Origin of the sequence: Flagellimonas sp. (assembly GCF_965222555.1) — a bacterium.
Classification (GTDB): domain Bacteria; phylum Bacteroidota; class Bacteroidia; order Flavobacteriales; family Flavobacteriaceae; genus Flagellimonas.
The window spans coordinates 1,729,530-1,960,215 of the sequence record NZ_CBDCUG010000005.1 but is presented as its reverse complement, the minus strand read 5'-3'; the positions used below and the strand labels follow the sequence as shown (position 1 = coordinate 1,960,215).

Genomic DNA, 230,686 nt, shown 5'->3' with positions numbered 1-230,686 from the left:
CTATCACCGAGCCAAGAAGGCAAAACCGTAAACCCATTTTTTAATTACACCTTTAATGGTCGATTGTTTTACGACCATTCCGATCAATTGGATGTTTATGCCTCTGGACGCTATTTCTTCCAGGAGTTTGACATTGCTCCCAGTACCAGCGAAGAAAAGGATGCCAACATTCAACTCAGGATCAATCATAATCCCTCCAAAAAAATCAACTTACAGTACGAGCTTTACTTTACCAATTACATAACCAATGAAAATACAATTGATCCGGCCAACAATAACCTGCTCATTGAAAATGATTTTGACCAGAAGCTCTTTCGACCTGAAATCCGTTTCAATTATGCCATCAACCCCAACAACACCCTAACTGCGGGAGGTGGTTACAATTTTGAAACCCTCGATCGCTCCCTTTTTGCAGAAAAAGTATCCTTTGATTCCCAATATGTGTTTGCCCAGTACGATTTTAAACCTTTGGAAAAGCTCAATCTGATCGCTGGTGCCCGTTTTGATAATCACAGTGAATATAATTCACAGCTGAGTCCTAAAATATCTGCTCGTTACGAACTCACAGAAAATCTGGCCATCAAAGCTTCAGTGGGAAGTGGTTTTAAAGCTCCTGATTTTAGACAGCTATATCTTGACTTCACCAATGCCGCTGGGGGCGGGTACTCTGTATTTGGAAAGGACGTGGAAGCCGAAGGCATACAACGACTTCAAAACAATAATGAAATTGCAACCCTTCAGGTTGATGCTTCAGACTTAGGAAAAAAATTGGATGCGGAGAGCTCCGTTGGCTACAATCTTGGAATTGTCTACAAAAAAGGAAAACTGTCCTCAGAACTTAATTTTTTCCGAAACGACTTTAAAAACCTTATCGACACCAGAATCTTGGCCGCCAAGACCAATGGACAAAATGTATTTGGCTACATCAATAGGGAAAGTGTGTATACCCAAGGTTTGGAAATTGACCTCAAGTACAGACCTTCCAATCAACTTAATTTTTCAGCTGGGTATCAACTTTTGTATGCGTATGACAAAAACAAAGAGGAAGACATTGAAAATGGTGAAGTGTTTGCCCGTGACCCCGAAACTTTATCAACTATCCAGTTGGAAAAATCAGACTACTTTGGATTGGAAAACCGCTCTAGGCACACCCTCAATTTTAAAGTATTTTATGACATTCCAAAATGGGAGGCCAATGCCAATCTTAGAATAACCTACAGAAGCAAGTTTGGCCTTACCGATCGCAATGGCAATGGCCTGTTGGATGATTTTGACGATTCTTTTGTTGATGGCTATGCGCTGGTAAACCTGGCCTTCGGAAAAACCTTGTTTAAACATTACCAATTGCAATTAGGAGCCAACAACCTGTTGGATTTCAAAGGCAACAATCCCTTGGCCGCTCAGGATAGTAAGATCCTTATCAATCCTGGACTTCAACTGTTCACAAAACTTAATATTCAATTTTAATTTATACATACACATGAAAACCACTTTAAAACTTTTTAGTCTTTTGTTCTTTTTTATCGCCTTTGTAAGCTGTAGCGATGATGACGGCCCAAATCTGGTTCCTGTTCAAAGTAAGACAGCCTCCAATATTCCTGCACCACAGACCGGAGAACAGGGAGAGCCTGCGGGAGGGCCGTATACGAAATTCAGTTTTGCAACAGGTGAAGTGACCACAAGCGATACCGACTGGGATATTGCCTTTAGGGGCACATCTATTGTAGTAAACGGTGGAACCGCAACTGGCACAAATGACGAGCCAACCCGAAACGGAAATGGGGGAATCTCTATCCAATCGGGAACTTTTGCAAGTATTACTGATACCAAGGAATTTTCATTTACCCAAGATGCCGATGGTGCCTTTGCCATACCTACGGGAAGTAACAACGGATGGTACAGTTACAACCCTGCCACCCATATTATAGCACCCATCCCCGGGAAGGTTTTTGTAATTCGCACCCATGATGGAAAATATGCTAAAATGGAGATTGTGAGCTATTATAAAGATGCTCCTGCAGAGCCCAATTTTATGACTGATGAATATCGTTTCTACACTTTTAACTATGTGTACAATCCCAATGCAGGTGAAACCACTTTGACCCAATAAGATGAAAATAAATATTCTATTTATTGTTTTACGCTTGATTTTGGGTGGAATGATGGTTTACGGAGGAATCCAAAAGTTCCAAAAACCCATCCCCTCTCCCATTGAGGTTGTGGAAAAAGCAGAAAAGTTCAAGGCTCCCGAAAAAGAAAGTACACTTCAAAAGATATTGTACATCAGCGGAGCAAAACAGACAGGATACTTTTGGCAGGTTTTAGGCATAGCCGAACTACTTTTTGGATTGCTGGTATTACTACAGGGAAGTGGTTTTATTGGAGCCATTTTTTTGTTGCCCATTACCCTGCACATTTTTTTGTTCCATCTTTTTTTGGAGGCCGATGAAATCAATGAATTACTGCAAACGGGCGGACTTTTTGCCATTAACATCGCCCTTGTGCTAAAAGAACACAAAAAATGGAAACACTTGGTTTGGATTAAACCTATTTAGTCTGGTCGGGTTGGTTAGTTTTAGTTTGTTTAAATGAAAATGGGGCCTGGGCCCCATTTTCTATTCCCATAATTTCTACAACTTCCGTTCTTCCTCTTTTATGGGTACATCATTGATACTCGCATAGCGCTTTTTCATCAAACCCTTTGAATCGAACTCCCAATTCTCGTTGCCATGGGCACGAAACCAATCTCCATCCTTCGTTTGGTATTCATATTCAAACCGAACCGCGATACGATCATCACCATGGGCCCAATATTCCTTTTTCAGCTTATAATTGCGTTCGTTTTGCCATTTGTTTTCCAAAAACGACTGGATTTCTTCCCTTCCATTAACAAACTGCGAACGATTTCTCCACTCACTGTCCACTGTATAGGCCTTGGAAACTTTAATTGGGTCTTGACTGTTCCAAGCATCTTCGGCCAGTTGAATCTTTTGTTTGGCTGTCTCCAACGTAAAGGGAGGTACCGGTAATTTTATTTCTTCTTTTTTCATGATATGTTATTCTAATTTGTAATTGCGGTTAAGTCGTAAAAACATTAAAAACACTACCCGCAGCATCATGAAAAAAATGTGCTACGGGCAGCGAACCTAATTACTGAATCTTGTTCTTTTTCAAAAAATTGTCAATGTAGTTGGCAATCTCTTCTCCTTTTTCCTCCAAGGCAAAGTGACCTGTGTTCAACAAATGGAATTCCACATTCTTTAGATCCCTTTTATACGGATGTGCCCCAGCAGGTGGAAAAATATAGTCGTTCTTTCCCCATACGATCAAGGTAGGCACCTGATACTCCCTGAACAATTTTTGCCATCCGGGATATCTATCCACATTGGTACGGTAATCGTAGAACATGGCCAATTGGATCTCATTGTTTTCCGGACGGGTCAAATGTTGAAGGTCAATGTTCCAGTTGTCCGGACTTACTTTGGTGCTGTCCTGCACGCCATGCAGATATTGCCATTTTAGGCCATCCACAGCGTGAAATCCTTCCAAAGGTTTTCCATTTTCAACGGTGTAATCGTTCCAATACTTTTTAAGGGGAATCCAGAAATCTACCAAACCTTCATCATAGGCATTTCCATTTTGTACAATGAACGATTCCACTCGCTCAGGATGCTTTTCAAAGATTCTGTACCCTACCGGCGCACCATAATCCATCAAGTAAAGGCTATAGCGATTTACTTTAAGTTGTACCAAAAGCGCATCAATGATCTCCGCAAAATTGTCAAAGGTATAATCGAACTCTGCCATTGGAGGTTGCGAGCTACGTCCATAACCTGGGTAATCCGGTGCAATTAAATGGTATTTGGAAGACAGGTCCTCCATCAAATTGCGGAACATATGCGAAGAAGTGGGATAACCATGCAATAAAAGTAAGGTGGGAGCGTCTTTGGGACCCGCTTCGCGGTAAAAAATATCCAATCCGGATACTTTTGCGGTATGGTAAGTGGTTGGATAATCTTGTTTTGCTACGGATCTTTTGTTTTGTCCGTTAAGGTTCGAGGCGACCAATACCGCCAAAGTAAAAAGTGTTACAATTGTTTTTCTAGTTTTCATTGTTTTTAATTTAATTGTTATTATTATTTTTTACCGAACGTTCGGTAACATTAATGTTCAAATTTTTTTAAGTTTTGTATCGGTTTTCAATTTGTTTTATGGCATTCTGAAAAGGCTCCGTGCTATCCATGGCTTTGGAAAGCACCAAACTACCCTGTACCTCAATAAAGCTTTGCTTCGCCATTTGCATGGCAGTCTCCGTATCTTGCCCAACAGCTTTTCCCAAAATGCTGAACGACTCCAACCATTGATTGATTCCCTTTTCAATCTTTTCACCAAAAAGGGCCATTCCAGTATCCATGGAAAGGGAACGGTACAAACAAACCTCCCGCCCTTCGTTATACACCGCATTAATGTTTTTTAAAGCATCTTGTAAACGTTGTACTGGAGCTACTTGATTATCGGATAACACTTTATAGACCTTATCATTGATCCACGATTCCATAAAGTCGAGGACGGCAGCGGTCATTTCCTTTTTCCCTCCGGGAAAGCGATGGTACAGACTGGCCTTTTTTAAACCTGTGGCCTCTGCCAACTCATTAAGGCTGGCCCCATCATACCCCTTGGAGCGAAACACGGACATGAGCCCGTTTAAAATTTCTATATCTGATACTTTTGCCATTCTCATGGGACAAATGTAACAAGAATTTCAATTTTACCAAACGTTCGGTAAAATTTTAACATTATTTAACCAACAGCAAGCAACGGATTACAGAGTAGGAAATAAAAAACCTCACTTATCTAAAATAAAGGGGCCGGGCAGTGGTCTCTCACCTAAACCCTCATTCTGGCTTATCCCCTCCCTATATAGGAGCGAAATAAGAATCCCCGAAGCATGGCATCGGGGATTTCATTTTATATTAACCTATGAAAAACTTAATTGTTAGGTGTGGAGCGGGTATAGCCCATTACACCTCCATTGGAATCAAGGTTGGTAAAAGTAAGGGTAAAGTAGATGTCCTCCTCTATAATCCATACTCCCAAGGTTTTACCAATTAAATATGAATATTCCGTCTCTATCCCGCCTATGAAAGAATCGGTATCGACATAAAAGGGGCTGTTTACTCCAAAATACCCATCATCTGTATCCAAAATCGCACAAATGGAGACGATATTATTCAGACTGAAAAAATTGGTAGGGTCACCCAATATGCCATAATCATCAAAATCTTCCCAGGCCTGGGTATCTCCCTCTTTTTCCAGAATGGCCCATCGTAGCCCTTGGGGTCCACCACTGGGCAATGCATTGCCTACATCCGTGGTAGTTGGGGTTTCATCCAAATCATCTTGATATTCCCATGATAGGTCCAAAGCATCCGGAACCTGTCCAAAGTTACCTACCCACCATTGAATATTGGTAATCCATTTATCAGTTCCATCGTTTGGCCGGGCAAGAGCAATGTTCTCTGTAATCTGGTCTTGGTATTGAGGGTCATCTGCCCAATTTACATGGCCTGGCTTGAAAAAATTTAGGGGTGCCCCAAACCACACATTGGTGACCTCAGGGGTGCCATCACAATTACTATCAATACCGTCATAGGGGTAGTCATCTTCATTGCTTACACCTGGGTTAATATTGTCGTCCTTGTCATCACAGTCCCCACCCTGTAGAGCAAAGGTATAGTCCGGTTCAGGGTCACAGGCAAGTTTCGTCTCCGATATTTCGCTACCATAACCATCTTCGTCTTCATCCGCATAATAGGTAATGTCCGCCGCATTGGGGTAAATATTCTCATTTTCATCATTGCAATCCTCATTGTTCAGCACGTATCCTACCGGTGCATCATTACAGGAGCTTACCTCCAAGGGTACGTTGGGGTCTCCGTAGGTGTCTCTATCACTGTCAAAATAATAAGTAACCGTTTTAGGGTTAATGTCAGGATTACCGTCATCACAATCAAAAGGACTGCTCAGTTCGGTATATTTTTCCGAGTCAGGGTTTTCACAGGCCACAACCTTATTGTCATTATCAACACCGTAACCATCATTGTCCTTGTCCTCATAGAACACCTTGGTACAGCCAGGGTTGATATTAGGATTGTCATCCTCTGTGTCGCCGCCCACCAATACATAGTTGCCCTCGGGTTTGGTACAGGCAGTCTCAGTGGTGGCATCGGTACCATACTCATCGTCATCGGCATCCAAATAATAGGTCTTGGTTTCGCAATTGTCTTCCTTGCTACACGCAAATGGCACTGTAAGGGACATGCAAATGAGCAGTACCCCGTAAATTGGTTTCTTGAATTGTTGGTGATTTTTCATAACCATAATTTTAAGTTCATATTATGGCCGTAAGGCCCGTTAAGGCCCGTTAAGGCCCGTTAAGGCCCGTTAAGGCCCGTTAAGGCCAAATTTACTTTGGGTCAATGACCTGCTGTGCCACCAATTGACGGATGACCCTTTTGAGTTGATGGATGAAGATTTGGGTTGTTGAATTGTTAGATTTCTGGATTATTTGAGGGGGAAGTATGAAATTAGAAGTACAAAGTTGGGTAAAGGTTATTCCCTCCTCAAGGAGCTTTGTGGGTAATTATGTTCCATTCCCTTGGTATGGAAAGATGGTATTACGAAGTAACAGTGGAAAGGGTGGAAACTTCCTTTTTGTCATTCTGAAGTGAGCTTAGCGAATGAAGAATCCCATGTGCTGTTGGATTTAGATTTTTCGCTTTGCTCAAAATGACAAATGCCGTTAGTTGTGGTTTTGCCCCCTCCAGCTTTGGTTGAATCCTGATTGCAATTCGTCATGCCGAATTTATTTCGGCATCCCATTCCCATTCAATTTCAATATTTATGCGACCCTGAAACAAGTTCAGTGTGACGGCCTTGACTAAGGGAAGGAGTTGTTTTAAGAATTAAAATATAGTCTTTACCGCCTCTATGGTCTTGTCCAAATCAGCATAGCTAAGGGCATCGTTCAAAAAGTAGCTTTCAAAAGCAGATGGTGGTAAATACACTCCCTGCTCCAACATCCCATGAAAGTATTTTTTAAAGGTATCGTTGTTGCCTTTGGCCGAAGAAGCAAAATCCACTACAGGTTCTTCGCAAAAATGCACCGAAATCATACTCCCATAACGGTTAATTTGATGCGTCACCCCTTTTTCAATCAATACTCCAGCAATGCCCTTGTGCAAGTATTCTGTTTTTTCGGCCAGACTGCTAAATACCTCAGGTCTGTTGTTGAGTTCGGTAAGCATGGCCAATCCAGCGCCCATGGCCAAAGGATTTCCACTTAAGGTTCCCGCTTGATAAACGGGTCCTTCAGGTGCTAAATGAGCCATAATTTCGGCTCGCGCGGCAAAAGCCCCTACGGGGAGTCCGCCCCCAATCACTTTGCCGAACATCACAATATCGGCATCAATGCCCAAAGCTTCCTGTGCCCCTCCTTTGCCCAAACGGAATCCGGTCATCACCTCATCAAACAACAATAAAATACCTTCTTGGGTGCAAATGTCCCGTAAACCTTGGATAAATTCATCGGTTGGAATGATACAGCCCATATTTCCGGCCACAGGTTCCAGAATCAAGGCAGCAATCTCACCTCTATTGGCCTCCGCCAAAGCCTTTACACTTTCCAAATCGTTATAATTGGCCAAAAGGGTGTCTTTTGCAGTGCCTTGGGTCACCCCAGGACTATTGGGACTTCCAAAGGTTACTGCCCCACTCCCCGCCTGAATCAAAAATGAATCGGAATGACCGTGGTAGCAGCCGGCAAACTTGATAATCTTATCTTTTCCGGTATAACCCCGAGCCAATCGCACCGCACTCATGCAGGCTTCTGTTCCGCTGTTTACAAAACGGATTTTATCAATATTGGGCACCATGGAAACGGCCAGTTGGGCCAATTCGGTCTCAATTTCTGTGGGCATTCCGAAGGAAGTTCCTTTTTTTGCCTTTTCCACTACCGCATTGATCACAGGCTCATGGGCATGACCTAAAATCAGTGGTCCCCACGAAGCGATATAATCGATGAGATGGTTGCCGTCCTCATCATACAGATATGCTCCTTTGGCTTCTTTTACAAAAATGGGGTCGCCCCCTACGGCTTTGAATGCCCTTACCGGGGAATTTACCCCTCCGGGAATGTATTTTTTGGCCTCAGCAAACAAGGCACTGCTTCGTTGGTAGATCATTTAATGTTCTTGTGTCATTCCCGCTTGTTCACTAAGCAAAATCGAAGTGAAAACGGGAATCTTATGATTAACTGCTCTTGTCGGTTCTCGATACATCATGCTTTGCATGCCACTCGAACTGACAAGTTTATTTTGATTTTTCTTTTCGGATATTGAGCACCTGCCCAATGGAAATGGTATTTGTATTAAGGTTGTTGATTTGTTTGAGCTCATCCACCGAAATGGCATATTTACGGGAGATGGCATAAAGCGTTTCCCCTTGTTCCACCACATGGGTAAACACTTCGTATTTTTTTGGTGCCCGAACGGTTTCCAGTCCACCTCGCACTACCTCTTCATCATACTGGTCCAAATTGTACCGATCAATAAGGGCAATCAATTTTTGCGGATACTTTCTATCGGTTGCATAGCCTGCTTGACGCAAACCGTAAGCCCATTTTTTGTAGTCATCGCGCCGATAATTGAACAGGAATTTATACCGTGAACGAGACGACAGGAAAATACTATGATCACGGAATGAATACATGGGGTGGTTGTACTTTCGAAAGCACTCTCCTTTGGCGTCATCGTCATGAAAATCGAACTCTCCATCCCATCCGGTATGGCATTTTATACCAAAATGATTGTTGGTCTTTCTGGTAAGCTCCCCTTTACCAGAGCCACTTTCCAAAATGCCTTGGGCCAAGGTTATACTGGCTGGAATGCCAAAGGCACGCATTTCATATTTAGCAATTTCAGAAAAAGTATCTATATATTCTTGGGTGTCTGCAATCGGAAATTTTACAAACCTGCCAGGGTTGGCGGGTAAAGGATATAGTTCGGATTCATTGGGTCCATCCTTCGGAAGTCCACTATTTGGATTCCTGTCTTTTTTAACCTCAACAACCGGTTTAGGTTGATGGGCAACTGTTCTCTTTTTGGATTTACAGCCCGTGAATACCAAAACGAGCACCAAAACATATCCTATTCTTCTGATCATACGTCCAACAACGGTAAATTTCTTTTTTTCAATGCAAGGTTCATACCTTCTATGCCCTGCAGCCCTCCTGTGTGAATGGCTAAAATTTGGGCTCCTTTTTTAAAAGTATCCTTTTTTACCAAGTCAAAAATACCAAAAAGCATTTTTCCGGTATAAACAGGATCCAATGGAATGCCTGTTTCTTTTTTAAAGACGTTGATGAAATTAATTAAACCTACATCAACCTTGGCGTAGCCTCCAAAATGATAATCAGTAATCAAATCCCAATTTTCATTTCGGGCAAATTTACGGATATCTTCTTTTAGAAAATCACCTTTTAGGGCAGGGAAACCCCAAACGGTTTGATGGGCTTTTACAGAATTGATGAGTCCGGATAGGGTACCTCCTGTTCCCACACAGCTACAAACAATATCAAACTTTGTATCGGATTCGGTCAAGATTTCTTCACAACCTTTTACTGCCAAAGTGTTGGTTCCCCCTTCGGGAAGGACATAACATCTTCCAAAAACTTCTTCCAGTTTGTCCAAAAAGGTTTTCTCGTTTTTCCTTCGATAATCGCTTCGCGAAACAAAATGAAACTCCATTCCATGTTCGCGTGCCAATCTCAATGTTGGGTTTTCTTGCCAGCTGTCCCTTAATTCTTCCCCCCTAATGACACCAATGGTTTTGAATCCTTTTTCTTTTCCTGCGCAGGCAGTTGCGGCAATATGGTTGGAAAAGGCACCACCAAAAGTGAGCAGAGTGGCATGGCCCTGTCGCTCCGCTTCGAGCAGGTTGTATTTAAGTTTTCGGTATTTGTTCCCAGAGATATGTGGGTGGATGGTGTCCTCTCTTTTGATATAAAGGGTTACTCCTTTTTCTTCAAGAATGGGTAAATCTATTTTCTGATTGGGAACAAGCAAGTTGTTTGATTAACGCGTCAAGTAGTCCAAAAAACCAAAGGACTTTCTACGCGCAAGATACTCCTTATCCTTTTCATTGGCATAGGCCTCACGTTCAAAACTGATGTTTTGGTAAGCTCTATAACTGTCCAAATATAGAATAGTTCGCAACATCCATTCAGCAAGGTATAGGATATAGAAAGGAAGAATCAACAATTCTCGCTGTTGTTTTAGATGTATGCGTTCATGATTAATGAGCACTTCATCATTTTTAAGGGTATCCTCTTTTAAAAAGATAAATGGCCAAAGTGATAGGCCAACGTAGTTTTTATAGAAGAAATGTTTAAAAACCAATATCATGCTAAAACTATCATAGGTTTCCTACAAAGATAACCGCCAAGATATTAGAAAATTGGAATGATCCGATAATAACATTAACAATTTCGGTGAATTACTTAACAATCCCACAATTGGTGCTTTTCATCGGAATACTGTAATTTTATATTGGTTTCTATTTATATGAAGGAATATATTCCCTTGGAAGAGGGCGATTTTTACCTTTCTGAGGAAGGTTATAAAGTGTTTACCAAGCAATACCATCTAAAAAGGGGGTATTGTTGTGAGAGCGGTTGCCGTCATTGTCCTTATGGCTACGATAAAAAGACAAACTCAAGGCGCTAAAGCGCTGTTCGGCATAATATTTGTGACTTATTTTTAGTGATTTCGTTGAACTCAAAAAAGATTACTATGAAAAATTTAAAACTGTTATCCTTAGCTGCACTCGCAGTTGTTTTTTTGGCTTCCTGTACTTCGGTCAGGGTAGTTTCCGATTATGATAAAAAAGCTGATTTCCAAACTTATAAATCCTACGCCTTTTACAAAACAGGCATAGATAAAGCCCAAATCTCCGATTTGGACAAAAAACGAATCTTACGGGCCATTGAAAATGAAATGAGTTCAAGAGGGTTTGTTAAATCCCAACAGCCCGATGTTTTGGTAAGCATCTTTACCAAAGAACGAGAGCGTGTTGATGTTTACAACAACAACTTTGGCTGGGGCTGGGGTGGATTCTACAACCCTTGGGTCTGGGGACCTGGATGGGGTTGGGGCTGGAACAATCAGCCCAATGTTAGCACCCGTACCGAAGGATCATTATACATTGATGTAATCGATGCCAAAAAGAAGGAATTGGTATGGCAAGGCCGTGGAGTAGGCACCCTGAACAACACAAGCAATATTGAAAAGAAAGAGGAGCGTATTCGCGAGTTTGTATCGCATATCCTTAAAGAATACCCTCCATCTACCACAGCGGTTGCCGCGAATTAAAGGAATTTCTTTTTACTGAAGCTCCATCATTTGGATTCCCGGTTTCGCGGGAATGACAACATAGAAAAATAGAGCGAAGAATCCAAAGCAGCTAAGTTGAAAGTGTTCATCGAAGTTGGAAAAGTGAAGTGGGTTCTTCGTTCTCTTTATATTCCATAATTACAACAGCGGAAAAGTATTTTCGTTCTTCACCTCATTTAAAACAAAAGCACTTTTCACGGCTCCGATATTGGGCAGGGATGCAATTTTAGTCTTCGCAAACTTATAGTATGCATCCAGATTCTTTACGATGACCTTTAACAGAAAGTCAAACTCCCCTCCAACCACAAAACATTCGGTTACTTCTGGAAATTGCTTCATTTGATTTAAAAAATCATCCATTAGATGCCCTTTTTGGGCTTCTAATGAAACAAAGCTGAACACTGTAATACTGCTTTCAATTTTTTCCTTATCAATGATGGCAGCATAGTTCTTGATAAAACCCTCTTGCTCCAATCTTCTTATACGTTCATACACCGGGGTCTTGGTCAAACCAAGTTGTTCAGCAATATTTTTCGCAACGGTCTTGGCATCTTTTTCCAATATTTTTAGAATCTCACGATCAATGGCGTCCAATTGTGCTTGCATACTTTTTCCTGTTTTGCTTATTTCAACAATTCAAAACTAACACATATTCCTAAAATATTACGTATATCAAGTCTTTATTCCTTCAATATATAAATTAACATGTCATTTGTTCCGTCAGTAGTATATTTATAGGAAGATTTTAATTTATAACAATGAAAGACACTGCATACGAAAGCAATCCCATTTTGGATAAGCTGCCCAAACATTTAAAGCAGTTTATCAAACCTCAGAATTATGAGGAGTACTCCGCTATTGATCAGGCGGTATGGCGCTATGTAATGCGAAAAAATGTGGATTATTTAAGCAAAGTGGCGCACCAATCGTATGTAGATGGACTGGAGCAGACTGGAATTTCCATTGACCATATTCCCAACATGTACGGCATGAACCGAATATTGAAGGAAATTGGTTGGGCCGCGGTTGCCGTAGACGGTTTTATTCCTCCCGCAGCATTTATGGAATTTCAAGCGTATAACGTCTTGGTAATTGCATCGGATATCCGACAATTGGAAAATATAGAGTATACGCCAGCTCCAGACATTATCCATGAAGGAGCAGGTCATGCCCCTATTATTGCCAACCCGGAGTATGCCGAATATCTTAGAAGATTTGGTGAAATTGGCAGCAAGGCCATCTCCAGTGCCAAGGATTATGAACTTTATGAAGCTGTTCGACACCTTTCTATCATCAAGGAGGCACACGGCACTTCCCCAGAGGAAATTGACAAAGCCGAAAAACATATTGAGGACTTACAGAAGAATATGGGCAAGCCTAGCGAAATGGCCCTTATTCGTAATTTACACTGGTGGACAGTGGAATATGGATTGATAGGCACGGTAGATAATCCAAAAATTTATGGGGCGGGATTGCTTTCATCCATTGGAGAAAGTAAATGGTGCATGCAGGACGAGGTGGTCAAATTGCCTTATTCCATTGAAGCTGCCCATCAAGCCTTTGACATCACCAAACCCCAACCGCAGTTGTTTGTCACTCCCGATTTTGCATTTTTGAGCCAAGTACTGGAAGATTTTGCCAATACCATGGCCCTGCGCACCGGTGGACTTACAGGAATTAAAAAATTGGTCGATTCCAAAGCACTGGGCAGTATAGAACTTAGTACGGGACTGCAAATCTCAGGGCATTTCCAAAGTGTTATAGAACATGACGGCAAACCTGTTTATATCAGAACCATTGGCTCCACGGCTTTGGCGTATCGTGAAAAAGAACTGGTTGGACACAGCATACTAGAACACCCCGAAGGTTTTGGATCTCCCATAGGAAAGCTAAAGGGAATCAATTTGGCCATTGAAGATATGGGGCCACGGGATTTAAAAGCGTATAAAATTTACGAAGGCGAACAGGTTTCCCTTGAATTTGAGGGAGGAGTCAAGGTTGAAGGAACCATCATTACAGGCACTCGAAACCTGCAAGGAAAAATATTGCTGATCACTTTTAAGGATTGTACGGTCACCCATGATGGCACTATTTTGTTTTTGCCCGATTGGGGGCTTTACCATATGGCCGTTGGCCAAGAGGTTGTTTCGGCATTCAATGGCCCTGCCGATTTGAACAGTTTTAACCTGATTACCCATGTTCCTTCGGAAACTACCATAAAACAGGAGAAAAACGCTTTCAGAGAGCAATTGGAACTCTACTATCAACAAATCCGGGATTTTAGGGAAGGTAGAAATACCACCACTTCAAGAAATAAGGTATTCAAGGAATTACAAGAAAACTATCCAGAAGACTGGCTGTTATCCATTGAGCTTTTCGAACTAGCTAAAAAAGGTAATGATTCAGCGTTTCAGGAGGAAATCAAAGCACATTTGGAGGCCGTTAAACAAAATAATCCCAAAGTTGGGCATTTGATTGATGATGGTTTGGAGTTAGTCGAGCTTGGTTTTACCCAAGCGGAGTAGCCCATCATAAGAATCGATGGTTTTTTGATTGTATTCCAAAGTCCATCCCATGGAATCGGATAGCACATAGATTCGGGAAAGTTCACTGATCAACCTATTCTCTGCATTCGATTTTAACGAAGACGCTTCAATTTTTTGCAATAGAGAGGCATTTACAGTTTCCTTGATCGCATTATAATCCTCAGCTTTAAATGGGTTAAAATAATCCGCCGTTACATCATAGTATTCAAAATCCGGGTTGATTTTGACCTCAGGTTCGGGAATTGATGAAATTTTAATTGTTTTTTCAGCCTCGTCGAGCTCATATTCAACCTTGCTTAGATCATACGAAATAGTCGCCTCGGCATTCACCACCACCAATGCTTTTTTATCTGCCGTCACCAAAGATCCAAACAGCTCTTTGGAATCCGCATAATTGTATACCTCCACAAAATGACCTTCGGTCACAATAAGTTTGGACACATTTTTTAACTCCTGCTGAATCAACAAGGAACTCTCTTTAAGTGCAGTGGATTTTTCTCGATAATCTGTGTAAGATTTGTAGATCAAAACGGAAGCCAAAGCTATGATAGCACCAACAAGGACTTTCTTCATGGATTAGAATTTCATGAAAGGATATCTTTTTTGAAGATACGTAATTTTCTCCCCCAGCGACGTTTTGAATTTTTGATGCGCTTCAGAATTAGGATTAAATGGTTTGTGTTGCAGTCCTTTTTGAACAGCTTCTACCTCATCCATCACGGAGTAGATTTCTGGAGAAATCCATGCCGATTTGAATTTTTCCCATATATAATCAACTGCCAATGCATTCGGATGTACCATATCTTTCCCATAAAAACGATAATCGCGTAGTTCGTCCATTAGTATTTCATAACTAGGGAAATACGAAGTACGAGGTACAAGGTCAGAAATCGTTTGATGCGCAGCTGAAATCAAATTGGCCTTGCTTCGTTGATTCTCCATAAACCCATCTTTTAAGTGACGTACTGGGGAAATGGTGAAAACAACCTGTGCTTTTTCGTTTACGGATTGGATACGTCCCACAGTCCTTTTAAGACTGGATCGAATTGTTTCCGCGGATAATAGTTCTTTTGAAAATTCCTTTTGTGGCACCTTGTGACAGTTCGCTACAGTTTTTTGGGTTGAATTGTATCTGTATGTCCATGCCGTACCCAAGGTTAGAACAATATGGGTTGCGTCCTTTATTGCATTCTTAGTTTCTTGCAACCCAGTGTTCAAATTATCCAGTAGTTCCTGTTTCGAAGGAGCACTTATATCCGAATGTGCATCGAAACAATGCCAAATTCCGTTGTGTTCAAAAACCTCTTCTTTTTGATAGGGTCGATTCGTCAAGGCTCTTTCAATCAAATTTTCCATGGCAAGTGGATGAAAGAGAATCCCAAAGGGATTTTGGGTCATTTGAAACTTAAAATATACCAATTTATCTCCAATATTCTCCACAAAACAAGAGCCCAACAACAATACTTTTGACTGATAGTCAATAGGATTATGTGCCTTTTCAATGGGAACAATGGTTTGAAGTTTCATCGGAAAACTACTTGCAATTATCAATATTCTTAATCATGTCTTTATACTGGTCCTCCAACTGCCCTTCCAATTGCTTTAAAATCGCCAATTCCCGAACTAGCGTGCGCATGGACCCAGCCCGAAGGGCATCTGTAGCTTTATCCAATTCAACCTTGACTAAATCCTGGGTATAATATAAGCCTTGAAGATCATAGAGGCAATCATATCCGAATTCATGGAAAATTCCCGTTGATTTGGCAATTTCCCAAGCAATACTGCTCAAATCAGTGATTTCAAAATTCACAAAAGCATCGACATCATACTCATAAAGTCCATCGTCCAAGGCCACGGAATCAACACTAGAAAAATACCTAGGATACCTTTGCCTAAAATCTTGCATGGTGGATGGTTTCAAAATCAACTTTCCATGGTCATCGTTCAGGCTATCCATTTCAGCAAAAAAAGATGGGATCTGCTGGTTGATTTCCCTATTTTGGACCAATTCTTCCAAATTGGCTTCAATTTCACCCTTTATTTTGACCAGGGCTACCTCTTTATCCTGTTGAACAGCTTTAGAAGCATTCCAATCGTTAAACCAAATAGCAAGGTTGATTCCCACAAAAAGTAGCAATATCTCACCTAGAATGTATTTCCAATTAAGGTTTTTAAGTTTGAAGAATCGCATATCTTAGTTTGCCGCGGCAACAAACTCCCTGGCATTTTGTAATGCATCCGCTATCCCTGCGGGGTTTTTACCTCCGGCAGTGGCAAAGAAAGGCTGTCCCCCTCCGCCTCCTTGGATGTATTTACCCAACTCACGCACAATGTTGCCTGCATTTAATCCCTTGTTTGACGCCATTTCCTTGGAAATGTAACACGACAGTATCGCTTTTCCATCCTTTTCCGCACCTAATAACAGAAACAGATTCGAAACCTGTCCGCCTATCTCAAAGGCCAAATCCTTGATGCCAGCAGCATCCAAATCGACCTTTTTGGCCAAAAATTGAACTCCGTTGACTTCTTCCAATTCAGCTATTAATTCGTTTTTAAGTTCTTTGGCCTTATCCTTGAGCAACTGCTCAACCTGCTTTTTTAAGGTCGCATTCTCCTCTTGCAAACTTTCCACAGCTTTTACAGGATCCTGTGCTTTGTTCAACAGGTCTTTGATCTCGAACAACATTCGGTTGTTCTTAAAATAGAATTCCTTTACGGCATCAGAAGTAATTGCTTCAATCCTTCGGATTCCAGCAGCAACTGCCCCCTCCGAAACAATTTTAAAATGCCAAATATCCGCGGTGTTCTTTACATGCGTTCCACCACACAATTCTATAGATTGACCAAAACGTACGGTACGAACAGTGTCTCCATATTTTTCACCAAACAATGCCATAGCACCTTGTTCCATAGCTTCTTTAATAGGGATATTTCGGTTTTCCTCAAAAGGGAGTTGTCCTTCAATTCGTGCATTCACGAAGTTTTCCACATCCCTAAGTTCCTCTACGGTCATTTTTGAAAAGTGTGAAAAGTCAAACCGAAGATGTTTGGAGTGCACTGCCGACCCCTTTTGCTCCACATGCGAACCCAAAACTTCCCGCAAAGCTTGATGCAATAAATGTGTTGCCGTATGATTGCTTGCAGTTCGTTGTCTTTGTTTTTTGTCGACCACCGCTTTTAGTGTCCCAGAAATGTTCTTTGGCAGATTACTGGAAAAGTGGACAATTTCGTTGTTCTCTCTTTTGGTGTCCAAAATATAGACCACATCACCATTGGGAACTTCCAGATAACCTTTATCACCTACCTGTCCGCCGCCTTCTGGGTAAAATGGGGTTATGTTAAAGACCATCTGATATTGATCACCGCCTTTTTTACTGCTTACCTTTCGATATTTGACCAGCTTAACATCAGCCTCCAGGCTGTCGTATCCAATAAATTCTTGCTCAGAGTCTTCCAAAAGTACGGTCCAATCGTCCATGGAAACTTCAGAAGCAGCACGGGAACGGTCTTTTTGAGCCTTCAACGCCTTTTCAAAACCTTCAACATCCAGTTCATATCCCTTTTCTTCCAAAATCAAGGAAGTAAGATCTATTGGAAATCCAAAAGTATCATACAGCTCAAAGGCTTTTTCACCATCTACTTTTTTACCATTGGTGGAATTTATAACCGAGTCCAATAGTACCAATCCTTGTTCCAAAGTGCTTAAAAAAGAACTTTCTTCTTCTTTTACAACATTCTCTATCAACTGGTACTGCTCACGAAGCTCTGGAAACGCTTTGCCCATAGTCTCCCCTAACACTTTTACCAATCGGTAGATGAACGGCTTGTTGGTGCCCAAAAAGGTAAATCCATAGCGAATGGCCCGTCTTAAAATCCTTCGGATTACATACCCAGCTCCATTATTACTTGGTAATTGTCCATCAGCAATGGAAAAGGCCACAGCCCGAATATGATCAGCCACTACTCGAATCGCAATATCCGTCTCCTCGTCCTTTCCGTATTTCTGGCCGGTGATGATTTCTATTTCACGAATAAGCGGGGTAAAAACATCCGTATCATAATTGGATTGTACGCCTTGCAACACCATACAGAGTCGCTCAAAGCCCATTCCTGTATCAACATGTTTTTCCGGAAGGCTTTCCAGTTCCCCATTGGCCTTACGGTTGTACTGCATAAAGACCAAATTCCATATTTCCACCACTTGTGGATGGTCTTGGTTCACCAACGAAGCACCCAAAACTTTCGCTTTTTCCTCCTTAGAACGAATATCAACATGGATTTCGGAACATGGTCCGCAAGGACCTTGATCACCCATTTCCCAGAAATTATCCTTTTTGTTTCCCATGATGATCCTATCCTCTGGAACTATGGCTTTCCATAATTCGAAAGCTTCTTTATCCATTTCCAGCTTATCGGCATCATCACTCCCCTCAAAAACAGACACATAAAGACTGTCCTTATCTATTTTATAGACTTTGGTCAACAACTCCCACGCCCATTGAATGGCTTCTTTCTTAAAATAATCCCCAAAGCTCCAATTGCCCAACATCTCAAACATGGTGTGGTGGTAGGTATCCTTGCCCACCTCATCCAAATCGTTGTGTTTTCCACTAACCCGCAAACATTTTTGGGTGTCGGATACCCTTTTTGATGTCGGCACTGAATTTCCCAAGAAAAATTCTTTGAACTGGTTCATTCCCGCATTGGTAAACATCAAAGTGGGGTCATCTTTCATCACCATTGGTGCGGATGGAACAATTTTATGCTCTTTTCCCTTGAAAAAATTTAAAAACTGGGTTCTGACTTCTTGGGATGTCATTGAATTTGCTAGGGTTTTATTAAATTTAACACTTTAAGGAAAACAATTTTTATATTTGTTTGTTTTCTTAAAAAAGAATGCGCAAAAATAGGATAAAATCCCTTCATGTCTAAAGTTAAGTACTATTACGATCCAGATACGCTTTCCTATCGGAAGATAGAGCCCAAAAAGTCCAAAAAGTATAGGAATCTTTTCTTTTTTATTGTGGGTGCCGCCTTATTTGGATTTCTTGGCCTTATCCTATTATTGAACACCAATCTTTTGAATACTCCCAAAGAACTTTCCCTAGATCGGGAAGTGCGCAATTATGAGCTTCAGTTTGAGATATTGACCAAAAAGATGGAGCAGATGGAGCAGGTTTTGGCCAATATTGAGGATCGTGACAATAATATCTATCGACTCTATTTTGAAGCAAATCCAATTCCCGAAGAACAACGAAAAGCTGGTTTTGGAGGTGTAAATCGATACAAATCACTCGAAGGCTTTAATAACTCTCAAATTATCACCAACGCTACCCAGCGATTGGATATTATCCAGAAACAAATGGTGATTCAATCCAAATCATTGGATGAAATTGCCAAATTGGCTGAGGAAAAAGAAAAATTATTGGCTTCCATTCCTGCAATTCAACCTGTTCGGAATGAAGATTTGACCAGAATGGCATCAGGTTATGGATGGCGATCCGACCCTTTTACCAAAGCACGAAAAATGCATTGGGGAATGGATTTTACCGCTCCAAGAGGAGTGCCCATCTACGCTACCGGTGATGGAACAGTAAAACGTGCCGACAATCGATCTTCAGGTTATGGCAAGCACATACGAATTGACCACGGTTATGGCTATATGTCCTTGTATGCTCATTTGAGCAAGTACAATGTGACCAAGGGTCAAAAAGTAAAACGAGGTGACTTAATCGGTTTTGTGGGCAACACTGGACGGTCAGAAGCTCCCCATTTGCACTACGAGGTGTTCAAAGATGAAGAACGCATCAACCCTATTAACTTCTATTATGGAAGTTTAACGGCGGAAGAGTTTGAAAATATGCTCAAGTTCGCCAATCAAGAGAATCAATCCTTGGATTAATGCACGTAGATCTTCCCGAAAAACGATATTATGGCATTGGCGAAGTAGCCAAGGCCTTTGGGGTGAACACTTCTTTGATTAGGTTTTGGGAAAAGGAATTTGATGTGCTCCAACCTAAGAAAAATGCCAAAGGCAACCGAAAGTTCACGCCCAAGGACATTCAAAACCTCCAACTCATCTATCATTTGGTCAAGGAACGCGGTTTTACCCTGGAAGGCGCCAAAACCCATTTAAAAGAGGAAAAACAAAAAACACTTTCCAAGTTTGAGGTCATTCAAAAACTGCAAAAAGTAAAGGCCGAACTTTTAAAGATCAAAGAACAACTATAAATTAGAACAAACACTAAAACCATCGAAAATGAAAAAAGGTATACTTGCCCTCATTGTCCTTATCGTGCTTGCCGTTATTTTGGGCGGTTGGTATGTAAGGACCAATAACACTCTTGTTGACATGAAAGGTCAGGCCACCAAGCAATGGGCCAATGTAGAAAGCTCGTATCAACGTAGAAGTGATTTGATTGGAAATCTAGTGAAAACTGTACAGGGTGCTGCCGATTTTGAAAGAAATACTTTAAAAGAAGTTATTGAAGCGCGTGCCAAAGCTACTTCCACCACCATTGATGCAAACAATATTACTCCGCAACAGCTAGCTGAGTTCCAACAGGCGCAAACAGGATTGTCCTCTGCACTTTCCAGACTTTTGGTTACCGTGGAACGCTACCCGGAGCTTAAGGCCAATCAAAACTTTTTGGAATTACAATCGCAATTGGAAGGCACCGAAAATAGAATCAATGTAGAGCGTAACCGGTTCAACAACCTAGCTGGGGAATATAACATCAAGATTGAAAAAATCCCTACTAACTTTATAGCTAGTATTGCTAATTTTGACCCCATTGCATTGTTCAGTTCCAACCCAGGTGCTGAAAATGCCCCAGATGTAAATTTCGAATTCAATTGAACATGTCGCACGTAGAGGAATTTTTGACTGCCACTGAGGAGCAGGATATTGTCAATGCCATTTTAGAAGCTGAAAAAAACACTTCAGGAGAGATTAGGGTGCATATAGAGGCTACTGCCAAAATGGACCATTTTAGCAGGGCACAGCAGGTATTTCACTTTTTAAAAATGGATAATACCAAAGACGAAAATGGAGTACTTCTTTATGTAGCTGTAGAAGATAAAAAGTTTGTCATTTATGGAGATTCAGGAATTGACCGTGCCGTCCCCAAAGGCTTTTGGGACAATACCAAAGATGTCATCTCTTCCCATTTTAAAAAAGGTGATTTTAAACAAGGTATTGTAGAGGGTGTTCTAATGGCAGGCAAAGAACTAAATGCCCATTTTCCATGGGACCAAACGGACACGAATGAATTGAGCGATGCCATATCCAAAGGTTAGTCTACTTATTACCTTTTTATGCGTCTCCATGGCCTGGGGGCAATTTACCATACCTGAAAAGCCACAAAAGCAAACCAGTGTTTATGATTATGTAAACCTGTTGCCTGCCTCCCAAAGCAAAGCTTTGGAGCAAAAACTCATCAGATACTCGGACAGCACCTCAACCCAGATAGTGATAGCAATAATTGCGTCCACAGAAGGAGAAAACATCAATTACCTAGGTGCACAGTGGGGTCAAAAATGGGGGATTGGCCAGGCCGATAAGGACAATGGAGTATTGGTTCTTTTGGCCAGGGACGATAGAAGAATTGCCATTAATACCGGATATGGTGTTGAGGGGTCTTTGACCGATTTTATGTCGAAACGCATTATTGAATCTGTCATTATCCCAGAATTTAAAAGGGGGGATTATTATAGTGGATTGGACAAAGGCTCAGATGCTATTTTTCAGGTATTGACAGGAGAGTTTAAAGAGGAACGCACTTTTGGGAACGACCCCAGATTTTCCATCAAATCGTTACTGCCTTTTATCATCTTCATTGTCATTCTAATTATTCTTTCCAGAGGTCGAAAAAACAATCGCAACAATAGAGGTGGTCGCGGTGGCCGAAATTCAGGAATGGATATTTGGGACATGATCATCCTCAGTAATATGGGTCGCAGCTCGCGTTCCTCGGGAGGTGGGTTTGGAGGAGGAGGCTTTGGCTCCGGCGGTTTCGGTGGTGGCTTCGGCGGAGGCGGTTTTGGAGGCGGAGGAGCTTCTGGAGGTTGGTAATGGCATCTTTCCACAATTCGTTTAGGAGTTAACGCAACATCTTCTTTAGTTTTCCATCTATAGCGCAAATACTTTAGCTATGATTCTAAAAAAAGTTGTCGTCGTTGTTCTTACTTTTCTACTTTTTTCGAGCTGCGGAGGTGATGACGACTCCAACTGTCACTTGGTAGACTGTGCAGGATTTCCTGCCTTAGGCTTTGAGATTATTTTAAACGATGAAAATGTTTTTACCAAAGGTGATTATACTTTACAAGATGTTTCAATAGAGGGTGATCAATCAGATAAAGTCCAACCCTTTTTGGCCCCCATATATTCGGTTAACAAGTTCAACATTCTTGTTCTGGAAATTAAAATCACAGACGAGGGAAGCCATGAATTGACTGTCAATCTGGCCGATGATTTTTTAATGGACATAAATTTAAATGTAGCACTCTCTCCAAGTGGCGGTTGCTGTGGAGGCATCCCATATTTGACCCAAGCGGAGATAAATGGAGAGGAATACGGTAGTAATCCCTTTTTTACCATAACCCTTGACTAAAATATGGTCTGTGCTCAATCCATCCGTTTGTAAAAAATCTTGTTCACGATTTTCCATTCCCCATCAATCTTGAGCAGATTCATAAAGTCCACAAAAGTGAAATCCTTGTATTCCAACTCCAGTCTGGCATTGGCAGCATGACCAGAAACAGTGATTTCGGCAATCCGATTCACCCTATCAGCCCTTGGACCAGGTTTCATCCCACTGAAAAATTCAAGGGCGTTTACCTCCTTATACCCTTCTTCAGTAATATATTTCATGGTTGCGGTATCATGAAAAGCCTTTTTTAGTGTATCAAAATCCCTATTGGAACCCCCTTCCATATAGTAATTCAGTGTTTTTTCAATTAGTTGATAATCCGATTCCTGGGCGTTGACAGTGTAAAAAAAGCTCGCGGTAAAAAATAACAAAAGAAGATTGCGCATCATGACTTGAAGTTTTTTGTTCGTTAGTGTTTCAATTTATCAATTTTAAGGGCTTGACCCTTTGCTTCAAATCATAAATATTTCATAAGGTTCAGTCCAGCATGTCAAAACCATCCGTAAATCTTAACGAGTTATTCATCAACTCAATGCCCCCTATCACCCATTTTTGAGCTATCTTGTCTGTGGTTAATCCATAGTGTAATTAATTCCCATTTGGTATGTCTCAATATCTTCGAATCCTAGTTTTTTCCTTTGTCATCCTTTTCGTTTCTTGCAAAAAGAAGGCTCCCAAATCTGAAACAGACAATCTTTTCAAGTTCAAGGATTACATCAGTTACCATACCCATGGCAATCAAAGTATTTCCACTCCCATTACCGTTGTCCTTGCCAAACAGCTAAATCAGTTCGAGCTTACCCAAGAGCTTCCTTCGGAATACATAACAATATCCCCAAAGGTAGAAGGGAAACTGGCCATTGAAAATGGAAGGGAACTTACCTTTCAACCGTCAGAATATTTAAACCCTGATACGGAGTATGTGGTGAGTTTGGCATTGAACAAGCTTTTTGAGGACATTGATCGCGATTTTAAAGAATACACCTTCAGTTTTAAGACCATCACCCCAAACTTCAAGATAACTTTAGGGAATCTACAATCCTATAGTAAAGACTGGCAGTACCTTTCCGGGACCTTAAACGCTTCGGATATTTTGGATGCCTCAAAAATAAATGGCGTACTTTCTGTAAAACAGGGTGACAAGGAAATTCCGGTGAAATGGGACAACAAGGAGGAAAACGCCCAGTATTTCAGTTTTAGAATCGATAGCATCTCCCGTAAAACAGCTGATAGCGAACTCACCATCAACTGGAATGGCAAAAATTTCGGTATTGATAATCAAGGAGAGGAAAAATATATTATCCCGGGATTGAACAAGTTTGTGGTAGTGGATGCCAAGACTACATCATCACCCAATGCGGCCCTTACGCTGAATTTTTCGGAACCGCTAAAACAGAATCAGAATCTAAATGGTCTTGTCACCATCGAAAATGCCCAAAATCTTCGCTACGAAATTGACGGAAATCTATTGAAAGTGTATCCTTCCAATCGAATTTTGGGTGAAGTACGGGTCAGTGTTTTTGAGGGTATTAAAAGTGAGTATGGTTTCACCTTGAAAAATCAATTTTCTGAATTAGTGTCCTTTGAGCAGTTAAAACCCGCTGTGCGCCTCATTTCCAAAGGAACCATTCTCCCCAACGCAGCTTCAACACCCATTTATTTTGAAACCGTAAACCTTTCAGCTGTCGAAGTCCGGGTTATCCAGGTTTTTGAGAACAATATGTTGCAATTTTTACAAAACAATAATCTAACCCAAGAATACAATTCCGATCTCAGAACCGTGGGCAGAAGAGTAGCTTACAAAGTGATTCCGCTTTCGGAAAATGGTAGCGAGAACACAAGTTATTGGAAAGCACATGCGTTGGACCTTTCAGAATTGATCAAAATAAATCCAGGTTCCTTGTATCGGGTTGAGTTTAGCTTTAAAAAAGAACATACTGCATATGATTGTGGAGCTGAGGAGAGTTCCGAAGGAATTTCTTCAACTATTGCAATATCCACCCATGACGAAACCCAGGAAGAACGCTATTGGGACAATGAAATCTATAATTGGAGAAATTATGATTGGAACTGGGAGGAACGGGACAACCCATGTCACGCCGCCTATTACAATGATACCCGATTGATAACCACTAATCTTCTCGGAAGTGATTTGGGGTTAATCGTGAAAAAAGGGAACAATCGTTCCTATCATTTTGCGGCAACCAATTTGCTTACCACCAAACCTGAAGCTAACACCATCATTAAATTGTACAATTATCAACAGCAACTACTGGGTGAAATCACCACAGATGCTTCTGGATTTGGCATATTTGACAGTGAGAAAAGAGCAGCCTTCGCCATTGCAGAGAAAAACAACAATTTTGCGTACGCCAAACTTTCTGATGGCAACGCGCTCTCTTTGAGCAAGTTTGATGTGTCCGGTGAAACTTTGCAAAACGGGTTACAAGGTTTCATGTATACCGAGCGAGGGGTACATCGTCCTGGCGATACTGTGCATTTGACCTTTGTCTTGAATGATCAGAGTAATCCTATTCCCGAGGATCATCCTGTCACTTTGGAAGTCAATGATGCCCGTGGCAAGCTTGTCCAAAGAAATGTGCTCAAAGAAGGTTCACTGCATATAGAGGAGGGGCTTTATGCTAAAAAAGAAGGGGATTTTTATTACTTCCCAATTCCCACAAAACCCGAAGCTCCAACAGGCACTTGGAATGCCAAAATCATTGTGGGTGGTGCTGAATACAACAAGAGTTTAAAAATTGCCACCATAAAACCCAATCGACTTAAGGTTGATTTCTCCTTTGAAGATGAAATCCTAAAAGCAAACAAAAACAATATTGGCCAGGCCAAAGTACAATGGTTGCATGGTGCCCCAGCACGTAACCTTAAGATTGACATCAATGCCAACATCAAAAATGCTCCTTCGGCGTTTCCAAAGTTTAAAGATTATATCTTCCAAGATCCCGTACGTACCTTCAACGCCATTGAAAATCAATTTATCCAATCCAAATTGGATGACAACGGAGTGCTCAATATCAACGAAAAAATCAATATAAATGGAAATGCCCCAGGAATGCTCCAGGCCACATTTACCACCAAGGTTTTTGAAGGTGGAGGTGACTTCTCTATCGATGTATTCTCCAAAAAACTGGCTCCGTTCACTCATTTTGTAGGGCTTCGTTCCCCAAAAGCTCGTAGATATGGTTCGTTTTTAACCGATGAGAATACAGAATTTGATGTAGCAAGTGTAAATGCAGATGGGAAGCCAGCAGGAAATCGCAAATTAAAAGTGCAAATCTTCAAGATTGAATGGCGTTGGTGGTGGAACCGGGGTCGAGACAATCTCTCGCGATACGAAAACGCAACGGTTCACAGTCCCTTTAAAGAACTATCGGTAACCACTGCAAGCAATGGGAAAGGCAGTTTTAAAGTAAACATTCCAGATGATGACGGTGGACGTTTCTTGATTCGGGTAATTGATGAAGCCTCCGGCCATGCAACAGGTCGCACCGCTTATTTTTATCGAAATTGGTGGAGAAGGCCAGCTTCTGGAGATTCCGAAAGTTCAAAAATCTTGGTTTTCTCGGCAGACAAAGAAAAATATTCTTTGGGAGAAGAGGCCATAGTCACTTTTCCTTCAGATAGAGGTGGAAGAGCCTTGTTGAGTATCGAAAATGGTTCCGAAGTCCTGTCCCAACAATGGATTGAAACTTCTGCAAAAGAGACTAAAGCAACGATTCCCATTTCCGCAGAAATGGCACCCAATGCGTATATCAACATTTCGTTATTGCAACCTCATGGACAGGTCGCCAATGACCTTCCCATCCGACTGTATGGCGTGGTTCCATTATTGGTGGAAAACCCTGCTACGCATCTAAACCCAGAGCTTCAAATGCCAGATGTGCTTCAACCAGAAACTTCATTTAAAGTAAGTGTGTCGGAAACCAGCAACAAACCCATGACTTATTCTTTGGCCGTAGTCGATGAAGGGCTATTGGATCTTACACGATTCAAAACCCCGGATATTCATGGCGCATTTTATGCAAGACAAGCTTTGGGCGTAAAGACCTTTGACATTTTTGATGATGTCATGGGAGCCTATTCTATTAGTGTCGATAACATTTATGAGATTGGTGGCGGTGGCATCGGTGAAGGAGCCAAAAACCGAAAAGCACAACGTTTTAAACCTGTAGTTAGCTATTTGGGTCCCTTCAATTTAAAAGCAGGTGAAAAAGCATCGCATACCATAAACATGCCCAATTATGTTGGTTCGGTTCGCACCATGCTCATTGCCGGAAATCAAAATAGTGCCTACGGTAATACCGAAAAAACCACTCCGGTCAGAAAACCGTTAATGGTGTTGACCTCTTTGCCCAGAAAATTGTCACCTGGTGAAAAGGTGACCATTCCAGTGACCGTGTTTGCCATGGAAAAAAAGGTGAAAAACGTACGGGTTTCCATTGAAGCCGGTAATGCTTTGGAACCTTTGGGCGCAACTTCCAAAAACATCACTTTTAATGCCGTGGGTGAGCAAATCGTGAATTTTGATTTTAAAGTAAATCCAACCAAATCTTTTCAGAACATAAAGGTTTCTGTGGCGGGAGCGGGGGAAAGTGCCAGCAATGAAATTGAAATTGACGTAGAAAATCCAAACCCTGTTACCACCAAAAGTACTTTGTACACTTTGGATGCGAATCAATCCGAGTCTATCTCGATGGAAACCTTTGGGACTTCGGGCACCAATTCGGCAACAATAGAATTTTCAACCCTTCCACCCATGGATTTCTCCAAACGGATGGAATATCTATTGCAATATCCGCATGGTTGTGTAGAGCAAACCACCTCAGCGGCATTTCCGCAACTGTTTTTAGACGATGTGCTCGATATTACTTTTGATAAGAAAAAAGAGGCGGAAAAAAACATCAAAGCTGCAATTAAAAGGCTGAACAATTTCCAAACTTCCGGTGGTGGTTTGAGCTATTGGCCTGGCTATAGCGGAGCAGATGATTGGGGAACTTCCTATGCCGGCCATTTTATGCTGGAAGCCAAACAAAAAGGATATCAATTGCCTTTGACCTTTTTAAGCAATTGGTTGCGCTATCAGAAAAACACCGCTCGCCAATGGAGCAATCAGCAAAGTCGCTATAATGACGATATGGCCCAGGCGTACCGCTTGTATACTTTGGCCTTGGCACAACAACCAGAATTGGCAGCTATGAACCGTCTACGCGAAGCAAAAAATTTGAGCAATGAAGCTAAATGGCGATTGGCTGCGGCCTATGCCTTGGTTGGCAAAAAAGAAGTGGCAAAAGAACTGATTCAAATCGCCAATATTGACTTTGAACCGAATTCCTATAATTATAGAACCTATGGTTCTGTTTTCAGAAATCGGGCCATGGCTTTGGAAACCATGGTTATTCTTGGTGATTCCCAGCAACGTGATTTGGCAGTTTCCTTGGCCAAGAACCTTTCCTCCCAACGATGGTACAGTACGCAAGAAACATCGTATGCATTATTGGCAATGGCCAAAATGGTGGCCAAAAATGGCGGCAAATCCCTCGACCTTACTTTTACCAATAATGGAAAAGAAGTTGTGGTAAAAACGGATAGAGCCATCGCCCAGCGCAATCTTATTATTTCAGCTGCAAGGGAAGAGATTCAGGTCAAGAACAATCAAAATAATACCATTTATGCCACTTTGGTGCAAAGTGGAAAGCTTCCCGTAGGACAAGAATTGGCCCAAGCTCAAAATTTAAGGTTATCCGTTGACTACCTCGATGCCATTGGAAACCATATCGATGCTTCGCAATTGCGTCAAGGAACAGAGTTGCAAGCAAAATTGACGGTTTTCAATAGTTCTAACGATTACATTGATAATTTGGCCCTGACCCAGATTGTACCCAGCGGATGGGAAATTGTGGATACATCTTATGCAGGAACATCGGACTCCCACTCAAGCAAAGCTGAATACATTGATGTGCGTGATGACCGAACCCATTTCTATTTTGACTTGGCTGGCAAGAAATCCAAAACATTTATTGTCAAACTAAACGCTTCTTTCTTGGGCGAATACTATCTGCCTGGCTCGCAGGTTGAAGCCATGTACGATGATAATTATCACGCTCGGAACAAAGGAAAGTGGATTTCAGTGGTGCAATGATTTCATAGATGGCGTGGACATTGACATTAAAAAGAATCGTACTAAAACATAGGATCAAACTGTTTGTTTTGGTGGTTTTCTTTTTGATATGGTTGTTTTGTCTGCCCAAAATTTTGTTTGAAGAACCAACCTCAACCGTAATCACCAGTTCCGATGGAATTTTGATTGGTGCTAGGATTTCCGATGACGGGCAATGGCGTTTTCCGCAAATGGATTCAATACCCGAGCGTTTTAAACAAAGTATGTTGTTGTTTGAGGATGAATATTTCTACCAACATCCTGGATTTAATCCTATTTCCATCTTCAATGCCATAAAACACAACCTGACCAAGGATACCCGAAGGGGCGGAAGTACCATAACCCAACAAGTAATTCGATTGAGTAGAAAAAATAAGTCCCGTACCTATTTTGAGAAATGCATTGAACTTTTTTTGGCCACTCGACTCGAATTCAGGTATTCCAAAGATGAAATCTTAAAACTTTATGCTACGCATACTCCTTATGGTGGTAATGTAGTTGGATTGGAAACAGCTTCTTGGCGGTATTTTGGTATTCCGGCGCATGAATTGAGCTGGGGACAATCCGCAACTTTGGCCGTGTTACCCAATGCCCCATCTTTGATTTTTCCGGGGCGGAACGAACAAATCTTACTTGAAAAACGCAATCGCTTGCTCAAAAAACTTTGGGATAAAGAATACATCGACAAAACCACTTACGAGCTTGCCGTTTTGGAACCCTTGCCGCAAAAACCGCGTCCTTTACCCAATAGTGCTCCTCATCTCACCGAACGCATAAAAAAAGAGCATCCTGGAGAACGTGTTAAAACTTCTATTGACAGGCATCTGCAAAATCAGGCAAATGTTCTGGCGGAACGCCATTACAATCAACTGAAAAGCAATGAAATTTATAACCTTTCCATTTTGGTTTTGGATGTGGAGACCAGAAAGGTGCTTTGCTACGTGGGTAATTCGCCAACAACAAGGGCCCATGGCAGCTATGTGGATGTTATCACCAAAAAAAGAAGTACGGGAAGCACCTTAAAACCATTTCTGTTTGCCTCCCTGTTGCACGAAGGCCAATTGCTGCCCAATAGTTTAGTAAAAGACATTCCGACCGTGATCAACGGCTACAATCCTGAAAATTTCAACAAAAAATATGTAGGTGTCGTACCGGCCAATCGGGCGCTTTCACGTTCCCTAAATGTGCCCGCTGTTAGACTGCTTCGGCAATATGGACTTCAAAAATTCTACAATAAGCTCCACAGAATGAACCTAAAATCCCTAAACAGACCGGCTAGCCATTATGGTCTTCCGCTGATTTTAGGGGGTGCAGAAAGTTCTTTGTGGGACATTACCAAAACGTACGCCTCGGCGGCGGCGTCCCTAAACTATTTTTTATCCAATTCCAGCACCTATCGAGCCAATGAATTTGTAGAACCAACCTACTTGCAGGAAAGTGAAATTGATTTTGGCAAAGAACTATTCGAATCCCCTATTTTGAATGCAGGGTCACTTTACCACACTTTTAAGTCGTTGCGAGAGGTGAATAGACCCGAAGGGGATGAAAATTGGCAGTTTTTTGATTCGTCACAAGCCATTGCATGGAAAACAGGGACCAGTTTTGGGTTTAAGGATGCTTGGGCGGTAGGGGTTACACCCAAATATGCCATTGGCGTCTGGGTGGGCAATGCAGATGGGGAGGGCAGGCCAGGTCTCACCGGAATCACGGCTGCAGCTCCACTGCTTTTTGATGTTCTGGACGCCCTGCCCCAGAGCGGGTGGTTTCAAGAACCTTATGATGATCTTGTGGAACTGGAAATTTGTAAGGAAAGTGGGTTTATAGCCTCAACATTTTGTGATGTTACCCAGAAAGAATTGCTCCCTATAAAAGGTAGCAGAAGCAAACCATGTCCCTATCACCATCAACTTTTTTTGGATAAGGAAGAAACGTTTAGGGTGAATTCAGATTGTTATCCTCTGGAAAACATGGTGCAAAAAAATTGGTTCGGTTTACCCACTGTAGTCGAATATTATTATGCCAATTCCCATCCCAATTATAAAAGTTTACCTCCTTTTTTGGAAGGATGTCATGCCGAGGAAAAACAATTGATGGAATTTATCTACCCCAAAAAGAATGAAGAAATTCTTTTGCCTCGGGATTTGGGTAAAACTTCAAAGGAAATCATATTTAAACTGGCTCATCAGCAGCGAGAAAGTACGGTTCATTGGTATTTGGATGAAACCTATCTGGGTTCCACTACTAATTTTCACGAATTGATCGTTGAAACCCAACTTGGAAATTACAGATTAACTGCGGTTGACAATGAAGGGAATCGGATTCAGCAAAACTTGAAGGTGCAAATGGCCGCTGAAAACTGAATCTTTTACTTTTTCCGCATAAAAATGGTTATCGGCACTCCACTAAAGTCAAAGTTTTCCCGAAGCTTGTTCTCCAAAAAACGCTTATATGGCTCCCTCACATATTGTGGCAGGTTACAAAAAAATGCAAACTGCGGATAATGGGAAGGCAATTGTGTACAGAACTTGATCTTTACATACTTGCCTTTGTACGCTGGTGGAGGGGTGTGCTCAATAATAGGAAGCATCACATCGTTCAGCTTGCGCGTAACAATCTTCTTTGAACGATTTTTATAGACATCAACAGCCGTTTCAATAGCCTTGAAAATACGCTGCTTGGTCAATACTGAAATAAAAAGAATGGGGACATCATCAAAAGGCTCAATGGCCTTTTTAATTTTTTGGGTGTATTCTTTAACGGAATTGGTCTCTTTTTCCACCAAATCCCATTTGTTCACCAAAATGACGATTCCTTTATTATTGCGTTGTGCCAGCCAGAAAATGTTCTGTACTTGCCCATCAAATCCGCGGGTAGCGTCCAAAAGCAAAATACAAACATCACAATGCTCAATGGCCCTAACGGAACGCATTACGGAGTAAAACTCCAAATCTTCCTTAACTTTTGCTTTTCTTCTTATTCCCGCTGTATCCACTAGGTTGAACTCGAATCCAAAACGGTTATATTTCGTGTCGATACTATCACGGGTAGTTCCTGCAATATCGGTTACAATGTAACGGTCTTCGCCAATAAGCGCATTGATAAAGGATGATTTTCCGGCATTTGGTCTTCCAACAACGGCAAAACGAGGTAATTCACTTTCTTCTTCCTCAACATCAGGAAGTACCTCTGTCAAAGCATCCAATAGTTCTCCTGTTCCACTACCATTGATACTGGACAACGTATAATATTCTCCAAGTCCCAACGCATAAAATTCCACCGCATCGGCTTCACGTTGTGCATTATCGACTTTATTAACCGCCAAAAACACTGGTTTATCTACCTTACGAAGTAAACGGGACACATCTTCATCCATTCCAGTGACTCCGGATTCAACATCTACCATAAAAATAATGGCATCCGCTTCATCTATGGCCAACTCCACTTGTTTATCAATTTCTTGCTCAAAGATATCATCACTACCAACGACATATCCTCCTGTATCAATCAACGAAAACTCTTTTCCATTCCAATCGCTTTTACCATAATGGCGGTCACGCGTAACACCGCTCACGGCATCCACAATAGCTTCACGACGTTGTATCAATCGATTAAAAAAAGTGGACTTCCCAACATTGGGCCTCCCCACAATGGCAACAATAGCGCCCATCTGCATCAAATTTTGGCAAAAGTACCACTATTTATGAAGAAAAAATGATACCTTTTTCAATCAATGTCAACTACTTATGAGCGAGCTTCCCAATGAAATTGTATTACGCCCTAGGTTTGAGCTATCCTTAAACACTGGTATGGAACATCTAAAGTCCGTCTTCGATGAAGGTGCCAAAGATCCTTTTCAAGTAAAACGATTGGATGAGCATGTTTACATTCGGTTTAAAAAAAAGGACACTACATTTTGGACTCCTCAGTTGCACTTGGAGCTTACCTCTTTTGAAAAAGGAGTGAGCAAGATTCATGGTGTTTTTGGGCCAAACCCTACACTTTGGACGTTTTTTATGTTTTTGCACTTTGGGGTTGGCACCCTCTTCCTAATTCTTGGAGTTTTTGCTTATTCGAATTATTCCTTGGGCAAGGATATTAAACTATGGGTTGCCGGAATGGTTTTTCTAGTGATCATTTGGTTTGCGCTATATGCTTTCGGAAGGATGGGAAAAGCGAAAGGAAAACCCCAAATGAATGAGCTTAAAGCGTATCTGAGAGAGTTGATTTCGGATTTTCAGAAAAAATAAAAAAGGCGATTAGTTGTTGTAACCGAATCGTTTGAGTTGACGAGAATTGCTACGCCAATTTTTATTCACCTTCACATAAAGTTCGATATGCACCTGTTTGTCAAAGAATTTTTCAAGGTCTTTTCGAGCTTCCACACCTACCCTTTTTAACGCACTACCTTTGTGACCTATTATGATTCCCTTTTGTGTATCCCGTTCTACCATAATCAAAGAGCGAATGCGAATAATATCCTCATCCTCAATAAATTCCTCGGTCTCCACCTCCACTGCATATGGGATTTCTTTTTTGTAGTGCAACAATATTTTCTCGCGGATAGTCTCGTTCACAAAAAAACGTTCAGGTTTATCGGTGAGTTGGTCCTTGGGATAGTACGGCGGCCCTTCGGGTAACAATTCAAGAATCCGTTCAAACACTTCTTTAACGTTGAAGTTTTCCAGCGCAGAAATAGGATGTATTTCGGCTTTGGGCAACAGACTTTGCCAATGTTGTATTTGTTCCTCCAAAACTTGCTGTTCCGAAGTGTCAATCTTGTTGAGGAGCAATAGCACCGGTATTTTACTGTTCTGGATCCTTTGGAAAAAAGCTTCATCTTTCAAGTCCTTTTCTCCTATCTCAACCATATAAAGCAAGACATCGGCATCTTCAAAGGCCGATTTTACAAAATCCATCATTGAAGTTTGCAGCTCATATGCAGGCTTAATGATTCCAGGAGTATCGGAAAGTATCACCTGAAAATCATCTCCGTTCACAATTCCCAATATCCGATGCCGGGTTGTTTGGGCTTTTGAGGTGATTATGGATAGTTTCTCGCCCACAAAGGCATTCATCAACGTGGATTTCCCAACGTTGGGGTTGCCAATGATATTTACAAAACCTGCTTTATGCTTTTTCATGCTTCATTTTTGAAAAGTATTTTTTAGCCGCAGCATTTACCTTGGGTGCCAACAACAATACAGCAATCATATTGGGGATTACCATCAATGCATAAGACAAATCTATGAGGTTTTTTACCAATTCAAGCGAAGCGACTGCAGCAAAAACAATGAGGATTACAAAGAAATGATTATAGTACCTACCAATTTTTGCATTGGTCAAAAAGGAAAGACATTTAACACCGTAGTACGAATAGGTAAACAAAGTGGACAATGCAAAAGCCGTAACAATGATCATCAACAAATCATCTCCAACACCAAATAAAGTAGTTCTAAATGCTTGAAGTGTCATTACAATTCCGCTGGAATCATCCAAATAGGCACCGCTAAGAATTATGACCACGGCCGTGAACGTGCAGACCAAAATAGTATCTATGAATGGCCCCAACATAGCAACCAAACCTTCTCGTATGGGTTCATCATTTTTAGACTGACCATGATACATGGGTGCACTACCCAAACCTGCCTCATTGGAAAACATAGCTCTTTTAACACCGATAATCACCAAGCCCCAAAATCCACCCGTCACCACGGTTTTAAAATTCCAAGCTTCGGTAATTATCATCTTTAATGCTGGAATCACTTGCGATGCATTCATAACCATCACTACTATAACGGCCACCAAATACACCATGACCATAAATGGAACAATGGCGGTTGCCACTTTGGCAATTTTTGAAAGTCCACCAAAAATTACAAAGGATGAGATTATCGCAAGAACAATACCAACAATGAGTTTCCAATTGAACAACGGGTCAGCTTCGGTACCTCCCAGAGCCAAAAGACTTTCTTCAGGCTGGACAACGCTCATAAAGGTTTCGGTAAATTGGTTGGCCGTAAAGACCCCTAAAAACCCAAAGATTCCTGAAAGGCAAAAGAAAATCGCCAAAGGTTTATATTTCTCACCCAATCCTTTTGTGATATAAAACATGGGGCCTCCTTGCAGTTTTCCTTCCGAATCCTCTCCCCTGAACATAATGGATAAACTACAGGAATAAAATTTGATACACATTCCAATCAAGGCTGTCATCCAAATCCAAAAAACCACTCCAGGCCCTCCATCATGTATGGCGATAGCCACCCCGGAAATATTCCCTAGACCAACCGTCGCGGCTACAGCTGCGGACAAAGCCTGCAAGGAGCTTACATCTCCTTTGGCATTCTTATCGTCATATTTACCCCTGGTAATTGCAATTGCATGACCAAAAAAACGGTACGGCGCTAATTTTGAATAGAAAATTAAAAACAAGCCTCCTCCTATCAGCAGGACAAACATTGGCCAATTGGCCCAAGAATTGGCATTGACCAAAAAATCGTTGATGAGTTCCATGGTTTCGAAGGTAGTTATTTCGATTATAATTTGGCACAAGGATATGAATTTCGGTCAATTTTCAAATCAAAGCCTCACTAATTTGGAAATAAACTAAAAACGGTTGTATATTTGCCGTCCACATCGCGGGATAGAGCAGTAGGTAGCTCGTCGGGCTCATAACCCGAAGGTCACAGGTTCGAGTCCTGTTCCCGCTACTAGAGAAGATAAGGGTTTCAAGAGATTGAAACCCTTTTTTTATTCACTCTGTGAAACATATGTGAGACATTACATGGTCTAATATGGGTTATAAAGCAAGGAGCATTGACGTATGGCTCCATATAACCTGACACTATCTTGACATTAAATTTCCTTTTATCTTATTTATGTGGCCAACAATTAGTGGTTTGACTTTATCCAAGAACTATTACTTTATCCAATAGGGTTTTCTTCATTATCAGAACAACAGAGGATTAAAGCATTTCAAAGTCTCGAACACTTATAAATTTTACACATAAAAATCACATTTAGTTAATCTTATTCCTACTTTTAAAATTCTAAAACAATTAAAATTGAAATATAAATTCGTTTACTTTTTATCGAATTTTCCTCTTTTTATTATACTATTTTTTTTATTCTACGTTTATTTGTCCTAGAACACTTCAGAAAATGGCATCAAAGCCAGGCAACTGATATTGTTCCTAATGACCCAAATCAAATCCCCGGAGTCCAAAAGCGACTCTTCCTTTTTAAAAACCCACTATCCACATTTTAAAATCATTATGATGAAAAAGACATTTTCATTGGGCCTTGCTATGGCCTTGTTTTTTGCTGGCAACTTTTTAAATGCCCAAGAAATCCATACCCAGGCCAATGCGACAAACATTGCCAACGAATCCAATACCGTAACCGGATGGACCCCGCACAATTCGAGTGCCACATCCATGTCCGTGGAAACCAATGATGTTTACCAGGGCTCATATGCCATATGAACTGGAATCAATTCCAATGCATCGAATCTAGGCCAATAGTGTAGAACTGAACGAAATGAACAAACTCCTTTTGGAGAAAATTGAAGAACTCACCTTATACCTAATTCAGCTTAAAAAAGGAAAATCATCAAATAAAATGCACTACCCGTCAAAACATAAAAAGATTAGAAATCAAAATACAGGAATTACAAAATTAAATCAACAAACAATGAAATATCCAATGCGAATTACATTTTTACTTTTAGCGAACTTGTTTACGTTCACCTTCTTAAGTGCCAATGAAATAGATGGTGAAAATTATGCCGAATATGGTACCTACCGTTTTGTGGATGCCGAGACCAATACCATAATCCGGAATTTTTCCGGAGACCAAACCTTTGCGCTCACTGAGTTAGGCAATGCTCAACTTTTGACCATTGAGGCAATTCCCCCAGTTGGAAGTGGGGTTGAAAGTTTAATATTCACCAGCACCATACCCGGTAGTGCCACGATCGTGGAAAACAATGCCCCCTATGGATACTTGGGAGCCAGTAGCGTTTCTGGGAATTATACGGGCTTCACCCCGCCCTTGGGCACCTATACCTTTACCATAGAGTATTACTCCAGCAACAATGGAGCCGGAAGCTTGTTGGCCACAGACAGTCTGACCATAACTTTTGTACAGAACAACAACGACATCCAGGATCCAACTGCACCTACCCTATCCAGCATGGGCCAAACGCAGACAACCGTGGACCTTTCTTGGAGCGGGGCCACGGACAATGTAGGGGTGACCGGATATAAAATATTCAAGGATGGGAACCTTGAGGCCACACTGGGCGATGTGGCTGCCTATCAGGTTACGGGACTTTCGGCAGGGACCAATTATAGTTTTACGGCCACTGCCCTGGATGCCACCAACAATGAGAGTCTGCCCAGTAACACCGTTTCAGTGACCACCAATGCTAGTTCTGGAGGTGGGGGTTCCGGCGGCTCTGTATGGTCAGAATCAGGATCGGTCGCAAGCTACACAGGCGGTGTGGCAATTGGTACAAGTACGGTTCCTTCAAATTACAAACTTGTGGTGGAAGGCAATATCCGTACCCGTGAGATCAGGGTGGACCAAGACGCTTGGCCAGACTATGTATTCAAGAAAGGGTATGATCTCCCCACCTTGGAAGAAATCCAAAAGCACATTGATGAAAAAGGGCACTTACCAAATATCCCTTCAGCAAAAGAAGTGAAAGCCAATGGTATCGAGCTTGGGAAGATGGACAAACTGCTTTTGGAGAAGATTGAGGAAATGATGTTGCATATCATTGATCAACAACGGAGAATAGAAATTTTAGAAGGACAGAACAACAATAAATAAAGATTAAATGAGAATTTCAGTTACAACTTTGATGTTGTTCCTCTTCACAAGTCAAATTGGGATATCCCAAGAAAATGGAGATGTACAGAATCTATATAAAACAGAGCTAGACAAATTGGTTAAGGTTCCTGTTTCGCCTGAAGCTGCAGCGTTTATGAAATATGGGGACACTAAGGTCAGTCTTTATTCTGGTATTCCCCAAATCACCATACCCTTAAATACATTTGAAGGCAGGGAATTTAACTTACCTGTTACACTAACCTATGATGCCTCTGGCATAAAAGTGGAACAATTGGCCACTTGGATTGGTCTAGGATGGAACTTGAGCATTGGAGGACGTATTACCAGAGTGGTCAATGGCTTGGCTGATGATTACATCCAAGGAAATTACAACACAATAAATGATCCAGATGTTGTGAATAAAATCCAACAATACAGAAGTAACAGCAGCACCTTTTCCAGTACTCAAGATGTTCAGAATTATTTTGAGTTTCTGCATGATATTAGCACCAACTTTACAGATGCCGAACCGGATTATTATGTAATTAATGCGCCTGGAATCAGCGCCACAATAGTCAATGATATTGAGGACAATAATCAACTTAAGGCACTTAATAACCCAAGAATAAAGATTCTTAGGCAAACCAATGGCTGGACTATTACCAATGAAGATGGGACTGAGTATGAATTTTTGGACAAAAGTGAGACGACCCTAAAACATGGTAATGACGACATCCCAAATGGAGCCATTATCTCTGAATATGAATCCTCATGGTTACTGACAAAAATAACTTCTACAAACGGGAAGGACGTTTACGAATTCAATTACACTGATTTTGGCTATTGGGCACAAGAACAATTGGGATCCTCTGCTAACAGGGTAGTCAATGAATTTCAGGATAACATCTACGTTTATCCAGAGCCAACTCCCCAGTATGGAAGTGGGTCTGGATATTGGGTCAAGCAACAATTTTTGGCCGCCGTTGTTCACAACGGAATTACCCTGATGTCCACCAATTTAGGAACAAGACATGATATTGATGACAATGGGAATAATACCAGATTGGATAGAATCAACTTTTATGATTTGGAAGGAAACGATCATAAAAGCATCGAATTCAACAATTCCCACTATTTTAATCTAGATGGGGGCAATCCGGAAGAAAAAACCCGTTTTGACATTCGATTGAAATTGGATGGTATAACCATCAAGGGAAAACAAAATGGGTTATATCAAAATTATTCCTTCGAGTATGAAAACCCTGATGACCTTCCTCCAAGGGATTCTTTTGGGCAAGATTATTTTGGATATTACAACGGACAAAACAATTCTTCACTAATTCCCAAATACGAAACCCCGCCATATACTTTTCATGGAGCTGACAGGGAGCCCAACACGTCCTATGCAAAGATTGGAATGTTGAACAAAATAACTTATCCTACCAGAGGATATACTGAATTTGAATATGAAAGTCATGATATATACAAAACGGAAACTACGGCGTCCACTGCAACATACCTTGATGTTGCCCTTACAGGGTCAAGTGTAACAGACCCATCGCTTTATTACAACGATAATGGACAGCTTTGTGATGATCAGTTTTTGGATTATGATCTTCCCAAAATTCTTTTTAAAGTATTTACGATTCCTGAGACAGGGAGTTATGATGTTCAATATACTGGAATATCTGCCAATGCAGAAGGGTATATTATGTATTTGGGTCCAATTGATGAATCCACTTGCCAACCAGGCCCTAATGGAACAATGATATGCTCTTCGCCAAATGATTCCTACGAAAACTATTGTGATGTTTATTCAAACATAGGAGGTGCCCATTGGTTTTCAAACTCCAACAACAATGGTTTCACAACATTTGATGCCGGTGTCTACAAGGCCATGATAGTCTTGGATGAAAACAATTTCCAGGGAAACTATGGTACTGTTAATTTAAAAGTTAGCGGGCAAGTATCTACTGTCAGTTCTGGCAATTATGACATAGGAGGCCTTCGCATTAGGGAGATTCGTGATTATTCCAGTCCAGGAGAGCTGGCAAGAACAAAATTTTATTCGTATCGTGATGACCAAAACAGAAGTACTGGAGAAATTAATTTCCAACCTGTTTTTTCAACCGTAAAGTCCTTCAACACATCAAGTAAACCAGTCGCTCAATTGATAAGAACGGCCACTTTCCCCAAAGGAGACGAACCTTATGTGGTTTACCCAATGGTAAGGGAATATCTCTTAGATCGGCAGGGAAATTCCGAGGGTCATACCATTCATTCATTCCATAAAGCCCCAAAGGGTTCCGTTCCAAGGATGACACTTCCCTTTGAAAACAATTATTATGGTAGTATAAAAGCATCGCAACCAGTTCAGACCGTTCAAGTTGACTCTAATGGCGATAAGGTCTCCAAAAAGGATGTTGACTATTATGAAACATCTACTGAACACGTTTCAATAAATGGCTGGGTAAACTATACCGATGAAGGTAACTCAGATAAGCTAATTGCCATAAAAAAGTATACCCCACAATCAGGACCAGATTATTACACCTATGAATATGTATTAAACTTTGATTGTCAGGGGCCTACTTTTTGTCCGATACCCAGTTATATTACAGACCCGCAAGCTCATGGCTATGAGCTTATCTTAAATTCCAAATATAGTGCCCTAAAGGGAAGGTTCAGCTTTACGGCTGGCTCATACGGAGGGGTCTCTTCCGTAACTGATAGTCTCTACCTAAAAGATGTAAATAACAATCCTTTAGAGATCGTAACAGTTAATGAAACCACCTATGACCCATTGGTAGACTACCTCCCAAGAACAACCCGCACTATAGATAGTGAAGGAGAGGTTTTTGAGACGACCAATTACTATCCCAAGGATAATGTAGTTTCAGGATCGACAAATCTAATTTCTAAAAACAGACTTTCTGAAGTGGTTAAATCGGAAACTTTCAAGTCTCCAGATGATACTTCCCCTATTAAGATCCAAGCTACGGAAAAAGCATATGTGGATGTAATCGGTTCGCATACTCTTCCGGTTCTGGTAAAAACTCAAAAGGCTGAAGAAAATGTTCAAGATAGAGTAAGTTTTAGTTATCACACAGATGGCAACCTTAAAGAAGCTAATATCATCAATGGACCAACAACCACCTATGTTTGGGGATACAGCGATAGATATCCTGTGGCCGTTGTCAACAATGCTACTCAAAATGACGTGGATGCTGTTAACCTCAATATGACCTTGATCACTGGTCCAGCAACCTCAGATAGTGCAATGCGAAACGAATTGGAAAAGTTGAGGGCCAACCTTGCAGATGCCATGGTCACAACTTATACCTATGACCCGCTGGTTGGTGTTACCAGTATTACCGACCCAAGGGGACAAACCGCTTTTTATGAATACGATGAGTTTGGACGTCTTCTCAATATTAAGAATGATGAAACCAAAATGGTTCAAGAATATGTCTATAAGTATAGAACAGAAGATGCCGTTTATCCAGATGACCCTAGCTCTTACCCTCCATTAGGCGGGGCCATCAGTGGGTCCGAAAGCGCAAATTACAATTCAACGCATACCTATACTGCAACCCCTTCAGGAGGTTCTGAGAATTACTCCTTAACCTGGTACAAAGATGGTCTTGTTATTGGTAATGGTGATACAATGGATGTGACCTTTGATTCAGGAAGCAGCACCTACGTCCGAGTTGACATATTGGATACCGCAACGGGAAGCCAATTTACCACAAAAATGTTGGTGGCCGTAACGGATGTCCTAAACATATCACCCATTGTGTCTTCTCAAGGCGAAGACCATATTTTGGTGGGAAGCACCTTAACTTTTACCGCTCCATCGGTAAGTGGAGGTTCAACCAATAAAACGTATAGATGGTTGGTCAATAACAATGAAGTAGCTGCTGCCGCCACACCACAAAATTTGACCTACGATCAATTTAATCAATCAATAACGTACGACATTGTTTTTGAAGTAGAGGACAATGTTCTGAACATAACAAATTCGGTTGTCAAAACCATATATGTCCATGATCCATTAAGCAGTTTTACCCTGAATGGGGATATCTATATGCAGCGAGGAAAAACCAAGACCTATAGTGCTGTGGGTGTTTCAGGGGGATCTGGGAACAGGTCCTATAGCTGGGAAATTATTAATGGGGCTTCTTTGGGATCTGCCACTACAGCTTCTTTTTCCCCTAGCTCTTCTGGAAACTACACCCTTCGTTTGACCATAACCGATAATGACATTTCAAACCATGAAGAATATGCAGAACTCGCGCTAACTGCATATGAACCATTGACAATACCCACGGTTAGTACAGCAAAAACCTATGTTCTAGTTGGTAAAACCGTGAATTTTACCACCGGCAATATTGGAGGTGGGTCACCATTTAAGACCTATAAGTGGTATAATGGTTCCAACGAGATTAATGGAGAAACGGGAACTACTTATACTGACAGCTTTACGTTTGGATCACAAAATATCAGTTTTGAGGTATACGATACTCGATTGGGAACTTCGGTACAAAGCAATCCTACATCCATAAGCGTGCGAAACCCCTTGGTTATTTCCAGCGTGACTGCCAATAGTAGCACTGCTACGGTAGGCTCAACTGTTCGCTTTACCGCTGTTGGTGTAAGTGGCGGTTCAGGAAGTGACCAAAGGCAATGGTATATCAATGGCACTCCAGAGAGTGGTCAAACGGGGTCATTTATGGACAAAGCATTTAGCAATGGCGGCACCTATACTGTTTCTTATAAGGTTGTGGACAACAATCTTTTGGATGACTTGGGCGACCCGCTGGAAGCTGAGGACGATGTACAGATTTCTGTATATGATAATCTTTCTGTGTCCAATCTCGTTGTTCCTTCCACGGTCACTGTAAATACATCGGCAAGTTTTAATGTAAACATTGCCAGTGGATCGGGCAGTTATACCTATGCATGGAAAGTTCAAAAGGGAAGTACCATTCATAATGCCAGTACAAAATCCTTCTCTTTGCCCCTTGGTTTTGACTATTACGGAAGTGTCTATGTTGAATGTAAGGTCACCGACACCTTAACTGGGCAGGAACAGACCCTCAACACTAACCTTACAGTGAATGGGGCTCCAGCCTTGACAGGAAAACAGGGCATCTCCCAAGTGTACAATGACAACGACATTGAATACCATGTAAGGGTAAACATTACCGGATTGAACGGTTCAGGGGATTACAGCTATGTATGGACCATAGATAACCAGAGTTCTGGGACCGCAACTACAGCAACAGTATACTTGGACTGTAGTGACCAGAGCGACCGTGTGGTATGTACTGTGACCGATAACCTCACCGGGCAGACCAAAACCACGGACAAGACCTATGTGTTCACCGGTGAATGTAACGGTGGAGGAGGCAACCAGTAATAACCCTTAACAAGAGATTAAAGATGAAAAATATCAAGTTTTATATCACCATTATGATTGTTTTGGGTTCTTATGGGGCCCAATCCCAGACTACCTATGTACAACCCCAACCAAGTGATGATAACTATGTTTTGGCTCGCACCTATCAAGAGAAAAAGAATAATTATTCTGAGGTTTCCCAAGAAACTGATGTTATTGAGACCATTCAATATTATGATGGCCTTGGTCGACCCCAGCAGAATATAGCCATTGGACATTCCCCTCTTCGGGCTGATATGGTAACTCCCATTCAGTATGATGAATATGGTAGGGTAATAAAAGAGTGGATGCCCTTTCCAGCAATAGATGATGGCACGCGAGGCAACTACCAGTCTGGAAGTTATTTAATGGGCCAGCAGTTCTATCAAAACAAGTTTCCAAATGACTTTACGGACCTTCTCACCCTTCAGGTGAATGCCTATTCCGAAAAGAAGTTTGAAACTTCGCCACTGAACAGGTTGCTAAAACAAGGTGCGCCCGGCAAGGATTGGGTCATTAAAACATCTGGAGATGATAGAGCCGTTGAATTTTCCTATGGAACCAACGCTGCCAATGAAGTCCGCATGTTTGCGGTAACTACCGTTTCTACAAACAACACCTATGATCCTACCCTTGTTTTCTTGAAAGACGATCAAGGTGTGGACATAGAATTCTATTCGGCCGGAGAGCTTTCCAAGACCATTTCTTATAATGAGAATCATGTTTCTGGAAAGAACCATTCCATAGAGGAATTTACCGATAAGCAAGGGCTGGTGCTTCTAAAGCGTACCTATGCCGATCTGGACATTGATAATGACGCCATCGTTGAGACCGAGGTGCCGCACGACACCTATTATGTATATGACGATCATGGAAACTTGACCTATGTCCTAACGCCCAAGATGGATGCCACTGATGCAACTTTGGCCAACATCAACACCAACATGGACGAACTGGGCTACCAATATATTTATGATGATCGTAACCGACTGGTGGAAAAGAAAATCCCGGGTAAGGATTGGGAACATATCATTTACAATGATCTGGACCAACCCATCATGGTCCAGGATGCCATACAACGTGCCAACGATGAATGGTTGTTCACCAAATATGATGTTTTTGGCCGTGTGGCCTACACGGGCAAGGTCACGGATGCCCGTGATCGGGACATCATTCAGCAAAACAGTGTAAACGGCTTTAATAACGACCTATGGGTAAAACAGGGCAACAGCTATACCTTTGGTAATATAGATGTAAACTACAACAACGGTGCATACCCCACCGCTAATATTACCGAGATTCTGACCATCAGTTATTATGACGATTACAATTTTGACCGGGCCAACGAACCCGCACCGCCAACAACGGTCTTTGATGAAAATCTGGACAGCCGAACAAAGGGATTGGCCACGGGAAGCAAAGTAAAGGTCTTGGATACCAATGACTGGGTCACTACGGTTACAAGGTATGACAGCAATGGCCAGGCTGTTTATACATATAGCGAGAATACCCAACTGGGAACTGTGGATGTATTGGAAACGGACCTTGATTTTGTGGGCAAGCCCATCAAAATGCGCACCTCCCATACCCGAAGCAGCGACATCATTGTTACCATAGATAATTTTGAGTACGATCATGTGGGTCGTATGCTCAAGCAGACCCAATGCATTGGGGACCAAACTTTGGGTTACAGTTGTGACCAGGTCAACGTAGTGGCCAATGCTGTGGTAGATGATTCCCTGGTCACCGAAAGTGTAACCACAACATCCAGAATTACCATAAGCTCACCGGGACCTAACCAGCCAGTGGTTGTTAAAGGTGGCACCTATAAGGTAGATCCAAATGCCAACAGTAGTGGCGGACAGGAAGAGCTCATAACCTACAATGATTATGACGAGCTGGGCCAACTGAGGGCCAAAAAGGTGGGCGGCGCCCCTGGCGCTGATTATGTTGGCACCGCAGGCCTACAGACCGTTAACTATACCTATAACGTTAGGGGGTGGCTCAAGGCCATTAACCAGGATACGGAGGACGACAACGACTTGTTCAACTTTGGGATCAATTACAATACCGTGGCACATGGGGGCACCGCTCTTTTTAATGGCAACATTGCCGAAACGGAATGGGATACCGCTAACGATAATGTACAGCGCTGGTACCATTATGGGTACGATGCCCTCAATAGGATTGTTTCAGGAACAAGTGATGATGGCAAGTTCAATTTGGAAGGCATTACCTATGACAGGAACGGCAACATTGGAAAACTCTTGCGAATGGGCCATGTAGTGGCCGACCCCGAAATAGCTACGGCCAATGACTACAATGTTATGGACAACCTTACCTATGTTTATACGGGCAACAAGCTCATGAAGGTTTCTGATGCCGCTGCCGTGCCCCAGTTTGGGTTTAAGGACGGCACCAACACCGGAAACGATTATACCTACGACAGCAACGGCAACATAAAAACCGATGCCAACAAGGGCATTACGGACATTACCTACAACCATTTGAATTTACCTACAAACATTGCCCTGAATGGCGGCGCAATTTCCTATATTTACACTGCCTCTGGAACCAAATTAAAGAAAAGTACCAGCGGTGGTTCTTTGACAAATACGGAATACGCCGGCAATTACATCTATGGCAACGGTACGCTGCAGTTCTTCTCACAGCCCGAAGGGTACGTGTACAAGGATGGTAGCGCCTATAAATATGTGTACCAGTACAAGGACCATTTGGGCAATATTAGGTTAAGCTATGAAGATGGCAACGGGGATGGGGACATAGATGTGACCAATGACCCCATGACCACGGAAATTGTGGAAGAGAACAACTACTACCCCTTTGGCCTTAAGCATAAAGGGTATAACGATGCAGTATCTTCCCTTGGCAACAGTGTGGCCAAAAGATGGAAGTATAACGGAAAAGAGCTGGACGATAGTTTTGATGGGGCACTTGCCACCTATGATTTTGGCGCCCGTAACTATGACCCGGCCCTGGGAAGGTGGATGAACATAGATCCCCTGGCAGAGCAGATGCGCAGGCATTCGCCCTACAACTATGCGTTCAACAACCCCATGTTCTTTGTGGATCCAGATGGTATGTTCCCCTTTGCCAGCAGTAAAATGGGCTTGGGGCCTGCCTACCCAACAGGTGCTGGCCCAACCGCGCATGTCTATAAAGGGGGTGTAGCTTTTGCGGATACCCCAGAGCCGGAGGAGGAAGCTCTTCCAGATGATATTATTTTGAGAGGAAAAGATGCTGTCACAGGAGAATACAGAGATGCCATTGTTATCAAGAGTGAAAAGATTGATGTTACTTTAGATGTTGAGAATTTGATTCTTCCACCTTCAACTCAAGGGCCTGTAAAGAATTCTAAAAATAGTTCTCTTAATAAACCTATAGAACTGAATGGATTGGATGCGGCATTGGATTTGGCGGAAAACACTTTGGGGCAAGCAGATGCGCTTACCATAGACATAGGGGGAACAGTAGTTGCTGGTGAGGAGCTGCAGGCAATGTTCAAATAGCCACCATTTTGCAGGGAGAGGATGCTGGTGGAGGGTTTCTCTATGGGCCATCTCATTCTGACGTGAATCTGGGTTTCTCTGGAGGTGGAAGCATTGAATTAGGAGCTATATTCTCGACTACAGGTTCTTTTGACAGAAACACATTGGAAGGGACAACCATTGGTCTAGATGGTAGCTATGGCCCTGTTTCAGGCAGCCTCTCATTTGGCGTAGATGGTCCTTTCGATTGGGATGTGAATTATATTGGCGCAAGTTTGGGCGTTGGAGTAGGTCTCCCCGGTGCTCGTGCATTTGTTTCCCAATCAGAACTTATAACAACAATTAGAAAACCAAATAATGAAAGATAGAATGAAAGTATTATCATTTTTACTGACAATTGTATTTATCGCATCATGCGACTTCCAAAAACAAAAAGAGAATGTCAAGTCTACGGAGATTGATAAAATAGTGATGATTAGTAAAGGTGGAGATGGTAGGCACAATTTAAAAAAACGGTTGGATATTACGGATGAAAACGAGATAAACAGATTATCAAATGCTTTTTTGAGTTCCAAGCCATTGACCCGTAAAGTAAATGTGGGCTCAAATTATGGTTCAATAGTTGTAGATATGGTAGATAAAGAATCTGAATCCATATATTATCTTTCAATCATATATACAGTATATGACGGTGTTGTGATTAGAAATGATCTTAATGGTGATAAATTCCAAAACGATGAGTTTGTTGGTAATGTCAATAATTTAATGTCCAATAACAAGACTATTTTGGATAACTTGAAAGACCATAATTAAGAAGAACTCCCGCGCTGCTACTAGTCTACTTCCGTAAGCTCAGCACAGGTGTGACCAGTGGCAGTAAGAGTGAAAGCTAAACAATAAAAGCCAGTTCCTTTGTTGGGAACTGGTTTTTCTTTACAACCGTTATTGCTTTCAATGTAGAAAGAATGAAAGAAATTATAGGTAGAGAGTTTTGATAAACAAGAAATCTATGCATGAAAAGGCCAAAGTAATAATCCGTATTTTGATATTTATATTGTTAGTTGTTTGCGCTACAGTGTTTTTTAACAATAGGAAATCCAATTCTTTAAAAACTGAAATGTCCAGATCGTATAATGGAATAATTGAAAAGATAAGATCTGATCAAAAAAGGATATACTTTATTACTGTGAACGGAAAAGAAATTTACCTCAATAATTATCCAATAAGAGAATCATATTCAAATTTGCAAGTAGGAGATTCTCTTAATAAAGAAAAAGGAAGTAACTCTCTTAAACATTTCAAGAAAAGTAAAAAAGGATACTATTTTTATGCTAGCTACAAAATCAAATAGCTACCTGAGGCATGATAAAATCAGAGCCACGCGCGCTCCGCTCCCGCTAGTTTCCAACTAGTGATGTTAAAAAATAAATTTTCAAGCCAGTTCTTTTTGAGCTGGCTTTTTGGTTTCTAGGGTTTGAATTCCAGAATAGGTGTGCTTAACATGCACTTGCAAATTTTTATCCGGGGCATCAATGATAAACTGTAATATCAACTTTTCTGCATCCATTAGTAATGTGCCTTCGGCCAAAGGCCTGGGCAGTTGTAACATTTCTACTTTAAAATAGTTCTCTGTGGTGGGTTTTTCAAACCAAAAGGAAAACCGGAACACCAAATTGTCCATCACCTTCATTTTAAGTAGCGGTTTCTTTGAGAATTTATAAATGCAAATACGTGCATTGTATTTGGTAATCCGTTTTAGGGGCTTTCCATTGTGGTAGGTCTGTATTTCCAACTGGGCAAAAGTGATTACCAGTGTAGTAGATTGGTTTTGGTCCAGAAAAGCACTTAGGCTTTTGAGCAGATGGGATTTGGGCATAACAAAAGTTTTGGGGCGTTAAAATTCAATCGTGGGGCATATAAATATAATATATTTTAATGACCTATCAGTCATTGTTGAAAAGTTCTAAACACAAGATCTTGAGGTCATGCAAGAATTGTCCAAAGATCAAGAGCTATTAAAGCTCGCCACACGTGTAGCCCAACTTCGCGATCAGAAAGGCGTAAGCCAACAAAATGCTTTCAATGACACCGGAATCCACTTTGGACGTATTGAGCAAGGTAAAAGAGATATTAGCTATTTCACCTTGCTGAAACTCTGTCAATATTTTGAAATTTCCCTAAAGGATTTTTTTGACGGATCTTTTGATGCACGGTAAAATCCCCCCTCCGCTCCCGCCAGTTTGTAACTGGTGGTTAAATCACTACAAGAAATAATTTTACAGCTGCGGTTTCAGCCATGAACATACATCCCAAAAACCTGTATTACATAGAAAAAGGCTTCCTTGGCTTTAGGAAAAATCTTATTTTTAGGCCTTAAATCAACCATAGACCCCATTGAACCTACGACTTTCACTTTGCGCTATAGTATTTGCGCTGTTTTCAACCATTACAATAAAAGCCCAACTTGAAGCCTCTATCTGGTATTTTGGAGGTAATGCCGGCCTTGATTTCAACTCAGGTGCGCCCATAAGTTTAAATGACGGCCAACTTTATACCACTGAAGGCTGTTCCACAATTTCCGATGCTTCTGGCAATCTACTTTTCTACACCAACGGAATCGATGTTTGGGACCGTACCCACAGCATTATGCCAAATGGTGATGGACTATTGGGGGATGCCAGTTCCACGCAGTCGTCCATTATTGTGCCAAAACCCAATGATCCGGACATCTATTATATTTTCACCACCTATCCTTTTAATGGATTCCATTACTCAGAAGTGGACATGACAGCAAATGGGGGCCTCGGAGATATAGTTAACAAAAATGTACACCTGCTCACAGAAGTGACCGAAAAATTGACCGCTGTAAAACATGCCAACGGAACGGATGTTTGGGTAATTACCCATGGCAATTATAATAATCAATTTCTAGCGTACAGGGTTACCCCGGCAGGCGTGGTCGCCACTCCGGTCACAAGTAATGTAGGTTCAGATCTTGCAGGTCTTTGGCGTGTTCAGGGCTATTTAAAAGCATCCCCTAACGGTAACAAACTAGCTATTTGCCATGAAACACTTTCAGCAGAACTATTGGATTTTGACAATGCCACGGGTATAGTGAGCAATCCTATTCTTTTGGCGGAGAATACATACGCATATGGGGTAGAGTTTTCACCAAATGGGCAAGTATTATATATTGGGGAGGAATTTGGAGATGTATATCAATATGATTTAAATGCTCCGGATATACGTGCCAGTGTTTTGAACATCAGCGGGCCGGTGGGCCGGTCTGGAGCTGTTCAACTTGCCATTGACGGGAAAATATATGCCGTTTCGTTTTTCAATACTCATTTGAGCGTCATCAATAATCCCAATGTAGTGGGTATGGGATGTAATTTTACATTTAATTCAATTGATCTCGGTAGCAATTATGCATTTCTGGGATTGCCCCCTTTTATCCAGTCGTATTTTTTTGTTGGGGATATCCAAGCTAGCCACTTGTGCTTTGGAGATACCACAGAGTTTAGCATCAACACTTCAGAACCCATTGTGTCCATTCTATGGGATTTTGGGGATGGCAACACCTCCACAGTTGAAAATGCAACGCATACCTATGCAACGCCTGGAAATTATACGGTGACCGCTACGGTAAATACGGCATCTGAAACCCGGATGGAAACCAGGGATATTATCATTTCAGAAGTTCCCGTAGCCAACCCAATTACGGATTTGGACATTTGCCACCCCACAAACATGTACAATTTGGACCTTTCCACTCTGGACAATCAAGCATTGGGTGCCCAAGCAGCAGCGGATTTTGTGGTTTCCTATTTTAGCACCCAAGCGGATGCGGATGCCCATACCAATCCCTTGAATGCAACAAGTGCTTTTGGGTTGGGCGCCAATCCGGTATATGTCCGGGTTTCCAATCGTCTAAATTTAAGTTGTTACAACACCAACAATTTTATGGTGAACGTGTCTTTGCAACCGGTTTTGCCCGCAGTGACGGACTGGACGGTTTGCGATGATGACACCGACGGCCTTTATACTTTTGATCTTACGGACAAAGATGCCGAAATATTAAATGGACAGGATGCTGCAATCTTTTCCATTAGCTATCATGACTCCCAAGCGGATGCGGACAATAGGACCAATGCGTTGGGGACATCCCATACCAACACCCTGCCCTTGGAAACTTTATTTTTCCGGATTGAAAACAACTCCCATACGGATTGTTACGAAACCGGTAGTTTTAATATTGAGGTCATAGAACAAGTAGTGGCAAATACACCTAATGACCTTGAAATTTGTGATGTGGACAATGACGGCAATGCCACTTTTGACCTAAATCTGGCATCTGCCGAAATCATTGGTGCACAAAACGCTGCCAGCCTTGTGGTTTCTTTTCACCGTTCACAAGCGGACGCCGCTGCCAATATTGATCCGTTGAACACCAATTATGATAGTGCCAATTACCAGCAAACAATCTACGCAAGGTTGACCAACGTTTCAAATACAGATTGCTTTGACACCACCACCTTTCAGCTTTTGATTTATGATACACCCACAGCACCAACAGTTACGGATTGGTATGTTTGTGATGACGACAATGACGGTGTTTTTTCTTTTGATCTAGCCCAGAAAACCAATGAGATAATAACGAGTTTTTCTGATGGGGCAGTCTCTTATTTTGAATCGTACAACGATGCGGACCTGAACCAAAATGAAATTACCGGGGTGTATTCCAATACCTCCAATCCGCAGACCATTTATTTTAGGATTGAAAATAACAATAATGCCAATTGTTATGATGTAGGTCAGTTTAATATTCAGGTCTTTGACACTCCTTCCGCAACCATTCCGACCAATATTGTGTCCTGTGATGTTGACGAAACCGGCAGCTATACTTTTGATCTGACCCAAAAGGATTTGGAGATTTTGAACGGTCAGGATTCCAACACCTATGAAGTGCTGTATTTTGCTTCGGAGCAAGATGCCCGGAATAACAACAACGTACTATCCGCTTCGGCCTATCGAAATGGTTCCTACAATGATTTGATCTACGCCCGGGTCCACAACCCTGTTTTTCCCGATTGCTTTGCCACCACCAGTTTCTCTATTTTGGTAAATCCGCTACCCCAAATAAATCTGGAAGATACCTATGTGATCTGTCCGGATAGCCCGGACCTCACCATTGAAGCGGGCATTTTTGAAACTTACGATTGGCAGGATTCTTCTGGAAATTCAATGGGGTCAGGGCAAAGTCAATTTATTTCGGAATTGGGCAATTATAGCCTAACGGTTACCCAGACAACAAACGGGGTCACTTGTTCCAACAGTTTTAATTTTGAAGTGGTTTCCTCTGGTGCTCCGGACAGTTTTACGGTTGCCACAAGTGGAATATCAGATCAGGTCACTCTTACCATCGATGCTCTTGGAATAGGTACATTTGAATATTCACTTGATGGGATCAATTACCAAAAACTCAACCAATTTGTGGTTTTTCCTGGGCGGTATACGGTCTACGTCAGAGATCCTTTTGAGTGCCGTACCTTGAGCAAAGATGTTATTGCTCTGGGATATCAACGGTTCTTTTCTCCAAATGGGGACACTTACCATGAATATTGGAATGTAATTGGAGCGGAACAGTTCCCTAATTCCCAACTTTTCATTTATGATAGACTTGGGAAGCTACTTCGTCAGATTTCCCCATTGGGACAGGGCTGGGACGGCACTTATCTAAATCGTCCTATGCCTTCATCCGACTACTGGTTTAGGTTTGAATATGGTGAAGGCGAGGTATTTACAGGCCATTTTACGCTAAAGCGATAATTTTTTGAACTATTCGCCACCAACAGCTCCAAATCATATACGTCGAATGATTTAGAAAATCGCAAACAATGACTCTTTCATGTCAACTCTTTTGAACAAGCCTCTCGGGCAAAATTGTGAAACAAACCAAAAATCAATCTTTGGCTTTTTAATTTTTCAGCATATTTACTTTCTTAAATCGCTGGGTCGGAAACCATATCTTTTAAAAAAAGCATTGGAAAAATTGCCCACACTGGAATAACCTGCCTCATAGGCTATCGCTGTAATTTTTTTATCCGATCCTTGAATATCCTCGAATGCCCGTTTTAATCGTAGTTCAATAAAAAAGTCGATGACGCTCTGGCCAAACTGTTCCTTAAATTCCGTTTTAAGGCTATATTCGTTAAGGCCTGCATGCTTGGCAATGATTTTTAATGAGAGTTTTTGGTCCAAGTTGGACACTATAAAATCCTTGGCCCTCTCAATGTTTTCTCTTTTAACCGGTTTTTTGGGCGACAACTTTTTGGCATTCTCCCGTAACACCGGAATGGAATAAAAAATCAGTTCTATAAGTTTGTGCTTTACATAAACATCGTACAGATTGCCTTGATAGGGGTTTTCCAAAATTTCATGAATGATTTCTCTGGTTTTCACATCAAGAGAGGCATATTTTTTATCCAAATAGAACAAGTTGTTGTTTTCAATGGCCCGCTTTATTGGAGTCAGTTCCTGAAAATCTTTCAAGAAGGAATGCACAAAGTATTCTGGATCCACCCTAAACCCAAAACTCTTGTAAACACAATTATCAGGAAATCGAATCTTACAACATCCTTTTTTTTGGTATAGAATGGCAAAGGAGTTAGAATCGATCTCCACAATCCTGTCCTCCTCAACAATAAGTGTATTGGTTTTTCCCGATAATTGATAGTGAAACTGCAGCCAATTATCTGCTCCTTCAACCACTATCTCAACGGCTTCAGATGTTTGTAAACTGGAACTGTATATCAAAAAATTTTCCAGTTCAGCTTCCATTCGCTTGCCACGATATCCCCGCCCTTCTTCATTTTTAACCACTTTGGAATTGTTTTGACTCATCACTCTTCACGATTTGCTTCTAAAATAATAACAAGTTCTCCCGATGCCATATGCGCTTTTAAACAATCCTAAATAGTTTTCAAACTAAATTCCCATCAATGAAACGACCATTTATAATTCTGATTTCACTGTTGTCCTTCCCATACAGTTTTTGTGCAGCTCAAGAGGCATTAAATATAAAAAAAGCATCAGGTAAAATAATTATCGATGCTATAATGAACGAACCGGATTGGGAAAATGCAGCTGTTGCTGAAAACTTTTGGCAATTTTTTCCAAGTGACTCTGTACCGGCACAGGCCGATACCGAAGTAAGGTTGGTCTATGATGAGGATTACCTGTATGTTTTGGCCAAAATGCACAATTTAGGAGAAAGATCTTATGTGACCCCTTCCTTGCGTAGGGATTTTAGAGGAGAGGCCAACGATGTCTTCTCCATTGTTTTGGATACCTATACGGACAAAAACAATGCTTTTTTATTCGGGGTAAACCCTTTTGGGGTACAACGAGAGGGATTGATAGCCAATGGGGGCAGTTTGGCAAGTCCCAGTACCTTTTCAATGGGTTGGGACAATGTTTGGTACTCCGAAGCAAAAATTTATGATGATTTTTGGATGGTAGAAATGGCAATTCCCCTAAAAACACTCCGCTACAAACCGAAATCCCCAGCCTGGAACATTAATTTCTACCGTTTTGACAGTGAATATGCCGAACAGTCGACCTGGACCCGTATCCCAAGAAATCAGTTTATCATCAACCTTGCATTTACCAAGGAACTCATCTGGGACGAGCCCTTGGACCAAAGCAAAAAGAACATTTCACTCATTCCGTACGGGATTTATCGCAATTCCAAGGATTTTGAACAGGATACTCCAACAAACAATGATTTTGATTTTGGACTGGACACCAAAATAGGTCTTGGTCCTGCAATGACCTTGGATTTGACAGTAAATCCTGATTTTTCGCAGGTAGAAGTGGATCAGCAGGTAACGAACTTGGACAGGTTTGAAATTTTCTTTCCTGAAAGAAGGCAGTTTTTTTTAGAAAATGCAGATTTATTTGCCAATTTTGGTATAGACGGGACCCGTCCGTTCTTTTCTCGGCGTATAGGTGTCAGTGTTGATGCATCAACAGGGCAAAATCTCCAAAACAGAATTTATGGTGGTTTTAGGCTCAATGGAAAATTGAACCAAAATCTAAGAATTGGCTTGTTGGATGCGCAATTGGAGGAAAATAAGACCATTCAACTGCCCTCTACCAACTACTTTGTGGCGGCCTTACAGCAGCGTATACTTTCCCGTTCGTATGTAGGGGCATTTTTTATTAATAAACAGGCTTTCACGGATTCCGTCGGGAGTGATTTTACACTTTCTCCCTCTCAATACAACAGAACATTGGGGTTAGATATTAACCTGGCCTCCAACGACAACACTTGGAACTCCAAGTTTTTCTACCATCAGTCTTTTGATGAGAACAACAGCACCTCTGAATTTGCTACAGGTGGGTTCATCAATTACAATTCGTACCGATGGGAAAGTAATTTTACTTTGCAAAGCATAGGTTCTGGGTATAATCCCGAAGTAGGATTTGTTAGAAGAAGGAACATTTTCCAAGCCAATCCTGAGGTATGGCTCAATATGTATCCCAAAAAAGGATCCATTCAGCGTCATGGCCCTGGAATCTCTGCAGACTGGGTGGGAAACAACAGGGATTTTAGTGACCTTGATTGGAACTTTGGTATTAACTATAGATTAAACTTCAAGAATACGGCCATTTTAAACTTTTCGGCACTTAGACAATACACCTATCTTCTTAACCCATTTGATCCCAGCGGACTCAACACTTTACCACTTGATTCAGGTTCGGATTATACCATCTCGTACCTAAAAGCAGATTTTCGGTCAGATGCACGTAAAAAACTTTCGTATAACCTATCAACTCGATTAGGGGAATACTTCAACGGAAATCTTTATAATATTGGCGGAACCATAACCTACCGGTATCAACCTTTGGGTTTCGCTTCCTTGAACTTTGCCTACAACCGTATTCGTCTTCCGGAAGGTTTTAATGACTCAGATTTGCTTCTTATCGGTACTCGATTTGACTTTACCTTTACAAAAAACTTCTTTTTGACCACTTTTGTCCAATTGAACAGTCAAATAGAAAACCTGAACATCAATACCCGGCTTCAATGGCGATTTAAACCTGTTTCGGATATCTTTTTAGTGTATACCGACAATTACTTTGCCCAAAGTCTTTCTGATCGTGGTGGTTTGTTGTTTCCCGATATCAGAGTTCCAAGACAACGGGCCATTGTGCTCAAACTGAACTATTGGTTAAATCTTTGATCAAGTACATTTTCCTGAATGCCAAATATTCATTTCCTGTCGGTATTGGTCTGCTTCAATCCCTTCAATTTTCGATTGAAATGAATCACATAGGTGAAATTAAATCCGAAGTTCAGGTTGGGGTTTTTAAAATTGAAATTGTTCCGTGTTCTCGCGATAAAGGCATCTTCTACCATGCTTGGGGCATTGGTAAGCATAAACTGCAACATTACATCACCAATTTCCCAATTTATACCCAATCCAAAAGGACCATAGGTATCCATTGACTCAAGCGGATTGAACACGGTATAATATTCTGACACTAAGGAGACATGGTTGCTCAATTTGTATCTACCCCCAAACCCAAGGGCAAAATGGCTGTTCGGGTCCTCAGGACTGCCCTCCAATCCCCTGTGGATAAACGTGGGGGAAATTTGTAGCGAAAATTTGGAGTTGAATTTTCGAGCTATAAGTACTTGGGAAGTGTATGACAATCTGCTGGAAAACTCCCCAGTAGCGTATGGGCCGGTAATAGCTTCGCTATTATAGCTTGCGTTTTGAAAGAGTGTAATATTGAAAGGTGCTCCCTTTGAGTCGTTTCGTTGCCGTACCAACCTATATTTTAAATAACCATCAAAAAGACCATCCCAGGTAGACCCTCCAAGACCTGTTGAGAGTCTATCGCTTATTGCATACTCCAAAGCAATCCGAACATTCAACTTATCCACTCCAAATTTTTGCGACCGAAGTTCGGGAGTGTTCCAGAACCTGTGAGATGCAGAAACCTCCAAGATGCCTTTTTTTCTTGTCTCAACGGAATGACCATAGGTAATCCTGGTGGTTTTAAAGGTAGCAGAAGTATAGCGTGGAACAGTGTCCTTTTGTTCTTTCTCCAGAATTTCCAACAGTCCTTTTTGAGCCTCTGCATTATATGCAAAAGCCATTAGGGTTACCATTGTCAAAAAAACTCTAGTCTTCATAGGGCAAACATTCAAATGTAAAATCCACAGAAATTGTCTTCGCAATGTTTCCGGCCAACAAAGGTGGTATTTTTATTTTATAATCTTGAACCACTGTCTCAAAGGTCCCGGACAACAAATACGTTCGTTCGCTACGTTCTATTTTTGTCTTTATTTCCAACTGTTTAGTTTCTCCATGCATAGAAAAACTGCCTTTTACAATTCGGGTCTGTTCTTCTGATTGTGCTGGGTCAAAATCGATGATGTTGCCCTCAAAAACCGCTCGCGGATATATATCCGATTCCACATAACTTTCATTGAAATGCTCTCGCATTAGGGCTTTTTCAAAAATAAATGCATTCATCAGCATACTTACAGCAATTTCACCAGTCTGTAGATCCACAATACCCAATACCTGATTATTCTCTGCTTTTATATGCTCTACAGAGGTATAGGAAAAGAAAGAGACATGGCCTTGCCTAGCGATGACCTTAGTATGTTCCTGCCCAAATGCGCAAAAGCACAGGAATACAAAAAACGGAATGAGCTTGTTCGTTTTATTCATAGACCACTATACAGTTCAAAAATATAGCATCTTTTAAAAACCCCTTGTATATGCCTTTAATCACAATGGTATCGTTTACAGAAAGACCTTTAATGTAATCTTTTTGATTCTTGGCCATATCGCAAATAATACTGGGATGCTCTTTATCGGACCGACCCAATATTATGGTCAACCGATTGTTCAGTTCATTAATATCCTTGATCTCGCCAGTAATTTCCACAACTTTTTCGGGTACCAGGTCAAAGTTTTCAGATGTACCTCTTTCAAGTTTTGCAATCAAGTTTTGGGCATTAATGAACAACTCGGGCTCTTTGTTCAGGATATTTTCAGAATGTCTGGGCAATATGAACCAAATTAAGGAAAGGCCTACAATTAACAGCACAGCCGAGAATAGGATTTTACCCAAAAGACCTATTTTTTTTATTCTTCGCATGGAATCCAATAAAAACCCAGAGCCTGTAAACAAGCTCTGGATTCAAATCTACTAAAACTAATTTCCCTTTTCAATTTAGTTATGCCGCGCTGTACTCAATTCCCCTACAATTGCACAGGGGTGGTACGTAGTTCTCTTTTTGGATCACATCTCCCTGTGGAGGGTGTCCGAGCTCCATCAATTTGTTGAGAACATTGGACAACTCGTTTGCTCTTATAAAGTGAAAAACAACCAAGGAATCCATTGGATATGTCCTTACGTTGGAAATGTCATCGATGCTGGTTAGCTCATTTTGTATTACTTCTGCGCAATTATGGCAAAAAGGTTGCTGTACGTCTATCCGTGCCAAGTTTTTTTTCATATCTGAAGATTTTAGAATACCCTAGAAATGTTAAATCCGAAAAAAATGTCTCCTTTGCTCCAATCCCCGGTAGCTTGGCCCAGAAAATTGTTAATATTCATAGGTTGTGCATTTGTAAAGTGCAATTGGAAAACATGTCCTCCAGTTTCCAAATCAAACCCAATTGAAAGTGGATTTTTGAACGGGGAGCTCCCTGCTCTGTTAAAATGAATTCCATAATCCATATTTAAGCTCCACCTCTTGGTCAATTTATGTCTTCCTCCTATCCCCAAGGCGTATTGTAAGTTCTCTTGTTCCGTAACACTTACAAGGTTGTTATGGAAAAAAGTTGGGGCCAATTGCAATGAAAGGTTTTTGTTCATCTTTCTTGAAATCAGCGCCTGCGTTGCATATCCAAGCTTATGCTTAAACTCCAATCCCGGCAGGGTCTCCTCATCCAAAGAGGTATTCATCAAAACACTGCTATGCCATACAATTGTCACCGGAGAGGCTCCTTTTTTTTGTCTTATCAACCTCAACTTTAGGGAACCTTCATAGGTTTTTTGAAATGAGCTTCTTGAGATACCCACATTTATGCCATCGGTAATTCCATAGATAAAATTCAACCTGGTCACAGCCTGGTCCAATCCAAAGAAATCCTCTATACCAGTTTTTATTGATCCAAAGCGATGCGAGACAACAAAATACAGCTCTTTCTCCGATACCATTTTGGTAGATTCAAAATTTACCACCTTTAACCCTTTAAAAGCTGCTGCTTCAAATTTTGATGTGGTCTCTATATCTATTTCTTCTAACAAATCGTCCTGTCCCCATATAAATTGAGGAAGTATCGCCAATAAGAAAAAAAGTTTTTTCATGTTTTTCATGTTCTTTAGTTGGTTATGGTTGCTTGGTCTATCTTAACTAATTCAAGAAGGTCATCATATCCAATACACCTTCCTTTCACCGAGATAGGTTTTCCTTTTTCCACTTTGGATAGTTGGGCGTTTATAAAGTTCACCTGTACCTTATCATCCAAAATCACCGAATTTTTATCTATATCTGTAACTTTCCCTGATGTACCCACCACTTGATCTATATATACCTTTCCTTTTTCATTGTTGAAACCATTAAAAAGTTCACTGGCCTGCATTTCGTACCTAGCGGTCTCCTCAGCAATATTCCTTTGTTCAGGATTAAGATATCTGTAACTCATGATGAGAATAATCAATGTTAACATCATTAGTGTCAATACTGTCAATTGCCTTTTGGATATCATTTTTTGCTCAGTTTAAAGTCAATTTTCACCTGTACTTCCTTAGCTATCTTGTTCCTTACAATTTTTGGGATCTTAATATCAAAATCTGCAGGCAAAACAGTAAAACTGCCTATCATTTGAAGTACATCCTTAATCCGCTGCATTTGGACCGTTGTTGACACTTCTTTGTCCCTTCCATGAAAACTAAGTGTCCCTTTTAGCTTTACATGCATCATATCAGCACCCAAACGCTCCAGGTCAAAATCTTGTAGTTGTCCCGTGAATTTTGCTTTGGGGTAAATATCAGATTCGGCATAGTTCTCGTTAAAATGCTCTTGCATCAGGGAGTTTTTAAACTGAAATCCTTGAACCAAGACCAAAGATGCAATCTGATTGTTTTTGGCATCAAAAATGACCGTTGCCGTTTCATTGGTTGCCTTGACTTCTTCAAAAAGTTCTTCAGAAGCCTCAAAAATTACAATTCCATTCTTGTCAATAAACTTTGTTTGAGCATGCAATTGCAGAGCACCTAACCAAACCACAAGGCACCCTGCAACTACGCTGATTAAATTTTTAGGCATTACCAATCAATTTTGCGGGGTATCAGCATCAATCCAATCTTGGAACAAGTCAATGGTAGCTTGCGGTAGTCTTCCTCCCGGAGGCATAGCCCTAGGCTCTCCTGCCTGTTTACTAATCGCGCCGATAATTCCGGTTGCCCTGCTTTGTACATCGTTAAACGTTGTTAAAGAAAAGGGTGCGCCATTGGTAGGCGGGGAGCTATGGCAACCCACACAACTACTGGTCATAATAGCACGGATGTTACCCGTGTAGGTAACTTCTCCATTTCCTGGGTCGTCGTCGGTACCTGTTAAATCATCCTCATTGTCGCTGGAACAAGCGGCAATAGTTGCCAGTATCACCAATGAGGAAAATAGCATCAAAGTTTTTTTCATAGTCTTGGATTATTTAAGAGTTAACGGCATAAATGCCAATGGACTTCGAGTACCAAAGCAAATGAAAAATCTTTCCTAGCACCTATTAAATCTATGTGAAAGGGAAAAACCGGCCTTAACGGGGAATATTTTGGTTTAAACGGAATATCATTCCTTTAACCATTTATTATCCTACGGGTAAGTTTTTGTTGGGTTGCAAAATCATTATATATTCGAGGAAAATACGGGAGAATTCCTATGCGAAAAGACCGTCTCTATTTTCTAACTTTTGTCTCCATAGCTATTATCTATACGATAATCGCCAGTATTGCACTGCACTATATCAATAAGTCGGAAACCATCACTTTACTAGAGACCTATCTGGAATTCAGCAAGAATGAAACCAAGACCTTTGCATCCCTTGTAGGCCATCAAATGGATACGGGAATAGGAAAAGAAGCCGTAATCCAAAATGTACAGGAAAGTCTTGAAGAAACCGATTTGGATATTGGTTATTTAAGTATTCTGGATTGGTCGGGTAAAATTGTATGCCACCCTGATATTATGAAGGTGGGAGAACAAGCAGGGGCCTCAAAATCTTTTGTGTCCTCGATTACCGAAGATTTAACCATTGAGAGTTTCTATACCCAATTGAAAACAAGATTAAAGGAATTTGACAGTGCCAGTAACGATTCAGATGGTATTGACAACCAGTCCGAAGTGATCCATCTATATTCTGTTGCAGGTACGGATTGGATTGTTGCAGCCCATATAGGGCTGGGTAAAATCTCATTGAAGCTCAAGGAAATGAGAAGCCGGTTCCTCACGATTTTTTTTATTATGGGACTTTTGGTGGTGTTGAGTTATGCAGCTGCAGTTCGATTGATTGGCAGTGTTTATGAGAAAAGGCTTGAGCTTAAGAACAAACTATTGGAAGATGAAGTGTTCAACCTGTCAAAATTAAATAGTGCGGTTGGGGATTACCAGCAACGTGTGCACGATACAGGTATGGTCGGACTGGAAGACACCCCTTCAAAAAGACGTGTGCTCACATATTTGAGAAATGAATTGCTTTCAATTCCCATTGAGGAAATAGCACATATTTACACAGAAAATACAATTACCTATGTGGTTTCGTTTGATGGAAAGCGCTCTACAACCAACTCCAGTTTGGAAGAATTGTTTTCCCAATTGGACAGCGCCCATTTTTTTAGGGCTAACAGACAGTTCATCATCGCTATATCAAGCATTGACAAAATTGTGAAATATGGAAACAACCAATTAAAAATATTGGTTACGCCTAACCCAGATTCCAACATCATTATCAGCAAAAACAGGGCCGCGGAATTTAAGCAATGGTTGAATCTTTGATTCAACCTAACTATTACTGCCCCAACTCCCTTGCTTCAAATTGCAACAACTCATTGTTTTCAAACAGCACACTTGCCTCTATGGGGTTACAGCATACTTCACAGTCCTCAACATAGGCCTGTTTTGTCACTGAGTTATCCAGAAGAAATGATATTTCTTCCCAACAATACGGGCATTGAAAAAAGTGTTCGTACATGGGGTCAGAACTCCACATTCAACAATTGACCGCTTATTTGCAACATTTGCAGTTCTGCCAGTTTAGCACTGTACTTGGCCTGGCTTTGAGCCAATTCTGCATTCAGAAGATTTAATTGGGCTTGCCTAAATTCAATGGAGGTAACCTGTCCCAGTTTAAAACGCTCATCCGTTCGGTTGAAGTTGTTTTGGTTGGTCTGCAGATTCTTCTCTTGTACCTCCAAAACATATAGTGCATTGGTATAACTGTCCCATGCGTTTCTGATATCACGCTCCACCTCCAGTTCAATCTGCTTTTTTAACAATTCTTGGTTTTCATAACCAATCTTTAGGTTTTTTATGCCTGTGACCCCTCTGCCACCATCAAAAAGGCTCCAGGATAGGTTAACGGATCCTGTTAGGCCTGTTGATGTATTTTGAATTAAAAAAGCCAGGGGACTGTTGTTGTTGGATTCGTTCCATCCGTATGTGCCGGTTAGTCCAATTGTGGGCAAAAAAACACTTTTTGCTGCTTTTACATTGTATCGTGAGATGTTGATATCCTTCTCTACAAGTTGTAACCGAATATTATTGGATTTTGCATCATTGTGCATGTTCTCCATTTGCAGTCCAGGAACAAAATTGACTGCGGTATCCGCCACAAACTGTGTTGACAGGTCCTGATTAAGTACAAGATTCAAATCTCGAATCGTATTTCGTAATTGCTGTCTGGAATTCAATAGGTTGATACTATCCGTGTTTATGTCCACTTCTGCATTCAACACATCCAATCCCGTATTTTGGCCATAATCAAATTGATAGCGTGCTCTTTTGAGTCTTTCTTTCGAAATTTCAAGTGCCTGTTCCAAATTTTTGGTGTTCTCGGTCAATCTGGCCACTTCATAATACACACTGAACAATTGTAAAATAGTGTTCTCTATGGTCTGCTTTACTTCCAACTCCGATTGTTGTGACCGTTCTTGAAAACTCTTGTAGCTATAATGCCTGTTCAATCCATCAAAAAGGGTATAATTCACGTTTACGGAAGCATTGTAGCGCCTTGTTTCAACCCCATCTGCCGTTCTTACATCCCCACTGGCCAACTGGCCCTCCGTGCTTTGCCTGTCTATGCTCCCTCCCGCATTGGCAGTAACGCTTGGCAAATATCCAGAGTTCAAAATACTGGCGTTGTTGTCATCCACTTTCTTGGTGTTCCTGGCCACTTTAATTCCCAAGTTGTTCTCCAAAACCAAATCGATGGCCTCAGTTTTGGAAAGTATTTTCTCCTGACCTTGCCCGGTAGTTATAAAAGCCAATAAAAAAATGGGCAGTGTATAAATTATACTTCTCATTCTGTTGTTTCTTCTAAAACTTTTGAAGTGTCATCTTTAGATTCGACGTGGACGGTGCTCCCATTAAGTTGATATGCTCCTTCTTCCAACATATGTTGCTCCTCGTTCTGCTCCTTTATGGCCCTTTCCACTTCTTCCCTTGTTGTTTTCTCACCGGTCCATAATCTTTTGGCCAATACCTTTACGTTATTACCAAATGAAAGAAACAAAGGAAGCATCAATAGGGTAAGAACCGTAGCAAATCCAATACCGTAAGCTATGGAAATGGCCATTGGTTTTAAAAATTGGGCTTGCCTACTTTTTTCCAATAAAAGTGGTGCCAACCCGGCAATGGTGGTAACAGATGTTAAAAATATAGCTCTAAAACGAGAACGTCCAGCTTCATAAAGTGCATCATTAAAATTAAGTCCATTCCTTAGGTTGATATTGAACTTGCCTATCAACACCAATCCATCGTTCACCATAATTCCAATTAGGGCAATAATCCCTAACATAGAGAGAATATTTATGGAGAAACCATGTAACCAGTGTCCCCAGGCCACAGCCGTTAAACTAAATGGCACCAACAATATCAAAAGTAATGGCTGACTGAAACTTCGAAAAGTAAAGGCAATGGTGACATAAATTAGGAACAGTACTGTAAGACCTACAAATGTCAAGGAATCCAAAAGCTTGTTGGCTTCCCTATTTTGACCTTCGAAGGATGGGGTAATTGAGGGATATTTGGATTGAATCTCTGGCATCACCTCATCCTTAATCCATGTCATTCCATCCGTTCCGCTTGTGGTTTGCGGGTCGGTCAAATCTGATGATACCTGAATTTCCCGTTGCCCGTCCAAATGGTTTATGGCCACATCCCCACGTTCAATGGAGTAGGTTGCAATCTCTTTGAGCGGAATTCGCTCCCCGCTTGGGGCCAAAATGCGCATATCGTCCAAATCGGTAATTGAGGACCTATTTTCACGATCATAACGCACCCACACGCGAATCTCATCCTGTCCGCGTTGAAAACGTTGTGCTTGGGCACCGAAAAAACCAGCTCTCACCTGATTCATTACATTTCGTAGATCAAGACCCAACAAATATGCATTCTCTTTTAGCTGCAACCGGATTTCCTTAATTCCAGCTGGGTCGTTATCCGCAACATCCTTCAGCAAGGCATTGTTTAGCATTGCAGTCTTTAATTCAGCCTTAGCCGCCTTCAATTCGGCAATATTGTTCCCCAAAAGAGAAACTGAAACGGGGTCTCCACCAAAATTTCCCCCTGAGCCGTAAATCAGACTTTCTACCCCAATCACAGGACCAACCAGTTCCCGCAATCTTTTGGTCACCAAATCCGCTTTGATCTCATCAGGACGTTCTTCTCCAGGCAATAGATTGATGACCAAAGTGGCTGCGGATGAGCCCGGTCCCAGGTTCTTCAACATATTTTCAAAGAGCACTTTATCCGTTCCCTGTAAATATTCCTCTGTCAGTTCTTGGTTTACAATTTGTGCCTTATCCTGTATAACACTGATAATGGAATCGGTGACCTTTTCATTGGTACCATTGGGCATCAACAGTTCCACGGCAATACGATCGCTGGCAATTCTTGGAAAAAACGAGGTTCTTATGATTCCTCCCCCAATAGATCCAAAAGTCAATACAAGTGCCATAAAGAACAGGGCAAAGGTCAGTATCTTATAATCCAGGGCAAAGCGGAGTGCAGGACTGTACAATTTGTCCCTCATCCAAGCCATGGCCTGGTCGCCCATTTTATTAATGACCCTTAGCTTGGCAAATGCCTGGGCAATACTTGATTTTGGCCCTTCCTTTTGAGGTTGTAATGCTTTGGAATGTGCCAAGTGAGCTGGTAAAATAATCAATGCTTCTACTAGTGACACCACTAAGGTCAACATCACAATTACGGATACTTCACCAAAGAAATCCCCTATTCTACCATCCAAAAACAAGAAAATGGAAAATGCCAATATGGTTGTAATAATCGCTGAAAGAATGGGAGGCATAACCTCCATTGTACCGTCTATAGCGGCACGTATTGGGGTTTTTCCTTTTTCATAATGCTGATAGATGTTTTCCGCGATTACAATACCATCATCCACCAAAATCCCGATAACAATGATCATCCCAAACAACGATAGCACATTAATGGTAACATTGAGCATGGGCGCAAAAACGAACATTCCCAAAAAAGCAATGGGCAATCCAAAAGCCACCCAAAATGCCAATCTAGTATTTAAGAAGAGTGAAAGAAAAATAAGTACCAAGATCATTCCCACAATGGCATTTTCTGTGAGCAGATCGGTACGCTGTGTCAACGTTTTGGATAGATCACGGACAACATCCAGCTGTACATTAGTGTATTTCTGGTTGAACTCTTCGATGTATTCTTTTACCTTCTCTGCGGAACCGATCAGATCTTCAGTATTGGTACTCGTAACAGTTACATTAACGGATAACTCTTCATTAAAATAGGATGCATTTGGGGTTTCGGAGAAACGATCCCTAATGGTTGCAACATCCTTTAACCGAATAGCCCTCCCTGCAGCATCTGCCCTTACCATGACATTGGAGAGTTCATCCCCATAATATGAACGGTTATTGGCCCTGATCAGGTATTCCTCCGCATCTGTCTTTATATTTCCCCCAGTAACCAGAATATTGGCGTTGGATACAGCCTGAGCCACCTCATTAAAGGAAATGTCATAGGCCAAAAGGCTGTTTTCATCCACAGCGATCTCAATTTCTTCAGCAGGATATCCAGAAATGTCTATTTGGGAAATTCCATCTATGGCCCTAAGGTCATTTTCTATTTGGCGTCCAATTTGTTTTAGGGTTACCAGGGGAATGTTATCGCCGCTTATCGCAAAACTGATCGTAGGCCTAACAGGCTCCAACTTTGAAACCACCAAAGGTTCCATGCCTGTTGGAAAGGTGGGCACCCTATCCACGGCATTTTTCACCTCCAACAACATAAAATCAATGTCCCTGCCCTTTTCAATCTCCACATTGATGGAACCACTGTTCTCCCTCGAGGTTGAAGTAACCCGTTCCACGCCCTGCAAACCTTTTAGGTTATCTTCAATTTTGAGAACAATTCCTTCTTCCACCTCTTGCGGAGATGCTCCCGGGTATGTAATATTGATCAACACATTCTTTGACCCGACCAAGGGAAAAAAGGATGATTTTAAGGAAAAGGCACCTACTAGTCCAAAAATTAAAAATGCGATGATTATCACATTAACAGCAACGTGGTATTTAATAAAGTAGGAGATTACCTTTTTCACGATTTGGCTCTTTTTACATTGCTACTATCAAATACTTTTACCAACATTCCTGCATAGGCCCCGGTCAATGCCCTGGTCACAATAACTTCCTTGTTGGGAACATCCTTAAGTACTACTTTTTTATTGGAGAAATAAACCGGGTTCACATCGATCAGGTCCAAAATGGAGTCTCGCACCACAAATATTTGATTGTTTTCCAATAGTAAGGAGCGATCTATCTCAATGGCATTTGGCTCTTCCCTTGCCTCCAAATAGGCCTCTAAGTATTGTCCTTCTTTTAAGTCATCCCCACTTACCTCAATAAAAACCGTTATGGTTTGTGATCCTTGATCTACCCTTCCATTTACACGGGCAACTTTTCCCAAATATTTTTGGGTCTTTTCCAAATTGGTAAGCTCCACTTTCTTTCCAACTTTTAAAAAGTCTCCATAGGTTTTGCTTACCGAAACCTCCAACTCGTAGACTCCGGTATTGATGAACTCCCCCAACTTCTGGCCAGATCTTATCAAGGTTCCCTCGGTAACCAAGGCATCAGTGAGAACACCTCTAAAAGGTGCTGCAATTGTGTATTTGGACAAGCGCTGCTCCAAATTCTTTACGTTATAGTAATTGGATATCACCCCCCTTCCTGAAATGAAGAACTTTTCTTTTTCCGAGGTCATCTCCGGTAATTTTGGAGTGGTTTTGTTTAAATCGAAACTATTTAAATATTCCTGCCATTTGGGATAGATTTCAGGGTAATCCAACCTCAGGTCGGGCATAATTGAAGTAAGCAGATTGTACAAATTACTTTTTGAAGATTGCACACTGGCGTAGTATTCGTTAGCGTCTATTCGAATCAAGGTTTGCCCTGCATTATATTCCTGTCCTGTCCGGAACAATTTACTTCCAGACCTGAAAACTCCCTGTACTTCTGAATACAGTTCGACCCTCTTTTTGGCTTTCAGATTTCCGTTGGCAGGCACCACAATGGGAACAACTCCGTTTTGTACAGTATCAACAAAAACGGTTTTAACAACCTTCCGTGGTTCTGGCCTCCTGTTTTTTTTGCTTCCAGTAATGATTTTAGCAAAATACAGTGATCCAAAAATGATAAGGCCGCCCACTACGGCCGAGATAATTAGCTTGCGCATGTGTTGGTGAAAATTTGCTTTGCAAAGCTATTGGCTAGTAGATGTTAGTAAGGTTAAATATTTCATAAATTGTTTACGGACACGTTCGCTTTATAAATAAAAAAAGGGGATACACGCCTGTATCCCCAAACCAAACAAACTAAAGTATAACTAACTACTCATTATCGTCAACATCTTCAAATTTTGTATCCGCCATTCTTGTGCGTTGAAGCTGTATATCGTTGAACCTTGGATTCAAGGTCTTTTCATCGGTATCAAAAACCAAAAATTGTTTTGTGTCCATTTGCTTGAGTCCGGTATAGGAATCAAATCGGTTATTTTGAATCTGAAGTATTTTTAGACTTGCCAATTGACTGAATTCAGCCGGAATCTCCCCGCCCAATTGATTGTTGGACAGGACCAGCTCACGCAGTTGGCCCAGATTACCCATTTCCTGGGGAATAGACCCTTCCAGGTTATTCTCAAAAAGCCCAAGGGCTTCCAATTTGGTCAGATTGCCTATGGAATTTGGAATGATCCCTTTAAGATTGTTACTGGACAGGTTCAACTCCTTAAGATTTTCCAGTTCACCAAAGGTGGGCGGTATAGATCCACTCAAAAAGTTATTGAACATGGAAAACACCTCTAATTCCTTCATCTGCCCAACACCCAATGGCAATGATCCTTTTATGCGGTTCATCTCCAACCGAAGTACCTTTAAACTTTTCAGCTTTACAATATCCTTTGGCAAAACTCCTGTTATGCCATTAAAAGCGAGATTTAAATGAGTTAAATATTTTAACCTTCCTAAACTTTCAGGCAGAACACCTTGTAAATTGTTTCTGAACAAGTTAATCCCGACCACATGACCATCCTTCAACTCAACACCTTTCCAAGTGCTTATTGAAGTATTCAAATCCCATGGTGTGGTCCAACCAGATCCATTGGTACTATGGAACAGGTCTATAAGTGCACTTTTTTCCTTTTGTGAAACCTCGGCATATGAAAACGTAGGACCAGAGGCACAAAGGAATATCATGTAAAGAATAGTTAGTCTCATAGAGGTTGAAAATCTATTTTTATAAGAATTTCCTTACAAATTAAGAGAAGAACCGGTTCAGCTACAAATTAATTGGGTGAAGCCAAGAAAATTTGTTGTGAAAGGGTCTAAATGTGTGGTGTAGTGATTCCCTATTGGGCTATTTATTCAATAATTCCAGGTCTTGGGACAATTTTTCCCAGTCCAACATCAGGGTTTCCAATTGGTCCTTTTTTCCCTGGTATTCATCAAAAAAGTTGGGTTTGGCAATAGTGGCATCATAATCCATGAGCAGCTCATGGTCTATGTCCGCAATCTCCTTTTCCAATTGGGAAATCTTTTTTTCTACCCCGCTCAGTTTATTTTTGAGGGATTTTAGCTTCTTCTGGGTCTGGTAGTCATTTTGCTTGGGCTTTTCCTGCGTTTTGACCTTATTCTTTTGCTCCCCCTTTTCAATTTTTCGAAAATCTTCGGCCTTGCGCTGCTCCAGGTAAAAGTCAATATCGCCCAAATATTCTTTGATGCCACCATCTTTGAACTCGTATACGCGATCCGTCAATCCTTGTAGAAAATCCCGATCGTGCGAAACCAATATCAAAGTCCCTTCAAACTTTTGCAAGGCTTGTTTCAACACGTTTTTGGATTTTATATCCAAGTGGTTGGTAGGCTCATCCATTACCAGCACATTAAACGGCTGCAACAACATTTTGGCCAGTGCCAAACGGTTACGCTCTCCTCCGGAGAGTACCTTTACATACTTTTCCACCTCATCGCCCCGGAACAAAAACGAACCCAAAATATCCCTGACCTTACTTCTGTTGCTTTCGTTAGCGGCATCGATCATGGTATCCAGAATGGTTTTGCTGCCATCCAAATATTCTGCCTGGTTTTGCGCAAAATATCCAATCTGCACATTGTGCCCGATCTTCAGCGTTCCACCATGCTCCAATTCCCCAACCATTATTTTGGCCAATGTGGTCTTCCCTTGTCCGTTCTGGCCCACAAATGCGGTTTTACTGCCACGTTCCACCAATAGGTCAATGCCTTCCAATACCAATTTTGGACCATAGCTCTTGGAAAGTTCTTCCAGCTCTGCCACCACCTTTCCCGGGGTCACCGATACCGGAAACCGAACATTCATCACACTATTATCATCCTCATCTACCTCAATGCGTTCAATTTTGTCCAGTTTTTTGATAAGGGATTGCGCCATGGACGCCTTGGTGGCCTTTGCCCTGAACTTCTCTATCAGTTTTTCGGTCTGCTGAATCTGTTTTTCCTGGTTTTTTTGGGCATTCAGCTGTTGCTCCTTCATCTCTTTCCGAAGCAAAAGGAATTTGGAGTACGGTTTATTATAGTCATAAATTCGACCCAACGAAATCTCGATGGTTCTATTGGTCACATTGTCCAAGAACATTTTGTCGTGCGATACAATGACCACGGCCCCCGGATAATTCTTCAGAAATTGCTCCAGCCAAATAATGGACTCAATGTCCAAATGGTTGGTGGGCTCATCCAATAGCAACACATCGTTGTTTTGAAGTAAAAGTTTGGCCAACTCAATCCGCATACGCCATCCACCGGAAAACGTATCCGTAATCTTGTCAAAATCCTCCCGCTTAAATCCAAGGCCCAACAATACCTTTTCGGTATCGCCTTGATAGTTATATCCACCCAAAATCTCATAGCGATGGGTAACATCGGTCAAATCTACCATCAACTGGTTGTAGCCCTCACTTTCATAATCGGTGCGTTCCGCAAGTGCGGTATTTATTTCATCCAGTTGCAACTCCAGGGACTTGATCTCTGAAAATGCCTGGTACGATTCTTCCAGAACTGTCCGCCCCATCACAAAATCGATATCCTGTTTCAGAAAACCGATTTTAATATCCTTTTCCATGGCAATGGTTCCCGTATCCGGAGCCATTTCTTTGGACAACAATTTGAGCAAAGTGGATTTACCAGCACCATTTTTACCAATAAGGCCCACCCTATCGCCCCCGTTTAGCCGAAAGGCAATCTCCTCAAAAAGATACTCGCCGCCAAAAGCGACAGAAAGGTTATGAATATTTAGCATTTTATGTGACCTGAATTACAAGGCAAAAGTGGGCGAATCCGTATTTTTGCACAAAATCGCTGCAAATGTTAAAAAAAGGAAACAAACTCTACAGTATTTTAACAGGAAGTTGTCCTAAATGCCATGAAGAGAGCATGTATACCAACAAGAATCCCTATGCCATCTCCCAACTTTTTAAAATGCACGAGCGCTGCTCCACTTGTGACACCAAATACAAAATTGAGCCTTCCTTTTTCTATGGGGCCATGTATGTGAGCTATGCGGTGGGCATTGCTTTTGCCGTAGCCGCCTTTGTAATTGCCTTTTTGATCATAGGCGCATCTTTGGTAAACACCTTTATTGCCATTGTGCTGACCATGATCGTTTTTATGCCGGTAATCATCCGTTTATCCAGAAATATTTGGATCAACTTTTTTATTTCCTACGAAAAAAAGGAAATCAGAAGTCAGTTGGAATAATACTTTTTGGTAAACCTTTCAATATTAATCTCCGCGTCCAGGGCCGTCCCCCTTTCAATATGATTGAACAATTGTTTTGAGGCATAGGGAGCTATCATCACCCCGCGGGATCCAAAACCGTTGAGCACGTACAGGTTCTTATGTTCAGGATGCTGCCCAATCAAAGGTCTTCTGTCTGCAACCGTTGGCCGTATGCCCGCCATATGGTCCACCACTTCAAAATCGCATTTTAAAAATGTCCGCAATTTTTCCAGCAGTTCGGTTTTAGCTTCCTCGGTGGGAACGTTGGTCTTATCTTTCCATTTATAGGTGGCGCCCACCAAGTAAAGGTCACCTTCGTAGGGTACCGTGAACACCGAAGATTTAATAATGTTGTCTTCCTTATACGCTGGGGCCTTTATGGTCAACAGTTCCCCTTTGGTGCCATTTAAGGGCAAATAGTTAAAAAACGGATTGTTTTTAAGCCCGTAGCCACTGGCAAACACAATTTGCTTATATAATATCGATTTATAGGCAATGTGCTCCCCTAGCGGCTCAAAACGGTCAAAATCAAAGGATTCCTGCTCCAACAGGCCTTTTTGGGTTAAATAAGAGGCATAGGAAGTGAGCAAGGCTCTTGTATCTATTCTTCCCGTATATTTTACCTCGCCATAGCCAAAGGGGGCATCTATGCCAGGGTTTTTATTTTCTACAATGTTGGTCGATAAAAAATAATCCAGCCCAGGGCGGTCCGCTGCCTCAAACCAAAGGTTCTGTTCCTCTACCGATGCAAATTTTCTGAGCACCGGAATCTTATGATCCAATTTCACCCCCAGTTTTTGCTCCAGGTCTTTGTAAAACGGAAGGGCCATTTCCAATTGCTCCTTAGCGTTCCAGGCCAGGGTAAACCGTTTTAAGATCACCGGATTGTAAAGTCCGCCCGCCACAAGGGACGATTGCTGCGAAGCATCTGAAACCACGGTAAAGGACTTGCCCTCGCGCTCCAATTTCTCACAAAACGAAATACCGGCCAGACCCAGCCCAACGATCAAATAATCTTGCATGCTGCAAAAGTAGGAATCCTTGGTAGAAGTTGGAGGTTAGAGGTTAGAGGTTAGAGGTTAGAGGTTAGAGGTTAGAGGTTAGAGGTTAGAGGTTAAAAACTACACAATTGAAAACTGTTCACTGTTCACTGTATACTGACCACTGTCAACTGTTCCACTAACCCACTATTTCACTGATAACTGTTCACTGATTACTGAAAACTTAAAACTGTCAACTGATAACTGTTCACTGTTTGCTGATCACTGTCAACCGTTCCACTAACCCACTATTTCACTGAATACTGAGAACTGAATACTGAGAACTGAAAACTTAACACTGCCAACTTAAAACTGTTCACTGAAATCCCCCATCCATCAACCCAAACCCTACATCCGTCAATTGGGATACAAACCGCTACCCGCCACACTATACCTTCACATTTTAACGCTAAATTTTTTCTATTATGAAAAAGAAACATGTATTTCAATGTGCAATGGCCATATGCCTTGCCTTTTTGATCATTACAGCCTGTAGCAAGGACGATGGCTGCGAGACCAAGACCTATTATTTGGATGCGGACAACGACACCTTTGGAGACAGTGCAAAGTCCAAGGAAGCCTGTACCAAACCAGAGGGCAATTATGTATTGAACGGTGGCGACACCGATGACGACGATGACAACGTAAACCCCAATTGTACCAACAAGTTCTATGAAGATGCCGACAATGACGGCGAGGGGGATCCCAATACCGAAGTGCTTGCCTGCAAATTGCCCGTGGAAGAGGGCAAGACCTTTGTGGACAACAAACTGGACCCCAACGACAAGGACGGGACCATTACCAGCGCTTGTAAGGATAACGATGCTAAGAAAACATTTTATGTGGACAACGATGGTGACGGCTTTGGTGTAGAGAGTGAGTTCGTTCTGGCCTGTACAAACCCGGATCCGGAGAAGTACACAGATTTGGACTCCGCCTTTGACTGTAACGACAACGACGAGAACATTAACCCTGACGTAGAGATAATTTATTACAGGGACAGTGACGAGGATGGCTACGGTTCCGATGACAAACTTGATAAAGAAATAAGGCCAGCCTGTGATCCACCAAAGTACAGTTTTGCTTTACAGGCTGGAGACTGCAATGATGATGACAAAAACATTAACCCGGGCATACCCGATGAAGATGATGACCCCACTGATGGCATTGACAGTAACTGCGATGGCACAGTGGAAATAACAGGTACCATCTGGACCGGCCCGGATCTTAATTTTAGCACGGTAAACGAGAATTGGGTGGATGATGACCAAAACCATGACCAGATAACCGAGAATATCTCCCTTGTCATATCAAATCATCCTAATGAAAAGGGCTATTTAACCAATCTCCAATGGTGGTTGGATACTTTTGGACAGGTTCCAGAACAAGACGATATTTTTTGGGAGTTTAAAAACAATACTGACCCGACCATAGCTGTGGGCAGCGAAAAGCCTAGTGCCGGCCCACAAGGTTTACGTTGGGCCATTTTGGAACAGGGAGGCGATACCCAAAGCTGGGAAGATTTTGAGCTCTATGGCTCTCTGGGAAACCCTACCCATTTTTATAGCCTGCACAATATTGTTGCTATTTGTGCAACATTGGATGGTATTGATGGAGGAGGAGGATTAGGAGCAGAATATCAATTTAACGGGGTCATCGATGATTTCACTATCGATTCCAATTTCCCCTTTGGTGATGGTAGTGGTTTTCCCTGGCTATTAGTTGATAAAACCCTGGGTGTATGGATCGAGGAAGAGGACATCTACTTTACCATTACCTTTGCAGAATTTGATTTTGATGATAGCATTATAAGCTATACCCGCTCCACGCCCAATGAACAGCAAAATTAAAGCTATAACACCCTAACCATAGGTATGCACCAAGGCCCCGGGAAAACCCGGGGCTTTTTTGCGTAATAGTGTCCCCTTGAGAGCCTGTGCTGAGCGTGGTCATTGAGCGTACGCGTGTCGCTGAAGCTTTAGCGTAAGCACAGTCGAAATGAAGCCGAAGTAGTACTTTAGGGGTGTCTGTGAGGGGAGATGTCAACCAACAATACTTGTCATGCTGACCCTGAGTTTAACGAGGGGGAAGCATCCCAAAACAATTATCCGTTACGTGGGATTCTTCAATCGCTACACTCATTCAGAATGACAAAAAAGGAGTTGAAAGTGGGGAGCATGAAGTATAATTTACTGTTCGGAATGAAAAGCTCCTTCCCCTGTCATCCTGAGCCTGTCGAAGGGAAGGGAAGGTGGATTCCAACCAAAGGTTGGGAGACGGAAGGGATGATCTAAGGCTGTCAAACACATGAAAATATTACCCTTTCCGTCCCGCAAACGCGACACCTTTCCCTTTAAAGGGAAAGGAACATTTATAGTTCTTGTTAGGTGTCAGTTCAAGCTGTCATCCTGAGTAATTTCACACTGAGCAATGTCATCCTGAGCAATGTCATCCTGAGCCTGTCGAAGGACTGTCGAAGGACTGTCGAAGTGCTGTCGAAGGACTGTCGAAGTGCTGTCGAAGTGCTGTCGAAGGACAAGAACCAGAGTTTGTGAAATCTATGCAATTCGTGTCAACCAATGATACTTGTCATGCTAATCCCTGTGTTTAACGAAAGGGAAGCATCTCACAACATTGTAAGGTTTGTTTCGTGGGATTCTTCAATCGCTACGCCCATTCAGAATGACAAAAAAAGGGAATTGAACGTGGGAAGCACAATTTGTTGTTCGGAGCAATTGTCCCCTTGAAAGCCTGTACTGAGCGTGGTCATTGAGCGAAGTCGAAATGAAGCCGAAGTAGGACTTTAGGGGTGTCTGTGAGGGGAGATGTCAACCAACAATACTTGTCATGCTGACCCTGAGCTTAACGAGGGGGAAGCATCTCATCTCAAAACAATTAAAGTTCGTTGCGTGGGATTCTTCAATCGCTACGCTTATTCAGAATGACAAAAAAAGGGAGTTGAACGTGGGAAGCACAATTTGTTGTTCGGAGCAATTGTCCCCTTGAAAGCCTGTGCTGAGCAAAGCCGAAGTAGGACTTTAGGGGTGTCTGTGAGGGGAGATGTCAACCAACAATACTTGTCATGCTGACTCCTGAGCTTAACAAAGGGGATGCATCCCAAAACAATTGTCCGTTACGTGGGATTCTTCAATCGCTACGCTCATTCAGAATGACAAAAAAAAGGGAGTTGAAAGTGGGGAGTACGAAGTATAATTTGATGTTCGGAGCAATTGTCCCCTTGAGGGGACTTTAGGGGTGTCTGTCTGAGCAGGTGTCAACCAACAATACTTGTCATGCTGACTCCTGAGCATCACAAAGAGGAAGCATCCCAAAACAATTATCCGTTACGTGGGATTCTTCAATCGCTACACTCATTCAGAATGACAAAAAGAACATATTATTTATCTTTGGGAGCCATGGACCATAGCTTTTCATAGGAGCCATTGTTGTACGCAGTATTTATTGTTCGTAAACATTTATTAATTCTTTATCAATTCCAAACTCATATTTGAAGTTTCCAACTCCAAAAGTTTGTTTATCGGTCTTTTTAAATCTTCCTTTGTTCATAAATAGAAAATCATCTTGATTGCAATCTTGAGTATAATGTGCTATCACTAAATTGTAGAAATTGAAATTTCCATTTTCGTTTTTATGTAATGTCAAAAATTCATTTTTCATTGCTTCTGGTACATTCATCAAAGCTTTTGTTTGATTATTGACTTCTTGCATAGCTTCAATTTCGTTTCTTTGGAATTGTTTAGCTTCTTTAACCATACTTTCAACCATTTTTTGGTTAATATCTTTCAGCCATTTAGTAGATGAATTTTCCCATTCAGATGAAGTAAATGCTGTGAGTATTCCATTTTCAAATTGAAGATAAAGTCCAAGTTTTTGTGATTTATATAAATCTTTGTCTTCTTTAGTCAAGTCAAGAATTGATTTAATAAAATCCAAATCAAAGTTTTCATAGTCGATGCCTTCTTGTAAAATGTCCTCAACATTTAAGTCAGAATATTCAAAGTCCCAATCTATTCCTTTTACAGCTTTTGAAACATCTAAAAATGAAATTTTAGTTTTGTTTTCAGCTAATACAAATTCAAGACTTTTAGTTAAGGTTTTAAATCCTAAAACTGATATTTTGTTAGAATCAAATGAATGTATTGTGTAAATGTGGTTTGTGGGAAAACCAATTGTTTCAATACAGTCGTTTATAGAGCCTTTTTCTAACCCATTTATTGGGATTAGTTCCTTGCCTTCAACCTTGAAGAATCCTGTTTTGCTGCTAAATTCTTTATTAGAAAATAAATTTTTAAACATTCGTATGGTTTGGTTTATATTGCATACAACGTTTACGCTAAAAATCGTTTTAATGATTGTTTAGCAACCGATAAGTGAAGTTCGGGAATTTTGATTTAAAAGTCGAGCGTAAATCGATTGTTATAAGATATGGATTGACAAAAATTGCAATAAAATATTCATGAGCTTCTTGCCTGCCCTTCGACAAGAAGCAGCGCAAAGTTTGTGAAATCTGTGCAATTCGTGTCCGCCAAAGCTACACGGGAAAGGAACCTATAAAAAAGCTCCTTCCCCTGTCATCCTGAGCCTGTCGAAGGGAAGGTGGATTGATGCAAAGCATCAAGACGGAAGGGATTGTTCCATGTCCAGAACCCAGTTCTACCCTTTCCGTCCCACTTGTGGGACACCTTTCCCTCCAAAGGGAAAGGAACATTTATAGTTCTTGTTGGGCGTCAGTTCGAGCTGTCATCCTGAGCAATGTCACACTGAGCCTGTCGAAGTGCTGTCGAAGGACGAGAACCAGAACAAAGTTTGTGAAATCTATGCAATTCGTGTCCGCCAAAAAAAAATAAAAACCACAACTTAACATCACCTCTAGGCAAGTCTATGGAAAACCCTTAAAAATAGGTCTCGACCGCAAATTGGAACTGATCGATAAATATATCTTTAAAACTGGTAATATTATTTTGTTCATAGAACAACAGCATGGCCTTTTTATAATGTATGGAGTCAACTGTCCTGAATGATTGCGGGCAATGACCGTACTCCATTAAAATGGCATTGGCCACAATACGGGCAGTTCGTTTATTACCATCCATAAATGGTTGAATGTAGGATACCAAAACCAAGGCCAACAATGCTTTTTCAAATACATTTTCTTTACCATTGACTACCTTACAGGTCTCTTCCAATGCCTCCAGTATTTGAAATTCATTGTCCAATGGTCTGTAATTGGTTCCAGAAATACCAACTCTCCTTTTTCTAAGGTTCCGTTCCACACCAAGTTCTTTGGTCAACATACTATGTATCTCCTCAATTTTAGAAACCGTAAGTTGGTTCAGGTAACCCTTATTCTCAATAATAAAGTCGAGTGCATCTTTGTGATTCAACAACATTATGGCTTCTTCCTTGGTTTTTCCTGCAGCTGTTTCCTTTTCTTTCAACAATTGTTCGGTCTCTAAAAGGGAATAAGTGTTCCCTTCTATCTGGGAAGATTTCCAGCTTAGGTCTATGGCAAGTCTTTCCAGTTCTTTTCCATATTCATTTTCAGAGAGCCCAGAAATATTCATGGTATATTTTTGCTGCAAGCTTTCCAGTTTTTTCAGTTCGCTTGTTGTGAAAATACTGTGTCCCACCAACGTTTCCCTTATCAGCTCAAAATTGAAATGTTCCTTGATCTGGCGTTCATCCACCTCTTTTTCATAATACAATTCCATATCAATGGGTTGAATCAACTCAAATATGGGCGATAATTGGTATTTTGTACCCTTTCCCAATCCTGTGGATACAAGATAATGTTTGGACTTTAAATCGCTTAAAATCCTTTTTAATGTGGCATAACTTATAGGCAGTTCAACCGCATCAAAAATCTGTTTTGAGGAACATTCCCCAGCATCTGTAACAAAATCTATAATTTTCTGCTCCCTTTCATTTATCATACATAGGTTTTTGGCTCATAAAAATACTTTTTTTAGCTCAATTGCAATGTGTTTTTGAGCTATAATAACATATTATTTGAGCTATAAATAGCTTCTTTGGAGGAGTTAAACTTCTCGACAACACCTGTTCACCAACAAAAGGCAGGCTCAAACCATCAATTTTGTCATGCTGACCCTGAGCTTAACAAAAGGGAAGCATCTCATCTCAAAACAATTGTCCGTTACGTGGGATTCTTCAATCGCTACGCTCATTCAGAATGACAAAAATGGTTCATGGACGTAAACAAGAACAATGCGCTCCTTCCCTTTCCTTCGACTGCGCTCAGGATGACAAGGGAAGGAACATTTACGGTATGCAACAAAAAAAACGCCGCACTTTAGTGCGGCGTTTATATGAATTGAATTGGAAATTTTAATTATGGCTAGTAAGCCCACATATCCTGTTCCCTATCGCGGATAACCTCCTTGATTCGTTTGGCTTCCAACAATTGGAACAGTGCATTGTCAAAGATATAATCGTCAATCTCACGATCCCCATGGACATTGTCCTCTTTATAGATCACACCATTAAAACGACGTGCGTTCAACAGCATATCAAAAGATATGGGACGTGCAGAGTTACGTTGGTTATAGACCTTGGCTTCGTGCAGAATCTGCCTTGCAGCTGGATACCAGATCCAAAACAGTTCCACTTTGTTTTCGCCCGGGTCTACAGATTCATCGTCAATGAAGTTTACATCCGGAGCAACCGGTGCAATCCCCAACAAACGATACTTTAACTCTCCTTGACGCTTATCAAAATACCACATTCCTTTTATACGATACTCCTCAACATCGGCAGCGTTCAAATCTCTTTGGTTTATAAATTCCGCAGAAATCTGCTCCCCGGCGTTGATCTGTTCGTATCCAAGATCGGTAGTATCCACTTTGCTCAATGTAGCGGTCAAATCCTCAAACTTTCGCTTTTCAGTAAAGTAAGAGTCCGTATATACCTCGGTCAAATTTCCATTTTTAATGTTCTTCATCAAAACATGGTATAGCGACCTTCTGTCCGCACCAATACCAATGGTATCGGTTGGGTAGTATAATGGAAAATTAACACGCTCATCCAGGTCGATCACTTCCCATACAGTCTTGGACCAAAGGATATCCCTATCATCAATGTATCCATAATCCAACGGGGCGTCATTGTCCTGTTCTATTTGGGCTTGCGTCTTTTTCCCAACCTCTTCTGGCAACTTGGCATTTAAAATGTTTGCCTGTGCCATAATAGATATGGGCATTAAGCTTAAAGCTCCAATCAGTAATGCATTTTTCCAATTCATGATTATCTATATACTTTTAGTTTGTAAGCTCAACAACAACCGGAGAAACCTTTTTCAACTTGTATGTCCTGTTGTTAGATATGAAAGCTTTGATATCGAATATCTGAACCGCCTCACCTCTCTTAGCTCTTTTAAGGGCAGATTTGGCTCTTCCATTCAATTTGTTTCCGTTTACTGTAATTGTAGGCTGACCCGGCACTTTAAATTTGAATCCGCTAACAGCAAGGTTCAAATCAAAATCAAAGTCTTCCAACATAGCGCCAATGGTAGAAATCTCAAGGTTTCTTCTTGGCATTTTTACGCTACCAGCTTCACCACGTACAGTACCTCCAGGTCTTGGAATATCCTTGATACGGAAGGTTGCAGGCGTGCTGATTCTTTGTCCATCTGGCAATACACCTGATGCACTAATGGTAACTTCTCTTCCCTTACCTGGGTTCATAACATACTTGCTACCAGCTCTTCTGGTAAGACCAGGAGCAGAAGCGGTAACTTTGTTATCAGGAATTCCAGGAATGGAAATCGTCATTGGGTTGGAAACCCCACGGTAAACCACGTTCATTTTATCGGCAGCGATTACGGCAGCGTTAGGCTTGTTGATTGTAGAGAAGGTATTCTTTACTTCAACTGGCACTTCGTTACCATCCTGCATATAGATCAATTCACCCTTAAGTTCGTGATCTCCTGCAGCACCGGCACTGATCAATAGTTTTACACCACCAGCTTCCAACTCATAATCTCTACCTTCTTTCAATTCTCTACCATCCAAAGTCAAGTTTGCTTTTTCTGGCTTAGCAGTCTTATCTGTTTTACCAACAACAATACTACCTTGGAATTTTTCACCGGAATAGAACACAGATTTCTCTTGCTCCAATAGGGTTGAAAAGTTCTTCAATGAAACAGCCTCTGTCAAGTTACCTTCCAAAAGTCCCTTAAGAACCTCTTGCTCAGTAGCTTTAATATCAGCTTGCAATTGCGTTACCTTGGTCAAAGATGCCACTAAAGGATATCCTTCAAAATGGTAATTGATCCAATCAACTTTTACCTTATCTCTAAGTCTGGTTACTTTACCATCCTTGTCTCCGGTTTCAAATCGGGTCTGTACAGCTCCTTTGATCTCTCCCATGTTTTCTGGAAGGGCAGCTGAGATTTTCTCCCTATAATCATTCAATTTTGATAAAAACTCTTGTCCTTCCGGCTTTAAGTTATCTCCTTTGAAGAATAGGTTGTCCAAGTAATCGGATTTATCCATTACAACATAGTTGTTTGGATCTTCCTGATCGGCCAACATTCCTTTTTTCAACTCTTCCAAGTACTCATAGTACTCTTGTGAAAGTTGCTTCACGGTTTTGGCTTTTTCGTATAACGGACCATACTTTATTGCATCTTCTGAAGCTTTTGTTTCCAAACCTTCAAAATAGGCCAAGTTGTTTGCATCCGCTTTTTCGTTGGAAGTTTCCAGCTTTGCATTCATCAAACCGAATGCGGCAAGGACTTCCTTACTCATATTTAGGGCCAACATCGCGATGAAGATCAAGTACATAAGGTTGATCATCTTCTGACGTGGTGTTTGTTTTCCTGATGCCATGTTTTTTCTCTAATTAGAATTAATAATTAATTTGATCTGGGTTTGGTGTCAATCAACAACCCTAATTAGTTTTTTGCCATAGCGGACAACATACCTCCGTATACTCCATTCAAAGAAGAAAGGTTGGTTGCCAAAGATTCCATTTGATCTTTAAGAGCACCTGCATTCTGTACTACTTCCTCGTTGATAGAAGCTTGACGGCTAGCGCTTTCCAATTGTACTTTGTACAAGCTGTTCAAAGATTCCATTTGAGCGGCTGCATGGGATAATTCCTCTGAGTACTTTTTAGTATGCTGAATAGCATCTGTAGTAGGAGCAATACCTTTGGCAGCACCTTCAAAGTTTTTGATACTATCACCCAAGCTTGTGAAAAGCTCAGAATCAATATTGGCTTCTTTTAAAAGATCATCCAATTTTCTGGAAAGAAGACCTTCAGCTTCTTGAGCTTGCTTAGCGTCATTCTTGTTTCCTTTAGATTGACCGTTGGCCAATTCTGGATAAACCAAAGACCAATCGTACTCATCATCTACTGGTTCAAATGCAGAGATAGCAAAGATCAATGCTTCAGTAATAAGTCCAACTGCAAGGAGTAATCCACCGGTCAGTGGTCCAAATTCCCAGTGAAGGATTTTAAATAGTGCACCAATAATTACTACCGATGCTCCAAGCCCGTAGGCCATGTTAAACAGCTTTTTTGTTGATTTTGACTGTGCCATAATTCTAGTTTTAATTAAGTTATATAAATAAGTATTTGGTTACTGGTTTATATAATGTCCTCTCTCGTTTTAATTTATCTTCCCGAAGGTAACCCGTTTCTTCCACTTGTGGAATCTTCCTCGCCCATATAATCCTGAACGGTTCTGAAACCTATGTAACTTCTTGCGGAATCTTGGTATTCATAATCCCTGGTACTTACTTGTAAGAAGTATGCAACATCTTTCCAAGATCCTCCACGAATCACTTTTCTTTTGTTCTGACCTGAACCAATATTTGGGTTCATGGTGGACAGATATTCATAAGCTCCCTGATCAAAGCTGGAACTTGTCCATTCCGCCACATTACCGGCCATATTGTAAAGGTTATAGTCGTTTGGCTCATAAGATTTTGCCTCTACCGTGTACAATGCGGCATCTGCGGCATAATCTCCACGCTGTGGCTTAAAGTTGGCCATAAAACAACCCGTATCACTAATTACATAAGGTCCACCCCAAGGATAAGTACCTCCTTCAATACCACCTCTAGCGGCATATTCCCATTCGGCCTCGGTAGGTAATCTAAACTGGTTCACAAATTGTTTTCCGCGACTTTTTTGATCATCGTTCTTAAATTTTGTTCTCCAAGAACAAAATGCCTTTGCCTGTTGCCAGTTTACACCAACAACCGGATAATCACTATAAGCGTCATGCCAAAAATAATCGTTGTGCATAGGCTCATTATAGGAGTATTCAAAATCCCTGATCCATACCGTGGTATCTGGGTAAATCTCCAATTCTTCTTGCTTGATGAAGTCTTTTCTCCTGCCTTGTTTTGCTCTGGCGGCAGCTTCAATATCCATCCAATTGTACTTATATTTTAATTGGGTAACATCAATGGTTCTTAACCCATTATAACTTTCCTCTTCAGGAATATATAATGAATCCATTACCTCAGCGTAGTATTCATCTGGGTATTCTGATGTATCCCAAACCAAATCCATATCCGTATTCAGTGCCCTACCTTCATAGCCTGTTTCTCCCAAACCGGCATAATTATCGAGCATATACTTTTCGTATACTGTAATTTTGGTGGTATCCGTATCCTTAAAGGCATACTCTCCTATACCCTCATCTTCAGGCCCAAGACCCAATTCATCGGCAAGGATGGCCAATTTTGTTCTGGTAATGGAATCTTTTACCCACTCCACAAACTGTCGGTACTCACTATTAGTGATTTCCGTATCATCCATATAAAAGGAACGTACGGTAACTGTTCTTGTGGGAGCGTTCAATACTTTCGCCTGATCCTCTTCAGCCTTACCCATTACATAGGAGCCGCGGGGAATCAGTTCCATTCCGTAGGGTTTCTCTGGATACCATTTTTTTCCTTTGGCTCCAACTAGTTCACCTTTTGACTTTGAATTTGAACCGCAACTGGCGAGTAAAAAAACAAATGCTATAGATGAAAAGAATAGCTTTCTCATACTTTAGGTTAAATTTTCGATTTAAGATTATAAGTTGTACAACACAAATTCACTATTCTCAAAACTGTTTTTTGAATAAATTATTGTGTAAAAACTATTAATGCTTAAAATTTAATTTGTTTAGTTAAGACCCTTTCTGTAGGCCTTGAACCACCTTTCGGGAATCTTCTGGTTGCAAGCATCCAGATAGTCTTCCTCAGTGCAAGGTAATAACGCCGGGGAATTTGTTTTAGTATGTTCCGGTAGAATTGATGGAACTTCTACCCACCAACGCTCAGTAACATGGCTCTTGTAGAACACCAATTCTTCCGTATCCGTAGGAACCGTGAACTTGGTAAAGTCCTCACTTTTGGAACTTGGGAATTCCTTTATCCTAAAACTGATGCCTTCAATAAAATACCATATGATCTGGGCAATCATCTGAAAGGCCTGGGGAGAGTTCTCCCCTTCATATATTCCAAACAACGAAACTTTATCACTTATACCAGCGTATCTTGCAATGGCGCAGATTTCCCTTCCGGTAAATCCGTTGGGGGAAAAGTTATTGTTCAATAATCCCATTTCGCTGGCACGTATGGATCGTAAATCCAAGCTTACCATATGGGAACTCCTCAATACCGGTTCTGCCAATTCTATATTGGCCGCTATTTCACCAAGTCTATAGGCATCAAAAAAAAGACGCTCCATAAGATCAATCTCTTCTTGGGCATTAAAATAACTTTGATATCCTATATTGGAGAAATTAAAAAGGTTGTTGGGCTTGTCGGTTATAATCCTACTCATATATGAGTGCGAGGAAATCAACTCATCATCTTCACCAAAATCAAAACGGCTGTCTATGCAAACCAAATTGATCATATCCCGTATTTGATCAAAAGCCCTGTATGTTGGAAAAGTAATGTCCTGGGTTGCTCCTATTATTATAGGTATAATATTTTCCTCAAGTAGTCCAGCAATAATTTCCTTGACCACAAAATAGGTGTCCTCCACGGTATCCCCTTCCTCCACATCTCCAATATCCAAGATTGTGGAATTCCAATTGCCCATCATTAAGCGGTACAGTTGAATTCGAATTTCATCCAAATCCAATCTTTCCGGTTTTTTCTCAAATGCATTTCTGGATTCCTGCACACCAAAAATTGCAACCGTTGCATTTGCAAAAACGGGCAATCCTTTTTTCTCGGTATGTTTGAAAACGTTTTTTCCCAATGCCTGGGGTGGCAACAATTCTGAAAATGCCAGAACCTTATCTTTAATGGGAACCAAAAAATCGAACGCCATCTGTTATTTCTTAGCCTTTGCTTTTGCTTTGGTTTTTTTCTTTGGGGCTTTCTTTTCCAATAGGGCCTGAGCTTCTTCCAATGAGATTTTGGATGCATCCACGTCTTTGGACAGCTCAACTTTTATTCTTCCCTTTATAATGTTATGCCTGCCCCACCTTGCTTTTTCAATGCGTATTTTCTCCGCTGGCCATTCTTGAACCAGTTTTTCTGCTTCTTTTATTTTTTTGGCCTCAATGAGTTCGACAATATCGGTTTTGGAAAGATTGTCAAAATCATATTTCTTGTTCACATTGATGAACATACCGTTCCATTTGATAAATGGTCCAAACCTACCTACTCCCTTGGTAACCTCTAAATCCTCATAATGGGCAATGGGAGCATCGGCTTTTTGCTTTTCCTTTATCAATTCAATGGCACGATCCATATCCACATCAAATGCGCTTTCTCCTTTTGCCAGGGAAATAAACTTCTTCCCAAAACGTACATAAGGGCCAAAGCGTCCAACATTTGCCTCGACCTCCTCACCTTCATAAGTTCCCAGTTTTCTTGGTAGCTCAAAAAGCTCCATGGCTTCTTCAAAGGTTATAGTAGTTATGGATTGCTCTGGCAATAAGCTTGCAAATAATGGTTTCTCTTCCTCATCAACGGTACCGATCTGTACCATGGGCCCAAAACGACCCAATCTGGCAGCAACCTGCCTCCCCGATTTTGGATCTGTTCCCAACACACGTTCTCCACTGGCTCGATCGGCATTCTCTTCCACATCCAACACCTTAGGGTGAAAGTCCGTGTAGAACTCCTTCATCATTTTTTGCCAATCTTCATCCCCAGCAGCTATTTCATCAAAATTCTCCTCAACCTTGGCGGTAAAGTTGTAATCCAATATTGTTGTAAAATGACTCACCAAGAAGTCATTAACGATCATCCCAATATCCGTGGGCACCAATTTTCCTTTATCGGAACCTATCATTTCGGATAATTTCTTTTCGGCTAACCCCCCTGCTTCCAAAACCAATTGCGCATAATGGCGCTCTGTACCCTCCACAGTTCCTTTTTCCACATAACCCCTGTTTTGAATAGTAGAAATTGTTGGAGCATAGGTAGATGGTCTTCCAATACCCAACTCTTCGAGTTTTTTCACCAAAGAAGCTTCGGTGTAACGGTATGGAGGTCTTGAAAAACGTTCTGTTGCAGTAATGAAGTTATTTTGTAATGCATCGCCCACATTCATGGCCGGAAGCATTCCTTCCTGCTCTTCTGCCCTATCTTCTTCATCTGTTCCTTCCAAATACACTTTAAGGAACCCGTCAAATTTAACCACCTCTCCATTTGCAGAGAATTCCTCATTATGGGAGCTGGCCTTGATCTTCACATTGGTACGCTCTAATTGCGCATCGCTCATTTGAGAGGCCAAAGTACGTTTCCAAATCAGCTCATATAATTTAGCCTGGTCACGTTCCAATGAAGGGGACTGCAATTTCATGTCCGTTGGACGAACCGCTTCGTGAGCTTCCTGTGCGCCTTTGGATTTTCCCGTATAATTTCTAACCTTACTATAGGACTCTCCATAGTTTTGAATAATGGCATCCTTGGCGGCATTCAATGCTTCGTTGGAAAGATTCACACTGTCCGTTCTCATATAGGTGATCAATCCGGCCTCGTACAAACGTTGGGCCACCTGCATGGTCCTACTCACAGAAAAGTATAATTTACGGGAAGCTTCCTGTTGTAATGTTGATGTTGTAAAAGGCGGAGCTGGAGATTTTTTTGCCGGCTTCTTATCCAGATTAGCTACAGAAAAATCAGCACCAATATTTTGTTTCAAAAAAGTTTGCGCTGCCTCCTTGGTGGCAAAAGTCTTGTTCAGCTTTGCTGAGAAAACATTTCCATTGGCAGTTTTGAATTCAGCTCTTATCCTAAAAGAAGCTTCTGGTTTAAAAACTTCAATTTCCCGTTCTCTTTCAACGATCAACCTAACGGCTACGGATTGCACCCTTCCTGCGGAAAGTCCTGGTTTTATTTTTTTCCAAAGCACGGGGGACAGTTCATATCCCACCAATCTATCCAAAACCCTTCTTGCCTGTTGGGCATTTACCAAATCATAATTGATTTCCCTTGGATTCTCTATTGCCTTTTGAATTGCCGATTTGGTAATGGAATTAAATACAATACGTCTGGTCTTGCTTTTGTCCAATTTCAGCTCCTCAGCCAAATGCCATGAAATGGCTTCTCCCTCCCGGTCTTCATCACTGGCCAACCAAATGGTTTCTGCTTTTTTGGCCAAGTCCTTTAGTTTTTTGACCAAGGCTTTCTTCTCTTTATCAACCGTATATTTTGGTTTAAAATCATTCTCTACATCTACCCCAAGCTCTTTGGAAGGAAGATCTGCTATATGTCCAAAACTGGATTCAACCTGGAAGTCTTTCCCTAAAAAACGTTCAATGGTCTTGGCTTTTGCTGGGGACTCAACAATAACTAAATTCTTTGGCATGCACTAGGTTTTGAGGTAACAAAAGTATATCAATTTTTCGATTTTGGATTTTTTGAAAAATTGACAACAAAAAAATATCCCGCTAAAAACGGGATATTCAATACAGTTATTGTGTGTTTTAATTAAGTCCTATCTGACTTATGAGCCTAATATTATCATCCGTGTATTCATATTGGTAAAGGACTCCATCCCCTACCATGATCAAATGGGTTTCCAAAGGAATAACATCAAACGTAACAATATCTTTAAAATGATTTAAAGATTTTAAGTCCTCAACATCCGTCTTGTCATAGACCTTAAGTCCCGATTTGCCATCACAAACAAATAACTTTTCATCTTTAATACCCAAACCATAAGGTTCATCCATAGGATAGTCCACTTTTAACTCAGGGTTTTCTATGTCCGAAATATCCACAATGAAAAGACCGCTTTCCAAAGCGCCGCATCCGTTACCGCCACGCAAGGTCACATAGGCATAATCCCCATCCACAACTACGGGGTCACATGCAGTGCCATGTTGGAACTCTGAAACAAATGTTGGTTTGGCAGGAGAGGAAATGTCATAAATATACATGCCACGCATACTTCCCAAAAATAGGTGGTTGCCTCTGTTGAATATGGTCTCAATATCAAAACCTGCATATACATCCTCCAAATCCTGGGGATTTTCCAAATCTGATATATCGAATATGTTTATGTTGTGGCTATCCACTGCATAGAGATAATCCTCCACAATTTTGAACCTGGCCAAAGAACCTCCTTCGCCAGTTCCTCCATCATTAGCAACTTCAGCTAAGGCAATGTCGTTAAAAAATACGTCTCTACCCCTATTTTGCTCAACCTCCTCAATCAATCTGCGCTCGGTCGCAGTATCCCAACCAACCAAAATTTCTGTTTCAGAATCAAAGTTAACATTCTCAATAATGTCGGCTTCAAACGGCCAAAATATATTATTGTACAGCACATTTTCCAGTCTGTTGGTCTGTTCTATCGCATTGATATTTGATATATCCAACACAATAAGATCCATCAAACTATCAGCATACAAAAAATCATCCTTCACCGAAATATCCACATTGCCAGGAATTTTGATAAATGAAATCTTAACGGGTTGTTGCGGATTACTGTTATCAATTACATGAACGCCTTCATATTTGTCATTGACAAAGATGTAATCCTTATAGGTATAAACCTTGCCTGACTCATTGATGGGTCTAGGAGGAATAATGTCAACACTGCTGGCAAATTCTGCCTTACTAATGACCAAAGGTCTTGCTACCAAATAATCGGCATAATCACCATTATCATCATTGGTGTCACAGGAAACAAATGCCAATGTGACCAGAGATGAAATTAATAGAACTTTCTTTTTCATTGTTTAAGTTTTTTGGATAAAATACACCCAATAGATAGAAAGTCTTAAACAAAGTTGCGTGGTTAAGCCCAAAAACAAAAGCGTAAAATTTACATTTTTAATGATAAAGTCATACTTTTAAGCTCAAACCAAAAAGAAATTGAAAGCACCCTTTACCTTTTTTATCTTACTTGTGTGCGCTACGGGCATTGCACAAAAAACATTTGAGACTTATAAACAAAAAATTCCAGGGACAGATTTGACCATATCAATGATGCCCATACCGGAGGGAAAATTTTCCATGGGAAGCCCTAATTCTGAAAAAGGCAGATCAGGAGATGAAGGACCAGTACATAGCGTTGAAATTGCTCCCTTCTGGATGGCCGAGCTTGAAGTGACATGGGACTTGTACCAATTGTTTATGTCGAGGGAAATAGACAATCTAAAAGGAACTGGTTCAAAAGGAAATGAAGTTTCGTTGGATGTTGATGCTGTTTCGGGAGCTACCACACCTTATGTGGAAATGAGCTTTGGCATGGGAACGGAAGGTTATCCGGCCATATGTATGACACAATATGCGGCATCCAAATTCTGTGAGTGGCTTTCCGCCATGACCGGAAATTTCTATAGGTTACCAACTGAGGCCGAATGGGAGTATGCCTGCAGAGCTGGCACCCAAACTCCATATTCCTTTGGCCAAAGTGCGTATCATATCAATGATTATGCGTGGTATTCCAATAATAGTGGAAACAAATATCAAAAGGTTGGACAAAAGAAACCCAACCAGTGGGGATTGCATGATATGCACGGAAACGTTGCTGAATGGACCTTAGACGCATATAGTGAGGATGCTTATGGCAAACGTAAAGGAAAAACAACGGCAAACCCATTCAAGAAACCCACAAAAACTTATCCAAGAGTGGTACGTGGAGGTTCTTGGAAAGATAGTTCGGACAAGTTAAGAAGTGCTTCAAGAGTATACTCGGAAAAGCGATGGAAAATGCGTGACCCACAGATTCCCAAGAGCAAGTGGTGGCATACCGATGCTACATTTGTTGGTTTTAGGGTGGTAAGACCTTACCATACGCCAAGCCAAAAGGAGCAAAAGATATATTGGAAAGAAAAACACACAAATTAAATATCATGGACGATCAAGGAACAAACAAGAAGAACGATTCAGTAAGCAGAAGATCGTTCGTAAAGACTACCGGACTGGTAACAGGAGGATTATTGGCAAGCAGTATTCCGTTCGAGGCAATGGCGCAAACTGGAAAGGTTCAAAAATTAAAGCTTGCGGTTATCGGTTGTGGTGGCCGTGGTACCGGTGCAGCCGTACAAGCCCTTACCGCCGATCCTGATGTGGAATTGGTTGCTATGGCAGATGCCTTCAAAGATCGTCTGGAAGGGAGTCTCAATGCCATTCAAGAACATTTTGATGGGGAACGGAAAATAAATGTCAAGGAGAAAAACAGATTCGTTGGGTTCGACGCCTATAAAAATGCCGTGGACTTGGCAGATGTGGTGGTACTTGCCACCCCTCCAGGTTTCCGCCCGTTGCATTTTGAATATGCCATTTCACAAGATAAACATGTGTTCATGGAAAAACCGGTGGCCACGGATCCAGCGGGTGTCAGAAGGGTACTCAAAGCAGCCAAATTGGCCAAGGAAAAACAATTGAATGTTGTTGTGGGACTTCAAAGGCACTACCAAAAAAAATACACCACCATATATGATCAAATCCAACAAGGAGCCATGGGTAAAATTGTCTCTGGGCAAGTGTACTGGAACGGCGGAGGAGTTTGGGTTAGACCACGGCAGGAAGGCCAGAGCGAACTGGAATACCAAATGCGCAATTGGTATTACTTCAATTGGCTTTGCGGCGACCATATTTTAGAGCAACATATCCACAATATTGATGTAGCTAACTGGTTTATTGGCGAGTATCCTACAATGGCCCAGGGTATGGGTGGAAGAGAGGTCCGCACAGGAAAAGACCACGGTGAGATTTTTGATCATCACTTTGTGGAGTTCACATACCCATCTGGAGCTGTAATTTCTAGTCAGTGCAGACACCAAAAAGGATGTCATAACCGCGTTGACGAAGCATTCCAAGGTAGCAAGGGAGGCGTGGTCATCAGCAAAGGCATTATCACTGATTTGAGCGGAGCCGAAAAATTCAATTATTCAAAATTGAATGAAGGACAACACGACCCTAATCCGTATCAAGTGGAACATGATAGGCTTTTTGCTGCCATCCGAAGTAAATCGGAGCTTCTTGCGGATGCGGAGAACGGTGCTAAATCCACACTAGCCGCCATTATGGGTAGAATGGCAACGTATTCTGGGGATATCATTACTTGGGATCAAGCCCTGAATTCAAATTTGCAATTGGTGCCCGATAATTTAAATTGGAACTCAGAAGCTCCCACCTTGCCAGATGCCGATGGAAAATACCAAATTCCAATTCCAGGAAAAACCAAGTTCAGTTAAACCCCCATATCAGCTAAAAAAATGAAAAGAAGAACCTTTATAAACAGCGCAACCATGGCCGGAGCGGCCCTTGGCGTTTCACCAACCTTGTTTGGTGCAGAAACCAAACCGATGGAACATAAATTCAATCTGAAGTATGCTCCCCACCTTGGCATGTTTAAAGCATCGGCTGGTGAAAATCCCATTGATCAATTAAACTTTATGGCCGATCAGGGGTTCACCGCTTTTGAGGACAATGGCATGAAAGGAAGAACCATTGACCTACAAAAACAAATGGCCAGCACTATGGAAAAGAGAGGGATTTCCATGGGGGTTTTTGTAGCTCACAAAATCTACTGGAAAGAACCTAATCTGGCCAGTGGGGATGAAAACCTGAGGGAGGAGTTTCTTTCCCAAATAAAAGAATCTGTTGAAGTGGCAAAAAGAGTAAATGCCAAATGGATGACAGTTGTCCCAGGGCATGTTGATCTAAGGCAAAATATGGGCTATCAAACTGCCCATGTGATAGAGTCCCTTAAAAGAGCCTCTAACATTCTGGAACCACATGGTTTGGTTATGGTGCTGGAGCCCTTAAATTTCAGAAACCATCCGGGTCTTTTCCTGTCAGAAAGCCCTCAAGCTTTTGAAATATGTAAGGCTGTGGATTCCCCATCTTGCAAGATCCTTTTCGACATTTATCACCAACAAATCCAAGAGGGAAACCTGATTCCAAATATTGATGCTAGCTGGGATGAAATTGCATATTTCCAAATAGGCGACAACCCTGGAAGAAATGAACCTACAACCGGCGAAATCAACTATAAAAATGTCTTTAAATTCATTCATGAAAAAGGATTCAAGGGGATTCTTGGCATGGAACATGGCAATTCCATTAAGGGAGCTAAAGGGGAACAAGCGGTAATAGATGCCTATAAAGCTTCGGATTCATTTCTATAAACAACTTAAATAAAGCATAATATTTGCCTGCCAAATTGTCACTAAAATGGAATATGCACTATCTTTGCAGACCATTTTAGCACAATGATAAAGAACGAAGGCATAGAGAAGATCATAGATGAAAGTCAACAAGGCAGCACGTTGGCATTGGAAAAAGATGAGAAAAATGGCAGAAAGCTCTATATAGAAAGCTATGGCTGTCAGATGAATTTCTCCGATAGCGAAATTGTAGCCTCTATCCTAGCCAAAGAGGGTTTCAACACTACCCAAGAACTGCAAGAAGCCGATTTGGTATTGGTAAACACCTGCTCTATCCGTGAAAAAGCGGAAGTAACAGTCCGTAAACGATTGGAAAAATTCAATGCCGTAAAAAAGACCAATCCTGGAATGAAGGTCGGTGTTTTGGGTTGTATGGCGGAGCGCCTAAAAAGCAAATTTCTAGAAGAAGAGAAGATTGTGGATATGGTGGTTGGTCCTGATGCCTACAAAGACCTTCCCAATCTCATTCAGGAAATAGACGAAGGCAGAAATGCTGTTAACGTAATCCTTTCCAAAGATGAAACCTATGGTGATGTTGCACCGGTCCGTTTAAATTCCAATGGAGTATCAGCTTTCGTATCCATTACCCGCGGTTGCGATAATATGTGCACCTTCTGCGTAGTCCCCTTTACCCGTGGACGTGAGCGTAGTCGTGATCCACAATCCATTTTGGAAGAGGTAAATGATCTTTGGAAAAAAGGTTTTAAAGAAGTTACGCTACTAGGGCAAAATGTGGATAGTTACCTCTGGTATGGTGGTGGGCTGAAAAAAGATTTTGAGAAGGCCACTGATATGCAAAAAGCCACTTCGGTGAATTTTGCAAAGTTGTTGGAACTTGTGGCACAGGCACAACCTAAAATGCGGATTCGTTTCTCAACATCCAATCCCCAGGATATGACCTTGGATGTGATTGAATCCATGGCCAAATATGATAACATTTGCAAATACATACACTTGCCCGTACAAAGTGGAAGCAATCGCATTTTAAAAGCCATGAACCGTCTGCATACGAGGGAGGAGTATTTTGAGTTGATTGACAACATCCGTAGGATAATCCCAGATTGTGCCATTAGCCAAGATATGATAACCGGATTCCCAACCGAGACCGAAGAAGATCACCAAGATACCTTGAGTCTAATGGAATATGTCAAGTATGACTTTGGTTTTATGTTCGCCTATTCTGAAAGACCTGGAACTTTGGCCGAACGAAAAATGGACGACGACATTCCCGAAGAAACCAAAAAGAGAAGACTTAGGGAAGTCATTGAACTGCAACAAAAACATGGATTATACAGAACCCAACAACATTTGGGGAAAATTGAGGAAGTACTAATTGAAGGGCCTTCCAAAAAATCCGATGCGCATTGGATGGGTCGCAACTCGCAAAACACCGTGGTAGTTTTTCCAAAGGAAACTTATACGATAGGTGATTTTGTAAATGTAAAAATCAACGAATGCACCTCTGCTACCCTTATTGGGGAAGCGGTAGGACTCAGTGAAAATAATTAAATCAATGTCATACTGAGCCCGTCGAAGTATGAATCAAAATATCCAGTCTTCGACAAGCTCAGACTGACAAAAAAGACAAATGGAATCAATACAATCCATAAAACAACGCTTTGAACTCATTGGCAACGATGTAAAACTGAATCGTGCTTTGGAAAAAGCCATTCAGGTTGCCCCAACGGATATTTCGGTTTTGGTGACCGGGGAAAGTGGTGTGGGAAAGGAAGCCATTCCAAAAATCATACATTCCCTTTCGCACCGCAAACATGCCAAATATATTGCCGTAAACTGCGGAGCCATTCCCGAAGGGACCATTGACAGTGAGCTCTTTGGTCACGAAAAGGGAGCTTTTACAGGAGCTACCCAAACCCGAAGTGGGTATTTCGAAGTGGCCGATGGAGGAACCATTTTTTTAGATGAAGTTGGGGAACTGCCCTTGACCACGCAAGTGCGACTGCTCCGGGTTTTGGAAAATGGGGAATTCCTAAAAGTGGGGTCTTCCCAGGTTCAAAAAACCGATGTGCGGATTGTAGCTGCAACAAACATCAATATGTTTGAAGCCATAAAAAAAGAAAAGTTCAGGGAAGATCTTTATTACCGATTGAGCACTGTGGAAATCAATATTCCCCCGTTGCGCGAACGACAGGAAGACATCCATTTGTTGTTCCGCAAATTCGCATCGGATTTTGGTCAGAAATACAAGATGCCAACCATCCGTTTGGAAGAGCAGGCCATTCAATTACTTTTAAAGTACCGATGGCCGGGAAATATTAGACAGCTTCGGAACATCGCCGAGCAAATCTCGGTTTTGGAAGAAAAAAGAATGATTTCAGCGGCAACATTGAATAGTTACCTCCCCAACGCGAGCAACACCAATTTACCTGCTGTAATTGGTTCCTCCAAAAAGGAAAGTGATTTCAGCAACGAAAGGGAAATCCTTTATAAGGTTCTGTTCGATATGAAAGGTGATCTAAATGATCTTAAAAAATTGACCTTGGAATTGCTAAAGAACAACGATTCTGAAAAAGTTCAGGAAGAAAATGAGACGTTGATCCGTAAAATTTACGGAGGCAAGGAAGAGGAAATTCCACAACAGGAAAGCTCGACTACAGAGGTGCTACACTTACCGGAACCTGTGACAGAAACAACGACAACCGTTGTGCAACCCGTGCAAGAAGATCGTTACCATTTTGCGGAAGAAATTGAAGAAGAAGAAACACTATCTTTACAGGAAAAGGAGATTGAACTCATCAAAAAATCGTTGGAACGCAACCGAGGAAAGCGAAAAGCGGCTGCGACGGAGCTTGGGATTTCTGAACGTACATTGTACCGAAAAATCAAACAATACGATTTATAAATTGAGCACTACATATTTGAATACAAATCAATGAAAATTAACAGCATTAAAATTGGAATCCTTGGTTTATTGTTGAGTCTCTATAGTTGTGGAGCCTATAATTTTTCAGGAGCAGATATTGGTACTGCCGAGAGTTTTCAAGTGAACTTCTTTCAGAATTACGCAGATCAAAACCCCGGATCAACCATTCAGCCGGGATTGGATAGATCCTTTACCAATGCCCTTCAGGAAATGATCAACAACCTGACCAGTCTATCGCTTACCGGAAGTAACGGAGATTTGTTGTATGAAGGTGAGATTGTGGAGTACCGGGTCACCCCCATGACCGCCACTGCGGACCAACTTACAGCTCAAAACCGACTTACCATGAGCGTAAATGTCAGGTTTTTCAATAAAACCAAAGAAGATGCCGACTTTGAACGTCGTTTTTCCTTCTTCTTTGATTTTGATGCCGCTGCCGCACTAACCTCAGTTCAGGCACAGGCACATGAGGAAATTTTTGAACGATTGACGCAGGATATTTTTAATGCCTCATTAGGGAATTGGTAAATGATATTTTTAAAAAAGTATATATTGTCCATCACTTTGATTTTCATTTTATTGATAAATTTTGGATGTGGTCCAAAACTCAATTATGATTTTCGAGGAATTAATACCAGTGCGGAGAGCTTTGAAGTTAATTTTTTTAAAAATCATGCTGATCAAAATGCAGGATCTATAATTCACCCTGGTTTGGATCGAGATTTTACCCAAGCTCTTCAAAACTCTATCGGCCACTCCACAAAATTGACATTAACTAATAACGGAGGTGAATTAATATATGAAGGTGAGATTGTGGAATACAGGGTCACACCCATGACCGCTACTGCAGACCAGCTTACAGCGCAAAACCGGCTTACCATGAGCGTAAATGTCAGGTTTTTCAATAAAACCAAAGAAGATGCCGACTTTGAACGTCGTTTTTCCTTCTTTTTTGATTTTGATGCCGCTGCCGCACTAACCTCGGTTCAAGCTCAGGCTCATGAAGAAATTTTTGAACGATTGACACAGGATATTTTTAATGCCTCATTAGGGAATTGGTAGTTTATGAACGTATCGGACTTTATACAGATTCTTCAGAAATCAAATACCATCCTGTCTCCCAAGCAAACAAGGGAACTGGAAGATATTATTGAAGAATATCCGTATTTTCAAGCCGCGCGGGCATTGCACTTAAAAGGACTGAAAAACCTGGATAGCTACAAGTACAACAACGCCCTTAAAGTCACGGCTGCACATACCACTGACAGAGATGTTCTTTTTGATTTTATCACTTCCCAGGAGTTTGTCCAAAACAACATTGCCGATGCCATTGCCGGGAGAGCTCCAAAACTGGAGGACAAAAAGACAGTTTCCGAAGAAATAGAACCCAATCCGGATGCAGCAACTATTTTAGGTGAATCAGAAGAAAGTGCTTTGCCCCAAAATATTCAGGATGCAGAACAAATATTGAATCCTGCACTCTTCAAGTCAAAAAAAGCAGAAGTAGAAACCTCATCTGAAAAGACTGAAAAGGAAGAACCAGAGCCATCAACAGACCTTAATTTGGGCAAACCCATTCCATTCACAAAAAAGGAAAAGCACTCCTTTACAGAATGGTTACAATTGGCCTCTCAAAATACAAGTGAAGAAACTTCCAACCCTATAACCGAGGAGCAAGAGAAAAAGAAAAAATTTGATCTACTCGATAAGTTTATTGAGAGCAAACCCAAAATAATTCCCAACAAAGATTTAAAGGCAAAGGTCAATATAAAAGAGTCCGTGAAAATGGACAAAACTGAATTAATGACCGAGACTTTGGCCAAAGTATATTTGGAACAAAAAAAGTACAAAAAAGCCATTCAAGCCTTTAAAATATTGAGTTTGAAATATCCAGAAAAAAATGGTTTCTTTGCAGACCAAATTCGGGCGGTGAAGAAGCTGCAGAAAGAAAACGAATAAGACAAAGACAATGAGTACGTTTACCATCTTTTTAATATTAATAATTGTAGTATGCCTTTTGTTGGTTTTGGTCATTATGGTACAAAACCCAAAAGGAGGCGGATTATCTTCCTCATTTGGCGGAAGTGGAAACCAAGTAGTGGGCGGTGTAAAGAAAACAGGGGACTTTTTAGACAAAAGTACTTGGACTTTGGCCACTTTATTGATCGTGTTGATCCTACTTTCCAATGTTTCCCTTAAGGGAAGCTATAGCCAAGCAGATTCCAAATTATTGCAAGGAGATGATATTGAGACCACGGTACCTGAAACTGTTCCAGAAGAAGTTCCTGAGCAAGTTCCAGCTGCCAACAATACAAATCCAGCAGATACCATTAATTAATAATTAATGACAGAAAAATACAAAATGCCAGCTTGAAATGACAAGCTGGCATTTTTGTTTTATCAGAATGTCAGTTTTTAGGTAATGGCATAATTTCTGCCCAATGTTTGGGGAATTTTTAAAACAAATACTTAAAAAATAAATAATATGGCTAAAGTTAACATCAAACCATTAGCGGACAGAGTTCTTATTGAGCCTGTTGAAGCTGAAACAAAAACAGCTTCTGGTATCATTATTCCCGATACCGCAAAAGAGAAACCACAAAAAGGAAAAGTAGTAGCTGTTGGCCCTGGAACCAAAGACGAAAAAATCACCGTAAAAGTTGGTGATACGGTTCTTTATGGCAAATACGCGGGTACTGAGCTAAAATTGGATGGTTCCGATTACTTGATGATGCGTGAGAGTGACATATTAGCAATTGTTTAATTAAAAATCAACTAAAGAAAAATGGCAAAAGATATTAAGTTCGATATAGACGCACGTGACGGGCTAAAAAAAGGTGTTGATGCCTTGGCCAATGCAGTAAAGGTTACGTTGGGTCCTAAAGGTAGAAATGTAATCATCAGTAAATCTTTTGGTGCCCCACAAGTGACCAAAGATGGTGTTACCGTGGCAAAAGAGATTGAATTGGAAGATGCCCTAGAAAACATGGGTGCCCAAATGGTAAAGGAAGTTGCTTCCAAAACCAATGATCTAGCTGGTGACGGAACCACTACAGCTACCGTTCTTGCACAAGCAATTGTAAAGGAAGGTCTTAAAAACGTTGCTGCAGGTGCAAACCCAATGGATTTAAAAAGAGGTATTGACAAAGCCGTTGATGCCATTGTGGAGAACCTATCCAAACAATCCAAAAAAGTTGGGGATTCCTCTGAAAAAATAAAACAAGTTGCTGCAATTTCCGCCAACAATGACGGAACCATTGGTGACTTGATTGCCCAAGCCTTTGAAAAAGTGGGTAAAGAAGGTGTTATCACTGTTGAAGAAGCCAAAGGAACTGACACTTATGTTGATGTTGTTGAAGGAATGCAGTTTGACAGAGGTTACCTTTCTCCATACTTCGTGACAGATTCAGAGAAAATGATCGCTGACTTGGACAACCCATACATTTTGTTGTTCGACAAGAAAATCTCTTCCATGAAGGATTTATTGCCAATATTGGAGCCAGTAGCACAATCTGGCAAACCTTTATTGATCATTGCAGAAGATGTTGACGGTGAAGCCTTGGCCACATTGGTAGTGAACAAATTGAGAGGCTCATTGAAAATAGCAGCGGTAAAAGCTCCTGGTTTTGGTGATAGAAGAAAAGCCATGTTGGAAGATATCGCTATTTTGACCAACGGAACCGTAATTTCTGAAGAAAGAGGGTTCTCTTTGGAAACCGCTACCATTGATATGCTGGGAACAACCGAAAGAGTGACCATTGACAAGGATAACACTACAATTGTAAACGGTGGAGGTGTTGCAAAAAATATCAAAACCAGAGTTAACCAAATCAAAGCTCAGATTGAGACCACAACTTCTGATTACGATAAGGAAAAATTGCAAGAGCGTTTGGCCAAATTGGCCGGTGGTGTTGCTGTTCTTTATGTAGGTGCCGCTTCTGAAGTGGAAATGAAAGAGAAGAAAGATAGAGTGGATGATGCCCTTCACGCAACCAGAGCTGCCGTAGAAGAAGGTATTGTTGCCGGAGGTGGTGTTGCTTTGGTTAGAGCAAAATCAGTACTTTCAAAAGTAGAGGTGTTAAATGCGGATGAGGAAACCGGACTGCAGATTGTAGCAAGGGCAATTGAATCTCCGTTGCGCACCATTGTTGAAAATGCCGGTGGCGAAGGATCGGTTGTAGTTGCCAAAATATTGGAAGGCAAAACTGATTTCGGATATGACGCAAAATCAGATGAATACGTTCAAATGATGAAAGCTGGTATTATTGACCCTAAAAAAGTAACCCGTGTTGCCTTGGAAAATGCTGCTTCGGTTTCAGGAATGATCTTAACCACTGAATGTGCGTTGACCGATATTAAAGAAGATGCTCCAGCTATGCCTCCAATGGGTAGCGGTGGTGGAATGCCAGGTATGATGTAAAATCGACCACATAATATATTTTAAAACCACTCCTAATTTGGGGTGGTTTTTTTGTTTATGCCTTTTTGCACTTAGCCTATTTCGTTTCAAATCTGCTGTTTATATTTTCCCCAGTGCCCTCCATCTAATAGATGCTGCAAAATCGTCATTATTGACTACATTTTAAGTGGTAAATTCTATTGAAATGAAACGCATTAATCCACAAGGCCCGCTTTTAGCCATATTGATACTCTTTATATTTGGAATGGCTTTTATGCCTTTTCAAAAACAAAAAGAGCGTTCTATTGTAGTCATGGGGTATTATGTCCCGGAAAAAGATTATGCCCCCGATCAACTTCCCTTAGAGCAATTAACTCATATCATCTTCTCTTTTACCAATGTGATTGATGGAGAAATGAAGTTTAGGGACGAGCAAACGGGGCAAAAACTACGTGATTTGGTTGCCCAACGAAAACAACACCCACATTTAAAGGTCATGATTGCTTGTGGTGGTTGGGGTGCAGATGGTTTTTCTGATATGTCCCACACGGCAGAGAACCGGGAAAAATTTGTAAAAAGTGTTGTGGCTTTCAACAAAGAATACCAATTGGATGGATTGGACATAGATTGGGAATATCCCGCCATTCCAGCGGCAGGTACCGGGGCTCGGCCAGAGGATAAGCAAAACTTCACTTTGTTGATGAAGGAATTACGACATGCCCTAAATACCCTGGAAAGGAAACAGACATTGACTTTTGCTTCTGCCGGTTGGAAACGCTATTATAAGAACATTGAGATCAAGGAGGTAATGAAACATGTTGACTATATGAATGTAATGACCTATGATCAAATTGGCTCCACCTCGCCATTTACAGGACATCATACCGCTTTAGGACTGATTGAAGAGAAAGATGTTCAAGGTACACCAGCTTGGGAGTATCTGGAAGAGCGTAAGGAAGAAATGAAAAAGCGTGGCTATACCTATGAACCTAGATCAGCAGAAAAAATTGTGGATTTCTGTATTGAAAATGGCGTAAAACCCGAACAACTGGTAATTGGCGGTGCTTTCTATGGAAGGGCATGGAAAGGTGTTCCCCCAAACAATAATGGGTTGTACCAACCCAATTCCGGGTCGCATATAGGATGGAGCGGCTATCGACAAATCCGTAAGGAGTTTGAATCCAATAAAAATTATAAACGATATTGGGATCCGGTAGCCAAAGCACCATATCTTTATAGTGCTACCGATAGTATTTTTATAAGTTATGATGATTCCGTTTCGGTACGATTAAAAACAGAGTATGCCCTATCAAAGAAACTGGGAGGAATAATGTTCTGGCAATTGGGGAACGACACTAAAGAAAAAAACAGTCTTTTAAAAGCCATGTACGACGCTTCAATCAAAAATTGATTTTCAAAAATAAACCACCAACAACCAAAGAAAACATCACCCCCATGAAAAAATCGGTATTGGCAATCCTCCTAGCAATAGGGTTTGGAGCCTCATCTTGTTCCAAAGGTCAAATTACAATTGCCAAAAATGGAAAATCTGACTATGAAATTGTGTATGCCAGAGATGCAAATGAAAGTCAGTACAAATCAGCTCAATTGTTACAATCTTATCTTAAAAAGATAAGTGGGGCAGCATTGGATATCGGTGATGACAGCTCGCAAACACTCAATAAGAAAATCTATGTTGGCAATATCAAACAGGAAGATCTGCAATCAAGCCAAATAAGAATCAAAACCGAAGAAGGAAATGTATTTATTTCTGGCGGTTCTGACAACGCTACACAAAATGCCGTTTTTGAATTTTTGGAAAGATACTTGGATTGCAAATGGTACGCGCCAGGGGTTGAAGAAATACCTAATTCCCAAACAATCAGTTTGCACCCCATTGATTATAGTTACACACCAGAGATTACCACTAGAACGGTGCATTCAAGGCTTTTTTATGAAAATCCCGAATATGCAGACCAGCAAAAGGTTACTTACGAGGCCTTTCCTTATTATGTCCCCGCTGCGCGGGTGCATACCTTCCATAGGTTTATGCCAGAGGAAAAATTCTACGAATCCAATCCCGAATACTATGCGCTACGTGGAGATAAAAGACTCCCCACGCAGTTATGCCTTACCAATGAAAAAGTACTTGAAATTGTAAAAGACTCTGTTGCTGCCCATTTTAAGAGAAATCCCTTGACTTCGGTAATTTCTGTGAGTCAGGATGACAACCAACAACATTGTCAATGCGATAATTGCCGTAAAATTGATAGCGAAGAGGGAAGTCCTGCAGGCACCATGATTCATTTTGTAAACAAGGTAGCTGAAGCTTTTCCTGAAAAGACAATATCAACCTTGGCCTATCAATACACCCGAAAGCCGCCAAAAATTCGGCCAGCTTCAAATGTATTGATCACACTATGCTCCATTGAATGTGATCGCAGTGCTCCCATAGCAGAAAAATGTACAGATTTTGCCGATGATCTAATTGGTTGGGGAAAACTAACCGATAATATCAGAATTTGGGACTACACCACCCAGTTCACTAACTTTTTGGCTCCTTTTCCAAACATCTATACCCTACAACCCAACATTCAATTGTTCAGGGACAACAATGCAAAGTGGGTATTTGAGCAACACAGCAATAATCCAAGTGAGCTGTTTGAACTGCGTTCCTACATCACCGCAAAATTACTTTGGAACCCTGATCAGGATTTTGATGCCCTGTTGAAGGAATTCACAGAAGGATATTATCAAAAAGCAGGGCCTTACATTGAAAAATATGTGCAATTGATACACTCCAAAATTCAGGAAGACAATGATTTTTTCTTGTTTTTATATGGGGATCCCTCCGAAGCATTCTCATCATATCTAAATCCGGAGTTATTGAAAGAATACTCCAATCTATTTGATGATGCGGAAAAAGCCGTTGCTGATAATCAAGTATTGGTTAATCGGGTGAAAATGGCTCGTTTGGGTATTGATTATGCGGTTTTGGAAGCCTCTAGAAAGAACATTACAAAAAATTACAGTCTAATGAGTGTTGATGAAAATGACAACTCCAAGGAAGTTATTAACCCTATGGTGGTTTCTTTATTGGACAATTTTATGAATGCTACGCGAAAAAACAACATTACCCTAATGAACGAAATGGGTTTTACTGTGAACGAATATGCCACTAATTATATGTCTGCCTTAAAAATTGCCCAAAAACCCAATAAGGCCAAAGGAAAGGAAGTCGTCTCGTTGACAAAACCCAAGAAATATGCCAATGAGGATCCCATGGTCCTAACGGATAGCGCCCTGGGCGGAAGTAGTTTTTATGCCAATTGGCTAGGGTATGAAGGTAATGATATGGAAGTTGTTGTGGATTTAGGAGAAATGCAAAGTATAAGTAGCACTTCCATGGCCTTTTTACAAGTAACCAACCATGTGGTGTTCTTTCCTTCTTCGGTTACATATCTTGGTTCTTTGGACAATATCAATTTTACCGAATTGGGGCATCTTAAAAACCCTTCTCCGTTGAACAAAAAAAGTAAGGTCAATGATATCCATTATTTTGACCTCAAGTTTGAACCACAGGAAGTTAGATATGTAAAAGTAGTGGCCAAAAACAAGGAAACCCCATATTGGCACCATGCTGCCGGTTTACCTTCATGGGTTTTTGCCGATGAAATAATTATCAATTAAACCCTTAGGTATGTGTTTAACAACCTGTACCTAGTTGTTATAAACAGCTGTTTGATAAAATGCCGGTATTGAAAACCAATAAGCCATAAACGCAGCGGGAGTGTTTAGCCGCTGCCCCTGCCTAGGCCCGGAAAATGCATTTCCGAATATATCCCATTCGTTACCTTCGTTATCCTCAAGAAGGATGTCGGACTCCCCGTCAAAAACATAGGTGAATTCCAAGGTTTTGTGTTCTCCATCCGGCTCGAACGCAACCATAAAATCCTGATTGCCCACAATAAGATAATCGCCCCCTCTATACGTATCCAAAATCAGGTTCTGAGCTTCGAAATCTCCAAACCGATATACCTTTGCACCTGCATCGTTGGTAATCGCAAGCACTCTTTCTTTTGAAGGCAATCTGCCATCTTTGCTTACCGGAAACAAAAAGAAATCATTATCTGTGCTGTAATTTCCGTAAGGAGAAGTTCCATACGTTCTTGAAAATCCTGTCTGAAGATTCGCAACTTGCGAATCGGGATACATTTGCTTCCATGTTTTCCAATCCATTTCCACCAACATGGACAAACTTGCCTTTGTGCCCAATAGGTCTCCATTAACGGATTCATTTAAAATCTGAGACCAATTGCTCAATGTCTCCCTATCAAAAGGAATCAAGTTAGTATTATAAAGCAATCCGGAAACACCAAAGGTGGTTTCTTTACCGTCAATAATTCTACCCCAACCTATTCCAGTACCCGTAAGCGGACAATAAGTAATGGCAAGGGATTCATCCCCAATATTGTCATTAATAATTTCATGCCAATCCAAAATAATATGGGGATATCCTCTCACATCATCTCCATTTTTAAACCCAATAATCAAATCATCATCCTTCAAAAAATCTATGCTGGATGCTTGGGTGAAATTAGGGTTTTCCAAAGCCGGAATACCATCCCTTCCAGGCCCGCCATCCAATACTTGGGACACGGGAATACTCCATTGACTGTTGACAGGTGGGGTGGTCCCTTCATCATCTGTGGTCTCACTAACACTGGATGAGCTGCAGGAAGCCAATAGCCCAATTGATGTCAGTATTAAAATCCAATTTTTCATTTTCTTAATTTAAAACTCCAATTTTCTTTTTCTGTAATTTCCATAACACTCCAACAGTAAATCTATTGGTAGGTGTGAGCTGTGTGCCATCTACATAGCTATACAATGGCAGCTCCAATCGGGATACCAAAACAAAGTTTTGGGAAATATTAGCGGACAGCTCAGGTCTTATAAATATCCATTCCCCGCCTGTATTTGGGAGATTGGAAGAATCGATTTGGTCAACTTGCGCTTTTCGATATTTAATGATCAACCCTGGGTTGAAAATGGTATTGAGCAGTCCAAATTGGTCTGTATATCCCAAATTGGCCTGTATCTCATTTCCAAATTCATACACCGCTGTATTGTTCAAATAGTTCTTGTTTGCACCTGTTGATCTATAGGTGAAACTTCCAGACAATGTAGCTGATGGTCGAAAGTTTAGTCCTTTGGACAACGAAACCAATCCAACAAAATCCCAAGCACCGCTACCAGGCTGAAGATCGGCCGTCAATTGAATTCCTTGCGGGATAGTAAAGTCAGATCTACCCAAAGGCGCTTTTGCCCCAACACCCAAGCTAATCGTGGAACGTTCTCCTAAAAGATTTGGAAAAGCGTATTTTACCAAGAAAACTGCATCACCAATACCAGTGGTTTCGGTATCGGTTTCATTGCCAAATTGGGTTATGGTCCGTAATTGGTTCACCCAAGTAAAAAGGGATTCCACCGAGAGTCGGTCAGAGAAAGCGTATCCAACGCTGAGCAAAACTGAATTGGTCACCCGCAATCGGGAATCATCATCGAGTTTATTTGAGCCTGCATTTAACGTATTGAGATTGTTATAATCATAGCTCAACCCTATAAGCAGAGTTCCCTTGCCTTCATTGGGCAGACCCAAATTATTTGACAAAGGAACCCCACCTGAACAACAGGTCTGTGAGAAACCCAATTGTCCAAAAAAAAGTGTGGTTAGGACCAAAAACCTCGCAAAGTTTTTCATAGTCGCCCTACTTAAGTAGGGCTTAAAATGAAGAACTTACACCAAGAAAAGCTTATAAATGTTAAATTTTTCTTGGATGTCTAAGCCAGAATCATCCAAAATGCCATAACCAACATAATCGCATTTTCAATAAATGTGGCCTCGGTCATCGGCAGATTTAAAGCTGTCCCCAAACAAGCACAGCGAATGCTTCGCTTATCCAGCAAGGTTTTGGTCACCCCAATGGTAGTAAGGCCCAAAATGACAATGGTGATGATCAATGCCACAGTCACTTGAAAACGCATTAAAAACAAAATCCCCAACGCAAGTTCCAAGAAAGGATATATCCAACCATAAGCGGGCAATACTTTTGCAAGTGGGTCATACATTCTGAAACTTTCCGGAAAGCCTTTTAAGTCCAAAAACTTGAAAAAACTAAAAACTATATAGAAAAGCCCCATAAAATCGAGCATGGCCTCCCCTAAATTCCAATCCTGATAATTTAATAAGGCCGAAGCAGCGAACAGATAGGCAAAAATCAAAAACAACGGACGTAATTGTACCCATTTGGATTTTTCTCCCAGCATTTCCCCTACAGTTGATACAATCTCCTTTTGGTATTCCCGAATCTGATACTTGTTGGGCAATGCGGCACTAAAACTTTCTATCGGAATATGACGCTCCATATTGATATGGGCCATTGAAGTCTCCAAATCCACATCAACATCCTTAACACCATTTACTCTTGCAAGCTTGTCCTTAACAGACACAACACATCCTTCACAGGTCATTCCTGTGATTGAATACGAATGTTTCATGACCTAGTGCTTGTCGCTATCGTCCGAGTTATCTTCCCGGTATTTGCAGCACGGATGGATATTGTCATAGGCTTCCTGGGTGGCCTTCAATTCCTTGGTATCGTGTCCTGCTGCTACCAAAGCCGTCTTTACCTTCATGGCATCTGTCTTTCGCTCGTCAACCACCAATGATAATTGATGGGAAGGAATATCCCAAAGGGCATATTTTACCCCTGGAACACCCAATGCGGCCTTCTCGATTCGCATTTTGCACATTTCGCATTTGCCATCTACCTCAAATGCCATTTTTTTATTCTTATCCTGCGCAAAACCAATTGTAGAAACCAATGCGCATATTAAAATCAAAATTCTATTTTTCATCTTGTATTTATTTAAGTTGTTACGATTTAAATCTAAAGCCAGCATATACCATCCGTCCAAAAATTGGGGCATATACAATAGTTGTGTCAAAGTTTGTTCCAAAAGGGTCATTGGAACCCAAAACTGGGTTACTTTGTCTAAAATTAGTCAAATTCTCTCCGCCTACATAGACCTCAAACTTCTTTGAAAAGACTTTGGTCACTTGAGCGTTCATTAAACTATATCCTTCAGCAAAATCTCCCAATTGAAGATTAACAGGGTTCGCCGAAGTATTGGGCAACCGTTGTTCTCCTAGGGCGTGCAAAGTATAATCAAATCGCCATTGAGAGCCACTTTCAGTTGGTGTTGTGTTATACCCAATATTTGCAAAGTAGCGATGTCTGGCTTGTAGCGGTTTTTGCAAAAGGCCAGTTTGGTAATCGGTTTTTACATCGTAGAATTTATAGGCAGTGCGCACCTCTACATTGGGCAATACCTCGTGATTCAACTCTACCTGCAAACTGTTGGCATAACTTTTCCCGTCTAGATTGGAAAAAACAACTTCATCTGGGTTTTCCCAGTCCACTACGATTTGATTGTCAAAATCGGTTCGGTAGAAATCCACCGAAAAGTTTCCCGGTCTTTCAAACAATGAAAACCCTTGTATAAAGCTTACACCATAATTTAACGCTTTTTCAGGGTCGAAACCGTAAATTTTCCCTCCATTTGTCTGTAATTGAATGGTTCTTGAGGAAGCAAAAAGTCGTTGGTTCTCTGCAAAAATATTGGCAGCCCTACGACCAATTCCAAAAGACCCCCGTAAACTTCCCTTTTCCCAAGGCGTATAACGGATATGGAACCTCGGCGTAAAGAATGTCCCCAATCGATTGTGGGTATCCAACCGAAGACCAGAGGTAAAACTCAACTTTTCCAAATTGGAATAACTGTATTCGAAAAAAGCACCCGCGGAGGTATCGTTACGACTAAATTCCTGACTATTGACCAATTCGTTATATCCATCGTAAGCAAAAGTCAAACCCGTTTTAAACTTGCTTTTGGTATTTCCGATTATAGAATTGAAAATTAGATTGGTGTAAATGCTCTCATGGTCAATATTATAAATATTGAATCCATAGTACGAATCTTGTTTATGACTGCTGTATGAAGTCTGAAAACCAAAACTCTGATAAGGTAACTCAGGAAAAACATAGCCCAATTTTACCGACCCATCAAATCTTTGGGTATCTATTTCACTTCCCCAAGCATTGGTGGTAAACTTGTCGGAGTCAGGATTGAAATCAACCTGACCAATCTGCTTTTCATCATTCAGATAGCGAACATTAAAAAAGCTAACCCATCCTTTTTCAGGATTCTGATATTGCCATCGGTTCATGATATTGATTTGATTGGCCAAGGGATTGTCCAAAAATCCATCATCATTGTTGTCCACTTCAACATCCCTTCGGTTGCCATGCAAGTACAAACCTGTACTCCATTTATCGGAAAGTTTTGTGTTCAAATGCGTGTTCAGCTCCAATCTTCCATTCAAATTGGCATAACCATTCACAAAAACGGGCGTGTCGGTCAATGGTTTTTGTAACTCTGTATTGATTTGACCTGAAATGCTCTCATAGCCATTGACAACACTACCAGCCCCTTTAGTAATCTGAATACTCTCTACCCACGTTCCTGGTGTAAAGGTCAAACCATAGGTTTGGGAAGCACCTCGAACCATGGGAATATTTTCTTGGGTAATCAACAAATATGGACTGGTAAGTCCCAACATCTGAATTTGTTTAGTACCGGTTAGCGCATCGTTAAAATTGACATCAATTGCCGGATTGGTCTCAAAACTTTCAGAAAGGTTGCAACATGCTGCTTTTAAAAGTTCCGCACTATTTACAGTAACCACATTTTGGGTAGAGAAAAAGGTTTTTTGCACAGCATCACGTTCTTTTTCTACCACAACCTCATCCAATTGGTTGGAAGGAACCAACCAATGATGTACCATTTTTGGTTCATTAATGGTCAATGTATCCGTCCGGAATCCCACAAAGCTTATGACAAGCTTGTTATAATCGTTGGAATAGGGAATGCTAAAGGTCCCATTTTCTTTGGTAATGGTTCCCAACTGGGAATTTAACCAGTACACATTGGCACCGGCCAATCCGATATGTTTATTTTCTGCATTGGCCTCCATAACCATGCCCTCAATCTTATCCTGGGCGGTCAGTAGCATGGGAAGCCAAAAAAGTATAATTAAAATATGTTTCATTGTTATGTATTGAATAATTATTGAAATAAAAATCAGCACCCGAATCGCATGAAACGGGTAAATCATTATTCAATACATCAAATCAAGAAGACCTGGTCCAAAACCTGAACGTCTCTGACCAAAATGGGAGGTGGGTATTTTTCATGGGGAACGGGAAGTTCCTCAACGGGTACGAACAAATCAAAATATGACTGGGTAAAGGCCACCAAAAAAGTTTGGTGCTCCAAATCCAAATCGTACCAAGAAAGTTTTAGATTGTCCTGCCCCTTCAATGTGAACGATTCATCATCACAACAATGGTTTTCTCCTGCCTCTGTTCCCAGAGCAGCCATCGCTTCCTCCATTCCACAATCATCGGCATGGGCAAAGAACGAAACATCCATTACCCTTCCCATGCACAAATGTTTGTCAACTGTCCAAGAAACTGTGGACAATAACACCATAAGTGCCAAGAAGATAGAACTGATATTGCGAAAAATGTCCTTCACGCCTCAAAATTACAATTTATTTGTATTTGTCTCCATTCCCATTTAATTCCTTAACTAAACTTTAGGTAAATGAATCTGTAATTTTTCACATTTCACTCGACCTAAAAAATCCATTTCAAATACATTTGTAAAAAATAATCCAATGCTCGCATCCCTAAAGTCAAAAGTGACCTCCATCTTATCCAATAACGCTGAAAGTGTGGAAAATCGTCTAGCGAAACTCTGCAATTTATTGAGAGACACTATCGATTACTATGATTGGGTTGGATTTTACTTTAAAAATGGGGATAAGGAAGAACTGAAGCTAGGGCCTTATGCTGGTGAACCTACGGATCATACTATTATTCCCTTCGGGAAAGGTATTTGCGGACAGGTAGCGGTGAGCAATGAAAACTTTGTGGTACCCGATGTAGCTGCACAGGACAACTATATCGCTTGCAGCATTACCGTAAAATCGGAAATTGTTGTTCCCTTATTCAAAAATGGTGAGAACATAGGCCAGATTGATATTGATTCCAACACCCCAGATCCCTTTACCGAAGAAGATGAACGCTTTTTGGAATTTGTAAACCAAGAAGTATCACAAATTCTTTAAAACTAGTGGTATTTTGTTGATAACCCAGTCCTATTTTTAGTGGCAAAAAAATTACTTTTGTGTGCTTAATAAATTGATTTTTAAGACACAAAATGAGCACCACCAAAAAAGCTTCCGCAGCACTTGTTTCCGTTTTTCACAAAGACGGCTTGGAACCTATTGTAAAAAAACTGGATGAACTTGGCGTAACCCTGTATTCCACAGGTGGGACCGAAAAATTTATCCGTGATTTGGGAATCAATGTGGTTCCTGTTGAAGACGTTACCAGTTACCCTTCCATTTTAGGCGGGCGTGTAAAAACACTTCACCCAAAGGTTTTTGGTGGAATTTTGAACAGACAGGACAACGAAAGTGATGTGGCCCAGATGGAGGAATTTGAGATTCCACAGTTGGATATTGTGATTGTTGACCTCTACCCTTTCGAAAAAACAGTGGCCAGTGGTGCTTCTGAACAAGATATTATTGAAAAAATAGATATTGGTGGTATCTCCTTGATCAGGGCAGCTGCCAAAAACTTCAAGGATGTGCTCTGTGTGTCGTCCATGGAGGATTATGCCGATTTCTTAAATGTTATTTCCGAAGGAAACGGTTCAACAACTTTGGAAGATCGCAAACGTTTTGCCACCAAAGCATTTAATGTTTCTTCACATTACGATTCTGCCATTTTCAACTATTTCAACGCAAATGGAGAAGAAACCGCTTTGAAAATCAGTGAACAAAACGGAAAGGTGCTCCGTTATGGTGAAAACCCGCATCAAAAAGGGTATTTCTATGGCGATTTTGAGGCCATGTTCTCCAAATTGCATGGCAAGGAGCTCTCTTACAACAACCTTTTGGATGTTGATGCTGCCGTAAACCTTATGGGTGAGTTTAAAAATGACGACCCAACCTTTGCCATTTTAAAACACAACAATGCTTGCGGATTGGCAACCAGAAGTACCATCAAAGATGCTTATGTAGATGCATTGGCCGGAGATCCCGTTTCGGCTTTTGGAGGAATCTTGATTTCCAATGTGGAAATTGATACTCCAACTGCTGAAGAAATCCACAAATTGTTCTGTGAAGTGGTTATTGCTCCGTCCTATTCCGATGAAGCTTTGGAAATTCTCAAAGGCAAAAAGAACCGCATCATTTTGATTCAAAATGAAGTTGCGCTACCAGAAACTTTGGTCAGAACTTGTTTAAATGGTGTTTTGGTTCAAGACAAAGATTTTAAAACCGATACTGCTGAAGAATTACAATCGGTCACCGACAAAAAACCTACATCAGAGGAAATTGAAGATTTGATTTTTGCCTCCAAATTGTGCAAGCACACCAAGAGCAACACCATTGTTTTAGCCAAAAACAGGCAGCTTTGTGCCAGTGGTACAGGGCAAACCTCTCGTGTAGATGCTTTAAACCAAGCAATTCACAAAGCAAAGTCCTTCAATTTTGAACTCGAAGGCGCCGTTATGGCCAGTGATGCTTTCTTCCCATTCCCTGATTGTGTGGAGATTGCGGACAATGCTGGCATCAAAAGTGTGATTCAACCTGGAGGTTCCATTAAGGACCAACTGAGCATTGATTATTGCAACGAAAACGGATTGGCAATGGTTATGACAGGGACTCGGCATTTTAAACATTAATTTTAGTACATTAGCCGATAAAATTTACCGTTAATCCGAAAAACCGACGCTTTTTATGGGATTTTTTGATTTCATGACCGAGGAAATTGCCATTGACCTTGGTACTGCAAACACCCTGATTATTCATTTAGACAAAGTCGTAGTTGATAGCCCTTCCATTGTGGCCCGGGATAGAATATCCGGAAAAATTATTGCCGTGGGAAGGGAGGCCAACATGATGCAAGGGAAAACCCATGAAAACATCAAGACCATTAGGCCTTTGAAGGATGGAGTAATTGCCGATTTTGATGCTTCGGAAAAGATGATCAATATGTTCATCAAAAATATTCCAGCGTTAAAGAAAAAATGGTTTCCTCCCGCTTTGCGAATGGTCATCTGTATTCCATCTGGGATTACTGAGGTGGAAATGCGTGCGGTACGTGAATCAGCGGAAAGGGTTAATGGCAAGGAAGTGTATTTGATTCATGAACCAATGGCTGCAGCCATTGGTATTGGGTTGGACATTATGCAGCCCAAAGGAAACATGATTGTGGATATAGGTGGTGGAACCACGGAGATTGCGGTAATTGCCTTGGGTGGTATTGTGTGTGATAAATCAGTAAAAATTGCGGGTGACGTATTTACCAATGATATTATTTATTACATGCGCACTCAACATAACCTTTACGTGGGAGAGAGTACTGCTGAGGCCATAAAAATTGAGATTGGTTCGGCCACGGAGGATTTAAAATCTCCGCCTGATGACAAATCAATCCAGGGACGAGATCTTTTGACCGGAAAGCCAAAACAAGTCCATGTTTCTTATCGAGAAATTGCTAAGGCACTTGATAAAAGTATTTTGAGGGTAGAGGACGCCGTAATGGAGACCTTGTCCCAAACTCCACCTGAACTAGCAGCTGATATTTATAATACAGGTATTTATCTTGCCGGGGGTGGATCTATGCTACGGGGATTGGACAGAAGACTCTCGCAAAAAACAGATTTACCTGTCTATATTGCGGAAGATCCATTAAGAGCGGTTGTACGCGGTACAGGTATCGCACTTAAAAATTTGGAGCGATATAAAAGTATATTGATAAAGTAATTCGGTTACCGAAACCGTTTTGGGGCCATTTGAAAGTTTCCGAACTTTCCTAATGATACGATTGCATGCAGCGCATCATCAATTTTATTTTAAGGTATAGAAATGCTTTTCTTTATGGCTTTCTTATGGTTGTTTCCTTGAGTTTGACCGTTAGATCACATTCCTATCATCAATCCAAGTTTTTTAATTCTTCCAAATGGTTAACTGGAAATGTCTATGGCATTGCTGCAAATGTTTCATCCTATTTTGGACTTAGAGAAGAAAATGAAAGACTTGTGCAAGAAAACGAACGGCTTCGACTGCTACTTTTCAACGCTGAAGAAGAAACCGCCCAGCAATTGGACTCCACATTTACGGCCAACTATGGAGTTTTTAGCGCCAATCTTATTAAAAACAGTTTTTCTTCCCCCAGAAACTACCTCACCATAGATAAGGGAAAAAATCAGCAGGTAGAACAAGATATGGGCGTTATTACCACAAAAGGAATTTTAGGCATTGTGGAAAACGTGTCCTCCAATTTTGCAACCGTGCAAAGTGTTTTGAACACAAAATCCAACATCAACGCCAAAATCAAAAACACCAACTATTTTGGCTCCCTAATTTGGGATGCCCAAGATTACAATGTGGTACAGCTTATAGACATCCCCAGATTGGTTCCACTTGTTGTTGGTGACACGATAGTAACTGGTGCCATGTCCAGCATTTTTCCAGAGAATATTCCCATTGGTGTCATAAAACGGTATGACCTCAACACATCAAGAAGCTTTTACAATATTGATGTTGAGCTCTTCAATGATATGTCCAATGTGAAAAATGTGTATCTGATCAAAAACAAGAACCGTAACGAAATAAAAGAATTGGAAGAAAAGAACACGAATGAATAGTGCAATTTTCATAAATAGCTTACGATTTGTGCTGCTTGTCCTAACCCAAGTATTAATTTTCAATACCCTAAATTTTCTTGGTTTTATAAATCCATTGGTCTATGTCATTTTCTTTTATTGGTACCCCATAAAAGGAAACAGGGCAGTGTTTATGATTACTGCTTTTCTTCTTGGTTTTATCATTGATATTTTTTCCGATACCATGGCCCTGCATACCATTGCATCGCTAACCGTTGCTTATGTAAGACCTGTTATTATGCGTTTTTGTTTTGGGGTCAACTATGAATTTCAGAATTTCAGTTTTAAGAATACTACAAAAGTTCAGCGAGTTACTTTTTTAGCTTTTTTAGTGTTGCTACATCAAATAGTTTTCTTTTCGTTTGAGGTTTTAAGTATATCGCACTTCTTCTTAATTTTAAAAAAGGTTTTTACCACAGGTATCGTAACTTTGATATTGTGCACCCTCTTTAGTTCACTTTTTAGTCCGCAAAGTGAATAAAATGGGTACTATTTCGTTGAAAACATATGACTTGGACTGACAAATTTGATTGTCTATGAAAAAACTGTTGCTATCCTCCATTATTGTCATCATTGGATTCACGTTTATTGGCAGGCTTTCCTATTTGCAATTGTTTCGGTTTTCTCCTGATCAAATTTTGGAAGACCCTGCTATTAAAAAAATTTACGACTATCCTGAAAGAGGCTATATCTATGACCGTAATGGCGAATTAATGGTGGGCAATCAACCAGCTTATGATGTCATGGTCATTCCCCGAGAAGTAAAACCTCTGGATACCCTTGAGTTTTGTGCACTATTAAAGGTTGACAAGGAGCACTTTGTAGATAAAATGCGAAAAGCTAGAAGGTACTCCCCAAGACTTCCCTCGGTATTAGTGCCCCAATTATCCAAAGAAGATTATGCCAGACTTCAGGAAAAAATGCGCCATTTTGAAGGGTTTTACATTCAGAAAAGATCACTTAGATATTATAATACCAACAGTGCTGCTAATGTATTGGGCTATATTAGTGAGGTTAATGAGCGTGACCTTCAAAACAACCCTTATTATGTAGCAGGTGAGTTAAAGGGCAGGACAGGTGTTGAAAAACAATATGAAGACCTGCTCCGAGGAAGAAAAGGTGTGATGCACATTCAAAAAGATCGTTTTAATAGGGATATAGGTCCTTATAAGGATGGTAAATTGGATACTTTACCAGAGCAAGGAAAGGAAATTCACATTACTTTGGACAAAACGCTCCAGGAGTATGGAGAACGTTTAATGCATGGTAAGAGAGGTGGTATTGTGGCCATTGAGCCTAAATCAGGAGAAATTTTGGCCATGATTTCAGGTCCAACCTATGATCCAGCTCTATTGGTAGGTCGGGAACGATCAAAAAACTACAGTAAGCTACATTACGATACCATTTCCAAACCAACTTGGGATCGCTCCATCTTGGCGCAACCTTCCCCAGGGTCCCCGTTCAAGACTCTTAATGCCCTTGTTGCCTTACAGGAAGGCGTCATTGACCCAAGTACAAAGTTTAGGTGCTATAACGGGTTTTACGTGGGAAGCACAAAGAGAGGATGTCATTGCGGAGGGGGTGTGCGGGATATGAATTCAGGTATTTATCAATCTTGTAATGCATACTTTGCTGGAACATTCAGAAAAATCTATGGAAAGTATACAACTACTGACGAAGGTATGGATGTTTGGGAAAAGCATATGAAAAGTTTTGGATTGGGTGGATATTTAGGAACAGATCTGCCCACAGGAAGCCCTGGAAGAATCCCAAGCAAAGCGTATTATGACAAGGCATATGGAGATAATAGATGGGCAGCTTCTTTTATCATATCCAACTCAATTGGCCAAGGAGAGGTAGCTGCCACACCTTTGCAATTGGCCAATATGACGGCAGCCATTGCCAATCGCGGTTATTTTTATACGCCACACATCCTGAAAAATGTTGGAAATACCGGAGCAATAGACCCAAAATTTACAGAACCGCGTTATACCACCATAGATAGGGAACATTTTGAGCCTGTAATCAAGGGTATGGAGAATGTATATAAATATGGCACTGGAAGGTGGGTACAAATTCCAGGAATCAATATTGCAGGAAAAACGGGGACTGTTGAGAACTTTGTTAGAATTGATGGAGAACGCATGCAGCTCACCGACCATTCCGTCTTTGTGGCATTTGCCCCCATAGAAAATCCAAAAATAGCGTTGGCTGTTTACATAGAAAATGGGTATTACGGATCCCGTTATGCGGGCCATATAGCTTCCTTACTCATTGAAAAGTATGTAAAAGGAGAAATTACCCGAAAAGATTTGGAAAAACGCATGCTTGAAAAAACTTTGGAACACGAATATGCCAAACCGTATAGTGGAGAACCTTTCAAGATAAATGAGTATGTCTGGTAGGGGGCTTTTTGGAAGAATAGATTGGCTTACCATTTTTCTCTATGCTTTTTTGGTCTTCATAGGGTGGATTAATATTTATTCCACCACGTTGAGTGATCCCAATGCCTCTATTTTCGACTTTTCCACCCTCTATGGAAAGCAGCTGTTTTTTATAGGGTTAGCTTTTGCGGGTATAATTCTTGTCCTCTCCATAGAATCTAATTTTTTTGAACGGTTTGCCTCCATTTTTTACATAACTGCGATAGTATTATTGATTGGACTTTTTCTTTTTGGAAAAACCATAGCGGGTGCTACATCGTGGTACGACCTGGGCTTTTTTAACCTTCAACCATCGGAATTGGCCAAATTGACCACCGCCCTTGCTTTAGCAAAGTATTTAAGTGACATCCAAACAGACATCAAAAACCGAAAGCATCAATTCTATGCTCTAATTATCATTCTATTACCAGCCATTTTGATACTTCCTCAACCAGATCCGGGAAGTTCCTTGATTTATTTCTCACTTTTCTTTGTATTGTTCAGGGAAGGGTTTCCATTATATTATTTGGGAATCTTGGTGGTCATGGTCGTGCTCTTTGCCACCACATTAATGTTTGGCACGGTCTGGATAGGTATTGGACTGGGAGTTCTTACCGTTCTCATTTTCACTTTTAAACGGAAATCAGTGAAAATCCCTATACTGCCCCTGGTCATAGGTATTGTGGCTTCTATGCTGTTTTCATTATCCGTAGGCTTTGTATATGATAACGTTTTTGAACAACGCCATCGAGATCGTTTTGCCCTTTGGTTGCGGCTTGAGAAGGACGAAAAAAAATTGGAAGAAATAAGGAAAAACATTGGTTACAACACCTATCAATCTGAAAAAGCAATAGAATCTGGCGGTTTTTTTGGAAAGGGATTCTTAGAAGGAACGCGAACCAAAGGAGATTTTGTTCCTGAACAGCACACCGATTATATTTTTAGCTCCGTAGGTGAGGAATGGGGATTTCTTGGCACGGTCACGGTGATTTTGGTCTTTTCATTTTTCTTTTTACGGCTAATATATATCGCTGAGCGGCAAAAAAATGATTTCAGTAGAATGTATGGGTACGGTGTCATCTCCATATTGCTCATGCACTATTTTATCAATATTGGAATGGTAATCGGTCTTTTACCTACTATTGGTGTTCCTCTTCCGTTTTTCAGTTACGGCGGTTCGGGTCTTATATTTTTCACTATGCTGCTCTTTATCTTTCTAAAGCTGGATTCCAATAGGCTTAAGGACGGTATTTAAAATTTCCAGCCGGAAGCATCAACAGTTTCCTCCACTTTTTTCTGCCAAGATTCTGTTTGGTTTTTAAAAAAGTTGATTCCCGTCTGTTCTTCCACCTCATCAACGGTAACCAAAAAGGAATTTAAAGGAGCCTGACTTTCCTTGTTCGGAATTAAAAACGCCAGAACATCAACAGAATTTCCATTTTTACGGAAAACCAGTTTATAAAATGTATTGGGGACATCCACGTCCTCTTCCCCTATTTCCTCCAATCCATTTTTCAAAACTCCACCGGTCACAATCATTAGATCCCCATATTTTTTACACCAATACCTCACCTGTTGCTCCAATCTGTTCCATACTCCGGCATTAAAATCCCGATCTTGCGGACTTATATTACTGGTGTAAAAGGTTTCGTTGTAAGCATACTTGGAAAATCTCCTATCCCCTGCTGGACAGAGATGTCCACGATCATATCCAGAGCCTTTGTAGTTTCTCCAATCCGCAGATTTGGTTTTTACCTTGGGATCCTCAATAAAATAAGGTCGTTTTCTATCGTCTTGAGTCAGATGGTCCTTTTCAAGTTTATATGCAACCCATTCGGCCTGTTCATGGGGTTCACTGTAGGAAAGCATGAAATGCTCATGGTGCACAACATCTCCGGTAGTTGAACTAGGCAAAAATTCAGATTCAGCAATAGTTATATCCTCATTGCCATTGGGGTCAGAATAAGTGGCGGGTGTATAAAAGTTTTCAAAAACCCAAAAACCTACCACACAAATGATGAATAGTATAGTATAGATTGTTTTGTTTTTCATTTTCAATTTTGAGTACAAAGCTAATTATCCTTTCAAAAAAAAACCGACCATTAATATGGTCGGTTTTTTCATTTTATTTTTGAGTCTTTTATCCCTTTACACTTGCTAATTTCTGCTCAGTGTTCTTAATATTATTTAGCTGAAGGTCACGAAGTACATTTACGGCTTCTTCTACATAAATATCTTTTGCTAAATCTTTGTGCCATCTATCTCTTTTTTCACGTAGAACTGAATCCTGGGTAAATAGCTCCGTCTCATATTTTAAGGATTCAAAAGTTAATTTAGAATCGTACTCCCTAAGACTTTTGAAGTGATCTGAGCGCTTTTTAGCTTGTTCCGCTCTTTGCTTATACGCATCATAGTTTAGCGAAACAATAACCTCATCTTGTTGCTCCTTAAGCCACTTGGCATTTTCCTCTATCAATTTGATCTGTGGATTATCGGCCATACGTTTTTTACTGTTGGCAACGGCCGTCTCAAAATCTATGTAACCTTCCCATATTTTATAATCAGCAGGAGTGATCTTATCCCACCCTAATGGATTTTCCTGGTCTCTTTCTCCAAGATCTATATAGCTATACCTATCCGGCACAACGATATCGCTCTTTACCCCTTCCAATTGTGTAGAACCTCCATTGATTCTATAAAATTTTTGAGTGGTTAATTTAATGGCTCCGAGATCTCCATGTTCGTTACTTCTGACAATATTGTCCAGAGGAATTACATTTTGAACGGTACCTTTTCCAAAAGTCTGCTTACTTCCAATAACCACAGCTCTTTTATAATCTTGCATGGCTGCGGCCAAAATTTCTGACGCCGATGCAGAAAGCTCATTTACCAAAATGACCAATGGTCCATCCCACTGAATACGCTCATCCTTATCTTCATGTACTTCTTTTCTTTGTCCTGATGATCTTACTTGCACAATTGGGCCATCTTTAATAAACAATCCGGCCATTTCCACAACGGTTTTTAGCGAGCCTCCTCCATTATCACGCAAGTCAAGAACAATCCCTTCAACACCTGCTTGCTTCAGTCGTTCAACCTCCTTGGCCACATCGGTTGCCGCATTGCGCTCTGTATAATCTTCAAAATCTACATAGAACTTGGGCAGATTGATCAATCCGTACTTGTTTTCGTCTTTTTTGACCGTTGCTGATTTTGCAAATGATTCTTCCAATTGCACCACATCTCGCATTACCGAAACCACTTCAATGGTACCATCCACCCTTCTGACCGTTAAATCGACCACCGTCCCTTTAGGGCCCTTGATCAACTTAATGGCATCATCCAAACGCATCCCCACAATATCAGTGGGCTCTTCGCCTGCTTGGCCTACTTTTAGAATTTCATCACCAACTTCCAAGCTTTGGTCTCTCCATACCGGCCCTCCCGAAATGATTTCCATGATTCGGGCACCTTCTGGCTTTTTTTGCAAACGGGCACCAATTCCTTCAAACTTACCCGACATTCCTATGTCAAATTTTTCCTTGTCGTCTGGAGCAAAGTAAAAGGTGTGAGGGTCAAATTCGTCAACAATGGTGTTTATATATTGCACAAACCAATCTTTGCGCTCAAAATCATCAATAAAATCAAAAAATTCATCCAAAGTGTTTTTGGTGTTTTCCCTTGAAGCAACTTCAATCTCTTCTATGGTTACATCTTTTAGAACCCCATTGGCATTTTTTAGATTTAGATTTATGTTGGCAGAAGCGATATCCCCGCCTTCCCCTACAGCACCACCAGTACTTTCGGCAATTTTATTATTGATCTTGTTATCAAAAACACCAAGGGTATTATATTTAAGCTGCTTTCTCCAACGCTCCTTAAGTTGCTTCTTGTTAGAGGCAAATTCCTGATCTTTATAATCTATATTAATGTCTTCAGCAATGGCATAATCAAATGGTTCTGAAAGCACTTCTTTATAGACTTCCTTTGCTTCATCCATACGCTTCATCAAGCGTTGGTACACTATGTTGAAAAATGTAATCTCTGTGTTCTTGATTTCATCATCGATCATGAATCTGTATTTTTCAAACTCACGTACATCACTTGCCAAAAAGTATCTTTTTGTTGGATCAAGAATATCTATAAAATCATCAAAAACATTTGAAGAAAAGTTGTCATTTAAGTCTTTGGGTTCATAATGTCCTCGTTCAAGCACATAGGTTATTAAATCCAAAAGCAACTTATCCTTGTCATCATTCTCAAAAGATTTATTGGTAAAACTGCAAGAAGCTACTGCAACAAGAATTACCAAAAGTGCCAAGGTGAAATTCTTTTTCATAAATATGGTATTTATTGGGAGCGAAATTATTTGACCTGTTGAATGTCAAATCAGCATTACGTCATCCTCCGTTTCTATTCATATGAATTCCCTAAGATACAGAAAAAACCGTGCCAGTCTGGCGCAGTGCTTTTAATTTTTTGTTAAACGACCAGGGCTTCATATCCTTATGAAAAACGTATTTTTACTCTATTAATTATATAAAATGAAAAAACCCCTTATCCTAGTTACCAATGATGATGGCATAACTGCCCCCGGTCTAAGGGTTTTAATACGGGTAATGAAGGAGATTGGAGATGTTATTGTTGTGGCCCCGGACAGTCCCCAATCTGGCATGGGACATGCTATAACCATTGACAATACACTGTATTCAAAACAAGTAATCATTGACAAGGAAGAAGGAGCTCCTAGAGAATTTAGTTGTAGCGGAACCCCGGCAGATTGCGTAAAATTGGCGTTGCAGGAAATTTTGGACAGAAAGCCAGATATCTGCGTAAGTGGTATCAACCATGGTTCCAATGCTTCTATAAATGTGATATATTCCGGCACCATGAGTGCTGCCATTGAGGCAGGTATAGAAGGAATTCCGGCAATTGGCTTTTCTCTTTGCGATTATTCCTGGGAAGCAAATTTTACACATACCACCCATTCCATAAAAAAAATAGTAACTGAAGCCCTTGCCCATGGCATTCCTAAAGGAACTGTTCTTAATGTAAATATCCCCAAAACCGATGCAGAACCCAAGGGCATAAAAATTTGTAGACAGGCCCGGGCCAACTGGAAGGAAAAATTTGATAAACGCATCAGCCCCACGGGTAAAGATTATTATTGGTTAACTGGCGAATTTGAACTTTTGGACAAAGGTGAGGATACAGATGAGTGGGCACTGGCACAGGGATACGTTTCCGTGGTTCCAACGCAGTTTGACCTTACCGCACACCATGCAATTCCCCAAGTAAATAATTGGAGTTTAAATGAAAAATAAAAAAGAAGTTTTAATAGGTTTTGCCGTGGGAATCATTGCAAATACCTTTGGTACGCTATTATATATCCTGGCCTTTTCGGATCTGGGCATTGTTGAGACCTTCAATGCCGCGGTTTCTCAAGGTCACGTAGGAAGTTTATTGGCATTGGGTGCCATTCTGAATTTAGTTGCCTTTTTTGGGTTCCTACGTTTAAAACGGGATTATAGGGCCAGAGGGGTGATGATAGCTACATTGTTGACCGCTTTGGTAATTTTATATTATAAGATTTTTAGTTGAGCTTGAACTTTTTTGATGAAGTACTACATTATAGCCGGTGAAGCCTCAGGAGACCTGCATGGTTCCAACTTGATCAAGGCCCTGAAACAAAAAGATTCAGAAGCCCAGATTAGGTGCTGGGGTGGGGATTTAATGCAAAAAGCTGGCGGGGATTTGGCCAAACACTATAAAGAAATGGCCTTTATGGGCTTTTTGGAGGTCATCAAAAACATCCCGACTATTTTCAAAAATATTTCTTTTTGTAAAGAGGATATCCAAAGGTTCAATCCTGATCTTATCATTTTTATTGATTTCTCAGGGTTCAATCTTCGTATAGCAAAATGGGCCAAGAAAAGTGGTTTTAAAACAAACTACTATATCTCACCACAAATTTGGGCCTCACGTGAAGGTAGAATCGAAAAGATAAAGCGTGACATCGACAATATGTATGTTATCCTTCCTTTTGAAAAGGATTTTTATGAAAAAAAGCACAACTACCCTGTTCATTTTGTAGGTCATCCGTTAATTGATGCCATTGAAAATACGGAAATTGTTGATGAAGCTACTTTTAGGCAAACAAACAACCTTCATCCACAAAAACCCATCATTGCGCTTTTGCCCGGAAGCAGAAAGCAAGAGGTACAAAAAATGTTGGACGTAATGCTATCCGTAAGTTCCGATTTCTCAGAATATCAATTTGTAATTGCCGGGGCTCCAAGTTTATCAGATGATTTCTACAAAGGTTTTTTAGAGGAACACGAAGTAGGTTATGTATCCAACCAAACCTATTCCCTACTCAAGCATTCACATGCCGCTTTGGTCACCAGTGGAACGGCCACTTTGGAGACAGCCCTTTTTGAAATCCCTCAAGTGGTGTGCTATAAAGGCAATTGGATTTCGTACCAGATTGCAAAGCGGATCATTACATTGGATTATATTTCGCTGGTCAATCTCATTATGGATAAAGAAGTTGTTAAAGAATTGATTCAGAATGAATTAACCGTAAAAAACCTAAGACAAGAACTTTCAAAAATTGTAGAAGGCAAGGAACGAGAACGCATATTGTCCGACTATAAAACCTTAAAAGAGAAATTAGGCGGAAATGGCGCAAGTCAATTGGCAGCCAAATTAATCATCGAAAATGCTTAATTTATACGCCAAGAGTAAAAAAACTATTCTTGGATGTTAAAAAAGTCCCTCTATTTTCTTACCCTACTATTAGTTTTTGGATGTGGTTCATCCAAAAAAAGAACCTATAGCAAGAAGAAGCCCATAACTGTTTCCGTGGAAGGGTCCACTGAAGAAGCTGCTCCACCAAAAAAATCCAAAAAGGAAGAAAGAAAGAACTCCAAGGCCAATGACATTGTTTCAACGGCATTGACTTTTAGCGGTACCCGTTACAAATTTGGTGGACTCACCAAAAAGGGGATGGATTGTTCCGGACTTGTATTTGTTTCCTTAAAAGAAAACGACATTAGTTTTCCAAGAGTTTCCTATCAAATGGCAGAGCAAGGGAAACGAATAAAATTGACCCAAGTACAAAAAGGCGATCTCCTTTTCTTTAAGACCAGCAAACGTGGCAAACGCATCAATCATGTTGGGTTGGTTGTTGATGTAAAGGGAGTCGATATAAAATTTATACACTCCACAACCTCAAGGGGTGTAATTGTCTCTTCCCTTCGGGAAGGGTACTGGAACCATGCGTTTGTAAAAGCAATGCGATTCTTATAAGTTAGTGCGATTTTTTGATTTTGTGTCCATACGACTGACCTTGTGTCTTGTGGCGGGCATTATTTTGGGATTTTATCTTGAAATTGCCCCGCTTGCTCCCTTTTATGCAATTCTTGGGCTGCTCCCCCTATTGTACTGGTCCAATATAAAACAAGCCCGAAAAGGGGTTCCTTATTTTGAGTTGACCACTATCTTATTGACATTCTTATTGGGTGTTTTTATCGTCAATCTATCCCAATCAAAACATTTGGACCATCATTATGCTCAAACCGATTTAAAAACCCAAAAAATGTGGGAAATCAAGGTTAGGGAGGTCCTCAAACCCAATCCTTTTAGCCAACGTTATGTTGTCGAAGTACTTTCTTTGGAAAAGAAGCATGCCTCTGGAAAAATACTGTTGAACATCCCAACTGATTCAACCTCCAAAAAGTTAAAGGTCGATGATGAACTTTTTCTGTTTGCCAAGGTTGAAAACATCAATCCTCCCTTGAATCCACATCAATTTGATTATAAAGATTTTCTGAAGAAACAGGGTGTTTATCATCAAATAAGAATCAAAGCAACACAACTATTGCCAAAAGAAAATCCTTCTTCGACCCTCATGGGAATGGCTTCAAATTTTAGGGAGGATATTATCTCAGGTTTACAGCAGGAGAACTTTGGAACCGAAGAGTTAGCTGTTATTCAAGCGCTACTTTTAGGCCAGCGTGACGATATTTCGGAAAGTACCTATAACAATTACAAAGATGCTGGGGCCATTCATATTTTGGCAGTTTCGGGGCTTCATGTTGGGATTCTGTTGCTGCTTTTCCAATTTCTGCTCACTCCACTTGAGCGATTACCTAAAGGTAAAGCCCTAAAATTGGTTTGTGTAGTGCTTATGCTATGGGGATATGCTTTTATTGCTGGACTTTCCCCTTCCATAGTTAGAGCGGTGACCATGTTCACTTTTGTGGCTTACGCAATGTACTTGAACCGACCGACCAACTCCTTCAACATAGTTGCACTCTCCATGTTCTTTATTTTGTTGGTGAAACCGCTTTTTCTTTTTCAGGTTGGGTTTCAAATGAGTTATGCAGCTGTATTGGCCATTGTATGGATCTATCCAAAATTGCAGCGGTTTTGGTTTCCAGATAATCTCCTAATTCGAAAAACCTGGCAATTACTTTCCGTCAGCATAGCAGCTCAGTTAGGTGTATTGCCTATCAGTTTATATTACTTTCATCAGTTTCCAGCCTTATTCTTTGTCTCCAACCTATTGATTATCCCATTTTTAGGAATTATTCTAGGGATGGGAATTTTGGTCATTGTTCTTTCACAAGGAAGTATCCTTCCCGGTTTTTTGGTCAAAATCTATAATATCATTATCAAAACCATGAATTCCATTATTTCATGGGTAGCTCGGCAAGAGGGTTTTGTAATCAGGGATATTCCGTTTGATTCTGTTCAACTATTTGTTGGGTACATCTCCTTAATTGCTTTGGTAGTATTTCTTTCCAAGCCAAAAAAGAAAAACACCTTGGTTTTTTTAGCTTCCATCATTATTTTCCAGAGTTGGACCATTTGGAAGCAATTCCATCAAAAGCAAAAAGAGACCTTGATTCTAGCACACCAAAATAGAAATACCTTGTTGCTTCATCAAACCGGGAATGTCATGAATGTTTATGAAACGGATAGCATTATAAGTAACCGTATCATTAATGATTTCTCCGTCGCTGAAAACGTAACATCCATTTCACATGATCAGTTACAACATAGTTTTGATATCAACAGCAGGAATTTTTATATCATGGACAGCTTGGCCATCTACCCACAGAAAAAACAGGTTGATTTCTTACTGCTGACACAATCTCCAAAAATCAATTTGGAACGTCTTATTGATTCAATTCACCCGAAAACGATTTTGGCAGATGGCAGCAACTACAAATCCTATATTTCCAGATGGAAACAAACTTGTCATAAAAAAGAAATCCCCTTTCACAATACTGGTGAAAAGGGATTTTATGTTTTTGATTTGGATTAGTTAATGGACATTGCCCAACAAACGTTTCATGAGTGGCCCAAATATCAATACGACTACCCCTGCAACCAATGCATAAATGGCAATTAAACGGAAACCATCCAAATACACGTGGAGCGTTTCAAAACCGCCTACGTTGCTATCCGTACTTTCTATAGCCAATTGCTTAGAGATAAACCCTACTATCTGGAAAGCAAATGCCGATGCCAAAAACCAAACACCCATCATAAAGGCGACGATTCGCTTTGGTGAAAGGTCCGTCATCTTGGACAAACCAACTGGTGACATAAACAATTCTCCAACAGAAATCAAGAAGTATAACATCAACAAATAGGAAAATGGAACCATGCCATTTTCGTCCGCACTAGCCCCACTAATGGAAACCACGTAGAACGCTAAACCAGCAAAGACAAGTCCCATTCCAAATTTATAGGGCGTTCTTGGGTTCAATTTCTTTTTGGACAACCAAGTCCACATAATGGATATTGGAATGGACAGAATAACAATGAACATGGAGTTCAAGGCATTGGTCTGACTTGCATTAATTAAAGAAAGGTCAACATTACGCGCGGCAAATAGGGTAATCACACTGCCATGCAGTTCATGGAATCCCCAAAAAATGGTCATAAAGAACGTAATCAATACGGCCATAAATAGCTTTTTGCGTTCATCCAATGTGGACTTGAACATGATATAAGCCATGTAAGCCAATACCGAAATACCAATGAGATAAAATAGAAGGTTTACAATGTTGCTGTCTCCAAAAAGAGTTCCTTCAGCACCTAAAGGTTTGTAGTAATATAAAAGAAATGCAATCAATGGAGCTGACAGAAATGCCAAAATAGGAATCAAATGCTTTTGGGCAATTCCCATTACTTTCTTCTCGTATACTTCCACACTTGGCGGCTTTCCTCCTTCTCCAAACACGTTCTTTTTAATTCCACTCCAAAAGAACAGCAATCCAGCTAACATTCCTATACCGGCCAAGCCAAATCCATAGTGCCACCCATAGGTTTCACCCAACCACCCACAAAGTAAGGGTGACACAAATCCACCAATATTGATTCCCATATAAAATATGGTAAACCCAGAATCTTTCCTTGGATCACCATCCTTGTATAAGGTCCCTACAAAGGTTGAAATGTTTGGTTTAAAGAATCCATTACCAACAATAATTAAGGCCAAGGCCAAAAAGAAAGCCATATTATTTTCAATGGCCAAAACAAAGTGGCCCAAGGCCATTAAAATTCCTCCTAGGAAAATGGAAGATCGCATTCCCAGGATGGAATCCGAAATTCTACCTCCAATCACAGTGGAAGCATATACCAGAGAACCATAAGATGCATAAACAGCGGCAGCCGCGTAGTCTCTTGTTGCCAAGGCCTCAAAAATGACGTTGACCATATATAACGTGAGCAAGGCACGCATTCCGTAGAAACTAAATCGCTCCCACAATTCGGCAAAGAACAAATAGAAAAGGCCTTGTGGATGCCCCAAAAGCTGTTTTTCACTGGCTGGTTTTACAGTATCTGACATATATTAAATAAGTTTAGTTACAAATTTTCTTTAACAAAGTTGGTCATTTTGGTGAATAGATGGAGTCTTGTGTTCCCTCCGTAAATTCCATGGTTTTTGTCTGGATATATTGCCCATTCAAAAGGTTTATTGGCCTGAATCAAGGCCTCAATCATCCGCATGGAGTTTTGTACATGCACATTGTCATCACCTGAGCCATGCACCAACAAATATTTTCCTTTTAAAAGCTCTGGGTAATTAAATGGTGATTCGTTATCGTATCCTTCAGGATTTTCCTGCGGGGTGCGCATAAATCGTTCTGTATAAATGGTATCATAAAAACGCCAAGAGGTTACTGGTGCCACCGCAATGGCCATTTCAAAAGTGTCGTTCCCCTTTAAAAGGCAATTGGTACTCATATGCCCACCATAACTCCATCCCCAGACTCCTGTTCTATCTTCATCGATATAAGGTAGTTCACTTAACTTTTTAGCCGCAGCTATCTGGTCCTCGGTTTCATATTTGACCAAATTCAGGTAAGTGACCTTTTTGAAGTCACGTCCTTTATAGCCAGTTCCACGGCCATCTACGCAGGCAACAATATATCCTTCGGAAACCAATAACTGATGCCAATAATCATTGCTTCCCAACCAACGATTGGCCACTTGTTGGGAGCCCGGTCCACTATATTGGAACATGAGCAACGGATACTCCTTGTTAGGATCAAAATCGGCGGGTTTGATCATCCACATATTTAGATCGTTCCCATTGATATTGATGGTTGAAAATTCTTTGGGACTCAATTCATATTCTTCCAATTTACTATCTAAAGCAGCATTGTCTTTGATGTTTTTAAGCTTCTCTCCGTTTGAAGCTAAATGCAAGGTAAACTCGTATGGTGTTGTTGCACTGGAAAATGTGTTGATGAAATACGTATAATCAGCACTAAAGTCGGCGGAATTTGTTCCCGTCTTTGAGGTCAATCGCTTCTTCTTTTTTCCATTGGTCCCAATGCTGTACACATCACGATTGATAGATCCATTCTCCGTGGATTGATAATAAATCCTTTTCCCCTTTGCATTGTAACCATAATAGCTAGTGACTTCCCACTCTCCACTTGTAATCTGGTTCTTCAATTTACCCTCATTATTATATAGATAGATATGGTTAAAGCCATCCATTTCGCTGGTCCATATAAAACTATCATCGGCCAAAAATGTAAGGTCATCGGTTATATCAACATAGGCCTTGTCCTTTTCTTCCAATAAAAGGGTAGCTGAATTATCCGAGGCATCCACTGAATGCAGTTTTAGATGGTTTTGATGTCGGTTTAGGGTCTGAACACTAAGATGGTTTGGATTGTTCATCCATTTGATTCGAGGAATGTAATATGCCTCGCCCAGATTCACATCAGATGTATCCCCCGAAGCCACATCATACATGTGCAAGGAAACCTCTGCGTTTTCCTCCCCGGCTTTTGGGTATTTAAATTCGTATTGAAACGGGTATAGGTTCTGTCCATATACATCCATTGAAAAATGGGGCACATTGGTTTCATCAAACCTAAGGAAAGCTATTTTTGTGCCATTACTGTTCCAATCAAAGGCCCGGACAAAGGCAAATTCCTCTTCATACACCCAATCAGTTACACCATTAATGATGGTTCCTTTACTTCCATCAGTTGTGATTTGCTTTGTATTTCCAGAACCAATATCCAAAATATAAATATTGTTCTCCTTAACATAAGCGACTTTGGAACCGTCTGGAGACAACAAAGGTTCCTGAATTTTGTCATCAGAAACCTTTGTTACTTTTTTGGTGGCCACATCGTACACATAGTAAACACCTAAACGCGAATGTCTAAATATGGCTTCGATTTCAGTGGCCAGCAATATTTTTGATTCGTCTTTGCTAAATGTATACGAAGAGAAAAAGGGTACATTGTCCGAAGAAGAAACAACGGTCTCCACTTTTTCCAAGGATTTGTAATCGTATTTATCCAAACTACTGGAACGTGGCGAACGGTTAAAATTCAAAATGGTGTATTGTTTTCCATTTTTCATGGAGCGGAGCACATCCATGTATTCGGTTCTGAATTCGCCTCCCCAAATATCTTCAAGGGAAATTTTTTTCTTTTGGGCTGTTGATAGGGTTAAAAATCCGAAAGTGATCAGGAACAGGAGAAACTGTTTTCTCATTGATGTTGTGAATTAATTAAAAACTGTCAAGTTTACTAATATTTATTCAAAAAATAAACTTTGAAATTGCATTTGTGATAATATCTGAACCGAAGTCGAAGGTTCCAAAAATTCAAAACAAGCATTATCCGTATATTTGAACCCTTTAACCAAGCACTTATGAACACTCCTGTTGAAGGATTTTCAAGACTTTCCAAAGCAGAAAAAATAGACTGGATTGCAACCAATTTCACTAAAAATCCAGAAGAATCCAGACAGTTATTGCAACAATACTGGAATACGGATGGCAAAGTCCAAAAACTTCATGACGAGTTTATAGAGAACACGGTTTCCAACTACTATTTACCCTTTGCCGTAGCTCCTAATTTTTTAATCAACGATAGGTTTTATGCAATCCCCATGACCATTGAGGAGAGTTCCGTGGTGGCAGCAGCCAGTAAGGCAGCCAAGTTTTGGTTGAACAGAGGAGGGTTTAAAACCACTGTGCTTGGGACAGAAAAAATAGGGCAGGTACATTTTATCTTTAACGGAGATTTTAACAAACTGCAAGATTTTTTCAGCAAAATCAAACCAGATTTCTTTAGTGATGCCTCTTCCATTACCAAGAGCATGGAAAAACGAGGTGGAGGCATAAAGGATATTGAGCTTAGGGATTTGAGCGATAAGGTTAAAGGTTACCATCAACTGCATTGCACTTTTGAGACCTTGGATGCTATGGGGGCCAACTTTATAAATTCGTGCTTGGAACAATTTGCACAAACACTAAAGGAAAAAGCCAATTCCTATCCTGATTTTACCCAAAAAGAAAGGGAAATTGAAGTGGTGATGAGCATACTTTCCAATTATGTGCCAAAATGTTTGGTACGGGCAGAGGTAAGTTGTCCCATAGGAGCACTAAACGAGGATGATATTTCTCCGACGGAATTTGCGCAAAAAATTGTTCGGGCCGTTGAAATTGCCAAAGCAGAACCTCACAGGGCCGTAACGCACAACAAGGGAATTATGAACGGGATTGATGCGGTAATCTTGGCAACTGGAAACGATTTTAGGGCAATTGAGGCAGGAGTTCATGCGTATGCAGCAAAAGATGGGAGTTATTCCAGTTTGACCCACGCTAGCATTGAAGACGATATTTTTAAGTTTTGGATTGAAGTTCCGTTGGCCTTGGGCACGGTAGGTGGATTGACCTCTTTGCACCCTTTGGTAAAATTGGCCCTTGAAATTCTCCAAAACCCAAAAGCCGAGGAATTAATGCAAATTGTTGCCGTGGCCGGTTTGGCCCAAAATTTTGCTGCCCTACGCTCATTGGTGACCACGGGTATACAAAAAGGGCATATGAAAATGCATTTGTTGAATATGCTCAACCAAATGGGCGCAAGCGAAAGTGAAAAACTGCAATTAGTTCAGTATTTTAAAACCCATACCGTGACCAATGCTTCAGTAAAGGAGGCCTTGGAAAAGATTCAATCGGAATAATGCAGAAAACATTCTACAGCAACGGGAAATTGTTGCTCTCTGGGGAGTACGCCATTTTGGATGGGGCAGTTGGACTTGCCATTCCCACCAAATATGGGCAAACGCTGCAGGTTACCGAAACTTCTTTGGGCAAATTGGAATGGAGCAGTTTTGATGAACAAGGTTCCATTTGGTTTGAGGGAATCTACGCTTTGGATGGTTTTAAAGAAATCTCAACTTCCAACAAAACCATCTCCTCCACACTGATACAATTACTCAGCGAAGCAAAATCACAAAAACCTGCATTTTTAAACAATGCTTCCGGGGTCAAAGTAGAAACCAAGCTCAGTTTTCCCAGAAATTGGGGATTGGGCACCTCATCCACTCTAATAAATAATATTGCCCAATGGGCACAGGTGGATGCCTATCAACTTTTATGGAATGCCTTTGGGGGCAGTGGGTATGATATTGCCTGCGCAAAACACAATTCGCCCATTTTATATGCATTGGAAAGTGGAGTTCCCATAGTTGAGAAAGTATCCTTTAATCCACCTTTTAAAGATTCCATCTATTTTGTGCATTTGAATCAAAAACAAAGCAGCAAAAAGGCCATCGCAGCCTATAGAAAGCAAAATTTTGATAAAAAGTGGTTGATTTCGCGTATTTCAGCAATTACAAAAAGAATGGTGGATACTTCAACTGTGACCGAGTTTGAATCCTTGCTAACGGAACATGAAGAAATCCTATCTGAGGTTCTAGGATTGCCTCCTGTAAAAATTAAACTTTTTCAAGATTATCCTGGCGCTATTAAAAGTTTAGGTGCCTGGGGCGGGGATTTTGTAATGGTAACAGGTTCTGAAGAAAACATGGATTATTTTAAATCTCACGGGTATTCAACCATCATTCCATTCTCAGAAATGACCTTATAAAATATAAAAGAGCCCTTAAGGGCTCTTTTATATTATCTAGTAAATTAATTATTTCCTAATAAAAAGTAGCGCGTTTATCTTCAATCTCCGCTCCTTCTTTTAGTGCGTTGTATACTGCACTGTTCACTCGATTGGCGGCATTACTTTTTAAAGTGTTGGCATAGGTGCTAAAATTATCCAAATTGGGTGCATCTTCCTTTTTGGTCACCTTTACCATAAACACCCCTGTTTCCCCTTCAATAAGCGTAGAGGTAGCATCTTGGGTCAAGGCAAAAGCAGTACCCACCACCAAAGGTTCTCTTCCAGCCCCTGGAAGGGTTGGGGATTTCATGGTCAATGAAGAAGCATTGGACAAGCTTACATTGTTATCCTTTGCAAAAGCATCCATGGCTTTACCTTGGTTGTTGCTTATTATTTGAGAAGCTTTGCGCTCTTTTCTAATCTTTGGCAATGCGGTTGCAGAGGCATCTTCGGTTGACATTAATCCTTCTTTGTATTTTTTGGTCAGCTGAACCACAGCATATCCATTGTTGATGTTGAACCTTTTGATATCACCTACTTTGGTTTCATCATTAAAAGCCCACTGTACAACACCGCGTTGAGCTGTCAATCCGGGAAGGTTTTCATCCATTTCCTTGATTTTGTTTACAGGCCTAACAGTGTAGGTGCTCTCTTTGGCAATATCACTAAAAGCCTCAGGCTCTGCATCAGTAGCGGACATTTCAAACTTGGTTGCATCTGTAAAGAGTGTATTGATTGTTTCTTCAGAAGGCTCAATCTCTCTTGTAAGGGTCGCTACTTGAACAATATCTTGTTTGTCGTCCACTTTAATAACATGAAAACCGAACTGCGTTTCTACCAAATCAATGGCCCCAACTTCATTTCCAAAACAGAAATCATTGAACGCATCAGCCATAACTCCTTCTTGAAAATATCCTAAATCACCTCCACGTGGAGCGGAAGGTCCATCAGAATTATCTCTTGCCAAGGTCGTGAACACGGCACCTTCTTTTTTAGCTTCTGCCAAAATTCTCTTTGCTTCCTCTTCGGCTTCTTCTTTAGTTCTTGTAATGCTAGGGTTGGCTCTTTCAGCACCTTGCCAAGTAAACAAAATATGGCTTGCCTTAACGGTACCATTGGCCTTTTTGTCCATCATTTTGGAAACCTTGAAGAAATCCCCATCTCGGTATGGACCATAAACTTCCCCAACTTCCAATGCCAACAAACTATCTGCCGCAATTGTTGGTAAATCATTTTTAGCTTTAAATATGGTATCGAATTTACTATCTGAGTTTCTGTCCAAAAAAGCCGCCATATCTTGGGTATTTCTGAACCCGGCAATAGTATCGTTGGTATCTTTTTCCTGTGAATATTCTACAGAGTCGTCAAGCAAAGCCGTAATGGCATCTTCCACTGCTTTTTCATCTGCTACAGATGCTTTTTCCTCAAAATATACAAAACGGATGTCCCTTGCTTTTTCTTGTTTAAACTCATCTTCATTCTTGTTGATATAAGCTTGAATATCACTTTTGGAAACTTGAATGGTACTGTCCGCAATTGAGGTATAAGGTACTCTCACATATTGGATATCCACTTTCTCATTGGACATTTTGTAATCAAACTCTCCTTCTGAAAGTGTGGCACCAACCCCTCCTTTGATCAAGTTGAAGTACATACGTTCTTTGGTTGATTGGATTATATCTTTCTCCCTTTCTAACCACCAATCAAAACGTAAAGGATCGTTGGCCTTCCAATCGGCTACTTTGTTTACAAATACCTCCTCATTGAATATTCCATTTTCATCCAAAAAATCAGGAAATTGTGCAAATCCCGAGGTCTTTACAAACTCAATAATCTGATCACTCTCCACATCGATGCCCAAATCCGCAAACTGTTGTTCCAAGATGGTTTTTCTAACTTCTTGATCAAAAATTGTATTCACCAATTGTGTGGAAGAAAAACTTGGGCCATACTGTCTTGAAGCATTTTCCACTTGTCTTCTAAAATCGTCAATGGAAATACTTTCCCCATTTATTTCTGCTACCGCGGAGCCTACTTTAGCACCTCCAAGATCGTTGCTGGTAAAAACTCCTGATATTACAAATGCGAACAAGGCCATACCAATAATCAAAATCAGTACCGTTGTTCGTTTTCTAATATTCTCTAATATTGCCATTTTACTGCTTGTTTTCCGTGAACTCTTTTAAACTTTTTGGATTGAAGTGAAAATTAAAAGTTTAAATGAGTTCAATAATTTCAGTGGGCGAAAATACCATTTTCTTTTCAAATAGGAAAGCTCATTAAAGTGTTGAAATTGTTAATCTTCAGGCTGAACATGAACACTTACCAAGTCTATTTTGGTATTGGACACCTCTAGGATTCGGAATGTAAAATTTTCTGTTTTTATTTCTGAGTCCAGTTCGGGTATTTCGCCAGTTTCACTCATGATGAGCCCGCCCAAGGTTTCGTACTCCTCACTTTCTGGTAGTTCCAACTTGTAATTTTCGTTAAGATAGTCCACCTCCAAACGGGCAGAAAACTTATATACGTTTTCACTCAACTGCTCTTCGAATAAATCTGTACTATCATGTTCGTCCTCAATCTCCCCGAACAACTCTTCTATGATATCTTCAACAGTCATTATTCCGGATGTCCCTCCATATTCATCCAAAACAACAGCCATACTTTTGCGTTTTTTGGTCAGTACATTAAGAATATCCTGAATAAGCATGGTCTCCGGAACAAATTCTACCGGAAGCAAAATGCTTTTAATGGTCTTTGGTTTTTTAAAGAGCTCATAGGAATGCACATAACCAATAATCTCATCTATACTTTCTTTATAGACCAATATTTTGGAATACCCTGTTTCTGAGAATAATTTGGCAAGGTTCTTCGGAGTTTCCTCAATTTCCACTGCCATGATCTCCGTTCTGGGCACCATTACCTCCCGTGCTTTTACCGTGGAGAATTCCAAAGCATTTTGGAATATCTGAATCTCCGAATCCACTTCATCTTCCTCTTCAACGGTTTCCATTTGTTCAGTGATATAATCTCCCAATTCCAATTTGGTAAATGCCAACTGCACCTCGTCTCCCTCGGTTTTAAAAAACACCCGTAGGATAAAATCGGAAACCTTGATCACAAACCATGAAATAATGGAGAACAGTAGGTAAAAGAAGTATGCAGGAATTGCAAAGACCTTTAATAAGGTGTTGGAATAAATTTGGAAAAGCACTTTGGGCAAAAATTCAGCTGTGACTAAAATAATCAGCGTGGAAATGATGGTTTGGGAAAGTAAGCTGAAATCGGTCAATAAGGCATCCAAAAATTCTGAGGACGTGGGAAGCAGGTTTTGGAACCACTCCATGAGCACATCACCCATAAACAAGCCATAAATAACCAAGGCTATATTGTTTCCAATAAGCATGGTTGCAATGAACTTGGATGGTTTTTCAGTAAGCCAGGTAAGCACCTTGGCAAAAAAACCTTCTTGCTTTTTCTCTATCTCAATATGAATTCTGTTGGCGGACACAAATGCAATTTCCATTCCGGAAAAAAATGCCGAGAACAGCAAGGAAAGAATTATAATGATCAATGAGATGTCCAACTATACCCTTATTGATTGTCCTTTTTTCGTTGTTCAAAACGTTTGCGATACTTTCTTCTAAAAAGAAACATAGCAGTGGATACCACGGCAAAGAATATAAAAATGTATGTTTCCTTGGGGTCAACCGCCCACAAAGTTGCTACTTTATATATTGAAACTGCGGCAACTGCCAAGTATAAATATTCGGTGTATCTTAAAATTTTAATCATCATCTTCTTCGTTTACCTTTTCTTTAATGGTCAATAAACCATAAGTTTTATGAGCCTTAAAATAATTGAACTCTCTATTAAGATCCAATCCCTCCCCATCCATTACCGAACCATCTTCTAGATTGGTGTATGTAAAGACCTCCTCAGTAAAAATCCAATTGTTGGATCGGTCAAAAAATAACTGGGGCGTTTCTAATTTTTTGCCGTCATGGGTTTCTATGACCACATTGCCCTGTAGGTCTATTAAACTGGTTTGGGAATAAAAAATCCCATAATCCGCAGTTATTACACTTTTCTGGTTTTTTTCATCAAAAAAGTCCACTTTTAAACCATTGGGAAAGGTTCTGTATTTGAAACTTTGGTTATCAAAATTTTCCGTGGTCGGGCTATTCAATATAGCAATTACCCTGGTCTGTGATGAATCAAGGGAACTCATTTCCTTTGGAGATTCAGTGTAAGTGAGTTCATAGTTTTCCGCAACCCATTGCGGAAATATAGGTTTAACGGCCTCTTCACCCACTCGCTGGTAGTTATCCTTACAGGATATAAAAAGGATTGCCACGGTAAAGACCGTGGCAAAACACTTTAATTTATTTTTTGATATTTGTTTCACATTACAACTTGGGCACCATAACGCTACCGCCTACCCAACAATTAAATGTAATTCTTTGTCCCGCTTTTCCAGAGCTGAATATCATCTCTTTAGTAGGTGCTTTTGCAGCATAACTGGCCGCAGATTTGCTAGCTCTACTACTTAAAGATGGATCTACACGACCTGCTTTTCTAGCCATATCAGCTGCTTTCCAATAGATTGCTCTTTTTTCAAAAGCTGTTGTTCCACATGCATTTGCACTACCTGCGTAAAGATTGGCAATCAACAAATATGCTTTTCCGTTCGCTGAATTCGCATCAATAGCCTTAAGTGCATAACTTCTTGACTGCGATTTGCTGCTTCTTCTAACCGTTGTAGCAATTTTATATAGGATGTTGGACTTTCTATACGGATCTGTCTCCAACTCAACTGCCTTGTTAAAGTCAGCAATAGCTCCCTTACTATCACCTGATTTTTGTTTTAACACCCCGCCATACATATAAGCATCGGCTGATGGATCCAACGCCAATTGCGCCTCAAACAATTTTCTAAACATGGGGTCATCAGTACATTCCTTGGAGAACATTCTTCCTACGGCACGTTTTACCCAATTTACATCGTTCTTTTTAGCATCAAAGCTCTTTTCATATAATGGGATAAGGTTGCCGCAATCTGCAAGTGCCCCCAATTTTGAATCGATACTACCAGCAATTTTACCGTAAGACTTTGAGTTAACGGTAGCTGCCTTAAGCTGTCTTTTTTCTTTTGTTGTTATACTTCCAATTGAATCCTTTGGAAGCAACTTGGTAACTATATTAGTCAACTTTTTATTTTCCTCTTCTACTTTTTCGGTAACATCGTCATAGACATCGAAGACTTCTTGAAGGTCTTTTTTACCTGTTCCATGTAAATCTACCAATGTTGAAAAATAGAGATAAAGGGCTTTTGGGTTCTTGAAGTTCTTTTTATCCTCCTTAAAGGCTTTACCCAACATATTATAAAGCTGCTCATCTGAGGCCATTTTGTTATCATAGGACAAAAGTGCCTTGTCTATGGCAACTCCAGCTTTGCTGAATTTATTTGGGAAATATTTCAAGCTATTGTCATACAAAGACATTAAATCTTGAATGTAGCCATCCTTATCCGTTCCCGAAGAATTTTTGATTTTGTGAGACAGGATTTTTTCTCCATAGGAAAAGTTGGCCTTGTTTATATCTGGGCAACTTTCATAAACCATTTTCCATGGTTCGTATGCAGCATCGTAATTTTTAACTTTTGCGTGTTCTGCGTAAATGGAAAGATTGGTCATGCACTCAGGGTTTTGAGCTTGGGCCATACTTAATCCCATCGACATAAAGACCGCTATCATCGTTAAGTAGTGTTTCTTCTTCATCTTACTAATTTTAAAGTGGTTAATGTACAAATTTTAATGAAAAAATCATCTTAAAGGAACATATATTGGTGGTTATTTATGGATTTTTCAAAAAAACAGTTCTTAATTTATTCTTCTTTTCTCAAACCATTTAGCATTTAAAGATAGTCCAACATTAATTTTCAGATAGTTCTCTTCTATCAGGTTTGCATCTGTTGTACCTCTTCTCCCAAATTCGAAACCTAGATTTAAATTCGAGAACAAATCATTATAACCTGTTCCAGTCAGTGGTAACCCAAATCCAAAAGTTATGCCAAAGTTATTGATCTCCTTGTTATTCACCTCCAGACCTGTAACATCATAACGTAATCCCGCCCTGTAGGTAATTCTTTTAAAATAACTTGAGAGTGAGGTGTATTCAGGAATAAAATATCCTCCCAAAGTATAGGTGTTGGCATCTTTATAGGTCACGTTTTCCAATCCCAAAAATCGGTTTTGAAAATCACTGAACTGTTGAAAGCTATATTCCCCTCCAAGAAACCATTTTTTGTTCTCTCCAAAACCTAGACCAAGGGTGGCCCTTGTCGGCACTTTCAGCTCAGTATTCCTTAAGTTGGAGGCATCCAAATCCACATCAATCACTTCAATTTCCTGGCCATTGACCAAAGAAAAGGATCCTAATCGTGCTGAGTTCTTGGAAATTAGGTTTGCCTGGGTGTTCACCAAAATGGACGTGTACAAAGTATACTTGTCTTTTATGGTAGGGGTATAGTTTATAGCATAGTTAAAATCATAACCGTTTATACGAGACTCCCTATTGTCCAAGGTTCCAAACTGCACATCTTCCACACTTTGTATTCTTCTATACTTCAGTGTTCCAAAATTAAAGTTTACAGTAGCTCCTATGCTCAGGTCTTTAATGGGTTCAAAACCAATTGACAAGTATGCTCTATTAAGACCTCCATCTCCTGTAAAAACATTGGTGACCAACTGACCATCACCATTGGTATCCTCAGCGGTTAAATTGTACCCTACGGAAGATAACGGCATTAAACCAAAGCCCATTCCCGCATTTTTCGCAATGGGAAAGCCAATGGCCAAATAATCCAAATCCGTTAATGATACATTTTGCTTTTCGGTAAAGTCTTCCAACCTAAACTGGGTATGCGAAATTCCGGCAGTATAGGTGGTCAAACGAAGCTTGGAATAGGCTGCTGGATTGTTCAGATTTACGTGAATACTGTCGCCGTACATACTTAGCCCACCCATCATTTGGTTTTCTACAGTACCACTGTTCCTAAGGTCTCCTATTCCAAAATATGAGTATGGTGATATGGTACCGTTTTGCGCAAAAATGCCATGTGCAGTTACGCAAAAAAAAGCAATCAAAAATTTCTTAACCATCTAGCGTTTATTGTATTCCAGCAAGTAATTTAGCCCCTCCAAGAGAAATTTAGAATTCGCAAATATGGTATTTTTTAGTCGTTTAGCAAAAAAATGGGAGTCTCCGCCTGTTAAAATAACTGTTAAATCTTGAAAGCGGGTTCGATACTGGCTTATTACACCATCAATTTCTTGTAAAACTCCATTGACAACCCCACTATGCATACTGCTTTGGGTAGAGTTTCCAATGAAATCCAAAATCTCTTCTGGTTGCAACAAAGGTAGCTTTGCTGTTTGGTTGTGCATGGCCTTATAACGCATTCGAATTCCGGGTGAAATTGCGCCTCCCACATACTCGCCAGAATCATTGACCATATCATAGGTAATACACGTTCCAGCATCGATAACCAAGGTGTTTTTTCTTGGGTTTTGATAAAAGGCCGATGCAGCCAATGCAACACGGTCCATCCCTAAGGTGTTCGGAGTAGCATAACTATTCTTGAAAGGTATTTTGGATTCATGCGAGAGGACATGCACTTTGCAGAACAATGAAACAATGTCTCGTTCCTTTCGTTCCAATGGCCCCACGGAGGAAATCAAAGCATGCTCAATTTTGGGATATAGCTCAAAAAGTTCCTTTACCTTGGATAAAAAAATACTTGACTCTGAGGCTTGGTCAAAAAGGACTGTCCCATTTTCAAAAACGGCATACTTTACCATGGTGTTCCCTATGTCAATAACCAAGTTCATATTACAAAGATGGAGAATTGAAAAAAAACCCTTGCCTTTTTTCAAGTTTTTGTTTGTATATCCTAATTTTGAAATTATATTTGCACCCGCTTATCACCAAGCTAGCAAAGTCGGGCAAGCCCGCTAAACACAAGATAAGCATGGTACCTTAGCTCAGTTGGTAGAGCAACGGACTGAAAATCCGTGTGTCCCTGGTTCGATTCCTGGAGGTACCACATAAAAAGACCGCAACAGTTGTTGCGGTCTTTTTTTATTTTACCACTATCTCCTGTATAAAATTGACTACATTTTTAAGTAAATAAGCAAAAAAAGGCCACTCAAAATGAGCGGCCTCCTTCAAACCAACTAATTAACTCAAACGTATAAATAAACTTTTACCACCCAGGATTTTGTGTTAATTCTCCATTGGGGTACAATCCTATCTCACTTGGAGGAATAGGATATAAATAGTTTTTATTCTCATCAAAAAGGCGTGGACGTGTTCCGCCTTGATATGGCTCTAAGAAGCCCTCTGAGTTTGTTCTAGCAAAATTCTGATCAACTGCATCTGGATAGATGATAGGATTGAATTTAGCACCCAAAGGCGTAAGAGTCAACAATTGTCCTGCCTTCCATCGCATTAAATCGTCTCTCCTAAAACCTTCACAAGCTAATTCTACCCTTCTTTCCCTTCTAATCTCATCTATAAGGACTGAAACCGAAGGTATCTCAGATAAACTGCCATCAAAATTAGAGTCTGGGTCACGAACTACACCGGCTATTGTCATATCAGGCATTCCAACCCTACCTCTTAGCAAGTTGATTGAAATATCCAAATCACCTTGTGTTATGGTTCCCAATTCCGCCCTTGCCTCAGCATAAATCAAATAGATCTCACCCAATCTAAATATGGGCATACCGTCGTCTGCAGCACTAGGCACCTGAAGGGCCCTATCCAGCTTGCTAAACTTTCTTACCACATAACCTGTTGGAAAGAAACGGTTAAGTGGCGGAACCTGATCTTCATTGAAATATTCATCTGGATCGCTAAGTCTTATTACATCCTTATTAAATATAGTTTGATGCATTCTTGGATCCCTGTTCGCCATTTCATCCTGGATTAAATCATAATCCGTGTCAGGGTCAAACAATGGGCTCAGTGACACCGGAAGACCATCGGTGCATAAAAAATCATCTGCCAAGGATTTAGATATCCCGGTCATTGCCTGTAAAATGATAAATCTTTGCGACCAATGTCCTCCCGTATTTTGTCCAATATCGAAATGTCTTGCCAAGATAGTTTCGGAACTTGTTCCAGGTGAATGAAGGGCAAAATAATTGTAATAATTTTGATTGGGGTCTCCATCATCATGCAGTGTATATCCACCTTCATCCATAATGGTTTGTGCCGCCTGAACAGCTTGGTTGAGCAAATCTTCCGAAGCTCCAAGTCCATGATATTTTCTAAAAGTACCTTCAAACAAAGTAATCCTAGCTTTTAAAGCCAATGCCGCAAACCTATCCAAGGTGGTTTTGTTCCCGGTATCCTGTGGGAGATTGGCAATTGCAAAATCCAAGTCCGTTAGAATATTGGCAATCACAGTAGCTCGAGGGTCACGCGGCTTGAAGATTTCTTCAGAAGTTTCATCAAGCGCTGTATTGTACCAAGGCACATCACCATATTTTCTAACCTTATCAAAGTATAGATACGCCCTAAAAAAGCGTGCAACCGCACTCCATTTACTCTTGGCGTCTTCAGATATTTCTGCCTCATCTAATTTAGCCAACATGAAATTGACATCTCGAATTCTGGAAAAATCCCATCCACCTCCATCATAACCCGGAGGGTTATCGTTTACAGTGTTGGCTCCAAAAGCAAAAATGTTGCCATTATCAAACTGGTGCATGTTATCACTATTATTATCCACATTCCAGATAAAGTCAACAAAACCTCTACCGTCCCTTGGGAAATAGTCATAAAACTTATTGGAAAATATTTCAAAGTCACTTTCGCTGGTGAAAAAGTTTGCTTCAGTGATAACACTATCTGGCTCTGTATCTAGAACATCACTGCATGAACCACACACCAGTAATGTTGTAATGAGAAGATATTTATATAATTTCATTTTTTTAGATTTTAATTAATGCTTGATTATAGCGTTATATCCAGGCCTAAAGAAATAGATCTGCTGAACGGATAACTTTTACCTGGACCCCAACCGTTGAATCCATCAGGGTCAATTTCAGGATCAAAACCACTTATGGTATCTGCAAATTCGAATAGGTTCTGCCCTGTTAGGTAAATATTGACAGATTTCAAGAATGTTTTGTCAATTGCAGATTTTGGAAAATCATATCCAATGGTCAACTGCTTCATTCTTAAATAAGAGAAATCTTGTAAATACCTATCTGAAGTAGCATAATTAAACCCTCCTTGGTTACCCAAGTATCTTGGCCAGTAGGCTCCTTTGTTATCTTCGGTCCAAAAATTTAAATGGCTAATCTGTGGTGTACCTCCCTCGTTTGGCCAAAAAAGGTTACTTCCTAAATCAAGATCTCTTTTACCTACTCCTTGCATGAAAATATCAAGGTAAATGCCTTTCCACTCAGCTCCCAAAGTGATTCCATAGGTATACCTAGGAGTACTATTACCAATAACTTTAAGGTCACCTGGGTCATCAACGGTCACAACCCCATTATCTATAATTCCATTACCATCTTGATCCACATACCAAACATCTCCCCCGGCAATGGGCAATGAAGTTCTATTGGAGTAATCCAGTCCAGAGGATTGGTATTCTGCGGCCGAATCAAAAAGGCCATTGGTTTCATAGCCCCAGATCTCTCCAATTTTTTGACCTACGTACCTTGAAGTCAGACTCTTGGTTGGGTTGTCGAACTTGGTGATTTCACCTTGGGCATCTGCGATGTTAAACCCAACATTGTAATTTAGTTCACCTACTTTATCTCTCCAACCAACTTCAACTTCCCAACCCTTTGTTATGGATTCCACCGCATTTGCCCTTGGGGCGGAAGTACCTAATGTGGCCGGAAGTGCAGCAGCTGCAGACAATTGATCTACAACCTCTCTCTCAAAATAGTCAAAGGTTAGATTCAGGCGATTATCCAAAAATGAGGCATCTAATCCATAGTTAACCGATGTTGCCGTTTCCCAGGTCAAAGTACTACTTACCAAAGCCGGTGTTCCTACGGATACTGGCCGGGTGCCTCCCAAAATTGTACCCGGTCTAAAACCTCCCAAAGTTGGCAGGTATGGGAAATTAAGGGAATTCAAGGTATCATCATCAACGGATTGGTTACCTAGTTCACCATAAGACCACCTAAACTTTAGATTTGAAACCACTGGTTTGAGCGATTCAAAAAAGTTTTCGTTAGAGATACGCCATCCCAATGAAACTGAAGGGAAAAAGCCCCAACGATCATCTTTTGGAAAACGTGATGAGGCATCGTAACGGCCATTAAGTTCTAGAAGGTACCGGTCCTTATAGATGTAGTTAAGACGATAAAAATATCCTTGAATAGCCCATATCGTACTACTTTCTCCAGCTTGGGCGGTACCGGTGGTCAGATTCAAATTTGGAATGGCATCAGTTATCAGGTTTGTATTGCTACTACTGGTAAAGTGGTATTTTTTACGCTCTTCATTAAATCCTAATGTAGCTTTAAAATAGTGGTCCTCTGCAAATGTCTTCTCATATTCACCATATATGTTTATGGCATAATAATCACTTTTTTGATTATTCAAAAACAATGCTGTAGGCGTTGTATGAACGGTTCGGGGCTGGTTCAACTCACTTGGACCCTCAAACCTTTCCACTCTTTTTTTGTGTTCTTTTCTTTCCTCCGTAAAACCATTATAAGAATATGAACCTACCACTTTAAGTCCTTCCATTGGTTTTAAAGTAGCACCAAGTGTCACCCAATTATCGGCTCCAGATCTTATGTCCCTTCCGCCCTCGGCCAATAGAGGAACTGGAGATTCCGTCCACGACCCATCCGGATTTCGGACAGGGATATTGATACTCTTTCTGGTAAGATCATGCCATAATGTCCCAACACCTGCATAGGTATACACACTATTCCTCTTTGTATTGGTATATAGTGAGTTGATGTTGAACTGTAGCCAATCCGTTGCATCTATGTCCAATTTGGCTCTAAGATTATAACGGTCATAGCTATCATTCCCATAATTTAAGATACCCCCTTGGTCCAACCAGCCAGCAGAAACATAATAAGAAACCGTTTCCCCGCTTCCGGACATTGACAAATTGTTCTGTAACAAAGAACCCGTGCCAATGATCTCATCAAACCAATCAGTATTACCGACGTAGATGTATCGAGAAGGGTCATTAGGGTTTATGAATGCAGCTGGATTGTTTTGTGGGTCATTGTGAAAAGCCAAAATTGCATCCCGAGTATCACCAGGAGTTACGGGGTTACCTAAATTTCTCTGTTTCTCATCCCTTAGCTCAAGCTGCTGACGGGAATCAACCAAATCCGGAAATTCGGTAGGCCGGTTTATTGCATAGTTGGTAGAGAATTGAATTCTTGGCTTTTGTCCCTTTTTACCTTTTTTGGTCGTTATTAAAACTACACCAAATGCTGCACGTGATCCATAAATAGCTGCTGATGCGGCATCTTTTAACACACTTACGCTTTCAATATCGTTCGGATTCAACAAGTTTGGGTCCATTACTACCCCATCGATCAATACAAGTGGTCCACCACCATTTATTGCGGTAAAACCACGCACATTGAAGGTAGCACCAGCACCTGCCTGGCCATCGTCAAAGCTGATGTTAAGGTTAGGAATCAATCCCTGTAAACCTTGTCCTGCATTGGTTATGGGCCTACTTTGTAGCCTTTCGCCACCTACTTGGGATACAGCCCCAGTAAGATTGGCCTTCTTTTGGGTACCATACCCCACAACCACCACTTCTTCAAGACTTGCTGTATCCTCTTCAAGAGTCACATTGATATTGCTTTGCCCATTTAGGGGTACTTCTTGTGTAGTGAAACCAAGATAAGAGATAATTAAAGTTGCATTTTCATCGGCAACTGAAATACTAAAATTACCATCAAAATCAGCTTGGGTACCGTTAGATGTTCCTTTCTCAATAATATTGGCTCCGGCCAACGGTGTTCTATCTTTATCAGATACACTACCTGTTATCTGCTGTTGTAATTCCACCTCAGCAGTTTGGGGTATAACCTTATCCGGTTTGGAGTTACTGTCTTTGATCAATATAATTTGTTGGCCAAGCACTTTATAAGTAACATTGGTTCCTTTAAACAACTGATCTAATATCTTTTGTATCCTTTTTCTTTTGGCTTGAACAGATACCAAACGATTATTGTCAATTACATTTTCATTCCCTAAAAACTTGAATTCGCTCAAGGATTCAATTTTCTCCAGAACCTCCATTACTTTCACCGATTCCATATCAATGGTAATTTTGGTGTTCTGTGAGTAGCTGTTCGCTTGAATTTTAAACAGACATAAAACAAGGAGAAATATCGTGGATAGCTTCATTTTCAAGCTCAATGTGGGTGAGGCCCAATTAGCCCTCCCACTAATTTTGGTTTTTTTCATACTTTCGTAATGTTTTTGTGTTTCGTTATTTAGTTAATCGAATCACTTTACTAAATCGGAGAATGTGGCTGCATTTTCCGATTTTTCTTTATAAAGCGATTATGGAACATCTTCTTTTTTGAAGACTAGGTTTTTTTGGGTTTCACATCATATTTTTGAGGTTTTAGATTGATAATTGGTCAATTAATTAGGTCCGTTAATAATTATATGGTTGCCATTTCTTACAAAGGAGAAAGGTTCGCTGTTCTGGAAAGACTCCATAACTTGATCTATAGTTTCTATATCGAAAGTGGCAAAAAAGCGTAGGTTATCTAGATGATGGTAATTGTTGGTAATGGCAACATCGTAATGCCTTTCCAGCACTTTAATTATTTCTGAGAAAGGTCTTATCTTAAATAAAAGCTGTCCTTTGGTCCAAGCAATGTATTCATGAACTTCAACTTCATCAACTCTCACATTTTTTTCCGATTTGCCCCAAGTCGCCTTTTCATTAGGGGAAAGAATTGTGGAAACTTCCTTTTCAAAAGTGGCGTCCCCGTCATATAGGGCCACCGAACCTTCTACCAACACAGCATGAGCAACAACATCCCCATCATAACTATTGACGTTGAATTCTGTTCCCAAAGCCATAATATTGATTTGAGAAGTATTAACTACAAACGGGTGTGCTTCATCTTTGGCAATCTCAAAATAAGCCTCACCGTCCAAAAACACACGTCTATTTTCATTGTGCAAAAACTTTACAGGGTACTTTAGGGTCGACCCTGCGTTTAAATGCACACTACTTCCATCAGACAGTTTTAGTTGAAATGTTTTGCCATTGGGAACGGCCAACTCATTATAAACCAATTTTTCAGTTGCATTATCACCAGCTGCGTTGCTATAGTTAATGCGTCTTCCTTCTTGTTTTCCCACTATCTGTCCATTCTTATCAAGGATTTTTTCAGCACCATCTTCCTGGATGATCTTCACTTCCCCATTATCCAAGGTAATGGTAATGACATCTTGTGGTAAATCTTGTTTTTCTATGCTGGAGTTCTTTGAAGTAAGCACATAATAATAACCCATTCCGAAGAGAATTATCAAGGCAGCTGCAGCTCTGAAATACCATTTACCCCTGGATGTCTTTTGGGAAGATTCAATGTTCCTATTTTTCTTGAGCAAGGCCAAATATTCCTTTTCCAAATCTATCTCCTGAAAGCTTAGGTTAAGATCATGGTAATCCTTTGCATATTTCTTAAACAACTTTTGATTGCTCGGTTTTTGCAATAATTCCAATAATTTCTCCGATTCAGAGCGGCTAAGGGAATTTGTAAAGTATTTTCTTGTTAATTCTTCCAACTCAAGTTCTTCTTTTATACATTAACACTTAGTAGACGCAAACGATTTAGAAAACCCTTAAAAAAAGTTTAAAAAATTGTCAATATTTGTATTCCCATGGAGTACAACTTGTTTAAGACATATGGATTATAGAGCATTGGCAAAGAAGATAAGTGCTGGTGATCACAAAGCTTTTAGAAGTCTTTTTGATGTTGTATATGATTCTCTCTTGGCCTATATAACCACTTTTACCCTTGACCGTGAAAATGCGAAGGATATTGCGCAACAGTGTTTTGCCAATTTATGGGACAAAAGAAAAGAGTTGAATGAAGTTCTATCCTTAAGGAGCTATTTATTCTCTATGGCTCACAATTTATACATTGACCAATACAGAAAAGAACAGTCCAAAAGCAGACTTTACGACCAGCTAAAGCTAGAAGCTTTGTCCAAGCGTATAAACGAACCAGAAGTTACAACCAATGAGAGAGCAAAAAGGTTAACCGCCTTGGTTGAACGATTGCCGCCGAAATGCCGGCAAATTTTACTTCTAAACAAAAAAGAGGGGAAAAAATATCAGGAAATAGCAGAGATTTTAGGAATCTCAGTTAAAACAGTGGAATCCCAAATGCGTATAGCTTATCAAAAAATTCGCGAAGGGTTCAATAGTAACCAGTTCCTTTTTCTGCTCTTTAAATTTTCAAATTCACCTAAGCTAACCGGCTCCTTTCTTATACTTAAAAAATCTAAAAAGCCCATAATACCTTAAGGTATTATGGGCTTTTTGTTTATATATTTTTGGAATTTATTCCACCTCCACTATCATTTCAATTTCCACTGCAATGTCGCTGGGTAAGGACCCCATTCCAACAGCTGCTCGAGCGTGTTTTCCTTTTTCACCAAAAACTGCAACCATTAAATCGGAGTATCCGTTGATTACTTTTGGATGGTCGGTAAAATCAGGAGTAGCATTGACCATGCCCAACACTTTTACAATCCGCTTTACCTTGCTCAAATCACCCAGTTCAGCTTTAAGTACTGAAAGCTGGTTGATGGCCGTAACCCTAGCAGCATAATATCCTTCTTCAATGGATAAATCCGCGCCTATCTTTCCTGTAATGTTTTCTCCGTTGGACTGCAAAGGTCCTTTTCCTGCCATAAAAATCAGGTTCCCTGTACGTACCGCGTTTACGTAATTGGCCACCGGAGCAGAGGGAGTACTTAACTCAATCCCCAATTCCTCTAGTTTGGCCTCAGGATTATAATCAGAAACGGCTTTTTCTTCAACAGGATCATCCGTGGGAGCTTCTTCTTTTTTCTCATGGGATATCACACAGGATACCATCAACAATAAAAAAAGAACTCCTGAAAAATAGGTTTTCATGGTAAAAAATTTAAACAATTTGCATAAAACTATGCATTTTCCAGCACTTCCTTCACTCTTTGCGCAACGATTCTTTCTTGACCGGGAACCATCATCCAAGTGGTTATTCCAATGGTATCCTTATTTCCTACTGTGGCTATTGAAGGGTGTCCATCTTTCAATTTTTTCCGAGCTTCCTCCGCTGTGATTTTCACCACATTTTCATCCCATGTAATCCTCAAAGAAGGTACATGGTTGGCATGGGGCGGCACATGAATTTCTGTTTCCACTCCTTTTACCGACAAAGCACTATCACTGATCAGTTTTATCTGACTCTCCCATAGTTTCCATTCCGCATCATGGTCTTTCTGCAAATAGGTTTCCAAAGCGGCCAACATTCCCAGTACTTCTTCTTTGTTTACCTTCATTCCTCTTCCAATGGTAGTTCCCCTGGGGGGAGTATGTAATCTAGCAGCCTCAATATATTTGCGTTTGCCCAATAGCAGTCCCGCACTTTGCGGCCCCCTAATTCCTTTTCCGCCTGAAAAAGCAACTAGATCAAATCCCATTTTTGTAAACTTGAAAAGGTTTTCTACCGGAGGAACATCAGCCGCACAATCAATAAAGGTTGGGATTCCATGTTTTTTGCCCAACGCCACAAACTCTTCCCTTTTTATTTCTCCTTCTTCGGTATTCGCATTTAAAAACCAAAGCATTGCAGTATTCTTATTGATGGCTTTTTCCAGCTCTTTTGCTGTTTTTACCCTAATCAACTTTCCTCCAACATTGGTCAAAGCCTGGGAATACCCAATATTGTGGGCTTCCTGAAGGATTACCTCATCTTTAAGACCCGTGGTATCGGGCAATTGGGAGACTTTGGTTGTATCCATTCCACATAAAACCCCAGCCATACCAATGGACATGGCTCCAAAAGCTCCTGAGGTGACGGTAGCATATTCACATTCCAACAATTCAGCGATTCGCTCGCCAACCTTATCCTGAAGTTCATCCAAATCCACATACTCCGTAGCTCCAAAAGTGATGGCAGACAATACATTGTCCGACATAAGGGAACCCGTCATAGAGGTATAAGTGCCCGCAGCATTGATGAATGTCCGCAGGCCCAGTTCTTTAAAAAAATTGCGCGAAGCTGTAGTCTCTACGGCACCACGCATCATTTGCGGGGTGAGCAAGCCCGTTCCCACCAATCCACCAACAACAGGGAGACTGGAAAGGGTCTTTAAAAGTTTTCTTCTGGTAAGTTTATCTTCTGATTTTTTCATTTTTCCAATTTTTAGTCCAGTGCAGCAATACAATCAATCTCTACCAATGAGTCGCCGGGCACTCCCCCATAAACGGCAACCGTTGTCCGTACAGGTGGGTTGTCTCCAAAACGTCCTCTATAAACCGAGTTCATCCCATGGTAATCTTCCAAATCATGTAGGTACACATTTACCTTTAATACCTTATCCATGGAAGATCCATTCTTCACCAATTCTTTTTCTATTTCTTTCAACACATGATCTGTATGGGATTTGATATCACCTTCAAAATGCGCTCCTTTGCCAGCAACATACAGCGTGTTGCCATGTTTTACCGCTCCTGAAAAAAGTGGAATTTTTTTGTCCTGTACAATCTCGCCCACTACCTCTTTTTTGGGTTTTGACTCTTTCCCCATAGCCTTTACAGTACCTACACCTAGTATGGCGGCTAGTCCCATTCCCAATTTTTTAAATGCTGACCTTCTATCTGTTCTTTCCATTTTTATAATGCTTTAATTAATGATTTGTTTATGATTTTTTGAATTTGTTTTACCACATACGTTTTTTCAACAGCTCTCGAACTTGTTCCTTCGGAACAGGAAGTTCATCAATATGATTTCTTAGCCATTGTGAAAAGTCCTTTTCTATTTCCTCGGTCCATTTGTTATCGATTTGTCCCGGGGTATATTTCCCTTCTTTCAATCTTGATATTCCGAATAAATCCCTTAGTCTGACCACTTCGGAAGTCACCACTACTTGTTCAGCCAAATGGGCGGGAATAAACATAACTCCTTCCTTTTTAGCCAAAACTATATCTCCCGGAAGTACCGTTGCGGCCCCCATGCGTATTGGGGCATTGATGCTTAGGAGCATCACCTCGGTAAGAAAGGATGGGTCCCACCCCCTGACAAAGGCATTGAACCCTTCAATTTCCGAAAGTCCTTCCATATCCCGGCTAGATGCATTAAACACCACTCCGTTTTTGGATTTAGCATAGATGGAATTTCCCAAATTGTCGCCAATCAAAGTTCCATTCACAATTTTTCCAAAAGCATCGGCCACATATACATCCCCTTCCTTCAACATGTCAATGGGCCATGAATTGGTGTTCCCTATCCGACCATCGGCTTTCCCTTTTTTCTTTATCTGGTCTGATACATCCGGGCGATTTGGCATGTACTGAACGGTAAGTGCACGACCTACAACCGGCACATCATCATGCAACGGCTGCCAACCACTTTCAAACTGATTGTGATAGCCTTCGTTTCGCAATACGCCCCACGCTTCCTCTATGGTGACTTTTTTCATTCGCTCCAAAACGTCATCCGCCACTTTTGGCCTTCCATCCTCAAATCGTTCTCCGGTCCATTGAGGGGTTAGGAACACCATTTGTTCCTTGGTCAAAGTCTGTGCAGTTCCATTTCCGAAGGCAAACAACAATAGGCCAATGGAAAAAGTGAGTTTAAAGATTAATTTCATTTTTAAAAATTTGGTTCTACTCATTTGATGTTTGTGTTTCTTTGGGTTCATCTGAATTCTTATTTGGGTCTTTGTCGCGCCACCATGTTGCTAGTGAGGACCCCGAAATATTCATCCAAGGACCAAAAACCGCTGGTGCCAATCCGATGGTGGCCACTTTCCCCATTTCTAAGGCAATGCCCGAAGCCAATCCCCCATTTTGCATTCCTACTTCAAGCGCAATAGTTCTGCAATCCTGTTCTTTCATTTTTAATGCTCTGCAAGACCAGTATCCCAAGAAATATCCAGCGACATTATGAATGATTGCAGCTAGAATCAAGAAAAGTCCAATGGTGAGCAAACTATCCCTTCCTGCAGCGGTAATTATGGCAATGATTAATGCAATGCCAGCCATGGATACTATGGGCATAGCCTTGTCCAACCATTTAGCCTTTCCATGGAAAAAGTAGTTGAACAGCAATCCTACTATTATTGGTAAGATTACAATCTTTACAATACTCATCATCATTCCCAAGAAATCTATAGGAACAAACTGTCCTGCAAAGGTTTCCATCAACAAAGGTGTCATTAAAGGGGCCAATAGGGTAGAAACCGCCGTTAACGTTACAGATAAGGCCAAATTGGCCTTGGCCAAATACGCCATTACATTGGAAGCCAATCCACTTGGTGATGATCCAATCAACACTACTCCGGCAGCAATCTCGGCAGGAAAGCCAAATAAGCTTGCAATGGCAAATCCCAAAACGGGCATGATGGTGAATTGACAGAGCAACCCAACCAACACTCCTTTCGGCATTTTCACCACTCCAGCAAAATCCTTAATGCTCATTGCGGTTCCCATTCCAAACATGATCAGCTGTAAAAGGGGAACAATCAATGATTTTAATTCAAAGTCACCGATGTTGGTAAAAAAAGACGGGTAAAACATGGAAACACTTACTGCCGCAAATACCAATATCGTAAAGGAAAAGCCTTTGAATTTCTCGTGCCCTCTGATGCCCAAAGCCAATAAAAGGAAAAAGAATACGATGAAAGGTCCGGTCTGTTCTCCTTTTCCCAAAATAAGCATGACAATGGTTGCTACCAGGCAAATAAGCGAAGCACCCAATAAAATTTGATATTGTTTTTTCATGTGACAGGTATTGTTTTTAGGTCATTATTCATTCCAAGGGGCACTTGCCATTCCATTCAAGTCCCATACTACTTTTCCTTCTCGCAAGGTTAATTCGCATTCCAATTTTTGGTTCCCTTTCATTTTTTTCCTTTTGGTGTCGATAAACCCGAAATCCCCTTTTCTCAGGTTCAAAATAGCAACATCGGCTACTGCTCCTTCTGAGAGATGACCCAAATCTTCCCTTTTGATAATTTGCGCGGGTTGCCATGTGGACACATCAATCACCTCTTTCAATGGCATATCCATATTGATGAATTTGGACATCACATTGATAAGATCCTTCATCCCTCCATTCATACTGCCCGTGTGCAAATCCGTACTTATAGAATTGGGTTTTAGCCCTTGTTTCATAGCCGGAACAGCCTGTTCAAACAAAAAACTTCCACCTCCGTGGCCCACATCGAAGATGATTCCCCTTTTTTGGGCATCGAAAACATAATCCCTGACTTTTCCATTTTCATCAACAATGGGGGTTCGTCCATTTACATGTGCATACGTATGGGTGAAAATATCTCCGGGACGTAGTTTTTCCATAAACAAGGTTTCAATTGAAAGTTCTGGATCACTCCCTCCAAAATCGATCATGACGGGAATGTTTGCCAATTTACCTGCCTCAACTGCGCGTTCTGTAGGAGTCCAATCAAACCCATGATAATGGGCCAACTTTACGCCTACAACCACTCCGGGATATTGTTTTGCAACCATGGCAGTTAGTTTTGGATTCATATCGTCCAAATTTTGCTCTATGGCCCCACCTTTCATTCCCGATCCTATAATATTGAGAAAGGACAGTACCCTTGTTTTAGATCGGTCAATAGTTTGTTTTTTAAACTGCTTGAAATTTCTCCATCCTGCCCCGCCAACATCTACAATTGTGGTTACCCCACTGCGGAATGAAAATCCATCAGGTGGCAATGCTGTATCACTATTACTTAAATAGGCATCGGGTTCTGTACCATGAAAATTATGACTATGGATATCCAGCAAGCCTGGAACCACATAAAATCCTCTGGCTTCTATCACCTTCTCGGCACTTCGCTCCGGAATTCGAGAATCGACCTTGGCGATTTTCCCTTCATGAATGGCGACATCCATAACTTGGTCGATCCCGTTTTTTGCATCAATCACATGCCCATCATTGATAAGCAGATCATACTCCTGAGCAGTAAGCTTTCCTCCAATGAACAAGGTCAAAACTGCTATTGCGATGTTTTTGGCATATGTTTTCATTTTCATGTGTTTGTTTCGGTGGTTAGCTAATATTCTTAATCCATATTTTATTTCTCACTTGATAATGGCATTGATTATCAGTTTATCGATTTCTTTTTAAGCATAGCTCATAAACCATTTCTTATCTCCTGTACTTCTTCAAGCTCTATAGCACTTGCATTGTTTTCAAAGTTTGATCGTATATAGGTCAGTACCTCGGCAATTTCTTTATCCGATAGAAAACTATGCTGCGGCATAACCCCATTATAGGTTTCTCCGTGCACTTGAATACTCCCTTCCATCCCTTCAAGAACAATTTTTATGAGTCGCTCTTTATCCCCACTTACCCAATCGGTATTTGCAATGGGCGGAAATCTTCCCGTGGCCCCTCCACCATCTTTTTGATGACAGGCGCTACAATAGGTATAATAGATTTTTTCCCCACCCGAAACGGCATCCTTCATTAAATTATCCTCTTTCTGATCAGGTGTACGGATATGGGAAAGTCCTTTTCTTTTTTCCATGAGGGCCAATTGCTCCTCACCAAACGTATCTCTATCTCCTGAAAAACTAATTTTCCATATTTTCCCTTTTACGGAATCGGAAATGTACATGCCTCCATCAGGACCAAAAGCAATTCCCATGGGCCTGTATATAGCATCATTTACACTCTCTAAAGGATCCACCCCTGCAAAACCGTCTACAAACACCTCCCACTCACCTGAAGGTTTTCCGTCCTTAAAAGGTACAAAACCAACAAAATAACCTGATTGTGGATATGGAGCTCTATTGGTTGACCCATGAAAAGCTATAAAAGCACCATTCTTATAATGTTCGGGAAATGCGCTCCCCTCATAAAATACCAAATCGTTTGGCGCCCAATGCCCAGGGAATCCTATTATGGGGTCGTCAAATTGGTCACAACGTCCTACAATTTCGCCATCGCCACCATATTCAGGTGCCAAGACCTTTTTCCCCTTCATTTGATCATAATAGCAGTATGGCCACCCAAAGTCTGATCCTTCTGTCACTCTAATAAATTCTTCCGAAGGAAGCAGTGCACTTTGCCAAGGGTCAAACTTATCGGGAAACAATCGTAATAGATCGTCCCTTCCATGCACTACTACATAAAGATTCTTATCCACAGGATTCCAATCCATGGCAACTACACTTCTGATACCTGTGGCATATTTATAGCCATCTTTTTGTGTCTGTCCCAATTTATTGGCATCAAACCGCCAAATACCACCATGATGTTCCAACTGGGGACAAGGGTCCAAACCAGGAGCTCCAGGTGTTCTTTTAGGATTCTGACAAGCATTTGAAGGGGCTCCAAAAGGAATATACATATGGCCTTCATCGTCAAAAGCTAAAGGTTTTCCTATGTGCTCATGCTTGCCATGTGGATGGTCATCGGTAAACACAATTTCCATCTCACCTTCCGGAATTAAGGTTCCAGGCTTTAATTTGTATCGGTACACCACCAATTCAGAACTAAAATAGAGGTATCCATTGTAGATACGCATAGCGGTGGAGTAGCTCCACTTTTGGCTTGTTCTATACGACCCAAAACTTTCTATTCTGTCTGCCCAACCATCTCCATTAGCATCTTCCATGGCGGTGATTGATCCTTTTGAGCTTGAGTTTCTGAGTTTTGCATATAGATATCCATCTTCAGAAACAGCCATATGCCTTACTTTCCCCTCTGTGCTATCCACTACTACTACTGCTTCAAAACCATCGGGAAGAAAAAGTCCTCCATTTGGAATACCGCTCTCTTCTGAACATTGAACAAAACAAATTGCCATTAGAATGTATAACAAGATGTTTTTTACTCGATAGACAAGTTTTACCAATGTTGTTGCATTGTTCATTGAGTGTTTTGGTTGGCCTTCCATGGTTTTAAAATAAGCGTGTTGAATTTTCCAAACTCGGAGTCGCTAGAAAATTTAATATATAGTAGTGTCAATCAATACATTGGACATACTATTAATATGACATCAAAAATTGATAAATGACATCAAAAAAATAAAAACTGTGCTTGACATTTACCATGGTCATGGATTTCCTATACGCGCCGTAGGGAACACACTCCATTAAACCTAACCTTTTAACCTACTCAAAACAAAAGATTTAGACCAAGAACATCTCAGAAGTAGCTATTCAACAGTATTTTAACCATTACTGCAATCAATATTGTTCAACGTAGCAGAAAATTGTCGCTTTCTTTAATATATGAGGGCAAGTTATTCGAATATCAGCTCCCCAAAGAATTCTGGCCGATGGAAATCCGGTTTTTTTGTGTCTATTGGATTCCAACTCAAGTAATGCTTTTTAGAAGTATCATCAGCGCATTTATAAAAATTAGCCCGCGATTTTAGGCCCTTTAATTGAATTCCCGGGTTATGGGTCAGAATTTCAGCAGGAAGAATCGTGATCATTTCCCAAGTATGCCCTCCTGTTTTTTCTGCAAAAGATTGTGCTCCCAGGGAAGATTCTATTTTTATAACATCTTCAATTATATCAGGGGTAGCATATTTACGAGTTTTTCGGTGTGGTCCATAAGCCAAAAGAGTTGTTCCGATGCAATTGAACTCAAAATTGTAATAATTCCCATCAGCCATTGGGTCAAAGAAGAACTCAACACAACTGTCCTTGAACACATAACTGTTTGGTTCTGTCCTTTCTGCTAAAATATTTTCTTCTTCTACTTCATATTTCAGCCATATTTGGTTGTTGCAATGGGCAATCTTAAACCCAACTTTAGGTTGATACGGAAAATCGGCCCAATTCAGAACATCAACAAAATGGGTTTCAACCTTTTCATCCAACAATCTGGACACATCTTGAAAATCAGCAATGCCTTCAAATTCAATTTCCTTTACTTTCAATGTTTTATTCCTTGTGATTTCTTCAGCTCTCAACTCTTTATCCACAGTAGTAATTTTTGCCTTGCACCCAAAGATTACAATACATAATAAAAAACAGTATAGCCCATTCTTATGCATACCTATTGTGAATTAGTGCTTCTAAAAGTACAAAATGTAAAATGTACGCTTCTACCTTTAAACTAAACCCCGCAAAAAAATTTGATTTTTTGGCCCTTTAAAAGCTTAAATGAATTAAGTTTGCCGCCGCATTTTACAAATCATAACATTTGCCGGTTTAGGGAATTTTGTGCGTTTTAAGGTGTAGTAGGATTCTTAATAATTTCATAAATATAAAAATCCAATACCTATATAGGTAGAAAATATGAAACTAAGGCTTATATTTAGCCAATCCAGATTAATTTTAAATAAAAATGACCGAAGATTTATTAGAAAAGGCAAAAGAGTTTGTAAACAGAACTTTGAGTCATATGTCCACTAGCGATAGAGTTGCAGCTTCAAGAGAAGCTAAACAGCTCATTCTTTCCATTAATGAAATCTACAAAGAGACCAAAGACCCAAACTTAATGGATGTGATGAAAAGCATTACTGAAAAGAAACGTAAGATTGAGAAGCGTTTAAAAGGCACGCCTTTAGTATAATCCATTTCCCTTTCCAGGTTTTAGAAATCATAATTTATTGAGTCTTTGTATTTTCATCGGATACCAGTTCAAAGGAATTACGATGCTTAGATGATGTTACACATATACATCTCTTCCTATTTCATATTTATTTTTGTATTCTATTTTTGATAAAGCTCGTTCTTTATCGGCTTATGCAATTCACAAGGTAATTTTTACCATTTACATCTTTTTTTCTACAACAGGTGAAAATGTAAAATTTTGAGGTGCTAGTTTTCAGTAATTTAGAAGTGTAAATCAAAAACTTCAACCGAGAACAAACACTTTATACAATGAACACTATAGAAGAAAAGATGGGCTACATATTTTGGTATATGGTGATTGCCTTTTCAATAGGCTCACTTATCAATAGCCTTTATCACTATATTTTCTAAAACCTAATTTCGTTATCTATTCTCAAGGTTTCTTTTATAACCTTGTATACAAAAAGATTTCGCCTCAATTACATATAGTAGTAGTTTTAGAAGGGCCTCACATAAATGTGAGGCCCTTGTCCTTTGATTAAACTTTATCCCTTCATCTCCAGAATCTGCCGTATCATTTGATTGGTAAAGCCCCATTCATTATCATACCATGTCATAACCTTCAATAAATCTCCATCGACAACTCTGGTCATTCCTAAATCAACAGTAGAAGCATATGGGCTTTTAATAATATCGGAAGAAACAATGGGTTCGTCCGTTGTATCCAAAACATCAGCATAACGTTCTGTTTGCGCCTCTTCCATAAGAATTTGGTTTACTTCTTCTGCCGTAACAGGTCTTTCCGTCACAAAGGTCAAATCCGATATGGATCCCACGGGAATGGGAACACGAATGGCCACTCCATCAAATTTTCCTGCGTATTCCGGTAAGGCCTTAGTAGTTGCAATAGCTGCTCCTGTAGTTGTTGGTATTAAATTCTGCGCGCCTGCCCTTCCCATCCTAAAATTCTTTTGCGAGGGAGCATCCACAATTCCTTGAGATGCAGTATACGCATGAACCGTTGTCATGATCGCTTTTTTAATTCCAATTCTACGCCCCAGTACCTCTACCACAGGGCTAATATTATTGGTGGTACAACTGGCACAAGAGAAAACATTTGTATTCCCATCCTGAGTATTTACGCCATGCACAACTGTTGGCGTATCGGCACTTTTGGTAGGGGCAGAGATAATGACCGTTTTTGCACCTGCTTTCAGATGCCTTTCGGCATCCTCCCCTTTGGTAAAAACCCCTGTGCTCTCAATCACCAAATCAACATTTTGTTCTGCCCATGGTAAGTCTTCTGGATTCCTTATTGAAGTATACTTGATTTTTTGTCCATCAACGATCAAGGTTTCCGGCCCATGTGAGACCTCTTTTTCATAAACCCCGTAGACGGTATCATATTTTAATAGATATGCTGTGTTCTCGATGGAAACGATATCGTTGACCGCCACAACCTCCAAACCTGGAGTTTCATTGATTACTTTTAAAGCGGCTCGACCAATGCGGCCCATTCCGTTGATTCCTATTCTCATTTTAGTGTTCTTAAGTTATTACTTGTTTAAGTGTTATTAGTCTGACAATCATTGCTTAAATTACAAAATGAAAAGGAAGATGGAGTTACTCATTCGGGTACAGTAATTACCACCGAAAAAGTCCATATTTTTGGTAAGTTTTGATGGATTACAAAGACCAACATGTGAAAATTTGAAACCACAAATCACGAACTATTGAACACCAAAAAAAAGAACCTACTTTTAATTTTTACACGAAATCCCGAACTTGGAAAATGTAAAACAAGACTTGCCTCCAAGGTTGGTGACTATGCTGCATTGGAAGTTTACAAATTCTTGCTTGAACATACTGTTTCTGTCACTCAAAATCTGAATATGGAAAAATATGTTTACTACTCCGAGTCAATTTGGAAGAATGATGTTTGGGACAATACGGTTTATCAAAAAAAGCTTCAAAATGGGAATGATTTGGGGATGAGAATGAAACAGGCCTTTTTAGACGGCTTTGATTCAGGTTTTGAAAAAATCATTATCATTGGCAGTGATATGTACGACCTCTCTCAAAAAAATCTGGAGGAGGCGTTTGCAAAATTGGATGAGCACGATTATGTACTTGGCCCTGCGGAAGATGGCGGGTATTATCTATTGGGAATGACTTCTTTCAAGGAAGAACTGTTCCAAAACAAAGATTGGGGAACAGACACTGTTCTCCACAACACTTTGAGTGATTTAAAAAACGAAAACTATTTTATGTTGAAAACCAAAAACGATGTTGACCATTATGAAGACATTAAGGACATTCCGGTTTTTCAACAATTTCTAAAACACATAAAAGAATGACCAAAAAACAACTGGAAGAATCTGTTGAGTATTTAAAAAAGAAAGGGTTTGACGCTCCCGATATTGGTATTGTATTGGGGACAGGATTGGGTCAATTGGTCAATGAAATTAACGACCCCATTGAGGCACATTACAATCATATCCCATATTTTCCTCTGGCCACCGTAGAGTTCCACTCAGGAAAATTGATTTATGGCACCATTGCCAATAAAAAAGTGGTGGTGATGCAGGGAAGGTTTCACCTGTATGAAGGTTACGATTTTTTAGACATTACCTACCCTATTAGGGTAATGCACCAACTGGGAATTAAAAAACTGTTTGTTTCCAATGCCGCAGGGGCCATCAATCTAAACTTCAAAAAAGGGGATATTATGTTGATTGAAGATCATATCAACCTTCAAGGAGGTTCTCCATTAGCTTTTAAAAATGTAGCCGAGTTTGGAGATCGCTTTGTTGACATGAGCGAACCTTATGATTTGGATATGCGCACCAAAATTAAGGCCATTGCCAAAAAAGAGGGAATAACACTTCAACAAGGAGTATATGCCTCCGTTGTTGGGCCTCAGCTGGAAACCAAAGCAGAATATAGAATGCTAAAGACTTTAGGAGCAGATGCCGTTGGAATGAGTACGGTCCCCGAAGTAATTGTTGCCAATCATTTACGACTACCCATTGTGGCCGTTTCCGTTTTAACGGATGAATGTGATCCAGATAATCTACAACCTGTTAATATTCAGGAGATTATTGAAATCGCAGGTAACACCGAACCAAAAATGATACAATTGTTTAAAGAATTAATGGTAGAGATATGAGTTATTTAGATGCAACCCAAGATTTATATAAAGAAGCGGCATTGACTCCAGATGTTGGGCTATGTTGCACCACCAATCCTGTATGGCAGTTTCCGGGACTTTCCATTCCCAAAATCATGCAAGAAATGAACTATGGGTGCGGAAGTACGGTTTCGGCCCAGGACCTCATCAACAACCCAAAAGTGTTGTACGTGGGTGTAGGCGGAGGCATGGAACTGCTTCAGTTTTCTTATTTCTCAAGACAAAATGGTGGCGTAACGGGGGTTGATTCTGTTGACGAAATGTTGGAAGCCTCCCGTAAAAACTTCAAGGTTGCAGAAGAGGAGAACGATTGGTTCAAAAGCGAATTTGTAAATCTTGTAAAAGGAGATGCCTTGAACCTTCCGGTTGCCGATGAAAGTATTGATGTAGCTGCGCAAAATTGCCTGTTCAACATTTTTAAAATGGAAGATTTGAAAAAAGCCGTTTCAGAAATGTATCGGGTTCTTAAGCCACATGGGCGTTTGGTCATGAGTGATCCCACTTGCGAACAACCCATGAACGACGAACTACGAAATGATGATAGGTTACGTGCATTATGTCTAAGTGGGAGCATTCCAATAAAAGATTACGTAAAAGTATTGACGGATGCCGGTTTTGGCACCATAGAGATCAGGGCAAGAAAATCGTATAGAGTGCTTACACCAAACCACTACCCAACGGATGAAATCATACATATTGAGTCCATTGAAATAGCCGCTATAAAGGATCCTATGCCCAAAGATGGCCCTTGTGTTTTCACTGGAAAAACGGCTATTTACTATGGAGATGAGGAATATTTTGATGATGGTGATGGACATGTACTCCAACAGAACCAACCCTTGGCAGTTTGTGATAAAACGGCGGGAGCACTTACCAAAGCTTCAAATGAGATTCATGTAAGCGAAAGCACATGGCATTATAACGGTGGGGGCTGCTGTTAGTTTTTTTGAGGATTGTGAAAGGTTGGGCGGATTTTTAGGACTGTTTAGTTAGGATTTTCAAAAGTCTTCGATATACAAGCCTATGAATCTTATCACAAACCTATTGTTTGGCATACTATTGCTTTCTTGTAATGGAAAAGCAATGGTATCGGCAAACACAAAAGAATCCTCTATTAAAACTAAGGGTACCATCCGTGAGATAGAGGTGAAAAATCAATTCCATGATCACAGCTTATGGAACTTGCTTTTAAAAAAGTATGTTGATGATCTGGGCAACGTAAGTTATGCCGGATTTAAAATGGACATTGCCCAAATGGATGCATATTTAGATCAGTTGGGACAAAACCCTCCCAAACCGGATTGGAGCAAGAATGAGAAGTTGGCCTACTACATCAACCTATACAATGCCGGAACGGTAAAATTGATAGTAGATAATTATCCCACCAAAAGCATTAAGGACATCCCAAATCGTTGGAAGAAAAAATGGATAATTGTTGGGGACGATATCACTTCTCTAAACGACATCGAACACAAAGTTTTACGTAAAATGGATGAACCCAGAATTCATTTTGCCATTAATTGCGCATCGTATTCTTGCCCTAAATTGCTTAATGTGGCCTTCACCCCCCAAAGTATGGAAAGATTGCTGTCGAAAACGGCAATCGATTTTGTGAATGACAAAACAAGAAATAGTTTTGAAGGGGGAAAGGCCAGTCTTTCAAAAATCTTTAAGTGGTACAAAGGTGATTTTACTAAAAAAACATCGCTACTGGAATACATAAATACTTATTTGCAAAACCCAGTGGGCAAGAGTACAAAAGTTGAATACTTGGATTATGATTGGAGCCTGAATGATACCAAATAACCCTAGCATAAGTATTGTTATTCCTGTACTCAACGAGGAAAAATTGATAGGTAAAATCCTTAAACATGTTGCCAGCACAAGTTCCAAGGACAATATCAAGGAAGTAATCTGTGTGGATGGCGGCAGTAGGGACAAAACCATTTTCATTGCGGAACAACTTGGTGCCAAAGTGATACGATCCAAAAAAGGGCGTGCCAGACAGATGAACTTGGGAGCAAAACATGCCTCTGGTGAAGTTTTGTATTTTTTACATGCCGATACATTTACCCCCTCTAATTTTGATCAACTGATTCTAAATGCCATTGGAGAAGGTCACGAATCAGGATGTTTTAGAATGCGATTTGACACCAAAAACCCAATACTTCGCTTGTTTGCCTGGCTATCTAGAATAAACCACACGCTTTGCAGAGGTGGTGACCAATCCCTTTTTATAAAGCGAAATTTGTTTCAAAAAACCAAAGGCTTTAATGAAGATTACATGATTTATGAAGACACCGAGTTTATTCAAAGGTTGTATAAACAAACAAAGTTTAAAGTTCTTCCAAATCATGTTATTACCTCAGCCAGAAAATACCGCGAAAAGGGTTGGATAAGGGTGCAATTCCATTTTGGAATGATCCATCTAAAAAACTACCTGGGCGCCGGTCCTAACGAACTGTACAGATACTACGCAAAAAAAATCCTTAATTAGTTCGGTCTGGTTTCAAAATCCGTCAAGATACCTTCAGAAATCCATTTTGCCAGAGCTTGGCGGTTATCAGGATCTAAGATTCTTCGTTGATCCTTTTTATTACGGATATTCCCAATTTCAATATATGTCATTGCAGGCAATGTGTTTTTTACCAAATAAAGACCACTCCTATCGGTAAAAGTACCGGTGTATTTCCTGTTGGGCTGAAACTTTCTGTATTTCTTTTCAAAAGTTCTGTGAATGTTTTCCGAAAGGCGTTTCCCATTTTTACTTTTATGGTGATGGTAAAAGAACACATCAATATTGGTTCCCTTACTTCTACCATCTACGTGGGTTACAATAAGTCTTTGATACTTACCCTTGTTTTTTAAATATAGCCCATTAACCGTTTTTACCCGCTGCTTTAACCTTTTTACTTGGTTTAAGGGAATTGTTTCATTTGGATAGACCACTTCATCGGTATCTAAATCCAAAATCCTTGCATCCCTGATACCATCATTTTCATCTCGTACAACAATATATACTTCCGCTCCGTGCGATAATAGTTCATGAGCCAAGCGTAGGGTTACATCATAGGCATATTCATCCTCTGCAATTATCTTTCCGTTAAAAATGTCATTGGCACCCGGGTCAGGCCCTCCGTGTCCAGAAATAAGGTAGTACACTGTATTTTTAAGTCGAGTACTTACAGATTCAACAGTTGAATAATTTTTGCCAAATATGGAATACTCAGCTTTTTCAACAACTTCAACTTTTACCTTTTCTTCAGAAATGGTGGGATATGGTATCTGGTAAATATTCCCAACATATAGTTGGTTGTTCTCCGCTAAAATTTCACTGTTCAATTCCACAAAATCCTGATAATGTTTTGCAGGATTAAGGTCATATCTTCTTAAAAGGGAATAGATTCCATCACCTTCCAACGCTTCCACTTTCTGAATGGAATCTTGGGCAATAATAAATGCAGTAGAACACAAAAAAAATAGGATAGAGCAGGTTATTGACAATCCATTTAAAAAAGATATTGCTATTTTATTCCTCGATTGTGATATCGGCATAATCCTTTAAAATACCATTTGTAAGCCAATTGGTAAAGGCTTTTTTATCTGAACGAACTGGAATATACTCATTAGCAGATTCTTTGGACCTGTTGCCAATAGTCAATAGACTTACAGCCGGAAGCGTATTTTTAGCCAAATATAGACTGTTTTTGTCTTCAAAAATCATTTTTATATCCTTGAAAGAACGTTTGGAGACGCTATGTTTCCTGAAAACATTCTGGATATTCTCTGCAAAACGCTGTCCCTTTTCACTTTTGTTATGGTGATACACCGCGACATCCATGCTCCCATTCTCAATTAACCCATTTGACCTTATCAGCAGTAATCTTTGATATTTTCCGGCATTTTGAAGATAGCGTTTATTGATAGCTTCAACATATAGTCCCATTCTTTCTGTTTTGGACCGCACCTTGCTTTCTTTTAGCAGTGCCCGGTCTGTATCTTCAAAGATGTAAACAGTTGCACCATGCTCCATAAGTTCTGAAGCAAGATCAGTGGTTACATCAGCCACAAATTTATTTCTACCTTCAACTTGATCTTCGGTAATCAGGTAATAAACGGCATTTTTAAGCGCTTTGCTTTTGAGCGACATTTCAGCAAGTTCTTCCTCAAAAATTGGATTTTCTGTTTCACCCTTTATTTGCACTTTGACCCCTGTTTTTTTAAAAGAATCCAAGGCATGGGGTATTTTGTATTCCCTGCCAATATGAAGCATGCTTCCATCTTTAATGTTTGCGGTATTTAAGGTTAGGAAATCCTCATAATATTTAACAGGGTCCAGGCCCTGTTTTCTTAATATGGAGAAAATTCCATCCCCTTTTTGAGCAATAACAGTATAGTAATCATCTTGTGCTAAAAGCATGCATGACATGCTGACCCACAACAAAAGTGCTGGCAGTAATTTCATAAGAATATTTCAATTGCTGGGGTGCACTACAAATATGGTGAAAATCCGATGAAGTGCAAAAATCATCGATGAAATACCTATAAAATAGTTAAAAATATTGCCCTATACCAAATACAACTCCTCTAGCCGCATCCTTGGTTATACCATGGCCATAATCTATCCTAAAAATGGCATTAAAAATCTTTTTATGAATGAACCGTAAACCTATTCCCGGGTAAACCCTTATGTTTTGATTGTCGCTAAAATCACTAAAATCGCCTCCAGGGTTACGCCATGAGCCACCATCTACAAAAACATTGCTTTGCAATACAAACCAATTTTTATCAACCAGTGTATGCCTGTACTCCGTATTCAGTACAATGGAACCTGTTCCTCTGTCAATGGTATTCCCCACTCCCCTAATATTAAGGTTATTGTCCACAGAGAAAGGTGCAAACGGGGTTTCCATGTTACTGGAAAGACCTAAACGCAGCCTATTGGCCCAATTCCCTTTTTGACCCACCCTCACATAATAGGTGAAATCGTTAAACCCAATTACAAATTCTGGAAGTTGCTGACTTGCGCTATGGACATATTGAAAATTAAGGGTGCTCTTGAAACCAGATAGGTATTGATAGTAATATTCAATCGAATCATAGTTGTAAATAAGTTTATACAGATATTTCTTCACATTCAATGCTTGTGGAACATTCGGGTCTGTGCTTCCAAAAAGATAGGTATAGTCCTCCGTGAAAAAATTCATTCCAAGCTCCAATCTGTGCTTGAAGTTGATTTCATAAAGCCCTAATACTTCAAAAGATTCGTTATTATATTTATAATCCGCCGTCCCATTCTCCAAAAAAACAGGCTCTTGGGTAATCAAATCTTGATAACTAATGGCCAATCCAAATTTATCGCTAAACAGATATGGGGCCCTTAAATGTGCACCAAATGAATTAAAGATATCCCGCTGGTAAAATCCGCCCAGTATGACATTGTTCCCAAAGGCGTTGAACTCCTGCAACCCAATCCTAAAGGCAAATTCATCATTGTTTGAGGTATATACATTGGCAAAAGGAATAAGTGTAAAATTCTCTTCAATACCGTAAAATACATTGTATCCATTTTCAACATTTGCAGGAAATACCTGAAAATAGGCATGTGATACCGAAGGAAGTCGCTTAAGTCGGTAGATATCTTCTGCTATCAGCGTAGAATCCAACTCCATTCCTGGTTTAAGCTTGGTAATCTTTTTAATGAAATTGGTTTTGGTGCGCTCGTTTCCTTGAATTTTAACATCCACCACCGTATACTGCCCATATCCGTGTGCCACAAATAGCCAAAGCAATAAGAGCAAACTATTTCTCATGATGGTTTTCCAATTTCATGCTTTAAATATAGACCAATCCTCTGTACAAAGTATCACGGAACTAACATTGTAATCAATTAACGCCTTATTCCACCATAAACCCCACTTCGGAAAAGAGATTTACCCAATTGTCCTCACTAACCGCCAATAATGAAAATTTATATGGATCATTCAGTGCTAAGGGTGGTGGTGCTTCGGTTGTAATATTCAAAACCACATTGTCCAGTTGATAATATTGGAACATTTTATCTAAGGTATAGGTTCCTGACAATAGATTATCATTTTCGTCAGAAACTACCTGAAAATAAATTGCCGAATCATCAAAAGCACCATCTTGCCATGAAAAAATGGGCATAGTGCCATTTTGATCTATAGTTACATTTTGGGGCAGATACTCCGTAGGTTTTGTGTTCTGTTTTAATCGAATGGGGTTGGACAAGTGTACTTTTCCTTCTTCCTCAAAGGTAACTATCACCCATTTTTCTTCAGTTGGTGAAACTTCATATTTTAAAAGATAGCCATTAAAAACATCCAACAACTCACCTTCTCCTTTGGTATAGCTGGAAAAATCCGCTTCATCTACAACTGTAGACTCCGTTTGATAAAACCCAATATTGGTTGCTCCATTTCTGGGGTACAAAAAAATACTGACAACACTGGGATCTTCATTGCTGGCGGCACAGGCAATCACATTGCCCAGAACGGTTTCCTTTCCCGCTAACATGTTGGCCAGAGTGTCCTTTATGACTTCTTCTTCATCTGTGCTACAGGAAGTCAAGAACAAAAAAGTCAAGAACAGAACCCGAATATTACTTTTAAAGACCATTGGTACGGTTAATCTTTAATCAGTAGTCGTTATAAAAATTTTGAATTACATTTTCGGCAGGTTTGTTTTGCGGAGTGAACCTATTATCGCTAGAACCTCCGGAATTATTGTGATGAATGAACCACTTCCAAACAAAACCTCCCGAAAACCAATCTTCTTTCCAAAATTCCTCAAAAACGGCCAATGTAGCATCTGCTTGGGCATCAAGGTTAACATCCATTTGATTTTGATCCACCAACCATGGTTTTTTGGCTGTATAATCCATACTCCTATAACCAAATTCAGTAAAAAGTATTGGCCTATCGTATTGCCCCGATAAGTTCTCCAATTTGGTTTTCCAGGGCTGCCATCCATCTTTCAGCTGTTCCATTGTGGGGTGACGTTCCGCTGACAGCGGAAAATACGCGTCCACACCCACATAATCCAATTTCGTCCAAAAGGGTACTCTGGTGTATTCATCCCAATTGGCTGCATAGGTAAGTTTTCCGTGATAGACATTGCGTACTTTGGAAATTAATTCTTGCCAAAACTGAGGTCTATTTTTCACAAATTCTTCCAACTCGGTGCCAATGCAGTAAATTTCAACTTTAGTTTCTTCGGCAAGCCTCGCATAGGTCAAAATAAAATTACTGTACGATTCTTCGAGCGTTTTCCAATCTTCTTCCGATTTCATTAGTAGATCGCCCGTAAACTCACCCCTCCATATCCATATTTGGGGCTTTAGCATAATCTTCACCCCATTCTTTTGTAAAAGCGCAATGTATTGCTTTGCGCCTCTCCTTGTTTCCCCATACCATTGCCTATCCGTATCAAAAACAATATTGGGCGCATTCAAATGCCTTGCAAAGCCAAATGGCATTACTGCAGCATAATTGGCCTTTACGTTCAAGATAGGGTCCACATGCTTTTGTGACACCTTTTCGCGGGATCCAACAAAACTTACTCCATTAATTTTTTCAGCATCTTGGCTAGCGCAAGAAAACTGAAGTAGACATAAACAAAGGAGCCCTAATCTTTTCATAGTTAAAAAATTAAGACTCCTAAAATAATATTTTATGTAATTGAACCTATAACACAGCTCGTAATCCTATGTTAAAAGTTTCACCAAGACCCGTATTCTCTCCTCTAACAAAGTTTGTATAAAGTATTTCTAAATTTAACTCATTGGTAATTTGATATTTGGCCCCGCCTCCAAGTGCAGTAAAGTTTTGTGTAAAATTGTTCCCTAAATCTAACCGTTGGTTATGTTGCGCCAAAACCAAAACTGTAAATTTAGAACTTGGAAAATAACTCAGAAACACTCCTGGAACAACATTAAGACTATTATTGGCAAAACTTTCTTCCTTATCCCCAAAATTCAATTCTGTATTTAGTTCAGTAAATAATTGCCATTTTTTACCTGGAAAAGTGTAGTCGTAAAAGAAACGATTTTGCCAGGTGAATCCTTTTTGATCCAAGAATACTCCTGTATCCTCATCATTTTCATTACTGACCAATGGAATGGATAAAGAACTTAAGATTGAAAAATTACCCACATTCTCGAAGGGAACAAATTTAATAGATGGTGCAATTGAAGTAAGCCCTGAAGTGTTGCGTCTTTCAAAACTTCCATCGTTCTGTAAAAAATCCCGACCATTTGCTCGATATTCTGCAATTACCCCTACATTAACCCTTCGTGTATCCGATACTCCCGTAAAAACCTCTAAAGTTGAAGTAAAGAAATTTTGTCGAATTCCCTTATCAGATTCAAAAGTACTGTCATCTTGGGTATATAGGTTATTGAACAGTTTAATATCCCACTGACCTTTTCCAATCAATTTGGAAGGTGTTAAATTTTGAATGTTACTTCCTCCTTGATCGTCCTGTGAAAATCCTATAAAAGAACACATAAGGATTCCCGCTAAAAAGATTTGGTATTTAATTTTCTTCATGATAGTTGTTTTTATTTTTTTATTTGGTTTCGTTTAAACTCCAGTCATAAGGATAGTAATTGACCTTTGCCTTGGAATCTATTTTTTCATTTCTATATAAGTTCACATAATCTACCAGAGTTTTTCCGTCTTGCGTAAAATCGCCCTTATACCATTCAAAGATTTGTGAAAGCCCTACTCTCTTACCTTTTATTCTGACAAAGTTTGGATTGTTCAGCGCCAATTCTGTTTGTTTTTGCAATTGAGCATCCAATGTGTTGGGCAAATATGCATTATTGATTATTGGTGGACATCCCAAACCAGCACACACCAAAACAAAATGGAACCTGGCTTCTTTTGGGAAATTTGCACGGAGCAACTTGTTCTCGATATCATTTAGGGTGATATTCTCCCCTCCTATATCATATGTTATCTTGTCAAAAAAGCCGCCTTTGTCCAATGGGGATTTTATGGGATAATTATCCACTATACCTTTTATAACAGACAAATTATATCCATTGATCCAAAATGCTTGGTAGGTTTTTGCATCGCTCTTGGAAACTGAAATGTTCTTGGCCAGGTCAAGCAATTCATTTAAGCTAACCGAATTGGCTTTTATTGCAACATAATCAACCCTTCCATTGCTGACATGGGTCTTAAAAAACGAATCTGCCTTATCAAAAAAAGTAGTTGCATCCTGGGCAAATCCAAACTGGAATGTAATCAAAAGTACAAATACGGTCAGTGTTTTTCTATAGCTCATCTTCTTGTAATTAGTATTTGGTAAAACTGCTGCTTCTGTCGAATGCATTTCCCATGCCATACAGCAATTTTAACATTTTATGATTAATTTAAGATTTTACAAATCAAACACTTAGACGTACGTATTTTGACAGAAAACCTTACTAAACTTCATAAATTTAAATTCTTTCTAAATTAAACACTTCTGTTAAGTTCCTATATTTAAAGACGACACATAGCACAACCAAAACAATCTCATGGAGAATATTGTTATTATTGGAAATGGAATCGCAGGAGTCTCTGCGGCAAGGCATATCCGAAAACTTTCAGACAAAAGAATCATCATAATTTCAGGGGAAACAGATTATTTTTTCTCAAGGACCGCCCTTATGTATGTCTATATGGGACATATGAAGTTTGAACATATTCAACCCTATGAAAATTGGTTCTGGGAAAAGAACAGGATAGAATTGGTGCGAGGTTATGTTACCCAGGTGAGTCCTGAAGAAAAACAATTGACCATTGACGGTTCCAGGGCTATCAATTATGATAAATTGATCATTGCCACTGGTTCCAAACCCAATAAATTTGGATGGCCCGGTCAAGATTTACACGGAGTGCAAGGATTGTATTCCAAGCAAGATCTGGATTTATTGGAAGTAAATGCCCCCAATAAGGAAGTGTGCAAAAGAGCTGTAATAGTTGGAGGCGGCCTAATTGGTATTGAATTGGCCGAAATGCTCCGAAGCCGGGATATTCCTGTTACATTTTTGGTTAGGGAAGATAGTTTTTGGAACGGTGTTCTTCCCAATGGCGAATCCCAAATGATCAATGAACATATTTTGGAACATCATATTGATTTACGCTTGGGCACCAACTTAAAGGAAATTGTTGCTGATGAAAATGGAAGGGTGAAATCTGTGATAATCGCGGAAACCGGAGAGGAACTTTCATGTGACATGGTCGGTCTTACCGCAGGGGTGACCCCAAACATTGATTTTTTGAAAGATTCAGGAATTGAATTGGGCCGTGGTGTAAAAGTCAATCGGTTTTTAGAGACCAATGTTGAAGACATCTATGCCATTGGGGATTGTGCCGAGCAGCATGAATCCATTGGCAACCGTAGGCCTATTGAAGCGGTATGGTATACAGGGCGAATGATGGGCGAAACAGTGGCCCAGACCATTTGTGGAAATAAAATAGAATACAAACCTGGACATTGGTTCAACTCTGCCAAATTTCTGGATATTGAATACCAAACCTATGGTTGGGTATTTTCTGAAAGAGGAAAAAAAGAATACGAGGAGCATTTTCACTGGAGACATCCTGAAGAAAAGCTGTGCATAACAGTGGCCTTCAATACCGATAATAAGCAATTTTTAGGCATCAACACATTTGGCATTCGAATGCGCCATGAAATTTTTAATAGATGGTTGACCGAGGAACGGGATGTTGATTATGTAATGGAACATTTGGCCGATGCCAATTTTGATCCTGAATTCTATAAAAATTACGAGTCAGAGATTGTTTCCAAATTCAATAGCGATTTTGGAAAATCCATCAAGGCCAAAAAGAAAAGCATAAAAAGAATATTTCAATTTAGTTGATAGTTGTTGGCTTATAGTTACCAAAATAGGATACTTCAAACCATCAACAAACAACCACAAACCATCAATATAAGAAAATGAGTACTTACGATAGAAGTATGGCCCTCACCGGGCAACCGCCAAAAATATTGAGCAGAAATCAAAAAATTGCCACCTTAATCGGCATGGCTGGATTGATGATCATACTCTTGGCCGCATTCAATGTAGATTTCCCAAATAAGGGCCTATGGCTTTCCATATCGCTATCCGCCATAACAGTTGGAACCGTTTGGTTTTCCTGGGAAGCCTATTCAAAGAAACTCCCCGGAATCAAAAACGATGGCGTTTGGTTCAAGTCCATCTCAAGCAAAGGGCTTTGGGGGTGGGTCGCAGGTATTGCCTTAACGGGGTTTTACATTATCCTTTACTTCTACCCTGAATATTTAGGTTTGGTAAAAGGAGGCGACAACAAAGGGGTTATTGCCCTATTTGACCCTCTGAGTAAAATGCTGAGTGGAAATCCTGCAAGTCAATGGTTTGTGTATGGAACATTATATACGGTAGCCATTTTGGCCTTCGGAATCAAATTCCTGTGGAAGTATCGCCATAACAGATACGAAAAAATCCGAACCATGAGTGTGATGTTCTTCCAAACTGCATTTGCTTTCATAATCCCGGAATTGATGGCGCGTTTGAACGGAGATAAAATTCTCAATGGAGGCAGTCTTCCCTACTACGATCTAAAGAATGTTTGGCCCTTAAACTATTACAATTTTGAAGGATATCGCATTAAAGCATTTTTAAGTTCGGGGGATATTGGTTTTGCGCTATTGATTTTTGGAATTCTCTCCGTTTTTGTAATCACCCCTATTTTAACATACAAGTTTGGTAAAAGATGGTACTGCTCTTGGGTATGCGGTTGTGGCGGATTGGCAGAAACTGCTGGGGATTCATTTAGACAATTAAGTGACAAAACGGTCAAAGCATGGAATGTAGAACGCTGGGTAGTACACAGCGTAGTGGTTTTTGTCACCTTAATGACCACCGCAGTAATTTACTCGTATTTAGGAACGGACACTAGCAAATATTGGCTCACCAAGAGTACATTTTTAATTGGGGTTGCTGTGTTACTTACTGCTGTTTTTGCATGGGTTATGTTATTTAAACGCCAACAACTCCAGAAGGATGCGCAATATGGAGCCATAGGTTACTTCGTAATCATTATGGCATTGATAGGAATTCATTTTTTTAGTGGTGACGGTAATGTCTTTTTATTTAAATCCGAAACCCTTCGCAAATCCTACTCTTTTTTAATAGGAAGTATTTTTTCAGGAGTTATCGGAACAGGTTTCTATCCCATTTTTGGAAATAGGGTCTGGTGTAGATTTGGCTGCCCTATGGCTGCCATGATGGGCTTTCAGCAACGTTTGTTCTCCAAATTTAGAATTACGACCAACGGTGGTCAGTGTATTTCATGCGGTAACTGTTCTACGTATTGCGAAATGGGGATAGACGTTCGCGCTTATGCCCAAAAAGGAGAAAATATCGTTCGCTCTAGCTGTGTAGGTTGTGGTATTTGCTCTGCTGTGTGCCCACGAGGGGTGCTGAAACTGGAAAATGGTCCGTTGGAAGGCAGAATAGACAGCAACCAAGTATTATTGGGGAACGATGTTGATTTAATGACCTTGGTGAACAAGAAATAATATGATCCGTTTCGGGTTTTTGCTTCTTCTTTTTGTTATCAATCCCGATAAAAAGTACCATCGGGAATACCATAATAATGGTAGACTAAAAGCCGAAGGTTGGAAGGTTCATCAGTCCAAAGAGGAGTTTTGGAAGTATTATCATTACAACGGGAAACTAATGGCACAAGGGCCCTATAAAATGAATCTTCGTGACGGTTATTGGTTTTTTCGCACCAAAGAAGGCAAACTGAAAATGGAAGGGCATTTTAAGCAAGGAAAAAAGGTGAAGTGGTGGCTTTTTTATGATGAAAACGAAAAAGTGAACCACAAATGTCAGCTCCAAAATGGTATTAAGAATGGGTATTGCCTTAAGTATATGGACGAAGAATTAAAATCGGCAGAAAAATATAAAAACGGTAAAAAGATAAAAGAATGGTTTAGCTTTAACAGCTTCAAAAAGGAAAACAAACTTTCCGATTTAAAGTAATGGCAGACATCAAGGTAATAATTCCCGCGGTAAACGAAGGAGATTCCATTGGCAAGGTAGTATCTGAACTTCCTAAATCGGTTTCAGAAATAATAGTTGTCAACAATGGGTCAACGGACAATACCATAGAAAATGCCCAAAAAGCGGGTGCCACAGTACTTACTGAAAACCAAAGAGGGTACGGTTTTGCCTGCTTAAAGGGATTGGATTACATCGGTAAACAATCCAAAGCACCGGATATTATCGTATTTATCGACGGAGACTATTCAGACTATCCAGAGGAATTGGATAAAATAGTGGCTCCAATATTGAACGAGAATATGGATCTAGTCATTGGAGCACGAAAAAAAGAACTACGCGAAGCGGGCTCAATGACCTTTCCACAAATCTTTGGAAATGAGTTGGCCACTTTTTTAATGCGTTTGTTTTTTGGAGCTAAATTCACCGATTTGGGACCTTTCAGAGCCATTAAATATGATAAGCTCCAAGCGCTGGAAATGCAGGACAAAACCTATGGTTGGACCGTGGAAATGCAGTTAAAAGCACTACGTAAAAAACTGGCATATACCGAAGTACCAGTGCGTTATAAAAAGAGAATAGGTGTCTCAAAAGTTTCAGGAACCGTAAAAGGTGCTATATTTGCAGGCATAAAAATTCTAGGTTGGATTTTTAAATACAGTATAAAATAATATGGGACTTACAATCGCTTTTATTATCATCGCTATTTATAGTACGGCCTTGATTTTGATATTCTTCTACAGTTTGGCACAGCTAAATCTGTTGATCAACTATTTGGGCAATAAAAGACGAAATGAAGAAGCGCCCAAATTCAATCTTCTAGATCCAAAGGAAATTCCATTTGTCACTATTCAGCTTCCCATTTATAATGAGGAATATGTGATGGAGCGCCTCTTGGAAAACATCTCCAAAATAGAATATCCAAAAAGCAAATTGGAAATTCAAGTGTTGGATGATTCCACGGATGATACCGTAATTGATACCGCTGAAAGAATTGAGGCTCTTCAGAAAACAGGGCTTGATATAACACACATAAGACGTGAAAACCGCCAAGGTTTTAAAGCTGGTGCCCTAAAAGAAGGTCTTGAAATTGCAAAAGGTGATTTTGTGGCCATCTTTGATGCCGACTTTCTACCGGAGAGCGATTGGTTAAAAAAGACCGTTCCCTATTTTAAGGATGAAGAAATAGGTGTTGTCCAAACCAGATGGGGACACATCAACAGAGATTATTCCACATTGACCAAAATCCAGGCTTTTGCGTTAGATGCCCATTTCACTTTAGAACAGGTGGGCAGAAATTCCAAGGGACATTTTATCAATTTTAATGGTACTGCCGGAATCTGGAGAAAAGAATGCATTTTGGATGCCGGGAACTGGGAAGGAGATACCCTAACGGAAGACCTTGACCTTAGTTATAGAGCCCAGTTAAAAAATTGGAAATTCAAATATTTGGAAGATGTGGAGACCCCAGCTGAGCTTCCTGTTGTAATTAGCGCGGCGCGTTCGCAACAATTCCGTTGGAACAAGGGAGGTGCAGAAAACTTCAGAAAAACAGTTTGGAGCGTTATCACTGCTAAAAACATCTCGTTCAAGACAAAATTCCACGGAGTTATGCACTTGCTCAACAGTTCTATGTTCCTGTGCGTTTTTATTGTTGCACTGTTAAGCATTCCAATGCTCTATATTAAAAACATGTACGGCCATTTGGGCTGGGTATTTGAAGTTACCAGTTTCTTTATCATCAGCACCATTATTCTGTTCATTTGTTATTGGTTTACATACAAGAGCATACAGGGAAGTAGTTTTGATAATTTTGTTGACTATATAAAGCTCTTCTTTACTTTTTTCTCCGTTGCACTTGGATTTTCTCTGCACAATACCGTTGCTGTTTTGGAAGGCCACATGGGTAAACGCAGCGAATTTGTGCGTACCCCAAAATTCAACATCAATAACCTAACGGATAGTTGGAAAGGCAATAAGTATCTGGCCAAGAAATTATCTCCAAATATGATTTTGGAATTTGCACTAATGATTTATTTCCTGTTCGGAATGTACAGTGCTATTCCCTTAAATGATTTCGGATTGTTTCCTTTTCATTTAATGTTGTTTTTGGGCTTTGGCTTTGTATTCTTTAAGTCGCTTACGTCCAAAGCTTAATCTATCAATTTTTCAAGGGCTTCAATTCTTTTCTTTACATAATCCGTGGGAAATAATTTGTAGGCCATCTCATAATTCTCTTTGGATACAGGGTATTTCTTCAAATCGAAATTAATGTCTCCCAAGGCCGTGTAGGGAATTGGGACATTGGGATAGACTTGCTTGTAATACTCAAATATTTTCCTTGCTTCAATGTTGTTGTCAGCTTCAAGTGCACCATAGCCTCGATTGAACAAAATACGCTGGGGCACACGCTTGTCATAGTCAAAAGTGCTTCCCACTTTTTTATAATATTCCATGGTCTTTGAAAAATCGAGGTCACTATATTCAGCAGGCAACTGAAAGGGATCGAAAATGAATTTAATCCCATCAAAATAAGCCTTCCAAGGAACCGTAACATGGGATTCATCCAAATATTCCTTATAAGCAAAACTTGAAAAATGGTGAGATTCGAATAGTTTTTTCAATCGCAGTACACCTTCACGCTCCGGTCCAGTCTCACTCCCTATCCCTATAAAAATTGGTTTTCCGGATTTATTCAATTTCTTCATCAAATCTGATGTAAAACTATCCAATAGCTTAAAATTGTCCCATCGTATGGTGGGCGTTATCGCAACTATGGCATCAAAAGCATCCGTATTTTGAGTGATGGAATATGCAGCAAACAACCCACCCAAAGAATGGCCCATTAAGGTTCTGAAATCGGATATCCTATAATCTTCCTCCAAACGCTTCAACAATTCCTCATTAATAAACCGGTAAAAATTATAGGCATTGCCACTGCCGTCAATTTCAGGTGTGTTGGAAAAAGTCAAATCCTTTCCTCTATTATTGTTAATGATAGCAGCCACAATAATTTTTGGAAAACCGTTTTGGTACAACAATTTTGTGGCCCTACAAACCATATCAAAATGCCATTCCGCATCGGTCAGTAAAAGCAAGGGGTACTTAAAATCTCCCCCATCGTATTCATAAGAATCGGGCAGCCCAATTAAAATCTGCCTTTCTTCATTTAATATATTGGAAGTAAGTGTTAGCGTTTTGGGTTGGGCAAACATGTTAACATTGCCCAACAAAACCATGATTACTATTAGTTTTATATTTTGCATTGCAGTTTTATTGTTTTTGGTTTATACCACTATCAATTTTATGGCAATAGTTTTTAATTGGGGTTGTGTAAACCTGAATTATTTCTGAATTCGACAATTTCCCGTTTTTATACCCAACAGAGGATGTCAAAAAAAACATATCAATACAAAATAGGACATTGGACATTAAATCCATGGACTTCTGAATTGATACATGGAAATAAGAAGACCCACTTACAAAATCAAGTGGCAAAAGTCCTTGTTGTGCTGATTGAAGCCAATGGGAAAGTAATTTCCAAAAAGGATTTATTGGAAAAAGCCTGGGAAGGTGCTATCGTAACTGAAAATTCGCTGGACAAGAGCATATCCGAATTAAGAAAAATATTAGGGGATTCTAGGGCCAATCCAGAATACATAGAAACCATTCCAAAAAAGGGATATCGACTTGTTGCGCCCCTAAAAAAAGTTGAACTCGAGGAAAGCACCCTTCCCATAGAAAAAAAACGAAGTGTCTTTAAATGGATTCTTTTGTTTTTCTTGTTGGTATTATCGGCCATTGTATTCTTTTTCAATCAAAATAACCGCTCAAAGAAAATATTGGCTCCCAACGGAAAAACAATCGCTTCCATAAAGAATGACGGTAGCCACTATGGCCTGTACACAGAAAACATTATAAATGGCAAAGTGCACAAATTGGATTCCTTTCCCAAACCAGAGTCATTGGTGGTAAATTGGTCCTCAGATAGCAATCATATTATCTATAATGCCACGCTGTCCAAAGATGATTTTTATGCTATTAATGTCTTTGACCTTTCAACAAACAGTATTAGCTACATTAAGTTTTCAAAAAGCGAGAGCAAATCCATTCCATACCCAAATGACTTGGATTCAACACCCCAGTTTTTAGAGCACAAAAAACTATCCAAGAGTGATAATACGGTGCATTATATAGCGTACACCAACAATGACACCATTAAAGTGCTTTTTAATGATAAAATAATAAGTGATTTTAAATGGTAAATTGGTTTGATTCAAAGATGTCCATCAGCTAAAAGCTCATTTTCAAAATCCCTACTTTTATATCATTTTAACCAAAGAAACATTCCGAGTTTAGATGGAAGAAAAACCCAGACTTTCAAGACTTACCGCTATTTTGACCCAACTGCAGTCCTCAAAAATTGTAACGGCAAAAATGCTAGCAGAAAAGCATAATGTGAGCATCCGGACCATTTATAGGGATATTAGAACCTTGGAAAAGTCCGGCGTGCCCGTTATTACGGAGGAAGGCAAAGGGTACACCATGATGGAGGGTTATCATCTACCTCCGGTAATGTTTACGGAAGAGGAGGCAAATGCCCTGATAACCGCAGAACAACTTATCCTTAAAAACAAAGATGTTTCCTTTGTACAGCATTATACCGAAGCCATTCTAAAAATAAAAGCCCTTTTAAAAGGTTCCCAAAAAGAAAAAGCCAGTTTGCTTACGGAGCGTATCTACTTTTTTAACAACTATTCCGACCACAAGACCAGTAATTACCTTATGAGTATTCAATCGGCCATAACCAATTTTGAGGTATTGAACATTGATTATCACTCTCTTGATGAAAAATCTTCAAACAGGGACATTGAGCCCTTTGCTTTATACAGTACTCAGGAAAAGTGGTTGCTTATTGCCTATTGCCGACTTCGGAAGGCCTTTAGGGTATTCCGAATTGATTTGATTCAGAAAATCACCAATACCTACCAGCATTTTGAATCGCACAATATGACCTTAGAAGAGTACTACAAATCTTATGACGCCTATTATCAGGATAATCCTGAGCAGAATGGGAAATGATTGGACAATAAAGTGTGTGTTTTTCAAATAGCACTTATCGTTTACGCTAAAAATCGTTTTAATGATTGTTTAGCAACCGATAAGTGAAGTTCGGGAAATTTTTATTAAAAATCCATCAAGAATTGACGAATCCATACTCCGAATTGACCAATGCAAACCACCCCTGACACACACTTGTCATAATCCATCGATATTTTTGTGCAAATCTTAAAATTCAAACATCATGACAAACACCAAAAAAGACGAATTAACCATTGTGGGGCTGTCCATTAGAACATCCAACGACCCGGGAAAAGCTGACCATGACATTCCACAACTTTGGGAAAAAGTTATGGCCGAAAATACATTAAGCCGAGTTCCACATAAAGTGGATGATACCATTTATGCCATCTATACCGATTATGAAGGAGACCACACACAGCCTTATACCATGGTTATAGGTTGTAATGTATCTGAACTTGATAATGTTCCTGAAGACATGACGGTTAAAATGGTTCCCGCAAGCAATTATGCCAAGTTCATTGCCAAGGGTGATTTAACCAAAGATGCCGTGATCAACACCTGGATGGATATTTGGAAAACCGATTTGAAGAGAGCCTACACCACCGATATTGAGATTTATGGCGAAAAAGCCATAGATCCAACCAATGGCGAGGCCGAAATTCTAGTAGCTACGGAGTAGATTTGCCGGGAAGCAGCCCACATCATAAAACGTCAGTTCGAGTGATTTTGCATTCCGCAAAATTGTATCGAGAACTGTATTTGAGTTGAAATTATTGTTTTCGATACAAATTTTCAAAGTTATGCTTCGAAAAATTCACTCAAACTGACGAATTTCAGTAAAATCAAAATATATTTTTATAATTTTTACCAACCTAAGAGATGTTGGTAAGCTATGCCCCTTCACGTCATAAAATTTTGGAAACTTAACAAAATCCCAATTCTTCTTGTGCTGGCCAGCACTTTGTTCTATGCAAGTTTTGCATACGATTTGGCCAGAACCGATTTCCCAAAACTTTTAGGTCTCTTCATTGCCGTTTTCTTTTTGCATTACAAACTGATCCAATTCCAAAAATGGAACTTTAAGTTCCTGATGGTCTCGGGTATTTTATTTCGGTTGGTCTTTCTGATGGCGGAACCCAATCTTTCACAAGATTTTTATCGGTTTATCTGGGATGGTGAGCTCATTAAAAATGGAATAAATCCCTATTTGCATCTACCCAAACACCTGGTTCTGCAGGGAAATCTACCAATCGCAAATGCGCAGGAGTTATTTGCGGGCATGGGCGATTTAAGTGCCAGACATTTTAGCAACTATCCCCCAATTAACCAACTCTTATTTTCTATAGCAGCTATCGGAAGCGGTGGAAGTATTTTGGGCTCCATAATTATTATGCGCCTGACCATTATTCTGGCGGATATTGGAATTATTTACTTTGGAAGAAAGTTGTTACAGCACCTTAATCGTTCCACCCACATGGTTTTTTGGTACCTTTTAAACCCTTTGGTCATTATTGAATTGACAGGGAATCTGCATTTTGAAGGCGTGATGCTTTTTTTCTTTGTGTGGTCGCTCTATCTGGTAGCCGCAAAGAAATGGGTTTGGGCGGCACCGATCTACTCGTTTTCCATAATGGTCAAATTGGTTCCCATCCTGTTTTTACCCCTGTTTTTAAAACACTTCGGATTCAAAAAAAGCTTCATGTTCTATCTTTTAGTGGGGGGAACCTGTCTTTTAACACTTTTACCTTTCTATTCTCCAGCTTTCATCAACAACTATTCGGAAACCGTAGGGCTCTGGTTTTCAAATTTTGAATTCAATGCAGGCATATACAATCTGGTAAAACAAATTGGAGTTACTTTTTTTGACGCCAAACCATGGGAGTTGGTAAAAATTTATGGAAAGGTTGTTGCATTCTCCGTGATCATAGCAACTCTTGCAATCACTTTCGTTCGGAAAAATCAAAACCTGAACATTTTAATTGTATCAATGCTCATTATCATTTCAGGATACTATTTTTTGTCAAGCACGGTCCATCCGTGGTATATTGTGTTCCTTTTGACCTTGGGCATTTTCACAAAATATCAATATGCCATTATATGGTCATTTGTGGTTGTTTTGAGCTATTATGCCTATTCAAATTCCGATTACGATGAAAATTTGTGGTTATTGGCCATTGAGTATCTCTTAGTTTTTGGGTTCCTGATTTATGAAATACTGGCTAAAGCCGAAAAAAAGTTACATTTCTTTAAAAAATAACCTCATTTTCACGCTCACTGGAATTAATTTGTACATTTATCCCATAATGAAAGGACAAGAATACATATTAACTCCATTGAGCATTCCAGCTCCAGTACGTCCGTTCACTCGTCGCCGTCGCCCGTAAGGGTGCACATGACTTATGGAAATAGGTGAGTCCATTTCCGCAAAAACCATACAGCTTTCAATTTTTTTATCAGTTTAAAACGCCATAGCAATGGAAATTGTAATTGCTAACGAATCACATTATAAATACGCCCAAATGATCAGCGACACCATAACGGAGTCTGCCAAGGTTCGTGGTACCGGTATTGCCCAACGCTCACCGGAATACATCATGAAACGCCTTCAGAATGGTAATGCCGTAATTGCTCTAGATGGTGAAAAGTTTGCCGGATTTTGTTATATAGAAGTTTGGGGAAACAAGAATTTTGTAGCCAATTCCGGATTGATTGTTCACCCTGATTATAGAAACCAAGGGCTTGCAAAAAAAATCAAGAAGGCCATTTTTGAACTGTCAAGGCAAAAGTTTCCCAATGCCAAAATTTTTGGGATTACAACAGGGTTGGCCGTGATGAAAATGAATTATGCACTGGGCTACAAGCCTGTTACCTTTTCCGAACTGACAGACGACCCAGAATTTTGGAAAGGCTGTCAAACCTGCAAGAACTTTGATATCCTTACCCGGACTGAAAGAAATATGTGCCTCTGCACAGGAATGCTATATGACCCAGATACCTCAAAAACCGAATCAAAAAGATTGAATGGAAAAGCTTTTAAAAGATTAAAGCGAATCAAACAATCACTTTTCCTAAAAAAGAATAAAAAATGAAAAAACTAGTTTTAGCTTACAGTGGTGGTTTGGACACCTCCTATTGCGCCAAATATCTATCCCAGGAAGAAGGCTTTGAAGTCCATGCCGTAAGTGTGAATACCGGAGGTTTCTCCAAAGAAGAAATTCAATCCATCCAGCAAAAGGCATTGGCTCTTGGCGCTGCAACGTACACCTCCATTGATGCCGTTTCAACGTTTTACGAAAAAGTGGTGAAGTACCTCATCTTCGGAAATGTACTCAAAAACAATACGTATCCGCTCTCTGTAAGCGCCGAACGAATTGTTCAGGCCATTGAAATTGTAAATCACGCCAAAAAATTAGGGGCCAAGTATATTGCCCATGGAAGCACTGGCGCCGGTAATGACCAAGTCCGATTTGATATGATCTTTCAGATCATGGCTCCTGAAATTGAGATCATCACCCCAATTCGGGATAACAAGTTGGCTAGGGAAGAAGAAATTGAATACTTGCAAAAAAATGGCGTGGATTATCCTTGGGAAAAAGCAAAATACTCCATTAATAGAGGTTTATGGGGAACATCGGTAGGTGGAGATGAAACTTTGACCTCGCATCTACCCTTACCCGATACTGCTTACCCCAGCCAACTGGAAAAAGAGTTTTCTAAAGAATTAAAACTCAGTTTTAAACAAGGAGAATTGGTTGCCGTTGATGGGGAAGAAGGAAATCCTGTGCAAAACATCGAAAAATTGGAAGCCATAGCCTCAAAATATGCCATTGGCAGAGACATTCATGTGGGTGATACCATTATCGGTATAAAGGGGCGAGTTGGTTTTGAAGCTGCAGCTCCCTTGATTATTATAAAAGCACACCACTTATTGGAAAAACATACGCTGAGTAAGTGGCAGCAATACCAAAAAGAGCAATTGGGAAATTTCTATGGAATGTTATTGCATGAAGGAAATTATTTGGACGAAGTATTGCGAAACATTGAAGCCTTTTTGGCAGACACCCAAAAAAATGTTTCGGGAGATGTTTTCCTTTCACTGCACCCCTATCGATTTGAATTGAACGGAGTTTCTTCTCCCCATGATTTGATGAATGCTTCTTTCGGAAGTTATGGTGAAATGAACAAAGGTTGGACGGCAGACGATGCCAAAGGATTCATCAAAATTCTTTCCAACCCAGGAAAAATTGCTAACCATGTAAATCAACATCATGATTAAGGCAGGAATTATTGGAGGGTCCGGTTACACAGGAGGCGAATTGATTCGATTGCTCCTTAACCACCCTGAAGCGGAAATCGACTTCGTGTTCAGTACCACTAGGGCTGGAAAACCTATTACTTCGGCCCATCCAGATTTGCTTGGTGTAACGAACTTGGAATTCACCGGCGAAGTAAATTCCAGTGTTGATGTGGTTTTCCTTTGCTTGGGTCATGGCAATTCGTCAAAGTTTTTAAAGGAAAACACTTTTGATTCCACAACCAAGATCGTGGATTTAAGCAATGAGTTTCGATTGAAAGCCGACGCCTCCTTTCAGGGAAAAACATTTGTTTATGGTCTTCCCGAGTTGAGCAAGGAAAGTATTGAAAAGGCAGAAAATATTGCTAACCCTGGATGTTTTGCCACCACCATTCAATTGGGATTGCTTCCCTTGGCAAAAGCAGGTTTGCTGCAAAATCAGGTGCATATCAATGCGGTAACGGGAAGTACAGGAGCAGGAGTTGGACTTTCATCTACCTCCCATTTCAGTTGGCGGAACAACAATGTTTCATGGTACAAACCTTTTACCCATCAACATTTGGGTGAGATTGGAGAAAGCTTGGATTCCTACGGAACCAAAACTGGAAAATTGTTCTTTCTGCCCAACAGAGGAAATTTCACAAGAGGAATTCTGGCAACCAGTTATACCCAGTTTGATGGCAGTTTAGAAGATGTCCAGCAATTGTATCAGGATTTTTACAAGGATGATGTTTTTACCCATGTTTCGGATGAACCCATCCACTTAAAACAAGTAGTGAACACCAACCAATGCCATGTGCATTTGCATAAACATGAGGATACTTTATTGGTGACCTCAGCCATCGATAATTTATTAAAAGGAGCTTCCGGGCAGGCTGTTCAGAATATGAATCTAATGTTTGGATTGGAAGAAACAACAGGACTTCAACTAAAGGCGGGAGTATTTTAAAAAATAAACAAATGAAAATAGCAATCATAGGAGCGGGAAATTTGGGATTGTCCATTGCAAAAGGTGTTTTACATAGCAATGGAGCTACTACCATGTACCTGACCAAACGAAACATATCGGAAATCAAAGAATTTGAAAAGTACGGTAATGTCACCGTCACCACGAACAACAAAGAGGCTATCCAAAATTCGGACACTTTGATTTTTGCCGTGCAACCTGGTCATTTCAGTTCAATTTTGGAAGAAGTAAAAGACCTTTTGACCGAAAATCATGTCATCATCAGTACCATAACGGGTTTCAGCATCTCAAAAATTGAGGAAATTATCGGTTCGGATAAGTACATCATCCGTAGCATGCCCAATACCGCTATTTCTGTCGGAAATTCCATGACCTGTATCTGCAGTAATGAATTGGGTAAAAAGCGAATTGATCTGGCCAAGGCCATTTTCAACAGAATGGGTCATACCTTGGAAATACCTGAAGAGCAAATGCAAGCGGCAACCGTGATTTGTGCCAGTGGCATTGCCTTTTGGATGCGTTTGATTCGGGCCACAACCCAAGGTGCTATTCAATTAGGGTTTGATGCCAAGGAAGCCCAAGAACTGGCCATGCATACTTGTAATGGGGCTGCCAGCCTGTTAATTGAATCCGGAAACCACCCGGAAGAAGAGATCGATCGTGTGACTACACCCAAAGGGTGCACTATTGAAGGGTTGAACGAGATGGAACACCAAGGATTGAGCTCATCACTAATTCGAGGTATAGTGACCTCATTTGAAAAAATAAGTAAAATCAGAAAAGGATAAACAAATGTCAGGTCAAGCTGTCATCCTGAGCTTGTCGAAGGGGTAGCGAGGCCTAATTGATAAGATTCCCGCCTCCGCGGGAATGACAAAAAAGAAAAGATGAAACTATTTGACGTATATCCACTTTACAATGTAACCCCGGTTTCCGCAAAGGGTATTGAGGTAACTGATGATAAAGGCTCAACATATCTTGATTTTTACGGAGGTCATGCGGTAATCTCAATTGGTCACTCCCACCCGCATTATGTGAATCGACTTAAGAATCAACTGGACAAAATCGGGTTTTATAGTAACTCCATCCAAAATCCATTGCAACATAAGTTAGCAGAAAAACTGGGAGAATTGTCCCAATGTGAAGATTATAATCTTTTTATGTGCAATTCTGGAGCGGAAGCCAACGAAAATGCCTTAAAACTGGCTTCTTTCCATACTGGAAAATCCAAGGTCATTGCCTTTAAAAATGGTTTTCATGGGAGAACCTCAGCAGCTGTTGCCACAACGGACAACCCCTCCATTAATGCACCTATCAACCAGCAACAAAAAGTAACATTTTTAGAATTGAACAACTTTGAAGCTTTTCAAAGTGCTATTCAATCTGACGATCATTGTGCCGTAATCATTGAAACTATCCAAGGTATTGGAGGTTTGGATGAACCTACAACCGAGTTTATTCAATTTGTGGCGGAAAAATCCAAAGAAAAAGGGATTGTTCTTATCGCGGACGAGATTCAGTGTGGATTTGGTAGAAGTGGAAAATTCTTTGCCTTTCAACACCACAACATACAACCAGACATTATTTCCATGGCCAAAGGCATGGGCAACGGTTTTCCGGTAGGAGGTATACTTATTCATGAATCGTTCAAAGCATCCTACGGACTTTTAGGAACCACCTTTGGTGGAAATCATCTAGCATGTGCAGCAACTTTAGCCGTTTTGGAGGTATTGGAAAATGAAAATTTAATTCCAAATGCAGATGAACTAGGAAACTATTTCAAAGAAAAAACCGCAGAAATCCCCCAAGTAAAACGAGTTAAGGGAAGAGGGTTGATGTTGGGATTAGAGTTTGATTTTGAAGTTGGAGAGCTGCGCAAAAGTTTGATTTTCAATCAAAGGTTGTTCACTGGAGGTGCAAAAAACAAACACCTGCTTCGGGTTTTGCCTGCATTGAACATCACAAAAGAACATATCGACCTATTTTTTGAAGCATTAAAAGTAGAATTACAATGAGTTTGGTATTATCCATAGAAAAACGAAATGCTGTTTTGACCACCATGGCCCAATTGGTGAAGTTGGAACAATCCAAAATTTTAGCGGCCAATAAAAAAGACCTTGACGGTTATTCAGGGGAAGATTTGGCCATGGGAGATCGCTTAAAAGTTGATCCCTCTAAAATTGATGGAATGGTCTTATCACTTGATCAACTTGCTTCGCAGCAAGACCCTTTGGGAGTGGAACGTTTTCAATTTACCCATGAAAATGGCATCCATATCAGCAACAAAACAGCGCCTTTTGGCACCATCTTGATTATTTACGAATCCAGACCTGATGTGACCATTGAAGCTGCCGGAATTGCATTCAAATCCGGAAATAAAATATTGCTGAAGGGAGGAAAGGAATCCCTCAACAGCAACTTGGTCTTGGTAGAACTGTGGCACAAGGCACTGGAAGAACACAACTGCTCAAAAGATTGGGTCACTTATTTAGAATTTGATAGAGCTCAAACGCAAAACTTTTTGGAAAACCCTTCCCAAAAAATTGACTTGATTGTACCCAGGGGGGGAGAAAAACTCATTGCGTTTGTGAAACAGCATGCCACTTGCCCTGTAATTGTAAGTGGTCGTGGGAACAACTTTTTGTATGTAGATTCCGAGGCTGACCTGGAAATAGCGTTGGATGTCATCATCAATGCAAAAACCACAAAAATATCAGCCTGCAATGCTTTGGACAAGGTACTGATTGCTGCTGATTTGCCAAGAAAACAGGAGTTTTTGACCCAATTGGCCCAACAACTTCAAAAAAGTAAGGTTCAAATCTTAACTGACAAACCGTTGTCCAGCTTATCCGAAACCATTGAAATCCAAGATGATTCTGTTTGGCACGAAGAGTTCTTGGACTACAAAATTGTCCTTGGACAGGTATCCGACTTAACCGAAGCAATTCATAAAATAAACACCTACAGCGGTGGACATTCCGCTGCCATTATTACGGCCAACAATGAAACCGCAACCACATTTATGCAATCCGTGGACTCAGCTGCTGTTTATCACAACGCTTCAACACGATTTACGGACGGAGGTCAGTTTGGTTTGGGAGGAGAGCTTGCCATCAGTACGAATAAATTGCACCAAAGAGGACCCATTGGTCTTCAACATTTGGTAAGTAACAAGTGGTATGTTACCGGAAATGGTCAAACCAGATAAAATAAGATGAAGAAGAAACGAATACTGTTAAAAATAGGCTCAAACACCTTGACCAAGGAAACCAATCAGATTTCCCGAGGAAAGGTGGAGGATATTGGCAGACAGATTGCACAGCTTTCCAATGAATATGAATTTATCATTGTCAGCTCCGGGGCCATTGCAGCAGCAAAACAGTTTGTAAAATTGGAACATACCGGTCCAGAAATCAATGTGAAGCAAGCATTGGCTGCCATTGGTCAACCCCATTTGATGCGGATTTTCCAGGAAAATTTTAGGGAATTGGGATTGCTTACCTCACAATGTTTGCTTTCTTATTCCGATTTTGAAAATGCAGATTCAAAAGTCAACATTAAAAATACCATTAACGTTTTGGTGGCGAATAATTTCATCCCAATTATCAATGAAAATGATACTGTTGCAACGGATGAAATCAAATTTGGTGATAACGACAAGTTGGCTGCGTTAACCGCTGCTTTGTTGGACGCAGACCTGTTGTTGATCGCGACAAACACCAACGGAATCTATACGAAGGAATCCTTGGAAAACAATCAGCCAAAAACCATTGAAGCCGTAAACGACCTTCAAAATCTGATCAAAGAAATAGGTAATGGTAAATCCACCCACGGAACCGGAGGGATGCAGTCTAAAATAGAGGCTGCCACCATTGCCAAAAATGCAGGAATTGAAACTTGGATTGTGAATGGTTTGAATGAGAATTTCATCCAGGATGCCCTTCAAGATTCCACAAACCATACAAAAATTAAATGATGAAACACTACCTTTCCATAAACGATATAGACAATCTATCTGAATGTGTAGCGGAGGCCAGAGCACTCAAAAAAGAGCCTAAGAAGTATCTTGCGCTAGGTACCGGAAAAACCATTTGTTTGTTGTTTTTCAATAACTCACTCAGGACACGATTGAGCACTCAAAAAGCTGCCATGAACTTGGGTATGGATGTTATGGTCATGAATTTTGGCAACGAAGGATGGGCTCTGGAATATGGTGATGGCACCATTATGGATCAAGGAACATCGGAACATATAAAAGAGGCTGCACAAGTAGTTTCCCAGTTTTGTGACGTGGTTGCCATTAGAGCCTTTGCCAAATTGGAGGATAAAGCCAAAGATGAGGCAGAGGAGGTTTTGAACGGCTTCGCCAAATATACCTCAATCCCCATTGTGAACATGGAAAGTTCAACCGCACACCCATTACAGGCCTTGGCAGATGCCATAACTTTGGAAGAAAACAGAATACAAAACAAACCGAAGGTGGTTTTATCATGGGCCCCACATCCCAAAGCTTTGCCACATGCAGTAGGAAATTCATTTGTTAAGATGATGCAATTACAAGATGCCGATTTTGTCATTACCCATCCAAAAGGGTACGAATTGAACCCCGAAATCACCAAAGGATGTAAAATTGAATATGACCAAGCAAAAGCTTTGGAAGATGCAGATTTCGTTTATGTAAAAAACTGGAGCAGTTATACCGATTATGGAAAAGTATTGGTGCAAGATTCCAATTGGATGATGACCGCAGAAAAGCTAGGAAATGCTAAGTTTATGCATTGCCTCCCTGTTAGGCGAAACGTAGTGGTTGAAGATGCTGTTTTAGACGGAAACCAATCATTAGTGATTGAACAGGCCAATAACAGAACTTTTTCCGCACAAATTGTGTTAAAAAAGATATTGGAAAACCTATAACCCAAGAAAAATGAAACTAAAAGACCAAGTCTGTATTGTTACCGGAGCTACAAGTGGCATGGGAAAGAGCATTGCGGAGATGTTGCACGCTGAAGGTGCAAAACTTGTTCTTTCCGGACGTAACTTGGAAAGAGGCAATGCCTTGGTAAAAGCACTCAAAGGTGCTGTCTTTGTTGCTGGAGATGTTTCCCAACCTGATTACAATGAAAAATTGGTCAAAACGTCCATTGACGAGTTTGGGAAACTTGACGTACTATCCTTGAATGCAGGGATTTTAGGATTGGGCAATGTAGTTGACCTTTCGGTCTCCGATTGGCACAACACTTTGGACGTTAACCTAAGTTCTATTTTCTATTTGTCAAAATATGCCATTCCACACCTTCAAAAAAGTGGAAAGGGGAATATCCTTATCAATGCATCCATTGCAGCTTTTAAAAGCTTTCCCAATCATCCGGCGTATTGTGCCTCAAAGGGCGCAAGCATAGCTTTGATGAAACAAATGGCGGTTGAATATGCTCCAAAAATTAGGGTAAACGCAATTTGTCCAGGTCCCGTAGATACGCCTTTGATATGGGATTCGGCAAAAGCATTTCCAAATCCTGAGGAAGCGGTGGAAAATGCTGCAAAAGCAACTTTATTACAACGATTGGGCACCCCGGAGGACATTGCAAAGTTGGCTCTTTTTCTAATTTCAGATGATTCATCATGGATTACTGGAACGTCCATGACCATTGACGGTGGAATACTAAATACGTAAAATGAAAGAAAAACTTTCCATAGTAAAAATAGGCGGTAACATCATTGAAAACTCTGAAGAGTTATCACACTTGCTTGGGTTATTCTCCAAAATAGATGGTCACAAAATATTGGTGCATGGCGGTGGCAAAAAAGCCACCCAAATTGGAAACAAATTGGGTATTGAAACAAAAATGACCAATGGTCGAAGGATTACAGATGCCGAAAGCTTGGATGTGGCCATTATGGTATATGGAGGATTGGTCAGTAAGAAAATTACGGCGCAATTACAGGCGTTGGGATGTAATGCCATGGGAATGAGCGGGGCAGATGCCAATGCCATCCATGCTCACAAAAGACCGGTGAAAGAGGTGGATTTTGGATGGGTCGGTGATGTAGACGGAGTAAATTCAGAAGGGATTTCAAAATTATTGCAAGCAGGTTTTACTCCTGTTTTTTGTGCGTTGACACATGATGGCAAAGGGCAATTGTTCAATACCAATGCAGATACCATTGCTTCTGAGTTGGCTATTGGATTATCATCCAAATATGAAACTACGCTATATTATTGTTTTGAAAAGAAGGGCGTATTGCAAAATATTGAGGATGAAAATTCCGTAATCCAACATATCAATTCAGAAACCTATAAATTCCTTTTGGCAGATGGAATCATTGCGGATGGAATGCTTCCAAAAATGCACAATTGTTTCCATGCTCTTGAAAACAATGTAAAACAAGTTTGTATTGGTGACAGCGAAATGCTTCAGCAGTCAACATCAAATTTTACGACTTTAACGCTATGAAAATTGACCAAGAACAGCTGACCCAAAAAGCCATTGAACTGCTGCAACAGTTGATTGCCATTCCATCCTTTTCCGGAGAGGAGGACAAAACGGGTGATGCCATACAAAATTGGTTGACGGATTTTGGGGTAAAAACCAAGAGACAGTTCAACAACATTTATGCTTTCAACAAGCATTTTGATGAAAACAAGCCCACCCTGCTCCTTAATTCACATCATGATACCGTAAAACCCAATGCGGCCTATACTAAAGACCCTTTCAATCCCCATATAGAGGATGGAAAATTGTTTGGCCTGGGAAGTAATGATGCGGGTGGTTGTTTGGTCTCCTTATTGGCAACTTTTGTTCACTTTTATGAGCAGAAAAACTTAAGCCATAATATTATTATGGCAGCTACAGCGGAGGAAGAAAATGCAGGGGAAAAAAGTTTGCGGGCCCTAATTCCCATCCTTCCAAAAATTGATGTGGCCGTTGTAGGGGAACCCACCCTTATGGATTTGGCCATTGCCGAAAAAGGATTGGTTGTATTCGATGCAATGGTGGAAGGAACTCCCTCCCATGCAGCGCATCCCAATGACAACAATTCCATTTACAATACCATTGAAGTGTTGAACTGGTTCAAGAATTGCACCTTTGAAAAAGTATCCGATACTTTAGGTGAAGTAAAATTGACCGTTACCCAAATCAATGCGGGAAATCAGCATAATGTTGTCCCGGCCAAAGTGGATTTGGTGGTCGATGTTAGGGTAAACGATTGCTACTCCAACAAAGAAATTGCGGATTTTCTTCAAAAAGAAGCTCCATGTAAAATGACACCTCGTTCCCTTCGACTGAACTCATCTGCCATTGACCCGAATCATGATCTAGTAAAAAGCGGCATTGCTTTAGGAAGAAAAACTTATGGTTCCCCTACTTTGTCAGATCAGGCTGCTTTAAGTTGTCAATCAGTAAAGTTGGGGCCAGGACATAGCCCCCGCTCCCATTCGGCCAATGAATTTATTTTTGTAAAGGAAATTGAGGAAGGGATAGATCTGTATATCAAAATCCTTTCTGGATTCTTAATTCAAAAATAACACACCCATGTCAGGAGAAACCGATTTAAAAAAGTTATTGTCAAAGTTACAACCAGTACTTAATCAAGGAGATTTCGTTTTCGCCAGTGTGGATGATTCCTTTCAATTTAATCTTGACCTTGTACATGGTATTTTTAAGGAAAAAGAAGGGATAACATTGATTCTAAAAAAAGAAGATGCAGACAGTATAAATCTGAAATACAATTACATGGCCTCCTGCATCACCTTAAACACGAATTCTCCAATTCCTTTAGAAACTGTGGGACTCACAGCAGCGATTTCAAATGTTCTTGCCAATGAAGGAATCAGTTTCAATGTTGTGGCTGCTTACTATCATGACCACATTTTTGTGGAAAAACAGGAAGCACAACGTGCTATGGAAGTTTTAAAACAATTGAAAAACAACAACAATTCTAAAAAATGAAACTCTGGGACAAAGGTTTTAGTACCGATAAAAAAATAGACCATTTTACCGTGGGCAATGATCGAGAACTGGATTTGCTATTGGCAAAATATGATGTCATAGCATCAAAAGCCCATGCAAAGATGTTGAGCAAAGTTGGCTTGATCACCGAAGAAGAAACCAAAAAATTGGTCAAGGAACTGGATAACATTACACGTTGTATTGAAGATGGAGTTTTTACCATTGAAGACGATTTTGAGGACATGCATTCCAAAATTGAATTTGTGCTTACACAAAGGCTAGGAGATACCGGCAAAAAAATCCATACGGCTAGATCTAGGAACGACCAGATTTTAGTGGCCATGCAGTTGTACCTGATAAATGAACTGGATGAAATTAAAAATGAGGTGAAAACGCTCTTTGACCTCTTGTTGGATTTGGCCAAAAAACACAAAAAAGTACTGCTCCCCGGTTACACCCATTTACAAATTGCAATGCCTTCTTCATTTGGACTGTGGTTTTCGGCCTATGCAGAAAGTTTGATCGATGATTTGTATTTTGTAGAGGCCGCTCGAAAAATTGCGGACCAGAACCCGTTGGGGAGCGCTGCCGGCTATGGTAGTTCATTCCCAATAGACAGAAACTTCACCACACATGAAATGGGTTTTGAGACCCTAAAATACAACGTGGTCGCTGCCCAGATGGGTCGCGGAAAGGTAGAAAAAGCCACTGCCTTTGGAATTTCCAGTATTGCAGCCACGCTATCCAAATTGGCCATGGACATCTGTTTGTACATGGGTCAAAATTTTGATTTCATCTCCTTTCCTGATGAGCTGACCACAGGTAGCAGTATTATGCCACACAAGAAAAACCCTGATGTTTTTGAACTAATTCGTGCCAAGTGCAATAAGATTCAAGCTGTGCCCAGTCAATTGACACTGATCACCAATAACCTGCCCAGTGGTTACCATAGAGATCTGCAATTGGTAAAAGAGGTCATCGTACCGGCCATCCAAGACATTAAAGCCTGTTTGGAAATGATGCTTTTTAGCCTGAAGAAAATAAAGGTCAACACCAAAATTTTGGATGATCCCAAATATGACTATTTGTTCAGTGTAGATACTTTAAATGAGTTGGTAAAAAGTGGAATGCCATTTAGGGATGCTTATAAAAGCATGGGCAAGGATATTGAAGCGGGCACCTTTACTCCCAAAAAAGATATTAAACATACCCATGAGGGTAGTTTCGGGAATTTATGTTTGAAGGAGATACAGACAAAAATGGAAAAACTGTTGGCTTAAAAAGCTAATTCGTGAAGATGGTTAATCCAGCATGTAGATCCGTCAATTTAGCTTAGCTTTTTACATCAAAATTTAAGAACTTCACTTATCGGGCGATATAGCTCATTAAAACGAGCGATATCTTAAACGTTACCTGCAAGCGCAAAAAAAAATGAAGACAGAAGAATTTGTAAAAGCATTTTATTCAGAAAAACAGAACTTTCTGAAAGAATACCTTTCTGAAAAATCTGAAACGGAAGTAAGACAATTAATTGAGTCTCTTAATCTAACTGACCAACAGACCGAAATAATGAAAAAAGTATTAGATTCTTCATTTACTGACATTTTTTACACTATTCTTTTGGGTTTGGATGGTTCTGCTTCAATTGGCGGAATACAAGAAATGTATGACTTGAAAGATGAGAATGGAAATCAACTGAGTGGAGAAATAGAAGGATATGCTTATGAATATTTTCAAGAGAACAAATAAATGAAAGTATGCTAGATTTCTATTTGATAAATGATGAACAATCTAAGCCTAATTATCCTGAAAAGGCAAATCTGGAATACATTTCTGGCTTGAATTCAAAGACTTTTGAAAATCTAAAAGAAAATGGAATTATTGATTCTCGATTTGATTACTATTCTGACTTTAGATGGAATAATGGATTGGTAAAGCAAATCAGTAAAAAAGCATCTGAAAAAAGAGAATCGGATACTGACATTGAAAAGTTATGTGAGATTCTGGAGAAAGCTTTGGAATCGAAGTCTGGAATAATAGCATATTGTGATTAAAAAAGCCAGCAGGTAACAATGTATACCGCAATTAAGGTGGATTCGACTACGCCCGAATCCACTCGGAATTGCTAAAGTCAGTGCCAAACCGAAAATTAACGCATATTAACCCGTAACTGACGGTTATACGAAACCGATAAGTGTAACTACAAAATCATCCCTCTTGATATGAGTCACAATCAATAGGAAAAAAGCTTCGCTGCGATAATCTCCAATTTATTAGTAGCTTTCGGTGATGAACGATACTGATTATTATTCCCATCTCTACGAGATAGCAAGCCATCTGAACAAAGAGTTTTCCTTGCATTCCGCACTTCGGAAATCCTTGGAGAAAATGGTGGAAATCCTTAATCTGGAAACAGGATGGGTCTGGCTTACGGAGCCGGATAACAAGTCGGTATACTTAGCAGCTTCACACAATCTACCTCCTACATTGAGTAATCATCCGGAGCGGTTGTCAGGCGGGTGTTATTGCATAAAACAATACTTGGCAGACGGTATGGATCAGGCCATGAACATCAGTGAGATAGCCTGTACAAGATTAAAGGATATTGGCTCGGGTACCGAAGACCTCAAGTTTCACGCTACCATTCCCATCATTATCAATAACCAGAAAGTGGGACTCATTAATTTACTGAGCGAAGAAAACCGGAAACTCACCAAAAAGGAACTTACCATTCTTAACACCATCAGTGAATTGGTAGGAACTGCCATTCAACGCACCCGATTGCAACAATCCTATAGCCGTGAAAGTGTTGAATCAGACGCAAGCATACGTGACGTGCTAAAACGGGTTTTCATACCAAAAATAGAAGCTATTATCTCATCCCTTGAAAATACGGAGAGGCATAAAGTGATAGACGCTCTTAAAACAACTACAGATCTTCAAAAGCATTTGACCATTTTATTGGAGGAAACAGAGCCAAGTAAAGAGCCTAGAGCCAGATCAAAGAAGTTTAATTATCCCGAAATGCCACTGACAAGTCGTGAGCTGGAAGTATTAACCCTTATAAAACAGGGGCTTACAAACGAAAGTATTGGAAAACAGCTGTACATCACCGAGCGCACCGTAAAATTCCATGTTACCGCAATCCTGTCCAAACTTCATGCAGACAATAGGACAGAAGCCGTGGATATTGCACTTAAACGAGGGCTTTTTAGCATCTGATAATTTCACAACACTAAACTGTACTTTAGTACAGGACGCTTTCTGTACCAAGGTTCGTTTTAAGCCTCATTTTCTGGTTCCATCTTTGTAACCAATTAAAAACGAAACCTTATGAGTACGAAGCATATTTATTTGGAACACGCCAACATAACGGTAAACGATCTACAGGAAGCAATAAGATTCTTCAGAACCGCTTTCCCTCACTTCAAGATTAGAGGAGGTGGCAATGGTGCAAGAGAATGGGTCCATTTTGGAGATGACGACACTTATATTGCCATAAATCAAGCCAAGTACAGCGATTTAAAAACTGACAAGAACTATGACAAGATTGGTATAAACCATATTGGCTTTGTTGTTCCCAATGTTGAAGAAATAGCCAACAATCTTCTTGGCAATGGGTACAAAAGGGATTTTCCAAAAGAGGTGGAACAATTTAGAATCAGAGACTATTTTGCCGATGCGGATGGAAACCAATACGAGTTTGTACAATATCTTAGCGAGGTGCCCGAAGAACGAAACAGTTACAAAAGCTACACCACAGCTTAGCTACAGAGCATCCCATTTACCACCTCCAATCTACTATTTCATCCTACGCCAAATGGACTAACCTTTGGATAGCTTAAGGTCAGTTTACGGATTTTGGAGGTGGAAAGAAATTCAAATCCATCAATTCATAAGGCTAATCCATCAATTCACGTCCTGGGTTTAGACTAGAATCTTCGAACTTTATTTATGGACATCGTCCATTTTGTTCATGAAACCCAATAGATTTGAAGACGCTTGTTATCTTTCTTGTTTGTACTTTTTCAGTGAACATCACCTATTCACAAGAAAAGGCAATTAAAATCACAAATCCCACTTCCAAGAGGGAAATACTGATCAAAGAAAATAAGAGGATAAGAATTATAACAAATGATGGTCAGCGAATTTCTGGAACGTTTAAGGTAATGAGCGAGCAACATATCCTCATTAAAAATAGATCTATTGCATTAGCTCAAATAGTCAAAATTAAACGTAATCCATTACTGATTTCCATAATTACCACTGGTTTTTTTATGTATTACGGAGCTACCGCCATTGGGGCTAGTATCTTCGGATATCTTTTTACTGGCAATTCAGCCTTTTTCTTATTTGCCCCTCCGGGAGGAGGAATGATTTGGGGAGGAATAAAATCCCCAAACCTTCTCAAAGGCTATAAAAAGAACCGTCAATGGGTCTATGAAATAATAAAGGTTTCTAAGTGAAAAAACAATACGTTGTTTCAACGCCTCTTAATCCGAATCATGGAAATCAATGCATTGCTTACGAACAAAATCTGTCCGATCAAAAAGCCAGTGACCGTGATAAAAATGGTCAACTGGTCAACCGTCTCATGGACCAAATTCCCAGTATCGGATTTATCACTGCTAAAAGATAAACCTACCGCAAAGCAAAAAAGCAAACTTAAGACTAGATGTGCCCAAAACATCCATTCCACTATTTTTATCTTAAACAGATTGAACATCCAATAGCCATATCCACATAAAATAAACCAACCGCCCAAGGCATTACAGATATGTGCATAGGCCACTGCATAATAGATGTCATGAATATTTAGGTATAAGGCAGACGAATTTTCATCACTGACGATAAAAAAGAGTTGCAATGCAATTAACACAAGGCCTAAAATCCAAAAAACACGATGTGGTTTGATTTTTTGAATGGCCATACAGCGGATTTACTTGATCATCCCCAAATTGATCACTTCCTGTTCGGTCAAATGGCGCCAGTGACCACGGGGGAGGTCCTTTTTGGTGAGTCCTGCAAAAATTACCCGATCTAGTTTGGTTACATTATATCCCAAGTGCTCAAAAATACGGCGTACAATGCGGTTACGACCACTGCGAATCTCAACACCAACCTCCTTTTTGGGAGAACCTTGAATATAGCTCACATCGTCTACCTGCACAGAACCGTCTTCCAAATCCAGTCCAGCTTCTATTTTACGCAAGTCCGACAGCGCCAAATTCTTGTCCAAATGCACATGATAAATCTTTCGCACGCCATGCGTGGGATGGGTCAGTTTTTTTGTCAAATCCCCATCATTGGTAAAGAGTAAAAGTCCGGTAGTGTTGCGGTCTAGGCGACCAACCGGCAATAAACGGGATTTTGAGGCGCTGGAAACAAGCTCCATTACCGTACGCCTTCCTTTTTCATCACTGGTAGTGGTGATAAAGTTTTTAGGCTTGTTCAACAACACATATTCCTTCTTCTCCAAACTGAGTTTTCGGCCATCAAAACGAACATCATCCGTAAGCTTGACCTTATAGCCCATTTCCGTTATTACCTTTCCGTTTACAGATACATTGCCCGCAGCAATATAAGTGTCAGCTTCCCTTCGGGAACAGATGCCCGCATTGGCCACATAGCGATTTAATCGAATCTCATTGGGATTTGATTTTTTAACCGGCTTTTGAGGTCTTTTTGGAAATCCTTCTTTTTTGGAGAACTGCTTTTTGGGATTTCTTTTTTGAGAGTTTCCAGAAGCCTTTTTGCCCCTGTTATAGTCTGATTTCGCCATCAGTCATAAATTTTTTGCAAAAGTAGTGCTTTTTATTTCCCCCAACAGCTTACGAACGATCTGTTGAAGTTGGATTTTTAGTTTAAAATTCCCGAACTTCATTTTCCAATAGCCATACAACCCAAAACCATGACCCTATTTACTAGAAAATTTCTGCTCCTAAACGCTTTGGCCTTATTTTCTGCTTGCACTACCCAAAACGAATTGTTTGTGGATTATTCAAATCCACAAATTGTGTATTCTGGCAGGGTAGATTCATCACAGGTTGAAGGAGTGGCAATGTATTGGTCCGGAAGTTCCATAAAATTTAATTTTGAAGGTGAATCCATATCCGCATTAACTAAAGATGAAAAAGGGGATAATTACTACAATGTCATCATTGATAATGAAGACCCTTTTATTTTTAGACCAGATACCACCAAACACCTTCATCAACTTGCTTCTGGATTATCCAAAGGAAAGCATACCATTGAAATTTTTAAGCGAGCTGAATGGAATCGAGGAAAAACTACCTTCTATGGATTTAAACTGGAGGGAAATGTCAAGGTATTGCCCAAACCTATCCCGCTAAAAAGGAAAATAGAGTTTTATGGCAATTCCATAACCGCTGGTTATGCCATTGAAGATTTATCGGGAAAAGATTCCCCCGATAGCACTTACACCAATAACTATTTGAGTTATGCCGCCATCACCGCCAGACACTTTAAAGCAAAATATCAATGCATCTGTAAAAGTGGTATTGGTATAACGGTGAGTTGGCATCCTTTAATAATGCCCGAGATGTACGATAGATTGATTCCTACGGATCCAAGCAGCAAATGGGATTTTTCTTTGTACAGGCCCGATGTGGTCGTGGTCAATTTATTTCAGAATGATTCGTGGTTGGTGAACATGCCTGAATATGATGAATTTAAAGTGAGGTTTGGCACAGAAGCTCCAAATGATGATGAAATTATAGCTGCCTATCAACAGTTCATTGCCAATTTAAGGCAAAAGTATCCTGACGCCAAGATCATATGTTCCTTGGGTTGTATGGATGCTGTTAAAGAAGGTTCAAAATGGCCAGGTTATATTGAAAAAGCCATCGGCAATCTAAATGATGAAGCTGTTTACACTCATTTTATGCCCTATATCGAGGCTACGGCACACCCTTCAATTAAAGATCAGGAAGCAATGGCAAACAGCTTAATCAAGTTTATTGAAAAGAACATTGATTGGTAGCTAAAAAATCTACCAACCCGGATCCGACATCCATCAATTTGTGTTAGATTTTTAAGCGGATTTTCTCGAATTTCACCATTTTCATTTTTACATATCGAGAATTATAGATATATTTGTCTCATGAATTTGAAAACTGCCACTGAAATTGGTAAATGTCTATCTAACCAGACTAGGGTCCAGATCATGGAATGGCTAAAAGAACCTGAAAAACACTTTCCGCCACACGAAACATTAAAGCATTTTAATGATGGCGTTTGCGTAACATACATTCAAGAAAAAGCAGGACTCTCACAATCAACAATTTCAACCTATCTGACGAATATGGAAAAATGTGGTCTATTAATTTCTACACGCCACGGGAAGTGGTCATACTTAAAAAGAAATGAAGAGTTGATCGAAAAGTATTGTCATTTTCTAAAAAATTGATTTTTATTTAACCATATATATCTACATATACCGAAATAAAGATATGAATAACATGCAATTTAACCTTATCAACCCACTAGAGCATCTTGAAAAATCGTTTTATCTTCTGAAATTGCTAAATCCAGAAATGACTAATAACAGTATAGAAAAGTTGCTACGTCAGATGTCTCAATTACCAAATTATAAATGCTTTGCCCTATTTAGAGATAAAGAACTAGTAGGAATATCAAGTGGTTGGACAACTGTCCGAATCTATTGTGGGAAACATTTGGAGTTGGATAATGTAATTATTGATTCAAAGATTCAATCAAAAGGCTGTGGTAAATATTTTATGGATGAGATCAAAAAATGGGCGTTAAATAATGAATACCAAACTATTGGTTTAAATACTTATGTTCAAAATACACGTTCGCATAAGTTCTATTATAACCAAAATTTTAAAACCCTTGGTTTTCATTTTGAACATAAACTAAATCAGAAATAAATGAGAATATTAATAATTGGAGGAAATGGAACAATAGGGAAAACAGTTGTTTCCCATTTTGAAAAGGACAACGAAGTATTAATTGCAGGTCGCTCAAGTGGAGATGTCAATGTAGATATTGCCAACAGCCAATCTATTAAAGCTATGTTTGAAAAAACAGGAAAGTTAGATGCCATAATCTGTGTTGCAGGAGAAGCAAAGTGGAATGACTTTGATAAACTCACTGAAGAAGACTATTATGTTGGGCTGAAAAGCAAACTTATGGGACAGGTAAACCTTGTTCGTATCGGAAAAAACTATTTAAATCCAAATGGTTCAATAACCTTATCCACAGGAATTCTCGCGGATGATCCAGTAGTAAAAACTACAAGTGCAGCAATGGTAAACGGAGGAATACATAGCTTCGTTAAAGCTGTTGCTCTCGAAATAGAAAATGGAATTAGAGTAAATGTTGTTTCGTCAGGTATGGTAGAAAACGCATACGAAAAGTACAAGGATTACTTTCCAGGGCACAATCCGATACCTATGAGAAAAGTAATAAACGGATATGTAAGAAGCGTGAAAGGAAAAGGTAATGGAGAAATAATTAGAATTTATGATTGAAAAAGCCAGTTGCCAACAATGTATAACCACAATTACGGCGGAGTCGATTACCATTCGACTCTGTTGGGTTGGTCAGAACCGCTAAAGGCAGAGGTTAGTCATCAATCTTTAAACGCAACGGTAGATTGGCGTTCCCGATTGACCTGCAACTTGGTAACATCGGGCCTGGAATAATGACCTACGGGATCAAAGTTTTGGCGCTCCTCATACACGCGGTTAAAATCCAAGGTTTCATAGATGAGCCCTTCTTTGTTTACAACTGGTTCTACAATCCATTCGCCATCCGGTCCTGCAATGGCAGAGCCCCCATTGGCCAGAACTGAAGGTGCTTTTTCCAAAATTTTATCCAAATACGGAGTGTCTTTTGGAAAATCCGAAGTTTGCATCAACGAAGAAACCGAAATCACGAAGCTTCGTGATTCCCTAGCGATAAAACGGGTAATGTCTTTGGTATTGTGCAATCCTCCTGGCCATACGGCCACATGCAAATTTTCACCTTGACCATACAAGGCTGTTCTTGGTAAGGGCATCCAATTTTCCCAACAGTTGAGTCCGCCCACTGTAAATTGTTTTAAGGGATGTACCTGGAGTCCATTTCCATCTCCGGGAGCCCATGTCAAGCGCTCATCATAGGTGGGTTGTAATTTGCGGTGCACGGATTTTATACCTCCATTTGCGTCAATGTATACCAAAGAACAATACAAACTATGACCGCCACGGTCTTTGGCACGTTCCATCATGCCCAAATAAATGGCAATTTGATTTTCCTTGGCCAATTTGCAAATGGAATCCAGCTCGCCTGCTTCAATCTGAATGGAATTCCGGACGTAATGGGCATGTAATTCCTTGTTCACTTTTAAATCCCAAGCAGCTCCTTCGGTATAGGCCAGCCAGAAAGGGTATCCCGGCAAAAAGGTCTCTCCAAAGACCAAAAGCTCCGCTTTTTCGGAAGTAGCCTCTACAATTGTTGCTTCAATTTTCTTCAAAGTCGCTTGTTTGTCCAACCAAACAGGGGCAATCTGAGCCATTGCCACTTTCAAAAGATTTTCCATTACAGAATCCGATTTAACACCAAATCAACGTCAATCAATAGTATGCTGAAAACACCAGCCACAATGATGAACTTTAAAATATTGTGCAACCAAACATAGTGTTTTTTACTCTTTGCCTTCCATAACAAAATGATAAAAAGTCCCAGTACCGCAATACAGAGCAAAAAGTACAGGTGCATATACCCAACATCAAAACTATTGATGAGCAACAAAGCTGGAACAAGGGTAAGTATAATCAATAAACCAACAAGTACTTTAGAAACATTGGAGCCGTACATTATGGGAATGGTCTTATAGTTTTGTGCCATATCCCCAGCCATATTTTCCAAATCCTTGATCATTTCACGGGCCAGAATCAACAAAAACAAGAACAGGGCATGCACAAAAATCACGGTCTCAAAATTCTTATAGTATACAAAGACCACAAAAAATGGTGCAATGGCCAATGAAGCCGAAACCAAGTTACCTATAAATGGAATACGCTTTAGCTTGTGCGAATACAGCCAAATTCCAAAAATATAGGCCGAGAAAAAAAATACTGCCCTAAACGAAATATAGCTAGCGGCAAAAACAGCCAAAAGATTTAAAATAAAGTAAGTAGTCAATTTGAACCGCTGACTTACCAACCTATCCAGCATGCTTTTAGTTGGTTTGTTGATCAGGTCTTTTTCCGCATCGTAAAAATTGTTAATGATATAACCACTTGCAATGACCAAGGCCGAGGAAGTTACAATTAAAAAGAGATTTACATCCAGAATAACATGGCGTAAAGGAGAATCTGGCGAAAGTATGTAGATAGATGCCAAATACTGGGCCAGCGTAATTATTAAAATATTATAGCCGCGCACCACGGAAAACAAACTCAGTAGCTTGAACAGCAGGAGTTTATTTTTTCTACTAAGCATTTGATGGTTTTAGAAGTTGTATACCACTTCCAAGTTGTATTCTTTGAGGGCCTTTTTGGCTTTTTCAAAATCTTGGGTAAAGCCCAAAATATATCCACCACCACCAGAACCGCACAGTTTAAGGTAGTAATCATTGGTATCTATCCCTTGTTGCCAAAGTTGATGGAACTTGGAAGGAATCATTGGTTTGAAATGATCAAAAACCACATGGGAAAGTTGTTTTAGATTTCCAAAGAGGGATTTTATGTTTCCGTTTAAAAAATCTTCAACACAGGCATCAGTATGTTTTATAAATTGATCCTTGATCATACTCCTAAACCCTTCCTGCTTCATTTTTTCCATAAAAATCTGTACCATCGGAGCAGTTTCTCCGGTCATACCACTATCCAACAAAAACACCGCACCTTTTCCTTCCTTGTTTTGTGATGGGATGCTGGTAGATTCTATGTTATCTTTTGAATTGATGAGAATAGGCAAGCTTAAATAGCTGTTCAGCGGGTCCAAACCTGAAGATTTTCCATGAAAGAAGGATTCCATTTTTCCGAAAATCTCTTTTAATTTTAGCAGTTTCTTCCGAGTTAAATTCTCTAAGACCGTAATTTTATCAGTGGCATATTTATCATAAATGGCCGCTACCAAAGCCCCACTGCTTCCTATACCATATCCCTGCGGGATAGAGCTGTCAAAATACATGCCTTTGGTAACATCATTCCCCAAAGTCTCCAAATCAAAAGAAACCAGACCTTCTTCTTCACTTTCCAGTTTTCTAAGATAGTCCACATAAGCTTTTAAGCTTTCATTGGATTTCTTGGCCAATTCTGATGGATTTTCATCAGTTTTTAACGCTCCTTTGAAAAAATTATAGGGAATGGATAGTCCTTTGGAATCTTTGATAATCCCATACTCTCCAAAAAGTAGAATTTTAGAATAAAATAAAGGTCCTTTCATATATTTCAACTAAGATACAAATAATGTAGTCTTGCCCATGAATCCAACGACAAACAAAACCCTTTATTGGTTTAACTACCCAATTTTTCGAGCTCCGGTGCCAATTCGGTCGCAAATATAATGGCCATTCTCACAATGCGCAACTAATTCATCCTGAATAAATTGGATAGCCTTTTCTTTTACAGACTCAGGATAGAGCAAATGCACGTTGGCACCAGCATCCAAGGTAAAGCAAATAGGGGTCTTGGTTTTTTTTCGATAGTCCCAAATCTTATTGATAATCTGCAAAGTATCCGGTTTCATTAAAATAAAATAGGGCATGCTGGTCATCATCATGGCATGCAATGTCAAAGCCTCACTTTCAACCACTTCAATGAAACGCTCCAAATTCCCCTCAGAAAAAATGGCCTTTAAACTATCCAAATGTTCATGGGCCTGCTCAAAACGTCTTTCCGCATACGGATGGTTATGCATTAAATTGTGGCCTCCCGAGCTACTGACTTGTTTCTGACCTTTATGAACCAATAGAATGGTATCATGAAAATTCTTAAAAACAGTGTTTACCTTAAATGGGTATTTAATCCCATATAAATTTGAACTATCAACTATAGGTTGGTGTTCTCCCCATTGTATCAAATCACCTTCAATACTTCTGCAAGCGCTTCCGGAACCCAAACGGGCCAAAAAAGAAGCTTTTCTATTGAAAAAATCCGAATCCATTTCTGGATTCATCATCTTCTCCATATCCATTAAGCACAATGCCAAGGCTGCCATTCCACTTGCTGAGGAAGCAATTCCGCTACTATGTGGAAAGGAGTTTGAGGTTTCAATCTTTAAATGATAGGACTTCAAAAATGGGAGGTAGATTTCAATCCGCTCCAAAAAAGTCTGGATCTTGGGCTTAAAATCTTCTTTGGGTTCTCCTTCGAAAACCAGATCAAAGGAAAATTGCGAATCATCCTCTTTTCTGCTAAAGAAAATCGTGGTAGTAGTTGCGCAAGCATCCAATGTAAAACTCACAGAGGGGTTTGCTGGAATCTGGTTGGCCTTTTTTCCCCAATACTTGACCAATGCAATGTTACTGGGCGCTTTCCAAGCTACCTTACCTTCTGCTGGCAAATTATCATATTGGATGGGCAGAAAGTCATTTTCGGTCATTGCAGAAATATTTGGGCAAATATAAATGATACTCCTTTCTTACTATGAAGCGGATACGAATAAATTCTTATTTTAGATGAAGTTGCACCAACCATGAAGAAGAAGGTTACATATATTTTACTAAGCGTTGCAGTTTGCCTACTGATAGGCTTTCTATCCAGTTTTGCAACCCAAAGCTCTGTAAATGATTGGTATCTTTCCCTGAACAAGCCAGATTTTAATCCTCCCAATGCCATATTTGCTCCTGTTTGGGCCATTCTTTATGTTTTAATGGGGGTTTCCGCAGGAATAGTGTGGTCCAAAGGGTTTCACCATATTTGGGTTAAAACCGCATTATACCATTTTGGTTTTCAATTGCTCTTTAATGCGTTGTGGAGCATTGTATTTTTTGGATTGAAAAACCCACTGGGAGCTCTCTTTGTTATTTTAGTGCTACTCACCTTGATTATTTTGACCATTAAATGGTTTAGGGTGGTCAGTAAAGTTGCAGCTTTTCTCCTTGTGCCCTATTTGCTTTGGATTTGTTTTGCAACACTCCTAAACTACAAAATCTGGGAACTGAACTAGCCTTTCGTCATTTCCACAAGTTTGTTCAAGGTCCTTAAATTACGGGTGGTAGCTTGAACCTTCAGTCTTCTTTCCACAAAATTATTGTCAAGTTTTGCCTTTCCGAATCCTGCTCTACAAAAAAGATAAACACATTCTTTCGTTATACTAAAATCTTCATTCTCAAATTCTAGTTTATTGAACTCCCCTATCAAATCCTGACTGGGAAGGGTCTTGAGCAAAACATAGTACAGACCTTTTGTATCGGGTTCATTGGCATAGGGATTTAACTTCAAAATCCTAATGAGTTTCTCCACAGTTAAAATCAATACCGGTACGTCAAACCCAAAGTCGGCCAAAATTGCATGGTGCATTCTGTTTTGAAGTTCTTCCGCATTATCACTTTTACTTTGGAACACAATATTGCCACTCTGTATATAGGTTTTCACCTGTTGAAATCCATGCTTTTCCAACGACCTTGACAACTCGGCCATTTTGATTTTCTTTTGCCCGCTTACATTGATTCCCCTGAGCAATGCGATATGCGTTTTCATATTAACAAATTATGAAGTCTAAAAATACTCTGATTTATTTTAGTATTTTCATTGACATTAAATTCATTATATGAATCAATATATACTTGCTTTAGATCAAGGTACCACCAGTTCACGAGCCGTAGTTTTTGATAAACAAGGAGCTATAATTTCAGTTGCCCAAAAAGAATTCACCCAAATTTTTCCCAAACCGGGATGGGTAGAGCACGACGCCAAAGAAATTTGGGCCACGCAGGCGGGAATGGCAGCGGAAGCCGTCAGCAAAGGAGGTTTAAAAGGAGAGCAAATAGCCGCCATTGGTATTACAAATCAACGAGAAACGGTTATAGTTTGGGACCGTAATACCGGTGAACCTATTTACAATGCCATTGTTTGGCAAGATAAGCGAACAGCGGATTACTGTGATGAACTGAAAAACCAAGGAAAGGCCAAAATGATTCGTGAAAAAACTGGACTTGTCATTGATTCCTACTTTTCAGGCACCAAGGTAAAATGGATTTTGGATAACGTAGCGAGCGCTCGAGAAAAAGCAGAAGCAGGGGATTTGGTTTTAGGAACCGTTGATACTTGGCTCATTTGGAAAATGACCGAGGGAAGCCTTCATATTACAGATGTTACCAATGCTTCCAGAACGTTGATGTTCAATATTAACACCATGGAGTGGGATGACGAACTTCTTGAGCTGCTTACCATTCCAAAGAGCATGCTTCCCGAAGTACGACAATCCAGTGAGGTCTATGGACATACAAGTCCCAATTTTTTTACGGCCAAGATTCCTATTTCAGGGATTGCAGGAGACCAGCAAGCAGCTTTGTTCGGACAAATGTGCACCAAGCAAGGTATGGTTAAAAATACCTATGGCACCGGTTGCTTTATGTTAATGAACATTGGGGAAAAACCTATTGTTTCAAAAAATAATCTCCTTACAACGGTTGCATGGAAAATCAACGGAAAAACCCACTATGCATTGGAAGGGAGTATTTTTATAGCGGGAGCGGTGGTGCAATGGTTGCGGGACAGTTTAAAGATTATAAAAACCTCTTCGGAAGTGGAACAGCTTGCGGGGTCGGTTGAAAGTTCGGAAGGCGTATATTTTGTTCCAGCTTTTGCGGGATTGGGTGCCCCACATTGGAATCAACATGCACAAGGGACCATCTTTGGATTGACTCGAGGAAGTACAGATGCCCATATTGCAAGAGCAGCTTTGGAATCGATAGCCTACCAGACCATGGATATCTTAAAAGCCATGGAAGCTGATTCAGGGATTTCCATCAAAGAACTTCGCGTTGACGGAGGTGCAACCGTCAACAATATGCTCATGCAATTTCAGGCTGATGTGTTGAATACCATAACCATACGGCCAAAGATTGTGGAAACCACCGTTATGGGAGCGGCTTATTTAGCTGGACTTGCTGTTGGTTATTGGAAAAATCCAGAAGAAATTCAAGATATTTGGCAAACCGATGTTCATTTCAATCCATCAACCGAACGAGAATCCATAGAAAAAGGAATCCAAGGTTGGTACAGGGCAATCAAGGCATTGGAATTTTGGACCGAAACACATTGAATTCCATCAAAAAATAACCTTTAACCAAAAACTACTTTATGACTCCTTTCATTTCGGAAATTGTTGGAACTTTTCTACTCATTTTATTGGGATGCGGCGTAAATGCAAACGTATCATTACAAAAAACTTTCGGAAACGGTTCTGGTTGGATCGTAATTACAACCGGATGGGCCCTTGCGGTGTACACGGGCGTAGTGGTGGCAGGACCACATAGTGGGGCACATCTAAACCCTGCGGTGACCATTGGGTTGGCGCTGGCCGGTGAATTCTCCATTTATGATGTTCCCAATTACATTATTGCCCAATTTATTGGCGCCATGCTGGGAGCCTTTTTTGTTTGGCTATTGAACAAGCGTCATTTTGATGCTACCGATGACGGCAATACCAAAAGAGGTGTTTTTTGTACCGCCCCGGCAATTCCAAACACACCTTTGAATCTTTTGTCTGAGATTTTAGGAACTTTTGTCTTGATATTTTCGGTGTTGTACTTTACTGATGCCGTTTCCACTAAGGACAATACGATTATTGGACTTGGATCGTTGGGAGCCTTACCGGTTGCATTAATTGTTTGGGGCATTGGTCTATCTTTAGGTGGCACCACGGGTTATGCCATTAATCCAGCAAGAGATTTAGGCCCTAGAATGATTCATGCTTTAGTTCCCATTAAAAACAAAGGTTCCAACGGATGGGGATATTCTTGGATTCCGGTGGTTGGCCCTATTTTGGGCGCGGCTTTGGCTGCAGGAATTGCAATTGCACTTCAATAATAGTTATTGATCAGCGGCTATGGCCTGGGCAGCTATATAAGCTCCTGTCCATGCATTTTGAAAATTGAATCCTCCGGTTATTGCATCTACATTAATAATTTCCCCGGCAAAATAAAGATTAGGGTATACCTTGCTTTCAAAGGTTTTGAAGTTAATTTCTTTGAGATCTACTCCGCCGGCAGTCACAAACTCCTCTTTAAAAGTACTTTTTCCTTCTACCCTAAAAGAGCATGCCGTAAGTTGTTTGGCCAAATTTTGGAGTTTTTCCTTGGTCACATCTGCCCACTTCAAATCTTTTTCAATACCCGCAGCTTTCACTAGATTTATCCATAATCTTCTTGGAATATCAACAGCATTTGTTCTCAAAATGGTCTTTTTGGTCTCCACCTCTTTTATTTCCCTCAACAAAAGCTCCATGGATCCTGTAGCATATTCTGGTACCCAGTTGATGTTTACCCTAAAAACATAATGATAATCATTCAAAATATTAGCTCCCCAGGCCGAAAGCTTTAAAATTGCCGGCCCGCTAAGCCCCCAATGTGTTATCAGAATAGGCCCCTCGGACTCAAGAATTGGTTCTTCCTTGCGTGCACTTTTTAGTTTAAGATCGCCTTGTTGATGGGAAAAAATCCTTTTCGGTAAAATTTCAGCGGTAGCGTATGTACTTACTCCCTGTATTCCTTTAATTCGCTCATCATTGATATTAAACGTAAACAATGAAGGTACCGGTGGAATGATCTGATGCCCCATTTTTTTTAATTGGCCCCAAATTTTAGAGCTACTTCCCGTTGTCAGAAGCAGTTTATTGGCATAATAGTGCTTGTTCATTGTGGTGACACGCCACCCTTTCCCACTCTCATCTTTCGTGAACTGTTTTACGGAACTGTTTTTTAAAACTTTTACTCCCAATCTATTTGCTTCATCGACCAAACAATCAACAATGCTCTGGGAAGAATCACTCTTTGGAAAAACACGTCCATCGTCTTCAATTTTCAATGGGACCCCTCTTGCTTCAAAAAAAGCCATTACATCGAGGGGAGCATGGGTATGAAACGGCCCCAAAAGTTCTTTTTGGCCTCTGGGGTAATTGGTGATAAGTTCATGGGCAGAAAACTCTCCATGTGTTACATTACAACGTCCTCCCCCAGAGATCTTTACTTTGGAAAGTACGTTTTTGCCCCTTTCAAAAATGGCTATTTTTAAATTTGGTGCTTGCTCCGCTATATGGATAGCTGCATAGAATCCTGCTGCTCCTCCACCAACAATAATGATATCGAACATTAATGTGCCCGTTCAGGATAATTGGTAATGATTCCATCCACTCCAAAATCCTTCATCTTTTGAATATCTTCAGGTTCATTAACGGTCCATGTGTACACCTTAAACCCTGCGTCCTGCATTTCTTCAACAGTTTCTTCTGTTAAGGTTTTAAAATCAGGATTTATTGCCACGGCATTCAATTCCTTGGCCACGGGAATTGCCTGCAATGGATTCTCCTCTGTTAATACTGCAATTTTTACGGCTTCGTTCAGCTTTCTTAAATCCCGAAGTTCGTCCCATTTAAAACTGGAGATGATAATATTCTCAGGAGCCCAGCCTCTTTCTTTAATATAGTAGTTGGTAATAAAGTTCACCCTATCGGCAGTATTTGATCCTTTTAATTCTATATTCAAGGCCACCTGATTATCAATCAACTTCAACACATCTTGCAGCTGGGGTATTTTATGGTTCCCATCTAAAATCAGCTGTCTTAAATCCACAATATTGTAATCTTCTATTAAGCCTCCACTGTTTGAGAGTCGTTCCACACGTTCGTCATGGAATACCGCTATTTCCCCGCTCTCGATTTTGAAAACGTCAATTTCAATCATATCAACCCCTAAATCCAATGCTTTTTGCACAGATGCCAGAGTATTCTCCGTTTCATGCCCCATAGCTCCCCTATGCCCTATGACCAAAGGTTTAGAATCCATAAAACCACAACTGTTCATTAAAAAAATAGTAATTAAAATAAGTGGTAATCTTTTTTTCATGTTGATTCATTTTTACTGTTAAAAATACAATTTGAAAATGATATTGAGCATAGGGGTTATAATGTGAATTTACAGGTGTAAAGTTGCCATAATCCATATATTCTCAATATTTTACATAAATATTTAACAATTTGTTAAATTTTATTTAATACTTTTATCACATTATCAACCAATTAAACAACTAACATGTTTTCAAAATCTAATTTATTGGCTACCGTAGCTGCAACAATTGTTATGTTTTTGCTAGGGTACCTTTTATGGGGAATGGCCGCTGAAAGATTTAATGGATGGCCATGTACTTAATAGTTACATGAAAGACCCTCCTGATTTGGGGTTTATTATTTTAGGCAATCTTGTTTCTGCCTTTGCTTTAAGTACACTTTATAGCAAATGGGCTCAGTGGTCACCATAGTGGTAAAGAAGGAGCAGAGTTTGGTGCTTGGATAGGCATTTTTGCTGGATTGGGTCATGGGCTAATATGGTATGCTACGGCAAGCCTATTTGGATTTGGCCGGCCACCTTGGTAGATTCAGTATTAAGTTTAATATTCTTTGGTATTAACCGGGGCTGTCATTGCGATAGTCTATCAAAAAACTGCAGCTAAGGAGAAATAGCAAACTAACCAACTTTAAACTTTGGCGGATTGCAAAGCAATCCGCTTTTTTATTCCTCAATTCTTAAGATAAAGGACTCCAAGGGTTTAAGTGCCATCTTAATGCTCCCTATTCCATTTTCAATGTTGAGTTTTTTCTTATCACCATGAGAAAGTTCGTTTACCAAACTATATTCTTTAGTTTTTAGTTCCCATTTGGTGATAATATCTTCTGGAATCTTAAGTTCAAAATTGTAGCTTTTGTCAGCATCAAAATTTGACACAATTATCAACTTTTCATCCTCGGACCATCTCACAAAAGAAAGTACTCGATGATCATAGCCTTCTGTATGGTCTTTGTTAAAGAAATGGATTTCTTGATACTCTCCCATCAGGGCATCGCTCGATATGGTAAAATTCAAAAGGCGCTTGTAAAAATCCCTGAGTTTTTTTTCGTTCGTTGATAGTTGTCCGCCGTCAAATTGTTTGTCGTTCATCCACCTTTGGTGATGGGGTACTCCGATGTAATCAAAAATTGAGGTGCGGGAAGATTTCCCAAATCCTGCATCTTCGGCTCCAGGCTCACCAACTTCCTGACCAAAATAAATCATGGTGGGCGAAGTGCTCAAAGTTGCCGAAACAACCATGGCGGGTTTTGCCAGTTCAGCATTCCCAACAAAGTCCGGACTTGCAATCCGTTGCTCATCATGATTTTCCAAAAAATGGAGCATATGGTGCTCAATATCAGCCATTCCCTTTTGCACAACAGGAATATGGTCTGTCCACCCATAACCCTTCATAATATGTTTTATACTATCGTATAATTCCACCTTATCATACAGGTAATCCATTTTTCCTTTATGGATATAATCCCTATACAAATCAGGATTGTATACTTCAGCCAACAAAAATACATCCGGGTTTTTTATTTTGATGTTGGAATTTAGATAGCTCCAAAATTCCACGGGCACCATTTCAGCCATGTCAAAACGGAAACCATCCACGCCAAAATCCAGCCAATAAAGGGCAATATCCCTAAACTTGTTCCAAGAGTCTGGTATGGCCTTGTTGCTCCAAAACTCAAAATGGGCCTTGTGGTCCTTTTGGGCAAACTCCTGTGGTAATTCCTCAAAATCTTTTGACCCATCTGGACGAACACCATAATTGATTTTTACCGTTTCATACCAATCATTAAAATGAGGTTGGGACAAACGGGAACCATTTCCCGTCCACTTAGCTGGGATCTCCTCAAACTTTGAATCTGCAAACTTGTTTTCTTCTCCACCCAACGGTAGATATCCATCTTGCCATTGCGGCACTCTAAATTCAGTTCCGGGGATATAATAAAAGTTATTGTTTACATCATACTCCACATCCGTCTTATCATTTGCTCCAAAATCCACAACCCCTCCGGGGTTGGTCAACCCTTTATAATTTCTGGCGATGTGATTGGGCACAATATCAATAATGACCTTCATCCCCGCCTCATGGGTCCTTTTAATCAATTCCCTGAATTCGTCCAACCGTTTTGAAGGGTCCACAGCCAAATCTGGATTTACATTATAATAATCTTTAACGGCATAAGGAGAACCTGCACGACCTTTTACAACATCAGGATCATCATTGGAGATTCCATAGGTCGTATAATCATTTATTACAGCGTGATGGAGTACCCCGGTGTACCAAATATGGGTTACTCCCAAGTCCTTGATTTCAGCCAGTGCCTTATCCGTAAAATCCGAGAATTTCCCAATACCATTTTCTTCAATGGTCCCCCATGGTTTATTGGTTGTATTGGTATTTCCAAAAAGTCGGGTAAAAACCTGATAGACTACGGTTTTCTTTTTCATTGTTAGCTGATGTGGTTTAGTATTCACCGTGTTTTGACATGAGCACAAAACTGCAATAAGTGTTACAACGATACCGTAGCATAGCCTTTTCACACATGCACAATTTTTCCTGGAACCAGCTTTACTTGTTCATCATTTACCTGAATCATCAATTCGTTGGAGCCAGAAATCTCAAAGTCCGCGCCTTTCTCCGAAACCGCAATGGTAACAATCTGGTTTCTGAAATTGATTTTAAAGGAATAGGAAGTCCATTGTTTTGGAATTTGAGGAGTAAAACAAAGGTGGTTATTCTTAACTCGCATTCCTCCAAAGCCTTCCACAATACTCATCCAAGTTCCCGCCATGGAGGTAATGTGAAGTCCTTCTTCCACTTCTTTGTTGTAATCATCCAAATCCAACCTTGAGGTTCTCAAATAAAAGGTATAGGCTTGATCCATTCTTTCCAATTTGGCTGCCTGAATGCTGTGCACACATGGAGATAATGAGGATTCGTGTACGGTAAAAGGTTCGTAGAAATCAAAATGTTTTTCTAGTTCTTTGGTAGTAAAGTCATCTTCAAAAAAGTAGAATCCTTGCAAAACATCGGCCTGTTTTATGTAGGGCGAACGTAATATTCTATCCCAGCTCCATTTTTGGTTGATGGGCCTTTCGGACTTATCCAAATCTTCCACTTTGACCATTTCCTTATCCAAAAATCCATCTTGCTGCAAGTACACCTGATGCTTTTCTGAAAATGGAAAATATATGTTATTGGCAACCTTGGCCCAATCTTCGGTTTCTGCTGAAGTCAGCTTGGTTTTTGATACAATTCTCTTGTAATCCTCTGAATATTTGTCCTTGGTCACCTCAAGTTGTTCCAAAGCATAGTTGATGCACCATTTGGCCAAATAGTTGGTATACCAGTTGTTATTGACATTGTTTTCATATTCATTGGGACCTGTAACCCCGAGCATGACATATTTTTGTTTGTCTTCGGAAAAATTTACCCGTTGATGCCAAAATCTAGCAATTCCTATTAGCACTTCCATTCCCATTTTTGGAACATAGCTGTAATCATCTGTAAACCTGTGATAATTATGAATGGCGAAGGCAATAGCACCGTTCCTGTGGATTTCCTCAAAGGTAATTTCCCATTCGTTATGACATTCTTCCCCGTTCATCGTCACCATGGGATAAAGGGCAGCTCCATTTTTAAAGCCCAGTTTTTCGGCATTTTCTATGGCTTTTTCCAAATGGTTATAGCGGTATTCCAACAAATTCCACGCTACATCTTGGTTTTTGGTGGCCATATAAAAAGGAAGACAGTAAGCTTCTGTGTCCCAATAGGTGCTTCCACCATATTTTTCTCCTGTGAATCCTTTTGGCCCAATATTCAACCGGGAGTCCTTTCCCAAATAGGTTTGGTTCAATTGAAAGATATTAAAGCGGATGCCTTGCTGTGCTTTTACGTCACCTTCAATAGTGATATCGCTCATTTCCCAAATCTTGGCCCATGCTTCTTTTTGTTTTTGGAGCAGTGCTTCGAATCCATATCCTGAGGCTTCATCCAAAACGGTATTGGCCGCTTTAAGCAACTCATCTTTGGAATGATTTCTATCAACCGTATAGCCCCCGTATTTTGTCAAGGCCACTTTTTCATTTTTCTTGACCTCAACGATATACGAATTCCCTATAGAAAGTTCGTCTTTTTTTGCTGTTGGGTTTACATCGATCCTATCACCATTAACATGAAGTTCAGTTTGCATAAACGTACAGACCGCAAAGTTGGTCTTCATGGTATGCGACTCAATAAAAGCTCTATTACTATTGGATGTGATCTTGGTGGTGTTCCAAAACTTATCGTCCCAATTACTATCCTCATTGGTGATACCGCTATCCAAATAGGGCAGCAAGATAATCTCAGCATCAGAATTCAACACTTGCAGATTGTATTGAATTGCTCCTATTTCATCCAAATCAATGGATAAAAACCTGACGACCTCCACAGCTACCACAAGGTTATTAGTCATGGTTGCGGTAAAGCTTCGCTTGTACCAACCTTCCTTCATGTTAAGCTCCCTTTTGAAGTTTGAAACATTTTTACATGTGTTCAAATCCAGTGGCTCATCATTAATAAAAACATCTATCCCGATCCAGTTGGGCGCATTCAACACTTTAGCAAAATATTCCGGATATCCATTTTTCCACCACCCCACTCTTGTCTTATCTGGATAATAAACACCGGCAATATAGCTTCCCTGAAATGTTTCTCCAGAGTATTGTTCCTCAAAATTGGCACGTTGCCCCATGGCTCCATTTCCAATGCTGAACAAACTTTCAGAGGATTTCACTTGTTCTTTATCAAAGCCCTCTTCTATGACAGACCAAGGGTCTGCTTTTATATAATCTTGATTCATCTGCTTAAAATAAAACTCGGTAAGTTAAATTCTGATTCTAGTTCAAAAAAGCTGCAAACTTAATTAATTGTAGAATTCCTGACCACCAATGTTGGTTCCAATATTTTGGTATGGAATGATTCCTCCTCTTCCTCACTTTCAACTTTATCTATGAGCATTTGAGCGGAAATCTCTCCCATTTTTTCGCCATGCTGTGCCACCACGGTCAAACTAGGGTTGGCATATCTGGATAACAACCCATCTGTAAAACCGATAAATGATATGTCCTCAGGAATTTTCAATCCCTTTTTTTGGACCAAACGCATACTGAATACGGTAAAAATCTCATTTACACAGAGTACGGCATCAACATCCCGAGTATCAAAAAATTCTCGAATTCGCTCTTCATCCATCTCCATAGTGGATAATTTAAGTATCCTGGATTCATCAATATCCAATTCGCTTTCTATCAGTGCCTTTCTATATCCCTGTGTTCTGGCCTTACTTACGCTTAAATAGTCATCCGTTGTTATTAAAGCTATTTTTTTTCTTCCTTGTTCAATTAGCTTTTTTGTGGCCATATAGGCCCCCATCTGATCATCAATGATTACTTTATCACAATCGACCTCATTGGTGATACGATCAAATAGCACTACTGGAATTCCTTGCTCTGTAACTTCTTTTAAATGGTTATAGTCACCTTTTTGCTGCGTCTCTGAGGAAAGGGACATAATAAATCCATCAATACTCCCATTGGCCAACATTTCCATGTTAATCACCTCTTTATCAAAGGATTCCTCTGAAAGACATACAATTACATTATAGCCTCTTGCATTTGCATATTTCTCTATTCCCCGAATTACAGTTGTAAAAAAATGGTGAACAATGGCGGGAATGACAACACCAATATTTTTAGTTCTTTTGTTTTTAAGGCTTATGGCAATGTTATTTGGCTTATAATTATAAAGTTTCGCAAAGGCCTGAACTTTTTCCTTTGTATCCCTACTAATTTCTTCGCTGTTCTTTAGTGCTTTTGAAACAGTAGAAATTGAGACTTCAAGTTCTCTTGCAATATCCTTTAGAGTAATTTTTGCTTTCAAAAAATTAACGGTTTAGTCTGATGGTTTCCGGCTTTGAAATTAATCATTAAAAATCATTGGCATATCCTTAACATTCTTTTTAACAATCCATACAGGAATATCCCAAAATTAACCCAAAATCCATTCCAAAAATAAAATTGTATATTAGTCAAAAAATTGCGGATTTCTCTTAATACCCAAGGTTAAATTATGATTTAAATAATTTAGTCCTTTTAATTTTAACATTCTTTCATGCTTTTAAAGTTATCAACACGAAACCGTTTTCGTTCAGTGTTGCGCTACTCTTAAATTTCGTTTAACGCTTTTTTTATATATGTTTAACACTTGAATTAAAATTAACTAAACTTAAAATTAACTATTTATGAAGATTACGCTACTTAAAAGCTTTTTGCTATTAGGGGCATTTTTATGCTTTGGAATAGCAAAAGCTCAGACAGTCTCTGGTACTGTTTCAGATGCGAACGGACCTTTGCCGGGAGCTAGTGTTCTTGTAAAGGGGACAACTAACGGTACGCAAACCGATTTTGATGGTAACTACACTCTAAACAATGTTGACAACGGTTCGGTTATCGTGTTTAGCTACATTGGTTTTAGCACCCAGGAAATTACTTTTAACGGACAACCATCAATCAATGTGACCTTGCAGGAAGATGCACAAGCATTGGACGAAGTGGTAATCATTGGTTACGGTACCACTACCATTAAAGATGCAACGGGTTCTGTTGCTGCTGTAACATCTGAAGATTTCAATGGAGGTGTCATCGCATCGCCAGAACAATTGATACAGGGTAAAACAGCTGGTGTTCAGATTACACAGGCCAGTGGTGCTCCTGGAGATGGGGTTGCCATTAGGATTAGGGGTACAAATTCCGTGCGTTCCAACAACAACCCTCTTTTTGTTGTTGATGGGGTTCCACTTTCTGGGGCAAGCACTTCACCTTCAACGGGTGATACCGGTCTTGGAACCTCTACTTCTTCAAACCCCCTCAACTTCTTGAACCCAAGCGATATTGAGAGCATAAGTGTTCTTAAAGACGCTTCTGCGACTGCAATATACGGTTCCAGAGGTGCAAATGGTGTTGTAATCATTACCACTAAGGATGGTAGAGGTACCACCGGAGGAAGATTTGAATTCTCTTCCAATCTAAGCATCTCGACTCCTGCTGACGAATATGATCTGTTGAACAGAGAGCAATTTCTAGATGCTGTGGAGCAATTTGGAGGAGATCGCGCAGCGCAAGATTTCGGAAACAATACAGATTGGCAAGATTTTGTTACCAGAACGGTAGCCTCACAAAACCAAAACCTTTCCTACATGCACAATTATGGCTCGGGGAATGTAAGAGCAACTTTTGGTTACGGAAAACAATTTGGGGTTGTTGAAAATTCTGATCTTGAAAGAATTACAGGTAGAATCAATGCTACACATAGGTTTTTAGAAGATAAGTTAACCTTAAACCTACAGGGGACTATCTCAAGGGTTAACGAACAAAAAGCTCCGCTTAGTGGTAGTGCAGGATTTAATGGGGATTTATTGGGAGCTGCTTATTCTGCAAATCCAACATGGCCTACCAGTCCAAGCTTCTCTGCTGCAGGTGGTCTTCTTAGCCCAGCAACTTTATTGAAAGAAACCAGAACAACAAGTATGGTCAATCGTGTTTTGATCAATGGCTCTGTTGAATACAAATTTACTCCTGAGTTAACTGGAAAAATTAATGTAGGTTACGATAAATCTGAAGGAGAAACCGTAGCTCTTTCCACAAGAGATGCCATCAATGTTGGTAGGAACGTTTTAGGAAACGGTCGTGGTAACTTTAACACATTGGATTTAGAGAATCGTTTGATCGAGGCAACTTTAAACTATCGAAAACAGTTTGAAAACTCTTCTATAGACGCAATTGTTGGATATTCGTTCCAAGATTTTGGCACTAGTGGCCGAAATGTGGAAGGATTTGGATTCTCAACTTCGGAGTTCGGAAAAATGGATGAAGATATGCGAATCTCTGTCAATAGCACCCAAGCAGAAATAGATAATTCTTTCCAGCAGTTTGGTTATGACCCAAGGTCTTCCAGCATTGTGGTCAACAGGCTATTCCCATCCATTACCTCAGAACAGGTTGGAGCAGGAAATTCTACTCGCTTGGTTCGTTCCATTGCCGCCGATACTTTTGACAATACTGACGAATTGCAATCTTTCTTTGCAAGGGTGAATTACACTCTTAACGACAAGTACTTGTTTACCGCAACAGTTAGAGCAGATGGATCTTCACGTTTTGGTGGAAACAACCAATATGGATATTTCCCATCAGCTGCCTTTGCTTGGAAAATTCATGAAGAGGATTTTATGGGTGACACATTCTCCACTTTAAAATTAAGACTGGGAGCTGGTATTACGGGTAACCAAGAAGGACTAGGGTATGGTCAATTTATTAGACGTGAAAGATTTGGATCACCTTCGATCAATGATGATGGTGAATTTGTACCACCAGGTACTTCTCCTGTTACTTTTGCCAACCCAGATCTTAAATGGGAGGAAACACTTGACTTTAATGTAGGTGTAGATTTCGGATTCAATAATGATATGGTCTCAGGTAGTATTAACGTATACAGGAAGGAAACCACCGATCTTTTATTGAATATTGAGGCCGCTCAACCATCACCTCAACCACGATTCTTTGAAAACCTGGATGCTACTTTGATCAATCAAGGGGTAGAATTTGAACTGAATGTTGACTGGTTAAGTTCTGAAGACGCTAGTTTCAGCACGGCATTCAACATTGCATATAACGATAACGAACTACAGGATTTTGGTGGTCAGATTCCTGCAGGTACTATTAGAGGACAAGGTCTTTCTTTAGCTTTTGCTCAAATTCTTGCCGGAGATCAGCCACTCTTCTCTTACTTCTTACGTGAGTTTGGAGGATTTGATGACAATGGGTTACCTATAGGTGATGTCCAAACATTTGTTGGGGAGGATGCCTTGCCTGATATTAATGCTGGACTTTCGTTGAATCTTAATGTCAAAAATTGGGATTTCGCAGCCTATTTTGCCGGTCAATTTGGTTTTTCCGTGTATAACAATACCCGAAATGCCTTCTTTACAGCTGGTTCTATTGGTAATGCAAGAAACGTAACGCCAGATGTATTAACAACTGGTGAAAGTAATGTGGCTTCTGCGCCGGTATCTACACGATTCTTGGAAAGTGGAGATTTTGTTCGATTGCAGAACGCATCCATTGGTTATAATGTGCCTCTAAGTGGTGATGGCGCTTTAAAAAGCCTAAGATTGTCTGTTACAGGACAAAATTTGTTCTTAATTACGGATTATAGTGGTTTAGATCCAGAAATTAGTGTTCAACCCGGTACTCCAAACAATGGGGTAAGTGATTTGCTAAATGGTATTCCGACAGCGGGTATTGACTATACAGCCTTTCCAAGACCAAGAACTGTAACTTTTGGCTTAAATGCTACTTTCTAAACAAAAAAAATTGAAAACGATGAAAAGAAGAAATCGATTTATATTATTTGTACCTATTGCGCTTAGCATGGTACTTGTAGCTTCCTGTACCAATTTGGAGATTGAAGAAACAGACTCCAACTTCCCAGAAGAAACAGGTGAAGGATTCGCTGGACTTAGTGCTGAAGCCAGTGCTAGTCAGGTAACAGGTTTATACAATGATCTTAATGGTCACTTTGGTGATCAAGCCAATTTCTTTGCACTGAACGAAGTTTCTACAGATGAACAATTGGTGCCAACCAGAGGTACGGACTGGGGAGATAACGGTATCTGGAGAACTTTGCACCAACATACTTGGGATGCCTCCCATCAGTATGTATTGAATACTTGGAACCAATTTAACCAAAATGCGTTTAGAGCTTCAGAAGTTATCGACTCTAGAAGTCAGTCTTCTGCAACTGACATAGCCCAAGCACAATTTATTAGAGCTTTGAGCATGTGGGTTATCATGGATCTTTACGGACAGGTTCCTTTTAGACAAGTGGATGAAGGTCCAGAAATAAACCCAAATGTTTTGACCAGAACAGAAGCTTTGGATTTTATCGTTACTGACCTGGAAGCTGCCATAAGCGGCCTTCCTTCTGCGGCAGCACCAAGTAGTGAAGACAATGCCAAAGGAAGTAAGGCAGCCGCTCGTTTCCTTTTGGCCCGCGTTCTTTTGAACAAGCACATCTATAACGGATCTGGATCAGCCGATGCGTCAGATATGGCCAGAGTTATTTCGTTGGTTGATGAAATAGCTGCTGAAGGGTATGCATTACAAGACGGATATTTTGATATTTTCCGGGATACTGCAGATACTGAAACCATTTGGTACTTACCTACTTCCGTAGGTAACCGTATTTTTAATGGGTTACATTATAATTCTACTGAACTCAGTGGTGGTGGCTGGAACGGATTTAGCACACTTGCTGAATTCTATGACCTGTTTGAGGGAGATCCGAGCAATAACCGTGGTGAAGCCGATGGTACAGTGTTGGACGGTCAGGAAGAACGTAGAGGTTTTGTGCCTAGCGGTGGTATTCCTTTTACCGATGCAGAGGGAACTCAGGATGACAACAGTGATGGATTTGAAGATGGTTCCAATGTTGGACTTGGATTTTTGATTGGTCAGCAGTACAATACTAATGGAACTAAAATCAAGGATAGACCAGGTAACGATTTGGCATTTACAAAAGACTTCCCTGGTTTGGTTGGTAACAACGAACGTACTGGTATCCGTGTGCAAAAATATGCTGCCCGTTACGGAGCTTTTAATGGCCATGAGATTATTTTCCGTTATGCCGATGCCCACCTTATGAAGGCTGAAGCTATGATGCGCAGTGGCGGAGACGCAACTGCCATGGTAAATGATTTGCGTACTTTAAGAGGTGCAACTCCCTTAGGTTCTGTTACTGAACAAAATCTTTTGGATGAAAGAGGAAGAGAATTGTATGTCGAGTTCGTGAGAAGAGTGGACATGATTCGATTTGGACAATTCACTAGGGATTGGGAATTTAAGGATCCAGGTGCTGTAGGTGATGCTACCAAAGAGTTATATCCAATTCCAAATAACGCCCTGCTTTCTAACCCGAACTTGGTACAGAATCCTGGTTATTAAGAATCCAGTTTTAAGTTTATTTGATTATTTGAGAAGGCTGCCAATAGGCAGCCTTTTTTATTGCTAGGTACGGTCAAAAAAAGTATTTCAACCAGTAAAGCTTGTCTAAGAAAAATTGATCCAGTCAATCATAGCTTTTCAATGCAAAAAAAAAATCTACACAGAGCGGTATTTAACTCTAATTGTATTTGCACAATCAGTAATCAATCCTCTACTACCAGAGAATTATATGTAATGATTCCTATCCAAAAAGGGGTGGTTAAATAACTAACTCCGACTTACTAGAGGTTTTTATTTAGCAAAGTAGATATAGATCCCGATTACGATAAGGCAAATAATCGCACCAAACTGTTTTACATATTTAAATGGAGTAATTTCAACTTGCTGGGTATATTGCTGAACAAAATCTTCTTTTCTTGGATAGAATTTTCCAATCAACAACATAATCCCGGCATTCAATAAAAACAGCATGGCCATTACATGCAAATAATGAGGATATGCATCAGCCTCTACCAATCGCAATGCAGCTTCATCGGTCACTCCAGAAGCTTCTGCTTTTTCCAAAGCCTTATCCACAAAATGACCCTTTAAGATAAATTGACTCAAAATGTACATCAAAGAACCTGAAAGAATACCAATCTTAGCAGCAATTGCAGGAACTCTTTTGGTTAAATATCCTACCACAATAATAGTTAGGATTGGAATACTATAAATACCGTTTATTTCCTGCAAATAATTAAATAAGCTTCCCGCATTAGCTATCAACGGAGCAATGAACATTGCCGCCAGGGCCAAACAGACCCCAAAAATTTTACCATATTTCACCACCGTACCTTCAGGAGCTTCTTTATTGATATGCTGCTTGTAAATATCAATCCCAAAAAGCGTTACGGAGCTGTTCAAAACACTGTTGAAGGAACTCAAAATGGCCCCGAACAAAACAGCTGCAAAAAATCCCACCAGGTATTTGGGCAGCACCGCGCCAACCAAGGCAGGATATGCCAAATCGCTTGACTCCAAATTTCCATCAAAATAGTGATATGCAATCATTCCAGGCAATACCAAAATTAGTGGCCCTAAAATTTTCAAAAATGAGGCCAATAATAATCCTTTTTGACCTTCAGCAAGATTCTTGGCGCCCAAAGCCCTCTGTATTATTTGTTGGTTAGTGCCCCAGTAAAATAATTGCACCAACATCATCCCTGTAAAAATTGTGGAAAATGGCACTTCTTGTCCATGATTTCCAGTAGAATCAAATCTTTCTGGATTGGAAGAAACCAAAGTATCCAATCCCGTAAATACACTACCATCCCCTATTGCCATCAAACCAAATACGGGAATCAATATCCCGCCAATAATCAATCCTATCGCATTGATACTATCTGATACGGCTACCGCCTTTAAACCTCCAAACACCGCATAAATAGAACCTATGATGCCAATACCCCAAATGCAGATGACCAAAGCTGTGGAATCTGACACGTTCAACAGTTCGGGCACATTGAACATTCCGCTTATGGCTACCGACCCTGAGTAAAGAATCACTGGTAACAATACCACCACATAACCGGTCAAAAACAGTCCGGAGGTGATTGTTTTGGTGGTAACGTCAAAACGATTGGCCAAAAACTGTGGTACCGTAGTCAATCCACCTTTTAAATATCTTGGTAATAGAAACACCGCAGCAACAATCATGGCAATCGCGGCAAGTGTTTCCCAAGCCATTACGGATAGGCCATCTTTATAGGCACTCCCATTTAATCCAACAATTTGCTCTGTAGATAAGTTGGTAAGCAATAGAGAACCTGCTATGACACCGGCAGTTAAACTTCTTCCTCCCAAAAAATATCCGTCAGATGACTTTTCATCTGTAGATCTGGTTGCCAAATAAGAAATAATTCCTACCAGCAGTGTAAAGCCCAAAAAAGATAATATTCCTAACATATTGATTGTTCCGTTTGGTTTGTTGTCCATAAATATATTGGATTATTTATCAAAACAAGAACTCCCTACCAAGAATCCGAAAATCTCAAACGTTTTCGTTTAAATTCCACAAAATATTAACTATTGTTACGTTTCTAATTCTTATAGGATTGGCTATATTAACATCTTATTTTGTCATTATAAATGAGGGGGTTATACTGGATTTTTATTGGTTCTTTTTTACTGGTATTGGGCTGTAAAAAAAATGATTCAAAAACCCTTTTTTTGAACCGATCATCGGCTTATACGGGGGTCACTTTTAAAAATGAGTTGATAGAATCCCCAGAGCTGAATATTCTTAATTACCTCTATTATTATAATGGCGCAGGTGTTGCTTCGGGAGACTTTAATAATGATGGCTTGACAGATCTTTATTTTACATCAAACCAAGGTGCGGATAAACTCTATTTAAATAAAGGCCAATTAAAATTTGAGGATATTACCGAGATGGCAGAAATTGACAATACCCGTGGATGGACAACAGGCGTGACCCATGTTGACATCAATAGTGATGGGCTTTTGGACATTTATATCTGTAAAGTTGGCAACTACAGGGGAGTCCAAGGCAAAAACCTTCTTTATGTCAATCAAGGGATAAATGAAAAAGGTGTTCCCTCTTTTAAAGAAGAGGCGTCCAAGTACAATTTGGATTTTTCAGGATTTTCAACCCAAGCATCTTTTTTTGATTATGATCTGGACGGAGACCTTGACATGTACCTGCTCAACCATTCGGTAAACGTAAACCGATCTTATGGCAAGGGAGCCAAAAGAAAGTCAATCGATTCACTATCAGGCGACATTCTTTACAGAAATGACAACGGAAAATTTAAGGATGTATCCAAAGAAGCTGGCATTTTTCAAGGAAACATTGGCTATGGACTTGGTCTGGGAATAAGTGACCTGAACAATAATGGATACCCAGATATCTACGTTGGAAACGATTTCTTCGAAAACGATTACCTCTATATCAACCAAAAAGATGGCACGTTTAAAGAAGTTATATCAGAAAACGAAACAAAATTGGGACACACCTCCCACTTTTCAATGGGCAATGATTTGGCGGACATCAATAATGATGGATATACCGATATTGTTTCCTTGGATATGCTTCCCGAAGATTTGGAAACCTACAAAACATCAGGTTTGGAATATGGGTTTCCCATTTATCAACAGTATCTAAAAAATGGATATGCGCCACAGTACATGCAAAATACATTGCACCTCAATTTAGACGGAGAACATTTTAGCGAGATTGCTCATTTAAGCGGACTAAATGCCACCGAGTGGTCTTGGGGAACACTGCTTGCAGACTTTGACAACGACGGCTTTAAAGATGTTTTTGTATCCAATGGCATTAAAGGAGCTACCAATGATATGGATTTTATAAACTATATCTCCAACGACCATATCCAGAAAACCATAAACACTGGATTGTCCAAAGACGATATGGCATTTATTGACCATCTGCCCAGTAAGAAAGTGCCAAATTATTTTTTCAAGAACAATGGGGACATCACTTTTTCAAATATGTCGGGAGTATGGTCTAAAAAAATTGAATCTTATAGCAACGGATGTACTTATGCTGATTTGGACAATGATGGAGATTTGGACGTGATAGTGAACAATGTGGATGAAGAAGCCTTTATATTGGAAAATACTCTCGTTGCAAGCAATCACCTTGAAGTAAAATTTAGTGGTGGGGCCAACAATAAATTTGGCATTGGGGCTAAGGTTATTTTATATCAAGGCTCCAATATAATCGCGCAAGAAAATTTTGTTTCACGCGGATATCTTTCTGCCAAGAATCACACCCTGCACTTTGGAATTGGAAATGACAGCATCATTGATTCTATCCAAGTTATTTGGCCCGGTGGAAAATACCAAACCCTAAAAAACATTACCCTGAATAAAACGTTGAGCGTTTCTTTTACAAATGCAGCTGGAAATTATTATACAAAGCAAGACGGAGGCAATGAATCCTTTTTCTCCATCTCTACAAAGAAATTGGGTTTTGTTCATCAGGAGCAACAGTCACTGGATTTTGACCGCGACCCCTTGGTTCCATTTTCCAGTTCCAATGAAGGCCCATCGGTTTCTGTTGCGGACGTGAACAATGACGGTTTGGAAGATTTGTTCATAAGTGGAGCAAAAAAACAGGCTTCAGTGCTCTTTTTACAAAATGAGCTAGGCGATTTTCAAGAAAGTCAGTCAGAATTATTCGAACTTGATAAAATCAACGAGGATATTGACCATACTTTTTTTGATGCCGACAATGATGGGAACCTTGACCTAATCGTGGTGAGTGGCGGCAATGAATTCATCGAAGGCAAACCCTTAACACCAAGACTTTATCTCAATAAAAAGGGTCAGTTTACTAAAGATGCAATCCAATTTGGAACTATTGAAGTGAATGCATCTAAAGTAGCTGCCGTTGATATTGACAATGATGGAGACCAGGATATTTGTATCACATCTGATTTGGTGCCTGGCAAATTTGGGGAAACGCCCAAACAGTATCTTTTCTCCAATGATGGGAAAGGCAACTTTACAGAAACCACGTCCACTTATGCTCCAGAATTTGAAACTATTGGAAACATAAAAGACATTGTTTGGCAAGATTTGGACAACAACGGATATCCAGATCTCATTGTTGTAGGCCATTGGGGCCCAATAACCATCTTTTTGAATAATGGGAACAAGCTTGTAAAACAACGTGAAAATGGTTTGGAAAAAACCCATGGTTGGTGGAACAGTGTCGAGACAGCAGATATGGACAATGACGGAGATTTGGACATTCTAGCAGGAAATTGGGGGTTAAACACCAAGTTCAAAGCTTCTCTTGAAAAACCCATAACACTCTACAAAACCGATTTTGATGAAAATGGATCTGTGGAAACGCTGGTCACCCATTTCCATGGAGATAAGGAAACCGCTTTTGCATCAAAAGACGAGTTGGCAAAACAGATGCCCGTACTCAATAAAAAGTTTCTTTTTTATAAGGATTTTGCGAAAGCATCCTTGGAAGACATTTTTGGAAAAGAAAAGTTGGATAAAGCCAGCAAAAAACAAATTTATCAGCTCGGCACCTCCTATTTTGAAAATGATGGAAATGGCCATTTTTCACCAAAAAACTTACCGCTAATGGTCCAATCTTCAACAGTTAATAACATTTATATTAACGATATCGATGGAGATGGATATAAAGACGCATTATTCGTTGGAAATAATTTTGAGATAAGCACACAACTTGGTAGATTAGACGCATCGCATGGACTTTTATTGCAAAATGATGGAAATGGCAACTTAACCTGGAAACAGAACTTAAAAGTTTCAGGAGCTGCCAGAAAGATTGAGAAAATAATAATAAACGGGAGAGAGGAATTCATCATAACGCTAAATAATGATTCTCCTGTCTTTTTAGTCAAAAAACACAACACCAAATGAAATTGAGATATCTAATTATGTCCGTTCTTTTAATGCAGATTATTGCCTGCACAAACAAAGAATCGAACAACACCGAAGAGAAAAAAGCGGAAACGCTGTTCACTTTGCTTCCTTCCACAAAAACTGGGGTTGATTTTGTGAACAAGGTAGAAAACCAGAAGAATTTCAACATTTTCAAGTATAGAAATTTTTACAACGGAGGCGGTGTGGCAATAGGCGACATCAACAACGATGGGCTTTCAGACATTTATCTTACTGGAAATATGGTTCCCAATCGTCTTTATCTGAACAAGGGCAATCTAAAGTTTGAAGATATTTCTGAAAGTGCCGGAATAATGGGCAACAAACCTTGGTCCACTGGTGTTTTGATGGTCGATGTTAACCAAGACGGGCTTTTGGATATTTATGTGAGCAATGCCGGTAATTTGGAAGGCAATAACCACGACAATGATCTTTATATCAATAATGGGGACCTCACTTTCACGGAAAAAGCAAATGAATACAACCTGGCAAAAACAGGGTTTACCACCCATGCTTCCTTTTTTGACTATGACAAAGATGGAGATTTGGACGCTTACATTCTCAACAATAGTAATATTCCTGTAAGCAGTCTTGGCTATGCAGAACAAAGAGAAGTGCGGGCTCAAGATTGGGAAAAAGTGCCTCATATTTTCCGTGGTGTGGGCGATATGCTCCTCAGAAACGATAATGGTAAGTTCGTAGATGTTAGTGAAGAGGCCGGTATCTATGGTAGTTTGATTGGTTTTGGGCTTGGTGTCATGATAACGGATCTCAATAAAGATTTGTACCCTGACATCTATGTTTCAAATGATTTTTATGAACGGGATTACCTCTATATCAACCAAAAAGATGGCACGTTCACTGAAGAAATCAAGGATTGGACCTCTCATTTAAGCCTCTCCGCCATGGGAATAGACATCGCAGATGTCAACAACGATGGGCACAATGATATTTTTATCACGGATATGCTTCCAGAACCTGAAGAACGGGTTAAATCCGTTATGGAGTTTGAAGGTTATAACATTTTTGAGCTCAAACAGAGTAAGGATTTTTATCAGCAATACATCCAGAACACCCTTCAACTCAACAATGGAAATGGCACTTTTTCAGAGGTGGCCTATTACAGTGGTATAGATGCCACCGATTGGAGTTGGGCAGGCCTTATGTTCGATATGGACAACGACGGCCTAAAGGATATTTTTGTGACCAACGGGATTAACCACGACCTAACCGATTTGGATTTTGTTGACTTTTTTGCCAATGAAATCATCCAAAAAATGGCCCTAACCGGAAAAAAGGAATCCATTGATTCCATCATCAATAAAATGCCCATAAAACCTCAGCCAAATTTTGCCTATAAAAACAATGGCGATATCACCTTTAAAAATGCCAACAAGGAATGGGGGTTTGATTTACCCACCAGATCTAATGGTGCAGCTTACGGTGACCTGGACAATGATGGGGATTTGGATTTGGTGATCAACAATGTAAATACGGAAACATTTGTTTATGAGAACAACTCCGACAACCAACTCGACAACAATTACATCCAACTTAAATTTAAAGGACCCAAAGAAAATCCATTTGCTGTAGGAACTTTGGTGCAGTTTTATTTTGACGGAAACATTATCAACCAGGAACTCATTCCTTCCCGTGGCTTTCAGTCTTCCATGGATTACGGGATGACCATTGGAATGGGGAAATCGGATAAAATGGATTCAATCCGTATTGTTTGGCCCGATGACCGGACCCAAAAGTTGGAAAATGTAACTGCCAATCAGTTGATCACATTAAAACATGAAGAGTCTACCGGAGTCTATACAGTTCCAAAAAAGGAATCTCAAAAATCCTTTTTGAATGAATTGGATTCAGGGCCGCTCGCGTCACATACCGAAAATCATTATAATGATTTCGATTTTGAAGGCCTTATTTATAAAAAACTGTCTCAGGAAGGTCCTTCTCTGGCTGTTGCAGATGTAAACGGAGATGGTCACGAAGATTTCTTTGTTGGTGGAGCTGATGATCAAGCTGGTACAATTTACATACACAAAGGAAATGGAAATGTTGCCAAAAAAACCTCAAAAGCTTTTGAAGATGATAGAACACATGAAGATGTGGCGGCATCATTTTTTGATGCTGACGGTGACAATGACTTGGACCTATTGGTAGGCTCGGGCGGAAACAATGTGAACAAACAAAACAGCTACAGACCACGGCTATATTTAAATGATGGAAACGGTAATTTTTCCAAATCCGAAAAAGAACTACCCTCAACATTTAAGAACATTTCCACTATTTCACCCAATGATTTTGACGGTGATGGAGATATCGACGTATTTATCGGGTCACGAAGCGTGGTTGGAGTTTATGGGGTATCACCAGACCATTTGCTCCTTGAAAACAAAGGTGAGGGTGTTTTTGTGGACGCCTCCGAACGACTGGGTTACGACCTTAAAAATGCTGGTATGGTCACCGATTCCAAATGGGTAGATATTGATGGAGACGGAAAGAAAGATTTGATCGTTACCGCCGAATGGGACACCCCTAAAATTTACAAAAATACAGGAAGAAGGCTAATGAAGTACACATCTTCCCTGGATAGTCTTTATGGTTGGTGGAACACCCTTGAAACTGCCGATCTGGATAATGATGGCGACCAAGATTTGATATTGGGAAACCAGGGGTTGAATCTTCATTATAGACCAATGGAAGATCAACCCATGAAAATGTGGATCAACGATTTTGATGATAATGGCACCATTGAGCAAATTGTGACATTACATTCCAACGGTGGTGACTATCCCATACATCAGAAAAAGGAATTGACAGAACAACTTGTTTCCCTAAAAAAGGAGAATCTTAAGGCCTCGGATTATGCCAAAAGAACTATTCATGAGTTGTTCTCTAAAGAAATCCTGGATAATTCCATTGTAAAACAGGTAGAGACCTCAGCATCTGTGATTGCCATAAATAAAGGAGGTGGTAAGTTTACCATTCAAAAACTTCCTCCAAGAGTGCAATTGTCCTGTGTTTGTGACATTACCTGCACCGATGTAAACAATGATGGCAACCTTGATCTGATCATGGCCGGGAACAATTACGAATACAAACCACAATTCTCCAGATTGGATGCCAGTTACGGTAATCTTTTACTTGGAGATGGCAAACTCGGCTTTGAATGGCAAAACTATGACGCCAGCGGTTTTAAAATAAAGGACGAAGTAAAATACCTGGAACAGTTCAAGGACAAAAACGGAAACACCTTCATAATTGCGGCCATTAACAACAACAAACCAAAGATATTTGCCATTAATGAGTAGGCTATCGATACTATTTCTCATCATTGTGCTTTTGGCATCCTGCAAAAAGGAGGGCGGTCTTTTTAGAAACCCAGACCCTAAAACCACCGGGGTAGTGTTTAGCAATGACATCACGCCGTCCAACGACCTCAATATCCTGGATTATTTGTACTTCTATAATGGCGGAGGGGTATCAATAGGAGACATTAATAATGATGGATTACCTGACATTTTCTTTTCGGGGAATCAAGTAAAGAACAAACTTTATTTAAATAAAGGCAATCTTAAATTTGAAGACATTTCAGCCGCTGCTGGTATAGAGGGCAACAGTAGCTGGAACGCTGGCACATCCATGGCCGATGTGAATGGGGATGGACTGTTGGATATCTATGTTTGTGCAGTTGTGGGTCTAAACGGATTCAACGGATTCAACGAGCTCTTCATTAATAATGGTGATAACACATTTACCGAAAGTGCTGCTAAATACGGCCTTGACTTTGACACCTACAGTTCCAATGCCGCTTTTTTTGATTATGATTTGGATGGGGATTTGGACCTTTATCTGTTAAACCATGCCGTACACACCCAAAACTCCTATGGTAGATTTGATTTACGCTATGAGCGTAATTATGAGACCGGGGATAAATTGCTCAGAAATGATCAGGGCAAATTTGTGGATGTTAGTGAGGAAGCTGGAATTTACGGCGGCATAAATGCTTATGGTCTAGGATTGGCCATATCCGATTTTAATTTGGATGGGTTCCCGGATATTTATGTGGGCAATGATTTTCATGAAGATGATTATTATTATTTAAACAATGGTGATGGCACATTCACTGAAAGTCTGAAAGAGTATTTTGGGCATACCAGCAGGTTCTCCATGGGAAATGATGTGGCAGATATAAACAATGATGGAAGACCCGATATGATTTCATTGGATATGCTTCCTGAAGACGAAATTGCCCTAAAATCCTCCGAAGGAGATGACAATATCCAAACGCAAAAGCTTAGAATAAATAGGTTTGGATACCATTATCAGTTCACACGGAACATGCTCTATGTAAACCATCCCGATGGGAATTTCATGGAAACCGCCTTAATGAGCGGCGTTGCTGCCACCGACTGGAGTTGGAGCGCTCTTTTTGGAGATTATGATTTGGATGGGGTACAAGATATTTTCATATCCAACGGTATTCCCAAGCGACCCAATGACCTGGATTTTATAAAATTTGTGTCCAGTGATCAAATCAAGAAAAAAATTGACAATACCAAGTTGGTGGACCAAGAAGCCCTACAACTGATGCCCTCGGGTAATGTGCACAACTATATTTTTAAAGGCAGCAAGAATCTAGTTTTTGAGAATATGTCGGGGCAATGGACAAGCAACGACACTTTGGTTTCCGGAGCTACGGCAATGGGTGATCTGGATGGTGATGGCGACCTTGATTTAGTGACCAATAACCTGAACCAACCTGCATCACTTTACATAAACAAAGCGGCCAATAATGGGAATTACCTAAAGGTAAAGTTCAATTTTTCATCAGAAAACAAGCTTGGAATCGGCACCAAAGTATATGCCTACCATAAAGGAGAATTACAATTTAAAGAGTTGTTTCCTTCCCGTGGGTTTCAGGCCTCTTCAGAGCCCATCATACACTTTGGGTATCCAAAAAATGTCCAGAATGTGGATTCTTTAAAGGTAATTTGGCCTAACAGGACTTTTCAAGTGCTAAAAGATGTCACCCTGAATCAGACCTTGACAATTCAACCAAAGGGCACCAAATCTTTTGATTACCAAACACTCAACAAAAAAGCTGAACCCTTGTTCATCCCAATACCAGATAATTTGGGCATTGATTTTGCCCATACGGAGGACAATTACACCGATTTTAACCGGGAAAAATTAATCCCCTATCAAATATCCGATAGAGGTCCTGCATTGGCCGTGGGAGACCTAAATAATGACGGAAGGGATGATATTTTTATAGGCGGGTCAAAATTCATTCCCTCAAAAACATTTCTACAACAAGATTCTGTTTTTATTGACCATCATTTTCCAGGCATCAAAAAAGATTCCATCAAAGAAGATGTCGCGGCCGTTATAGCAGATTTTAACAACGACCAAAAAAACGATTTGTTTGTAACCTCGGGCGGGGGTGATTTTTTTGGACAGTCCAACGCACTTTTGGAGCGTTGCTACATTCAAGAAGATGCAGCTTATGAGGCTATAAATCTTCCAGAGTATTTTCAAAATGCTTCTGTGGTCAAACCCAACGATTTTGATAACGATGGTGATATGGATGTCTTTGTTGGTGGACATACCATTACTTCCAAATTTGGCTCTCCGGCCAATTCCTACATTTTGAAGAATGAGAATGGAATTTTCAAGGTGTTGGATGGATTTAATAAACAATCACAAGGAATGGTCACCGATGCGCTTTGGACCGACTTTGACAATGACGGCACAACAGATTTGATTCTCGTGGGGGAATGGATGTCCCCTAAGTTTTTCAAGAACGAAAATGGAACTTTCTCAGAAACCCTGAACTTAGATCTAAAAGGGTTATGGCA

At 40.2% G+C, this 230,686-nt stretch carries 194 protein-coding genes and 2 tRNA genes (2 of these 196 only partly in view); 103 read left to right on the top strand and 93 right to left on the bottom strand.

Annotated elements, in window-relative coordinates:
- The 3 genes in view from ACOQO1_RS17170 to ACOQO1_RS17160 are tightly spaced (at most 13 nt apart) and all read left to right on the top strand, a layout consistent with a single transcriptional unit that may run on beyond the window.
- Positions 1 to 1,467 carry the 3' portion of a TonB-dependent receptor plug domain-containing protein gene (locus ACOQO1_RS17170; protein ID WP_420604113.1) on the top strand. The gene continues 636 nt to the left of window position 1, outside the view, so 1,467 of the gene's 2,103 nt are visible here — the last part of the coding sequence; its start codon lies off the left edge, out of view; it ends in the stop codon at positions 1,465 to 1,467.
- A gap of 13 nt (positions 1,468 to 1,480) precedes the next feature.
- On the top strand, positions 1,481 to 2,110 hold the full coding sequence (locus tag ACOQO1_RS17165) for an HmuY family protein (RefSeq protein WP_420604112.1): 630 nt from the start codon (positions 1,481 to 1,483) through the stop codon (positions 2,108 to 2,110).
- Position 2,111: 1 nt separating this feature from the next.
- Complete coding sequence (locus tag ACOQO1_RS17160; protein WP_420604111.1) at positions 2,112 to 2,555, top strand: DoxX family membrane protein; 444 nt, start codon at positions 2,112 to 2,114, stop codon at positions 2,553 to 2,555.
- Positions 2,556 to 2,630: 75 nt separating this feature from the next.
- On the opposite strand, the gene ACOQO1_RS17155 is transcribed toward ACOQO1_RS17160, so the two are convergent.
- From ACOQO1_RS17155 to ACOQO1_RS17120, 8 genes are all read right to left on the bottom strand, one after another.
- Entirely contained in the window at positions 2,631 to 3,050 is a 420-nt protein-coding gene (locus tag ACOQO1_RS17155) for a DUF1348 family protein (RefSeq protein WP_420604110.1), read from the bottom strand.
- 100 nt (positions 3,051 to 3,150) lie between these two features.
- Positions 3,151 to 4,113: an alpha/beta fold hydrolase gene (locus ACOQO1_RS17150; RefSeq protein WP_420604109.1), complete on the bottom strand. Its 963-nt coding sequence runs from the start codon at positions 4,111 to 4,113 to the stop codon at positions 3,151 to 3,153.
- A 67-nt stretch (positions 4,114 to 4,180) separates the two neighbouring features.
- Positions 4,181 to 4,735 (bottom strand): TetR/AcrR family transcriptional regulator, encoded by a 555-nt coding sequence (locus ACOQO1_RS17145; RefSeq protein WP_420604108.1) that lies wholly within the window; start codon positions 4,733 to 4,735, stop codon positions 4,181 to 4,183.
- A gap of 254 nt (positions 4,736 to 4,989) precedes the next feature.
- Positions 4,990 to 6,375: a MopE-related protein gene (locus tag ACOQO1_RS17140; RefSeq protein ID WP_420604107.1), complete on the bottom strand. Its 1,386-nt coding sequence runs from the start codon at positions 6,373 to 6,375 to the stop codon at positions 4,990 to 4,992.
- A gap of 590 nt (positions 6,376 to 6,965) precedes the next feature.
- Positions 6,966 to 8,243 (bottom strand): glutamate-1-semialdehyde 2,1-aminomutase, encoded by a 1,278-nt coding sequence (gene hemL / locus ACOQO1_RS17135; protein WP_420604106.1) that lies wholly within the window; start codon positions 8,241 to 8,243, stop codon positions 6,966 to 6,968.
- Between the two features lie 127 nt (positions 8,244 to 8,370).
- Complete coding sequence (locus ACOQO1_RS17130; RefSeq protein WP_420604105.1) at positions 8,371 to 9,222, bottom strand: glucosaminidase domain-containing protein; 852 nt, start codon at positions 9,220 to 9,222, stop codon at positions 8,371 to 8,373.
- Positions 9,219 to 10,124, bottom strand: coding sequence for a 1-aminocyclopropane-1-carboxylate deaminase/D-cysteine desulfhydrase (locus tag ACOQO1_RS17125; protein WP_420604104.1), 906 nt, complete (start codon positions 10,122 to 10,124; stop codon positions 9,219 to 9,221). The genes ACOQO1_RS17130 and ACOQO1_RS17125 overlap by 4 nt, the downstream gene beginning before the upstream one ends.
- A 9-nt stretch (positions 10,125 to 10,133) precedes the next feature.
- The gene (locus tag ACOQO1_RS17120) at positions 10,134 to 10,463 is read right to left on the bottom strand and encodes a hypothetical protein (RefSeq protein ID WP_420604103.1); all 330 of its coding nucleotides are present in this window, start codon (positions 10,461 to 10,463) and stop codon (positions 10,134 to 10,136) included.
- 159 nt (positions 10,464 to 10,622) lie between these two features.
- Between ACOQO1_RS17120 and ACOQO1_RS17115 the strand changes: the two genes are divergently transcribed.
- Both ACOQO1_RS17115 and ACOQO1_RS17110 read left to right on the top strand, forming a co-directional pair.
- Positions 10,623 to 10,784: a DUF5522 domain-containing protein gene (locus ACOQO1_RS17115; RefSeq protein ID WP_420604102.1), complete on the top strand. Its 162-nt coding sequence runs from the start codon at positions 10,623 to 10,625 to the stop codon at positions 10,782 to 10,784.
- A 66-nt stretch (positions 10,785 to 10,850) separates the two neighbouring features.
- Positions 10,851 to 11,429 (top strand): DUF4136 domain-containing protein, encoded by a 579-nt coding sequence (locus ACOQO1_RS17110; RefSeq protein WP_420604101.1) that lies wholly within the window; start codon positions 10,851 to 10,853, stop codon positions 11,427 to 11,429.
- A 159-nt stretch (positions 11,430 to 11,588) separates the two neighbouring features.
- Here ACOQO1_RS17110 and ACOQO1_RS17105 read toward each other — a convergent pair whose 3' ends face one another.
- Positions 11,589 to 12,056 (bottom strand): Lrp/AsnC family transcriptional regulator, encoded by a 468-nt coding sequence (locus ACOQO1_RS17105; protein WP_420604100.1) that lies wholly within the window; start codon positions 12,054 to 12,056, stop codon positions 11,589 to 11,591.
- Positions 12,057 to 12,208: 152 nt separating this feature from the next.
- Here ACOQO1_RS17105 and ACOQO1_RS17100 point away from each other — a divergent pair, with 152 nt between their 5' ends.
- Positions 12,209 to 13,975 carry an aromatic amino acid hydroxylase gene (locus ACOQO1_RS17100; protein WP_420604099.1) on the top strand — a complete coding sequence of 589 codons (1,767 nt, stop codon included), beginning with the start codon at positions 12,209 to 12,211 and terminating at the stop codon, positions 13,973 to 13,975.
- On the opposite strand, the gene ACOQO1_RS17095 is transcribed toward ACOQO1_RS17100, so the two are convergent.
- The 4 genes from ACOQO1_RS17095 to alaS are packed head-to-tail and all read right to left on the bottom strand — an operon-like array spanning position 13,943 to position 18,815.
- Entirely contained in the window at positions 13,943 to 14,569 is a 627-nt protein-coding gene (locus ACOQO1_RS17095) for a DUF4230 domain-containing protein (protein WP_420604098.1), read from the bottom strand. The two genes, ACOQO1_RS17100 and ACOQO1_RS17095, sit on opposite strands and share 33 nt — an antisense overlap.
- A gap of 3 nt (positions 14,570 to 14,572) precedes the next feature.
- Positions 14,573 to 15,523, bottom strand: a complete 951-nt coding sequence (locus ACOQO1_RS17090) for a GSCFA domain-containing protein (protein WP_420604097.1) — start codon at positions 15,521 to 15,523, stop codon at positions 14,573 to 14,575.
- A 7-nt stretch (positions 15,524 to 15,530) separates the two neighbouring features.
- Entirely contained in the window at positions 15,531 to 16,187 is a 657-nt protein-coding gene (locus ACOQO1_RS17085) for a hypothetical protein (protein WP_420604096.1), read from the bottom strand.
- Positions 16,188 to 16,190: 3 nt separating this feature from the next.
- The gene (alaS, locus tag ACOQO1_RS17080; protein WP_420604095.1) at positions 16,191 to 18,815 is read right to left on the bottom strand and encodes an alanine--tRNA ligase; all 2,625 of its coding nucleotides are present in this window, start codon (positions 18,813 to 18,815) and stop codon (positions 16,191 to 16,193) included.
- A 105-nt stretch (positions 18,816 to 18,920) separates the two neighbouring features.
- Here alaS and ACOQO1_RS17075 point away from each other — a divergent pair, with 105 nt between their 5' ends.
- The 6 genes from ACOQO1_RS17075 to ACOQO1_RS17050 all read left to right on the top strand — a co-directional run bounded on the left by ACOQO1_RS17075 (position 18,921) and on the right by ACOQO1_RS17050 (position 22,608).
- Positions 18,921 to 19,898, top strand: coding sequence for a M23 family metallopeptidase (locus ACOQO1_RS17075; RefSeq protein ID WP_420604094.1), 978 nt, complete (start codon positions 18,921 to 18,923; stop codon positions 19,896 to 19,898).
- The gene (locus ACOQO1_RS17070; RefSeq protein ID WP_420604093.1) at positions 19,898 to 20,227 is read left to right on the top strand and encodes a MerR family transcriptional regulator; all 330 of its coding nucleotides are present in this window, start codon (positions 19,898 to 19,900) and stop codon (positions 20,225 to 20,227) included. Before ACOQO1_RS17075 ends, ACOQO1_RS17070 begins: the two co-directional genes overlap by 1 nt.
- 28 nt (positions 20,228 to 20,255) lie before the next feature.
- Entirely contained in the window at positions 20,256 to 20,855 is a 600-nt protein-coding gene (locus tag ACOQO1_RS17065) for a LemA family protein (RefSeq protein ID WP_420604092.1), read from the top strand.
- 2 nt (positions 20,856 to 20,857) lie between these two features.
- Complete coding sequence (locus ACOQO1_RS17060) at positions 20,858 to 21,295, top strand: TPM domain-containing protein (RefSeq protein ID WP_420604091.1); 438 nt, start codon at positions 20,858 to 20,860, stop codon at positions 21,293 to 21,295.
- Positions 21,276 to 22,070 (top strand): TPM domain-containing protein, encoded by a 795-nt coding sequence (locus ACOQO1_RS17055; protein ID WP_420604090.1) that lies wholly within the window; start codon positions 21,276 to 21,278, stop codon positions 22,068 to 22,070. Before ACOQO1_RS17060 ends, ACOQO1_RS17055 begins: the two co-directional genes overlap by 20 nt.
- A 79-nt stretch (positions 22,071 to 22,149) precedes the next feature.
- Positions 22,150 to 22,608, top strand: a complete 459-nt coding sequence (locus ACOQO1_RS17050) for a hypothetical protein (RefSeq protein ID WP_420604089.1) — start codon at positions 22,150 to 22,152, stop codon at positions 22,606 to 22,608.
- 14 nt (positions 22,609 to 22,622) lie between these two features.
- Here ACOQO1_RS17050 and ACOQO1_RS17045 read toward each other — a convergent pair whose 3' ends face one another.
- Positions 22,623 to 23,036 (bottom strand): nuclear transport factor 2 family protein, encoded by a 414-nt coding sequence (locus ACOQO1_RS17045; RefSeq protein WP_420604088.1) that lies wholly within the window; start codon positions 23,034 to 23,036, stop codon positions 22,623 to 22,625.
- A 215-nt stretch (positions 23,037 to 23,251) separates the two neighbouring features.
- On the opposite strand from ACOQO1_RS17045, the gene ACOQO1_RS17040 reads away from it, so the two are divergent.
- Together ACOQO1_RS17040 and pbpC are read left to right on the top strand one after the other, a co-directional pair.
- On the top strand, positions 23,252 to 28,807 hold the full coding sequence (locus tag ACOQO1_RS17040) for an alpha-2-macroglobulin family protein (protein ID WP_420604087.1): 5,556 nt from the start codon (positions 23,252 to 23,254) through the stop codon (positions 28,805 to 28,807).
- Positions 28,808 to 28,815: 8 nt separating this feature from the next.
- A complete protein-coding gene (gene pbpC, locus ACOQO1_RS17035) occupies positions 28,816 to 31,185 on the top strand; it encodes a penicillin-binding protein 1C (RefSeq protein WP_420604086.1) in 2,370 nt (789 codons plus the stop codon).
- Positions 31,186 to 31,190: 5 nt separating this feature from the next.
- Here pbpC and der read toward each other — a convergent pair whose 3' ends face one another.
- The gene (der, locus tag ACOQO1_RS17030; protein WP_420604085.1) at positions 31,191 to 32,492 is read right to left on the bottom strand and encodes a ribosome biogenesis GTPase Der; all 1,302 of its coding nucleotides are present in this window, start codon (positions 32,490 to 32,492) and stop codon (positions 31,191 to 31,193) included.
- A 76-nt stretch (positions 32,493 to 32,568) separates the two neighbouring features.
- On the opposite strand from der, the gene ACOQO1_RS17025 reads away from it, so the two are divergent.
- Positions 32,569 to 33,072: a GTP-binding protein gene (locus tag ACOQO1_RS17025; protein ID WP_420604084.1), complete on the top strand. Its 504-nt coding sequence runs from the start codon at positions 32,569 to 32,571 to the stop codon at positions 33,070 to 33,072.
- Between the two features lie 9 nt (positions 33,073 to 33,081).
- On the opposite strand, the gene era is transcribed toward ACOQO1_RS17025, so the two are convergent.
- Together era and ACOQO1_RS17015 are read right to left on the bottom strand one after the other, a co-directional pair.
- Positions 33,082 to 33,966 (bottom strand): GTPase Era, encoded by an 885-nt coding sequence (gene era / locus ACOQO1_RS17020; RefSeq protein WP_420604083.1) that lies wholly within the window; start codon positions 33,964 to 33,966, stop codon positions 33,082 to 33,084.
- Positions 33,953 to 35,335 carry an alanine/glycine:cation symporter family protein gene (locus ACOQO1_RS17015; RefSeq protein ID WP_420604082.1) on the bottom strand — a complete coding sequence of 461 codons (1,383 nt, stop codon included), beginning with the start codon at positions 35,333 to 35,335 and terminating at the stop codon, positions 33,953 to 33,955. The genes era and ACOQO1_RS17015 overlap by 14 nt, the downstream gene beginning before the upstream one ends.
- Before the next feature lie 124 nt (positions 35,336 to 35,459).
- On the opposite strand from ACOQO1_RS17015, the gene ACOQO1_RS17010 reads away from it, so the two are divergent.
- The 7 genes from ACOQO1_RS17010 to ACOQO1_RS16980 all read left to right on the top strand — a co-directional run bounded on the left by ACOQO1_RS17010 (position 35,460) and on the right by ACOQO1_RS16980 (position 47,419).
- Positions 35,460 to 35,532: transfer RNA gene (locus ACOQO1_RS17010), tRNA-Met, on the top strand.
- A gap of 486 nt (positions 35,533 to 36,018) precedes the next feature.
- Positions 36,019 to 36,306: a hypothetical protein gene (locus ACOQO1_RS17005; RefSeq protein ID WP_420604081.1), complete on the top strand. Its 288-nt coding sequence runs from the start codon at positions 36,019 to 36,021 to the stop codon at positions 36,304 to 36,306.
- Positions 36,307 to 36,361: 55 nt separating this feature from the next.
- Positions 36,362 to 37,657 carry a fibronectin type III domain-containing protein gene (locus ACOQO1_RS17000; RefSeq protein WP_420604080.1) on the top strand — a complete coding sequence of 432 codons (1,296 nt, stop codon included), beginning with the start codon at positions 36,362 to 36,364 and terminating at the stop codon, positions 37,655 to 37,657.
- A gap of 7 nt (positions 37,658 to 37,664) precedes the next feature.
- Positions 37,665 to 43,079 carry a hypothetical protein gene (locus ACOQO1_RS16995; RefSeq protein WP_420604079.1) on the top strand — a complete coding sequence of 1,805 codons (5,415 nt, stop codon included), beginning with the start codon at positions 37,665 to 37,667 and terminating at the stop codon, positions 43,077 to 43,079.
- A gap of 23 nt (positions 43,080 to 43,102) precedes the next feature.
- Positions 43,103 to 46,627, top strand: a complete 3,525-nt coding sequence (locus ACOQO1_RS16990) for a DUF6443 domain-containing protein (RefSeq protein WP_420604078.1) — start codon at positions 43,103 to 43,105, stop codon at positions 46,625 to 46,627.
- A gap of 8 nt (positions 46,628 to 46,635) precedes the next feature.
- Entirely contained in the window at positions 46,636 to 46,974 is a 339-nt protein-coding gene (locus ACOQO1_RS16985) for a hypothetical protein (RefSeq protein WP_420604077.1), read from the top strand.
- Position 46,975: 1 nt separating this feature from the next.
- Positions 46,976 to 47,419, top strand: coding sequence for a hypothetical protein (locus ACOQO1_RS16980; RefSeq protein WP_420604076.1), 444 nt, complete (start codon positions 46,976 to 46,978; stop codon positions 47,417 to 47,419).
- A gap of 619 nt (positions 47,420 to 48,038) precedes the next feature.
- Here ACOQO1_RS16980 and ACOQO1_RS16975 read toward each other — a convergent pair.
- Positions 48,039 to 48,482, bottom strand: a complete 444-nt coding sequence (locus ACOQO1_RS16975) for a hypothetical protein (protein ID WP_420604075.1) — start codon at positions 48,480 to 48,482, stop codon at positions 48,039 to 48,041.
- Positions 48,483 to 48,591: 109 nt separating this feature from the next.
- Here ACOQO1_RS16975 and ACOQO1_RS16970 point away from each other — a divergent pair, with 109 nt between their 5' ends.
- Positions 48,592 to 48,822, top strand: a complete 231-nt coding sequence (locus tag ACOQO1_RS16970; RefSeq protein WP_420604074.1) for a helix-turn-helix domain-containing protein — start codon at positions 48,592 to 48,594, stop codon at positions 48,820 to 48,822.
- A 178-nt stretch (positions 48,823 to 49,000) separates the two neighbouring features.
- Positions 49,001 to 52,435, top strand: a complete 3,435-nt coding sequence (locus ACOQO1_RS16965) for a T9SS type B sorting domain-containing protein (RefSeq protein WP_420604073.1) — start codon at positions 49,001 to 49,003, stop codon at positions 52,433 to 52,435.
- A 165-nt stretch (positions 52,436 to 52,600) separates the two neighbouring features.
- Here the strand turns inward: ACOQO1_RS16965 and ACOQO1_RS16960 are convergent, their stop codons facing one another.
- Positions 52,601 to 53,509 carry a helix-turn-helix domain-containing protein gene (locus ACOQO1_RS16960; protein ID WP_420604072.1) on the bottom strand — a complete coding sequence of 303 codons (909 nt, stop codon included), beginning with the start codon at positions 53,507 to 53,509 and terminating at the stop codon, positions 52,601 to 52,603.
- A 98-nt stretch (positions 53,510 to 53,607) separates the two neighbouring features.
- Between ACOQO1_RS16960 and ACOQO1_RS16955 the strand changes: the two genes are divergently transcribed.
- The gene (locus ACOQO1_RS16955) at positions 53,608 to 55,854 is read left to right on the top strand and encodes a DUF5916 domain-containing protein (protein ID WP_420604071.1); all 2,247 of its coding nucleotides are present in this window, start codon (positions 53,608 to 53,610) and stop codon (positions 55,852 to 55,854) included.
- A 29-nt stretch (positions 55,855 to 55,883) separates the two neighbouring features.
- Here the strand turns inward: ACOQO1_RS16955 and ACOQO1_RS16950 are convergent, their stop codons facing one another.
- The 8 genes from ACOQO1_RS16950 to ACOQO1_RS16915 form a co-directional block, all read right to left on the bottom strand.
- Positions 55,884 to 56,813, bottom strand: a complete 930-nt coding sequence (locus ACOQO1_RS16950; RefSeq protein WP_420604070.1) for a DUF5777 family beta-barrel protein — start codon at positions 56,811 to 56,813, stop codon at positions 55,884 to 55,886.
- Positions 56,803 to 57,357: a YceI family protein gene (locus ACOQO1_RS16945; RefSeq protein WP_420604069.1), complete on the bottom strand. Its 555-nt coding sequence runs from the start codon at positions 57,355 to 57,357 to the stop codon at positions 56,803 to 56,805. Before ACOQO1_RS16945 ends, ACOQO1_RS16950 begins: the two co-directional genes overlap by 11 nt.
- Positions 57,350 to 57,790 carry an OB-fold protein gene (locus ACOQO1_RS16940; protein WP_420604068.1) on the bottom strand — a complete coding sequence of 147 codons (441 nt, stop codon included), beginning with the start codon at positions 57,788 to 57,790 and terminating at the stop codon, positions 57,350 to 57,352. Before ACOQO1_RS16940 ends, ACOQO1_RS16945 begins: the two co-directional genes overlap by 8 nt.
- Before the next feature lie 79 nt (positions 57,791 to 57,869).
- Positions 57,870 to 58,151 (bottom strand): hypothetical protein, encoded by a 282-nt coding sequence (locus ACOQO1_RS16935; RefSeq protein WP_420604067.1) that lies wholly within the window; start codon positions 58,149 to 58,151, stop codon positions 57,870 to 57,872.
- 11 nt (positions 58,152 to 58,162) lie between these two features.
- A complete protein-coding gene (locus ACOQO1_RS16930) occupies positions 58,163 to 59,008 on the bottom strand; it encodes a DUF5777 family beta-barrel protein (protein ID WP_420604066.1) in 846 nt (281 codons plus the stop codon).
- Between the two features lie 14 nt (positions 59,009 to 59,022).
- The gene (locus ACOQO1_RS16925; protein ID WP_420604065.1) at positions 59,023 to 59,409 is read right to left on the bottom strand and encodes an OB-fold protein; all 387 of its coding nucleotides are present in this window, start codon (positions 59,407 to 59,409) and stop codon (positions 59,023 to 59,025) included.
- Positions 59,406 to 59,969, bottom strand: coding sequence for a YceI family protein (locus ACOQO1_RS16920; RefSeq protein WP_420604064.1), 564 nt, complete (start codon positions 59,967 to 59,969; stop codon positions 59,406 to 59,408). Before ACOQO1_RS16920 ends, ACOQO1_RS16925 begins: the two co-directional genes overlap by 4 nt.
- A 6-nt stretch (positions 59,970 to 59,975) precedes the next feature.
- Entirely contained in the window at positions 59,976 to 60,344 is a 369-nt protein-coding gene (locus tag ACOQO1_RS16915) for a hypothetical protein (RefSeq protein ID WP_420604063.1), read from the bottom strand.
- Between the two features lie 237 nt (positions 60,345 to 60,581).
- Between ACOQO1_RS16915 and ACOQO1_RS16910 the strand changes: the two genes are divergently transcribed.
- The gene (locus ACOQO1_RS16910; protein ID WP_420604062.1) at positions 60,582 to 61,694 is read left to right on the top strand and encodes a LytR/AlgR family response regulator transcription factor; all 1,113 of its coding nucleotides are present in this window, start codon (positions 60,582 to 60,584) and stop codon (positions 61,692 to 61,694) included.
- Positions 61,695 to 61,707: 13 nt separating this feature from the next.
- Here the strand turns inward: ACOQO1_RS16910 and ACOQO1_RS16905 are convergent, their stop codons facing one another.
- From ACOQO1_RS16905 to ACOQO1_RS16880, 6 genes are all read right to left on the bottom strand, one after another.
- Positions 61,708 to 61,890, bottom strand: coding sequence for a CPXCG motif-containing cysteine-rich protein (locus tag ACOQO1_RS16905; protein WP_420604345.1), 183 nt, complete (start codon positions 61,888 to 61,890; stop codon positions 61,708 to 61,710).
- Between the two features lie 4 nt (positions 61,891 to 61,894).
- A complete protein-coding gene (locus ACOQO1_RS16900) occupies positions 61,895 to 63,220 on the bottom strand; it encodes a TolC family protein (RefSeq protein WP_420604061.1) in 1,326 nt (441 codons plus the stop codon).
- A complete protein-coding gene (locus ACOQO1_RS16895; RefSeq protein WP_420604060.1) occupies positions 63,217 to 66,507 on the bottom strand; it encodes an efflux RND transporter permease subunit in 3,291 nt (1,096 codons plus the stop codon). Before ACOQO1_RS16895 ends, ACOQO1_RS16900 begins: the two co-directional genes overlap by 4 nt.
- Entirely contained in the window at positions 66,504 to 67,640 is a 1,137-nt protein-coding gene (locus tag ACOQO1_RS16890) for an efflux RND transporter periplasmic adaptor subunit (RefSeq protein ID WP_420604059.1), read from the bottom strand. Before ACOQO1_RS16890 ends, ACOQO1_RS16895 begins: the two co-directional genes overlap by 4 nt.
- A 154-nt stretch (positions 67,641 to 67,794) precedes the next feature.
- Positions 67,795 to 68,658, bottom strand: coding sequence for a leucine-rich repeat domain-containing protein (locus tag ACOQO1_RS16885; RefSeq protein ID WP_420604058.1), 864 nt, complete (start codon positions 68,656 to 68,658; stop codon positions 67,795 to 67,797).
- A gap of 160 nt (positions 68,659 to 68,818) precedes the next feature.
- Positions 68,819 to 70,735 carry an ABC-F family ATP-binding cassette domain-containing protein gene (locus tag ACOQO1_RS16880; protein WP_420604057.1) on the bottom strand — a complete coding sequence of 639 codons (1,917 nt, stop codon included), beginning with the start codon at positions 70,733 to 70,735 and terminating at the stop codon, positions 68,819 to 68,821.
- 65 nt (positions 70,736 to 70,800) lie between these two features.
- Between ACOQO1_RS16880 and ACOQO1_RS16875 the strand changes: the two genes are divergently transcribed.
- Entirely contained in the window at positions 70,801 to 71,193 is a 393-nt protein-coding gene (locus ACOQO1_RS16875; RefSeq protein WP_420604056.1) for a DUF983 domain-containing protein, read from the top strand.
- Here ACOQO1_RS16875 and ACOQO1_RS16870 read toward each other — a convergent pair.
- Positions 71,181 to 72,236, bottom strand: a complete 1,056-nt coding sequence (locus ACOQO1_RS16870) for an NAD(P)/FAD-dependent oxidoreductase (protein WP_420604055.1) — start codon at positions 72,234 to 72,236, stop codon at positions 71,181 to 71,183. The genes ACOQO1_RS16875 and ACOQO1_RS16870 overlap by 13 nt on opposite strands.
- A 443-nt stretch (positions 72,237 to 72,679) precedes the next feature.
- Between ACOQO1_RS16870 and ACOQO1_RS16865 the strand changes: the two genes are divergently transcribed.
- Together ACOQO1_RS16865 and ACOQO1_RS16860 are read left to right on the top strand one after the other, a co-directional pair.
- Positions 72,680 to 74,104 carry a putative metal-binding motif-containing protein gene (locus ACOQO1_RS16865; RefSeq protein ID WP_420604054.1) on the top strand — a complete coding sequence of 475 codons (1,425 nt, stop codon included), beginning with the start codon at positions 72,680 to 72,682 and terminating at the stop codon, positions 74,102 to 74,104.
- 297 nt (positions 74,105 to 74,401) lie between these two features.
- The gene (locus tag ACOQO1_RS16860) at positions 74,402 to 74,548 is read left to right on the top strand and encodes a hypothetical protein (protein WP_420604053.1); all 147 of its coding nucleotides are present in this window, start codon (positions 74,402 to 74,404) and stop codon (positions 74,546 to 74,548) included.
- Between the two features lie 1,165 nt (positions 74,549 to 75,713).
- On the opposite strand, the gene ACOQO1_RS16855 is transcribed toward ACOQO1_RS16860, so the two are convergent.
- The 9 genes from ACOQO1_RS16855 to ACOQO1_RS16815 form a co-directional block, all read right to left on the bottom strand.
- Positions 75,714 to 76,571, bottom strand: a complete 858-nt coding sequence (locus ACOQO1_RS16855) for a hypothetical protein (protein ID WP_420604052.1) — start codon at positions 76,569 to 76,571, stop codon at positions 75,714 to 75,716.
- Positions 76,572 to 77,167: 596 nt separating this feature from the next.
- Positions 77,168 to 78,208: a Fic family protein gene (locus tag ACOQO1_RS16850; protein ID WP_420604051.1), complete on the bottom strand. Its 1,041-nt coding sequence runs from the start codon at positions 78,206 to 78,208 to the stop codon at positions 77,168 to 77,170.
- Positions 78,209 to 78,630: 422 nt separating this feature from the next.
- Positions 78,631 to 79,533, bottom strand: a complete 903-nt coding sequence (gene gldN / locus ACOQO1_RS16845; RefSeq protein WP_420604050.1) for a gliding motility protein GldN — start codon at positions 79,531 to 79,533, stop codon at positions 78,631 to 78,633.
- 16 nt (positions 79,534 to 79,549) lie between these two features.
- Positions 79,550 to 81,121, bottom strand: a complete 1,572-nt coding sequence (gene gldM, locus ACOQO1_RS16840; RefSeq protein ID WP_420604049.1) for a gliding motility protein GldM — start codon at positions 81,119 to 81,121, stop codon at positions 79,550 to 79,552.
- A gap of 65 nt (positions 81,122 to 81,186) precedes the next feature.
- The gene (gene gldL / locus ACOQO1_RS16835; RefSeq protein WP_420604048.1) at positions 81,187 to 81,837 is read right to left on the bottom strand and encodes a gliding motility protein GldL; all 651 of its coding nucleotides are present in this window, start codon (positions 81,835 to 81,837) and stop codon (positions 81,187 to 81,189) included.
- A gap of 74 nt (positions 81,838 to 81,911) precedes the next feature.
- On the bottom strand, positions 81,912 to 83,300 hold the full coding sequence (gldK, locus tag ACOQO1_RS16830) for a gliding motility lipoprotein GldK (RefSeq protein WP_420604047.1): 1,389 nt from the start codon (positions 83,298 to 83,300) through the stop codon (positions 81,912 to 81,914).
- A 120-nt stretch (positions 83,301 to 83,420) separates the two neighbouring features.
- On the bottom strand, positions 83,421 to 84,581 hold the full coding sequence (locus ACOQO1_RS16825) for a formimidoylglutamase (protein ID WP_420604046.1): 1,161 nt from the start codon (positions 84,579 to 84,581) through the stop codon (positions 83,421 to 83,423).
- Between the two features lie 3 nt (positions 84,582 to 84,584).
- Complete coding sequence (topA, locus tag ACOQO1_RS16820; protein ID WP_420604045.1) at positions 84,585 to 87,074, bottom strand: type I DNA topoisomerase; 2,490 nt, start codon at positions 87,072 to 87,074, stop codon at positions 84,585 to 84,587.
- A 118-nt stretch (positions 87,075 to 87,192) separates the two neighbouring features.
- A complete protein-coding gene (locus tag ACOQO1_RS16815) occupies positions 87,193 to 88,449 on the bottom strand; it encodes an LVIVD repeat-containing protein (protein ID WP_420604044.1) in 1,257 nt (418 codons plus the stop codon).
- 139 nt (positions 88,450 to 88,588) lie between these two features.
- Here ACOQO1_RS16815 and ACOQO1_RS16810 point away from each other — a divergent pair, with 139 nt between their 5' ends.
- From ACOQO1_RS16810 to ACOQO1_RS16750, 13 genes are all read left to right on the top strand, one after another.
- On the top strand, positions 88,589 to 89,566 hold the full coding sequence (locus tag ACOQO1_RS16810) for a formylglycine-generating enzyme family protein (protein ID WP_420604043.1): 978 nt from the start codon (positions 88,589 to 88,591) through the stop codon (positions 89,564 to 89,566).
- Between the two features lie 5 nt (positions 89,567 to 89,571).
- Positions 89,572 to 90,918: a Gfo/Idh/MocA family protein gene (locus ACOQO1_RS16805; protein WP_420604042.1), complete on the top strand. Its 1,347-nt coding sequence runs from the start codon at positions 89,572 to 89,574 to the stop codon at positions 90,916 to 90,918.
- A gap of 111 nt (positions 90,919 to 91,029) precedes the next feature.
- The gene (locus ACOQO1_RS16800) at positions 91,030 to 91,854 is read left to right on the top strand and encodes a hydroxypyruvate isomerase family protein (protein ID WP_420604344.1); all 825 of its coding nucleotides are present in this window, start codon (positions 91,030 to 91,032) and stop codon (positions 91,852 to 91,854) included.
- 102 nt (positions 91,855 to 91,956) lie between these two features.
- On the top strand, positions 91,957 to 93,402 hold the full coding sequence (gene miaB, locus ACOQO1_RS16795; protein WP_420604343.1) for a tRNA (N6-isopentenyl adenosine(37)-C2)-methylthiotransferase MiaB: 1,446 nt from the start codon (positions 91,957 to 91,959) through the stop codon (positions 93,400 to 93,402).
- 79 nt (positions 93,403 to 93,481) lie between these two features.
- Entirely contained in the window at positions 93,482 to 94,756 is a 1,275-nt protein-coding gene (locus ACOQO1_RS16790; protein ID WP_420604041.1) for a sigma-54 interaction domain-containing protein, read from the top strand.
- 30 nt (positions 94,757 to 94,786) lie between these two features.
- Positions 94,787 to 95,305: an LptE family protein gene (locus ACOQO1_RS16785; RefSeq protein WP_420604040.1), complete on the top strand. Its 519-nt coding sequence runs from the start codon at positions 94,787 to 94,789 to the stop codon at positions 95,303 to 95,305.
- Positions 95,306 to 95,839 carry an LptE family protein gene (locus tag ACOQO1_RS16780; protein WP_420604039.1) on the top strand — a complete coding sequence of 178 codons (534 nt, stop codon included), beginning with the start codon at positions 95,306 to 95,308 and terminating at the stop codon, positions 95,837 to 95,839.
- Positions 95,840 to 95,842: 3 nt separating this feature from the next.
- Positions 95,843 to 96,736: a hypothetical protein gene (locus tag ACOQO1_RS16775; protein WP_420604038.1), complete on the top strand. Its 894-nt coding sequence runs from the start codon at positions 95,843 to 95,845 to the stop codon at positions 96,734 to 96,736.
- A gap of 10 nt (positions 96,737 to 96,746) precedes the next feature.
- Complete coding sequence (gene secG, locus ACOQO1_RS16770) at positions 96,747 to 97,115, top strand: preprotein translocase subunit SecG (RefSeq protein WP_420604037.1); 369 nt, start codon at positions 96,747 to 96,749, stop codon at positions 97,113 to 97,115.
- A gap of 147 nt (positions 97,116 to 97,262) precedes the next feature.
- Positions 97,263 to 97,541 (top strand): co-chaperone GroES, encoded by a 279-nt coding sequence (locus ACOQO1_RS16765; RefSeq protein WP_097043799.1) that lies wholly within the window; start codon positions 97,263 to 97,265, stop codon positions 97,539 to 97,541.
- A 21-nt stretch (positions 97,542 to 97,562) separates the two neighbouring features.
- Positions 97,563 to 99,197 (top strand): chaperonin GroEL, encoded by a 1,635-nt coding sequence (gene groL / locus ACOQO1_RS16760; protein WP_420604036.1) that lies wholly within the window; start codon positions 97,563 to 97,565, stop codon positions 99,195 to 99,197.
- Between the two features lie 184 nt (positions 99,198 to 99,381).
- Complete coding sequence (locus ACOQO1_RS16755; protein WP_420604035.1) at positions 99,382 to 100,587, top strand: glycoside hydrolase family 18 protein; 1,206 nt, start codon at positions 99,382 to 99,384, stop codon at positions 100,585 to 100,587.
- A 44-nt stretch (positions 100,588 to 100,631) separates the two neighbouring features.
- The gene (locus ACOQO1_RS16750) at positions 100,632 to 102,866 is read left to right on the top strand and encodes a DUF4838 domain-containing protein (RefSeq protein ID WP_420604034.1); all 2,235 of its coding nucleotides are present in this window, start codon (positions 100,632 to 100,634) and stop codon (positions 102,864 to 102,866) included.
- Between the two features lie 30 nt (positions 102,867 to 102,896).
- Here the strand turns inward: ACOQO1_RS16750 and ACOQO1_RS16745 are convergent, their stop codons facing one another.
- The 6 genes from ACOQO1_RS16745 to ACOQO1_RS16720 all read right to left on the bottom strand — a co-directional run bounded on the left by ACOQO1_RS16745 (position 102,897) and on the right by ACOQO1_RS16720 (position 108,839).
- Positions 102,897 to 103,961 carry a DUF3179 domain-containing protein gene (locus tag ACOQO1_RS16745; protein WP_420604033.1) on the bottom strand — a complete coding sequence of 355 codons (1,065 nt, stop codon included), beginning with the start codon at positions 103,959 to 103,961 and terminating at the stop codon, positions 102,897 to 102,899.
- A 4-nt stretch (positions 103,962 to 103,965) separates the two neighbouring features.
- Entirely contained in the window at positions 103,966 to 104,940 is a 975-nt protein-coding gene (locus ACOQO1_RS16740) for a transporter (protein ID WP_420604032.1), read from the bottom strand.
- A gap of 80 nt (positions 104,941 to 105,020) precedes the next feature.
- On the bottom strand, positions 105,021 to 105,737 hold the full coding sequence (locus ACOQO1_RS16735) for a heavy-metal-associated domain-containing protein (RefSeq protein WP_420604031.1): 717 nt from the start codon (positions 105,735 to 105,737) through the stop codon (positions 105,021 to 105,023).
- Positions 105,738 to 105,740: 3 nt separating this feature from the next.
- Entirely contained in the window at positions 105,741 to 106,097 is a 357-nt protein-coding gene (locus tag ACOQO1_RS16730) for a heavy-metal-associated domain-containing protein (RefSeq protein ID WP_420604030.1), read from the bottom strand.
- A gap of 19 nt (positions 106,098 to 106,116) precedes the next feature.
- On the bottom strand, positions 106,117 to 108,351 hold the full coding sequence (locus tag ACOQO1_RS16725; protein ID WP_420604029.1) for a TonB-dependent receptor: 2,235 nt from the start codon (positions 108,349 to 108,351) through the stop codon (positions 106,117 to 106,119).
- A gap of 77 nt (positions 108,352 to 108,428) precedes the next feature.
- Complete coding sequence (locus ACOQO1_RS16720; RefSeq protein WP_420604028.1) at positions 108,429 to 108,839, bottom strand: HYC_CC_PP family protein; 411 nt, start codon at positions 108,837 to 108,839, stop codon at positions 108,429 to 108,431.
- A gap of 142 nt (positions 108,840 to 108,981) precedes the next feature.
- On the opposite strand from ACOQO1_RS16720, the gene ACOQO1_RS16715 reads away from it, so the two are divergent.
- The 7 genes from ACOQO1_RS16715 (at position 108,982) to rodA (ending at position 116,723) form a co-directional block, all read left to right on the top strand.
- Positions 108,982 to 109,434, top strand: a complete 453-nt coding sequence (locus ACOQO1_RS16715; protein ID WP_420604027.1) for a GAF domain-containing protein — start codon at positions 108,982 to 108,984, stop codon at positions 109,432 to 109,434.
- A gap of 92 nt (positions 109,435 to 109,526) precedes the next feature.
- Positions 109,527 to 111,059 (top strand): bifunctional phosphoribosylaminoimidazolecarboxamide formyltransferase/IMP cyclohydrolase, encoded by a 1,533-nt coding sequence (gene purH, locus ACOQO1_RS16710; protein WP_420604026.1) that lies wholly within the window; start codon positions 109,527 to 109,529, stop codon positions 111,057 to 111,059.
- Between the two features lie 55 nt (positions 111,060 to 111,114).
- Positions 111,115 to 112,143: a rod shape-determining protein gene (locus tag ACOQO1_RS16705; RefSeq protein WP_136465886.1), complete on the top strand. Its 1,029-nt coding sequence runs from the start codon at positions 111,115 to 111,117 to the stop codon at positions 112,141 to 112,143.
- 65 nt (positions 112,144 to 112,208) lie between these two features.
- Entirely contained in the window at positions 112,209 to 113,027 is an 819-nt protein-coding gene (gene mreC / locus ACOQO1_RS16700) for a rod shape-determining protein MreC (protein WP_420604025.1), read from the top strand.
- Positions 113,020 to 113,526, top strand: a complete 507-nt coding sequence (locus ACOQO1_RS16695; protein WP_420604024.1) for a rod shape-determining protein MreD — start codon at positions 113,020 to 113,022, stop codon at positions 113,524 to 113,526. The genes mreC and ACOQO1_RS16695 overlap by 8 nt, the downstream gene beginning before the upstream one ends.
- A gap of 55 nt (positions 113,527 to 113,581) precedes the next feature.
- On the top strand, positions 113,582 to 115,450 hold the full coding sequence (locus ACOQO1_RS16690; protein ID WP_420604023.1) for a peptidoglycan D,D-transpeptidase FtsI family protein: 1,869 nt from the start codon (positions 113,582 to 113,584) through the stop codon (positions 115,448 to 115,450).
- A complete protein-coding gene (gene rodA / locus ACOQO1_RS16685) occupies positions 115,440 to 116,723 on the top strand; it encodes a rod shape-determining protein RodA (RefSeq protein ID WP_420604022.1) in 1,284 nt (427 codons plus the stop codon). The genes ACOQO1_RS16690 and rodA overlap by 11 nt, the downstream gene beginning before the upstream one ends.
- Here rodA and ACOQO1_RS16680 read toward each other — a convergent pair.
- Both ACOQO1_RS16680 and ACOQO1_RS16675 read right to left on the bottom strand, forming a co-directional pair.
- Entirely contained in the window at positions 116,720 to 117,520 is an 801-nt protein-coding gene (locus tag ACOQO1_RS16680; protein ID WP_420604021.1) for a DNA/RNA non-specific endonuclease, read from the bottom strand. The two genes, rodA and ACOQO1_RS16680, sit on opposite strands and share 4 nt — an antisense overlap.
- An 88-nt stretch (positions 117,521 to 117,608) precedes the next feature.
- Positions 117,609 to 119,807 (bottom strand): carboxy terminal-processing peptidase, encoded by a 2,199-nt coding sequence (locus ACOQO1_RS16675; RefSeq protein ID WP_420604020.1) that lies wholly within the window; start codon positions 119,805 to 119,807, stop codon positions 117,609 to 117,611.
- A 205-nt stretch (positions 119,808 to 120,012) separates the two neighbouring features.
- Between ACOQO1_RS16675 and surE the strand changes: the two genes are divergently transcribed.
- The 5 genes from surE to ACOQO1_RS16650 are packed head-to-tail and all read left to right on the top strand — an operon-like array spanning position 120,013 to position 124,802.
- A complete protein-coding gene (surE, locus tag ACOQO1_RS16670; protein ID WP_420604019.1) occupies positions 120,013 to 120,792 on the top strand; it encodes a 5'/3'-nucleotidase SurE in 780 nt (259 codons plus the stop codon).
- Positions 120,782 to 121,069, top strand: coding sequence for a hypothetical protein (locus tag ACOQO1_RS16665; RefSeq protein WP_420604018.1), 288 nt, complete (start codon positions 120,782 to 120,784; stop codon positions 121,067 to 121,069). Before surE ends, ACOQO1_RS16665 begins: the two co-directional genes overlap by 11 nt.
- 15 nt (positions 121,070 to 121,084) lie before the next feature.
- Positions 121,085 to 122,197 carry a lipid-A-disaccharide synthase gene (gene lpxB / locus ACOQO1_RS16660; protein WP_420604017.1) on the top strand — a complete coding sequence of 371 codons (1,113 nt, stop codon included), beginning with the start codon at positions 121,085 to 121,087 and terminating at the stop codon, positions 122,195 to 122,197.
- A 33-nt stretch (positions 122,198 to 122,230) separates the two neighbouring features.
- Positions 122,231 to 122,779, top strand: a complete 549-nt coding sequence (locus ACOQO1_RS16655) for a C40 family peptidase (RefSeq protein WP_420604016.1) — start codon at positions 122,231 to 122,233, stop codon at positions 122,777 to 122,779.
- 4 nt (positions 122,780 to 122,783) lie between these two features.
- On the top strand, positions 122,784 to 124,802 hold the full coding sequence (locus tag ACOQO1_RS16650; RefSeq protein WP_420604015.1) for a ComEC/Rec2 family competence protein: 2,019 nt from the start codon (positions 122,784 to 122,786) through the stop codon (positions 124,800 to 124,802).
- Here the strand turns inward: ACOQO1_RS16650 and ACOQO1_RS16645 are convergent, their stop codons facing one another.
- Together ACOQO1_RS16645 and ACOQO1_RS16640 are read right to left on the bottom strand one after the other, a co-directional pair.
- Positions 124,803 to 126,335: a peptide MFS transporter gene (locus ACOQO1_RS16645; RefSeq protein WP_420604014.1), complete on the bottom strand. Its 1,533-nt coding sequence runs from the start codon at positions 126,333 to 126,335 to the stop codon at positions 124,803 to 124,805. It lies immediately after the preceding gene.
- A gap of 17 nt (positions 126,336 to 126,352) precedes the next feature.
- The gene (locus tag ACOQO1_RS16640; RefSeq protein WP_420604013.1) at positions 126,353 to 128,512 is read right to left on the bottom strand and encodes a S9 family peptidase; all 2,160 of its coding nucleotides are present in this window, start codon (positions 128,510 to 128,512) and stop codon (positions 126,353 to 126,355) included.
- A gap of 159 nt (positions 128,513 to 128,671) precedes the next feature.
- On the opposite strand from ACOQO1_RS16640, the gene ACOQO1_RS16635 reads away from it, so the two are divergent.
- Together ACOQO1_RS16635 and ACOQO1_RS16630 are read left to right on the top strand one after the other, a co-directional pair.
- On the top strand, positions 128,672 to 129,988 hold the full coding sequence (locus tag ACOQO1_RS16635; RefSeq protein WP_420604012.1) for a hydroxymethylglutaryl-CoA reductase, degradative: 1,317 nt from the start codon (positions 128,672 to 128,674) through the stop codon (positions 129,986 to 129,988).
- Entirely contained in the window at positions 129,988 to 130,896 is a 909-nt protein-coding gene (locus ACOQO1_RS16630; protein WP_420604011.1) for a GYDIA family GHMP kinase, read from the top strand. The genes ACOQO1_RS16635 and ACOQO1_RS16630 overlap by 1 nt, the downstream gene beginning before the upstream one ends.
- A 55-nt stretch (positions 130,897 to 130,951) precedes the next feature.
- Here ACOQO1_RS16630 and ACOQO1_RS16625 read toward each other — a convergent pair whose 3' ends face one another.
- The 7 genes from ACOQO1_RS16625 to ACOQO1_RS16595 all read right to left on the bottom strand — a co-directional run bounded on the left by ACOQO1_RS16625 (position 130,952) and on the right by ACOQO1_RS16595 (position 138,809).
- Positions 130,952 to 133,072 (bottom strand): peptidylprolyl isomerase, encoded by a 2,121-nt coding sequence (locus ACOQO1_RS16625; RefSeq protein ID WP_420604010.1) that lies wholly within the window; start codon positions 133,070 to 133,072, stop codon positions 130,952 to 130,954.
- Between the two features lie 141 nt (positions 133,073 to 133,213).
- Positions 133,214 to 134,503: a hemolysin family protein gene (locus ACOQO1_RS16620; RefSeq protein WP_420604009.1), complete on the bottom strand. Its 1,290-nt coding sequence runs from the start codon at positions 134,501 to 134,503 to the stop codon at positions 133,214 to 133,216.
- A gap of 8 nt (positions 134,504 to 134,511) precedes the next feature.
- Positions 134,512 to 134,715, bottom strand: a complete 204-nt coding sequence (locus tag ACOQO1_RS16615; protein ID WP_420604008.1) for a hypothetical protein — start codon at positions 134,713 to 134,715, stop codon at positions 134,512 to 134,514.
- Positions 134,705 to 135,325 carry an LPS export ABC transporter periplasmic protein LptC gene (gene lptC, locus ACOQO1_RS16610; protein WP_420604007.1) on the bottom strand — a complete coding sequence of 207 codons (621 nt, stop codon included), beginning with the start codon at positions 135,323 to 135,325 and terminating at the stop codon, positions 134,705 to 134,707. The genes ACOQO1_RS16615 and lptC overlap by 11 nt, the downstream gene beginning before the upstream one ends.
- A 1-nt stretch (position 135,326) precedes the next feature.
- Positions 135,327 to 136,697, bottom strand: coding sequence for a hypothetical protein (locus ACOQO1_RS16605; RefSeq protein WP_420604006.1), 1,371 nt, complete (start codon positions 136,695 to 136,697; stop codon positions 135,327 to 135,329).
- A 102-nt stretch (positions 136,698 to 136,799) separates the two neighbouring features.
- Positions 136,800 to 138,080, bottom strand: a complete 1,281-nt coding sequence (locus ACOQO1_RS16600; protein ID WP_420604005.1) for a hypothetical protein — start codon at positions 138,078 to 138,080, stop codon at positions 136,800 to 136,802.
- Complete coding sequence (locus tag ACOQO1_RS16595) at positions 138,081 to 138,809, bottom strand: type III pantothenate kinase (RefSeq protein ID WP_420604004.1); 729 nt, start codon at positions 138,807 to 138,809, stop codon at positions 138,081 to 138,083. It lies immediately after the preceding gene.
- 142 nt (positions 138,810 to 138,951) lie between these two features.
- On the opposite strand from ACOQO1_RS16595, the gene ACOQO1_RS16590 reads away from it, so the two are divergent.
- Positions 138,952 to 139,024, top strand: a tRNA-Phe gene (locus ACOQO1_RS16590).
- Between the two features lie 159 nt (positions 139,025 to 139,183).
- On the opposite strand, the gene ACOQO1_RS16585 is transcribed toward ACOQO1_RS16590, so the two are convergent.
- The 3 genes from ACOQO1_RS16585 to ACOQO1_RS16575 all read right to left on the bottom strand — a co-directional run bounded on the left by ACOQO1_RS16585 (position 139,184) and on the right by ACOQO1_RS16575 (position 145,743).
- Positions 139,184 to 140,914: a RagB/SusD family nutrient uptake outer membrane protein gene (locus tag ACOQO1_RS16585; RefSeq protein ID WP_420604003.1), complete on the bottom strand. Its 1,731-nt coding sequence runs from the start codon at positions 140,912 to 140,914 to the stop codon at positions 139,184 to 139,186.
- A gap of 26 nt (positions 140,915 to 140,940) precedes the next feature.
- Entirely contained in the window at positions 140,941 to 144,402 is a 3,462-nt protein-coding gene (locus ACOQO1_RS16580; protein ID WP_420604002.1) for a TonB-dependent receptor, read from the bottom strand.
- Between the two features lie 183 nt (positions 144,403 to 144,585).
- Positions 144,586 to 145,743: a FecR family protein gene (locus tag ACOQO1_RS16575; protein WP_420604001.1), complete on the bottom strand. Its 1,158-nt coding sequence runs from the start codon at positions 145,741 to 145,743 to the stop codon at positions 144,586 to 144,588.
- Positions 145,744 to 145,864: 121 nt separating this feature from the next.
- On the opposite strand from ACOQO1_RS16575, the gene ACOQO1_RS16570 reads away from it, so the two are divergent.
- Positions 145,865 to 146,488: an RNA polymerase sigma factor gene (locus tag ACOQO1_RS16570; RefSeq protein ID WP_420604000.1), complete on the top strand. Its 624-nt coding sequence runs from the start codon at positions 145,865 to 145,867 to the stop codon at positions 146,486 to 146,488.
- Between the two features lie 36 nt (positions 146,489 to 146,524).
- On the opposite strand, the gene ACOQO1_RS16565 is transcribed toward ACOQO1_RS16570, so the two are convergent.
- The 8 genes from ACOQO1_RS16565 to ACOQO1_RS16530 all read right to left on the bottom strand — a co-directional run bounded on the left by ACOQO1_RS16565 (position 146,525) and on the right by ACOQO1_RS16530 (position 155,142).
- Positions 146,525 to 147,103: a RidA family protein gene (locus ACOQO1_RS16565; RefSeq protein WP_420603999.1), complete on the bottom strand. Its 579-nt coding sequence runs from the start codon at positions 147,101 to 147,103 to the stop codon at positions 146,525 to 146,527.
- A 29-nt stretch (positions 147,104 to 147,132) separates the two neighbouring features.
- Entirely contained in the window at positions 147,133 to 148,365 is a 1,233-nt protein-coding gene (locus tag ACOQO1_RS16560; protein WP_420603998.1) for an aminotransferase class V-fold PLP-dependent enzyme, read from the bottom strand.
- Positions 148,366 to 148,376: 11 nt separating this feature from the next.
- Positions 148,377 to 148,844, bottom strand: coding sequence for a RidA family protein (locus ACOQO1_RS16555; protein ID WP_420603997.1), 468 nt, complete (start codon positions 148,842 to 148,844; stop codon positions 148,377 to 148,379).
- A 49-nt stretch (positions 148,845 to 148,893) separates the two neighbouring features.
- Complete coding sequence (locus ACOQO1_RS16550; RefSeq protein WP_420603996.1) at positions 148,894 to 149,823, bottom strand: RraA family protein; 930 nt, start codon at positions 149,821 to 149,823, stop codon at positions 148,894 to 148,896.
- Positions 149,824 to 149,839: 16 nt separating this feature from the next.
- Positions 149,840 to 150,955, bottom strand: coding sequence for a bile acid:sodium symporter family protein (locus ACOQO1_RS16545; protein ID WP_420603995.1), 1,116 nt, complete (start codon positions 150,953 to 150,955; stop codon positions 149,840 to 149,842).
- 24 nt (positions 150,956 to 150,979) lie between these two features.
- A complete protein-coding gene (locus ACOQO1_RS16540) occupies positions 150,980 to 152,227 on the bottom strand; it encodes an amidohydrolase/deacetylase family metallohydrolase (protein ID WP_420603994.1) in 1,248 nt (415 codons plus the stop codon).
- A 107-nt stretch (positions 152,228 to 152,334) separates the two neighbouring features.
- Positions 152,335 to 154,080, bottom strand: coding sequence for a PQQ-dependent sugar dehydrogenase (locus tag ACOQO1_RS16535; protein WP_420603993.1), 1,746 nt, complete (start codon positions 154,078 to 154,080; stop codon positions 152,335 to 152,337).
- A 372-nt stretch (positions 154,081 to 154,452) separates the two neighbouring features.
- Entirely contained in the window at positions 154,453 to 155,142 is a 690-nt protein-coding gene (locus ACOQO1_RS16530; RefSeq protein WP_420603992.1) for a carbohydrate-binding family 9-like protein, read from the bottom strand.
- A 365-nt stretch (positions 155,143 to 155,507) separates the two neighbouring features.
- Here ACOQO1_RS16530 and ACOQO1_RS16525 point away from each other — a divergent pair, with 365 nt between their 5' ends.
- Positions 155,508 to 155,735 carry a hypothetical protein gene (locus ACOQO1_RS16525; RefSeq protein ID WP_097043835.1) on the top strand — a complete coding sequence of 76 codons (228 nt, stop codon included), beginning with the start codon at positions 155,508 to 155,510 and terminating at the stop codon, positions 155,733 to 155,735.
- Between the two features lie 547 nt (positions 155,736 to 156,282).
- Here the strand turns inward: ACOQO1_RS16525 and gap are convergent.
- A complete protein-coding gene (gene gap, locus ACOQO1_RS16520; protein ID WP_420603991.1) occupies positions 156,283 to 157,275 on the bottom strand; it encodes a type I glyceraldehyde-3-phosphate dehydrogenase in 993 nt (330 codons plus the stop codon).
- Positions 157,276 to 157,470: 195 nt separating this feature from the next.
- Between gap and ACOQO1_RS16515 the strand changes: the two genes are divergently transcribed.
- The 5 genes from ACOQO1_RS16515 (at position 157,471) to ACOQO1_RS16495 (ending at position 161,424) form a co-directional block, all read left to right on the top strand.
- Complete coding sequence (locus tag ACOQO1_RS16515) at positions 157,471 to 158,094, top strand: TIGR04282 family arsenosugar biosynthesis glycosyltransferase (RefSeq protein WP_420603990.1); 624 nt, start codon at positions 157,471 to 157,473, stop codon at positions 158,092 to 158,094.
- On the top strand, positions 158,091 to 158,906 hold the full coding sequence (locus ACOQO1_RS16510) for a purine-nucleoside phosphorylase (protein WP_420603989.1): 816 nt from the start codon (positions 158,091 to 158,093) through the stop codon (positions 158,904 to 158,906). The genes ACOQO1_RS16515 and ACOQO1_RS16510 overlap by 4 nt, the downstream gene beginning before the upstream one ends.
- The gene (gene arsM, locus ACOQO1_RS16505; RefSeq protein WP_420603988.1) at positions 158,903 to 159,868 is read left to right on the top strand and encodes an arsenosugar biosynthesis arsenite methyltransferase ArsM; all 966 of its coding nucleotides are present in this window, start codon (positions 158,903 to 158,905) and stop codon (positions 159,866 to 159,868) included. The genes ACOQO1_RS16510 and arsM overlap by 4 nt, the downstream gene beginning before the upstream one ends.
- Positions 159,869 to 159,950: 82 nt before the next feature.
- A complete protein-coding gene (locus tag ACOQO1_RS16500; RefSeq protein ID WP_420603987.1) occupies positions 159,951 to 160,733 on the top strand; it encodes a DUF547 domain-containing protein in 783 nt (260 codons plus the stop codon).
- On the top strand, positions 160,720 to 161,424 hold the full coding sequence (locus ACOQO1_RS16495) for a TIGR04283 family arsenosugar biosynthesis glycosyltransferase (protein WP_420603986.1): 705 nt from the start codon (positions 160,720 to 160,722) through the stop codon (positions 161,422 to 161,424). Before ACOQO1_RS16500 ends, ACOQO1_RS16495 begins: the two co-directional genes overlap by 14 nt.
- Here the strand turns inward: ACOQO1_RS16495 and ACOQO1_RS16490 are convergent.
- From ACOQO1_RS16490 to ACOQO1_RS16460, 7 genes are all read right to left on the bottom strand, one after another.
- The gene (locus ACOQO1_RS16490) at positions 161,421 to 162,401 is read right to left on the bottom strand and encodes an N-acetylmuramoyl-L-alanine amidase family protein (RefSeq protein WP_420603985.1); all 981 of its coding nucleotides are present in this window, start codon (positions 162,399 to 162,401) and stop codon (positions 161,421 to 161,423) included. The two genes, ACOQO1_RS16495 and ACOQO1_RS16490, sit on opposite strands and share 4 nt — an antisense overlap.
- Before the next feature lie 55 nt (positions 162,402 to 162,456).
- Positions 162,457 to 163,392: a hypothetical protein gene (locus ACOQO1_RS16485; RefSeq protein ID WP_420603984.1), complete on the bottom strand. Its 936-nt coding sequence runs from the start codon at positions 163,390 to 163,392 to the stop codon at positions 162,457 to 162,459.
- An 88-nt stretch (positions 163,393 to 163,480) separates the two neighbouring features.
- A complete protein-coding gene (locus tag ACOQO1_RS16480) occupies positions 163,481 to 164,740 on the bottom strand; it encodes a POTRA domain-containing protein (protein WP_420603983.1) in 1,260 nt (419 codons plus the stop codon).
- A gap of 85 nt (positions 164,741 to 164,825) precedes the next feature.
- A complete protein-coding gene (locus ACOQO1_RS16475) occupies positions 164,826 to 165,566 on the bottom strand; it encodes a hypothetical protein (protein WP_420603982.1) in 741 nt (246 codons plus the stop codon).
- Positions 165,567 to 165,585: 19 nt separating this feature from the next.
- Positions 165,586 to 166,587, bottom strand: a complete 1,002-nt coding sequence (locus tag ACOQO1_RS16470) for a glycoside hydrolase family 113 (RefSeq protein ID WP_420603981.1) — start codon at positions 166,585 to 166,587, stop codon at positions 165,586 to 165,588.
- 46 nt (positions 166,588 to 166,633) lie between these two features.
- Positions 166,634 to 167,497 carry a hypothetical protein gene (locus ACOQO1_RS16465; protein ID WP_420603980.1) on the bottom strand — a complete coding sequence of 288 codons (864 nt, stop codon included), beginning with the start codon at positions 167,495 to 167,497 and terminating at the stop codon, positions 166,634 to 166,636.
- A 19-nt stretch (positions 167,498 to 167,516) separates the two neighbouring features.
- The gene (locus ACOQO1_RS16460; protein WP_420603979.1) at positions 167,517 to 168,239 is read right to left on the bottom strand and encodes a DUF547 domain-containing protein; all 723 of its coding nucleotides are present in this window, start codon (positions 168,237 to 168,239) and stop codon (positions 167,517 to 167,519) included.
- Between the two features lie 235 nt (positions 168,240 to 168,474).
- Between ACOQO1_RS16460 and ACOQO1_RS16455 the strand changes: the two genes are divergently transcribed.
- The 5 genes from ACOQO1_RS16455 to ACOQO1_RS16435 all read left to right on the top strand — a co-directional run bounded on the left by ACOQO1_RS16455 (position 168,475) and on the right by ACOQO1_RS16435 (position 174,150).
- Entirely contained in the window at positions 168,475 to 169,824 is a 1,350-nt protein-coding gene (locus ACOQO1_RS16455) for an NAD(P)/FAD-dependent oxidoreductase (RefSeq protein ID WP_420603978.1), read from the top strand.
- Between the two features lie 77 nt (positions 169,825 to 169,901).
- Positions 169,902 to 171,506, top strand: a complete 1,605-nt coding sequence (locus ACOQO1_RS16450; RefSeq protein ID WP_420603977.1) for a 4Fe-4S binding protein — start codon at positions 169,902 to 169,904, stop codon at positions 171,504 to 171,506.
- Between the two features lie 19 nt (positions 171,507 to 171,525).
- A complete protein-coding gene (locus ACOQO1_RS16445) occupies positions 171,526 to 171,975 on the top strand; it encodes a toxin-antitoxin system YwqK family antitoxin (protein WP_420603976.1) in 450 nt (149 codons plus the stop codon).
- A complete protein-coding gene (locus ACOQO1_RS16440; RefSeq protein ID WP_420603975.1) occupies positions 171,975 to 172,664 on the top strand; it encodes a glycosyltransferase family 2 protein in 690 nt (229 codons plus the stop codon). The genes ACOQO1_RS16445 and ACOQO1_RS16440 overlap by 1 nt, the downstream gene beginning before the upstream one ends.
- Before the next feature lies 1 nt (position 172,665).
- Positions 172,666 to 174,150 carry a cellulose synthase family protein gene (locus ACOQO1_RS16435; protein WP_420603974.1) on the top strand — a complete coding sequence of 495 codons (1,485 nt, stop codon included), beginning with the start codon at positions 172,666 to 172,668 and terminating at the stop codon, positions 174,148 to 174,150.
- On the opposite strand, the gene ACOQO1_RS16430 is transcribed toward ACOQO1_RS16435, so the two are convergent.
- The gene (locus ACOQO1_RS16430; protein ID WP_420603973.1) at positions 174,147 to 175,259 is read right to left on the bottom strand and encodes an alpha/beta hydrolase-fold protein; all 1,113 of its coding nucleotides are present in this window, start codon (positions 175,257 to 175,259) and stop codon (positions 174,147 to 174,149) included. The two genes, ACOQO1_RS16435 and ACOQO1_RS16430, sit on opposite strands and share 4 nt — an antisense overlap.
- 123 nt (positions 175,260 to 175,382) lie before the next feature.
- Here ACOQO1_RS16430 and ACOQO1_RS16425 point away from each other — a divergent pair, with 123 nt between their 5' ends.
- The 22 genes from ACOQO1_RS16425 (at position 175,383) to ACOQO1_RS16320 (ending at position 194,754) form a co-directional block, all read left to right on the top strand.
- The gene (locus ACOQO1_RS16425) at positions 175,383 to 176,258 is read left to right on the top strand and encodes a winged helix-turn-helix domain-containing protein (RefSeq protein WP_420603972.1); all 876 of its coding nucleotides are present in this window, start codon (positions 175,383 to 175,385) and stop codon (positions 176,256 to 176,258) included.
- 94 nt (positions 176,259 to 176,352) lie between these two features.
- Positions 176,353 to 177,075, top strand: coding sequence for a helix-turn-helix transcriptional regulator (locus ACOQO1_RS16420; RefSeq protein WP_420603971.1), 723 nt, complete (start codon positions 176,353 to 176,355; stop codon positions 177,073 to 177,075).
- A gap of 223 nt (positions 177,076 to 177,298) precedes the next feature.
- Positions 177,299 to 177,757, top strand: a complete 459-nt coding sequence (locus ACOQO1_RS16415) for a GyrI-like domain-containing protein (protein WP_420603970.1) — start codon at positions 177,299 to 177,301, stop codon at positions 177,755 to 177,757.
- 267 nt (positions 177,758 to 178,024) lie between these two features.
- Entirely contained in the window at positions 178,025 to 179,335 is a 1,311-nt protein-coding gene (locus ACOQO1_RS16410) for a glycosyltransferase 87 family protein (protein WP_420603969.1), read from the top strand.
- Between the two features lie 217 nt (positions 179,336 to 179,552).
- Positions 179,553 to 180,167, top strand: coding sequence for a GNAT family N-acetyltransferase (locus ACOQO1_RS16405; RefSeq protein ID WP_420603968.1), 615 nt, complete (start codon positions 179,553 to 179,555; stop codon positions 180,165 to 180,167).
- Positions 180,164 to 181,354, top strand: coding sequence for an argininosuccinate synthase (locus tag ACOQO1_RS16400; RefSeq protein WP_420603967.1), 1,191 nt, complete (start codon positions 180,164 to 180,166; stop codon positions 181,352 to 181,354). Before ACOQO1_RS16405 ends, ACOQO1_RS16400 begins: the two co-directional genes overlap by 4 nt.
- Positions 181,347 to 182,321: an N-acetyl-gamma-glutamyl-phosphate reductase gene (gene argC / locus ACOQO1_RS16395; RefSeq protein WP_420603966.1), complete on the top strand. Its 975-nt coding sequence runs from the start codon at positions 181,347 to 181,349 to the stop codon at positions 182,319 to 182,321. The genes ACOQO1_RS16400 and argC overlap by 8 nt, the downstream gene beginning before the upstream one ends.
- A gap of 11 nt (positions 182,322 to 182,332) precedes the next feature.
- A complete protein-coding gene (proC, locus tag ACOQO1_RS16390) occupies positions 182,333 to 183,127 on the top strand; it encodes a pyrroline-5-carboxylate reductase (RefSeq protein ID WP_420603965.1) in 795 nt (264 codons plus the stop codon).
- A gap of 99 nt (positions 183,128 to 183,226) precedes the next feature.
- Entirely contained in the window at positions 183,227 to 184,354 is a 1,128-nt protein-coding gene (locus ACOQO1_RS16385; protein ID WP_420603964.1) for an aspartate aminotransferase family protein, read from the top strand.
- A complete protein-coding gene (locus ACOQO1_RS16380; RefSeq protein WP_420603963.1) occupies positions 184,351 to 185,547 on the top strand; it encodes a glutamate-5-semialdehyde dehydrogenase in 1,197 nt (398 codons plus the stop codon). Before ACOQO1_RS16385 ends, ACOQO1_RS16380 begins: the two co-directional genes overlap by 4 nt.
- A gap of 6 nt (positions 185,548 to 185,553) precedes the next feature.
- Positions 185,554 to 186,315, top strand: a complete 762-nt coding sequence (gene proB / locus ACOQO1_RS16375; protein WP_420603962.1) for a glutamate 5-kinase — start codon at positions 185,554 to 185,556, stop codon at positions 186,313 to 186,315.
- Positions 186,315 to 187,253 (top strand): acetylornithine carbamoyltransferase, encoded by a 939-nt coding sequence (locus tag ACOQO1_RS16370; protein ID WP_420604342.1) that lies wholly within the window; start codon positions 186,315 to 186,317, stop codon positions 187,251 to 187,253. Before proB ends, ACOQO1_RS16370 begins: the two co-directional genes overlap by 1 nt.
- 10 nt (positions 187,254 to 187,263) lie before the next feature.
- Complete coding sequence (locus ACOQO1_RS16365; RefSeq protein ID WP_420603961.1) at positions 187,264 to 188,010, top strand: SDR family NAD(P)-dependent oxidoreductase; 747 nt, start codon at positions 187,264 to 187,266, stop codon at positions 188,008 to 188,010.
- A 1-nt stretch (position 188,011) separates the two neighbouring features.
- Positions 188,012 to 188,791, top strand: a complete 780-nt coding sequence (argB, locus tag ACOQO1_RS16360; protein ID WP_420603960.1) for an acetylglutamate kinase — start codon at positions 188,012 to 188,014, stop codon at positions 188,789 to 188,791.
- Positions 188,788 to 189,864, top strand: coding sequence for a M20 family metallo-hydrolase (locus ACOQO1_RS16355; protein ID WP_420603959.1), 1,077 nt, complete (start codon positions 188,788 to 188,790; stop codon positions 189,862 to 189,864). Before argB ends, ACOQO1_RS16355 begins: the two co-directional genes overlap by 4 nt.
- Positions 189,865 to 189,871: 7 nt before the next feature.
- Positions 189,872 to 190,288, top strand: a complete 417-nt coding sequence (locus ACOQO1_RS16350) for an ACT domain-containing protein (protein WP_420603958.1) — start codon at positions 189,872 to 189,874, stop codon at positions 190,286 to 190,288.
- The gene (gene argH / locus ACOQO1_RS16345; RefSeq protein WP_420603957.1) at positions 190,285 to 191,568 is read left to right on the top strand and encodes an argininosuccinate lyase; all 1,284 of its coding nucleotides are present in this window, start codon (positions 190,285 to 190,287) and stop codon (positions 191,566 to 191,568) included. The genes ACOQO1_RS16350 and argH overlap by 4 nt, the downstream gene beginning before the upstream one ends.
- A gap of 151 nt (positions 191,569 to 191,719) precedes the next feature.
- On the top strand, positions 191,720 to 192,037 hold the full coding sequence (locus tag ACOQO1_RS16340) for a hypothetical protein (RefSeq protein ID WP_420603956.1): 318 nt from the start codon (positions 191,720 to 191,722) through the stop codon (positions 192,035 to 192,037).
- A gap of 8 nt (positions 192,038 to 192,045) precedes the next feature.
- Positions 192,046 to 192,342: a hypothetical protein gene (locus ACOQO1_RS16335; RefSeq protein WP_420603955.1), complete on the top strand. Its 297-nt coding sequence runs from the start codon at positions 192,046 to 192,048 to the stop codon at positions 192,340 to 192,342.
- 235 nt (positions 192,343 to 192,577) lie between these two features.
- On the top strand, positions 192,578 to 193,510 hold the full coding sequence (locus ACOQO1_RS16330; RefSeq protein WP_420603954.1) for a LuxR C-terminal-related transcriptional regulator: 933 nt from the start codon (positions 192,578 to 192,580) through the stop codon (positions 193,508 to 193,510).
- A 111-nt stretch (positions 193,511 to 193,621) separates the two neighbouring features.
- Entirely contained in the window at positions 193,622 to 194,056 is a 435-nt protein-coding gene (locus ACOQO1_RS16325; protein WP_420603953.1) for a VOC family protein, read from the top strand.
- A 224-nt stretch (positions 194,057 to 194,280) separates the two neighbouring features.
- On the top strand, positions 194,281 to 194,754 hold the full coding sequence (locus ACOQO1_RS16320; protein ID WP_420603952.1) for a hypothetical protein: 474 nt from the start codon (positions 194,281 to 194,283) through the stop codon (positions 194,752 to 194,754).
- 17 nt (positions 194,755 to 194,771) lie between these two features.
- Here the strand turns inward: ACOQO1_RS16320 and ACOQO1_RS16315 are convergent, their stop codons facing one another.
- Positions 194,772 to 195,218 (bottom strand): hypothetical protein, encoded by a 447-nt coding sequence (locus ACOQO1_RS16315; RefSeq protein ID WP_420603951.1) that lies wholly within the window; start codon positions 195,216 to 195,218, stop codon positions 194,772 to 194,774.
- 9 nt (positions 195,219 to 195,227) lie between these two features.
- Positions 195,228 to 196,070, bottom strand: coding sequence for a pseudouridine synthase (locus ACOQO1_RS16310; RefSeq protein ID WP_420603950.1), 843 nt, complete (start codon positions 196,068 to 196,070; stop codon positions 195,228 to 195,230).
- A gap of 129 nt (positions 196,071 to 196,199) precedes the next feature.
- On the opposite strand from ACOQO1_RS16310, the gene ACOQO1_RS16305 reads away from it, so the two are divergent.
- The 4 genes from ACOQO1_RS16305 (at position 196,200) to ACOQO1_RS16290 (ending at position 198,804) form a co-directional block, all read left to right on the top strand.
- Positions 196,200 to 197,291, top strand: coding sequence for an SGNH/GDSL hydrolase family protein (locus ACOQO1_RS16305; protein ID WP_420603949.1), 1,092 nt, complete (start codon positions 196,200 to 196,202; stop codon positions 197,289 to 197,291).
- Between the two features lie 120 nt (positions 197,292 to 197,411).
- The gene (locus ACOQO1_RS16300; RefSeq protein WP_420603948.1) at positions 197,412 to 197,717 is read left to right on the top strand and encodes an ArsR/SmtB family transcription factor; all 306 of its coding nucleotides are present in this window, start codon (positions 197,412 to 197,414) and stop codon (positions 197,715 to 197,717) included.
- Between the two features lie 52 nt (positions 197,718 to 197,769).
- A complete protein-coding gene (locus tag ACOQO1_RS16295; RefSeq protein ID WP_420603947.1) occupies positions 197,770 to 198,201 on the top strand; it encodes a GNAT family N-acetyltransferase in 432 nt (143 codons plus the stop codon).
- A complete protein-coding gene (locus tag ACOQO1_RS16290) occupies positions 198,202 to 198,804 on the top strand; it encodes a short chain dehydrogenase (RefSeq protein WP_420603946.1) in 603 nt (200 codons plus the stop codon).
- Positions 198,805 to 198,905: 101 nt separating this feature from the next.
- On the opposite strand, the gene ACOQO1_RS16285 is transcribed toward ACOQO1_RS16290, so the two are convergent.
- The 4 genes from ACOQO1_RS16285 to ACOQO1_RS16270 form a co-directional block, all read right to left on the bottom strand.
- Positions 198,906 to 199,856, bottom strand: coding sequence for a carbon-nitrogen hydrolase family protein (locus ACOQO1_RS16285; RefSeq protein ID WP_420603945.1), 951 nt, complete (start codon positions 199,854 to 199,856; stop codon positions 198,906 to 198,908).
- Entirely contained in the window at positions 199,856 to 200,761 is a 906-nt protein-coding gene (locus tag ACOQO1_RS16280) for a geranylgeranylglycerol-phosphate geranylgeranyltransferase (RefSeq protein WP_420603944.1), read from the bottom strand. The genes ACOQO1_RS16285 and ACOQO1_RS16280 overlap by 1 nt, the downstream gene beginning before the upstream one ends.
- 9 nt (positions 200,762 to 200,770) lie before the next feature.
- Positions 200,771 to 201,709, bottom strand: a complete 939-nt coding sequence (locus ACOQO1_RS16275) for a mevalonate kinase (protein ID WP_420603943.1) — start codon at positions 201,707 to 201,709, stop codon at positions 200,771 to 200,773.
- A gap of 75 nt (positions 201,710 to 201,784) precedes the next feature.
- Positions 201,785 to 202,867, bottom strand: coding sequence for a diphosphomevalonate/mevalonate 3,5-bisphosphate decarboxylase family protein (locus tag ACOQO1_RS16270; protein ID WP_420603942.1), 1,083 nt, complete (start codon positions 202,865 to 202,867; stop codon positions 201,785 to 201,787).
- Between the two features lie 93 nt (positions 202,868 to 202,960).
- Between ACOQO1_RS16270 and ACOQO1_RS16265 the strand changes: the two genes are divergently transcribed.
- Entirely contained in the window at positions 202,961 to 203,434 is a 474-nt protein-coding gene (locus tag ACOQO1_RS16265) for a TspO/MBR family protein (protein ID WP_420603941.1), read from the top strand.
- Here ACOQO1_RS16265 and ACOQO1_RS16260 read toward each other — a convergent pair.
- Positions 203,431 to 203,967: a DUF1697 domain-containing protein gene (locus ACOQO1_RS16260; protein ID WP_420603940.1), complete on the bottom strand. Its 537-nt coding sequence runs from the start codon at positions 203,965 to 203,967 to the stop codon at positions 203,431 to 203,433. The two genes, ACOQO1_RS16265 and ACOQO1_RS16260, sit on opposite strands and share 4 nt — an antisense overlap.
- Before the next feature lie 70 nt (positions 203,968 to 204,037).
- Between ACOQO1_RS16260 and glpK the strand changes: the two genes are divergently transcribed.
- On the top strand, positions 204,038 to 205,534 hold the full coding sequence (gene glpK, locus ACOQO1_RS16255; RefSeq protein ID WP_420603939.1) for a glycerol kinase GlpK: 1,497 nt from the start codon (positions 204,038 to 204,040) through the stop codon (positions 205,532 to 205,534).
- A 38-nt stretch (positions 205,535 to 205,572) separates the two neighbouring features.
- The gene (locus ACOQO1_RS16250; RefSeq protein WP_420603938.1) at positions 205,573 to 206,301 is read left to right on the top strand and encodes an MIP/aquaporin family protein; all 729 of its coding nucleotides are present in this window, start codon (positions 205,573 to 205,575) and stop codon (positions 206,299 to 206,301) included.
- A 3-nt stretch (positions 206,302 to 206,304) separates the two neighbouring features.
- On the opposite strand, the gene ACOQO1_RS16245 is transcribed toward ACOQO1_RS16250, so the two are convergent.
- The 5 genes from ACOQO1_RS16245 to ACOQO1_RS16225 all read right to left on the bottom strand — a co-directional run bounded on the left by ACOQO1_RS16245 (position 206,305) and on the right by ACOQO1_RS16225 (position 214,251).
- The gene (locus ACOQO1_RS16245; RefSeq protein WP_420603937.1) at positions 206,305 to 207,582 is read right to left on the bottom strand and encodes an NAD(P)/FAD-dependent oxidoreductase; all 1,278 of its coding nucleotides are present in this window, start codon (positions 207,580 to 207,582) and stop codon (positions 206,305 to 206,307) included.
- Entirely contained in the window at positions 207,582 to 208,334 is a 753-nt protein-coding gene (locus ACOQO1_RS16240; protein WP_420603936.1) for a glycerophosphodiester phosphodiesterase, read from the bottom strand. The genes ACOQO1_RS16245 and ACOQO1_RS16240 overlap by 1 nt, the downstream gene beginning before the upstream one ends.
- Positions 208,335 to 208,997: 663 nt before the next feature.
- Positions 208,998 to 210,776, bottom strand: coding sequence for an alpha-amylase family glycosyl hydrolase (locus ACOQO1_RS16235; RefSeq protein WP_420603935.1), 1,779 nt, complete (start codon positions 210,774 to 210,776; stop codon positions 208,998 to 209,000).
- 89 nt (positions 210,777 to 210,865) lie between these two features.
- Positions 210,866 to 213,172, bottom strand: coding sequence for a glycoside hydrolase family 65 protein (locus ACOQO1_RS16230; protein WP_420603934.1), 2,307 nt, complete (start codon positions 213,170 to 213,172; stop codon positions 210,866 to 210,868).
- A 59-nt stretch (positions 213,173 to 213,231) separates the two neighbouring features.
- Positions 213,232 to 214,251 carry a LacI family DNA-binding transcriptional regulator gene (locus tag ACOQO1_RS16225; RefSeq protein WP_420603933.1) on the bottom strand — a complete coding sequence of 340 codons (1,020 nt, stop codon included), beginning with the start codon at positions 214,249 to 214,251 and terminating at the stop codon, positions 213,232 to 213,234.
- A gap of 361 nt (positions 214,252 to 214,612) precedes the next feature.
- Here ACOQO1_RS16225 and ACOQO1_RS16220 point away from each other — a divergent pair, with 361 nt between their 5' ends.
- Positions 214,613 to 217,729 carry a SusC/RagA family TonB-linked outer membrane protein gene (locus ACOQO1_RS16220; RefSeq protein ID WP_420603932.1) on the top strand — a complete coding sequence of 1,039 codons (3,117 nt, stop codon included), beginning with the start codon at positions 214,613 to 214,615 and terminating at the stop codon, positions 217,727 to 217,729.
- Between the two features lie 19 nt (positions 217,730 to 217,748).
- Positions 217,749 to 219,368, top strand: coding sequence for a RagB/SusD family nutrient uptake outer membrane protein (locus ACOQO1_RS16215; RefSeq protein WP_420603931.1), 1,620 nt, complete (start codon positions 217,749 to 217,751; stop codon positions 219,366 to 219,368).
- A 291-nt stretch (positions 219,369 to 219,659) separates the two neighbouring features.
- Here the strand turns inward: ACOQO1_RS16215 and ACOQO1_RS16210 are convergent, their stop codons facing one another.
- A complete protein-coding gene (locus ACOQO1_RS16210) occupies positions 219,660 to 221,312 on the bottom strand; it encodes a solute:sodium symporter family transporter (protein WP_420603930.1) in 1,653 nt (550 codons plus the stop codon).
- Between the two features lie 264 nt (positions 221,313 to 221,576).
- Between ACOQO1_RS16210 and ACOQO1_RS16205 the strand changes: the two genes are divergently transcribed.
- The 3 genes in view from ACOQO1_RS16205 to ACOQO1_RS16195 are tightly spaced (each overlapping or abutting the next) and all read left to right on the top strand, a layout consistent with a single transcriptional unit that may run on beyond the window.
- On the top strand, positions 221,577 to 224,795 hold the full coding sequence (locus ACOQO1_RS16205; RefSeq protein WP_420603929.1) for a VCBS repeat-containing protein: 3,219 nt from the start codon (positions 221,577 to 221,579) through the stop codon (positions 224,793 to 224,795).
- Positions 224,792 to 228,136 carry a VCBS repeat-containing protein gene (locus ACOQO1_RS16200; RefSeq protein WP_420603928.1) on the top strand — a complete coding sequence of 1,115 codons (3,345 nt, stop codon included), beginning with the start codon at positions 224,792 to 224,794 and terminating at the stop codon, positions 228,134 to 228,136. The genes ACOQO1_RS16205 and ACOQO1_RS16200 overlap by 4 nt, the downstream gene beginning before the upstream one ends.
- On the top strand, positions 228,129 to 230,686 hold the 5' portion of the coding sequence (locus ACOQO1_RS16195) for a VCBS repeat-containing protein (RefSeq protein WP_420603927.1). 685 nt of this gene lie beyond the right edge of the window; only the first 2,558 of its 3,243 coding nucleotides appear in the window; its start codon is at positions 228,129 to 228,131; the stop codon falls past the right edge of the window. The genes ACOQO1_RS16200 and ACOQO1_RS16195 overlap by 8 nt, the downstream gene beginning before the upstream one ends.

Excerpts from the sequence above, each read along its gene's own strand:
- ACOQO1_RS17095 (WP_420604098.1), bottom strand. The coding sequence starts at position 14,569 with ATGAAGAAAGTCCTTGTTGGTGCTATCATAGCTTTGGCTTCCGTTTTG.
- ACOQO1_RS16800 (WP_420604344.1), top strand. The coding sequence starts at position 91,030 with ATGGAACATAAATTCAATCTGAAGTATGCTCCCCACCTTGGCATGTTT.
- ACOQO1_RS16565 (WP_420603999.1), bottom strand. The coding sequence starts at position 147,103 with ATGAAAACCTATTTTTCAGGAGTTCTTTTTTTATTGTTGATGGTATCC.
- ACOQO1_RS16480 (WP_420603983.1), bottom strand. The coding sequence starts at position 164,740 with ATGAGAAATAGTTTGCTCTTATTGCTTTGGCTATTTGTGGCACACGGA.
- ACOQO1_RS16615 (WP_420604008.1), bottom strand. The coding sequence starts at position 134,715 with ATGATGATTAAAATTTTAAGATACACCGAATATTTATACTTGGCAGTT.
- arsM (WP_420603988.1), top strand. The coding sequence starts at position 158,903 with ATGAGTTATTTAGATGCAACCCAAGATTTATATAAAGAAGCGGCATTG.
- ACOQO1_RS16775 (WP_420604038.1), top strand. The coding sequence starts at position 95,843 with ATGAACGTATCGGACTTTATACAGATTCTTCAGAAATCAAATACCATC.
- ACOQO1_RS16425 (WP_420603972.1), top strand. The coding sequence starts at position 175,383 with ATGTCAAAAAAAACATATCAATACAAAATAGGACATTGGACATTAAAT.
- ACOQO1_RS16780 (WP_420604039.1), top strand. The coding sequence starts at position 95,306 with ATGATATTTTTAAAAAAGTATATATTGTCCATCACTTTGATTTTCATT.
- proC (WP_420603965.1), top strand. The coding sequence starts at position 182,333 with ATGAAAATAGCAATCATAGGAGCGGGAAATTTGGGATTGTCCATTGCA.
- ACOQO1_RS16555 (WP_420603997.1), bottom strand. The coding sequence starts at position 148,844 with ATGGAAAGAACAGATAGAAGGTCAGCATTTAAAAAATTGGGAATGGGA.
- ACOQO1_RS16380 (WP_420603963.1), top strand. The coding sequence starts at position 184,351 with ATGAGTTTGGTATTATCCATAGAAAAACGAAATGCTGTTTTGACCACC.
- ACOQO1_RS17075 (WP_420604094.1), top strand. The coding sequence starts at position 18,921 with ATGTCTAAAGTTAAGTACTATTACGATCCAGATACGCTTTCCTATCGG.
- gldN (WP_420604050.1), bottom strand. The coding sequence starts at position 79,533 with ATGAATTGGAAAAATGCATTACTGATTGGAGCTTTAAGCTTAATGCCC.
- ACOQO1_RS16370 (WP_420604342.1), top strand. The coding sequence starts at position 186,315 with ATGAAACACTACCTTTCCATAAACGATATAGACAATCTATCTGAATGT.
- ACOQO1_RS17130 (WP_420604105.1), bottom strand. The coding sequence starts at position 9,222 with ATGATCAGAAGAATAGGATATGTTTTGGTGCTCGTTTTGGTATTCACG.
- ACOQO1_RS16415 (WP_420603970.1), top strand. The coding sequence starts at position 177,299 with ATGACAAACACCAAAAAAGACGAATTAACCATTGTGGGGCTGTCCATT.
- ACOQO1_RS17050 (WP_420604089.1), top strand. The coding sequence starts at position 22,150 with ATGATTCTAAAAAAAGTTGTCGTCGTTGTTCTTACTTTTCTACTTTTT.
- ACOQO1_RS17155 (WP_420604110.1), bottom strand. The coding sequence starts at position 3,050 with ATGAAAAAAGAAGAAATAAAATTACCGGTACCTCCCTTTACGTTGGAG.
- ACOQO1_RS16245 (WP_420603937.1), bottom strand. The coding sequence starts at position 207,582 with ATGTTCGATATCATTATTGTTGGTGGAGGAGCAGCAGGATTCTATGCA.
- ACOQO1_RS16585 (WP_420604003.1), bottom strand. The coding sequence starts at position 140,914 with ATGAAATTATATAAATATCTTCTCATTACAACATTACTGGTGTGTGGT.
- ACOQO1_RS16905 (WP_420604345.1), bottom strand. The coding sequence starts at position 61,890 with ATGTACGAACACTTTTTTCAATGCCCGTATTGTTGGGAAGAAATATCA.
- ACOQO1_RS16405 (WP_420603968.1), top strand. The coding sequence starts at position 179,553 with ATGGAAATTGTAATTGCTAACGAATCACATTATAAATACGCCCAAATG.
- ACOQO1_RS17110 (WP_420604101.1), top strand. The coding sequence starts at position 10,851 with ATGAAAAATTTAAAACTGTTATCCTTAGCTGCACTCGCAGTTGTTTTT.
- ACOQO1_RS17120 (WP_420604103.1), bottom strand. The coding sequence starts at position 10,463 with ATGATATTGGTTTTTAAACATTTCTTCTATAAAAACTACGTTGGCCTA.
- ACOQO1_RS16215 (WP_420603931.1), top strand. The coding sequence starts at position 217,749 with ATGAAAAGAAGAAATCGATTTATATTATTTGTACCTATTGCGCTTAGC.
- ACOQO1_RS16300 (WP_420603948.1), top strand. The coding sequence starts at position 197,412 with ATGAATTTGAAAACTGCCACTGAAATTGGTAAATGTCTATCTAACCAG.
- topA (WP_420604045.1), bottom strand. The coding sequence starts at position 87,074 with ATGCCAAAGAATTTAGTTATTGTTGAGTCCCCAGCAAAAGCCAAGACC.
- ACOQO1_RS16860 (WP_420604053.1), top strand. The coding sequence starts at position 74,402 with ATGACAAAAAAGGAGTTGAAAGTGGGGAGCATGAAGTATAATTTACTG.
- ACOQO1_RS16875 (WP_420604056.1), top strand. The coding sequence starts at position 70,801 with ATGTTAAAAAAAGGAAACAAACTCTACAGTATTTTAACAGGAAGTTGT.
- ACOQO1_RS16365 (WP_420603961.1), top strand. The coding sequence starts at position 187,264 with ATGAAACTAAAAGACCAAGTCTGTATTGTTACCGGAGCTACAAGTGGC.
- ACOQO1_RS16855 (WP_420604052.1), bottom strand. The coding sequence starts at position 76,571 with ATGTTTAAAAATTTATTTTCTAATAAAGAATTTAGCAGCAAAACAGGA.
- ACOQO1_RS17070 (WP_420604093.1), top strand. The coding sequence starts at position 19,898 with ATGCACGTAGATCTTCCCGAAAAACGATATTATGGCATTGGCGAAGTA.
- ACOQO1_RS16570 (WP_420604000.1), top strand. The coding sequence starts at position 145,865 with ATGGATTATAGAGCATTGGCAAAGAAGATAAGTGCTGGTGATCACAAA.
- ACOQO1_RS16635 (WP_420604012.1), top strand. The coding sequence starts at position 128,672 with ATGAACACTCCTGTTGAAGGATTTTCAAGACTTTCCAAAGCAGAAAAA.
- ACOQO1_RS16600 (WP_420604005.1), bottom strand. The coding sequence starts at position 138,080 with ATGGTTAAGAAATTTTTGATTGCTTTTTTTTGCGTAACTGCACATGGC.
- ACOQO1_RS16920 (WP_420604064.1), bottom strand. The coding sequence starts at position 59,969 with ATGCCTAAAAATTTAATCAGCGTAGTTGCAGGGTGCCTTGTGGTTTGG.
- ACOQO1_RS16460 (WP_420603979.1), bottom strand. The coding sequence starts at position 168,239 with ATGAGCTATAGAAAAACACTGACCGTATTTGTACTTTTGATTACATTC.
- purH (WP_420604026.1), top strand. The coding sequence starts at position 109,527 with ATGAGCACCACCAAAAAAGCTTCCGCAGCACTTGTTTCCGTTTTTCAC.
- ACOQO1_RS16465 (WP_420603980.1), bottom strand. The coding sequence starts at position 167,497 with ATGAAGAAAATTAAATACCAAATCTTTTTAGCGGGAATCCTTATGTGT.
- ACOQO1_RS16935 (WP_420604067.1), bottom strand. The coding sequence starts at position 58,151 with ATGAAAAAAAACTTGGCACGGATAGACGTACAGCAACCTTTTTGCCAT.
- ACOQO1_RS16745 (WP_420604033.1), bottom strand. The coding sequence starts at position 103,961 with ATGAAAAATTGGATTTTAATACTGACATCAATTGGGCTATTGGCTTCC.
- ACOQO1_RS16790 (WP_420604041.1), top strand. The coding sequence starts at position 93,482 with ATGGAATCAATACAATCCATAAAACAACGCTTTGAACTCATTGGCAAC.
- ACOQO1_RS16430 (WP_420603973.1), bottom strand. The coding sequence starts at position 175,259 with ATGCAAAATATAAAACTAATAGTAATCATGGTTTTGTTGGGCAATGTT.
- ACOQO1_RS16510 (WP_420603989.1), top strand. The coding sequence starts at position 158,091 with ATGACCAAAAAACAACTGGAAGAATCTGTTGAGTATTTAAAAAAGAAA.
- secG (WP_420604037.1), top strand. The coding sequence starts at position 96,747 with ATGAGTACGTTTACCATCTTTTTAATATTAATAATTGTAGTATGCCTT.
- ACOQO1_RS16230 (WP_420603934.1), bottom strand. The coding sequence starts at position 213,172 with ATGAATCAAGATTATATAAAAGCAGACCCTTGGTCTGTCATAGAAGAG.
- ACOQO1_RS16695 (WP_420604024.1), top strand. The coding sequence starts at position 113,020 with ATGAATAGTGCAATTTTCATAAATAGCTTACGATTTGTGCTGCTTGTC.
- ACOQO1_RS16595 (WP_420604004.1), bottom strand. The coding sequence starts at position 138,809 with ATGAACTTGGTTATTGACATAGGGAACACCATGGTAAAGTATGCCGTT.
- ACOQO1_RS16605 (WP_420604006.1), bottom strand. The coding sequence starts at position 136,697 with ATGAAGAAGAAACACTACTTAACGATGATAGCGGTCTTTATGTCGATG.
- ACOQO1_RS16735 (WP_420604031.1), bottom strand. The coding sequence starts at position 105,737 with ATGAAACATTCGTATTCAATCACAGGAATGACCTGTGAAGGATGTGTT.
- ACOQO1_RS16725 (WP_420604029.1), bottom strand. The coding sequence starts at position 108,351 with ATGAAACATATTTTAATTATACTTTTTTGGCTTCCCATGCTACTGACC.
- ACOQO1_RS16335 (WP_420603955.1), top strand. The coding sequence starts at position 192,046 with ATGCTAGATTTCTATTTGATAAATGATGAACAATCTAAGCCTAATTAT.
- argB (WP_420603960.1), top strand. The coding sequence starts at position 188,012 with ATGAAAGAAAAACTTTCCATAGTAAAAATAGGCGGTAACATCATTGAA.
- gldL (WP_420604048.1), bottom strand. The coding sequence starts at position 81,837 with ATGGCACAGTCAAAATCAACAAAAAAGCTGTTTAACATGGCCTACGGG.
- ACOQO1_RS16535 (WP_420603993.1), bottom strand. The coding sequence starts at position 154,080 with ATGAACAATGCAACAACATTGGTAAAACTTGTCTATCGAGTAAAAAAC.
- ACOQO1_RS16500 (WP_420603987.1), top strand. The coding sequence starts at position 159,951 with ATGAATCTTATCACAAACCTATTGTTTGGCATACTATTGCTTTCTTGT.
- ACOQO1_RS16825 (WP_420604046.1), bottom strand. The coding sequence starts at position 84,581 with ATGGCGTTCGATTTTTTGGTTCCCATTAAAGATAAGGTTCTGGCATTT.
- ACOQO1_RS16420 (WP_420603971.1), top strand. The coding sequence starts at position 176,353 with ATGGAAGAAAAACCCAGACTTTCAAGACTTACCGCTATTTTGACCCAA.
- ACOQO1_RS17115 (WP_420604102.1), top strand. The coding sequence starts at position 10,623 with ATGAAGGAATATATTCCCTTGGAAGAGGGCGATTTTTACCTTTCTGAG.
- ACOQO1_RS16640 (WP_420604013.1), bottom strand. The coding sequence starts at position 128,512 with ATGAGAAAACAGTTTCTCCTGTTCCTGATCACTTTCGGATTTTTAACC.
- ACOQO1_RS16235 (WP_420603935.1), bottom strand. The coding sequence starts at position 210,776 with ATGAAAAAGAAAACCGTAGTCTATCAGGTTTTTACCCGACTTTTTGGA.
- ACOQO1_RS16750 (WP_420604034.1), top strand. The coding sequence starts at position 100,632 with ATGAAAAAATCGGTATTGGCAATCCTCCTAGCAATAGGGTTTGGAGCC.
- ACOQO1_RS16385 (WP_420603964.1), top strand. The coding sequence starts at position 183,227 with ATGAAACTATTTGACGTATATCCACTTTACAATGTAACCCCGGTTTCC.
- alaS (WP_420604095.1), bottom strand. The coding sequence starts at position 18,815 with ATGACATCCCAAGAAGTCAGAACCCAGTTTTTAAATTTTTTCAAGGGA.
- ACOQO1_RS16560 (WP_420603998.1), bottom strand. The coding sequence starts at position 148,365 with ATGAAAAAATCAGAAGATAAACTTACCAGAAGAAAACTTTTAAAGACC.
- ACOQO1_RS16545 (WP_420603995.1), bottom strand. The coding sequence starts at position 150,955 with ATGAAAAAACAATATCAAATTTTATTGGGTGCTTCGCTTATTTGCCTG.
- ACOQO1_RS17165 (WP_420604112.1), top strand. The coding sequence starts at position 1,481 with ATGAAAACCACTTTAAAACTTTTTAGTCTTTTGTTCTTTTTTATCGCC.
- ACOQO1_RS16350 (WP_420603958.1), top strand. The coding sequence starts at position 189,872 with ATGTCAGGAGAAACCGATTTAAAAAAGTTATTGTCAAAGTTACAACCA.
- gap (WP_420603991.1), bottom strand. The coding sequence starts at position 157,275 with ATGAGAATAGGAATCAACGGAATGGGCCGCATTGGTCGAGCCGCTTTA.
- ACOQO1_RS16355 (WP_420603959.1), top strand. The coding sequence starts at position 188,788 with ATGAAAATTGACCAAGAACAGCTGACCCAAAAAGCCATTGAACTGCTG.
- ACOQO1_RS16485 (WP_420603984.1), bottom strand. The coding sequence starts at position 163,392 with ATGAAATTACTGCCAGCACTTTTGTTGTGGGTCAGCATGTCATGCATG.
- ACOQO1_RS16930 (WP_420604066.1), bottom strand. The coding sequence starts at position 59,008 with ATGAAAAAACTTTTTTTCTTATTGGCGATACTTCCTCAATTTATATGG.
- ACOQO1_RS16675 (WP_420604020.1), bottom strand. The coding sequence starts at position 119,807 with ATGAAAAAGAATTTCACCTTGGCACTTTTGGTAATTCTTGTTGCAGTA.
- argH (WP_420603957.1), top strand. The coding sequence starts at position 190,285 with ATGAAACTCTGGGACAAAGGTTTTAGTACCGATAAAAAAATAGACCAT.
- ACOQO1_RS16990 (WP_420604078.1), top strand. The coding sequence starts at position 43,103 with ATGAAAAATATCAAGTTTTATATCACCATTATGATTGTTTTGGGTTCT.
- ACOQO1_RS16440 (WP_420603975.1), top strand. The coding sequence starts at position 171,975 with ATGGCAGACATCAAGGTAATAATTCCCGCGGTAAACGAAGGAGATTCC.
- ACOQO1_RS16960 (WP_420604072.1), bottom strand. The coding sequence starts at position 53,509 with ATGAGTCAAAACAATTCCAAAGTGGTTAAAAATGAAGAAGGGCGGGGA.
- der (WP_420604085.1), bottom strand. The coding sequence starts at position 32,492 with ATGGGCGCTATTGTTGCCATTGTGGGGAGGCCCAATGTTGGGAAGTCC.
- ACOQO1_RS17060 (WP_420604091.1), top strand. The coding sequence starts at position 20,858 with ATGTCGCACGTAGAGGAATTTTTGACTGCCACTGAGGAGCAGGATATT.
- ACOQO1_RS16785 (WP_420604040.1), top strand. The coding sequence starts at position 94,787 with ATGAAAATTAACAGCATTAAAATTGGAATCCTTGGTTTATTGTTGAGT.
- ACOQO1_RS16455 (WP_420603978.1), top strand. The coding sequence starts at position 168,475 with ATGGAGAATATTGTTATTATTGGAAATGGAATCGCAGGAGTCTCTGCG.
- ACOQO1_RS16890 (WP_420604059.1), bottom strand. The coding sequence starts at position 67,640 with ATGCGCAAGCTAATTATCTCGGCCGTAGTGGGCGGCCTTATCATTTTT.
- ACOQO1_RS16340 (WP_420603956.1), top strand. The coding sequence starts at position 191,720 with ATGAAGACAGAAGAATTTGTAAAAGCATTTTATTCAGAAAAACAGAAC.
- ACOQO1_RS17100 (WP_420604099.1), top strand. The coding sequence starts at position 12,209 with ATGAAAGACACTGCATACGAAAGCAATCCCATTTTGGATAAGCTGCCC.
- ACOQO1_RS16625 (WP_420604010.1), bottom strand. The coding sequence starts at position 133,072 with ATGGCAATATTAGAGAATATTAGAAAACGAACAACGGTACTGATTTTG.
- ACOQO1_RS16865 (WP_420604054.1), top strand. The coding sequence starts at position 72,680 with ATGAAAAAGAAACATGTATTTCAATGTGCAATGGCCATATGCCTTGCC.
- ACOQO1_RS16435 (WP_420603974.1), top strand. The coding sequence starts at position 172,666 with ATGGGACTTACAATCGCTTTTATTATCATCGCTATTTATAGTACGGCC.
- era (WP_420604083.1), bottom strand. The coding sequence starts at position 33,966 with ATGAAAAAGCATAAAGCAGGTTTTGTAAATATCATTGGCAACCCCAAC.
- gldM (WP_420604049.1), bottom strand. The coding sequence starts at position 81,121 with ATGGCATCAGGAAAACAAACACCACGTCAGAAGATGATCAACCTTATG.
- ACOQO1_RS17025 (WP_420604084.1), top strand. The coding sequence starts at position 32,569 with ATGAGCGAGCTTCCCAATGAAATTGTATTACGCCCTAGGTTTGAGCTA.
- ACOQO1_RS16955 (WP_420604071.1), top strand. The coding sequence starts at position 53,608 with ATGAAACGACCATTTATAATTCTGATTTCACTGTTGTCCTTCCCATAC.
- ACOQO1_RS16450 (WP_420603977.1), top strand. The coding sequence starts at position 169,902 with ATGAGTACTTACGATAGAAGTATGGCCCTCACCGGGCAACCGCCAAAA.
- ACOQO1_RS16290 (WP_420603946.1), top strand. The coding sequence starts at position 198,202 with ATGAGAATATTAATAATTGGAGGAAATGGAACAATAGGGAAAACAGTT.
- ACOQO1_RS16330 (WP_420603954.1), top strand. The coding sequence starts at position 192,578 with ATGAACGATACTGATTATTATTCCCATCTCTACGAGATAGCAAGCCAT.
- ACOQO1_RS16690 (WP_420604023.1), top strand. The coding sequence starts at position 113,582 with ATGAAAAAACTGTTGCTATCCTCCATTATTGTCATCATTGGATTCACG.
- ACOQO1_RS16220 (WP_420603932.1), top strand. The coding sequence starts at position 214,613 with ATGAAGATTACGCTACTTAAAAGCTTTTTGCTATTAGGGGCATTTTTA.
- pbpC (WP_420604086.1), top strand. The coding sequence starts at position 28,816 with ATGGCGTGGACATTGACATTAAAAAGAATCGTACTAAAACATAGGATC.
- ACOQO1_RS16210 (WP_420603930.1), bottom strand. The coding sequence starts at position 221,312 with ATGTTAGGAATATTATCTTTTTTGGGCTTTACACTGCTGGTAGGAATT.
- ACOQO1_RS16275 (WP_420603943.1), bottom strand. The coding sequence starts at position 201,709 with ATGAAAGGACCTTTATTTTATTCTAAAATTCTACTTTTTGGAGAGTAT.
- ACOQO1_RS16325 (WP_420603953.1), top strand. The coding sequence starts at position 193,622 with ATGAGTACGAAGCATATTTATTTGGAACACGCCAACATAACGGTAAAC.
- ACOQO1_RS16550 (WP_420603996.1), bottom strand. The coding sequence starts at position 149,823 with ATGAAATTAATCTTTAAACTCACTTTTTCCATTGGCCTATTGTTGTTT.
- ACOQO1_RS16240 (WP_420603936.1), bottom strand. The coding sequence starts at position 208,334 with ATGAAAAAAAGATTACCACTTATTTTAATTACTATTTTTTTAATGAAC.
- ACOQO1_RS16580 (WP_420604002.1), bottom strand. The coding sequence starts at position 144,402 with ATGAAAAAAACCAAAATTAGTGGGAGGGCTAATTGGGCCTCACCCACA.
- ACOQO1_RS16945 (WP_420604069.1), bottom strand. The coding sequence starts at position 57,357 with ATGAATAAAACGAACAAGCTCATTCCGTTTTTTGTATTCCTGTGCTTT.
- ACOQO1_RS16200 (WP_420603928.1), top strand. The coding sequence starts at position 224,792 with ATGAAATTGAGATATCTAATTATGTCCGTTCTTTTAATGCAGATTATT.
- ACOQO1_RS16400 (WP_420603967.1), top strand. The coding sequence starts at position 180,164 with ATGAAAAAACTAGTTTTAGCTTACAGTGGTGGTTTGGACACCTCCTAT.
- ACOQO1_RS16495 (WP_420603986.1), top strand. The coding sequence starts at position 160,720 with ATGATACCAAATAACCCTAGCATAAGTATTGTTATTCCTGTACTCAAC.
- groL (WP_420604036.1), top strand. The coding sequence starts at position 97,563 with ATGGCAAAAGATATTAAGTTCGATATAGACGCACGTGACGGGCTAAAA.
- ACOQO1_RS17005 (WP_420604081.1), top strand. The coding sequence starts at position 36,019 with ATGACCCAAATCAAATCCCCGGAGTCCAAAAGCGACTCTTCCTTTTTA.
- ACOQO1_RS16970 (WP_420604074.1), top strand. The coding sequence starts at position 48,592 with ATGCAAGAATTGTCCAAAGATCAAGAGCTATTAAAGCTCGCCACACGT.
- ACOQO1_RS16525 (WP_097043835.1), top strand. The coding sequence starts at position 155,508 with ATGACCGAAGATTTATTAGAAAAGGCAAAAGAGTTTGTAAACAGAACT.
- ACOQO1_RS17055 (WP_420604090.1), top strand. The coding sequence starts at position 21,276 with ATGCCATATCCAAAGGTTAGTCTACTTATTACCTTTTTATGCGTCTCC.
- ACOQO1_RS16995 (WP_420604079.1), top strand. The coding sequence starts at position 37,665 with ATGAGAATTTCAGTTACAACTTTGATGTTGTTCCTCTTCACAAGTCAA.
- glpK (WP_420603939.1), top strand. The coding sequence starts at position 204,038 with ATGAATCAATATATACTTGCTTTAGATCAAGGTACCACCAGTTCACGA.
- ACOQO1_RS16645 (WP_420604014.1), bottom strand. The coding sequence starts at position 126,335 with ATGTCAGATACTGTAAAACCAGCCAGTGAAAAACAGCTTTTGGGGCAT.
- ACOQO1_RS16665 (WP_420604018.1), top strand. The coding sequence starts at position 120,782 with ATGAAAAATAAAAAAGAAGTTTTAATAGGTTTTGCCGTGGGAATCATT.
- ACOQO1_RS16705 (WP_136465886.1), top strand. The coding sequence starts at position 111,115 with ATGGGATTTTTTGATTTCATGACCGAGGAAATTGCCATTGACCTTGGT.
- ACOQO1_RS17160 (WP_420604111.1), top strand. The coding sequence starts at position 2,112 with ATGAAAATAAATATTCTATTTATTGTTTTACGCTTGATTTTGGGTGGA.
- hemL (WP_420604106.1), bottom strand. The coding sequence starts at position 8,243 with ATGATCTACCAACGAAGCAGTGCCTTGTTTGCTGAGGCCAAAAAATAC.
- ACOQO1_RS16870 (WP_420604055.1), bottom strand. The coding sequence starts at position 72,236 with ATGCAAGATTATTTGATCGTTGGGCTGGGTCTGGCCGGTATTTCGTTT.
- ACOQO1_RS16540 (WP_420603994.1), bottom strand. The coding sequence starts at position 152,227 with ATGAAAACATATGCCAAAAACATCGCAATAGCAGTTTTGACCTTGTTC.
- ACOQO1_RS16885 (WP_420604058.1), bottom strand. The coding sequence starts at position 68,658 with ATGATATTCCTTTGTGCCTCTGGTCCTACGTTTTCATATGCCGAGGTT.
- rodA (WP_420604022.1), top strand. The coding sequence starts at position 115,440 with ATGTCTGGTAGGGGGCTTTTTGGAAGAATAGATTGGCTTACCATTTTT.
- ACOQO1_RS16915 (WP_420604063.1), bottom strand. The coding sequence starts at position 60,344 with ATGAAAAAAACTTTGATGCTATTTTCCTCATTGGTGATACTGGCAACT.
- ACOQO1_RS17145 (WP_420604108.1), bottom strand. The coding sequence starts at position 4,735 with ATGGCAAAAGTATCAGATATAGAAATTTTAAACGGGCTCATGTCCGTG.
- ACOQO1_RS17090 (WP_420604097.1), bottom strand. The coding sequence starts at position 15,523 with ATGAAACTTCAAACCATTGTTCCCATTGAAAAGGCACATAATCCTATT.
- gldK (WP_420604047.1), bottom strand. The coding sequence starts at position 83,300 with ATGAGAAAGCTATTCTTTTCATCTATAGCATTTGTTTTTTTACTCGCC.
- ACOQO1_RS16975 (WP_420604075.1), bottom strand. The coding sequence starts at position 48,482 with ATGCCCAAATCCCATCTGCTCAAAAGCCTAAGTGCTTTTCTGGACCAA.
- ACOQO1_RS17015 (WP_420604082.1), bottom strand. The coding sequence starts at position 35,335 with ATGGAACTCATCAACGATTTTTTGGTCAATGCCAATTCTTGGGCCAAT.
- ACOQO1_RS17065 (WP_420604092.1), top strand. The coding sequence starts at position 20,256 with ATGAAAAAAGGTATACTTGCCCTCATTGTCCTTATCGTGCTTGCCGTT.
- ACOQO1_RS16470 (WP_420603981.1), bottom strand. The coding sequence starts at position 166,587 with ATGAAAAGATTAGGGCTCCTTTGTTTATGTCTACTTCAGTTTTCTTGC.
- ACOQO1_RS17105 (WP_420604100.1), bottom strand. The coding sequence starts at position 12,056 with ATGCAAGCACAATTGGACGCCATTGATCGTGAGATTCTAAAAATATTG.
- ACOQO1_RS16940 (WP_420604068.1), bottom strand. The coding sequence starts at position 57,790 with ATGCGAAGAATAAAAAAAATAGGTCTTTTGGGTAAAATCCTATTCTCG.
- ACOQO1_RS16270 (WP_420603942.1), bottom strand. The coding sequence starts at position 202,867 with ATGACCGAAAATGACTTTCTGCCCATCCAATATGATAATTTGCCAGCA.
- ACOQO1_RS16305 (WP_420603949.1), top strand. The coding sequence starts at position 196,200 with ATGACCCTATTTACTAGAAAATTTCTGCTCCTAAACGCTTTGGCCTTA.
- ACOQO1_RS17040 (WP_420604087.1), top strand. The coding sequence starts at position 23,252 with ATGTCTCAATATCTTCGAATCCTAGTTTTTTCCTTTGTCATCCTTTTC.
- ACOQO1_RS17085 (WP_420604096.1), bottom strand. The coding sequence starts at position 16,187 with ATGCGATTCTTCAAACTTAAAAACCTTAATTGGAAATACATTCTAGGT.
- ACOQO1_RS16310 (WP_420603950.1), bottom strand. The coding sequence starts at position 196,070 with ATGGCGAAATCAGACTATAACAGGGGCAAAAAGGCTTCTGGAAACTCT.
- ACOQO1_RS16260 (WP_420603940.1), bottom strand. The coding sequence starts at position 203,967 with ATGAAAACGCATATCGCATTGCTCAGGGGAATCAATGTAAGCGGGCAA.
- ACOQO1_RS16765 (WP_097043799.1), top strand. The coding sequence starts at position 97,263 with ATGGCTAAAGTTAACATCAAACCATTAGCGGACAGAGTTCTTATTGAG.
- ACOQO1_RS16730 (WP_420604030.1), bottom strand. The coding sequence starts at position 106,097 with ATGAAAAATAGAATTTTGATTTTAATATGCGCATTGGTTTCTACAATT.
- ACOQO1_RS17140 (WP_420604107.1), bottom strand. The coding sequence starts at position 6,375 with ATGAAAAATCACCAACAATTCAAGAAACCAATTTACGGGGTACTGCTC.
- ACOQO1_RS17045 (WP_420604088.1), bottom strand. The coding sequence starts at position 23,036 with ATGATGCGCAATCTTCTTTTGTTATTTTTTACCGCGAGCTTTTTTTAC.
- ACOQO1_RS17000 (WP_420604080.1), top strand. The coding sequence starts at position 36,362 with ATGAACAAACTCCTTTTGGAGAAAATTGAAGAACTCACCTTATACCTA.
- ACOQO1_RS16740 (WP_420604032.1), bottom strand. The coding sequence starts at position 104,940 with ATGAAAAACTTTGCGAGGTTTTTGGTCCTAACCACACTTTTTTTTGGA.
- ACOQO1_RS16315 (WP_420603951.1), bottom strand. The coding sequence starts at position 195,218 with ATGGCCATTCAAAAAATCAAACCACATCGTGTTTTTTGGATTTTAGGC.
- mreC (WP_420604025.1), top strand. The coding sequence starts at position 112,209 with ATGCAGCGCATCATCAATTTTATTTTAAGGTATAGAAATGCTTTTCTT.
- ACOQO1_RS16980 (WP_420604076.1), top strand. The coding sequence starts at position 46,976 with ATGAAAGTATTATCATTTTTACTGACAATTGTATTTATCGCATCATGC.
- ACOQO1_RS16715 (WP_420604027.1), top strand. The coding sequence starts at position 108,982 with ATGCTCGCATCCCTAAAGTCAAAAGTGACCTCCATCTTATCCAATAAC.
- argC (WP_420603966.1), top strand. The coding sequence starts at position 181,347 with ATGATTAAGGCAGGAATTATTGGAGGGTCCGGTTACACAGGAGGCGAA.
- ACOQO1_RS16880 (WP_420604057.1), bottom strand. The coding sequence starts at position 70,735 with ATGCTAAATATTCATAACCTTTCTGTCGCTTTTGGCGGCGAGTATCTT.
- proB (WP_420603962.1), top strand. The coding sequence starts at position 185,554 with ATGAAGAAGAAACGAATACTGTTAAAAATAGGCTCAAACACCTTGACC.
- ACOQO1_RS17150 (WP_420604109.1), bottom strand. The coding sequence starts at position 4,113 with ATGAAAACTAGAAAAACAATTGTAACACTTTTTACTTTGGCGGTATTG.
- ACOQO1_RS16680 (WP_420604021.1), bottom strand. The coding sequence starts at position 117,520 with ATGAAAAACAAAACAATCTATACTATACTATTCATCATTTGTGTGGTA.
- ACOQO1_RS16295 (WP_420603947.1), top strand. The coding sequence starts at position 197,770 with ATGCAATTTAACCTTATCAACCCACTAGAGCATCTTGAAAAATCGTTT.
- surE (WP_420604019.1), top strand. The coding sequence starts at position 120,013 with ATGAAAAAACCCCTTATCCTAGTTACCAATGATGATGGCATAACTGCC.
- ACOQO1_RS16250 (WP_420603938.1), top strand. The coding sequence starts at position 205,573 with ATGACTCCTTTCATTTCGGAAATTGTTGGAACTTTTCTACTCATTTTA.
- ACOQO1_RS16265 (WP_420603941.1), top strand. The coding sequence starts at position 202,961 with ATGAAGAAGAAGGTTACATATATTTTACTAAGCGTTGCAGTTTGCCTA.
- ACOQO1_RS16805 (WP_420604042.1), top strand. The coding sequence starts at position 89,572 with ATGGACGATCAAGGAACAAACAAGAAGAACGATTCAGTAAGCAGAAGA.
- ACOQO1_RS16900 (WP_420604061.1), bottom strand. The coding sequence starts at position 63,220 with ATGAGAAGTATAATTTATACACTGCCCATTTTTTTATTGGCTTTTATA.
- lpxB (WP_420604017.1), top strand. The coding sequence starts at position 121,085 with ATGAAGTACTACATTATAGCCGGTGAAGCCTCAGGAGACCTGCATGGT.
- ACOQO1_RS16655 (WP_420604016.1), top strand. The coding sequence starts at position 122,231 with ATGTTAAAAAAGTCCCTCTATTTTCTTACCCTACTATTAGTTTTTGGA.
- ACOQO1_RS16285 (WP_420603945.1), bottom strand. The coding sequence starts at position 199,856 with ATGGAAAATCTTTTGAAAGTGGCAATGGCTCAGATTGCCCCTGTTTGG.
- ACOQO1_RS16925 (WP_420604065.1), bottom strand. The coding sequence starts at position 59,409 with ATGATATCCAAAAGGCAATTGACAGTATTGACACTAATGATGTTAACA.
- ACOQO1_RS16910 (WP_420604062.1), top strand. The coding sequence starts at position 60,582 with ATGCGAAAAGACCGTCTCTATTTTCTAACTTTTGTCTCCATAGCTATT.
- ACOQO1_RS16755 (WP_420604035.1), top strand. The coding sequence starts at position 99,382 with ATGAAACGCATTAATCCACAAGGCCCGCTTTTAGCCATATTGATACTC.
- ACOQO1_RS16815 (WP_420604044.1), bottom strand. The coding sequence starts at position 88,449 with ATGAAAAAGAAAGTTCTATTAATTTCATCTCTGGTCACATTGGCATTT.
- ACOQO1_RS16630 (WP_420604011.1), top strand. The coding sequence starts at position 129,988 with ATGCAGAAAACATTCTACAGCAACGGGAAATTGTTGCTCTCTGGGGAG.
- ACOQO1_RS16280 (WP_420603944.1), bottom strand. The coding sequence starts at position 200,761 with ATGCTTAGTAGAAAAAATAAACTCCTGCTGTTCAAGCTACTGAGTTTG.
- ACOQO1_RS16850 (WP_420604051.1), bottom strand. The coding sequence starts at position 78,208 with ATGATAAATGAAAGGGAGCAGAAAATTATAGATTTTGTTACAGATGCT.
- ACOQO1_RS16475 (WP_420603982.1), bottom strand. The coding sequence starts at position 165,566 with ATGGTCTTTAAAAGTAATATTCGGGTTCTGTTCTTGACTTTTTTGTTC.
- ACOQO1_RS16950 (WP_420604070.1), bottom strand. The coding sequence starts at position 56,813 with ATGAAGACTAGAGTTTTTTTGACAATGGTAACCCTAATGGCTTTTGCA.